Raw genomic sequence first — 230,686 nt, 5'->3', positions numbered from 1 at the left:
ATCAGGTCGGTGCCAAACGTTGCGGCCATCGCCCCAACAAAGAACTCGTCAGCCAGCGGGAAATGGTCGATCGAATCAAGGCTGCTGTCGATGCTCGAACAGACGAGGATTTCGTCATCATGGCCCGCACCGATGCGCTGGCGATCGAAGGAGTAGCGTCGGCTCTGGACCGTGCAGCTGCCTACGTCGAAGCGGGGGCGGACATGATCTTTCCCGAAGCAGTGACCGAACTTGCCATGTATGAGCAATTCGCTGAACGGGCGCGGGCGCCCATCTTGGCCAACATCACGGAATTCGGCTCAACCCCACTCTATACAACTGACGAGCTGGCTTCGGTCAATGTGGCAATGGCGCTGTACCCGCTCTCGGCCTTTCGAGCGATGAACAAGGCGGCGGAAAACGTCTATCGAATTCTTCGTAGAACGGGCACCCAGCGAGGCGCTGTGGAAACCATGCAGACCCGAATGGAGCTGTATGAGTCAATCGGCTACCACGAGTACGAGCAAAAGCTCGACGCGCTTTTTGCGCGGAGTCGGGCGTAACGACCCGCTTTGTCGGTGGGCGTCGATGAATCCTGCGGGTCAGAGTCGACCACTCGCTGGCTGTGGAGTGCGGGGGCTACGACCCCGACGCTTTCATCAAAAACCGTGCGATTGAAGATCGCCGCAATGAAGACCGGTTTCACTTCATCGAGTGGACAAAGAAAGCGTTCAAAAATGTGGAGGTCATACCCCCCGGCAACGGGATCATGCATCAGATCAATCTGGAGAAAATGTCCCCGGTGGTTCAAGTGAAGGACGGGGTGGCTTTTCCCGATACCTTGGTAGGTACCGATAGCCATACTCCCCATGTCGATGCGCTTGGCGTCATCGCGGTGGATGTAGGTGGTTTGGAGGCTGAGAACGTCATGCTGGGTCGGGCCTCGTGGATGCGGCTGAACCTCCCTTGAGGTGCCTGTCACCTGTCGTCTGGATACGGCCGAGGAGGTTTCGATCTACGAGGCCGGTGGGGTGTTGCAGCGCTTTGCAGAAGACTTCTTTGAAAATGCATCGGCATAAGACGGGAGTAGCGTCATGAGTCATCCGGCACAACTGCAAATTCCCGCTACCTATATGCGAGGCGGAGCCAGCAAGGGCGTTTTTTTCTCACTCGACGATCTACCCAGAGAGGCCCAACGACCCGGTGTCGAGCGAGATGCCCTGGTTCTTCGAATCATCGGAAGTCCCGACCCCTATGGCAAACAGATCGATGGAATGGGAGGAGCCACTTCCAGCACCAGCAAGGTGGTGATCGTCAGCCGCAGCCAAGTCCCTGATCATGATGTCGATTATCTGTTTGGACAGGTGTCGATCGATGACGCCCTCGTCGACTGGTCTGGAAGCTGCGCAGATCTATCGGCTGCGGTGGGCCCATTTGCAATCAGCAACGCATTGCTACCGTTCGCACGCGTTCCCCTCGACGGTATCGCTACCGTTCGCATATGGCAGAAGAATATCGGCAGGACCGTGCTGGCGAAGGTTCCCATCAGGGATGCCGAAGTGCAGGAGTTGGGTGATTTCGAGCTGGAGGGTGTGACGTTTCCAGCAGGAGAGATTGTCCTCGAGTTCTTCGACTCCTCTTCCGGCGCAGATGGCGATGGCAAAGCGATGTTTCCCAGCGAAACCTTGCAAGTGGACCCGAGCGTTGAGCGTCACCATGAGGTGGTGCACATCGATCGCATGGTGACGAGTCGCAGTGCCCGAGTGCTCATGAACGGCTTTGTTCGCGTACCTAAAACCTGGTAGCGGTGAACTGAGTGTCCGATTTTCAGGGCTGATGCCAACGGCATCGCCTACAGCTGGTCGATGTCCCACGGCCCCAGATCAGGAATGACAACGTGCTAGAGAAATACTTCGATCATGTACGTGAACGAGCGGCGCTTGGTTTGCCCCCGTTGGCTCTGAACCCGGAAAAAACGTTGGCGCTGGTGGAGCTTTTGAAGTCGCCACCCATTGAGCATGAGCAACTGCTCTTGGAGTTGATCACACACCGTGTGCCGCCTGGGGTCGATGAGGCCGCGTATATAAAAGCGGGCTTCCTGTCGGCCATTGCACACGGCACCGGGCACTCTCCTTTGATAAGCCCACTGCAGGCCGTTGAACTGCTTGGCACCATGCAGGGCGGCTATAACGTCTCAACCTTGGTCGAATTATTGGATAGCCCCACTCTGGCTGCAGAAGCAGCGGCGCAGCTCAAGCACACCCTGCTCATGTTCGATGCGTTTCGTGATGTGGCGGACAAAGCCAGAGCGGGAAATCACTATGCCCAGAAAGTGCTGCAATCATGGGCCGAGGGTGAATGGTTTTCCAGCAGACCGGCTATTGCAGATAAATACACGCTGACCGTCTTCAAGGTAGCGGGGGAGACGAACACGGACGATCTTTCTCCAGCGCCAGATGCTTGGTCGCGTCCGGACATTCCACTGCATGCCAGGGCCATGCTCAAAATGACCCGTGACGGTATCGAGCCGGAATGCCCCGGTGAAATTGGTCCGCTCAAGCAGATCGAAGACATACGTGCCAAAGGCTATCCCGTTGCCTTTGTGGGCGATGTGATTGGGACCGGCTCGTCGCGCAAGTCGGCTACCAACTCGGTACTGTGGTTCTTTGGAAATGACATACCTCACGTACCGAACAAGCGTGCGGGAGGATTCTGCTTCGCAAACAAGATCGCCCCCATTTTCTATAACACAATGGAAGATGCCGGTGCGCTTCCGATTGAGTTCGATGTCTCGGCTTTGAGCATGGGGGATGTCATCGATGTGTACCCCCTGGCAGGGAAGGTCTGTAAGCACGACTCGGACGAAGTCGTAGCAAGGTTTAGTCTGAAGACCCCTGTTCTACTCGACGAACTACGAGCCGGCGGTCGAATCCCTCTGATCATCGGTCGTGGATTGACAGAAAGAGCTCGGGTCGAACTGGGGCTCGAAGCCTCTATGCTCTTCCATAAGCCAGAGCAGCCAGCGGATTCTGGAAAAGGCTTCACCCTTGCGCAAAAGATAGTGGGCCAGGCCTGTGGCGTTGCAGGCATTCGGCCAGGAACGTACTGCGAACCGAAGATGACCACGGTGGGCTCGCAAGACACGACAGGGCCCATGACGCGAGACGAACTCAAGGATCTGGCATGCCTGGGCTTTTCCGCAGACCTGGTAATGCAGTCCTTCTGCCATACCGCCGCGTATCCCAAACCTGTAGACGTTATGACTCATCACACCCTTCCGGACTTCATGAGGAACCGAGGAGGCATATCACTGCAGCCAGGCGACGGGATCATCCACAGCTGGCTCAATCGAATGCTTCTGCCTGACACGGTCGGCACCGGCGGTGACTCCCATACGCGTTTCCCGCTGGGCATTTCGTTTCCGGCCGGCTCAGGTCTGGTGGCCTTCGCGGCAGCGACGGGTGTGATGCCTCTGGATATGCCTGAATCGGTTCTGGTTCGGTTCAGAGGGACATTGCAGCCAGGCATCACCCTACGGGATCTTGTGCATGCCATTCCGTACTACGCGATCAAAGCAGGGTTGCTGACGGTCGAGAAGAAAGGCAAGAAGAATGTCTTCTCCGGCCGGATTCTTGAAATTGAAGGTCTCGATCACTTGACCGTCGAGCAGGCATTCGAGCTGTCCGATGCCTCGGCCGAACGCTCTGCAGCAGGTTGCACGATCAAGCTCCCAGAGAAAGCTGTCGCTGAATATCTGAACTCGAATGTCACGCTGCTGCGCTGGATGATATCCGAGGGCTACGGTGATGCCCGTTCACTCGAGCGGCGTGCAGCCGCGATGGAGGACTGGTTGAGTACCCCGTCGCTGATGTCCGCCGATCCCGACGCCGACTATGCGGCCGTGCTCGAGATCGATCTGAGCGACATTATCGAGCCGATCGTTTGTGTACCTAACGATCCTGATGATGCGCAGCTTCTTTCACACGTGAGTGGTAGCAAAGTCGATGAGGTTTTCGTCGGTTCGTGCATGACCAACATTGGCCATTTCCGAGCCGTCGGCACACTTTTGAATCGGCAGGTCGGTTCGATTCCGACCAGACTTTGGTTATGTCCACCCACCAGAATGGACGAGCACCAGCTGAGAACGGAAGGGTTCTACGATGTGTTCAAGCGTATTGGTGCTCGAACCGAGATTCCCGGGTGTTCGTTGTGCATGGGCAACCAGGCTCGCGTCGCGCCAGACTCGACCGTTGTTTCGACCTCGACGCGCAACTTTCCAAACCGTCTGGGAGACGGGGCCAATGTTTACCTGGCGTCTGCAGAGCTTGCCGCCGTGGCTGCGATCCTTGGCAAGCTTCCCAGCCTGGATGAGTACATGCAGCACGCAGAAGTGATCGCGAAAATGTCCTCTGACATTTACAGATACTTGAGCTTTGATCAGATTGCGAGCTTCAAGAATGCAGCGCAGAACGCCCGGATAGCTGTCGCGTCAGCTTAGACCCGGCAGCAATAGGAAAGGCGTACAGGCAAATGGCGTGCTGCGCACTACTGGGTTAACACGGCGATGGGCGAGCAGGGGATGAGCCATTTTACTTCTCATGAGGCCCATCTTGCGCAGAGACCGGTAGCGCCCAGCCAGTGCGCAAGACCTCCTGCAAGGCCTGACGCGTATCGATGGCCCCGCCAGTATTGGCGCCTGCCCAAGCAATGGCTAACGCCGCAAGAAAGATGTCGCGCCCGGTCAGCGAAGGTCGCGCATCACCATTGCGCTGCGCAGCTTCAAGAAATACGGCGGAAGCATCGACGAGTGATTGACAGGTGGGGCGGAGAACAGAACTCGGCTGGGACCAGGCCGCACGCAAAGGTTCTGGTAGCCCTTCGTATGCATTCATCCAGGTTCCCAAGGCTTCGATCCAACGGTCCAGCGCAATTCCAGGATCTGGCTCATCGGCTTGGATGGCCATGCGTGCTTGATCGAGATACGCATAGTGCACCTCCATCAGAGCAGCCAGCAGGGCGTCGCGCGTCGGAAAATGGCGGTACAAGGTCCCGGGGCCGACCCCTGCACGTTTGGCGATACTGTCCATGGAGACGTCGACGCCCTCATCGGCAAAGGCGAGGCCTGCGACTTCCAGAATATGGTTTCGGTTGCGCAATGCATCGGCCCGTGGGCGCCGTATCGAGGGTTGTGTAGGCATGGCTGTGATTTGGCTCTTGATATCCGGAGTGCATCTCCATATATTAGCTCAAGACAAGCGGAGGAGCTTTCCGTTTTTATGCATTGGCTAATACTGGGGAGTTAGGACGGCATGATAGATCCCTATCCGTGGCATTCGCCATACCAAGGTGTCCGGGTGGACACAGTCAGGCTCACCGGCACTGCCTATCTCAAGACAGGTGGCCGCAAGGCGGGAAGGTTATGAGCATGATGATCATCGGCCTGCATCTGGGTAACGGTTACGGTTCACAACCCGGCGCATGGCGCATGCCGTGGGTCGATCCTACAAATTACGTGAGCTTCGATGCGCGAGTACGTCAGGCGCGAGCGGCAGAGCGTGGAAAATTTCAGTTCATTTTCCTGCCCGATGGCCCTGGCGCGGTGGCTGATATTGAAAACGAGGCGCCTCATTTCAACCTTGATGTGATGATGACACTGGCAGCCGTGGCGCGTGGTACCGAACGCATAGGCTTAGTAGCCACTGGATCCACGACGTTCAATGAAGCATTCAACCTCGCGCGGCAATTCAAGGCGCTCGACATCATGAGCCATGGTCGCGCGGGTTGGAACGCCGTCACCTCAAGCGGCAATGACGTGGCCGCAAACTATGGCCAGCGAATCCCGTCCAGTGCAGATCGTTATGCGCGTGCCAACGAGTTTGCACAACTGGTGCAGTCTTTGTGGGGGAGTTGGGGCAAAAACGCGTGGGTTCACGACCAAGTCAGCGGGCAATTCGCAAAGGCGGATCAGATCGCACCCGTAGCGTTTCAGGGCCAGTACGTAGGCTCTCGCGGCCCTCTTTACATCCCTCCTTCCGAGCAAGGACAGCCAGTCGTTTTTCATGCGGGCGGCGGCCGCAATGCCTTTGAGTTTGCCGGTCGGTATGCAACTGCGGTGATCGGTGCGTGCTTCACAGTGGAAGATGCCCAGGCGCAGAGGCAGGCTTTTCGCAACGCAGCTGTAAACGCTGGTCGGCACCCGGATGAAATCAAATTCATTCCCGGTTTGATGACGACTATTGCGACCACCCGTCGCGAGGCGCTGGATCGTCGAACGATGCTCAACGAGCGCTATTTTGCCCAGCAGGCTGCTTACCTGGGGCAGATGTTAGGCCTGAGTTTCGATCTCGCGCTGATTGACCGACCGCTGTCGCCAATGCAGCTGGCGACAGCGCACCCATCGCCATTCGACCCGCGCGCGCTGCACGCGTTGGAGATTGCCCGTGAGGGTTGGAGTGTGAAAGACATATTGGCCCACGGAGTGATCGATTATCACCCGGCCATCGTCGGCCCACCCGTTGAAGCGGCAGACCATATGCAGAAATGGTTTGAAGCCGGTGCAGCTGATGGCTTCTGGATTTCACCCGACATCAACGATGACGGCATCGACGCATTTGTCGATGGTGTTGTCCCGATTCTTCAAGAACGTGGTCTTTTTCATCGAGATTATGAAGGTACCACCTTGCGCGATCACCTGGGCGCGACGGCTCAGTATGGGACCGATTCGCGCATTGCCACCTGACTCAACATCTACCCTAAACCCATGAGGACAGTATATGAAAATAGGTATTATCGGCGCAGGCAACATCGGCGGAACCCTCGCACGTAAACTCGTCGCCGCAGGCCATAAAGTCAAGTTGGCAGGATCCAAGGGGCCGACTGACATCCAGCAGTTTGCCGATCGAATAGGTGCCATCGCAGTCGCTTCGCATGAAGCCACACAAGATGTAGAAGTGATCATCTTGTCGATCCCGTTTGCAAGCATCCCGCAGGTTGCTGGGATCGTTGCCAGCGCTTCCCCAGAGGCCATTGTGATCGACACCTCGAACTATTATCCGCAGTTCGGTACACGTGTTGCGGAAGTCGATGCAGGCACGCCTGAAAGTGTGTGGTCGAGCGAGCAACTGGGGCGACCTGTCATCAAGACGTTCAACGCTGCACTGGCTAAAACATTGGCCGACGGCGGCAAGCCCAAAGGGACCATAGATAGGATCGCCATGCCTGTGTCCGGTGACTCCCAGGCTGGAAAGGCAGTGGCATTTCAGCTGATCGAAGACGCCGGATTCGAGCCATTTGATGCAGGAAGCCTTGCGCTGTCATGGCGTCAGCAACCAGGCACGCCTGCCTACTGCACCGAACTGACGCTGCCAGAGCTCAAGTGGGCAGTGGCTCACGCCGTGAAAAAAATCGCTCCTCATCATCGTGACAGCCTGATGGCCGAGTTTGCAGCAAGCACAACGTCGCTCGACCACGACACTGTCATCAAGCGAAATCGAGAAGTTACGGCTCCCCACTGATGGCATGTCCCAAACACATGCAGATCTTCAGTGTGAGCGTCCAGTTATGCAACTCAAACAAAGCTTTACTTCATCTAAGGACACCCTCATGAAAATTGGCATTCTAGGAACCGGAAACATCGGCAAAACACTGGTTGTGCGTCTGAGCGAAGCAGGACATGACGTCAAGGTAGCCAATTCTCGAGGTCCTGACTCCATCGCTCCAGAACTGCTGGCGTCGGGTGCTCGAGCGGTAACGACCGAAGACGCACTGGTCGATGTCGAGGTGGTCATCTTGTCCATCCCTCTCAACCGGCTGGCCGGCATCGCCCCGCTGATCGCTGGCCTTCCGGCAGAGACGGTCGTGATCGACACCTCGAATTATTATCCTTTCCGCGACCAGAAGATCGATGCCATTGAGCGCGGCCAGGTAGAGAGTCTGTGGGTCACAGAGCAACTTGGCCGCCCGATAGCCAAAGCGTGGAATGCAATCGGATCGGCCTCGCTGGCCAAAAAAGGAAAGCCTGCCGGTGCAGCCGATCGGATCGCCATTCCGGTATCAGCCGATCGCGATCGTGATCGCGATGTGACCATGTCATTGGTCAATGATACGGGGCTGGACGCCGTTTACGCCGGTCCGCTGGCGGACTCCTGGCGCCAGCAGCCAGGGGCGCCTGTCTATTGCACGGATCTTTCGAACGCAGAAATCGAGCCTGCCCTGAAAGCCGCTGAGCGCGAGAGATTGCCAAAGCGCCGTGATCTGGGCGTAGCGGTTATGCAAGAACGGCTAGGAGATGGGACAACCAACCCCGACGAGGACTGGGGGGTGCGGCTGGTTCGGGCCATCAATATGTAAGCCTGGTTTCTACGCCGGGCCGAATACTCAATGCTGCAAGATCTTCGACAGAAAGCTGCGAGCACGATCGGAGCGGGGCGCGCTGAAGAACTCTTCGGATTTCACGTCCTCGATGATCTCACCGCCGTCCATGAACACGATGCGGTCGGCGACCTTACGGGCGAACCCCATCTCGTGGGTGACGCACATCATGGTCATGCCTTCGCCTGCCAGCTCCACCATCACATCCAGCACTTCGTTGACCATTTCCGGGTCGAGCGCCGAGGTGGGTTCATCGAACAACATGGCGATGGGGTCCATGGCCAGGGCGCGGGCAATGGCGACCCGTTGCTGTTGGCCACCGGACAGCTGAATGGGGTACTTGTGCGCATGGGCCTTGAGGCCCACGCGCTCCAGAAGTGCCGTGCTCTTGCTGGTGGCGGTGGTGACATCGCGCTTGAGCACCTTGATCTGCGCCAGGTTGAGGTTCTCCACGATAGTCAGGTGCGGGAACAGCTCGAAATGCTGGAAGACCATGCCCACTCGGGCGCGCAGTTTCGGCAGGTCGACACCGCGGCCGGTGACCGGTTGGCCGTCAATCGAGATCTGTCCTTCCTGCACCGGCTCCAAACCGTTCACGCACTTGATCAGGGTGCTCTTGCCCGAGCCGGACGGCCCGCACACGACCATCACCTCACCGCGCGACAGCTGGGTCGTGCAGTCTTTCAGGACCTGAAAGTCGCCGTACCACTTGCTCAGGTTTTTCATCTGGATCATGCGGTTCTCTCCGTGCTTCTTTTCAGGCGTTTACTGAGCCGCGACAGCAGATAGCAGATCACCAGGTACACCAGGGCCACGAACAGGTACAGCTCCACCAGGCGTCCGTCGCGCTGGGCGAATTTGCTGGCGGCGCCGGTGAAGTCCGCGATGGACAGCACGTACACCAGCGAGGTGTCCTGAAACAGGATAATGGTCTGGGTCAGCAGCAACGGCAGCATGCGCCGCAGCGCCTGCGGCAGGATTACGTAAAGCATCGCTTGCGACGGTCGCAGGCCCAGGGCCTGGGCTGCCTGCTTCTGGCCGCCGGAAATACTCTGGATGCCGCCGCGGATGATTTCGCTGTAGTACGCCGCCTCGAACATGCAGAACGTCACGAAGGCAGTCACCACCGGGCCTATCTGCACGGGGCGTTCGGTGTGGAAGGTCATCTGCAGCAGCAGCGGCATCAAAAAGTAGAACCAGAAGATCACCAGCACCAGCGGAATGCTGCGCATGACCGTGACGTAGCCCAGGGCGAAGCCGCGCATCACGCGGTTGCCCGACAAGCGCATCAATGCCAGCAGGGTGCCGACCACGATGCCCACCGACATCGCCACAAGTGTCAGCAACAAGGTGAACTTCAGGCCGTTCCACAGTGCGGGCATGGCTCGCACGATGACACTGGGGTCTAGATCGAACATGACTTACCTCGTCGCGCCGCGAACGGCCAGGGAGCTTTCGATACGACCCATGACGAACGTCATCAGCAGTGAAATGGCCACGTAGATCACCGTTGCCGCGGTAAAGGCTTCAAAGGTATTGAACGAGTATTCGCTGACGTTACGCGCCTGCGCGGTCAGCTCCATCAAGCCGATGGTCAGCGCTACCGAAGAGTTTTTCAGGGTGTTGAGTGCTTCGGACGTCAGCGGTGGGAACACCACGCGGATCGCCTGCGGCAGCAGTACGTTCAGGTACATCTGGGTGGGCCGCAGGCCGAGGGCGAGCGCCGCGCCGCGCTGGCCGTAGGCAACCGACTCGATGCCCGCCTTGAACAGCTCGGAAAGCTTGGCCGAGGTGAACAGGGTCAGCGCCACGACGGCACTGAAGAAAGACGGGTAGGGCAGGTCTTGCTTGAGGTAGTCACCCCAGGAGAGGGGTAGTAGTTCGGGGACCACGAAGAAGCAGATGAACATCTGCACCAGCAGCGGGATGTTGCGAAACACCTCGGTGTACAGGTTGCCCAGCCATACCAGCGGGCGCACCGTACTGGTACGCAGGGTGCCGACCGTGCCGCCAATCAGAAACGCCAGGGTGAACGCGAGGAGGGTGGTCGCCAGGGTCCAGCTCGTGCCGGTGACCAACCAATGCAAATACGAGGCGGATTCTCCGGGAGCAAAATCCCAGAACACGCTCCAGTTCCAGTTGTAATCCATGCCAACACCAACGTTCAGGGAGAAGCACTGCATGCAGCCAGGCGCGCAGCGGCGCGGCGCATGTGCGCCGCGTCACTGCCTGGCGTGAAGGGGGCGGGTCAGACGCCGGTGTCGTTCGGGTTGGCGATGGCTTGCTTCAATGCATCGCTCATCGGCAGGTTGATCGTGGCGTTTTTCGGCGGGATCGGCTGCTGGAACCAGGTCGGGTACAGCGTATCGATCACACCGGTGCTGTACAGGTTGCGCAGCACATCGTCGGCGAAGGTCTTGAATTGAGAGTCGTTCTTGCGGACGCCGATGGCGTAGGGTTCGGCCGACATCGGCTCAGGCAGCAAGGCGTAGGCGTCCGGGCTGCGGCTTTGCGCGATGGTTGCCATCAGTTGCACGTCGTCGTTGATATAGGCCACGGCGCGGCCGGTTTCCAGCATCAGGAAGGCTTCGCCGCCGTCCTTGGCGTTGAGGATTTTCAAGCCCAGCTGTTTTTCGCGGTCCAGGTTCTTGGTGATCCACTCGCCGCTGCCACCGGTAATCACGACCACCGATTTACCTTTCAGATCGGCCACGCTGTCGATGCCAGCGGTTTTCTTCACGGCGTATTTGGCGCTGGCGATGTAGCTGGTCAGCAGGAAACCGATCTGCTTCTGACGCTCGACGGTGTTGGTGGTAACGCCGCACTCCATGTCGATGGTGCCATTGATCAGCAGCGGGGTACGGGTGGCCGCAACGACCGATACGTACTCGGTCTTGAGGTTGGGCTCACCGACCTTGACCTTGATCTGGTCGACGATTTTCTTGCACAGCTCGATGCTGTAGCCGATAGGCTGCTGGGCGTCGTTGAGATAGGAGAAAGGCAGCGACGCATCGCGGTAGCCCAGCGTGACAGTGCCCACTTCCTTGATTTTTTTCAGTGTACCGGTCAGTTCTTCAGCCTGCGCAGCGCTGGCGCCCAGGCAAACCGCGACAACCAGGGCAAGCAGCTGTTTCTTTTGATCGAGCATGTAGATCTCCGATGTTGTTATGGCAGCTTTGGCACAACGAAAAGCGATAGCGTCAGCGCAGGGCCGAAAGCGCTTCGCGAATGGCAACGACAGCTTTGGTTATCTGTTCGCGTGAAGTGGCAAATGACAGTCGGAAGTACCCTGGCATGCCGAACGCCGCGCCCGGCACGACCGCGACACCGGCGTGATCGAGCAGGTAGGCCGACAGTGCTACGTCGTCCTCGAGCACCTGGCCTTGCGCCGTGGTGCGGCCGAACAACTGGCTGCATTCCGGGAAAGCGTAGAACGCACCGGCCGGTGCGCTCAGGCGCAGGCCCGGGCATTGGCTCAGGCCGTCTACCAGCAGCTTGCCGCGCTGGGCGTATTCCCTGGCGCAACGGCTGACGAAATCCTGCGGGCCTTCGAGCGCTGCGCGGGACGCTTCCTGACTGATGGCACTCGCGCCGGAAGTGCTCTGTGACTGGATCTTGCTGATGGCGGCGATCAGACCTTTGGGCCCTGCGCCGTAGCCGATACGCCAGCCCGTCATGGCGTAGGCCTTGGCCACGCCGTTGATCAGCAGGGTGCGTTCGCGCAGGTGCGGGCAGGCGCTGGCGAATGACACGAAAGGCTGGTCGGCGAGCAGCACGTGCTCGTAGATTTCATCGGACATCACCAGCACATTGGGGAAGTCCTCCAGCACCTTGCCCAGTGCCTGCAACTCGGCTTCAGAGTAGATCGCCCCGCAGGGGTTGGACGGCGAGTTGAGAATCAGCCAGCGACTCTTGTCGTTCAACGCATTTTGCAGGGCCTGCGGCGTGAGCTTGAAGCCTGCATCGATGCCACAGGGAATGACCCGCACCACGCCGCCGTTCAAGGTGACGATATCGGAGTACGACACCCAATAGGGCGCGGGTATGATCACTTCGTCGCCGGGTTCCAGGGTTGCAACGAAGGTGTTGTAGATCACCTGCTTGGCGCCGTTGCCGACGGTGATTTCGTCGACGCTATAAGACAGGCCGTTGTCGCGCTGAAACTTGGCGACGATGGCCTTGCGCAAGGGCAGGGTGCCCTGCGGTGCGGTATAGCGAGTGTGCCCGTCGAGCATCGCCTGATGCGCGGCCTCGATGATATGCGCAGGGGTGTCGAAGTCGGGTTCGCCCAGGCTCATGTCGACGATGTCGCGACCTTCGCTGGACAACTGCTTGGCACGCATGGAGATGACCATGCTGGGGGACGAGGAGATTTGGCGGACGCGTTCGCTTTCAAAATTCATGAAAAACAGCCTTCCTTTGGTCGTGCGCCAGGGCCTTTAAGACATCCTGTCGTTCTAGTTGTAGGACGTAGTATGACACGGGCGGCGCCCTCTGCAATCGCTCAAATACCTAAAAGTTCAGTGCGTTGAAAAGGGCGTTGCGAACGTCACGCGAAGCTCTCGAACGTTTAATTTGCGCGGTCTATTCATCAGTGTGCTTGATTCTTCTCGCCGCTCATTTGACCAACGCGTGCTCCGCGCGCACCGAGTTCATGAAAGCCTGCATCGCTGACGATTGGATGCGATGGCGTCGGGTGATGAGCCCGAACGGTGGCAGGCGTGCTTCGAACTTGATTGGCAACACCGCCAGCAGATGTCGTCCGGGATAGTCCTCGACCACCGACACCGGGGTGACGCCGAGCATGTCGGTCTGCTGTACCAAGGACAGCAAGGTCATGATCGAGGTGGTTTCGACGATGCTGCTGGGGATGTCCACGCGCGCGTTGTGAAACACCTGATTGATGATCGAGCGCATCGGGCTGGGGTGTTGTTGCAACACCCAGGTCATGTTCTGCAACTCGGCCCAACTCAGCTGTTTTTCCTTGGACAAAGGATGTTGTGCGCCGGCGATCACGCACAGGGCTTCCTCACCCAGGCTGTCGAACAACAGTTCTTCGGCCCTGGCGCCGGCCGGAATCCGCCCCAGAACGATGTCCAGTTGATCCTGCAACAGCGCCTGCACCAGCACGTCGCTGGTGTCGACCTGAATGCTCATCGACAGGCGAGGGTGGCTTTGTTTCAAGGTGGCGATGGTGCGGGTCAACAAGCCCGAGGCCAGTGCCGGAATCGCACCGACGGCGACCCGGCCGAGGTTGCCGGATTCCAGCGCCACCAGTTCCTCGCGCATGCCGCTCAATTCAGCGAAGACCATGCGCGCGTAGTAAGTGACGGTTTCGCCGAACGGCGTAGGGCGCATGCCGCGTGGCAGGCGCTCGAAGAGTTCGACACCGAGCAGATCCTCGGCCTCGTGCAGCATCTTGGTCGCGGCGGGTTGGGTCATGCCGATATGATCGGCGGCGCGGCGCAATGAACCGAATTCCTGCAGCGTCAGCATCAACCGCAGTTGGCGCAGGCGCAGGCGGCCGTGGATCACGTTGGCATCAGGAATTCGGGTCATGGGCCGGGCTCGCGAAAATGAACTGCGGCAAGCCTGACAACAAATGCCAGGCGTTGCCAGCACGGCGTGTCACAGCACCGATTTTGCCTTCGGCAATTGGGATTTGCGCAGGCCCAGCACGGTTTGCAGCGCTTTGGAGATCAGCGGCCAGAACAGCATCAGCAGAGCCGCCGTGGTCAAGCCGCCCACCAACGGGTTGGACCAGAAGATGCCGATGTGACCGTCCGAGAACAGCATCGACTGCCGGAACGCATCTTCCGCCTTGTCGCCCAACACCGCTGCCAGCACCAGCGGCGCAATCGGGTAGCCCAGCTTCTTGAACAGGTAACCCAGGGCGCCGAAGCCCAGCATCAACACCACGTCGAAGAACGAGTTGTGCACCGAGTACGCGCCGATGGCGCAGACCATGATGATGATCGGCGCGATGATCGAGAACGGAATGCGCAGGATCGAAGCGAACAGCGGCACGGTGGCCAGCACCACGATCAGACTCACCACGTTGCCCAGGTACATGCTCGCAATCAGCCCCCAGACAAAGTCATGCTGCTCGACGAACAGCGTCGGCCCGGGGTGAAGGCCCCAGATCATCAAACCACCGAGCATCACTGCCGCGGTTGCCGAGCCGGGAATGCCCAGGGTCAGCATCGGCAGCAGCGCGCTGGTGCCTGCCGCGTGGTCGGCGGTTTCCGGGGCGATCACGCCTTCGAGTTCACCCTTGCCGAAGTTCTCGCGGTTTTTCGAGAAGCGCCGCGCCAGGCTGTAGCTCATGAACGAGGCCGCCGTCGGCCCGCCCGGGGTGATGCCCATCCAGCAACCTACCAGGGTGCTGCGCACGATCGTCCACCAGTACCGCGGCAGCTTGGCCCAGGTGCGCAGGATGACCATCGGTGTGATACGCGCATGCTCACCGCGAAACACCAGGCCTTCCTCGACGGTGCAGAGAATCTCGCCGATGCCGAACAGGCCGATCACTGCCACTTCGAAACTGATCCCGGTCATCAGGATCGGTTGGTCGAACGTCAGGCGCAGGTTGCCGGACACCGTGTCCATGCCGACGGCAGCCATGGCGAAGCCGATCATCATGGCGACCACGGTTTTCAGGGGTGGATTCTTGCTCATGCCGATGAACGTGCAGAACGCCAGCAGATACACCGCAAAGAACTCCGGCGAACTGAAGGACATGGCGAACTCGGCGATGCGTGTCGACAGGAACGTCAGCAGCAGGACACCGGCGAGGGCACCGATCAGTGCCGAGCTGAATGCAGCGGTCAATGCTTCTGCCGCGCGGCCTTCGCGGGCCATCGGGTAGCCGTCGAAGGTGGTCGCCACCGATGACGGCTCGCCGGGTATGTTGAACAGAATCGAGGTGATCGAGCCGCCGAACAGTGCACCCCAGTACATGCACGACAGCAGAATGATCGCCGACACCGGCGACATGGTGAATGTCAGCGGCAACAACAACGCCACGCCGTTGGGTGCGCCGAGACCGGGCAACACCCCTACCAGAATACCCAACAGCACGCCGATCACCATCAGGCCGATGTGGCCCGGGGTCAGGATCAGGTTCATGCCCTGCAACAAGGAATCGAATTCGCTCATTTGAAATATCTCACGGTCTGGGCAATCCATTCGCCCAATGGACCGCCATCCAGCGGGACCTTGAACCACAGCGCAAAGATCAGGTAGCTGGCAAGCACTGCACCGAGGGAGATGCCTGCGATCTTCCATTTGCTGTAGGGCGTGGCGCGTGCCTTGTCACTCCACATGAACCAGGCAATGAAGCAGGCCGATGACACGTAGATGCCCACCAGCGGCATCGCGCCGACGAACAGGGCAATCGGGATGAACACCGACAACACCTGGCCAAAGGCGCTGCGGCTGACGAACGCAATGCTCAGGGCTTTCCAGCGCACCAGGGTCAACACGCCGTTGCCCAGGCTGGCGGCGCTGAGCAGCAGGCCAATGTAGAAAGGGAAGTAACCCGGCTCGGGGCCGGAGTCGCCCCAGCCGATACCCTGTTCGACGCTGCCGAACATCACCACCACGCCTATCAGCGTGGTGAAGAGAGTCAGGCCAAGTTCGACCCAGCGGGTGCCGACCAGCGCCGGTGAATCCGAAGAATGGGACATGAAACACCTCCAGCAGATGACGGCCGTCCGTAGGCGGACGGCCGCAGGCGACTCAGTTTTTCAGCCAGCCGGCTTCCTTGAACACCGGTGTCACGCGGGCGGTGTCTTTTTCGATGTAGGCGGTCAGCGGCTCGCCTTCGAGGAAGGTCGGTACCAATGCGTTCTGCTTGACGTAGGCCTTGAACTCCGGCGTCTCGATGACTTTGCGCATCAGTTCGACATAGAACGCGCGCTGTTCGGCGGTCACGTCGCCTGGCATGAACACGGTGCGCGGGAAGCGATATTGATCGATGCCCAGGCCTTGTTCGTAACAGGTCGGTACGTCGGCCCAGGATTTGTCGCCGGCCACTTTGTCGGTGTAGGTCATGCGTTCTTTACTGAACACGCAGAGCGGCTCGATCTGGTCGCCGCGCCATTGGCTGATGCTTTCGCTGGGGTTGTTGACGTTGGCGGCGATGTGCTTGCCGGCCAGTTGGGTCGCGGCTTCGCTGCCACTCTTGAACGGGATGTAGACCAGCTTGCTGTTGTTGGTCTGGTTCAGCAGCAAGGTCAATGTCTGGTCGACATCCTTGGATTGACTGCCGCCCATGCGCATTTTCGCAGGGTCAGCCTGGGCCGCCTGGTAGAAGCCTTTGGCGTCTTTCCATGGCGCGTCCTTGTAGCTCCACAGGATGAAGTCATCCTCGGCGACGGCCGCCACAGGCGTCAGTTCCTGCCATTGGTAACCGAGCTTGGCCACCAGCGGCAGCAGGTAGATGTTGTTGGTGCCGATCACCAGTTTTTCCGGATCGCCCTTGTTCATCTTCAGGTCGAGAAACGCTTCGGCGCCATTGCCGCCACCCTTGTTGAGGACGATGGTGTTGACGTCGAGCAGCTTGTGCGTGGAGATGATCGACTGAATCAGGCGTCCCAACTGGTCGGTGCCGCCACCTGGGCCCCCCGCGACGACGATTTCGACATTCTTGTCCGGTTGCCAGGCCGCCGTGGCGAGCGCTGGAAGAGCGCCGGCAGCGGCCAGGGAGCAGCCGAGCATGAGAAGGGATGTGCGACGGACGAATGCATTTCGCATGGAAAGAGCCTCGTTTTCTTGTAGTTGTTATAAGTGACTTGTCTGAGCGGTCGAACCGCAAGCCTGGAGTGAGTGTGGGAAGGTGCAAGCTCCGCGTCTAGTCAAAACAATACATACACCGATAACCAGGGGTTATAGCTAGCCTCGCAGGAAACCACGCAGCAGGGTGTAAGTGCCGGTCCAGAGCCATTTCATAAGAAACTCAGGCTCGCTGCAACCCATCCGCAGACACGCAAAAACCCCGTTGAGATAACTCCAGGCTATCGCTGTATTCCAATATTTGATTGGACGGTTATCAGGGAGCCTTCGATAGTGCTCGCCAACGCCGTGTTTTGCGGTGGATTGCACCCAGAAGAACGATCAATCAAAAGAACAATAAATCACCAATGAGGTGCGCCATGGCCGAGCTGTGGAACGGTCCGATCATCGATGCCCATCATCATTTCTGGGATCCTTCGATCAATCCCCATCCGTGGCTGGCGGCCGATGCCAGTGTCGCGTTCCGCTATGGCGATTACAGCGCGATCAAACGCAGCTACCTGCCCGACGATTACCTCGCCGATACCGGTACTCACCAGGTCGTGCAGACGGTGTACATCGAATCGGAATGGGACCCACAGGATCCGGTGGGCGAAACCCGTTTCGTCGAACAACTCGCCCGCCGTTACGGTTTGCCCAATGCAATCGTCGCGCAAGCCTGGCTGGATCATCCCGAGGCCGCCGCCGTACTGGCCGAGCAAGCCTCCTACAAATGCGTGCGCAGCGTGCGCCACAAGCCTGGAGGCCCGACCACAAGGGCGCAGGTCGGGCACGTCCGCAGCCTGATGAGCGACGAGCGCTGGCGGCGCAGTTATGCCGTGCTGCAAGGGCTGGGCTTGCATTTCGACCTGCAGACACCGTGGTGGAATCTGCATGAGGCGGAATGGCTGGCGCGGGATTTTCCGGGCACCACGCTGATTCTCAACCATGCCGGGTTGCCCAATGACCGCAGCGCCGAAGGCCTGGCCGCCTGGCGGCTGGCCATGGCGCGGCTGGCCGAGTGGCCGAACGTGCAGGTGAAGGTGTCAGGGCTCGGCCAGCTGCGCCAGGCGTGGCGGGCCAAGGACAACGCCTGGATCGTGCGCGAGGTGATCGCGATGTTCGGCACCCACCGCGTGATGTTCGCCAGCAATTTTCCGGTGGACAGCCTCTGTGGCTCGTTCGACGTCATCTACAACGGATTCAAATCCATCGTTGCCGATCTGCCATTGGCCGATCAGGAGCGTTTGTTCTACAGCAATGCGCAGCGCGTCTATCGCTGCGAGCCGGGCACCCTTGACCGGACACGGCCTGAACCCTTGAGGAGTGAAGCATGAACAAGACATCCATCGCCATGGTCCTTGGCGACCCGGCGGGCATCGGCCCGGAACTGATCGCACGGCTGCTCGCCGAGCCCTCGGTGCGCAGCCAGGCCAACGTGATCCTGATCGCCGACGAAGCGGAAATGCAGCGCGGCATGCGCATCGCCGGAATGGAATTTCCTTACCGCCGCGTGGAATCGCTCGAGCAGTTGTCGTTCGTCGATGACACGCCGCTGTTGTATGACTTTCGCGGCGACACCGTGGGCGAATTTGCCCGCAGTGAAGCCAGTGTCATCGGCGGTCGCTACAGCCTCGACACCCTTGAACAGGCGTTGCGCTTGACCGAAGCCGGCACTACCAACGCCGTGCTGTTCGGCCCGTTGAACAAGACCTCGCTGCACATGGCCGGCATGGCCCACAGCGATGAGCTGCATTGGTTCGCCGAGTTGCTGGGCTTCGATGGGCCGTTCTGCGAATTCAACGTGCTCGACAACCTGTGGACCTCGCGCGTGACCTCGCACGTTGCCCTGGCCGACGTGCCGGGCCTGCTCTCGCAGACCAGGGTGATCGAAGCGATTCAGCTGATCGACACCGCGCTCAAGCGCAGCGGCCTGGCAAAACCGCGCATCGGCGTCTGTGGGCTGAACCCGCACAACGGCGACAACGGCTCGTTCGGTCGCGAAGAGCTGGACATCATCGGCCCGGCAGTGCGTTCGGCGCAGGCCATGGGTATTGCCGCGGAAGGCCCGTATCCGGGCGATACGATTTTCCTCAAGGTCCAGGGCGATGCCAGTGCCTTTGATGCAGTGGTCACGATGTACCACGACCAAGGGCAGATCGCGATCAAACTGATGGGCTTCTCCCGCGGCGTAACGGTGCAGGGCGGCTTGCCGATCCCGATCACCACCCCGGCCCACGGCACCGCGTTCGATATTGCCGGGCAGGGCAAAGCCAATGTCGGCGCCATTCGCCAAGCGTTCGAAATTGCCTGCCGGATGGGCGGGCAACAGCTACTGAACACGACTCGACAATTACAAGAAACCGGCAGCGCAAGGAACCTGAATCCATGAAAATCAAAGCCATCCGTACCCGCGTTTTCGAGTGGAAAGGCAAAGTCGTTCCGCCCCAGGCGCACTTCTGCACCAACGCCAGTGACATTCTGTTCGAGCGCGGCGACGCCATGGGCTCGTTCCGTTTCCACGGCTGGCTGGTGGTGGAAGTGGAGACCGACACCGGTCTGGTCGGCATCGGTAACTGCGCCCTGGCGCCACGTGTGGCCAAGGAAATCATCGACACCTATCTGGCGCCGATCGCCATAGGTGAAGACCCGTTCGACAACGAGTACATCTGGCAGAAAATGTACCGCCAGAGTCACGCCTGGGGCCGCAAGGGCATTGGCATGGCGGCGATCTCGGCAATCGACATCGCGATCTGGGACATCATGGGCAAGGCGGTCAACAAACCGGTGTTCAAACTGCTGGGTGGCCGTACCAAGGAAAAGATCTGGACCTACGCCTCCAAGCTCTACGCCAATGACAACCTCGACCTGTTTCTCGAAGAGGCTCAGGGCTATTTGAACCAGGGCTTCACCGCGCTGAAAATGCGTTTCGGCTATGGCCCGAAAGACGGCCCGGCCGGCATGCGCAAGAACATCGAACAAGTGCGCGCCCTGCGTGAACTGGCCGGCCCCGACGTCGATATCATGCTCGAGTGCTACATGGGCTGGACCCTGGAATACGCCCGACGCATGCTGCCCAAGCTCGCCGAGTTCGAACCGCGCTGGCTCGAAGAGCCGGTCATTGCCGACGACATCGAAGGCTACATCGAGCTGAAGAAGATGGGCATCATGCCGATCTCCGGCGGTGAGCACGAATTCACGTCCTACGGTTTCAAGGACTTGCTCGAACGCCGTGCCATCGACGTGATCCAGTACGACACCAACCGTGTCGGAGGCATCACCGCTGCCCGCAAGATCAACGCCATGGCCGAAGCCTGGTCGGTGCCCGTCATCCCGCACGCCGGGCAAATGCACAACTATCACCTGACCATGTCGACCACGGCGTCGCCGATGGCCGAGTTCTTCCCGGTGTTCGACGTCGAGGTCGGCAATGAACTCTTCTATTACGTGTTCAAGGGCGAGCCACAACCGGTCAACGGCTACATTCAGCTCGACGACAATACCCCGGGTCTGGGCCTGGAAATCTCCGATGAATACCTGAGCGACTTCAACATCATCGAGTGACCCTTTGGCGCCGCTTGCGGGCGGCGCCAACCATGACGTTCCGGAGGCCACACATGCGTCTGATTCAATTCGAAAACACCGACGGGGGACGCCAGGTTGGCGTTGTCGAGGGCGCCCACGTCCAGGTGGTCAATGATACCCGCACGACCCGCGAGCTCGCTCTGGCGGCCATTCGCGGTCACCACGGCCTGGCCGATGAAGTGGCCGCCCGTGGCACGCGACCGGGTCCGGACTATGCGCAGTTGTTGCAAGAGCGCCGCGTATTGCCGCCGCTCGACCACGAAGACCCTGCGCATTGCCTGATCAGCGGCACCGGCCTGACTCACCTGGGCAGCGCTTCGGCGCGCGACAAGATGCACCAGCAAGAGGGCGCCGTCGAAGCCGGCATGACCGACACCATGCGCATCTTCAAATGGGGCCTGGAAGGCGGCAAACCGGCAGAAGGCCAAGCCGGCGCGCAACCGGAATGGTTCTACAAGGGTGACGGCAGCATCGTCGTGCGGCCGGGGGCCGATTTTCCCGTTCCACCCTTCGCCGAAGATGCCGGCGAAGAGCCGGAACTGACCGGGCTGTATGTGATTGGTGAGGATGGCCAGCCGTACCGCGTCGGCTATGCCCTGGGCAACGAGTTCTCCGACCATGTCATGGAGCGGCGCAACTACCTCTACCTTGCCCATTCCAAATTACGCTTCTGCGCTTACGGCCCGGAACTGCGCGTAGGTGCATTGCCAGCGCATCTTGCCGGCACCAGCCGCATCATTCGCAACGGCGAAACGCTCTGGGAAAAGGAGTTTCTCAGCGGCGAAGACAACATGTGCCACAGCCTCGCCAACCTTGAATTCCATCACTTCAAATACGCGCAGTTCCTGCGTCCGGGCGATGTCCACGTGCATTACTTCGGCACCGCGACACTGTCGTTTGCCGACGGCGTGAAAACCCAGCCGGGTGATCGCTTCCAGATCAGCCTTGATGCGTTTGGCGCACCTCTGGAAAACGGCATCGGCGAAAGCGCCGAGCCTTTGGCGATCGGTCAGGTGAACGCGCTCTGATCGCACTGTATAAGCAAGCCGTGCACGCTCCTGATGAACCGAGATGTTCACGTTTTATCAGGGCTTGCACTCATGCGACAAAGTTCCGCGCCGATAAGGTTATACAAGATCAATAACTCCACACCTTGCGGATGCGCCCCTCATGCTGCACACCATTCAAACTCGCTATACCGCTACTTTCGTAGGCTTCGTTCTGCTCGTCGCGGTGCTGACGGCGATAGGGGTCAATTACTTCATCACGCCCAGCCTTACAAGCACCGATGAACGCAAGTTGGTCACTGAGGCAGGGGAGATCAGTGCCGTCATCAAGCGCGAGTTGGCCCGGGTGCAGGCGCAGCAGCGGGTGATTACCGAGACGGTTGCACAACTGGACAGCGACAGTATCGACCGCCTGCTGCCCAGCATGGTCAACCAGTATGGCGAGTCGAAGGTATTCGGCGGAGGTATCTGGCCGCTTCCCGATAAACGTACCGTGGGCCGGGCCAAGCACAGTACGTTCTATCACCGCGATGCCAGCGGCAAGTTGATAGTCAACACGCACTGGAACTCGCCTGAATCGAAAAACTACTTTGACCAGTCCTGGTACCTCGGTGGGCTCAAGGCCCCTGCGGGGCAGTGCAACTGGGCCTCGGCCTACCAGGACGATGCCAGCCCGGAGCCGCGCACCAACTGCGCGATGGCCATTACCAAGGACGGCGCGGCCTATGGCGTCGCGACCATCGATGTGACATTGGGCTTCTTCAATGAGCTGATCGCGCAGAAAGAGCGTGAGATCAACGCGCAACTGATGATCGTCGAGAGCGACGGCAAAGTCCTGAGCAACCAGCCGGAGATTCCAGGCAACAACGTACTGAAGAATCTCGGCGACCTGGCTGGCCAATACCCCTTTGCGGCAGCATTGCAGGGTTTGCTGAAAAGCCCCGGTGCCACGCGTTCGACGTTCGTCGGCAGCGATGGCAAGGAATACACCCTGTTCCTGATGCCCGTCGAGGGCACGCCGTGGCAGATGGCGGTAGCCCAACCCACTGAAGTGCTGACGGCGCAAAGCAGCCATGTGCTCACGACCCTGGCGATGCTGCAGATCCCGATGGTGGTGATCATGCTGCTGGTCATCGTGTTCGCCCTCAGGCAACTGATGAACCGTTTGGCGGTGCTCAAGACCAATATCGATACGTTGTCGGCCGGTGATGCCGACCTGACCAAGCGCATCGTCATTCGCGCCGAGGACGAAGTTGGCGCAGTGGGCCACTCGATCAACCGTTTCATCGTCTATTTGCAGAAAATGATCAGTGAAGTGTCCGACTCGTCTTCTTTGATTGCCGAGGGTATCGAGCAGCTACGCGGACAGTCGCGCGGCACCAACAGCATTCTGACTCGCCATGCCAATGAAACCGATCAAGCGGTGACGGCCATCACCGAGATGAGCTTTACCGCCGATGACGTCGCCCGCAATGCCGCTCAAACCGCGAGCATGACCCAGGTGGCGAGCGAGAAGGCCCGGCATTCAAAAGTGGTGGTCGAAGATGCCTCGAGCAGTGTCCGCGAACTGATCTCGGAAGTGGAAGACGCCACTACCAAGGTCAGGGCCATGGAACACGATGCCCAGCGTATCAATTCTGTACTGGGCGTGATTGGTGACATTGCCGGGCAGACCAATCTACTCGCGCTCAACGCTGCGATCGAGGCGGCGCGCGCAGGTGAACAAGGCCGCGGTTTTGCAGTGGTTGCCGATGAAGTAAGAGCCTTGGCAGGGCGTACCCAGTCCAGTACCTCGGAAATCAATGAAATGCTCAACCGTCTGCAGCAGGGTGTCAGTGCTGCCGTGGTGGCGATGGAGAGCACCAAGGCGCGCTGTCAGGCCACGGTCGACAAGACCTCCAGGGTGAACGAAGGCTTGGATGCGATGACCGAATCGGTTGTGTGCATCAACGACCTCAGCACGCAGATAGCCACCGCAGCTGAAGAGCAGAGCGCCGTCAGCGAAGAGGTCAACCGCAACATGGTAGCGGTGCGGCAGATAGTCGAGGACCTGGTGGCAGGAGGCGCGCAGACCGAGAAGAGTACGTCTGCGCTCGCCGCATCCAATGCCAATCTGATCGCTGTGGTACGACGCTTCAAGGTGTGAGGACGGGCTGGGGCTGCGGTGACGGACGGCAGCCCTCGCTCGGGATAATCCAGGGCAGCTGCCCTAAGTCACCAGGCTGCTAACGTATGAACCGGTTGCTTGCGCACCAGGCAGCTCGTTCGCCTCGACACGGTTTCGGCCTCGGTTTTTGGCGCGATACAGAAGCCTGTCCGCCTCCTTCAGGGCCGCGGTATAGGCGTCGTGTTTGGGTGCGTTGATTGCCACCACGCCCAAGCTGACAGTGACGTTACCCAACGCACTGGCTGAATGCTCGATGCCGGCATTGAAAATGGACAGCCTGACCTTTTCGGCAACGCTGAGCGCGCCGGCAAGATCCGTTTCCGGTAGCAGAATCACGAACTCCTCGCCACCATAACGCGCCGCCAGATCCCCGGCTCGGTGCACCGCACTGCCTATGAGGCTGGCGACTTCCATGAGGCAGTCATCGCCTCGGACATGCCCGTACTGGTCGTTGTATTGCTTGAACCAATCGATGTCCAACAGGATGATCGCCAGCGTTGAGCGATTGCGGCTGGCTCGTGCCCATTCCTGGCGCACGGCAAAGTCGAAGCGACGTCGGTTGGGCAACTGCGTCAGGCTGTCGGTTTGCGCGATTGTTTCCAATTCATTCTGGGCGCCTTGCAGCTCGCTTTCCGCCGTTATCAGTTGCTGGATCTGCTTGTACAGCAAGACGCTCAACCCTATCAAGGCAAGGCAGATCAGGGCAATCAGCCCCGCCGACCGATAGGCATATGCCCACCAGGGGGCGAATACGTGTTGGGATGAGACACCCGCAGCCGCGACGATAGGCAGGCCGGTGACCCGGCGGTAGGCATAGATCCTTTCCACACCGTCCACCAAAGATCTGGTCACGGCAATACCGCTGTCACTCTCGGGCAGATAGCGCGAGAAAATATCGCCTTTGGCAAGGTTGGTGGTCATCAGCGCCGTCAGGGTAGGGCGCCGGGCCAGCAGGTCACCGTTGTTCAGGGCCAGGAAAATAACGCCCTGGTCGTCTACATCCATTCGTTCGAAGAAGGTCTGGAAATAGGCAACGGGCACCGTGGCCAATGCCACACCGGCAAAAGTGCCATCAGCGCCATTGATACGTCGGCTGATCGGGATGACCATATCCCCGGTGATGCGACTTTTCACGATGGAGCCGATTCGCGTGGCGGTATCACTGTGATCACGGTGATAGATGAAATAAGGACGATCACCGTTATCGTGGGTTTGAATCTCGGAGAACGAGTTAACTATCCAGTTGCCCCGGGCGTCGAAGATGAAGAGCCCCTGGATAGCCTCGACGTTCGACACGTTTGCCGCCATCAGCTTCGCCAACCGCGCTCGCGCGTCGATCGCAAGCCCGTCGTGCTCTACGCGTTCCACAAGATCACGCAAGGTATTGTCAGCTTGTCGCACCGTATCTTGAGCTTGTTGTTCGGCAGCACGGACGATATTGGAAACTGCAACTTTGGCGGCCGCCAGACGTTCTTCCCGGGACAAACTCATTTGCCACGCAGTTGCCAGACCCAAGGATAGACACACCAATGCAATGAAGCCTATCAGGGCTTTGCTCAGCAACGACGGCGATAGTCTGGCTGGGGTAAAGTCGCTTGGTTTCATAAAAGGCGTCATTGGCTTGGCGGCAAAGCGAGATCAATGCAGTTTCCGTACCGCACTGGAAGCTCGTATTCATTCTATGTCTTCATACGGCAACCCGACGTAGTTCTCGGCGATGGTCTGGCGGCCGGCAGGCGAACCCACGAAGTACTCCAGTTCGGTCTGCTGCATACGCTGTCCGAAGGCATCGGTGTCAGGAAAACGGTGCAACATCGAGGTCATCCACCAAGAGAACCGTTCGGCTTTCCAGACGCGGCGCAGGCAGATGTGCGAGTACTTCTGCAGCAGGTCGGTACGCCCTTCGCGATAGACCTTGAGCAGGATGCGATACAGGGTGCTGACATCGCTGGCCGCCAGGTTCAGGCCTTTGGCTCCCGTGGGCGGGACGATGTGGGCGGCATCGCCGAGTAGAAACAAACGGCCGTATTGCATCGGCTCCACCACGAAACTGCGTAACGGCGCGATACTCTTTTCAATGGACGGGCCGGTGACCAGCCGCTCTGCGACAGGCGCGGGCAGGCGACGCTTCAATTCATCCCAGAAGCGCTGATCGGACCAGTCCTCGACCTTCTCCTCTGCTCCCACCTGCAGGTAGTAACGGGTGCGCGTTGCCGAACGCATGCTGCACAAGGCGAAGCCACGCTCATGGTTGGCGTAGATCAATTCGTGGTTGACCGGCGGTGTGTCGGCCAGAATACCCAGCCATCCGAAGGGGTAGGTGCGTTCGAAAACGCTCAGGGCCTCTGCCGGAATCGCTTGCCGCGACACGCCATGAAAGCCATCGCAGCCGGCGATGTAGTCGCAGTCCAGGCGAACCGTCTCGCCGTTGTGCTGGAAGGTCAGGTACGGGCTGTCACTGTTCATGTCATGGGGCTGAACCTGGTCGGCCTCGTAGACCGTCAGCGCGCCGGCGGCGGCCCGGGCCTGCATCAGGTCGCGGGTGACTTCGGTCTGGCCGTAGACCATCACCGTTTTGCCGGCGGTCAGTGCGCTGAGGTCGATGCGTTCACTGCGTCCATCGAACGCCAGTTCGAACCCATCGTGCACCAGACCCTCGGCGTCCATACGCGCGCTGACCGAAGCTTCGCGCAGCAGGTCGACGGTGCCTTGCTCGAGCACGCCGGCACGAATCCGCGAGAGGATGTAGTCGGGGTCTTTGCGTTCGACGATGACGTTGTCGATACCCGCACGATGCAACAGTTGGCCGAGCAGAAGGCCGGACGGACCGGCACCGATAATAGCGACTTGAGTTTTCATGTGAGCAGCCTTGTGAGGTGCGACTGCGGGCGTGACCCCTTGCAGTGCATTTTTATTGTTGTCCCCTGTATTTTTGATGAGCAGACTTGAGATAAGAAGGCAATATCCGGCATATTTCATGGACTTTCGGCGGATCGTTGCAGTGGGGAAGACACAATGTCGAAATCGCTCGCCGCGCCCGTTCCGGTGTTCAAACTGTACGGCGAAACCGGGGCCTGGCCGACGCCAGACCTGATCCATTGCGAGTCGATTCCCGAGCGGAGCAAGCTGCATGGCTGGGAAATAAAACCCCATCGGCACAGCGATCTGGTGCAACTGTTGTACGTGCAGGCAGGGCAGGCCACGTTGAAGGTCGAGGACGAGGTCAATCTCGTCGATTCTCCTTCGCTGCAGGTCGTTCCAGCGCTGAGCGTGCACACCTTCAAGTTTTCCGCCGACACCCAGGGCCACGTGCTCAGCCTGGCGCTGCCCTTGGCCCATCAACTCGGCGCCTTGCTCGGCAGCCCGGTGCTGACCACGGCTGTGTGTTATCCGGTCGGTGCCGAGCGTGCATATCTGGACACGCTGTTTTCAGCCCTTGCCCAGGAGTACAACCAACAGCGATCGGGCCGCGATGCAATGCTGCAATCCTTGATCACGATACTGTCGATCTGGCTCAGTCGGCGCAAACAGGCACTGTCCTCGTCGGACACCTTGCAAGTGGATCGTGGGCGCGATTATCTGCAGGTCTTCATCAAGACACTGGAACTAAGGTTTCGTGAGCACCTGCCTATCGATCACTATGCCGCGACGCTCGGCATCGGCAATGCCCATCTCAACGCGCTGTGTCGGCGCCTTGCGGGGCAATCTGCATTGCAGATGATCAACCAGCGATTGCTGCTGGAGGCCAAGCGCGATCTGGTCTACACCAGCATGACCATCGCCGAAGTGTCCGACAACCTCGGGTTCTCCGACCCGGCGTACTTCTCGCGCTTTTTCAAACGCTGTACGGGGCAATCACCGAAACAGTTTCGCGTGCAGCGGTAGTGGGTGTCGGGCCCTGAAGGCTACTGACGGGGGGCAGGGGCCCGTAAGCCCGATAGGCCTCGATCAGCGTATCGAACAGCGAGATGTCCGAGCGGCTTCTGGCAACCAGTTGAGCGCCGGCCACTGCCGAAAAGATAGCCCGCGCACGTACCTCGCTTGCAGCCGGTTCGCACACCTGCGCCTCGACCAGCAGCCGGCTCAACCAGGCAATGTTCACCTGCGCGAAGGCCTGGATTTCCTCGGCCATGGCCGGGGGAAGGTTATCGGTTTCAGCGCCCACGAAGCTGCCCAGGCAAAGCCGGTTGTCAGCCTCCAGCGAGCGCCGAAAGATCTCGGGGAAGCGCTGCAGCGCTTCGACTGGGTTGGGGGTCTGCTCGGAAATGGTTTCCAGCGCAGCCGCACCGTCTTCCCAATAGCGCCGTGCAACGGCAACGCCGAGGTCGGCCTTACTCGGAAAGTGGTAGTAGATACTGGCCGGCTTGATCCCGACTTCATTCGCCAGGTCACGAAAATTCAGCCCGTTGTAGCCTTGTGACTGGGCAATGTTTCGGGCAGCCAGGAGTATGGCCTCGCGGGCGTTGCTGCTCATTTGGGTGCCTTTCGTACGTCGAACGAGTTCTCGGGGAAGCGCGGCATCTTAAAGCAAAAGGGCTCGGCATGACGCGTACCGAGACCGCCAGGGGATGGCGGCCTCGGCCATTGCTACGCGTTGCGACCGATCACGCGGTAGGCGAATCCAGCTCTGGTATGCCGCTGCTGCGGTCAGCGTAGGCCGCCTGGAAGGCTGGCCGTTGCTGCCAGCGCTGCCAGTAGCTGTCCAGATGCTCGAAACGCTCGTCCAGCGGGGTGGCGTTGACCGGGAACTTGGAGAAGGCGATGGCGGTTGCCAAAGTGATGTCGGCAAACGTCGGCTCGGCACCGCCCAGCAGCCATTCACGGCCGTCAGCCAGATGGCGATTGACCAGGGCAGCATGCATCAGCGCCTCCTTGCGGCAGTGCTCACCCCACGCTTCGTTCTTGGTCAGTTCAAGCTTGAAGCCCAGGCCGGTGTGCAGCACGTGGAACGCGGTGACGATGCGATAGAGGATATGCACCCAGATGCGGTTGTCCCACATGGTGTCCAGGCCCTGTTCCAGCGCGCTTTCGCCCATGATCTTGCGGCCCGGATAGGACTGGTCGAGGTAACGCGCGATGGCCGCCGTTTCCGCCAGGTAGCTGCCATCGGCCAACTGCAAGGTGGGCGTTTCACCCCACGGATTCATGTTCAGATGGCGCCAACCGCGCTGCTGCCCACCCGGCGCCATGTCGTAGATGACTTCATCGAACTGATCGGCAATGCCCTTTTCGTGCATGAACAACCGCAGGCGCTGCGGGTTGGGGAAAGCCGAGGGAGAAGTGAAGAGCTGCAGTTTGGCGGTCATGGGTGGGTCCTGTTGGAGAGAGGTCTACCTAACACTTGTTAGGTAGAAAGACCATAGACGCCTCTTGAGAGCGCGTCAATAGGCTACCTAACGTTTGTTAGGTACAACGATTCGCTTTTTTTACGAGTGATGCGCCACGGCTTCAAGGTGCTCTCGCATTCTGCTGACGGCCAGGCGGTTACCTGCATCGTCCCGACGTCGCTCAACGATGGAATAGGCGATCTCCGGCAGGGGCGGCAGCGCTGTGCCCGCCATCGCCGGTCGGCAGAAGCCCGCTTCGGTACGGCAGGTAATCCCCAGTCCTGCTTCGACCGCCGCACGTACGCCATCGAGACTCGGCGTGGTCAGCACCATGCGCCACGGACGCCCGGCGGCGTCCAGCACCCGCTGCGCGGCCAGCAGAAACGGGCAGGGCAGGGTGATGCCCACCAGCGGTACCACGTCACTGAGCAGCAGATCCGGGTGGCCGAACCACTTCATGGGAAGCCGGGTGACCACGCTGCCGCCAAACGGCTCACCCGCACACAAGGCGGCGTCGATGCGGTCCTCGCCTATGGCCTGCAGCAGTTCTGCCGTGCTGGCCACGACAATTGAAAAAGCAGCATCGGGGGTCGCGGCGAGGACGTCCGCAAGCGTGGGGCGCAATACCCCTGCCACGAAATCCTGCACGACACCGAGTCGAACCGGCGCCGCGGTGTCCGGCGCAAGCTCCGCACGTGCGGCGTCTATGCGACCCAGGATCGAGCGCGCATGGCCCAGCAAAAGCCCCCCGGCAGTGTTGAGCCGCAAGCCCCGGCCATCCCTGTCGAACAGCGGCTGGCGCACGATGCCTTCAAGACGGGCGATCTGCAGGCTGAGCGCCGACTCACTGCGCGCAATGCGCGTGGCCGCCGCGGCCAGCGAGCCACCATCGACCACCGCCACGAAGGTGCGAAGCAACGGGGAGGGAATGTCCGCAATCATGAGGAAAACTCAAACCTGGGGTGTGGAAAGTCTTGAGTATAGTTTCGTTTTTCTCAAATAGACTTCGATCTCCATCACCGCCAGGAGAACGAAAATGCCTTTTGCCAGACTTACGCTGTCGCACGAGCCGTCTCTCGACCATGGCCGCCAGCTGTGCACCGAAATGACTGACCTGATCGCCAACGCCCTGGGCAAACGCCGGGACCTTACCTCGGTGCTGATTGAAGTGCCGGGGGCACATCGCTGGACCGTCGGCGCTGATGAACAGCCGGCGGCGGCGCATCTCGAGGTCAGCGTGACCGCCGGGACGAACTCGGAAGAGAAAAAAACTGCGTTTATCGCAAGTGCCATGTCGTTGCTCCGACGGGCCCTGCCGGACCTTCACCCGGCGACCTACATCGTTGTAAAGGAGCATCCGGCAACCGATTGGGGGTATGACGGGCGGACTCAGGCCGATCGGGCGAAGGGCCGCGGGTAGGCTGGTTTTTGAGTGCTGGCGTGCAGTGTTTGCGGTTAATCTCCAAGCATTGAAAGCCAGGCAGAGAACGCATCGAATGAAGGCCGCGATCCACTACATAAGGGCATTGCTCGTCGCCGCGCTGGCGACGGGTGCCATTGCCAGCGTCGTGCAGACTCAGCTCAACCTCGCCGAACTGATTCGCCTCGGCGCGCCGGTGACCTTGTCGGTTCGACTCTGGACCACGCTCGAAGACCTTGCGCGGTTTGCTCCAGTCATGGCCGGCATAGCCTTTTTGGCGCTGTCTTTCGCGGTGTTGGCAGGCCATTGGGTGCTGCGTTTCACCCCAGCTTCCTGGCGCAGGCTCGTTTTCATCACGGCCAGCGTATGTGGGCTGGGTTTCGTCTTCTGGCTGATGCGCTCGGTGATTCCGATGCCCGCATTGCCGGGCACCCGCACGGCGGTTGGCCATGTGCTGATGTCGCTGACGGGGATCGTTGGCGGGTGGCTTTATGCGCGTCTGAGCGCGCCTTCGGTCATGACTGCTCGTTCGTCGAGCCGAGGAGGGGAGTGGCGTCAGGCGGGTGTGGTGGCGGTTCTCATCGCTGCGCCCGCCATGTTGTTCTTCGCCATGGCCCCTGGCACCGGCGATACGCCAGCGAGGGTAGATTCCGCCAGCTACAAGGTCCAGACCGTCGCGACGGGCCTGAACCGCCCATGGTCGGTGGCGTTTCTTCCAGACGGCCGCGTCCTGGTCACAGAGATGCAAGGGCGGCTCCTCGCCATCGCTGCCGATGGCGCGTCTGCGCAGATCAAGCTCGACGGGCTGCCGCCCATCTTTCAGCAGGGCGGTACCGCGGGATTGATGGAGGTCGCGCTGGATCCGCAGTTCGAACACAACGGTTGGCTTTACCTGACCATGGCCTATGGAGAAACCGGTGCAAACGGCACGCGCCTTGTGCGTGCCACGTTGGCGAATGATCGGCTCGACGACGTACGCGTGCTGTTCAGCTCCACGCTCAAGCCTCGCGCCGGCAACAACGGCGGGCGCATTGCCTTTCTTCGCGACCAGACCCTGGTGCTTGCGCTGGGCGACGGCAGCGAGCGGCGAGAAGAAGCGCAGAATCCTGCGAACGATCTGGGCACCCTGGTCAGAATCGACCGCGAGGGCCGCCCGCCGGCGGATAACCCTTTCATCGGCCAAGCTGGCGTCGCCCCGGAAATCTACAGCCTTGGCCACCGCAATGTGCAGGGCATCGCCGTCGATCCCACCACAGGCGATTTGCTGATCACCGAGCATGGCGCGCGCGGCGGCGACGAGGTCAACCGCATCGTGCCGGGCGCCAACTACGGCTGGCCCATCGTCACGGGCGGTATCGACTACCCGTTTGCGAAAATAACGCCATTCACCCGTTTGCCTGGCTACCAGAACGCACTCCTGGAGTGGACACCGTCCATTGCACCCGCTGGCTTGGCCATCTACGACGGTCCGCTGTTTCCCCAATGGCAAGGCGACTTGCTGGTCCCGGCACTCAAGGAGCGTGCCGTGCGCCGCGTTGTGCGTAACGGCCAGCAGATCGTCGGTCAGCAACTGCTGCTGGGCGAACTGGACGAGCGCATGCGCGACGTCAAGGTAGCTCCCGATGGGTCGATCTACGTGCTGACCGATGGGGTCGATGCGAAGCTGTTGCGGGTGACGCCATAGCGAGAATTTCGTCTACCGTACACCGAGACCAGAACCCTCAGGGCTTGCCTGCGTTTGAACCGCTCGTGGATGGTTCGTCGGCAGCAGTTGCGCGATGGCAAAGGCCACTTCGAAAACCGTGAAGCCCAGAATCAGAAAACTGGCGCCGTGAGCTACTGCAAACAGCTGCCAGGAAGCGAACAGCACTCTCGCCAGTGTGTCATACAAACCAACGCTGCGGCTGGGTTGCACCAGCCGCCATATCGACCAGACCACCACGATGCTGCCCAGCAAGTTGGCGAACAGCATTGCGGTAATGTCCAGCGTGGGGACCGCTCGGTCCAATGCCAGCGCAGCGGACAGCGCTGCGAATCCCTCAAAAACCAGCAATGCCGTCCAAGGCGTCATGAAGCCCGCAGTGACCACAAGATCGTAAACAGCACTGGCCCGAACGATCTGTAGATTTCTATTTACGCTGATCATATTCACCCCTCACAGTTGGAGCCCGCAGGCTAAAGCCTGGAGTTAGGTCCAGAGTCAAAGGGAGAATTGACGGGTGAAGATCGGAGAAGTGGCAGCGAAGGCAGGCGTGTCAGTCGATACCCTGAGGTTCTATGAAGAGAAAGGCTTGATCAAGCCGGGTCGTGCTGCCAATGGCTATCGGTTTTACGCCGAGCAGACGCTGCAACTGGTTGGGTATATCAAGCTGGCGCAGCAGCTGGGATTTTCACTGCGGGAGATCGGCGAAAATCTGCCGTTGCTGTGGACTGGCGAAGAAGCTTCCACCGATCTGCTGGCTCAGTTATTTGCAGAGAAAATCGCCTTGTTGGACGAGCGCATCGGACAAATGCGCGCTCTGCTCAACCTTTTGGCCGAGCGAGCCGTGCAGGTCTGTCCGCTGATGGGGGCGGGTCGGATTGCTGCGTCTTGAATGATGTTTTGCTGGTGCCGGGGTTCAAGGAGGGTGGCGTGGGGCGGGTTGTGTGGAACGGTCAGCAGGTCTTCGATCAGCAACATCCAGATCCTCTGTCGGGCGTTTGGTGCAGCGTTTCTCGCATGCGTTCGATGACAGCCGAAGATCTTACTTTCAGAGCTTCGAAGATGTCGATCTGAATCGCCCCGGATTTTCTAGACACTCTCCAAGCTCAGGAAATAGCGTTTCTCATACTCTACTGGAGACAGCTGCATAGCACTGCTGTGCCGGCGTTTAGGGTTATAGAACATTTCGATGTAATCGAAAATATCACTTCGGGCGTCTTCACGCGTTGTGTACATCTTTCGTCGGATTCGCTCCCGCTTCAAAAGCTGGAAAAAGCTCTCGGCTACGGCATTGTCGTGGCAGTTTCCTCGCCTACTCATGCTGCTGATTACATTGTTGGCCTTCAAAAAGCTTTGCCAATCTGAGCTACTGAACTGACTGCCTTGGTCTGAGTGGATCATCACTTGCTGCTGTGGTTTGCGTCGCCATACAGCCATCAACATCGCATCGATAGCCAGGTCGCTGCACATCCTTGGCTTCATTGACCAACCAATTACTTGACGTGAGAACAGATCCAGCACTACTGCCAGGTAGAGCCATCCTTCATAGGTGCGGATGTAAGTGATATCTGTCACCCAGACCTTCGTCGGCTCACTGACCTTGAACTGCCGCGCGAGGTGGTTGGGCGAGGCCACTGTTGGTTTTCCACCGTAAAACCCTGGGCGCCGCCGATAGCCCGTTTGCGAACGCAGCCCCTGCGCCTGCATCAAGCGCCCGACTCGATTTCGACCGCATTCCTCTCCCAGCTCACGCAGGTCATCGTGGATTTTGCGGTAGCCGTATACACCTCCGCTTTCCAGCCAAGCGTGTTTGATCAAACCAAGCAGACGTTGATCTTCTTTTGCTCGGGCAGATTGAGGCTCGGCCAGCCAGGCGTAGTAGCCGCTGGGGTGCACCTTGAGGGTTTGGCAAAGGCGCCGCACCGGATAATCAGTCGAGTGCTTCTTGATGAAGGCGTACTTCAGCCGCACTCCTTGGCAAAGTACGCGGCGGCCTTTTTTAAGATGTCTCGTTCTTCAGTCACGCGCTTGAGTTCAGTGCGTAGCTTGCGAAGTTCGGCCTGCTGATCGTCATCTTGCTGACGCTGCTCTTGGGGCTTGCTGTAGACCTTGATCCAGGCGTAGAGGCTGTGCACGGACATGCCCAGGCGCTGGGCGACATCGGCCACAGGTTTGCCTTTTTCGGTCACTTGCTTGACCGCTTCGATCTTGAATTCTCCGGGGTAACGCTGACGACTCATGGCACCTCCTATTTGGGCCTCATTATGAGGCTTGGAGGTGTCTACGAAACCGGGGGCGATTCATTAGGCTGCAAAGCATATCTGAAATATTATAGCGTGGGCCGTGACTCGACCGAATTTTGTAGATTCCTTCGAGGGTCTGCTTTTGGCCGATTGCGGCAGGTCCCGAACGACAGCTATGGGTCGAAAAGAGCCGGTCGTCGCCGAGCGCTCTCGCCCCAAAGCCGCCCTTAAATGATGCTCTTAAAGCTCTTTGTTGACCTGAATGCCCGTTATGCTTAAATTCCATCATCAACAGGACCGGAATGCCCCCTTTACCCGACCTGGGTAAGGACCAAACGACTGATGCATCACATTTTAGTGATTGGTGAGGTAGCGCCCATGGATGACTCTTTCAATGCGGCCCAATTTCTTGGGTATCTAGCTCAAGATTTGGTAGATAGTTTTGATCGAGCGGGCAGGGCAACGACGCCTGGGCTTGTAGGAGGTGCCCGAGAACATGCTGTTCGGACTAAGCTTCAGATGGTATTGCCATCAATGGCAGCAGTGGCCACTGGCTGCGTGATTGACTCCTACGACTCCACCTCCAATCAAGCAGATGTGATACTTCATGAAAAAGACCAGTGTCCCGTGTTTTCCTTCAGTGGTGCACCGGAAGCGACTTATATACCTTGCGAGGGAGTTATCGCGGTCGGGGAGATCAAAAGCACACTGGGAACGAAAGAACTGCGAGACTCAGTGCTTAAAATTCGAAGTATCAAAGAGTTAAGGCGAGTTTCGCCAGATCCAACTCGCTTCAGGCACTTTGGCAGCTCGATGATCATTCAGGGCGCCGAATCGGAGGCGATAGATCCAATCAGCAATCGCTACGACCAACCCTTCTGCTTTGTTCTTTGCCAGTCGTTTGGGGTGAGCCGCGCGACTCTTGCCAAAAACTATGCTGCTGCATGCGCCGAGGCTGCCCCCCACCTTTCTCCAAATGTCATTGTTTCTCTGGCGGGTGGGATCATGCTTTTTGCTGACCCCGCCGGAGGCCTGCTACGAACTGCCAGTGGAGCAAGCCAAGTCGCATTTTTTGACCATCCAGGTGGGAATTTTCAGTTTTTGCTGAATGAGCTCGTCAACGCGTGCCATCGTGGGCGTACTAGCGCGGTGCTGCCTCATTCAATATACATACTGGGAAGACACCTTAATGCCATGGCCTTCCCCGAGTACGTTCAGATTTGACTGAGTCTACTAAGAGCGAGTAACGGCGGGGCGCGACGGGCTGCTTTCGGCCAAAAGCGGACGTTTTTTGGACTATCCCGCTCCGGTAGACATAACCTGCCCATGCAAATGGTGCCTAGTGCTGAGTAAAGGCAAAGACGCGGTCATGCGCTGCGAAATCTGCATGAGGCGCTTCGACCTCAGCAGACCTATTGCTGCCGTGCGGCGTAACCCACATGCAATAGACGCGCTCCGTACGGATCGAGTAATGTCGCGAGAGCATTTGCTCCCATACTTGGTCGAGCGAATGAGGCTGTCCATCTATGGTGCATAACTCTCTTACAGGGCTATCGGAACGCAGAAGGCCTCAGCCTAGACACGGATAGCGGGAGTATAATGCTATACGCCACACTTGTCCGGCGCGTTATTCAACATTTGATTTCAAACTATAGCTATGAATGCAAATATATCCTTCAATGTCAACACTGTATATTTAGTCACAAGATCTAGGCCGGGAGAAGAAGGAGTAACTCGCCGCTTAGTTGAGAGCATAAGCGATGTCTCTAACAATGGAGGTGGCTTTAATTTTTCGCACGCACGAATAATTAGCGGCGAAGGTTACTTTCAACTGCTAGAGGAAATATTTCATAAAATCGATAATGGGCTTAGGCCAATTATTCACTTTGACATGCACGGATCCCAGGAGCGCGGTTTAGAAATTGGAAAAACTGGAGAGTTCATTGACTGGGAGTCAGTCATTGATAGCCTCAGAATCTTAAATGCCAAGCTTAACAACGAGCTGGTTGTTTTAATTACGGCGTGTCATGGCCTTCATGCAATACTGCCAATTAGCTTTGAGAAGGTGGCTCCATTTTTATGCCTAATAGCACCCGAGCAAGAAATAAAAGTCGGGCATATTGAAGACAGGATTCCAGGATTTTATCGTGAGCTATTTTCCTCTGGTTCATTAGCTCACGCATGCCAAAAGATCGGAAATGAGTTCAACTATTTTCATAGGGCAGAGTTTCTATTTAAAATCCTGGTGAGATATATCAAAGAAAAGTGTAAAAGCGCTGGCGGACAAAAAAGAAGAGAGGATTTACTTACTGATATCTTGGAGACCCAGCCAGGAGAGGAATCCGGGAGAATCTCAGAATATAGAACAAAAATTAAGCAACATATTGCGCCAAATCAACAGCCACTAGATCGCTATACCGCTCGCTTTTTAATGGGGAAGGCTTCAGGCATAAAAATCGGTGAATTGCTCATAGAGATAGAGAAGTCATATTCATAACAAATAATTAAGAGCATTCGCTTTGTTCACTGGTACGGGACAAAGTCTGCTCCTTAATCTACTGTTAGATGAGTCGCCCTGAGTTTCATAGATTCTCTCGAACCTCGGAAAACCAGCTCAGTCCCAGTGGGACTGCCCGCTTTTGGCTGTGGATTCAACCGGTGGACGCAACGGTTGAATCCACAACCCAAAGCGGACATCGCTCTCTACCTTGAAAGTGGCCGTCGAATTAGATTTCTGGAGTGGTATTGGCCGCCGCAACAGCGTCTTGTTTGCGAGGTCGCGGAAACTGATGCTTATCCCGCAAATGAATGGCAGTTTCTTGGATGCTTGGATAGACGGTTGTTGCGTTGATGTTGATTCGGTCCAGCTGTTCGAGAATATGAGGTTTGTTTTGGATCGTGATTCGGGCGATTTCAATCCCATCCTGGCCTGCATCAGGAAGCGCAGCCTCGTGCCCAAACAGCAGAAATGCGCCGGACTGCGACTTGATGCGCGTATTAGTTCGTTTTGCCTTTACGCAGATGATAGACCTTAGATCGTCTGGGACAATTCTCCCCTCGAAAAAGCCTTTCTCCGACTTGATGTGGTGGAGCAGTTTTCCTACGACGTCAGTTCCATTAAATGCGTCCCTATCGAGGCCAAGATCGATGTTATTTTTTTGTGCATACGTGAGGTTGGAAAGATTTGAAAGGCAACTAACGGTGTCCGAGTCAAAGTATTTTACCAATTGCGACTCGATTTTGAAGACGATGACCTCACCGTCAAGTCCCGATTGGTCTTTCTTGCCAGAGCAGGAAAAGAAGAGTGCCACCAAGGGATTGCTAGAGATGTCAAGCAGTCTCGTAGGTAAACCGTAGTGCTGCATGCGAACAAGTCGGTCAAAACAATAATGATCGCCCTGGAATTCATCGTAATGCGCAATTAATAGTTCCTTGCAGAGTCGCTCCTCGCTCGGCATAAACATCCAGTCACCATTTTCCCATTTGCGCAGCAGTGACGGCGTCAGCTCATAACTGGCGTTACTATGACCTCGGAAGAAAGTTTCGCTCGCGTCTTTTCCCGGCGAGGCGTAGAGCAGTTGAAGAAAGGACTCCACGCTATCGGCGACGCCAAGGATCTTTTTATCGCGAGGTGGAGGCTGGACCGTTGTATCTTCGGCGCGAGGCGCCTCAGGTGCGTCAATGAGTTGAGCAAGGGCGGGTTTAAGATTGCCCAATCGGCGCAACACCATCTGCGCGTCGCCTTCACGGACAGCCCAGTGAGTGCGCTGGAGTTGGAATCGATCTGCGCCGAACACCATCTGAGCTGTCTCAATATCGTCGAAATCGACCTCGCCGTAATCGATCACTGTCTGGAATAGGGTGGAGACTTCTTTTACCCCGGACGTAGTTTGGGAAATTCGACCGTATTTGATGAGCATCGAGACGCCGTCTCTGACTCGCATGATCTCGCTACACAAAAAGGTCGGTAATTTTTCGAGAAAGGCGATCGCTGTGGAATCGAGCATTTCAAGCCGCTTCTCAATGTCGGTTGGCGTGTATTCGAACATGCGCCCCCGCCCCATCGAGATCTCATTACCGTTCCCTGCGAGATAATCCCGATTTCCGAAGGAGATGTAGTTGAAGCTCTGCACTATTTGTCCTTTTCCCGTTCTCTTGCGTTGCTTAACGTCATAGCACAGTTTTGCCAGTATTCAAATTACTAACAGGCTCAGGATGGTGGAGGTGATCGACCAAGCGATGGCCGCTACAGCCATAAGGCTGTGGAGGCTTCGGTCAGCACTACCAAAGCACAGCGCGACAGGCAGCGTGCCTACGTCCATCCCCCCAAGCGGCTTCAATGGGCCGATTGCTGCCTGTTACGAAAGGCCGTTTCCGACCCGAAACCGCCATTGCCGGTGAACGCCCATGCGCTTTCGGCGCCTGATCCTTAAGCAAAGAAAGGGAGGAGCATAATGGTTCAGAAGTCACCAGACCCTTGCATCAATCCCCCTGATCAGAAGGTGAAGGTACTATGTGACAGGTCGCGGCTATGGGTGGCAGCCATTGAAATCCGATCTAAACTGCCTACGGGAGTGACATTAGTATCAATTCAGCACTTCCTGATTTCTAGGATACCCATCAGAAAACCTTATTTAAAGTTTCGAAAGGAGATGGACGTGGAGGGTGATACAGTAAGGGTCATCGTGCAGATTGCTGGAGTGGGCGGGTTAGGGTTGACTGTTTTTTTGATTATATTTAGGGAGATAATTAGAAAGAATATCTTTCCTCAGCTTCAAAATGAGCACTCATATCGAATAATACTTGTAATGCTGTCATTTACCTTCGTAATCGCGCTAGCTGGACTCGGCGCTTGGGTTTGGATTCAAACTCACCCGAATGAATTCAGAAAGGAAGTGCGTGCCTGGGATCATCTTGATGGCGGATATAAGCTTATGCTACTTGGTCTCGCACAAGAAGGTTGCTATTTTTTCAGATGGGATCAAAGCAGTATCTTGGAAACTCCTGATTTCGTTGAGGAGGCGCAGCATCAATATGCTGAAGAAAAGATTTCAATGGCAAAAGCAGAGGATCCGCTGTTAATAGTTGGCTTCAAAGAAACTGGAGGAGCATTGGCGTACGCACAGACAACAAGCGAAAGGCATGCGAGGGCTGTACAGAACTATCTAGTTAATAGATTCAACCTCCCTATCGGCGGTATTGATATAGTTGGGGTGGGTGCGACAGGTAATCCCCCCCAAGTGGATAACTATTTTTGTGGCGCCAAACTTATTCTTACGTCAGAATATGAAAAACTTACAAAATGAGCCCGTTAATTAAGTCGCTACCTGAATTATGAAAGTGAATCGCGACGGAATGGATTTAGGAAAATATTCTATTCATTGATTCGGGCTCCGACATCACAACATAATATTCGCGAGACTTCCTAGCCAAAGTTAGCTGGTTCGTGAAGTATTTTGAAGCGGTGCCTATCCTATACCTATGCATGTTTTAGTGATTTTATCCGCAATCTTTATATTTCCCAGCGGTCAACAATCTGATGTGGCAATCAGCTATAGTAAAGAAAAGTATATACTTAGTCTTCCTCTGACTTTCTGTGGTTTTGAATATAGTTATCTGTCGGGGCGCCACCGCTACGGTGACTTCTCCACCGATGACCGCTTCTGGCTGAAAGCAGTTGTTCAACCATCCTCCATCCATCCCCCTCAGCCAGCAATTCCCTTTCCCCCCCAACCTTGCCATCCCCCACCACCTCCGCTAACCTCACACCCGTCGCTGCCAATTCAGCGACCGGGTTTCGCAGCCCGAACAATTCGTCAGGCGCGCAGCGCCTCCATACCCATTGTCGGCGTTTTTTTTCGCCTACAGTGTCGATCTATGGCGGCTGTGCGTGGGGCACCTTCGGGTGCGCCGGGTGCCTGACGGTCCGGTCTGCGAACCCGCGTACAGCTGCCACCCTTTTCCGTTTCGCAGCGGGAGGTGGCGGTTCAATCGAGCCGTCAGGAGTTGCATCATGGTCAAGCCGACCCCCGATCCACCCGTTCTCGATCTTCCTTCCGATCACCCGTTGTTTCATTTCCCGACAGACTTTTCTGAAACCGATGGCCGTGTGCTGGCTGAGCGATTCAAGCGTCAGCGTGCGTTGATGGAGCAGGCGCGGAGAAATGCGCAGCGCGAGAGTCAGCCGCCGCGGCGCTTTTGGCAGTTCTGGCGGACATAGACCGCGGCGCGGCATTCGCGGGCAGAGCCCGCTCCCACAGGTGCCCGCCTGTGGGCGGGGCTCGCTCCCACAGATGCCTGCCTGTGGGCAGGGCCCGCTTCCACAGGTGCCTGCCTGTAGTTAAGCCTGTTGGCGTGTTCATCGTAGATAAGGAGATTGACCATGATCGAAATCACGGAAACCAACGTCTTGCCGTTCGGCCGCCATGGCCCGGACCGGCAGCCGATATTCAGCGTCAACTCGGGTGTTGCCTTGGAAGATGCCTTGACGCAATTGTCCCATCTGCTGACGTGCGCCCATGCTTCGGCATCTGAAATGTGCGATGCCCGGGTGGTGGATCCAGGACTGGTTGGCGCCACGGTGCATTGCATCGAGGGGGCGAAGGCATTGGTAGATGCGTTGTTGATTCGCGGTGAGTGACTTGGAAGGAGATTGGCGCGATTCATTCTGTTGATCGCGCCAAACACAAGTTTCGCAACGCAGCCAAAGCAGCCACACGGCATGCCAACCGCAGGGATATTCTGGCATCAAGTGATGGCTCATCTCGGTAGGTTGGAAAGGTCTACCTAGACGCGGAATGCAATCTGTCTCAGCAACGATACAATGCCCGCTTCACAGGGCGCTTGGACTGCTACTGAACATGCAATGGAATCATCTGGTCATCAACGGTGTTACCAAGAGTATGGCGCATTTGCAGCCGTTCGAGATGACCTTCGAGGTGGGTGGTAACCAGCTGACCGTCCGTTTCGAATTCGGCTTTCATTGCTTCACGGACGATAAAGGCAACGGTGAGCCGCTGCGGCACAAGCATGAACATAGATACTTCTGCCCTTCGCGGTACCACTGTAGCACCCAGCTGCGTGACTACATAGAGCGCCGCTTCTATACCGGAATGGTAGTGCCGCATAACAGCAAGAACAGTGGCCAGAGGTACTTTTGTCTGGATCTACATGATTGCGCGATTTTCTTTTCCATCACCAAGCCCGCCGAAACGACGAATCTATTGCGAATGCACGTCATCAGCGCTTATGAGGTTGATACCTGGGGTCGCCACTCGCTGCCCAAAGGGAAAGCATTCAACACGCGTTACGTACTGGAGATGCGCAATAAAGGAAAGTCGGTGTGACAGGAAGCAAAAAGCCCCTGTGCTTGCGCACAGGGGCTTTTTGCGTGTCTCAATATCGGCCTGTTCTTTCGGCTTGCGCCTTATCCCGCACACTGGCTGGGAGAGCTTTCGCTCCGAAATCAACACCCCTTCAAGCGAAGGTTCCGGTCTGTGCTGACGAGGCTATGATATCAAACAAGCTGTCACTTGTGCCAACCTTTAAACGCCTGGTCTGGAATCGCGTAGCCACTGGGACGCTTGATTCGTACCTCGAGACTGCCATGGTCCGCACCGAGCCGGTACTCGCCTGAGCCGATAAACGCGTGGTCTGGGTACTATCGACCCAGACCCTAGCCTATCCAGACCAACACCCCAACACCGCCCATTCCTACCAAGAATACCCCCATGAAAATCATTGATTTCCCTCTCTCTGCTTAATCTCGTAGCGTGGAGTCTTCTGCATAAGGAGATCAGTCCATGAGCCGTTTGCACTTGTACGTCGATTCGCAATTCACCAGCCCCTATGCCCTGTCGGTGTTTGTTGCATTGCGCGAGAAGGGTATCGATTTTGCGATGAGCGCAGTCGACCTGCAGAAACTTGAACACCAGGCAGATGCCTACGCTGTTCTCTCGCAAACCCAAAGGGTCCCCACGCTGGTGGATGGAGATTTTGCCTTGTCGGAATCTTCAGCGATCACGGAGTATCTCGAAAGCGTTTACCCCGAAGTGCCGATTTATCCAAAAGACGTTCGGCTTTTGGCAAAAGCGCGGCAGGTTCAGGCCTGGATCCGTAGCGATCTGCTGCCCATCAGGCAGGAGCGTTCCACCGTTGGGGTTTTCTATGGTCAGCAATATGGCCCTTTGTCGCCGACGGCTCGTGAGTCAGCGGACAAGTTGTTCTATACGGCGCAAGCGCTGCTCAAAGACGGCGCAGAAAATCTTTTCGGCCAATGGTCGATAGTGGATGTCGATCTGGCGCTCATGCTCAACCGGCTGATACTCAATGGCGATGCTGTGCCTTCAGCGTTGGTGGAGTATGCGCAACGTCAATGGCAGCGTCCCAGCGTGCAGGCCTGGGTCGCCCTCGAGCGCCCGCCGCTTTAGATCGCAGGCTGGCCGGTGATGGGGCATCAGTAGTCCTTCAAACCGGCTGGCTTCAGTGCCCGTCTTTGCACGTCCGTGACTGAGCGAGGTAAAGCGCCAGGCTGTCATGGCCATCCACGACCAGCCGGGTGATCAGCGCTTCAAAGTGGGCAGTCATTTCTGCATCGCGGACGTCGAAGCTCGCACGCCATTCAATGACACACTGAAGCTCTCCACTGACCTTGATCACCCTGACGTCTGCTCGATAGTTGTCGAGCGGTAGAGGTGATTCTTCGAATTTGTATGTTAAGCGCATCTGGGGGTTATCCAGTACCAGAAGGCGTTCGCGAAGAACGCCTCCGTCTGCCAGATCAAGCCGTCTGACTGAGCCAATCGTGCTTTCTGATTGCCCATCTTCGAGGCTGCTTTCATTGATTGCCGGGTGCCATTGGGCTATTTCCCCAAAGTTTCTTAGCACTTTCCAGGCGTGTTCTGCAGTGGTTGCGATAACGGCGCTGTATTCAACTGTTGCCATACATCAAACTCCAAAAGCCTTCAAAGCCATATCTTTAAAAATTATCGTTGGCTGAGCGTGCTTGCAGCCAAATCAATCGACGCGCTGCCGATGCAGTGGGGCTACGTCGTGACCGTTGCTGACAAGAAGACTGACAAGGCGTTTGCCGACTTTACCGGCGGCGCCAATGACAAAAACTCTGGACATGGGTTGCTCCTGTTGTGGGGAAGTGCCGGTGCGGCTTGCACCGGCACAGGCCTGCGCAGTCAGCCTTCGAATTGGTGGTAAACCTTGGCAATGACTTTCCAGGCACCATCGATTTTGATCAACGTCAGGTAGTCGTTGTAGTCAGCGCCGATCGCGTCTTTTTCCATATCGACGCGTACGACAGCGGTGGTCGGAGTGATAGCCAGCACGTCCAGACGAGTGCTGATGTCTGGCGCCGTGCCGTTGGTTTCGACGAACGTATACAGGTTGCTGATCGGCCCGCCCAACAGTTGACCGTTGGTGAAGCCGTACATCACGGCGTCTTTATGAAACGCTTCCGCGATGATGGCAACGCTGCCTGCACGCAAGCCTTCGACATAGTTGCTGGCGGTTTCGATGACGGCGTTGTAATCGCTGGTTGGCACGGCTTTGATGTTGTTGCTCATAGGGTGTTTCTCCTGAAGTTGGATTCGACGGATCACTGGGTTACATCGACGTGCATAATCCGATCACCAGTCCTGACGCGTCGGCGAAATGATCAGATCGTTCACAGTTACGTTGGCTGGTTGATTGAGTGCGTAGATCACCGCGCGACTGATGTCCTCGGGCGCGATAGCGATTTCATTCAGCGCCTTGGCGGCTTTGCGGCCTTCGGGATCGGTCACTTTGTCGGCCCAGCCGGTATTGATCACGCCTGGACTTACGGTGTTGACGCGGATGCCGTGGTGCACACCCAACTCCTTGCGCATGGATTCAGTCATAGCCTGAACGAAGAATTTGGTAGCGCTGTAGACACCGGCGGCTGGGCCGACCTGATGCCCTGCCACTGAGTCCATGTTCAAGATCTGGCCGGACTTCTGCTGAATCATGAATGGGAGAACGGCCGCGATGGCGTTCAGGTAGCCCTTGATATTCACATCGATCATGGCGTTCCAGTCGCGGGTGGCGAGGTCGACCCAGTTGGAAAACAGCATCAGGCCTGCGTTGTTCACCAAGATATCCACTGAGCCGTAGGTGTCCTTGGCGAACTGGGCCATCGCCAGTGTTTGCTCTGGGCAGGTAACGTCCGTTACGTAGCTCACCGCTTCATAACCGGCGGCACGTAGCTCGCTGACCAGAACGACGAGGCCCGCTTCTTCGTGGGCCGCGGCGATGACGTTGGCGCCATGGGCCGCCAGCGCTCTAGCCGTGGCGGCTCCAATGCCAGAAGAGGCGCCAGTGACGATGGCGGTTTTCTTGTCCAGGTAATTCATGTCGTGTTCCTTTGTGGCGGTGTTCCCGCGTAGGTGGCGCGTACTAACCGTTGGGGAGTGCCAGATGAACCGGGCAGGGGAGTAGGTAAGTGCTGGTCTTAGTAATTACCCAATGGCCAGTCGGTGTAGCCTTTGGCGCCGCCGCCGTAGTACGACTCACGAGGCGCAATGGTCAGCTCGGCACCGTGGCGCAGGCGCGCGACGAGGTCTGGGTTGGAAATGAACAGGCGGCCGAATGCCACAGCGTCGATCTTGCCCGCTGCGCGCCGCTCGACCGCCATCTCCAGGTCGTAGTTGTTGTTGCCAATGAACCGACCATTGAACTGGGCACTCAATGCGTCCATGTCGACACCTGCCGGCACTTCTCGGGAGGTGGCCGTGGCCCCTTCGACAAAATGCAGGTAGGCCAGATCCAGCGCGTTGAGCTGTTGGATAAGGTAGCCGTGAAGGCCCATGACATTGCTGTCCGGTGGCGTGTTTCCCGCATCCGGTGTCACCGGTGACAGGCGAATGCCTACGCGGTCATTGCCCCAGACATCGACGATTGCTCGGGTCACTTCAAGGGTCAGACGCGCGCGGTTCTCGATGGATCCGCCGTACTGGTCTGTACGCTGGTTGGTGGAGTCGCGAAGGAACTGGTCCAGCAGGTAGCTGTTGGCCGAATGCACTTCTACCCCGTCGAAACCCGCGCGCTTGGCATTCTTGGCCGCGTGTTGGTACTGCTCGATGATGCCGGGAATCTCGTCGGTTTCGAGCGCTCGCGGCATGGACACAGGCACAAAACCATCGGCTGTGTAGGTATTACCCTCTGCCTGGATAGCGGAAGGTGCTACCGGCGCCTCGCCATTGGGTTGCAGGTCGACGCTTGAAAAGCGCCCTACATGCCAGAGCTGACTGACAATCTTGCCACCTGCAGCGTGCACCGCATCGGTGACCTTTTTCCATCCTGCTACCTGCTCCTCGCTCCAGATGCCAGGGGTCGCCGCGTAGCCGCGGCCTTGAGCCGAGATGTTGGTCGCCTCAGCCACGATCAATCCAGCGGTGGCCCGCTGAGCGTAATAAGTGGCGTGCAACTCAGTGGGGATACCTGCTTCGCCGTAACGACTACGGGTGACGGGCGCCATGACAATGCGGTTAGCCAGTTCGATGGCACCCATGCGTACGGGAGAAAACAGGTCAGTGGTGTTGCTGATGTCTTTCATGTTCTAAGCCTTTGTAGTGGACCGGTCGTCTACTAAATTGGGTAAATAAAAAGCGCGTACTAGTGCAGCAAGCGCTTGGTCATGATCAGAGCTTTTGAAAAGGACTCCGTGGATCTGTTCACCTTGACCAGCAGGGAGGCGCCCAACCATAGCTGGTAGAGTGATTCAGCAAAGGCTGCAGGGTCACCTTCTGGATGAATGCTGCCGTCGGCTACGCCCATGTCCACGCATGCTGTGATGCGCTGAATGATCTTCGCCGTACCGACTTCGAGCACAGCGCGCATGTCTTCAGACAAATCGCAGACCTCTGCGCCTAACTTGACCACCAGGCATTTGCCCTCGGGCAGGTCAGTGCCTTGGGTTTCAGTCCAGTAGTTGAAATAGGCCAGCAAGCGTTCGGCGCCGCTTCCAGGCTTTGCCATGAGCGCGTCCACGCGGCCCAGGTACTCGGAGAAATATTCTTCCAGCAAAGCCTGGCCGAACTCTTCCTTCGACTTGAAGTAGTAATAGAACGACCCTTTGGGCACACCCGCCGTGCTCAGCACTTCGGCCAAGCCAACGGCCGTATAGCCTTTGTTGGTCATCAGCGAACGAGCCACATCGATGATGTGCTGCCGCATGTCTTGAGCTGGTTTCTTCATGATGGGCAGCATGGTAAACACATACCGACCGGTCGTCTACAAAATTTTTCTGTGCAGTGGTATCGCCGGGCTCGCGCGCAGGTAACCGGCAATGTCCTCTGCCGCGACATCAAGCGTGGGGTTTCACACCAGGCTAAAAATACCCGCTTCGCCAGTCTCCATGTCATACGCAATCAACGCTTCCTGATCTACACCAGCACTGCAAAGGATTTCACCTCGACTGTTCCAGATCGAAGAACCACCCGCCGCCACGAAGTCGTCGGCGGTGCCTACGTCCGATTTTCATTCAGTCAGGCGGCGATACTGCTGAACAACAAACGTCGCCATTACGATGAGGCAGGCAATCCAGGCGCAAACTACCTGCCAGTGTCCTATGGCCGTTACGTCGCCCATGAAGAAACCAGCGGAGACGAGAAAAAGCAGCAGTGAAAGGCCCGCCAGCAGCATTCGCGGAATGGCCATTGCGAGGCGCCACCAGACGCCCGGAGCGAACCGTCGGGCGACCCAGCGATTGAGTGCTGTCATTCCTGCAAGGACCATGGCGAAAATCGTCAGCAGCAGCGGTATCAGAATAAGCGCCATGGCAGGCTCAGCTTCACCACCATCTTCGCCTGGCGTGTAATGGGCTGCGTGCCACCTATCTGCGCAGAGAGCCGAAAGCGCGAAAATCACCACGATGGGAGCAATAGGGAATATCAACGTGCTCACCAGCGCATGGTTGTCCTGATCCTTCATCTCGCATCTCCTAATCGAGGATATTGGCCATCGAAGCATCTCCGATGCCTCATCACCCGATACTGTAAGGATCAATTCCGAGCAGAGGGGCCAGCAGCCTGCCGCTACTCAACCGCTGCAAAAACGCCGCAGTTTTCCGGACCCCCAAGAGATCATCATTGCAGGAATGGAAAGGAGAGCGACATAGATGACCCCCACAGCCAGCAAGGGCGAAACGCCGGCAGACACTACGACCACCGGGAGTTGGGCAAACATGACTATCGCGCCTGCTATCAGGCTGAAGCGTAGAAACATTGCCCCCAGAATGGCTGACAGCACCAGCGCCGCAGGGTAGACAGTGGTCCAGTAACCCGCTGCGTCCCACGGCTCCGCAGTGCCTGAGAGCCATGACACAGTGGTCCAGAAGATGATGCACACAATGCTGATCAGAATCACGCTCACGGCTCGGGATCCATACCTGAAATGTGTGCACAGTCTAACTGCATACTGTCGCGATAGAGGGCTTGGCACCACGGTGCGTGACGTGCAGCCGAGTAAACGTCTCGCCAGGACCAAAGCCAGCGGGGCGCACTGGCTTCAGCGACACTGGTTACGAGGGGTCACTTGTTGTTCGACGCGAAACCGGCAAAACGCTTGTTGAATCCGGCAATACGGCCTTCCGCCTGAGTCTTGCGGACCTGGCCGGTGTAGACAGGGTGTGAAGCACTCGAGACATCGAGGGCGACATACGGGTACACGTTGCCATCCGTATGGGTCTGGGTTCGATCCGTTTCTACTGTCGAACCGATCAGGAAATAGACGTCCGCAGCCGTGTCGTGGAACAGGACCGTGCGGTAGTCAGGGTGGATTCCAGGTTTCATAGTCATTGCCTCAGGTGAATAGTAATATGTTATACCGTAACATATTGGTGGCTGGTTTTTCCAGTACCCACTTGTTGATCTCTTTTAGGGTAGCGCCAAGGGCGTGCTTGTAACGCCGCAGCAATGAGTGCGCCGGCTTAGCATCGCTACTCATTCATTGCGCTCACGACAGCAGTTGGCCGAGCGCGGACCCTCGGTATAAGCTCAGGATCAAGCTCAATCGTGCCCAACGGCAACGCTGCCCCTTTCTGCATGCGAGCCCCTCGGGATGGAAGTACCTATGTCTCACTACTGGCGTCATCCTGCGCTCGCACACCTGGAAATCCGCAACGTCGAGGACGGTCGCACGTTCAGCCACGCGCGCCACTCTCATTCGACGTTCTCCATTGGCGCGATCATGCAGGGGCAGAGCACTTATTTGAACGGCGACAGTAGCCGCCTGATCAGTGCTGGCAGTGTGGTGCTCATGAACCCCGGTGTGGTGCACGCGTGCAATCCCGTGCACGAACAGCCTTGGGCGTACCGGATGTTCTACGTGGATGCCCAGTGGCTCGCGGATCTGCAGCAGCAGCAAAGTTTTGGCACGCAAAAGGGCTTCGTGCCTTTTGCGCAGACCTACAGCGCCGACGTCGGTCTGTTTGACGAGCTGGACGATCTGTATCGCACGCTCAATGCCAGCGACTGCCCGCCAACTATCATGCAGGGTGCAACGCTGGGGTTTTTCCAGCGACTGGTGGCGCGGTTGCAGCCGGTCAGCGATGACGCCAAAAGTGAACCGCACAAAATGGCCCAGGCAGCGGAATTCATCCGTGAGCATTGCGCTGATGCACTGCGGCTGGAGGATATAGCGTCGGCTGTGCAGCTTTCACCTTCCTATCTGATCCGCGCTTTCAAAGCGTGCCATGGGCTTACACCTCATGGGTACTTGATTGATTGCCGCCTCAAGCTGGCCCGCGATGGCCTGCGCCAAGGTGAGGACATCGCCCAGGTCGCGGCGCGCGTTGGTTTTGCGGATCAAGCGCACTTGCAGCGGCTGTTCAAGCGCGCCTTGGCTACGAGGCCAGGGCACTATCGCGGTGTGCCTACTCAAGCAATAGATACACGGCGCAGCCCCCGAGCAGCGCGGCCATGACGCGATTGAACCCGCGCAGTCTGGCAGTGTTGTTCAAATAGTCGCGCAACGAGGCACCGGCCCAGGCCCAACTGGCCAGTGATAGCCAGCACACCACCAGATAGATCAGTGCGAACATCCACACCATTCGCACATTGCCGTCGGCGACGAAAGCGCCCATGCCCGCAAGGCACGCGAGCCACGCTTTCGGGTTGAGCCATTGCATCAGTGCGCCGGTGAAGGCTGAGGGTCGTGTCTGCACGTGCGCCGTGTTCACTCGCCCATCACTGCTTGCCAGTCTGTAGGCCAGGTACAGCAGGAATATCACGCCGGCGATGCGAATCAGCTGTGTCAGCCACGGCCAGCGGTTCAGCATCTCGTGCAGTCCCAGGCCCATGAGCAAAAGCAGCAGGATGAACCCCAGAGTCGCCCCCGTGACGTGGGGCAGGGCGGCCCGCAGTCCGTGGTGGGCACCGCAACTCAAAGAGACCAGGTTGACCGGGCCGGGGCTTATGGAAGAGGCCAGTGCAAAAACGGCCATGGAAACGACGATACTCATCAGGCACCTTCAAAACGGGCGAGGGAGCACTGACGGTAGAGATCATGGGAGGGGCTGTATTGAAGGAAATTGCTCCCGGACGCTGTCGTTGCCGGTGTTGGTTTCCTGCAACGTCCAAGACAGTTGGCGCGATTCTGCAGATCGCGCCATAAATCGCGCCATAAATTGGCGCGATTCTCGAAATCGCGCCACAATTGCGCCATCCTTGTTTCGAATCGCGCCAAAACACTATGCCAAATTTGGAAGCTCTGAAGGAAACCATCCTTGAATCGGCGTCTGGCCTGACATTGGCAGAGATCCTTGCGCAGCATCCTCAGCTAGCCCGACGTACCGCGCAGCGGCGGCTGAGTCAGCTGGTCGATGCTGGTCTGATCGAAGCTCGCGGCGACGGCCGTGCAAGACGCTCAACTGTGGAGCGTCCAAGGCTAGTCGCTTGTTGCCGATGAGCTCGGCGAACTCGATGAGCCGTCGTGTCGCAGGGGAGATAGGTACGTACGTCTTTCGAGCCAGATGCTCCATCTGAAGTGTCTCCAGCAGAGCCGGCGCGCAGTCCAGCACCAGAAAACAGCTGTCTGCGCGGCTGAGCTGAGAGTGCACCGAGCCTGGCCTCACCACGGCGGCCAATGACTGATCGATGCTCCCGCCGCGACCGTCTACATCGATTTCCATCTGGCCACGAACCGGCAGGACCAATTGAGCATGATCGTGGGAGTGATGAGGGTTTTCACACTCATAGCTGCGGATTTCGAGATTCAGGAGCATGAGTGCATCACTCGGGCGGAGTCCAGGGACGAGGGATTTTAGCACCCGAGCCGGGCGATGGATCGCGCGAGAAGGGGGCGTTGACACCACTGCCGCATCATATTCCGATGGCGGGTACCGGTGTTAGTATTGAGGTCGTGGGAGCCACAGCCTGATCGGGAAATGGTAGATCGGTGTTCTGCCCAGTTTTGCTAATGCGGGGCTTCATATGATCCTTGTTCTTATTATTGGGATGCTTGCTTTTTGCTCCGGCTACTTGGTTTCCCTCGAAGATAGATTACAGAGGGACCGTACATTTCATCCTTTCGATGTATTCAACAATTTTCGGGCGTCGCCAAGGTGCCGAAAAAAAATGGCTTATGTGGGCATGTTGATTTTTGTCTTGGCAGGCGTGGTTTACCTTCTTGAGCCAGAGGTCATCTACTCATCCAGAGACAAGATCAAAGCATTGGGCGCGGTCATGCTTCTCTGGTCGTTCATGTTTTATGGCTACTGCCGCGAACTGGAGTTCAAGAAGTCAGGAAGCTCGCCTGCGTCGCTGCAGTGCATGGACTGTGTTGAAGGAACAGAGTGGTATTCTTTGGCCCTTAAAGGGTTTTTGGCAACTTTCAAGATCCTGGCTGTTTTTGCTTTTATGTACGCAATCAAACGTGTTTGATTGCCACACGCCCAAACTGACCTCATATCGCATTCGGCGGTCGAGTAGAACGACGTGGTCTTTCGTTTTCGTACCTGGGTGAACTGAGATCAGATATACGCCCCCACCACCCGCTTCACGGTGCCCAGCGCCTCACCCAGGGCGTCCATGCTCACCGACCCAAGCGCCAGGCGTAGTGCATGAGGGATATGAACCGAGATCGAAAACGGCTCGGCCGTCGAGACCGACACATGCTCGCGCATCAGTTCCAGAGCGATTTGATCCGCCCTTGCATCCTCCGCCAACGGCAGCCATAGAAAGTACGAAGAGGGATGGCGCACCACCGGCAACCCTGACAACAACGTGTCAGCCAACGCCTGCCGGGCCTGCGCGTCCGCGCGCTTTTGCGTCTCCAGCGTGGCGACCGTGCCATCGTCGAGCCAGGCACAGGTGATGGCGGTCATGACGCCGGGTGTGTTCCAGGTCGTGGCCTTGACCGTGCGCTTCAACGCGTCCACTCGATGCGCAGGGGCTGCGACGAAGCCGACGCGCAAGCCGGTGGCGATGTTCTTGGAAAACCCTGACACGTAATACGTTCTTTCAGGCGCCAACTCAATGATGGGTGGCGGCGGATCTTGCGCCAGAAACGCGTAGGCTGCGTCTTCAATGATCATCAGATCATGCGCGCGGGCGATCGCCACCAAGCGCTCGCGCTGATCGGCAGGCAGCACCCAGCCCAATGGATTATGCAACGTGGGCATGGTGTACACGGCGCGCACCAAACGACGGTGGCAGAGCGAGGCGAGGACATCGAGATCCGGCCCTTGTGCGGTGGCGGGAATGGGCACAACTTCAAGGTGCAATGTCTTGGCCAGCAACTTGAACCCAGGATAGGTCAACGCATCTGCCGCGATCACGTCCCCAGGTTTCAGCAATGCCATCAGGCTTATCGCCAAACCATGTTGGGCGCCGCTGACGATCAGAATCTGCTCGGGATCCACCGTGACGCCACGGTGGATCAGATGACGGGCGATTGAAGCCCGTTCATGCAGGCGACCCGCATGTGGCTGATAGCGTAAATGCGCTTCCAGGTCGCCGGACAACGCCAGCTGGCGCAAGGCACTGCGCAACAGGTCGGCCTGACCTGGCATGGCCGGATAGTTGAAGTTGAGGTCGATCACACCCGCAGCAACGTCCGGCTGATCGATACCTTGGCCGGGCGGCAGTGAGGTTTCCCGCACGAACGTCCCGCGCCCGGTCTCGCCGCTGACCAGTCCCATGGCTTCTAACTCCGCATACACCCGGCTGGCGGTGACCAAGGCCAATCCATGGGTAGCCGCAAGTTGGCGATGTGTCGGCAAACGCGTACCCGGCGGCAAACGTCCGGCGCGAATATCGGCTGCAAAGGTATCTACCAGGGACTTGTACCGGGGACGAGCCATCTCGAAGTGTATCCATGACAATTTTTTGATTGTCACGATAGTCGGTCATACGATGCGCTACATGCAACCCGACATGGAGTGGACACTCAATGGAACGCACCTCTGACGTGCACAGCCAGGCGACAGCAAAACCCGCGAGTGGGGTGGTCAATGGTCTCATCGGTGTCGTGATCTTCAGCGGTTCGCTGCCCGCCACTCGCATCGCTGTGCTGGAACTCGACCCGGTATTTCTGACCGTGGCACGGGCAGCCATCGCCGGCGTGCTCGCGCTGTGCCTGCTCATGCTGTTCAAAGAGCGGCGACCGGCACGTCAGCAGTTATTACCTTTGATCATTGTGGCGATGGGCGTTGTGATCGGTTTTCCGCTGCTGACGGCGTTGGCATTGCAGCACGTGACGTCGGCCCATTCCATTGTGTTCGTCGGCCTGTTGCCACTGGCGACTGCCGCGTTCGGCGTCCTGCGCGGTGGCGAGCGCCCTGGGGCGGCGTTCTGGTTTTTCTCGGTGCTGGGCAGTCTGATAGTCGTCGGGTTTGCCGTCACCCAAGGGCTGACCGCCTCACCGACCGGCGACATTCTGATGCTCTTGGCCATTCTTGCCTGCGGCCTCGGCTACGCCGAAGGGGCAAAAATTTCCAAAACATTGGGTGGTTGGCAGGTGATCTGCTGGGCGCTGGTGTTGGCGCTGCCGGTCGTGATGCCACTGACAGCATGGTTGGCGCCCGCTTCGTTTTCCGGCATCAGCACACCGGCGTGGCTGAGCCTGGCTTACGTGTCGTTGTTCAGCATGCTGATCGGCTTCGTGTTCTGGTACCGCGGCCTGGTGCAGGGCGGCATCGCCGCTGTCGGCCAGCTACAACTGCTTCAACCATTTTTTGGCCTGGCACTGGCCGCGGTACTGCTGCACGAACAGGTCAGCCTTGGCATGTTCGGCGTCACAGTAGCGGTGATCCTCTGTGTCGCCGGGGCGCGGCGTTACGGCAGGATCAATCCTCTTCCTTCACGGTAGCCACTTCGTCTGCCTTGACCCTTACCTGCTTGCCCGAAACATCTTCGAACTCATAGAAGCCGTCTTTCGTTTTGGCGTCAGGTACATCCTTGGTGATGTACTGTGTGCCGTTCTGCAACGTGACGACCGTGTTGGTGGAGCAACCAGCCAACGTAGCCGCGCACAGGAAAGCAGTGCAATAGTAAAAAGCTTTCAGTTTCATGAGGTGACCTTCTTCGATCGATTCGCTGGGTTGCGGATGCTCTTCTTAGGTGAGCTGCGGTGTTGTGAGTCGAGCGTTTTATCCGCGTTGTGAGCATACCATCGACCTATTCACTCCGACTCTTCTGCTTGCACAACTGCATGGCGAGGCTGTCGAACTCTCGGTCGAAACTGGCTTTTTCCGCTGCGCTCAAGAAGCCCTGCTGATGTACGAATTGGTCGGTTTGATGACGGACGACTTCGACACGTTCGATCATACGGTCGGCTTGAGCTTGGCTGATCTTGCGGGTTTTTCGCGTGGTGCCGATGTCCGCGCTGAGAATGTTGGCTCGTACCGAGATGTGGGCCTGTCGAGGGTCGGTGATCTTGCCACCTGTTTCGCCCACCAGCTCGCGCTGGGCTTTGATGTCGCAACTAGGTAGATCAAGACTCTGTTGAGCGGCCGATGCGTTCAGGCTCAAAGCCAACAGCGAAGCCAGGATGCTGTATTTCATGGGTGTATCCAGTGTGGGCCGGTAGGTGTCGCTGCCGATATTGCAGCGTATTTTCCAATGGATTCTTCCGCGAGGGCCGGCGCTGGTATTGTTTTCCTTACTCAATCAACACCTGAATGCGGGCCAGTACATCGTCCATCACCACCTCAGGGGCCGTCTCTACGCGTTTGCCTCCACGAGCCTCGAGGTCAACGGTGCGCAGTTGATTGCACAACACCACGCCTTGCGTCTCGGTGCCGGAACCACTTAGTGGCACGGCAAAACCAGCATGGCGGGCAAAATCCCCGCCTTGGGTGATGGGCGCAATCAGGACCAAGCCCGACACGTTGAAGGCCGCAGGCGAAATGATCAGCGCCGGACGGAAATCGCCTTGCTGCTCACGGCCGGCGGTGGGGTTCAGGCTCAGGCGCACAATATCGCCACGGTTGAACTTGGCCCGCCTCACGCCTCACGCCCAACGGCCGACATGGCATTCCACGCTGCCATGTCGGCAGGTTCCGGTGCGCTCAAGTCACACTGCGCCATCAGCTCGGCCAGCGAGTAATGCGGCTTGGCTTTCGCAGGCTTGAGGGTCATCACCTCGGCGGACACATCGAGTTTCAGCACATCGCCGCTGACCAGATTCATCATCTTGAGCACAGTTGCTGGCAGGCGAATCGCCGCGCTATTGCCCCACTGCTGCACTTTGACTTCCATGGCAACCTCCTGAAAAAGTGTAAACATCGTAGATACATGTCGAGTCAGCCGCAAGCGTTTTGTATAGACATAGTATCTACAATGCTAGCTCAAAAGCGTGTCGTGAAACCGTCGCATACACACCGCATATCCCAAGACCGGGCCATCAGGAAACAGCCCAATACATCGCCGGAACGCTAATACGCGGATGACTTTCCAACACCTCATACCGGCGCCGGACTCTGCAACAACGGATACAACGACAGCACCAGCAACGCCGCCATGCTCCAGTTGAACAGCCGCAACCAGCGCGGCACCCGAAGCACGTTGCGCAGGACACTGCCGAAGCCGGCCCAGACGCAGACGCTGGGCAGGTTGACCAGTGCGAACACCGCGGCGATGACCACCACGTTATAAACGTAACCCTGCGCTGGCACATAGGTAGTGATGGCGCCGACCGCCATCACCCAGGCCTTGGGGTTGACCCATTGAAAGGCGGCGGCGCCGAGGAAGGTCATGGGTGTACTGTCCTGTTCTCCTGCCTCGCTCATGCTGCCCGAGGTGGCGATGCACCATGCCAAATAAAGCAGGTAGGCCGCGCCTATCCAGCGCAGTGCGGTGTAGGTCCAGGGCACGGCGGTGAATATTTCACCCAGGCCCAGTCCGACTGCCAGCACCAGCAGCATGAAACCCAGGCTGATGCCCAAGGCATGGGGAATGGTGCGCAGGAAACCGAAGTTCACCCCCGAGGCCAGCAGCATGGTGTTGTTCGGGCCTGGGGTGATGGACGACACCAGAGCGAAAAGGGCGAAGGCAGGCAGGAGGTCGATGAGCATGTCCGTATGGTCTCTGGGTTGTTGTAGCAGTGAAACTACCTGACGAATTGGCAAGTAATACCGTACAGCCAGTGGTGATTTAACCAGTACACACCAGGCTTTTCAGCAGCCTGATATTCGAAAGCAGCAGCTGACTTCCGGATCAGTCACGACAGGGATTGCTCAAGCAGCTTCCAATCGGTAGTGTGTACGTTGCGCGTAAACGTATACATCGTAAACAAACGTCCCAGGAGTACTGCCATGGGTTCGCCCGTTCTTTCTTTCCGTGTGGAAGCCGAGCTGATCGATCAGCTTGATCAGCTCGCCGAAGCCACCGATCGAGATCGTCAATACCATTTGAAACGTGCTTTGGCTCGCTATGTGGAATCCGAGTCGTGGCATTTCCGTGCTGTAGCCGAAGGCATCGCAGATGCAGAGGCAGGCAATCTGGTCGATTTGGATGCCGTAAAGGCTAAGTGGGTGGCGCGTGCCGAAAGTCGCATTAACCAGCAAGGCGGCGAGTGATCTCGATGGTATTCATGAGCACTACGAAGTGCTCAGAGGACCTGAAAAAGCAGAAGAAACCATTTTTCAGATGTTGGATGGTTTGAGCCAGCTGGAGGCGTTTCCTCAACTGGGCAAGGCGTCGGGCATCCCCGATTGCCGTGAGTTGATCTTTGCGAAGTATCCCTACCGTGCGATCTACACCCTGAAAGGCAATGCCATTCTGGTGTATCGAATCTTGCACCAACACGCAGAGCGCAGTGAGGATTGGTAGCGGAACGTTCCACTTCGGCAGGGCTGGCCATTCCAGTGGCCGCCCGTGTAGCTCACGCTTGCTGCTTTACGTGAACAAATAACTGTCCATCGCCAACACCCCATACTCGACGCCGCCCTCGATCACCCGCGTTTCATACTGCTCACCCGCCGCGCCGAGCGCGATGAACAACGGCATGAAGTGCTCGTCCGTGGGGTGCGCGCGTTCTGCCGAGGGGGCGTATTGCCGGTAGTCCAGCAGCGCGTGCAGATCACCCGAGGCCAGGGTCTTCGCCGTCCAGGCGGCGAAATCCTTGACGTATTGCGCGCCGTGGGGCGTGGCGCCACGGAATTCGTAGAGGTTGTGCGTCAGGCTGCCGGACGCCACGATCAATACGTTCATGTCGCGCAGTGGTTTGAGCGCCTGGCCGAGCTTCCAGGCCTGATGAGTATCGAGCGCAGCGGGCATGGAAACCTGGATGACCGGTATGTCCGCGTCCGGCGCCAGATACAGCAGAGGTACCCAGGCCCCGTGGTCCAGGCCCCGCTCGGCATCCAGGCGGGATTGCCAGCCGCCGGCCTGCAGCATGTCGACGATCCGCGCGGCCAGGGCCGGTGCGCCCGGTGCTGGGTATTGAATCCGATACAGGGCGTCGGGGAAGCCGCCGAAATCGTGAATCGTCGGCGGGGCTGCACTGGCGGTCACGCAGATGTCGCCGCGGGTCATCCAGTGCGGGGAAAGAATGACGATGGCGTCGGGCCGCGTCAGCTGACGACCCAGCTCGGCCAGGTGTTTGCCAGCCAGGCCGGGCTCGACCGCGAACATGGGAGAGCCATGGGACACGAACAGTACGGGCGATCGAATAGTCATCAGCGGACTCCACATCAAGACGTTGCGGTTTGAGGACTCCAGCTTTCGCCAAGCCGGCATTTGACCCAATACTCGAAGCTGGCGCACAGCCAGATGCCATATGCCAGCAACTCCACACCTTCTTCGGCCGTGGTTTTCGCCAGGCGCTGGTAGCCGTCACCCATGACCTGGTGCCAGAACGCACCCATGCCGAAGATCCTGGAAAAGATCAGCACCGCGAAGCCCGTGGCCAGCGCGGCAAACGTTGGCGTGCGCAGGAAAGCGCCCAGGGACTGCAGGGTTTGCCGTCTGTGCCTGGCACTTGCCGCCCTGCCTATGGCGACTGCAGCGATAGCCAGGAACGGCCACAGCCACGCACTGTGGCTGATGGGGTCGAACAGGCCGTCCAGTTCACGGGTCAGCAAGCAGGCGAAAAATCCTGCGGCGAGGTATTCGAAGCCGCCTTTGCGGGCCGGTCCCGGTGCGCTCCAGAACAACAGGGCGCACAGCGCGAGCATGAGCTCCTGGGTGATCTCGGTAAACGATATTTCAAGGATATCGGTATGAAAGACTGCGATGTCCAACCACACCATGGCAAACGACAAGCCAGCAATCGAACATTTGGCCAAAGCGAACAGAAGCGAGTATTTCAAATCAGGGCGGGCGTACACGTGAAGCTCCAAAGCGAGACAGTTGCTATAAGTCGCGCATATAAACGTCTGGCACCGCGAAAAGAAAGCGGACTTTCACGATAGTAAACATTGATGGAGTTGATGCGATGGGTTGCTCGCAGGCAGACAGCCCCTTGGTATGGGGCTGTCTGCCGTGCAGCACAGGAGGCGCGGTGTTCGGCCGCGACCTAGAACGCCGCGGTATAGATCGCCAGCGCATCGGCCTCGCTGACTTCGCGCGGGTTGTTGACCAGCAGGCGCTGTTGCAGCATTGCGCTGCGAGCCAGTTCCGGCAGGCTCTCGCGGGTCACTCCGGCATCACCCAGGCGCAGCGGCAGACCGGTGGCCACATGAAGCCTGAGCAGTTCGTCGATGAACTGCTGCGCCGCATCGCCCGGTTGCAGGCGCTCGCCCAGCACCAAGGGCGCCAGCTCGGCGTACAGGCCTTGGGCGGCCGGCAGGTTGAAGCGCAGCACTTGCTGCAGTACCAGCGCATTGGACAGGCCGTGGGGCAGGTGGAAGCTGACGCCCAGTGGGTAGGCCAGGGCGTGCACGGCCGCGACGGGTGCGTTGGCGAAGGCCTGGCCGGCCAGGCAGGCACCCAGCAACATCGCCTGGCGGGCTTCCAGGTCCTGCGGTTTATTGACCGCGCGTTCCAGGTTCGCCGCCAACAGGCGCAAGGCTTCGCGCGCCAGCAGGTCGGAGAGCGGGTTCTTGCGGTGCTTGCTGGTGTAGGCCTCGATGGCATGCACCATGGCGTCGATGCCGGTGGCAGCGGTGACCGGGGCGGGCAGGCCGATGGTCAATTGCGCGTCGAGAATTGCCAGGTCCGGCAACAGCTGGTTCGCCACCACGCCGGACTTGCCGGTGGCCGTGGTGACGATGGAGATGGGCGTGACTTCCGAACCCGTGCCCGCGGTGGTGGGTACCTGAATCAATGGCAAACGCGGGCCGGTGGCCTGGTTCACGCCGTAGATGTCGCTCAGGCTCTGCCGCTGCCCAGGGTGTGCCAGGTAGGCGACCAGTTTGGCGGTGTCCATGGAGCTGCCGCCGCCGAAGCCGACGATCAGGTCGGCTTGCATGCCCCGGGCCTGCTCGGTGGCTGCCAGCACCAGGGCCTCTGCCGGATCGGCGAGCACGTCGCTGTACACCGCCAGTTCGATGCCCGCAGTGGCGAAGCCCGGCAGCACGCTGTCGAGCAGGCCGTGCTTGAGGATGCCGGCGTCGGTGACCAGCAATACACGCCGGGCGCCACGATTGGCGCACTGTTCGGCCAGCCCGGCGGCGCTGCCGGTGGCGCAGATGAGGTGGGCAGTGCTGCTGAAGGTGAATCCTTGCATGGGGTGACCTCGTATTCTTGTGGTTGGGGGCGCTGGTTCAGCGCAGGGCTAGGGCAGCGGCTGTTCGGGTTCGGCAGGTTGGTCGGCATCGATGATCTGCTGGGCGATGGCCTCCATGCTGGTGCGGCGCGTCATGGCTTCGCGTTGCAGGCGCCGATGGGCATCGTTCTCGCCCAGGCGATGGCGCGCCATCAACAGCGCCTTGGCCATGGAGATTTTCGACACGGCCGGTTGCCGGCTTTGCAGCTTGCGCAACTCGGCGAGCATGTCGATGCGCGCCCGCCAGGCGGCCCGCGCCATCAGCAACTGGGTCAGCAGGCCGAAGGGCCGCAGGGGCCGCTCGATGACCGCCGCCGGTTGCGTCTCCAGCACCAGTTGCAGCATCGACGGGTTCTCGTAACCGACCACGGCGATGATTGGCGGCGCCTGCTCGCTCAGGCCTTCCACCAAGGTTTGCGTGTTCAACCGCTGGCTCAGTTCCACGGCCAGCAGCACCACGTCGACCGCTTCGGGCAGCGTGGTGGGCACCGGCCAGCGTTGTTCGACGATGCAGCCGATGCGCTGCAGTTGGTCGAGCACGATGCGTGCCTCACCGTCCTGTGGGTGAATCACCAGTACGCGCAGGCCCTTGAGTTCGCGCAGCAGGGACGGCGCGCTGGTCATCTCGGCCTCCGGCAGGTCATGGCTGCACGTCCATCTGGTAGTCGACCATATAGGGGCTCGGCTGCACGGCTTCGGCGCTCTCCAGCACCAGCTGGAATCGCCGTCGCTGGTCGAGCCGGGCGATGCGCGGCCACAGCCAGGTGTGCTGGGTCTGGGCGTCGATCTGCACGGTGCCTTGAGGCGCCTCGAAGCTTGCCCCGGCCAGTGCTTCGCGCAGGGCCTGCACTGAGTCATCGGACGCGCGGCGCGCGGCTTGCGCGAACAGGTGAACCTGAAAGTAGGCCGCTTCGGCACCCGAGGTAATCGCGGCGTGTTCGCCGAAGCGCGCACGGTAGCGTGCCACGAACGCCTGGCTGGCCGGCGTCTGCAAGGTCGAGAACCAGGGCGCGGCGGAGATGTGGCCTTCGGCTTCCTCGTCGCTCATGGCTTGCACGTCGACCTCGTTGGTGGCCAGGCTGACGATGGGCACGACCGCAGGATCGAACCCCGCCTGGCGATAGGCGCGGTGCAGCGACGGAATGTCGCTGCCGACGATGGTCGAGTAGATGGCGTCGGGAGCGGTTTCGCGCACCCGCTGCATGACCCGGTCGAAATCTTCGGCGGTGGCGTGGAAGGGCAGGTAGATCTCGTCGACGACCTCGCCGCCGGCCTGTTCGAACAGCTCGCGCATGATGCGGTTCGATTCGTAGGGGTAGACATACGAGCCCCCGACGAACAGCACCCGCCCGCCATGGGTTTCCAGCACGTAGCGGGCCAGCTGCAGCGAGTTCTGGTTGGGTGCCGAGCCGGTATAGAAGCAGTACGGCGAGTATTCGAAACCTTCGTACAGGGTTGGGTAGAACAGCAATCGACGACGGCTTTCGACCACCGGCAGAACGACCTTGCGCGTGCTCGACATGTGCGTGCCGAACAGCACCTGCACCTGATGCTGGTCGCACAGCTGCAGCGCACTGTCGCGGTAGTCGTTCGGATCGGCGCCGGGGTCGCCGTCGATGGCCAGCAGGCGCCGGCCGTCGAGGCCGCCGCTGTCATTGATTTCGGCGATGGCCAAGTGCGTGGCGTTGGCCTGGGCGGTTTCCGACGCCGCCGTCAGGCTGGCCCGGGAAAACAGCAGGCCTACCTTGTAGTCTTCGCCGCTCATGAGGTCAGGCTTTCCCAATCGATATGCTGTTCGAAGTGATGCGCAGCCTGGTAAAGGGTCGCCTCATGGTAATCGCGGGCGATCAGCATCAAACCCACCGGCAACCCTTGCGCCAGCCCGCAGGGAATCGACATGGCCGGATGGCCGGTCACATCGAACGGTGCGGTGTTGGCGTTCATTTCCAGGGCACGGGTAACCCAGGTTGCGGGCGTGGCATCGGCTGCGGGAAGCTTGGGCGCCTTGAGCGGCACGGTCGGCATCAGCAGCAGATCGTAGCGGGCCAACTGCTCGTCGTAGGCGGCGCGCAGCTGGCGTGCGGCGTTCTGCGCCTTGGCATAGTACTGGCCGGCGAATCGCTGATGGGCATAGTGGCCTGCCAGCAGGCAGGTTTTCAGATCGTGAGGGAAGGCGTCGGCCTGCTGTTGCCAGTCTTGTTGCGCGCGCATCAGGCTCTCCACGTACAAGCCCTTCCAATTGGAACCGTAATTGTAGCCGCGCAGCAGCTGCGTGGTGCCCTCCACGGCAATCGGTGTCCAGATGGCATGGCCCACTGCATGCAGGGGGATGGAAACCTCTTCCACCAGGGCGCCCCATTCGGCGAACAGACCGGCGGCGCGGCGCACGGCGGCGTCGACATCGGCTTCGGAATTGGCGTGGCCGAAGCCCTCGCTGACTACGCCGATGCGCAGGCCCGCAACACCTGCTCCCAAGGCCTGGGTATAGGCCTGTACTGGCATCTGCCGATCCTGGCGCGGATCCAGGCCGTCGGCGCCGGCCAGCACCTCGAGCATCAGTGCGTTGTCGGCCACCGTGGCGCTCATGACGCCAGCGTGGTCCAGGGTCATTTCGATGGGCATGATGCCGGTGTAGGGCACCAATCCGTGGGTCGGCTTCATGCCGTAGATGCCCGAGTAGGCTGCTGGAATGCGCACCGAGCCGCCTTGATCGGTGCCGATGGCCAGGTCCACTTCACCGGCGACGATCAGCGCGGCGCACCCCGACGACGACCCCCCGGTCGAATGCCCTGGGTTGCGCGGGTTGTGCACTGCGCCGGTGGCGTTGGTGTGGCTGCTGCCCGAGACGCAGAAAAACTCGCAATGGGCCTTGCCCAGAATGCTGCCGCCGGCGTCCAGCACGCGCGTGGCCACGGTGGCGTCGACATCGGGCACGTAACCCTGCAGGGTCGACGAACCATTCATCATGGGCACACCGGCCAGGCAGATGTTGTCCTTGAGGGCAATGCGCTTGCCGCTCAGGGTGCCTTCGGCAGCGCCGTGCAGGTCGGTACGCACGTACCAGGCGTTGTAGGGGTTCTGCGCCGGCGCGGGAATCTGCCCGGCATTCCTGGGATACCGCTGCGGCAGGCTGACCGGTTGCAGCTGATCCAGACGGTCATAGTCCTGCCAGACCGCTTCGAGAATGTCGGCATACTGCGCCAGTAACGGCGCTGGCAGATGCAGGCCCAGTTGGTTGCCGGTTTCGGCAAGCTCGACCTGGGTTGGACGTTGAATGGACATGACGATGAATCCTTAAGAATGAAAGCCCATGAAACGCTCGGCAAGCGCTTCGGTGGTGGTGCTGGCAGGGTCGACTTCATCGACCAGTCGACCGTTCTCGATGATCAGGATGCGGTCGGCCAGCGCCGTCAGGAAGTCGATGTCCTGCTCCACCAGAATGATCCCCAGGCCCTGTTCGCGACGCAGGCGCTGCAGGGTTTCGATGATCTCGTCGCAGATGGAGGGCTGGATGCCCTCGGTCGGTTCATCGAGCAGAATCAACTTCGGGTTGCCGCACAGGCAGCGAGCCAGGGCAAGCAGCTGTTGTTCGCCGCCGGACAACGCGCCACCCGGTTGCTCCAGCAGCCGTTGCAGACGCGGAAAATACGCCAGGATCCGTTCGATGGTGGCGCTGGCCTCGGTGAAATTCTTCACGCAGCCCATGCGCAGGTTTTCGCCAACAGTGAGAAAGGGGAAAATCTGCCGGCCCTGGGGCACGTAGCCGATACCGGCCCGTGCCCGCTGGCTGGCGTCGGCGCGGCTCAGGTCCTGGCCGGCGAACCGCACGCTGCCTGACAGCGCCGGCAATTCGCCGATCAGCGCGCGCAGCAGGGTGGTCTTGCCCATGCCGTTGCGGCCGAGCACGCCGATGCAGCTGTCGGTGGCGCTGCGCAGACCGATGTCGCGCAACACCGGCACGCGCCCGTAGCCGGAACACAATCCGTTGACTTCAAGCATGTTTGATCTCCTGTTTGCCCAGATAGGCTTCGCGCACCAACGGGTCTTGGGTCACCTCGGCAAAGCTGCCCTGGGCGAGGATTGCCCCCTGGTTGAACACGGTGACCGTGCCGGCGATCAGGCGAATGAACTCCATGTCGTGCTCGACCACCACCACGGTGCTGTGCGCATTGATCTCCTTGATCAGCTCGGCGGTCTTGCGCACTTCCTGATAGGTCATGCCGGCGGCCGGCTCGTCCAGCAGCACCAACGTCGGCCGCGAGGCCAGAATCATGCCCAGCTCGACCCATTGACGCTGACCGTGGGCCAGGTCGCCGACCAGACGATGACGGTGCTCGGCCAGGTCGATGCGCTGCAGGGTGTGTTCGGCGCTTTGCCGGGCCTGATCGGCGCTCTGCGTACGGCTGGCGGCCAGCCGCAGGTTCTCGAATACATCCAGGCCGTCGAACACGCTGGGCGTCTGGGTCTTGATGCCGATACCCATGCGGGCGATGCGGTGCGGGGGCAGGCCGCTGATGCGCCTGGCCTGAAAGTGGCAGGTGCCGTGGGTCGGCTTCAACTGCCCACTGAGCAGTTTGAAAAAGGTGCTTTTACCCGCACCGTTGGGGCCGATGAGGCAGCGCAGCTCACCGCTGTGAAGGGTGAAGTCCACTGCCTTGACGGCGTGAACACCCCCGAAACTGACGCCCAGGCCCTGGGTTTGCAGTAGCACGCTCATACGACGCTCTCCGGTGGCACGACAGGGCTGGGCGCCGGGCGGCGCTTGAAGAGGCGCGAGGCCAAAGCCCCCAGGCTTGGCAGCAGGCCGCGCGGCAGCAGCATGACGAAGGTCAGCAGAATCGCGCCCAGCACCAGGCCGCTGTCGACCGTTTGCTGTTCACCCAGTCGCGCCATCAGTGCCTGCAGGCCGATGCACGCCAGGATCGGCCCGAACAAGGTGCCGCGGCCGCCGACGATGACCCAGATGATGATCTGCGCCGACTGTGCCAGGCCAAACACGCCCGGGCTGACGAACGCACCCCAGTTGGCGAACAGGCATCCGGCCAGCCCGGCAATGCCGCCGCCCAGGCTGAACACGATCAGCTTGTGCAGGCGCGTGTCGTAGCCCAGCAGCCCGGCACGCTGCTCGTTTTCGCGGATGGCCACTACCACCTTGCCGAAGCGGCTGGCGAGCAGCCCGCGCAGGCCCAGGTAGCAGAGAATCAAGGCGCCGCCGATCACCTGGAACAGGGTTTCAGGTTCCAGCACGCGCTGCGGATCGAACGGCACGTTGAGCGTCGGGATCGCCGGAATGCCATTGAAACCACCCAGCAGCGCGCTGCCGATGTGGTATTCGCTGCCCGAGGTGGAGTTCATCACGTTGAACAGAATCAACGTCACCGCCAAGGTGATCACGCCCAGGTACACATCACTGATGCCGCCATAGAACATGAAGTAGCCCATGGCCGCGGCGAACAGTGCAGGTACGGCAATAGCCAGCAGCACCGGCCAGGTGCTGTCGCCGATGTTCAGCACGCCGATGGCATAGGCATAGGCACCCAGGCCGAAGAACGCGGCCTGGCCGAAACACAGGATGCCGCCAAAGCCCCAGATGAATGCCAGGCTCAGCGCCAGCAAGGCCATGACCAGGTAGATGGTCAGCGAGAGCAGGGTGAACAGGTCCAGCCACTGCGGTAGAACGCCGACCAGCACGGCCGCGAGCACACAGCCCAGCACCGGCAGCAGATCACGAAATGCGACAGGCATCAGAACGCCCTCCGAAAGAAACGACCGGTGATGCCTTGGGGCAACACGCGGATCAGCACGATGGCGGCCAGCAGCAGGGCCACTTCACCGAACACCGGGGTACTGAAGAAGGTCACCACTTGGCTGATGACGCCGAACGCGCCGGCCGCACTCAGCGTGCCGGTGATGACCGCGCTGCCGCCGCCGATCACGGTGATGAAGGCCTTGGCGATGTAGCTGGCGCCCAGCGTCGGGATCACCCCGGTGAGTGGCGCGAGGACCGCGCCGCCGAGCCCGGCCAAGGCCGCACCCAGGCCAAAGGTAAGGCTGTAGATGCGCCCGGGGTTGGCGCCCAGGGCGGCGGCCATCTTGGCGTTCTGCATGGTCGCCCGCGCGCACAGGCCAAACTGGGTGAAGCGCAGCAGCGCCCACAGGCCCAGCAGGACCGCCACGGCCACGGCAATCACGAACAGTCCGTAGCCACTGGTTTGATAGGCGCCCAGGGTAATGCCCGGCAACGGTGAACTGATGCCCACCGTGGTGTTGCCGAACAGCATGGTCGCCGCACCGGTCAGCCCCAGGCTCAGGCCCCAGGTGGCCAGCATGGTGTCGATCATGCGGCCGTAGAGGTGGCGTATCAGCAGGCGCTCGACCAGCATGCCGAACAGGCCCACGGTGAGCGGCGCCAGCACCAGGATCGAGATCCAGATCGGCACGTGCCAATGGTGGGTGGCCAGGACGGCCACGTAACCGCCGAGCATCATGAACTCGCCGTGCGCCAGGTTGATGATCTTCATCATGCCGAACACCACCGCCAGGCCGATGCTGAGCAGCACCAGCGTGGCGATGGCGCCGACTATCTGCAGGGAAAAAATCGCAGCCCAATCCATGTCCGTCTCCTTACAGCGCGATGCTGTATTGCTTGGCATCACGGGGGTTCTTGATCAGGTCGCAAACCGCGGCGGTGTCCGAAGGGGCCTGCTGGGCGAAGCTTTCAACCACCTCGAGGCGGCGATCGCGCACCTCGGCGATGTGCACGTCCAGAATGCAGTGGTGGGTGGCCGGGTCGATGCTGACCTTGCCGCTGGGCAGGTCCAGGCTGATGCCTTTCTCCAGCGCTTCGATGACCGCCATGCGTTCGATCGAACCGGCCTGGCGCACGCCCTCGGCCCACAGCATCATGCCCTGGTAGGCGCCCATGGCCAGTTCGGTGATGTACGGGTAGTCGGCGCCGAAGCGCTGGTGGAAGCGTTCGACGAACGCCGTGTTGAGCGGGGTCTGCAGTTCCTGCACGTAGTTCTGGCAGATCAGGATGCCGTTGCACTCTTCGGGCGAGAGCACGATGTGCTCGTTGCCACCGGCGAAGGTGGTCGAGGCGATCGGCAGCTTGCCGGTCATGCCGGCGGCCTTCCACTGGCGGTAGAACGACATGTGCGCGCCGCCGACCAGGGCCGACCAGACGAAGTCCGGCTTGGCTTCCTGGATCTTCGAAATGGTCGCGCCGAAGTTGGTCACGTCCAGCGGGAAGAACTCGATACCCACGCTCGACCCGCCGGCCTGCTCGACGTACTTCTTCACCCAGGCGGTGACGATCTGCCCGTAGTTATAGTCCGCCGCCACGATGTAGACCTTCTTGCCCCACTTCTGGGTCACGTGGGACACCAGCTTCTCCACGGTCTGCCCCGGCGTCACGCCGGTGCCGAAGAAGTTGCGATCGCACACGCCGCCTTCGTACTGGTTGTCGTAGAAGTACAGCGTCTTGTAGCGGTCCAGTACCGGCCGTACCACTTCGCGTGACGCCGAAGTGATGCCCGCGTGCACCACGGCAGCGCGATCCTTGAGCGCCGCCTGCTGGGCGTACTGCGCGTACAGCTGCATGTTGGACTGGGTGTCGTACTTGATCAGGTTCAACGGCCGACCGAGCAGGCCGCCCTGGGCATTGAGTTCCTCGGTGGCGAATGTCAGCGCGTCCACGATCGGCTTGCCATAGATGTCCAGGCCACCCGAGCTGTCGTACAGCGAGGCGATCTTGATGGCGTCGTCGGCGGCGAAGGCCGACAGGCTCTTGAAGCTCAGCGCCGACAGTGCGGCAGCGGAAATGGCGGACGAACGCAGGAAGGTACGACGATTGATAGCCATGCTCAGTGCTCCTGGAACCAGCCCTGCGTGCCATCGCCTGCCGGTTTGCGCACAGCCGAAGGGGCTGCCCGTGCAAGCACCGGGAAACAGGAATGGAGTGGGGGCTGGATGAGATGCAGGCGAGGGGGGTAGGGCCTGATCTCACGTACCGACGACGCTGTCGGCTGAACGGGTGTCGAGCGTTTCGCTTGTGACCGCAGCCGCATCGTTGGGGCCGGGTCGCCCAGGGCATGAGGGCCGCTGGAGGAAACAGATGTCGCGTGGGGCGCAACGTCTCAAACGAAGCAATAATCAGGCCGCTGTCAGTAACTGGATGTTTTCACTGAATATTTTCTGTTGGTGCGCTTTTGAGCGCGCAATAGTGTGCTCCAAAATGGGAATCCTGCACTCAAACCGGGCAGGGTCCAACTGATGGGTAACAGGGAGGCAATGCTCAGGATGGGTTGAACACTGCCCCTACGCATCGAACGGACCTTCGCAAACGGCTTCACCCTCCGGACGCGAGCCTCGAGATGGCAGCCTTGCTGCCTGCACGCTCGCGCAGCACGAATTTCTGGATTTTGCCGGTGGCCGTCTTCGGCAGCTCCGTGAAGATGACCTGTCGCGGGCATTTGAACCTGGCCAGTCGCGTTTGGCAGAACGCGATCAGCTCGGCACCGGTGGGCGCCGCGACACCGGCCTTGAGTTCGATGAAGGCGCACGGTACCTCACCCCATTTGTCGTCGGGCTGGGCCACGACAGCCGCGTGCAGGACGCTGGGATGGCAGTGGATGACATCCTCGACTTCGATCGAGGAGATGTTCTCGCCGCCTGAGATGATGACATCCTTGGAACGATCGGTGATTTGCACGTAGCCACCTTCATGCACCACCGCGATGTCCCCGGTATGAAACCATCCACCTGCGAAGGCCTTGCCGGTGGCCGACGCGTTCTTCAGGTATCCCATCATCACGGTATTGCCGCGCAGCAACAGTTCGCCGGTGGTGACACCATCGTGCGGCACCGCGATCAAGGTGTCCGGATCCGCCACCATCATCCCTTCGAACGTTGCCGCTCGCGTGCCTTGGCGAACCCGGAAGGCGCGCTGCTCGCTGTCCGTCAGCGCGTCCCAGCCGTCTTGCCACACGCAGCTCACCGGGGTCCCGGATACCTCGGTGATGCCATAGACGTGATCCACGTCGAAGCCCAGTGCAACCACGGCGCTGAGCACCGAAGCCGGTGGGGGGGAGCCGGCCGTGAGCACGCGCACAGGTGACCGCAACACCTCGCGATCACGCGCATCGGCAATCATCGCCATGACCACGGGTGCGGCGCAGAAATGGTCCACTCCGTGGGTATCGATGGCATCGAACACGGCCTCGGCACTGACCTTGCGCATGCACACATGAGTGCCCGCCGCTGCGGTGATCGCCCAGGTAAAACACCAACCGTTGGCGTGGAACATCGGCAGCGTCCACAGGTAGCGCGGCGCACGCGGCAGCGGCCAGTTGGTCATCTGCAGCAGGCTCATCAGATAGGTCGCGCGGTGGCTGGTGACGACCCCCTTGGGATCGCCCGTGGTACCGGAGGTGTAGTTCAGGGCGATAGGGTGCCATTCATCGACAGGCCAGACGCCGGCGAAGTCCGGATCGCCGTTGGCGAGCAGCTCTTCATAACCCACCACGCCGATCGATGGCCCCAACGGCGCGAAGGGGTCGTCGATATCGATCACGATCAGCGCCTGATCCAGCCGCTCGAGCGCCGCCGCAACCAGGCTTGCGTATTCGCGATCCACCAGAATGGCCTTGGACTCGGCATGCCTGAGAATGAACGCCACGCCTTCGGCATCGAGCCGGCAGTTGATGGTGTTGAGCACTGCGCCTGATAACGGGATGCCGAAATGCGCTTCGAGCATGGCCGGCGTATTCGGGCACAGAATGGAGACGGTATCGCCAGCGCCCAATCCTCGAGCGACCAGAGCACTGGCCAGTCGCAGGCAGCGCTCGCGCGTCTGCGCCCAAGTCCGAGTGATGGGTCCATACACCACCGCAGCCCGTGTTGGATGGGCCAACGCAGCCCTTTCCAGAAACCCCAACGGGGTCAGGGGGAGGTGATTGGCCGGGGTCTTGTCGAGGCACTCGTTGAGGGCTGCAGGCTTCATGGGCGAGTCTCTTTGTTATTGTGATGAAAGGTGGTGAATGCACTGACCGGTTCGCGCTCCGTGACCAGCTCGTTCTCGACGCTGGAAGCGTCCGCATAGCCCAGGCTCATGCCGCAGACCAGCATTTGCTCGTCGGGAATGCCAAGGACTTCGGCGATGACGTGGTGATACTTCAGAAAGGCGGCCTGGGGGCACGTGTGCAACCCGCGAGCCCTGGCAGCCACCATCACGCTCTGCAGGAACATGCCGTAGTCCAGCAGGCTTCCTTGCTGGAGCACGCGGTCGATGGTGAACAGCAGGCCTACCGGCGCATCGAAGAACCGGTAGTTGCGGCCGTGCTGCTCATGCATGCGCTGCTTGTCGCCCTTGGCGATGCCCAGCAGCCCGTACAGCTCCCAGCCGACTTTCTTTTTCCTGTCCGCATAGGGCGTCACCCACTCTCTGGGGTAGTACTCGTAGGGGTCGAGCAGCTGGTTGGCATGGGCGGGATCGTTGTCTATATCCGCTATGGCGTTGGACAGCTGCCGTTTGGCGTCGCCAGTGACCACGTGCACACGCCAAGGCTGCATGTTCACCCCCGTCGCGCAGAACCGGGCGACATCGAGGATGCTTTCCACGTCTTCCTGGGCCACGGGGTCGGGAAGAAAAGCCCTGATGCTGCGCCGAGACCTGATCGCCCAGTCCACAGCCTCCACAACCAGGGCGGGGCTTGACGGCGGTTGAGACAGTCGATTCATAAGTGCCCCCAGTCAGGTGGATTTGGAGGTTGCAGGATTCAAGGCCGCACTGTCGGTGGCCGATGGCGCGCGGCGGGTCGAGCGTGCCTGGGAAGAATCGGCGAGGGACTGATTGATCAGCGAAACCGCCGCCGCACCGATCAGCCCGGCAAGGGCGATGGCCATGAAGTTCTGCTCCAGCGGCAAGTGCATCGAGATCAACCAACCGATCAGTACCGGGGCCACGATGGCGCCTATGCGGCCCACGCCCGATGCAAAGCCGACGCCGGTGGCCCTGATGGTCGAAGGGTAGAAATCGCCGGCGTAGGCGTAGGCCAGCAGTTGCGTACCCAAGGTCGATGCGCCGACCGTGAACACCACGGCGTAGAGCAGGCCCGGCGAGCGGGTGTAGGCAAGCATGACCAGCGCCAGGGCGCCGACGATGTAGAAGCACACCAGCACACGCTTGATGTTGAACCTGTCGCCCAGCCAGCCACCGCCCAGCGCGCCGACGATGGCACCGACATTGAACACGATCACGAAATTCAGCGCCGAACCCAGGCTGAAACCCGCCATGGCCATCAGCTTGGTCAGCCAGGAGTTCAGCGCGTAGACCATGAACAACCCGGTCATGAATGCCGCCCAGATCATGACCGTGCTGAAACCGCGGCCGTCGGCGAACAGGTTGCGCACCGGGGAATCCTGTTTATCGAGGATCTCCGGGTTGCCGGCCATCACCGCATCGTCGGGAATCATGTTGCCGGGATCGAGCTTTCGCGCCACCTCCCTGAGTGCGTCCTGCTGGCCCTGTTTGAGCATGTAGCCGATGGAGTCAGGCATGCTCTTGAGAATGAACGGGATCAGGATCACGGGCAGGCCCGCGACGTAGAACACCCATTGCCAGCCGTGACTTTCGATCAGCTGTTTTGCGGTAAGGGCGACCAGGATGCCACCCACGGAATAACCGGCGAATACCAGCGTTACCAGGCGGGTGCGCAGTTTCAACGGCGAAAACTCGCCCATTTGCGCGGTGCAGATCGGCAGCACGCCGCCAATGCCCAGCCCTGCGATGAAACGCATGACGCTGAAGCTGATGGGGTCGTTGGTCAGCCCGGCACCCGCAGTGAACAGACTGAACAGCGCAACGCAGATGGCCGTCATTTTCGGCCGACCGATGCGATCGGCCAGCGTGCCGAGAAAGATCGCGCCGAGCATGGTGCCGAACAGCGCCGAGCCGGCCATGATGCCGGCACTGGTGGCCTCGATGTTCATGTCTTTCATGATGGCCGGCAGCGCCGCACCCACAACGGCGAGGTCATAGCCGTCGATGATCAGGATGAGCACGCACCAGAACAGGATCAGGCCATGGAAGCGGTTGAACCTTGAATCCTTTGCCAGCGCGAAAACGTTCACGGGTTGCATAGCGTGTCTCCTTCGGTTTTATTCTTGTTTTGAAGTGCACAGGTGTTCCGCCGACCAGGCCATGGGCAGCGGCCATGGCTGGAGTTCGGCTATCGTAGGCGCCGGCATGGGCTACGCCCATGTCCAAAGTCGTCGTTCTGATTGGGGTGTTTGGACAGTCCGGGGCGGGGACAGGAAAGGGACGGATCGTGAATCTTTCAGAAGGGGGAGCAGTGAGGCCTACGTTTCATCGGCTTCGTTGCGGCGATAGCAACCGGGACTGACGCCCGTCCACTTCTTGAACGCGCGATGGAAGGCACTGGCATCCTGAAAACCGGTTTGCAGTGCAACTTCCACGACCGTCAGCTCTTCACGGCCCAGCAGATGGATGGCCATGTCCCGACGAAGATCGTCTTTCAGCCGCTGGTAGCTCAAGCCTTCGATGTGCAACCGTCGTTGTAGCGTCGAACTCGACGTGCTCAGCGATTTTGCCAACCTGTCGAACTCGGGCCAGTCCTCCGGATCCACACCGCGCAGCTTCTGACGAACCTTCGCTCCCGTGCTTTCATCGTTCCGATACTTGACCAGCAAATTGCCGGGCGACTCCTCCAGGAAGGGTGTGAGGGTTGCGGGTGTCTGCACAACCTTGAGGGCGAGGAGGCTGCGATCGAACCGGACGGTGGTCTGGGCGACACCGAACACCAGCGACTCGCAAAAGCGCAGGCGGTAGTCGCTGTCGTCCAAAGGTTGCGCCGGCCGGAAGCCGATGCTTTGGATAGGCAAGCGCCGGCCGCCCAGCCAGCAGAGCAGTCCGTGCACCAGGATCAGCCAGGTGCCATAGCTGAACAGGCGTCTTTCCACGCCGTGGTCGTGAATGACCAGCACCGCCGAGTCGTCTTCGTACGTCAGCTCGCCGTAGACGTCGTCCAGGGCGCTGCGCAGAAACATCAGGATCCGCCGCAGCGCCTGCTCCAGCGAGTGGCAGCCCAGGGCCACGTGGCACATGAGCCGAAAGCTGCCTCTGCGCAGCGGATGGCTGTCGATGGCGAAAAACTCGTCGTCCAGCGCATTGGCCAGCGCAATCCAGAGTCGAGAAAACGCGACTGCGGAGACTCTGGCCTGGGGCGCATCGAGCAACCCTGGGTCGATGCCCGCGTCTCGCAGCACCGGCTGGATGTCGAATCCGCGCTGCATTGCACCGTGCAGGGCTTCGTGCACCAGGCCTATGGAAGTCGTGCCTTTGTCTGCAACTACAGCCATGACGTGTCCCTGTGAGCGATGCACCGAGTGTCGACCAGTGGCCTGAACGGTAAACAAACCCGCAACGACAGGCAATCGGTCCGAGCACAACACATCAATCGTCATCTGATCATTGCTGCACCCAGTGCAGGTATATACTGCAGATTCACCGTCTTGTGTAACGTTGGGCGCGTTTCCATACTCGTCGGCACTATTGACCGACTGGAGAACGACATGGCCGCAGTGATCCGTTTCAATCAACCCGGTGATTCCTCCGTGCTGTGGGAAGACACCGTGGTCGAGCAGGCGCCGGGCGAAGGGCAGGCGTGGCTGCAGCAGGCGGCCGTGGGCGTGAACTACCTGGATGTCACCCAGCGCAATGGTGCGGTCAAGGTACCGCTGCCGTCCGGCTTGGGCCTGGAAGGCGCGGGCACCGTGATCTCGGTGGGGCCAGGGGTGACCAACGTGCAGCCAGGCGATCGCGTCGCCTATGCCACCGGGCCCTTGGGCGGCTATGCGGCGCAAAGGCTCTATCCGGCCGAACGGCTGGTGAAGCTGCCGGCCGGGGTCAGCTTCGAGCAGGCCGCGGCCGTGTTGTTCAAAGGCATCACTGCACAGTACCTGTTGAAATCCACCTACCCGGTAGGCCCCGGTACGACGATGCTGCTGTACGGCGTCGCCGGCGGCCTGGGCCAGATCATGGGGCAGTGGGCCAAACATCTGGGGGCGTACGTCATCGGTGTGGTGTCCAAACCCGAGAGCGTCGAGCGGGCAAAGGCGGTGGGCTGCGACGAGGTGCTGGTATTCGATGCGGCCACGCTCGCCGCGGACGTGGCCAAGCTCACCCAGGGGCGCAAGGTCGATGTGGTCTACGACCCGATTGGCCGTATCTCCTTCGAAGCGTCGCTGGACAGCCTGCGTCCGCGCGGCCTGATGGTGTCGTTCGGCGCATCGTCGGGTGCGCCCGGCGCGGTCGAGCTGTCGACCCTCAACGGCAAGGGGTCGCTGTTCCTGACCCGACCTTCCATCGTTGCGCACACCGCGTCCACAGCCGAATACCAGGAGCGCGCAGCCGACGTGCTGGCGGCGGTCGAGGCGGGCATCATCACCCCGCGGATCTGGAAGACCTATCCCTTGACCGAAGCGGCTCGCGCCCATGAGGCGCTCGAATCGGGTCAGTCCGCCGGAGCGATCATTCTCGCCCCATGACCCCGGACCTGCTCGACAGTCAGCACAGCGACGAGATCGCCGCCTTCCTGGCCGTGGCCAGCCAAGGCTCGTTCGTTGCTGCCGGTCGCTTGCTCCAGCGTCACCCTACGGTGATCTCCAAGCGTCTGGCCGCCATGGAAAAGCGGCTGGGCGTGCGCCTCATGGAGCGCTCCACTCGCCAGGTCCGGATTACCGAAGTCGGCGCCAAGCTGGAACAGCGCCTGCGCGCAGCCCTGAGCCAGATCGTCGAAGCCGAGCAGCAGGCCACGTCAGGCGTTTCTCAGGTGCGCGGTGTCCTGCGCCTGGCGCTGCCAGCGGCCATGGGGCGCCTGTGGGTGGCCCCGTTGCTGCCCGAGTTCTTGAGCGCACACCCCGGTGTGTCGATCGTTGCCGACTACAGCGAGCACGTCGTCGACATCATCGAGCAAGGCTATGACCTGGCCCTGCGCATCGGCGAGTTGGAAGACAGCCGACTGATTGCCAACAAGCTCTGCGACCATCGCCGCATTCTCTGTGCATCCCCTGCCTACGTGGAACGCTGCGGCATGCCGCTGATGCCTGCAGATCTGGTCAGGCACAACTGCCTGCGTTTCAGCGGGCTGGCCTCGTTTCCGGAATGGAAGCTGCACCGCGCAGACCGTCAGGAAAGCGTGACCACGCAAGGCACCCTGACATCCAACGACAGCGAAACCCTGCTCAGCGCCGCAATGGCCGGCACGGGCATTCTGGGTGCGGGCGAATGGCTGATGAGCCGCCAGCTGGCGTCCGGCGACCTGGTTCAGATACTGCCCGACTGGCGATTGGACTCAGTGGGCGGGATCTACCTGATACGACCCTCTTCGAAGTTTCCGGCAGCGACCGTCCTGGCATTCAAGGCCTGGATCGAATCGCACTTCGTCGATGGGCCGCCTTGGGAGTAGGTGTGCGGCGCAAGGGTCATGCTGGCGTCCGCCAACGAAATCGGAACCACGTCACAGTAGTAGCATATTGATATTAAAGACTTCCTCGATCCGTCCGATACCCCTTTCACTGTGCAACCAAAAGAAATGGCCATGTGCCATTATTCTTGTTGCCGGTGAAAATGGGTGATGTCATAATGTCATCACCGGCCACTACGTCCCGTATTTTGGAGCGTTGTGGCTTTGGTTGGCCGGACGTGGCGTTCGAAGGCTCGCAATGCTTCGCGATCATGCCCACCAACACCCGATCACGCTGTCAGTCACGATCCGACAGGATCGCCAGGGAACAATGGCGGCCTGGAACACCGCGTAGCGCACCGCATCAACGCGCCGGTTTCCAGGGTCTTTACAAACACTCGCGCACGCGAACCTATTCTCGTCCAGAGGGATGAGAACCACGCAAGCAAGGTTGCTTCAATAGTCCCAGAAATGGGATTGCTACACTGGAACACGATGAATCGATCTATCTGCCTGATGTTCGGCCTGCTTCTTTCCGGCTGCAATGGCATGCCAACTCCCTTTGTCAGCGATGCCGCCTACAAAGACGCTTTCATGGTCACCTCGAGTCTTCCCGCCCCTCTTCTGTATCAGGCCTCGGCCGTGCAATGGAACGAGGACTACGCCGTTTCTGCCAAGCACACCCCTTACCTCAGTGACGTTGCGCACCGTGGTCGTGGCGATGTGGTCTTTATCAAGCGCAAGGCTCCGACGGCTCCTCACTGGCGTCAGGCGTCGGTCGGTGAAAACGTCACCGCCGTCGGCTTCAGTCCACTGTTGATGCCCGTCAAAGGCAGCGGCAAGGTTAAGGAAGGCAAGTTGCTGCTCAGCAACCTCAACGATGGCGTGCTCTATTCCATCCACGACGGTCCGAGTGCCATGGGCATGTCGGGTGGTCCGGTGTATGCGGATGATGGCTCGGTAGTCGGTATCACGGTGGCATTCGTGCCGACGCGCTACACCCAGTCCATGACCAATACCGATCTGGCCGACGCCAAGCGGGTGAGTGTGTTCATGAGCTACAAGGAAATCGACAAGGAATGGCATCGCTTTCAGGGCGACGTCAAAGTACCGGCCCCAGTCATGGGCTATGTGACACGTTGAGTCGATCGGGTAGCGGCGGGGAGGTTGTCAAGGCGGGGGGCGTTGCGGGAAAAGCACGGCTCGGGCGGCCTTGGCAGCCGCCCAAGCCCCTCACTCATTTCTGAGCGCGAGCTGCGTCACGCAGTGCCTTGATCTTGTCATGGTTGCGCATGACGCCATCGAACTGCTTCTGGATCACGGCGCGTACCTCAGGGGTCACGTCATGGTTTTCCAGCGCTTTGGTGTAGCTCTTCTTGGCAACGTCTTCGCCGCGCTCTGCTTCGTTGAGCAGTGCGACGTCGTCCTTGCCGGTGATGGCCGACTTCAGGTCAACCCAGCGACGGTGCAGATCGCCTGCAACGCTGGTGGTGGTTTCGGGTTCGCCACCCAGCTTGCGTACTTCGTTCTGCAGTTCTGCAGCACCGCTGGCGGTGTCGGAAGCGGCGGCTGCGAAGACTGCCTTCAGCTCAGGGTTGTTGGTGTTTTCTGCGAGATCCTTGAAACCAGCCTCACCATCTTTCGATGTTTCGATGAGGTCGTTGAGTACCTTGATCGTTTCTTTATGAGCGTCGGTCATTTCAAAATCTCCTTGGTGGACGGTCTGGCTCAGACCCAAGAGGCAGCCATGGCGTAGGCATGGTACGTACGCTGTGTTTAGGTCGCCCTGTTTGGCGGAAGGTTCCGATTTTTTTGAAATGGGCGGCTTGCCAGTCTTTTCGGCACATTGTCGTGGATCGCAAATCGGCCGAATGTTGTCCGTCGCCGTCAGGCGTCCGACCCAGACACGCCGGCCAACTCCCTGACCAGTCGGTCCAGCTCGTCGAGTTCAAACGGCTTGCGCAGCACCACGGCGCCGGCGATGGCATCCAGTGCAAGGGTGTCGGCATAGCCACTGATGAAGATGATCGGTAACTGCGGGACGAGTTGGCGTGCCTTGCGCGCCAATTCGGCGCCGTTCATCTCGGGCATCAGGAAATCGATGACCGCCGCGGCGCAGCGCGTGTTGCCCAGTATCGCCAGGGCCTTGCCGCCACGATCGGCTTCGAGCACCTGATAGCCCCGCACCCGCAGATCGTCGACCAGCACCGTGCGCACTGCATCGTCATCGTCGACCACCAGCACCGGTTGGGCGAGAGGGGCGAGCGCCACCGTGACGCTGGTCGGCTGCGGGTTGATGGAATTCGCGCGTGGACGCTCGGCCATGGGCAGTACCAGTTCGAAGGTCGAGCCTTGGCCCGGTTCACTGGTGATCTTCAGGTCGCCGCCACATTGACGGCACAGGCCGTAGACCTGCGCCAGGCCCAGCCCGGTGCCACGGCCCGATTCCTTGGTGGTGAAGAACGGCTCGCACGCCTTGGCCAGCACTTCCGCGGACATGCCGGTACCACTGTCACTGACCCGGATCGATACGCTGGGCGGTGTACCCGGCGGAGCGGTCGGCGAGCATTTGACGGTGAACCAGCCGCCGTCGGGCATCGCGTCCCTGGCGTTCAGGGCGAGGTTGAGTATGGCCATTTCCAATTGCAGGGGGTCGGTGCTGACGAACAGGCTACGGTCGGGCGTCTGCATGTCGATATTGATGTCGGGGCCCAGCGCGTTGCCAACCAGTTCGAAGGCCGCAGTGACGGTGTCGGCAAGGCTGACTGCCGATACGTTCAGCCGTTGCGTGCGCGAGAACGCCAGCAGTTGCCCGGTCAGGCGAATGCCCTTTTCCGTGGACAGGGTGGCCCGTGTCACGTACTTCGAGGCCTTGGGATCGCTCTCGACGTGGCGATGCAGCAGCTCGAGGTTGCCTGAAATACCCATCAGCAGGTTGTTGAAATCGTGGGCGATACCGCCCGTCAGTTGTCCGATTGCATCCAGGCGTTGGGCGCGGTTCATCACCTGTTCGGCGACGATGCGTTGCGCCGACTCCTGTTCCAGTTCGGCGCGCTTCTGATCCAGCTCCAGTTCCAGACGCTGCCTGATGGTGGTTTCCAGGCGACGCTGCTTCTGCCGTTGCAGGTCCAGGCGCGCCGTGACCCGGCCGTCCTTGATGATCAGGATGACCAGCGGCAGAAACACCGTCGCCACCACCAGGGCCAGGGCGGCGGGCGCACCGATGGCGCGGGCATTGATGGCCGACAGCAACAGCCAGCCGATCACTGGCAGGATGGCCGTGAGCAGCAATTGCCGACGGGTGACTGCGCCTGCACGGTTGCTCAGCGTGACCACGTTCAGCCAACCCTGATCGGCCTGAAAAAGCATCGTTGAAACAGCCAGGCAGGCCAGCGCTGCAGCGGTGTGGACCGCCATGGCATTGAACAGCAGCACCGAGTACAAATCCTTGACGCCGTAGGCATAGCCCAGCAGGCCGATGCCGGCCAGGCCGAAGGCGAGCAGGGCAAGCACATCGCAGGCTTTGTGGCGGCCAGCCAACTGGGCCATGCGGGCCACGCCCAGCAAAGCCAGGCAGCTCGCCGTGGCCGGCGAAACGCTACCGACCAGGAGCGCCGAAGGCGGAAACAGCCAGGCGTTCAGCGCCGGGCTCAAGACGTCTGCACCGAGCAACAGGTGTGTGCCCAGCAAGGCGAATGCGCTGCTCGAAGCCAGGCCGGCAAGCAACCAGCTGGGTCGCGCGCGACGTCCCAGAAGGCTGGACAGCGCCAGAGCGCAAAGCGCCATGGCGGTCAACGGCGACATGCCCATCAGGCCCGGCACCAGATAGCCCAGCAATGGCTGGCCCAGCAGGTATTCGCAGAGCGCGGTGGCACCGGTGAGCAGGGCCACCCACGACAACAGCTTGGCCACCCACCTGACCGATGTCGCGGCATGCAGACGGCTCAGTCCCCAGCCGGAGGTGTGGGCACCGGTATCCAGGTCGTCGTCGGGTGCGTGCATCGGCAATGGGACTCCGTGATGGGATGGTCTATCGAGGGCAGGTCGGCGCGGGGCGACGGACCGGGCATGGCGATGACATTTGTAGAGCCAATGCCGCCAATTCTCAAGCCTTTGGCATCGACCCTCGCCACGGGAAACTGCAGCCACGACTTGGCAGGCGGGGAATCGCTACCGGCTGGCAAACCCTCGCGGAGCCCAGCAATCTGGCCACGCAGGCAAGGCAATCGGGACTGCCACGACGCTTCGCCCAGCCTTGTCGCCTTGGCCATTCATATGCAGAGATCACCATGACACACATTCAGCAGGTACACGACGTCGTTGCGCGAACGCTATGGGGGGAGGCCCGTGGCGAGGGCATCGCCGGGCAGATAGCGGTGGCGTGGGTCATCCGCAACCGTGTGCATGATGCCAACCGCCGATCCTGGTGGGGCGAGGGCTACATCGGCGTGTGCCATAAACCCTGGCAGTTCAGCTGCTGGAACCCTGATGATCCCAATTACCCCTGTGTCAGCGGCGCTCTGCCCATTGCGCAGGCGCAATGGGCCCAGGCACTGATGGTGGCCGAACAGGTCATCGCCGGCGGTACGGCGGACCCCACCGACGGGGCCACGCATTACCATGCGTTGCGCTTGCCCAGGCCACCGGCCTGGACAGCCGGAGCGACCTGTACGCTGGTGCTGGGCGGTCATGCGTTCTTCAAGGATGTGCCGTGATCCCACGTGCCGTGGGGCAAGCCCGAGGCAGCGTTACAACCTGCGCAACAGTGTTTCACCGGCCAGCGCTAGGGCGATTTGTCGCAGCTGCCGGTTTTTTTTGATATCGTTGCGTAACTAACTAATTAGTTAATGCTGTGGCGGCATCCGGCAGTCCTTTGTGGAACACGGCCGGGAGGCCGTGCAGGTCGTGGAAGTACTCACCGAGATCGTCCCGACAAGCATGTCGCACAGGCTTGCCTACACTTTGCTCAACCTTCCAGAAACGTTCATGCGTCAACAGGATCATGCAACATGACTAAGCCTCAACCTTCACCAGCGGTGCGCCGCTGGCCCATCTGGGTCGCTGCCTTGGGCGTACTCGTATTCGGACTGCTCTACCTGGCTGGCGGTGGCTACCTGGCCACCCTGGGCGGCAGCTGGTATTTCCTGCTGGCTGGCCTGGGCATGACCGTCGCCGCCATTGCCCTGTTCAAGTCGCGCCTGCTCGGCGCATGGCTGTTCGCAGCGGTCATGGTGCTGTCGGTGATCTGGGCGCTGGTCGACGCCGGGCTCAACTTCTGGCCGCAGATTTCCCGTCTGTTCGCGCTTGGGGTGCTGAGCCTGGTGGTGGCACTGGCCTATCCGACCTTGCGTCGCGCCAACGGGCTGAACGGCGGTCGCGCCGGCTATGCGCTCGGCGCGCTGCTGGCCGTGGCCGTCATGGCGGGCGCCGCCGGCATGTTCGTGCCGCATGCCTCGGTCGCCCCGACCGGCGAAGGCCCAGGCCTGACCCAGGTCACGCCGGCCAACGCGCAGAAGGACTGGGCCCATTACGGCAACGATGAAGGCGGCAACCGCTTCGCCGCTCTCGACCAGATCAATCGCGACAACGTCGCCGATCTGGTTCCAGCCTGGACCTACCACACCGGTGACGTCGCCATCAGCAATGGCAACGGCGCTGAAGACCAGGCCACGCCGCTGCAGGTGGGTGACAAGGTGTTCATCTGCACTCCGCACAACAACATCATTGCGCTGAACGCCGACACCGGCAAAGAGCTGTGGAAAAACCAGATCAATGCTCAGGCTGCGGTCTGGCAGCGTTGCCGTGGCCTGGCCTACTTCGACGCCAGCAGTGCGGTGGTGGAGTCGAGCGAAGGCAATACGCCGGTCAAGGCCGTTGCGGTCGCGCCGGGTGCCAATTGCCAGCGTCGCTTGTTGACCAACACCATCGATGCTCGCCTGATTGCCGTGGATGCCGACACGGGCGAGTTCTGTGAAGGTTTTGGCAACAAGGGTCAGGTGGACCTGAAAGCGGGCCTGGGGAATGTCCCGGATTCCTACTATCAGTTGTCCTCCGCGCCGTTGATGGCCGGTACCACGGTAGTGGTCGGTGGTCGTGTCGCCGACAACGTCCAGGCCGACATGCCGGGCGGTGTAATCCGCGGTTTCGATGTGGTCACTGGCGAAATGCGCTGGGCGTTCGATCCGGGCAACCCCGAGGACAAGCAGGCGCCGACCGGCGACAACACCTATGTGCGCAGCACGCCCAACAGCTGGGCACCGATGTCGTACGATCCGAAGATGAACACCGTGTTCCTGCCCATGGGCAGTTCGTCGACCGATATCTACGGTGTCGAGCGCACGCCGTTGAATCACCGCTACGGTGCTTCGATCCTGGCGTTGAACGCGACCACCGGTGAAGAGAAGTGGGTCTACCAGACCGTGCGCAACGACCTTTGGGACTTCGACCTGCCCATGCAGCCAACCCTGATGGATTTCCCCAAGCCTGACGGCAGCAGTGTGCCGGCAGTGGTGATCGGCACCAAGGCGGGGCAGATCTATGTGCTGGACCGCGCGACCGGTCAACCGCTGACCGCCGTGCAGGACATTCCAGTCAAGGGCTCGGACATTCCTGGCGAACCCTATGCCAAGACCCAGCCGTTGTCGGTGGGCATGCCGCAGATCGGCGCGCAACACCTGACCGAGTCGGACATGTGGGGTGCGACTCCGTTCGACCAGATGCTGTGCCGGATCTCGTTCAAGAAAATGCGCTATGAAGGTCTGTACACCGCGCCGGGTACCGATGTGTCGCTCAGCTTCCCGGGGTCTCTGGGTGGGATGAACTGGGGCAGCCTGTCGACCGATCCGGTGCATGGCTTTATCTTCGTGAATGACATGCGTCTGGGCCTGTGGGTACAGATGGTGCCTCAGCAGAAGGATGCCAAGGCGTCTTCGGGTGGCGAAGCGCTCAACACCGGCATGGGCGCGGTACCGCTCAAGGGCACGCCGTATGCGGTGAACAAGAACCGCTTCCTGTCCATCGCCGGCATTCCGTGCCAGGCGCCGCCGTTCGGTACCTTGACCGCAATCGACATGAAGACCCAGAAAGTTGCCTGGCAGGTGCCAGTGGGGACCGTGGAAGATACCGGGCCGCTGGGTGTGAAAATGCACCTGCCGCTGCCCATCGGTATGCCGACGCTGGGCGGCACGCTGTCGACACAGGGCGGCCTGGTGTTCATTGCCGGTACCCAGGATTACTACCTGCGTGCGTTCAACTCGGCGACGGGTGAAGAGGCGTGGAAAGCTCGCCTGCCGGTTGGCAGCCAGGGCGGCCCGATGACCTTCGTTTCGCCCAAGACCGGCAAGCAATATGTGGTCATCACCGCCGGTGGTGCGCGCCAGTCGCCGGATCGCGGTGACTACGTGATCGCCTACGCGCTACCCGACAAGAAGTAACCCCCACGCCGCGTGCACGGTACTCGCCGTGTACCCGGCAAACCGCGCCGAGGCCGGACGCGGCTCGCGCCGCTGCTACAGGGGATCGCAGCGTCAATGTTGCACGCGGTGTGCCAAACAAACCGCGTTGCACACAGAGGCGGCTTGCACCATCCCTGTAGCAGCGGCGCGAGCCGCGTCGGCGGCGCATGCGGTGTATCAGACAATCCGCGCCGAGGCCGGACGCGGCTTGCGCCGCTGCTACAGGGGATCGCAGCGTCAATGTTGCACGCGGTGTGCCAAACAAACCGCGTTGCACACAGACGCGGCTTGCACCATCCCTGTAGCAGCGGCGCGAGCCGCGTCGGCGGCGCATGCGGTGTATCAGACAATCCGCGTTGAGGCCGGACGCGGCTTGCGCCGCTGCTACAGGGGATCGCAGCGTCAATGTTGCACGCGGTGTACCAGGCAAGCCGCGTCAACGGTTCACGCGGTGTATCTACTTGCGCCGGGCGTCAAATCACCTGGGCAATGACCTGAACATTGCCCGCCATGCTGACTTCGTCATCCACGCTCTTGCCCAACAGGCTTTGCCCCAAGGGCGAGCGCGGGGTGATGACCATGACCGTGCAGCCTTCGAAATCCAGCTTCAACCCCGCCGCATCAGGCCCCAGGAAAAACCACTGGCGCACACCGCTTTCCGAATCCAGCGCCACCAGTGCGCCCAGTTCGATCCCTGCCTGAAGATCACGCAACTGCAGTGCACGAAATTTCGCCAACCCGTGGCGAATCTCTTCCATGCGCCGCGCTTGCCCGGTGGCCAGGTAGGACGCCTCCAACCCGAGCGTGTCGTACTTGTTCTCGGCCACGTTCTCTTCATGGGTGGCGGTTTCATAGGCCGTCTGCGCGGCACGCTGAGCCACGTCCAGATCAACGGTCAGGCGTTCGATGATGGCTTGCAACAGGGCAGGTTTGTTCATGGTTGGACTGACGGTGGGAACGAGCGGGCAATTGTCGCACGAACCGCCTTTAGTGCTTCTGTGCGCGGACGTTTATGCGGACAATAGCCGGCTTTGTGTAAACGTTTGCGTTGGAGTCAGCCATGAAGGCCACCTGGGACATTTTCTGCACGGTCGTGGACAACTACGGCGACATCGGCATCACCTGGCGCCTGGCCCGCCAACTGCAGGTCGAACACGGTATGCAGGTGCGCCTGTGGGTCGACGACTTGGTGCCATTCGCCCGTCTGTGGCCTGCCGCCAGCGCCGAACAGCCGCAGCAGTGGCACGACGGCGTGGAAGTCCGCCATTGGCGCGGCGAATGGCAGGCCACCGAGGTTGCCGATGTGGTGGTAGGTGCCTTCGCCTGCAAGCTGCCTCCTGAATACGTCGACGCCATGGCAGCGCGCAGCCGGTCCCCGTTGTGGTTGAACCTTGATTACCTCAGCGCCGAAACCTGGGTCGATGGCTGCCATGGCCTGCCGTCGCCGCAGCCGGGTGGGCTGCGCAAGTTCTTCTTCTTTCCCGGCTTCACCACCGGTACCGGCGGTTTGCTGCGCGAAGCCTGCCTGGTCGAGCACCGCAAGGCCTTCGAAGCCGATCCCGCAGCACGGCAGACGTTTCTGGCCGGGCTGGGCGTCGAGCCCCAGCCCGATGCCCGCCTGTTGTCGTTGTTCGCCTATGAGCACAGCGGGCTGGGGTCGTGGCTGGATGCCCTGGCCGATGACACGCGCAGCAACCACCTGCTGGTCCCCGAAGGCCGAGTGCTGGCCGACGTGCGCCAATGGTTGGGCGAGGCATCGCTGGACGTCGGCAGCCAGGTACAACGGGGCAGCCTGAAGGTGCAGGTGCTGCCGTTCGTCCGTCAGAGCGAGTACGACCGGCTGCTGTGGTGCTGCGACTTCAATGCCGTGCGCGGTGAGGACTCGTTCGTTCGCGCCCAGTGGGCGGCCGCACCGATGGTCTGGCATATCTACGTCCAGGAGGAATACGCGCACTGGGAAAAACTCGAGGCGTTTCTCGATCGCTACGGCCAGGGCCTCTCGCCCGCAGCCTACGCCGCGTTGCGCGGGCTGTGGCGGGCCTGGAACCAGAGCGTGGAGGGCGCCGACATCGGCCCGGCATGGCGCGAGGCCATTCGGCACTGGCCGGAACTGGTCGCGCACGCGCGGCAATGGTGCGCCACACAGGCCGCTCAGCCTGATCTTGCAACGACGCTGGTGCAGTTTTACCGAAATTGGCTATGATACGCGGCCTAGATTTTTGTAAATCACCATCCAAATTCGGATATTCGTAATGAAAACTGGTAAAGAACTGAAACCCGGTACCGTGATCCGTATCGACAACGACCCTTGGTTGGTTCAGAAAGCTGAATTCACCAAGTCGGGCCGTAACAGCGCGATCATGAAGACCAAGCTGAAGAACCTGCTGACCGGCTACAAGACCGAAACCGTCTACAGTGCCGACGACAAGCTGGACGACGTGATCCTGGACCGCAAGGAAGCGACCCTGTCGTTCATCAGCGGTGACAGCTACACGTTCATGGATACCACCGACTACACCATGTACGAACTGAACGCCGAAGACATCGAGGCCGTTCTGCCGTTCGTCGAAGAAGGCATGACCGACGTCTGCGAAGCCGTGTTCTTCGAAGAGCGTCTGGTCAGCGTCGAGCTGCCGACCACCATCGTGCGCCAGGTCGACTACACCGAAGGTTCCGCTCGCGGCGACACTTCGGGCAAGGTGATGAAGCCTGCCAAACTGAAGAACGGTACCGAGCTGAGCGTTGCGGACTTCATCGAGATCGGCGACATGATCGAGATCGACACCCGTGAAGGCGGTTCGTACAAAGGTCGCGCCAAGTAAGCTTCCAGCCTGCTTGACTGCGATGCAAAAACCCGACCTTGAGTCGGGTTTTTTTATGCCCAATCACCGCCTATTCCGTAGGAGCGGTCATCGGCCGCGAAAAATTCACCACGGTATACCTGTCACACCGCGGTGCTCTTTTCGCGGCCACTGGCCGCTCCTACAGGCCGGCGGGGCGGGGGGGTCAATGCGAATGCCGCGGCACCTCGGACCCCCTGCAGCCGACCAGGAAATCGAAATCACAGCCCTGGTCTGCCTGCATCACGTGGTCGATGTACAGTTGCCGATAGCCGCCCACCAGCAACGATTGCGCCGGTGCCTGCCAGTCGGCCAGGCGGGCCTGCAGCTCGCTGTCGGAGATGTCCAGGTGCAACCGCCCGCTGGCGCAGTCCAGCTCGATGAAATCACCCTCGCGAACCACTGCCAGTGGGCCCCCGGCGGCCGCTTCCGGCGCCACGTGCAGCACCACCGTGCCGTAGGCCGTGCCGCTCATGCGCGCATCCGAAATGCGCACCATATCGGTCACTCCCTGTGCCAGCAGCTTGGCCGGCAGGCCCATGTTGCCGACCTCGGCCATGCCTGGATAACCCTTGGGTCCACAGTTCTTCATGACCAGGATGGAGCTGGCGTCCACGTCCAGGTCCGGATCGTTGATGCGAGCCTTGTACATGTCGAAGTTTTCGAACACCACTGCGCGGCCGCGATGGGTCATCAGCGCCGGGGTCGCGGCCGAAGGCTTGAGCACTGCCCCCAGCGGCGCCAGGTTACCGCGTAGCACGCAGATTCCGCCGTCGGCCACCAATGGGTTGTCGATAGCGCGGATCACCTCGTCCTCGCCATAGATCGGCGAATGCTGCACGTTCTGCCACAGTGACTGACCGTTGACCGTCAAGGCGTCTGGATGAGGAATCAGGCCGTTTTCACCCAGGCGTCGCAGCACGGCTGGCAGGCCGCCGGCATAGTAGAACTCTTCCATCAGGAAGCGTCCGGAGGGCTGCAGGTCCACCAGGGTCGGCGTGCCACGGCCGATCCGGGTCCAGTCGTCGAGCTCCAGCTCGACGCCGATACGCCCGGCAATCGCCTTGAGATGGATCACCGCATTGGTCGATCCGCCAATGGCCGCATTCACCCGGATGGCGTTCTCGAACGCCTCTTTAGTCAGGATCTTGGACAGACGCAAGTCTTCGCGGACCATCGCCACCGCCCGCATGCCGGACATGTGCGCCAGCACGTAGCGGCGCGAATCCACCGCCGGAATGGCCGCATTGTGCGGCAGCGAGGTGCCCAGTGCCTCGGCCATGCAGGCCATGGTGGAGGCCGTGCCCATGGTATTGCAGGTACCGGCCGAGCGCGACATGCCGGCTTCGGCGGAGAGAAATTCGTCCAGGCTGATCTGGCCGGCCTTGTACGACTCATGCATCTGCCAGACGATGGTGCCAGCACCGATGTCCTTGCCCTTGTGCTTGCCGTTGAGCATCGGCCCGCCCGTGACCACGATGGCCGGTACGTCGCAGCTCGCCGCGCCCATCAGCAGGGCAGGGGTGGTCTTGTCGCAGCCGGTGAGCAGCACCACGCCGTCGATCGGGTTGCCGCGAATGGCTTCCTCTACGTCCATGCTCGCCAGGTTGCGGGTCAGCATCGCCGTGGGCCGCAGGTTGGACTCGCCATTGGAGAACACCGGGAATTCCACCGGAAAACCACCGGCTTCGATCACGCCCCGCTTGACGTGTTCGGCGATGGTACGGAAGTGGGCGTTGCACGGCGTCAGCTCGGACCAGGTGTTGCAGATGCCGATGATCGGCTTGCCGTTGAACTGGTGGTCGGCAATGCCTTGGTTCTTCATCCAGCTGCGGTACATGAAGCCGTTCTTGTCTGCCGTACCGAACCATTGGGCCGAGCGCAGGGGCGTTTTGTTATCAGGCATGGTGGCTCTCTTATTGTAAGACTTGTTTTTGTGTATGCCCTAAAAATAGGCCATTGAAACGACGATTGGAAGAGCTTGTGGAGTAAATAGTAATACTATAAAGTCGATTTCAATGAGGGCTGCAGGTTTCAGCGAGACACCGGCGAGTGTCCGTACAGCCGTCGCACGTCAACGACCATAAGAACAAGAAAGTGGAGATCGATCCCATGAGCCAGGAATTGGGGCTTATACGCCGCATCACCTTCAAATTGATTCCGTTCCTGATTCTGCTGTACCTGATCGCCTACGTGGATCGCTCCGCAGTGGGCTTCGCCAAGCTGCACATGGGCGCAGACGTGGGCATCGGCGATGCGGCCTACGGCCTGGGTGCCGGCTTGTTCTTCATCGGCTACTTCCTCCTGGAGATTCCCAGCAACCTGATGCTCGAACGCTTCGGCGCACGCCGCTGGTTCGCGCGCATCATGATCACCTGGGGCGCCATCACCATCGGCATGGCCTTCGTGCAGGGGCCGCACAGCTTCTATGTCATGCGCTTTCTGCTGGGCGCTGCCGAAGCGGGCTTCTTCCCCGGCGTGCTGTACTACATCACGCAGTGGTTTCCGGTCCGTCATCGCGGCAAGATCCTCGGCCTGTTCATCCTGTCCCAGCCCATCGCCATGATGATCACCGGGCCAGTGTCCGGTGCGCTGCTGGGCATGGACGGCGTACTGGGCCTGCATGGCTGGCAATGGCTGTTCATCGTCATCGGCACCCCGGCCATCCTCCTCACCTGGCCGGTGCTGCGCTGGCTGCCCGACGGCCCGCAGCAGGTCAAATGGATGAACCAGGAGGAAAAGAACTGGCTGGCCAGCGAACTCGAGAAGGACCTGCAGGCCTATGGGCAGACCCGGCATGGCAACCCGCTGCACGCGCTCAAGGATTTTCGCGTGTTGCTGCTGGCGCTGTTCTACCTGCCGGTCACCTTGAGCATCTATGGCCTGGGCCTGTGGTTGCCGACCCTGATCAAACAGTTCGGCGGCAGTGACCTGACCACCGGTTTCGTGTCGTCGGTGCCTTATGTATTCGGCATCGTCGGTCTGTTGCTCATCCCGCGCAGTTCCGATCGCCTCAACGACCGCTACGGTCACCTGGCCGTGCTGTACGTGCTGGGCGCAGTCGGCCTGTTCCTCAGCGCCTGGCTGAGTGTGCCGGCGGCGCAGCTGGCGGCTTTGTGCCTGGTAGCGTTCAGCCTGTTCTCCTGCACGGCGGTGTTCTGGACCCTGCCAGGCCGCTTCTTCGCCGGTGCCAGTGCGGCGGCGGGCATTGCCCTGATCAACTCGGTGGGCAACCTGGGCGGCTACATCGGGCCGTTCGTGATCGGCGCACTCAAGGAGTACACCGGCAACCTGGCCAGCGGCCTGTATTTTCTCAGCGGCGTGATGGTGTTCGGGCTACTGCTGACCGCAGTGGTCTACCAGCTCCTGGAGCGCCGCCACGTGCTGCCGGCCGATGCGTTCGCCGCCAGCGCCCGTACCTGAATTCAGCAAGAGGAAGCGATCATGCATCTGGTGCAATTCGAATTGAAAGACGGGCAACGTCGGGTGGGGTTGGTCGATGGCGACCGCGTGCACGAAGTGCGCGGCGCCCACAGTGTCCGCGAGCTGGCCATGAACGCCATTGCCGCAGGCTACGGCCTGGCCCAGGCGGTGGACGGGTGTGGCCTGGGTGAACAGCATGACTACGCGCAGCTGCTCGAACAGGGTCGCGTTCTCGCGCCTCTGGATCACCCCGACCCGGCCCATATGCTGGTGACCGGCACCGGCCTGACCCACCTGGGCAGCGCCGCCACCCGCGACAAGATGCACCAGCAAAGCGGTGACGCCGCCGTTACCGACAGCATGAAAGTGTTCCAGTGGGGCGTGGAGGGTGGCAAGCCTGCTGCAGGCCGGCCTGGCGTGCAGCCGGAGTGGTTCTACAAAGGCGATGGCAGCATTGTCGTGCGGCCCGGCCAGGCATTCCCGGTGCCGCCGTTTGCCGAGGACGCCGGCGAAGAGCCCGAGCTGGGTGGGCTGTACGTGATCGGCCCGGACCGACGGCCGTATCGCGTGGGGTTCGCCCTGGGCAATGAGTTCTCCGACCACGTGATGGAGCGCAAGAACTACCTTTACCTCGCCCATTCCAAGCTGCGCAGCTGCAGCTACGGGCCCGAGCTGCGCGTGGGTGAGCTGCCCGAGCACCTTGCCGGCACCAGCCGTATCCGCCGGGCTGGCGAGGTGATCTGGGAGAAGGAATTCCTCAGTGGCGAAGCGAACATGTGCCACAGCTTCGACAACCTCGAGTACCACCATTTCAAGTACGCGCAGTTTCTCAATCCTGGCGACGTGCATGTGCATTTCTTCGGCACCGCCACGCTGTCGTTCGCCGACGGCGTCGTCACCCAGCTGGGTGACCAGTTCGAAATCAGCCTGCCCGCCTTCGGCGCGCCTTTGGTGAACAGCGTCGGCCAGGCCGAGGCCGCTTTCGCACCGGGCAGCGTGGGCATCCTGTAGCGCGTACTGGCGAGCAGGCCAGAGGCGCGCATCGCGGTTATCATGGTCGGATATCACCCCCGGAGATCCGACCATGAGCCTGCCTATCGCGCTGCAAACCTGCGACATGCTGCTGATCGACACCCTGCACGCCTTCGATTTTTCCTTCGACGAGGAGCACACCCTGCACATCCAGTGCATGGACGGCCGCGAACTCAAGCGCTGGCAGTTCACCCTGCAAGAACAGCACGCCGCCCAGCCCGGCGCCGAACCGAACAGCTTCGTCATCAGCCAGGCCGGCGTGTCTCACCAACTGACGTGCCTCAGCGCGTTTTCGGCCCGCGACGAAGAAGATGAAACCCAGGCTTGAACGCGGCGGTCTCTAGAGTCCGATCCACGTTCGCTCCTGCTGCCGCTACAACACTCGGTGCCACGAAAAATCGGCCACTCACAACAGGCTCGGAGAGACCTTCATGAAGCGAGTTCTGCTATCTATGCTTGTCAACGGTTTGGTCCTGACCTCACTGCACGCCGGCGCAGCCGAAAAATACGACCTGCTGGTGGGCACCTATACCCAGGGCGCCAGCGAAGGCATCTACCGCTATGCCTTCGACAGCGCTACCGGCCAGATCGAGGCGCAGCCACGGCAGACATTCAAGAGTTCCAACCCGTCCTGGCTGACCTTGTCCCAGGACCAGCGGCGCCTGTTCGTGGTCAACGAAAACGGCCCCGGGCAGAAAGAGGTGGTCGGCAAGGTCAGCAGTTTCACAGTGGACGGCAACACCCACGAACTCAGCCAGGTCGGCCAGGTGGCCACCCGGGGCGATGAACCGACCCATTCCAGCCTGAGCCAGGACGGGCGCTACCTGTTCGTTTCCAACTATGCCGTGAACGCCAACCCAGGTGGCAGCCTGAGCGTGTTCAAGGTGGCCGAGAACGGCACGCTCAGCGAGGTGGTGCAACAGCTCAAGCACGTTGCCAGCCAGGTGAATCCCGAGCGTCAAGCCGGGCCGCATGTGCATTCGGTGGTATCGCTGCCCTCCGGCAACTACGTCTATGCCAGCGACCTGGGCGCCGACCGGGTGTACGTGTACCGCTACCAGCCCGAGTCTGCCGAGCGCCCACTGGTGCCGGCGCAACCGGCCTCGGTCCAGTTGCCGGACGGCAGTGGCCCGCGTCACCTGCTGTTCAATCGCGATGGCAAGCACGCCTACCTGACCCTGGAAATGAGCGGTCAACTGGCCATGTTCGACGTCAGGGACGGCAACCTGGTACGCCAGCAACTGCTCGAACTGGGCACGGCCGGCAAGCAAAGCGCCAGCGGCGCGTTGCACCTGTCAGCCGATGGCCGCTTTCTCTATGTGAGCAACCGCGGCACGGCGAATCAGATGCTGGTGTTCAGCGTTGCAGCCGGCAATGGCCAGCTCGAGGAAATCCAGCGTCGTGACGTGGACGGCGATCATCCGCGTGAATTCACCCTCGACCCTACCGGCCACTTCCTGTTGATCGCCAACCAGAAAAGCAACCAGATCACCGTGCTCAGGCGCGATGCGAGCACCGGCAAGCTGGGTGAGACGGTGCAGCGCTTCGCGCAGGATGCCCCCTCGGACGTGAAATTCCTGACCCGATGATGGTCGGCCGTTGACCCCCGGCTGCGCGGCAGTAGGCGCAACCGGGGGAACGCCGACTCAGCCTGTCACCTGCACGCTGCTCAAGCCGTTGCCCAGGCGCCGCACCTGAATCTGCACCGGAATGCGCTCGTGCATCTCCTGCACGTGGGAAATCACTGCTACCTTGCGTCCCTGCGCCTGCAGGCCGTCGAGGGCGTCCATGGCCAGCTGCAGCGACTCGGGGTCCAGGCTGCCGAAGCCTTCGTCGATGAACAGCGACTCGATGCGCAGTGTGCTCGAGGCCATCGACGCCAGGCCCAAAGCCAATGCCAGTGAAACCAGAAACGTTTCCCCGCCCGACAACGAATGCACCGAGCGCAGTTCGTCGCCCATTTCCGTGTCCAGCACCAGCAACCCGAGCATGCTGCCGCCGCGCTTGAGCCGGTAGCGCCGCACCAGTTGGCGCAGTTGCACGTTGGCGTGGTGCACCAGCAAATCGAGGTTGTAGGCCTGAGCAATCTTGCGGAAGCGATCGCCCTCGGCCGAGCCGATCAGCGCCGCCAGTCGCGCGCAGCGCTGGTAGAGCGCATCGGCCTCGGCAATCTGCGTCTGCAGGGCCTGGTTGGCACCGTGCCGGCGCTGGTCTTCGGTCTGCCGGGCGCGCAGTTCGGCGCAGTGATGTTCCTGCCGTTCGGCGTCCAGCAGCAGGGCGGCGTGTTGTGCGTCCAGTGCTTCGGCGCTGGCGATCGCGTCGAGCTCTGCGCGATGGGCCTGCTGGCGCTGTTCGCGTTCGTGCAAGCGGATGCGCGCCTGTTCCAAGGCCTTTTCCGTGGTTTGCAGGCGGCTGCGCAGCGCATCGACCTGGGGTTCATCGATGGCGAGCAGTGCCCGCAACCCATCGTCGTCCAGGTGCGGACGCTGCTCGCGCCAGGCGTGCAGGGCTTGCTGCACGTCGGCCAGGGCTCGCTGCAGTTGGGCCTGCTGCTGAGTGTCGGCCTCCAGGGCGCTGGCGGTCTGCACTGTCTGGGTTCGTAGATCCTGTTGCTGGCGGTCGACTTGCCGTTCCTGCTCGCGCGCCGTCTCGACCTGATCGTGCAAGGCCGTCTGCCAGGCAGAAGCCTGGGCATGCTCGCCCAGCAATTCGCGCAGCCGTGCTTCGCAGGTCTGCAGGTGCGTGGACAGTGCCGCGACCCGCTGGCGTTGCTGCTCGCAGTCGGTTCGGTGCCGCGCATGCTCGCTGCGGGCCTGCTCGATGCGGCGCGCGCGGGTGTCGAACTCGGCCTGTTCCTCGTCCCGTTGCTCGATCTGTGCCAGACGCTCGCCGATGCTCTGCTCCAGCGCCATGAACGTCTGTGCCGGTTGCTCGCGAAGGGCCTGCAGGCGAGCGGCGGGCAACTGGCTGGCCAACGCCTGCAGCTCTTCGTCGAGCCGTTGCTGGTCGGCGTCAACGTGGGCCTGATGCGCCTGCAGCGTCTGCCGCGCCTGCTGGCTGGTTTCCCCGGCTTGCGTCACGGCGCGCTGCAAGGTGGTTGCCTGCTGTTGCAAGGCCAGCAGGCTGTTCTGCTGCCGTTCATCCTCATCGATCAGGCGCGTGTGGCTGGCCACGGTGTCGCGCAGCCAGTCATCCGCCTGCTCGGCGTCGGCAAGGGCAGGGTAGAGCGGATGCCGGGCCAATTCGGCGCCATCCGGCTGGTCGAGCAATTGTTGCTCCTGCGCCTTGAGCTGCTTGTGCTGCTCGATCAGCGCGCCGACTTCGGTACGCAGCTCGATCAGGCGTTCGGACAGCGGCTTCAGCGCAGCGCGCGCGCGTTGCTCTTCATCGTCATCGTGGGCCGATAGCGCCTGCAACAGCGCCTCGGGAGCGTGATAGGGGTGTTCGACACTGCCGCAGACCGGGCAGGGCTGTTCGGGCTGCAACCGTTCGCGCAACTGTTCGACGCTTTCGCTGCGCGCCAGGCGCTGGCGTTCGAGCAGTTGCAGGGTCAACGTCAGGGCTTGCTCGGCCTGTTCGTGGGCCGCGCGGACCTCAAGCCCCTGCGCGGTCAGTTGCTCGCGCCGGGCCAGCAAGGTGGCCTGCTGCTGGCGTCCTTGTTCAAGACGTTCCTGGACAGCGTTGCGCCGCTGCCACAGCCGTTCCAGTTCCTGTACACCGCGCAGCGCCAGGCGTTGCTGTTGCAGACGTTGGGTCAGTTGCTGCAAGCGCTCAGGCAGCACCTCGACGCCGCACGGGGCATGCTGAAAGACGCGGGCAAGGTCCGTTTGATGCGCTTCCAGGCTCGTCTGTGTGGCGTGTGCCTGCGCCTGCAAGTCTGGCAGCTCGGTCTGACCCTGGCGCAGGCGACTGCTCAGCGTCACCACGTGCTGCAGGCGTGGCAGGTAGGCGTTCCAGGTGGTGGCCAGCGGTGCCAGCTCGGCGCTGCGTTCGAGCGAGTCGGCGACCTGCTGCAGGCGTTTGCCAGTCTCGGCCTGTTGCTGCTCCATGCCCAGCAACGCCTGCGCCAAGGACGAAAGCTGCCGCTCGGCTTCGGCCAGCGCCGGATTCAGGGGTTCGAGCTCGGCCTGCAATCGGCTCCGGTTCGACTGCTCGTCGAAGGCCTGCTGCAACCGGGGCTGCGCTTCGGCCTGTTGCGCCAACGCCTGTTGCAGCGTGCGCTCGGCCTGTTCGCGTTGCTCGTCCAGTTGCTGGCGCTGCAGCGCTTGCTGTTGCTGCCGCGAACGCGACAGCTCGATGCGTTCGGCCAGGGGCTGGAGTTGGGTGCGCACTTCCTGCTCGCGGCCGAACAGGTAGCGTTGCGGTGCCAGTTGTTCGAGCATGTGCAGTTGCAAACGCTGCTCGGCGCCTGCTTCCCACGCCTGGGACGCGTCTTCCACCTGCTGCCGGGCCGCCTGGCAGTCGTCGGTCAGGCGCTGGTCTTCGCGGTGCCACTGCTGCTGCCGTTCCACCTCCTTGAGGCGCGCTTGCTGCTGGCGCAGTTGCTCGCTGGCGCTCTGGAACTCCAGGTCCAGGGCCGTACGGGCCTCGACCGCCAGTGGCGCGATACCGGTGGCCTGGTCTTGCCAGTGCTTGAGCTGCTCGCGGGCGTCGCGGCTCTTTTCGAAGGCGCGCTTGCCCAGGCGGGTGTACAGCGCCGTGTCGGTAAGCTTTTCCAGCAGCTCGCTGCGCTCGTTGTCATCGGCCTTGAGAAAGGCACTGAACTCGCTCTGCGCCAACATCACCGCACGGGTGAACTGTTCGAAGTTGAGCCCCAGGCGAGCCTCGAGCAGTTGCTTGTATTCACCTTTCTGGCTGGCCAGTAGCTGGTCGTTGTCCAGGTCGCGCAGCGACTGCCGGCTGTTCTGCAACTTGCCGCCGGGTTTGTCCCGTGCGCGGTTGGCTTCCCAGCGCGCGCGATAGCGACGACCGTCGACGCCGAGGAAATCCACTTCCGCGTAGCCTGCCCCGGTACCACGACGCAGCAAGGTGCGCGGGTCGTAACTGCCGATCTCGCCATCGGCGTCCGGCACCTTGGCGCTCTGCGACGCGTTGCCCAGGCGCGGCACGGCGCCGAACAAGGCCAGGCACAGGGCATCGAGCAACGTGCTCTTGCCCGCGCCGGTGGGGCCAGTAATGGCGAACAGACCAGCACTGGCCAGTGGTTCGGCAGTGAAATCCAATTCGAACGGGCCGGCCAGCGAGGCCAGGTTCTTCAGGCGAATGGCCAGGATCTTCATGGGGTTTCGTCCTCCAACTGCACTTCCTGCAACAACCGAGCAAAGTCATCCAGGGTATGTTCGTCCACCTCGCTGCCATAACTGTCCAGCCAGGCGCGGCTGAACAGTTCGTGGGGGCTGAGCTGATCCAGTTCGATCAAGACGCCGACGTCTTCGTTGTCAGCGTTGGCGCGCCCGGCGTACTCGGCGGCGATCCGCACCAGACGCACGGCCTTGCCTTGCAGGGCGGTTTCGATGTGCTGGCGCAGGTCCGGTTGTGGCTCGTCGAGTACCACTCGCACTTCCAGCCAGGGATAGCCCAGGAGGTCGGCCAACAGGTCCACGTCCGGCAGTTGCTGTAACTGTTCGCGCACCTGCGGCAAGGGCGCCGGGCCGATGCGCAGCAGGTCGACGGCGCGTGGGATGAGGATCGGTTCCACACTCACCAGTTGCTCGCCAGCGCATTCGATCTCGAGGATCTGATGCGGGTATTCGATTTCGGAAAATGACAGCGGGATGGGTGAACCGCTGTAGCGAATGCGCGATTCGCCGTTGACCTTCTGCGGCTTGTGCAGATGGCCCAAGGCAACGTAGCTGATACTGGCATCGAACAGGCTGGCCGGCAGGGCCTCGGCGCTGCCGATCACCAGGCTGCGCTCGGACTCCATCGACACCGAACCGCCGGCCATGTGCGCATGGCTGATGGCAATCAGCGCCTGCCCCGGCGAGCGCCGGGCATTGGCGGCGGCAATCAGCATCTCGTGCACGCGGGCGATGCCTTGCAGGTAATCCTCGCCCAGGGCTGCGCCGGTCACTTCCGCAGGGCGCAGGAAGGGCAGGGCCAGGCACCACGCCTGTACCTCGCCCCTGGCATCGGGCAGCGGCAGCAACAGCCGCTCGCTGTCGAGGCGGCCATCCTCGAGCCACATCACCCGGCCCAGCGCGTGGGTACGCAGGCGGCGCATCAACGGCCCGGGCAGTTCGATGCGCGAACCCGAGTCATGGTTGCCGGCGATCATCACGATGGTCAGCTGCGGCTGCTGCTCGTGGGCGCTGACGATGAAGTTGTAAAGGCGCTCCTGCGCGCGCACGGGCGGATTGACCGTGTCGAAGATATCGCCTGCCACCAGCAGCACGTCGGGCTGGCGCTCGGCGAGCTGGCGCAACAACCAGCGCAGAAAGCTTGCGTGTTCGAAGTCGCGCTCCTGACCGTGCAGGCTTTGGCCGAGGTGCCAGTCGGAGGTGTGGAACAGGCGCATGAAGGCTCCAGGGGGCAGGGAAGGCCGCCATGATAGCCGTTCGGCCCCGGCGTTCCCATGCGCCGCGCTGGGCAGGATGTGACCCACCGATCTTTACGCGTTCTTTACGGCGACGCCGGGGTATCGATCTCGCGCCTTTACGCCCAAGCCTTGGAGAATGTCGACAAGCGGCGCCCGCCGTGCCTGGAGATATTGCTCATGTCTGTTCTGGACGGCCTGTTCCTGCTGCTGGCCATCGGCTTGTTCGTGTACCTGCTCGTCGCCCTCTTGCGCGCCAGTGGAGGCTAGTCGGTCATGCACAGTCACGATTTCGCACTGATAACGGCCTTCCTCGCCCTGGTGTTGCTGCCCGCGCCCTGGCTCGGACGTTTCTACTACAAAGTCATGGAAGGCCAGCGCACCTGGCTCAGCGTACCGCTGCAGCCAGTGGAAAGGCTTTGCTACCGGTTCGCCGGTATCGACCCGCAACAGCAGCAGAGTTGGCAGCGCTACGCCCTGGCTCTGCTCGCCTTCAATCTGGCCGGGTTCGGCGTGTTGTTCGCCCTGCTCATGCTGCAAGGCTACCTGCCGCTCAATCCCCAGCACCTGCCTGGCCAGGAGTGGACCCTGGCGTTCAACACCGCCGTCAGCTTCATGGCCAACACCAACTGGCAGGCCTACAGCGGCGAAACCTCGCTCAGCTACCTCAGCCAGATGGCCGGGCTGGGTGTGCAGAATTTCCTCAGCGCCGCAACCGGCCTGGCCGTGCTGGTAGCGCTGTGTCGCGGCATCAGCCGGCGCTCGGCCAGTACCCTTGGCAACTTCTGGGTCGATGTGACCCGCGCTACTTTGTATGGCCTGCTGCCGCTGGCGTTGCTGCTGGCCGTTTTCCTCCTATGGCAGGGCGTGCCGCAGACGTTCGCCCCGTACGTGGACGCGCTGACCCTGCAAGGCAACGCGCAGACCATCCCGCTCGGCCCGGCTGCAAGCCAGATCGCCATCAAGCAGTTGGGCACCAACGGCGGCGGATTCTTCGGGGTCAACTCGGCGCATCCGTTCGAGAATCCCACGGCGTGGAGCAATCTGTTCGAATTGGCAGCCATTCTGACTATCCCGGCCGCCCTGGTCTTCACCTTCGGCCATTACGTCAAGGACCTGCGCCAGAGCCGGGCGATTCTGGCCTGCATGCTGACCCTGTTGCTGCTGGGCATCGGCTTGTCGCTGTATGCCGAGCAGCAACCCAACCCGCTGCTGGCCAGCGCCATGGTCGAGCAGGCCGCTCCGCTGGAAGGTAAGGAAAGCCGCTTCGGCATCACCGCCAGTGTGCTCTGGTCGGTGACCACCACGGCCGCCTCGAACGGTTCGGTCAATGCCATGCACGACAGCCTCAATCCGCTCTCCGGGATGGTCGCTCTGGTCAACATGATGCTCGGCGAGGTGATTTTCGGCGGGGTTGGCGCCGGTCTCTACGGCATGCTGCTCAACGTGCTGCTGACCGTGTTCCTGGCCGGACTGATGATCGGTCGAACCCCCGAGTACCTGGGCAAGAAGCTGCAGGCACGCGAGGTCCGCTGGCTGGTGGCGAGCCTGCTGGTGATGCCGGTCGGCGTGCTGGTGCTCAGCGCCATCGCCGTCAGCCTGCCGGGGCCGGCGAGCGCCGTGAGCAATCCGGGGCCCCATGGCTTCACGCAGTTGCTGTATGCCTACACCTCGGCCAGCGCCAACAACGGTTCGGCCTTCGCCGGCCTGTCCGCCAACACCGCCTTTCACAACCTGATGCTGGGCCTGGGCATGCTGATCGGGCGCTTCGGCTACATCCTGCCGGTACTTGCCCTGGCCGGGGCGCTGGCCAGCAAGAACGCCAGTGCGCCCAGCGCCGACAGCTTCGCCACCCATGGCCTGCTGTTCATCACCCTGCTGACCGTGACCCTGCTGATAGTGGGCGGCCTGACTTTCCTGCCGGTGCTGGCCTTGGGGCCGATCGCCGAGCACTTGAACCTGCATTTCTGAGGCCTGGACAATGAACCGATCGACCGTTGCCGCTGCCAAGCAACCATCACCGCCCGCCGGGGCCACCCTGAGTGCCTTGTGGCGACCGGCGCTGCTGCAGGCCTTCGTCAAGCTCGACCCGCGGCGACTGCTGCGCAGCCCCGTGCTGTTGGTGGTGGAGTTGTGCGCTGTATTGACCACCGGCCTGTGCCTGCTGCCTGACCCAGCGGTGCCGGCCGCGGTCGCCGTACAGATCGCCGTGTGGCTGTGGTTTACCCTGCTGTTTGCCAATTTTGCCGAAGCCTTGGCCGAGGGCCGCGGCAGGGCGCGCGCCGACAGCCTGAAAGCGGGCAGCCAGGGCTTGCAGGCACGCCGACAGTGCGCCGACGGCAGTTTCGAAAACGTCGCCGCCACTGTGCTGCGCAAGGGCGATGTGGTGCGCGTCGAAGCCGGGCAGATGATTCCCGGCGACGGCGAGGTGCGCGAGGGCATCGCTGCGGTCAACGAGGCCGCCATCACGGGCGAATCGGCGCCGGTGATCCGCGAGTCGGGCGGCGATCGCTCGGCGGTCACCGGCAACACCCTGGTGGTGTCCGACTGGCTGCTGATCGAGATCAGCACCGACCCCGGCGAATCGACCCTGGACCGGATGATTGCGCTGGTGGAAGGTGCGAAGCGCCAGAAGACCCCCAACGAAGTGGCGCTGGATATCCTGCTCATCGGCCTGACCATGGTCTTCCTGCTGGTGGTGGTGACCCTGCAGCCCTTCGCCCGCTTCTCCGGGCACAGCTTGCCCCTGGTGTTCCTCCTGGCGCTGCTGGTGACGCTGATTCCGACCACCATCGCCGGCCTGCTGTCGGCCATCGGCATCGCCGGCATGGACCGCCTAGTGAGGCTCAACGTCGTGGCCAAGTCCGGGCGCGCGGTGGAAGCGGCCGGCGACGTCCATGTGCTGCTGCTCGACAAGACCGGCACCATCACCTTCGGCAACCGCCGGTGCAGCGCTTTGTATGCCGCCCCCGGCGTCGGCGATGCGCAAATGGCCGAAGGCGCGCTGTTGGCGTCGCTGGGCGACGAGACGGCGGAAGGGCGGTCGGTGGTCGAGTTCATCCGTCCGTCGTTCAGCGTCGACGAGCCGCCCGCCGAGCGCTGGCAGTCGGTGCCGTTCAGCGCGCAGACGCGCCTGTCCGGCGTCGACCTCGACCAGCAGTGCTACCGCAAGGGCGCAGTCGACTCGCTGCTGGCCTACATCGGCCAGTCCAGGGCGCAGCTTCCGGCCGCACTGGCCGACCATATCGAGCGCATCGCGCAAAGTGGCGGCACGCCGCTGCTGGTGTGCCGAGACAAGCAATTGCTGGGGGCGATCCACTTGAAGGATGTGGTCAAGCCGGGCATTCGCGAGCGCTTCGAGCAATTGCGCAAGCTGGGCATCCGCACCGTCATGGTGACCGGCGACAACCCGCTCACCGCGGCGGCCATCGCCGCCGAAGCCGGCGTCGACGATGTGCTGGCCGAGGCCACGCCGCAGAAGAAGCTGGCGCGCATTCGCCAGGAACAGGCCGATGGGCGGCTGGTGGCGATGTGTGGCGATGGCGCCAACGACGCACCGGCGCTGGCCCAGGCCGACGTCGGCGTGGCAATGAATGACGGTACCCAGGCTGCACGCGAGGCGGCCAACATGGTCGACCTGGACAGCGACCCGACCAAGTTGCTGGACATCGTGCGCATCGGCAAGGAACTGCTGGTCACCCGCGGCGCGCTGACCACCTTTTCCATCGCCAACGACGTCGCCAAGTATTTCGCCATCCTGCCGGCACTCTTTGCCGCGGTGTATCCGTCCCTGGGCGTGCTCAACGTGATGAACCTGGCCAGCCCGCAAAGCGCGATCCTTTCGGCCATCGTCTTCAACGCCCTGATCATCATCGTGTTGATTCCCCTGGCCCTGCGCGGTGTGCGGGTGCAGGCCAACAGTGCTGCGCAGTTGTTGCGGCGCAACGTGCTGATCTATGGCCTGGGTGGCCTGGTAGTGCCCTTCATCGGCATCAAGGCCATTGACCTCGTCCTCACTGCATTGCATCTGGTCTGACCCTGGAGCTTGAAAGATGAACAGTTTGTTGCGTCCGGCCTTGAGCCTGATTCTGTCGATGACCCTGCTCACTGGCGCGGCCTATCCGCTGTTGGTATGGGCCGTGGGCCAGTGGGTGTTTTCCGCTCAGGCCAACGGTAGCCTGGTGCGCGATGCGCAGGGCGAGGTGCGCGGTTCCGCTTTGCTCGCCCAGGCCTTTACCGATGAGCGTTGGTTTCATTCACGGCCTTCGGCGGCGGACTACGCCACACTGGCCAGCGGTGCGAGCAACCTGGCGCCGAGCAATCCTGCACTGCGAAGCCGTGTGCTGGCGCAGGCCGATGAACAGTTCGATGCGCAGCAAGGTCCGGTTCCGCTGGCGCTTTTGACCACCTCGGCCAGCGGCCTGGACCCTCATCTGCCACCGGCGGCGGTGAACTACCAGGTGCCACGGGTGGCGCGCGAGCGCGGCCTGGCCGAGTCGACCCTGCGCGCGTTGGTGCAGGCACATACCGAATCTCCCCTCATCGGGCCGGCCGTGGTCAACGTACTGGCTTTGAACCAGGCGCTGGATCGGCTACCGTCGCAGTCCCGATGATGACGAGCCTGCGCCATGAGTGATTCCGGCCGCGCCGATGCCTTGCTGGCCGCCTTGCCCAGCGCTGGGCGTGGGCGTTTGAAAGTGTTCCTGGGGGCCGCCCCCGGCGTCGGCAAGACCTACGCCATGCTGCAGGCCGCCCATGCCCGTCAGCGTCAGGGCATCACCGTACTGGCCGCGGTGGTACAGACCCACGGTCGTGCAGAAACCGAAGCGCTGCTGGTCGGCCTGCCTCAGCAGGCGCTGCTGCGTTGCCAGTACCGCGACGTGATGCTGGAGGAAATGGACCTGGACGCGGTGCTCGCTGCCCGCCCGGCCCTGGTGCTGGTCGACGAACTGGCGCACAGCAATGCCCCCGGCAGCCGCCACGCCAAGCGCTGGCAGGACGTGCAGGAGCTGCTCGCCGCCGGTATCGACGTCTACACCACGGTCAACGTGCAACACCTGGAAAGCCTGAACGACCAGGTCCAGACCATCACCGGCGTGCAGGTGCGAGAAACCCTGCCCGATTGGGTGGTGCAGGAAGCCGACGATCTGCTGCTGATCGACCTGCCGCCGCGCGAGCTGCTCGAACGCCTGCGCGAGGGCAAGGTATACGTGCCCGAGCAGGCGCGGGCGGCCATCGACGCGTTCTTCACCCAGACCAATCTCAGCGCCCTGCGCGAGCTGGCCATGCAAACAGCGGCGGCCCAGGTCGACGACGATCTGCACGAAGGTTATCGCAGCCTCGGCCAGCAGGCTCCCAGCGTCCGGGGACGGCTGCTGGTGGGCATTGCCGGCGACGAGCAGGCCGAGCGCCTGGTGCGCCACGCCAGCCGCGTCGCGCGTCGCCGCCATCTGCCCTGGTCGGTGGTCCATGTGGACAACGGCGCGCTGCTCGACGAAGCGGCGCGCCAGCGCCTGCAGCTGGCCCAGCAGATGGCCGAGCGCCTGGGCGGCGAGGTGGTGGAGCTGCGCGATGCGGAAGTGGCCAGGACCTTGCTGCAGCATGCCGCCGACCGCCGCGCCAATCTGGTGCTGGTCGGCCAGTCACGTCGACGCCGCTTCGGCGCGGGCCTGGCCGAGCGCTTGCTGCGCCAGCCCAGCGGCATCGAGATCAACGTACTGGCGCGCACTCAAGAACATGCGCCGCAACCACGGCGTGCACGGCCTGTTGGACGCTGGCGCGAATATGCCCTGGCGCTGACCGCCACGCTGCTGGCCAGCGGACTGGCCTGGGCGGTGGCGCAGGTGTTGGACCTGCCCAATATCTCTCTGGTATTTCTCGCCGCAGTGCTGCTGGTGGCGGTACGCAGCAGCCCGGGGCCGGCGCTGAGCTGCGCGGCGCTGTCGTTCCTGGCGTACGACTTTCTGTTCATTCCGCCCAACTTCTCCCTGAGCATCCAGCGTCAGGAAGACGTCTTGACCCTGCTGTTCTTTCTGTTGATGGCGGCGCTCACGGGCAATCTGGCGGCCCGCCAGCGTCAGCAGCTCAGTGCCCTGCGCGAAACCCAGGCACACACCGCGCAACTGCTGGAACTGTCCCGGCTGCTGGCGGCGGCGACCGACCGCCAGGCGGTGTTCAGCGCGGCCGCGCAGCACTTGCACGGTTGGCCTGGGCTGGACATCTGTCTGCTCGAGCGCGGCGAGCAGGGCTGGAAGGTGGCCCACAGCAGCACAGCGCAGTTCTCGACCACCGAACTGGCCGCCGCGCAGTGGGCCGGCAACCATGCCCAGCCTGCTGGGCTGGGCACGGCGACGTTGCCCGCCGGGCGCTGGTGGTGGTTGCCGCTGACCCTGGAAGGGCAGGTGCTGGCGCTGCTGGCGGTGAGCGAACGACAGCCTGGGCGGCTCGACGGCCATGGTCGACGCTTGCTCGAGGCCCTGGTGCAGCCGGTGGCCCAGGCCCTGGCGCGGGCCAACCTGGCCCAGGATCTGGAGGCGGCCCGCCTGCACGGTGAAACCGAACAGTTGCGCAGTGCCTTGCTGGCCTCGGTGTCCCATGACTTGCGCACACCGCTGACGGCCATGCGCGGCAGTATCGACAGCCTGCTGGCCCTGGGCACGGCGCTGGCGCCGGACGATCGCCAGGCCTTGCTCGAAGTCACCCGTGACGAAGCCGAGCGCCTGGACCGCTACATTCAGAACCTGCTGGACATGACGCGCCTGGGCCACGGCGCCCTCAAGCTGGCTCGCGACTGGGTGGCAGCCGGCGATATCGTCGCCAGCGCCGTGGCGCGATTGCGCGCACCCCTGGCGCCGTTGCAGGTCCAGGTGCAGGTGCCTGCGCAACTGCCCCTGCTGCATGTGCATGCGGCGCTGATCGAGCAGGCCTTGGTCAATGTGCTGGAGAATGCCGCTCGGTTCTCGCCGCTGGGCGGGCGCCTGCAGGTGTCGGCCAGCGTGCGCGACGACAGCCTGGTGCTGGCGGTCAGCGACGAGGGCCCCGGCATTCCCGAAGCCGAGCGGGCGAAGATATTCGACATGTTCTACACCGCGGCCCGGGGTGATCGGGGCGGGCAGGGCACGGGGCTGGGCCTGGCGATCTGTCAGGGCATGGTTGGCGCCCATGGCGGTCGTGTCGAAGTGACCAGCGGCATCGATGGCCAAGGCACCTGCATCGCCTTATGCTTGCCACTGCGCGCTCAACCGGGCGCAGACCCGGACACCTGAGCATGAACCTTTCCAGCACCTCTGGGGCCAGCAACGCCCTGGCCAACACGCTTCTGGTCATCGACGACGAGCCGCAGATTCGCAAGTTCCTGCGCATCAGCCTGGCATCACAGGGCTACAAGGTGATCGAAGCGGGCACTGGCGCCGAGGGCCTGAGCCAGGCCGCGCTGATGCGCCCCGACCTGGTGGTGCTGGACCTCGGTCTGCCGGACATGGACGGCCAGCAGGTGCTCGAGCAATTGCGCCAGTGGAGTGCCGTGCCGGTACTGGTGCTTTCGGTCCGCGCCAGCGAGGCGCAGAAGGTCCAGGCCCTGGACGGTGGCGCCAACGACTACGTGACCAAGCCCTTCGGCATTCAGGAGTTCCTCGCCAGAGTCCGTGCGCTGTTGCGTCAGTCCAGCGGCAGCGAAACCTTGGAGTCTGCCTTGCAATTGGGGCCTCTGCAGGTCGACCTGGCGTTGCGCCGAGTCATCCTCAACGACGCGCCGGTGGCCCTGACCCGCAAGGAATATGCAGTGCTGGCACAACTGGCGCGCCATCCAGGGCGCGTCATCACCCAGCAGCAGCTGCTCAAGGATATCTGGGGCCCCACCCATGTCGACGACACCCACTACCTGCGCATCGTCGTCGGCCACCTGCGCCAGAAGCTGGACGACGACCCAGCCGCGCCGCGCTTCATCGTCACCGAGCCGGGCGTAGGCTACCGACTGGCAAGCCCGGACTGACTTGCGCGCCGTTGTACCTGCCCACAATGGCAAGCCATGGACCTGGCAATGGCACTTTTTAGATGGCATACCGTCTGACCCAGCATTACCCTGATGTTTTTCCCGAGGTGTCATCGATGAAAGCCTGGATCTGTGTGCCACTGGTGGCACTGGCCTTGAGTGGTTGTGCTGGCAAGACCGCCTACCGCGACAGCTGCGCCACCCAGCTCGATGGTGCGTGGCATGAACTCGATCTGGCCAAAGCCGAGGGCCTGGCCGGAACCGTCAGCTATTCCAAGGCCCTGTCCCTGCTCACCGGGGCCAAGACCCAGCAACAGTTCGAAGCCTTCGAAGGCTGCACCAGCAAGGCCGAGAAGGCGCGGTTCTACATTCGCGAGTCACGCGCCGGACGTTGAAGCACGGTAGTCGCCCGAGGTCGCCGCAAGGCGCCGGGCGCGTTCTGCAGACGTAGTATCGACAAGGAGTGTCTGCCATGCGCAGTCGACTGGATGAGTGCCTGCAAGCGGTCAACGAAGTCCTGCTGGGCAAGGAAACCCAGGTGCGTCTGGCGATGACCTGCCTGATCGCCGACGGTCATCTGCTCATCGAGGACCTGCCCGGCATGGGCAAGACTACCCTGAGCCACACCCTGGCCAAGGTGCTGGGCCTGAGTTTCCAGCGCATCCAGTTCACTTCCGATCTGTTGCCCAGCGACATCCTCGGCACTTCGGTGTTCGACAAGGACAGCGGGCGCTTCGTGTTCCACCCCGGGCCGATCTTCGCCGAACTGGTGCTGGCGGACGAAATCAACCGCGCCACCCCGAAAAGCCAGAGTGCCTTGCTCGAAGCGATGGAAGAAGGCCAGGTCACCATCGAAGGCGCTACCCGGCCACTGCCCCAGCCCTTTTTCGTGATTGCCACGCAGAACCCCACGACCCAGGGCGGCACGTTCGCGCTGCCCGAATCGCAGCTGGACCGCTTTCTCATGCGCCTGTCGCTCGGCTACCCGGCCAAGGCCGCAGAGAAAGCCCTGCTGATGGGCGAAGCGCGACGCGATCTGCTGCCGCGCATGAACGCGGTGCTCGATCATGCGCAGTTGGCCGCGCTGCAAGCCCAGGCGCGTGCGGTACGCGCCAGCGACGCTTTGGTGGATTACGTACTGCGCCTGGTGGAAGCTACCCGCAGCCAGCCCCAGTTTGCCTACGGGCTGTCGCCGCGTGGCAGTCTGGCGCTGCTCGCTGCCGCCAAGGCCTGGGCGTTGCTGATCGGCCGCTACTACGTGATTCCCGAGGACGTGCAAGCCGTGCTGCCGTCGGTGGCCAGTCATCGCCTGCGCGAGCGCGCCGACCCCGCCGGACAAGGTGGCGGGGCGCTGGTGCAGTGGCTGCTGCGGGAGGTGCCTGCGCTGTGAAGCGTCTGCTGGGCGAGCGCTGGCGGCGCTGGCAGGTGCGTCGGCTGCCAGCGGCGCCGCGCATCGAGCTGGATCAGCGCCGAATATTCATCGTCCCCAGCCGCAGCGGAACGGGGTTCATCGTCGTCTTGCTGCTGATATTCCTCGCCGCGATCAACTACCAGAACAGCCTGGCCTACGCCTTGGTGTTCCTGCTGGGTTCGGTGTTCGTCGTGGCCATCCTGCACACCTATCGCAACCTTAGTGGGTTGCTCGTCAGTGGCAACGGCGCCACTTCGGTGTTCGTCGGCGAGCAGGCACGCTTTGGCTTGCGCCTGGAAAGCGGCGGCAAGGAGCACCAGGCCATTGGCGTTGGCTGGGATGCCCGGCAACTGCAACGCAGCGACGTTGCCCCCGATCATGTACAGGCGCTGGAATTGAGCCTGCCTACCGAGCGCCGCGGCTGGCTGGTAGCACCGCGCATGCGCGTGGAAACCAGCTTTCCATTGGGAGTGCTGATGGCCTGGACCTGGGTCGATCTGGGCCAGCGCGTGCTGGTGTATCCCCAGCCCCTGCAAGGCGAAGTGCCAACGCTGCACAGCGAATCGGCCGACATCGAAGACCAGGCGCAGCGTCTGCACGGCCAGGGCGTGGATGATTTCCAAGGCCTCAAGCCATACCAGCCCGGTGATTCCTGGCGGCGCATGCACTGGAAGGCCTGGTCGCGCGGTGAAGGACTGCTGGTCAAGGACTTCGCCGACCTTCGCGGCCAGGAGCTGTGCCTGGACTTCGTGGCACTGGGCGGCGATGTCGAACAGCGCTTGTCGCGGCTCTGCTACTGGGTACTGACCCTGTCCCGCGAGCAGCGACCGTTCGCCTTGCAACTGCCCGGCAATCGCCTCGACACCGACAGCGGCGATGCTCATCGCGAAGCGTGCCTGCGGGCGTTGGCGCTGTTTGGAGAGCGGCCATGAGTACGCCCGCCGCCATTCCGCGCGTCAGCCTGACCTGGCTGCTGCTGGCACAATCGCTGGTACTGGTACCGCTGTGGTTGCACGTGCCGTTATGGCTGCTGGGCTTGTGGTTGAGTTGCACGCTGTGGCGCGTGCAGGTGTTTCGCATGCGTGCGCGCTATCCGGGGCGGCTGATCAAGGTGGCGCTGATGCTCGCGGTGGCCGCCGGCGTCTATCTGTCCAGCGGCACCTGGGTGGGCCTGGAGGCCACCGCCGCGCTGCTGGTGGCGGCGTTCCTGCTCAAGCTGCTGGAGATGCAGACTGCCCGCGACGCCCGCGTGGTGATTTTCCTCGGCTTGTTCTGTCTGGCAGTGGCCTATCTGTTCGATGCCAGCCTGGGCTGGGCGCTCTACAGCGTGTTGCCGCTGCTGGCCTTAATGGCGGCCCTGATCGGTCTGCAGCAGACCCAGCTGATTGCCCGGCCCATGGCGACGTTGAAACTGGCGGGCAGCCTGGTGTTGCAGGCACTGCCGCTGATGCTGCTGTTGTTCGTGTTCTTCCCACGCCTGGAACCGCTCTGGTCGCTGCCGCTGCCCAAGCCGGGCCAGGGCGTGACCGGTCTGTCGGAAAGCATGAGCCCGGCCGACGTCGCCAGTCTCAGCCAGTCCGGCGAAGTAGCCTTTCGTGCCAGCTTCGACGGCGCCATACCGGCCAAGCGCGACCTCTATTGGCGTGCCCTGAGCCTGGATGTCTACGACGGCCGGACCTGGAGCCAGTCGCCGTGGATCCAGACCCAACTGGCAGCGGATTGGCAGCCAACGGGTCCGTCCCTGGATTATCAGATCATCCAGCAGCCCAGCGGCAAGCCCTGGTTGTTTGCGCTGGACGTGGCACGTACCGCGCTGCCCGGCGTGCGCCAGTTGAGCGATGGCCGCCTGCAGCGCCGCCGTCCGGTCGACCAGCCACTGATGTACGCGGTGACGTCGTGGCCGCAGGTGATTCGCGAGCCGCAGTTGGCCGCCCCGGCGCTGCGCACCGCGCTGCAACTGCCGGCCCAGGGCGATCCGCGCACGCGCCAGTGGGCACAGGGTCTGCGTGCCCGTTTCGACACGCCTCAGGCACTGGTGGATGAAATGCTGCGGCAGTTTCGCGAACTGCCTTTTCACTACACGCTCAATCCGCCAGTACTGGGCCGCGACAGTATCGACGAATTCATGTTCGACAGCCGGCGCGGCTTCTGCGCCCACTACGCCGGGGCCATGGTCTATGCCTTACGTGTGGCAGGGGTGCCCGCGCGGGTGGTGGCCGGCTACCAGGGCGGCGAACTCAACCCGGCGGGCAATTACCTGACCGTGCGCCAGTTCGAAGCCCATGCCTGGGTCGAATACTGGCAGGCAGGCACGGGCTGGCAACGGGCCGATCCCACTGCGGCGGTGGCCCCGGCGCGGGTCGAGCAGGGCCTGCAGCAGGCGCTGTCGGCCGACGAGGAATTCCTTGCCGGCTCACCCTTTTCGCCGCTGCGCTACCCTCATTTGACCTGGCTCAACGACCTGCGCCTGCAATGGGACAACCTCAACTACGGATGGCAGCGCTGGGTGCTGGAGTATCAGGGCGAGCGCCAGATCGAATTTCTCGCTCGCTGGTTCCAGGGCCTGCAACGCTGGGCGCTGCCGATCGGCGGGCTGTCGTTCATGCTGCTGGCCAGTGTCTGGCTGCTCAAGCCCTGGCGCCGGCGGGTCGATCCGCAGCTCAAGGAGTTCGCAGCGTTCGAGCGCCTGTTGCGCCGTCGTGGCCTGGTGCGCCATGCCGGCGAGGGCGCCATGGCCTTCGCCGAGCGCGCAGCCGTTCATTTGCCCGCGCAAAGCGAGGCCATCCTGACCTTCGCCTACGCCTTCATGGCCCAGCGCTATGGTGGTCGACCGGTTTCGCGCGAGCAATTGCGTGCTGCGCTGACCCGCTTGCGCCGGCAACTGGGCCGTACGGCTGGGCGCGTGACTTCGTAGCGCGGCATGCCTCGACGACCGCTTGAACTGGAAATTGGCCGATATGAAAGCTGCGCGCTGACGCCGAGCTGTCTACCATCAAGCCCATCGACAACCACCCCAAGGCCGGCCCATGAACCTTCGCGACTTGCTGGCAAGCGCACGACGTCCACCCCACAGCGTTACCGTACCTCGCGAATGGAGCCAGGGTCGCGCCTGCTACGGCGGGCTCATGGCCGCTTTGCTGCACGAGGCCATGGCGGCGCAGGTCCCTGGCCGGCCGGTGCGTTCGATGGCAATCACGTTCGTGGGGCCAGCCGAACTGGAAGTCCCCATGGATCTACAGGTGGAAATATTGCGCGAGGGCAGTGCGGTGACCTCGGTGCTGGCGCGGGCAGTGCAGAACGGACGCACCATGACCGTGGTCCAGGCCAGCTTCGGTCTACCGCGCGAATCGGCGATCACCCTCAGCGCGATGCCGGTGCCGGCCATGAAAACGCTGGAACAGTCCACCGCGCTGCCATATCTGCCTGGGGTCACGCCCGAGTACATTCGCCATCTGGACATGCGCTGGGGAATCGGCGCGCTGCCATTCAGCAATACGCCGGTCGCCGGGATCGGCGGATGGATGCAGCTGCGTGAGCATGATCGCGATGAGCCGATCACCGAAGCGTTGTTACTGGTATTGGGCGACGCCTGGCCGCCTGCATTGCTGCCCTATTTGAGCAAGCCTGCGCCCGGCAGCAGCCTGACCTGGACTATCGAGTTCATTCAACCGATGCCTGCAATGCGCAGCGGCGACTGGTGCCGCTACCAGGCCCTGATCGAGCATGCCCGCGATGGCTACGGGCACACCTCTGCGGCCATGTGGAACCCCGAGGGAGAGCTGCTGGCTATCAGCCGGCAGACGGTGACAGTTTTTGGCTGAGCTCGGCCTGGCTGGGTTCACGCTGGCCGCGGCCCAGGGCGAACGCGGCAACCAGGCCAATGACACCGATGGCCGCTTCGCCAATGCTGGCACAGGCGGCGGCATCGACCAGCATCAAGGCTGAAAGAGCCAGCAATGGCAGGGCAATGGCGCGCGACACACGCAGGCCGTTGTTCGGGTCGTTGACGATCTTCAATGCGGTGGTGTCGTTCATGGCTCAATGCTCCCTGGGCGCGGTGCAACGGGACCTGGATCAACAAGACGATGTCGCTTGAGCCATCTCTGGATGGCATGACCTGTAGAGTCCTGCCACCGGCGAATTGTTCAGCTCTATCCTGGTCCGGATCAGTTGAGAACGATAATAGTCAGCCCTGGCATTGGCCGCGAATCAAGCTTCGCTATCGGCGCCATAGAGGCCAGCTGCGGCGCTGGGGATTTCAGGCAGGGCGAAAAACGCCCGCGCGCAGGCCGTCGTGCTCAGCGCCAGTTCGGCCACGCTTTCACCGCGATGCAGGGCCACTTCACGCAGGACCTCAGTGAGGAAGGCCGGCTCGTTGCGGCCGCTCTTGGGCTTGGGGCGCAAGGTGCGCGGCAGCAGGTACGGGGCATCGCTCTCGAGCATCAACCGCGCGGCAGGAATGCTGCCCACCAGCGGGTGCAGGTGGGTGCCGCGACGCTCGTCGCAGATCCAGCCGGTGATACCGATGTGCAGGTCCAGGTCCAGATAGCCGAACAACGCCTGGCGCTCGCCGGTAAAGCAGTGCACCACGGCAGCAGGCAGGTGGTCGCGGTAGTCCTTGAGAATGTCCAGCAGGCGCTGGTGGGCGTCGCGCTCGTGGAGGAATACCGGCAGCTGCAGCTCCACGGCCAGGGCCAGATGCTCCTGCAGCACCTTTTCCTGCTGTGGGCGCGGCGAGAAATCTCGATTGAAATCCAGGCCGCATTCGCCTACGGCCTTCACCTGCGGCAGGCGCAGCAGGTCGCGCAGGCGTGCGGCGCTGTCGCCGTTCCACTCGCTGGCGCTGTGTGGATGAATGCCCGCAGTGCTGAACAGCCGCTCGCCCGACTCATCCCACTGCTGGCACAGTTGCAGCGCCTGTTCGCTGCCTTCGACGCTGGTCCCGGTGAGCACCAGCTGACAGACGCCCGCCTCGTAGGCCCTCTGCAGGACCGCCTCGTGCTTCTGCGCGAAGCTGTCGTTGGTAAGGTTGACGCCGATATCGATGAGTTGCATGGTGCTACCTCGAAGCAGGAGGCGAAAAGCATACCAGAGCTTGGCGATTGGCAAGAAAGCCAAGAACTTCAAAAGGTTGTGGCGGTCCGTGAGGGGCTGCTCAGGACATTGCCGGGGAACCATGGGCCTTAGATCACTGATTGTCATGCTCTGTCTGGCCCTCGGGCTCCCCTCGGCTGCCGCCGCTCGTCCGGCGGGGCCTCCCCTGGCGGCGCACCCGGCCAAGGTCCGCGACCTGGCGCAGATCCAGTCGAGCAAGGTATTGCGCGTGCTGGTCAACCAGAGCCGCAACAGCTCTGGTCAGGTTCGCGGTCAGGCCATTGGCGTCGAATACCACCGCCTGCAGGCTTTTCAAGGTTATCTCAATGCTCACGCCGGCAAAGGCCAGGCGTTGCAGCTCAAGATCATCCCGCGCGCCAAGGAGCAACTGCTCGGCGCCCTGCAGCGCGGCGAAGGCGACCTGGTCGCGCCGGGCGAGTTGATGGAGCTGCATCCTTCCAGCAAGGTCGCGGCCAGCGATGCGGTGGTCGCCAATGTGCCTTTCGTGCTGGTGGGCGGCAAAGGCGGGCGGCGTTACGTACGGGTCGAACAATTGGCCGGCAAGACCCTGGCCCTGTCCAACGGCAGCGCCGCAGGCGCCGCAATCGAACGCTTGAACCAGAAACTGGCGTTGCGCAAGCTGGCGCCCATCGACATCGAATGGGTCGACCCAAGCCTGGCCGCAGAAGACGTACTGGAGATGGTTCAAGCCGGGATCTACCCGTTGACCGTAGTCGAACTGCCTATCGCCGAGCGTTGGGCCAAGGTCATGCCGCGACTGCGGGTAGACCGTCGCGTGGTGCTCAGCGCACCGGGCTCGGTCAGCTGGTACGTGCGCCGCGACGCACCGCAGCTGGGCGCCAGCGTCGATCGCTTCCTGGCCTCTTACAAGGCGCCGAGCGACCAGGATGCCGCCTTCGTCAAGGTCTACCGCGGCTTGTACAAGGTTCACTATCCACTGGCCCGCAGCGACCGCCAGCGCCTCGAAAAGCTGCGCCCGGTGCTCCAGCGGCACGCCCGCGAGCAGCACATGGACTGGCTCAACCTCGCGGCGCTGGCCTTCAAGGAATCCAAGCTCGATCCGGCCGCCCGCGGTGGTGGCGGCGCGACCGGCCTGCTGCAGATCACCCCCTCGGCGGCGCGGCGGGTGGGCGTGGGCAACATCCAGAACCTCGACAACAACGTGCAGGCCGGGGCCAAATACCTGGCGATGATTCGCCGCAAGTTCTTTTCCAGCAACAAACTCAACGAACGTGAACGCATGGCCTTCACCCTGGCCGCCTACAACATGGGCCCTGAGCGGGTGCAGGCAATGCGCAAGGAGGCCCGCCGCCGCGGCCTCAACCCCGATCAATGGTTTTTCCAGACCGAACGCATCGCCATGGAGCAGATGGGCATGGCCTCGGTGAGCTATGTCAACAGTGTGAACAAGTACTACCTGGCATTCGCCCGCGAACGCGACTCACTGGAGCCCGGCGCCCGCAAGCTGGCGTCTGCTCGCTGAACGCCAGGCGTACTGGCAGGGCAGGGCGTTTGCTGTAGGCTACGGCTTTGAGCCTGGCTGGAGACCGTGTTGGCAACGAACATCATTACCCGTGAAGGGCACGAGGCATTGAGGGCCGAACTCGATCATCTGTGGCGCGTCTATCGTCCGGAGATTACGCAGAAGGTCGCCTGGGCAGCATCGCTGGGCGATCGCAGTGAGAACGCCGACTACCAGTACAACAAGAAACTGCTGCGCGAGATCGATCGCCGGGTGCGCTACCTGCGCAAGCGCCTGGAAGACGTCAAGGTCGTCGATTATTCGCCCGAACAGGAAGGGCGGGTATTCTTCGGTGCCTGGGTCGAGATCGAGAACGATGAGGGCGCGCGCAAGACATTCCGCATCGTTGGCTATGACGAGATCTATGGCCGCAATGACTATATCTCCATCGACTCACCCATGGCCCGTGCCCTGCTGAAGAAGCAGGAGGGCGACGACATCGTCGTGCAGATCCCCGATGGCGAAGCGCTCTGGTACGTAAACCAGATTTCCTACAAACCTGCTTGAATCCGGTGCGCATCCGTCGCAAGCCCTGCGAGTCAGGCGGTTGACTCGTGCCTGCCCGTTCACTAGGATTACCGCTCATGCGCCGATTTAGACAGCTACTTGCGGGGCGCCTGGGGGTTTTCACGAGCCCTCGAAATACCGCTAAAGCGCTGGTTCGGTGATGCCTCCCACCGCTGCCCAGCTCTCCCACATGAAGCGGTCGAGGCTGAGAACACCATCATGAACTGTCCCCGTCCCATCGTTTGCCTTGCGCCGATCCCGGCCAGCCCATCCCTGCGCAATCCCCGTATCCTGCTGGTTGGCCAGCATCAGCCGAACCTGCTGCGCAGCCTCGATGGCTGGCCGCGTCGCCGTGGCAAGCCCGGTGCGTTCGTGGCGCGTTTCATCGACCAGCACAGTGCCTTGAAGAGCCTGCCCGACAACAGCTTCGAGCTGGCCGTGATCCAGGCACCGTCGGCCCGAGACGCCCACGAAGTGATTGCCCATGCCGTGCGCATCGCCCGGCAGGGGCTCATCACGCTGCGCTGAATCGCCCGCGGCGTTTCAGCCTTCCCTGAGCACCTGCAACGGGCTTGCGTTGAGGGCTCGACGGGTGCCGAACACCCCGGCGCCACCCACCAGCAGCGCGCCGATCAATGGCAAGCAGAGCAGCCAAGGGTGCGGCGTCCAGACCAGATCGAAGGCGTAGCGATACAGCACGAAGCTGATCAACTCGCTGCCCAGTGCTGCCAGCACACCACTGGCGGCGCCCAGCAGTCCGAACTCGATGCGCCGCGCCTTGACCAGCAGCTTGCGCTCGGCACCCAGCGCACGGAGTAGCGCGCCTTGGCGGATGCGTTCGTCCAGCGTGGCCTGCAGCCCGGAAAACAACACAGCCATGCCCGCTGCCAGCACGAACAGCAGCACGTACTCCACCGCCAGGGTGACCTGGGCGAGGATGCTGCGCAGCTGTTCCAGCAGCGCCTCGACCCCCAGAATGGTGGCCGCCGGGAATGCCCTGGACAGTTCGACCACCTGTGAATCATGACCAGGCGCAATATAGAAGCTGGTCAGGTAGGTGGTCGGCAGGTCGTCGAACGTGCCAGGCTGGAAGATCATGAAGAAGTTGGGCTGGAAGTTGTTCCAGTCCACCGTGCGCAGGCTGGTTACCACGGCATCGCGGTTGGAGCCGCCGATATTGAACGTCAGACGGTCGCCAAGCTTGAGATGCAGACTCTGCGCCACCCCTTCTTCGACCGATACACCGGGGACGTCGGCGCGCTCGGTAGCATTCCACCATTGCCCGGCGGTTATCCGATTGCCGTTGGGCAGGTGCTCGGCCCAGGTCAGGCTCAGGTCCCGCTGCACCGCGCGTTCACCGCGCGAGTCTTTTTCGACCAGCTCCTGCACTGGTGCATCGTTGATGTCGACCAGACGCCCCGGCATGACCGGGTACAGCGGCGCCGAGCGGGCGCCGGCCTGCTGCAGGTGGCCGGCAAAGGCATCGCGCTCGTCCGGCAGGATGTTCAGGGCGAAATAGTTCGGCGCGTCTTCGGGTAGCTGGTTCTGCCAGTTGTCCAGCAGCTCGCCGCGCAGCAGTGCGATCAGTGTCATTGCCAGCAGGATCAGGCCGAAGGCCAACGCCTGCCCGGCAGCCGCCAGGGGATGGCGCAGCAGTTGCCCGAGCCCCAGGCGCCATGGCAGGGGTGAACGCGCCAGCAAGCGGCGCAGGCTTTTCAAAGCCAGCAACAACAGACCACCCAGGATCAGCGCCGCCAACAGGCCGCCGGCGAGCAAAGCGAACGTCAGCACCAGGTCCAGGCTCAACCGCCACATGATCAAGCCCAGCGCCAGCAGCGCGGTGCCATACACCAGCCAGGTGCTTGGCGGCACTGGCAGCAAATCACGACGCAGCACGCGCAAGGGCGGCACCGCGCCCAAGGCCGCCAGGGGCGGAAGGGCGAAACCGGCCAGCGCCACCAGCCCGGTGCCGATGCCGGCCAGGGCAGGAAACAGCCCTCCGGCCGGTACCACGGCTGGCAGCAGTCCGTGCAGCATCTGGAACAGCACCAGCTGCGCCAGCCAGCCGATAAGCGCGCCGCTCAGGCACGCCAGCAGCCCCAGCAGTGCCAGCTGCACGCAGAACATCAGCATCACCTCGCGCCGCGACAGGCCGAGGCAGCGCAGCAGGGCGCTGGCATCGAAACGTCGCGCGGCGAAGCGGCTGGCCGACATGGCCACTGCCACGCCGGCCAACAGCACTGCCACCAGGCTCGCCATGTTCAGGTAGCGCTCGGCCTTGCCCAGCGCGCCGCCGATCTGCTGGTTGCTGTCCCTGGCATCACGCAGGCGCTGGTTGGGTTCGAGTCCCGGCTCCAGCTGCTTTTGATAACCGGCCAACCGTTCGGGAGCGCCGCGCCACAGTTCACGGTAGGTCACCCGGCTGCCCGGTTGCACTACATTGGTCGCAGCCAGGTCCTGCAGGTTGATCATCACCCGGGGCGTGAGGCTGTAGAAATTGCCGGCACGGTCCGGCTCGTAAGTCAGCACCCGTGCCAGGCGCAAGGTCTTGCTGCCTACATCCAGGGTATCGCCCACTTTCAGGTTCAGCGCGGCCAGCAGCCGTGACTCGGCCCACGCCTCGCCGGGCCTGGGCCCGTCCCCAGCGGTTTCCTCGCCATACGGCTGCGCTGCGCTCTTGAGCTCGCCGCGCAAGGGGTAAGCCTCATCGACCGCTTTGACGCTGGACAGCTGGATACCACTGTCGGCGGCAATCACGCTGGCGAATTCCACCACCCGCGCATGATCCAGGCCAGCGTTGATGCCTGCATCGATCTGCTCCTGACGCGCCGGGCTGCTGCCCTGCAGGATCAGGTCGGCGCCGAGAAACTCGGTGGCGCGCAACTGCATCGCGCCGTTGAGGCGTGCTCCGAAGTAGCCGATTGCGGTACTGGCAGCAACCGCCACCAGCAAGGCGAAAAACAGCACGCGCAGCTCGCCGGAACGCGCATCACGCAACAGCTGACGGGCAGCAAGGGCCACCAGTCGCAACATCGGCAGGCCGGCCATCAGGGCTCCAGGGGCGCGACGAGGCGCCCGGCATCGAGGCGGATCAGGCGGTGGCAGCGATGCGCCAGGCGTTCGTCGTGGGTTACCAGCACCAAGGTGGTACCGCGTTCCTTGTTGAGCTCGAACAGCAGGTCGCTGATGCGCTCGCCGGTATGGCTGTCGAGATTGCCGGTGGGCTCGTCGGCGAACAGCACGTCCGGTTCGGCCGCGAATGCGCGGGCGATGGCGACACGCTGTTGTTCGCCGCCCGAGAGCTGGCGGGGCGAGTGGGTCAGACGCTGGCCCAGGCCGACCCGTTCGAGCAACGTGCGCGCATGTTCTCGGGCATCCTTGCGGCCGTCGAGCTCCAGCGGCAGCATCACGTTCTCCAGGGCATTGAGGCTGTCGAGCAGTTGGAACGACTGAAACACGAAACCGACGTGTTCGGCTCGTACCCGCGCGCGCTGGTCTTCGTCGAGGGTGCCCAGGTCCTGGCCGGCCAGGGTCACGCTGCCCGCACTGGGCAGGTCGAGGCCGGCCAGCAGGCCGAGCAGGGTAGACTTGCCCGAACCCGATGCGCCGACGATGGCCAGGCTGTCGCCTTTGGCCAATTCCAGCGAGAGTTCGTGCAGAATGGTCAGTTCACCTTCCGCGCTGGTGACCACTTTGCTAAGGTTCCGCGCTGTAAGAATGCTTGCGCCCATGGAGAGTCCCGATGCGAATGTGGTTGATGAGTGCTGGCCTGGGCCTGATGTTGGCCGCCCAGAGTGCAGCGGCAGGTACGGTACTGATCGTTGGCGATAGTATCAGCGCGGCTTTCGGCCTGGATACCCGTGCCGGCTGGGTCGCGCTGCTCGAGCAGCGCCTGGAACAGCAGGGTTTCAGCGACAAGGTGGTCAACGCTTCGATCACTGGCGACACCTCGGCCAATGGCTCGGCGCGGCTGCCCGCGCTGCTTGCAGCGCACAAGCCGGACCTGGTCGTGCTCGAGCTGGGTGGCAACGATGGCCTGCGCGGGATGCCCGTAACGCAATTGCAACAGAATCTTGCGTCGATGATCGAGGTCTCCCGCAAGGCCGGCGCCGAGGTCCTGTTGCTGGGCATGCAGTTGCCGCCCAACTACGGCGCGCGTTACACCCAGTCGTTCGCCCAGGTCTATCACACGCTGGCAGAAGAGAAAAAAGTGGCCCTGGTGCCATTTCTGCTCGAAGGGGTCGGCGGGGTGCCGACACTGATGCAGGCCGACGGCGTGCATCCCACGGCTGGCGCCCAGGGCAAACTACTGGAAAACGTCTGGCCGACGCTCAAACCCTTGCTTTGACGCTTTTCTGCGCGCGGGCTTTCGGCTAATGTGGCGCCCCCTGTTTGGAGCCCCCGATGCCGCGTCCCGCCTGGTCCCTGTTTGCCTATCAATTGATCGAGCCCGACGATCAGCTGGACCTGTTCGCCTGCCAGGAAAGTCGCGTGCACCTGGCTGCGCGTCAGCTGGAACTGGGCGGTTCGGTGGACCGCACCCTGTGTGGAACCTTGCTCCCGGCCCAGCCGCGCTGGCTGGAAGTGCACAAGCTGATCTTTCGTGACCAACGGCTGTGCAAACTGTGCAGGGCCATCCTGTTCGCCCAGCGCAAGGGCACACGGCCGGTATGGCCCGAGCTGCAGTCGATCCCCTGATCGGCGTCCTGACGGCCCCCGTCTACACGCGCCCGGCAACTGCGCGTACAATCGGGGCATTGTCCCGTTCAGTTCGACCAAGGATTTCCTGGATGCCGCCGAGCCTTTCCGTCCTCACCCGCAGCCTGTTGCTGGCCGCCGCATTCGCAGCGACGCCGGCCATGGCGCTGGAATTCCCGTTGCCGCCTGCGGGTGAAGACATCATCGGCCAGGTGCAGACCATCACCGCCAAGTACGAGGACACCTTCGCCGACATCGCGACGGCCAATGACCTCGGCTATCTGGAAATGGTCGCTGCCAATCCTGGCGTCGACCCCTGGCTGCCGGGTGCCGGTACACAGATTGTCCTGCCGACTCGCTTCATTTTGCCGCCGGGTCCGCGCGAGGGCATCGTCATCAACCTGGCCGAGTACCGCCTCTACTATTACCCCAAGGGCGAGGACGTCGTGCGTACCTATCCGCTGGGGATTGGCCGGGAAGGGTGGGGCTCGCCCATCGCGCACACCAAGATCATCGCCAAGACCCCGAATCCGACCTGGACGCCGCCGGCCTCGATCAAGGCCGAGCATGCTGCAGACGGTGATCCGCTGCCCAATGTGGTGCCTGCCGGCCCGGACAACCCGCTGGGGCCTTTCAAATTCACCCTCGGCCTGCCGGGCTACCTGATTCACGGCTCGAACAAGCAGTTCGGCATCGGCATGCGCACCAGTCATGGCTGCTTCCGCATGTACAACGACAACGTGCTGGAGCTGGCCAGCATGGTGCCGGTTGGAACTGGCGTGCGCATCATGAACGAGTCCTACAAGTTCGGCATGAGCGGCGGCAAGGTGTACCTGGAAGCCCACGCGCAACTGACCGACAAGGGTGATCCGGTGACCCTGGACAGGCACACCGCCGTCATCAATGCGTTGCTCAACCGTCGCGACTTCGCCCCGGACATCAAGATGAACTGGGACGTGGTCCGTGATGTGGTCGCCGCCGAAGACGGCCTGCCGGTCGAAATTGCCGGGGCTGGTGTCCCGATGATCAGCAGCGCGCCCGGCAGCCCGCCCGCACCCTAGTCGGCTGTTGCTGCGCCCATAAAAAAACCGACCCAGTGGGTCGGTTTTTTTACAGCCTCGGAAAAGGCTGTTACTTGCGGCTGGCCTTGTCGAGCATGCGCAGAGCGCGCTCGTTGGCTTCGTCGGCAGTCTGCTGGGCTTTCTGAGCGGCGGTGAGCGCTTCGTCAGCCTTGCGGTAGGCTTCGTCGGCACGGGCTTGCGAGCGCGCAGCGGCGTCTTCGGTAGCGGTCAGGCGAGCTTCGGTTTCTTTGGTTGCGCTGCTGCAACCGGTAGCCAGAACGGCGGCCAGGGCCAGTGCAGAGAATTTCAGAGCATTGTTCATTGTGTTCCCCTTCGAAGGACATTCTTTTAAGTAGCCATTTCTCATGAATGAGAAACTAGCCGCCGTACATACTACTCATTACTTGTAGTAAGTAAACGGACGCAGCGCAAGAGATGAAAAAAAATCCACCCATGCCCCGAGGTGCGGAACGTAAGCCGCAAACCACGGTCTAGCGCTGGTTGGGCGCAACCCAGGGGCGTGCGCAAGTGCATCGCGTAATTGCCTGATGCATGAACTAAGGCAGGGTTTAAATGTCTTCGGCCGCACGCAGTTGAGGGATGGCCGGGAAGTCGAAAATGAGTTGCGGCGAAGACAATCAACTCGCCTGCACGCTGATGTTGTTTGCTGCCGTTGCAGGCATCACGATTGCGTTTGATGACAAAATCAGCACAGGCCTGCGCAACTGTTTCTTCGTTGTACAAAGAGCGGTAAGGTAGAGGTCTAAATCCAAGACCCGCGAGGAAACGCGATGAGCGAGGCGCTTTCGATCCACCACGACCAGGCCGGTCACCAGTTCGAAATCAATATCGACGGCCACCGTGCGTACCTCACCTACATGGACCTGGGCAAACAGACCCTGGACATCTATCGCACCTTCGTGCCCAACGCCCTGCGCGGGCGGGGCATCGCTGCGGCACTTACCGAGCAGGCTCTGGACTACGCCGAGAGCCATGGCTACACGGTGATCCCGTCGTGCTCCTATGTCGAGCGCTACATGGAACGCCACCAGCGCCGTGCGGCCAAGCTGTAGAAAGCCAGGCTGCATCTGCATGCCGCAAGGCCGGGTCAGTGGAAGCTATTGACCCGGCCCTTGGCTTCAGCGGCTCCGCTTGGGCAATACATCCTTGAGTTTGGCGTGCATGCTGCGCAGTGTCTTTTCAGTGCTGGCCCAGTCGATGCACGCATCGGTGACCGATACGCCGTACTGCAGGTCGCCCAAATCCTTGGGAATCGACTGACTGCCCCAATTCAAATGGCTTTCCACCATCAGGCCGATGATCGACTGGTTGCCTTCCAGGATCTGATTGGCCACGTTCTCCATCACCAGCGGTTGCAGTGCCGGGTCCTTGTTGGAGTTGGCGTGGCTGCAGTCGACCATGATGTTGGCCTTGATGCCTGCTTTTTCCAGCGCCTGCTCGCACACCGCCACGCTGACCGAGTCGTAGTTGGGCTTGCCGTTGCCGCCGCGCAGCACCACGTGGCCGTAGGCATTGCCCTTGGTGGTGACGATGGATACGCCACCTTCCTGGTTGATGCCCAGAAACCGATGCGCACTGGACACCGACTGCAACGCGTTGATGGCCACGGTCAGGCCGCCGTCGGTACCGTTCTTGAAGCCCACGGCCGAGGACAGGCCCGAAGCCATTTCACGGTGGGTTTGCGATTCGGTGGTGCGCGCGCCGATGGCCGACCAGCTGATCAGGTCCTGCAGGTACTGCGGCGAAATCGGGTCCAACGCCTCGGTCGCGGTAGGCAGGCCCATTTCGGCCAGATCCAGCAGCAGTTTCCGACCGATGTGCAGACCGTCCTGGATCTTGAACGAGTCGTCCAGGTAAGGATCGTTGATCAGGCCTTTCCAGCCCACCGTGGTGCGCGGTTTTTCGAAGTACACGCGCATGACCAGATACAGGGTGTCCGAGACTTCGGCGGCCAGCGCCTTGAGCCGGCGCGCATATTCATGCGCTGCATCGATGTCGTGGATCGAGCACGGGCCGATGACCACGAACAGGCGATGGTCACGCCCATCGAGAATATCGCGCACCACTTCACGGCCAGCGGCCACGGTGGTGTGCGCGGCGGCACTGAGGGGGATTTCCCGCTTCAGCTGCGCAGGGGTGATGAGGGTTTCGTTGGAAGCGACGTTAAGGTCGTCGATCGGTAGGTCAGCCATCGTGTTACTCGTCAGGTCACGGGTGCCGGCCGCCAGCGAACCCCGCACGGCGAGGCACAGCATGATTATGAGCGGCGGGGGAGTCGAACCTTAGCGCGTTAGAGCGCATGCAGACAACGGATTTGTGCCATTGCCATGCGCCGACGACCGGTGCACGGCGGGCGGCACTGCTACGCTCAAGTATGCCTGTCGCATTGGCCACTTCGGAGGTCGCATGATCCGCTCCATGCTGTACGCCACTGACCTGGGGGTATATGCCCCGTTCGTCATGCAGCACGCCGTAGCCCTGGCACGCAGTTTCAACGCGCAGCTGTATGTCATCCATGCCGTGGAGCCGATGGGCCTGATCGCCGAATCGGTGCTGCAAAGTTACCTGGACGAGTCCACGCTCGACCGCCTGCACAATCAAGGGCTCAATACCGTCATGGCCGGGATCGAGGAGAAGGTCCTGCAGAGCCTGCGCAGCGACCTGGGCGACGACGAGCCAGGCCTGGCCTTGATCCGCGCCGTGCGCGTGAGGCAAGGGGATCCAGCCGAGGTCATCCTCGACCAGGCCCAGCGACTGGCGGTGGACTTGCTGGTATTCGGCAGTCACAGCCACGCTGCCACTGTTGACGTTCCCCTGGGACGCACTGCGGCCCGCGTGCTGCAGCTGTCCCCGGTGCCGGTCTACATGGTGCCCCTGACCGAGCACCGCAGCAGACCCAGAGGATGAGTCTGGGTTGGTTATTTTTCCTACAAATTTAATAAAAAGTTCTAGATTTATTGTTACAACCTTTAATATAGTTATAACCCGTCGCCGATGACTGGCGGTTTTTCCTGTGTGAGGGATTCATATGAAGCTTCAGCAACTGCGCTACATCTGGGAGGTAGCGCATCATGACCTCAACGTCTCCGCCACGGCGCAAAGCCTGTATACCTCGCAGCCAGGTATCAGCAAGCAGATCCGCCTGCTGGAAGACGAATTGGGTGTTGAAGTCTTCGCACGCAGTGGCAAACACCTGACCCGCGTCACCCCGGCTGGTGAACGCATCATCACCACCGCCGGCGAGATCCTGCGCAAGGTGGAAAGCATCAAGCAGATCGCCCAGGAGTTCTCCAACGAGAAGAAAGGCACGCTCTCCATCGCCACCACCCACACCCAGGCCCGTTATGCATTGCCGACGGTGATCAGCAGCTTCATCAAGCAGTACCCGGATGTGGCCCTGCACATGCATCAGGGCTCGCCGATGCAGATTGCCGAAATGGCCGCCGACGGTACCGTCGACTTCGCCATTGCCACCGAAGGGCTGGACTCGTTCGGCGACCTGATCATGATGCCGTGCTACCGCTGGAACCGCTGCATTGCGGTGCCCCAGGGGCATCCGCTGACCAAGGTGCCGAAGCTGACGCTCGAGGCGCTGGCCGAGTACCCGATCGTCACCTACGTGTTCGGTTTCACCGGTCGCTCCAAGCTCGACGAAGCGTTCTCGCGGCGTGGGCTGGCGCCGAAGGTGGTGTTCACCGCCGCCGATGCCGACGTCATCAAGACCTATGTTCGACTGGGCCTGGGTGTGGGCATCGTGGCCAAGATGGCGGTCGATACCAAGCTCGACAACGACCTGGTGGTACTCGACGCCGATCACCTGTTCGAATCCAGCGTGACCCGCATCGGCTTCCGCCGTGGCACCTTTCTGCGCGGCTTCATGTGCGACTTCATCGAGAAGTTCGCGCCGCACCTCACCCGCGAGGTCATGGCCAAGGCCATCCAGTGCCACAACAAGCAGGAACTGGAAGCCTTGTTCGAAGGTGTCGACTTGCCCGAGCATTGATTGCGTCGCCGCTCCCAGGCATGCCATGCCCGAGCGGCGTCGCGTGGCTCAGGTCTTGGCGATCAGATTGCCCGCGTGCAGCCCGCATTCCTTTTGCGTGGCTTCCTCCCACCACCAGCGCCCCTCGCGCTCGTGCTGGTTGGGCAGCACCGGTCGCGTGCAGGGCTCGCAGCCGATACTGATGAAGCCGCGCTCGTGCAGGCTATTGAAGGGCAGCTCGAGCATGCGGATGTAGCCCCACACCTCTTCGCTGCTCATCTGCGCCAAGGGGTTGAACTTGTACAGCGTGCGCTCGGCCGTCGAGAACGCGCCGTCCACTTCCACCGCCGCTACCTGGCTACGGGTGCCTGGGCTCTGGTCGCGCCGCTGGCCGGTGGCCCAGGCGCTGACGGTGGACAGCTTGCGGCGCAGCGGCTCGATCTTGCGGATACCACAGCACTCGCCATGACCATCGCGATAAAAGCTGAACAGTCCCTTTTGCTTGACGAAAGGGTCCAGCAGCGCGTTGTCCGGCGAGACCAGTTCAATGGTGATCTGGTAGTGATCGCGTACCTGCTCGATGAAGCGATAGGTTTCCGGGTGCAGGCGGCCGGTGTCCAGGCTGAACACCTTGACGTTCTTGTTCAGTTTCCAGGCCATGTCCACCAGCACCACGTCTTCGGCACCGCTGAAGGAAATCCAGAGGTCGTCGCCGAAGTGGGCGAAGGCGAGCTTGAGAATGTCCTGCGGGGACTTGTTCGCGTAGGTCGTCGCCATGTCGGCGACATCGAAGGGTTGGCTCATCAGGCGGCTTCCTGGTCAAAGTGGCGCTTGGCGCTCTATGTGGCGCAATGGTAACAAAAAAACACCGGGCGACATGACCCGGTTCAGAGCCCCGCGAGGGTATCCAGCAGCACGCTCACCTTGAAGATCGACTCCTCGTATTCGGCCTGCCACTGCGAGTCGGCCACGATCGCGCCACCGCCCCAGCAGCAGACCTGACCGTCCTTGACCAGCAAGGTACGGATGGCGATGGAGCTGTCCATTTCACCGCGCACATCCAGGTACAGCAACGAACCACAGTAGATGGCGCGTTGGGTTGGCTCTACTTCGTCGATGATCTGCATGGCGCGGATCTTCGGCGCGCCGGTGATCGAGCCACCGGGAAAACTGCCGGCGAGCAGGTCCAGACAGTCCTTGTCCGCGGCCAACTCACCGGTCACGGCGCTGACCAGGTGATGAACGTTCGGATAGCTCTCCAGGGCGAACAGCTGCGGCACCCGCACCGAGCCGATCCGGCAGCTTCGGCCCAGGTCATTGCGCAGCAGGTCGACGATCATCAGGTTCTCCGAGCGGTCCTTGGCACTGGCCAGCAGCTCGCGACCCTGGCGCGCGTCTTCTTCGCGGTCGAGGCTGCGCGGGCGGGTGCCCTTGATCGGCCGGGTTTCGACATGACCAGCCGTGACCTTGATGAAACGCTCTGGCGAAAAGCTCAACAAGGCTGCGCCGCCAGCCAACTGCAGGTAGCCGGAAAACGGCGTAGAGCAGGCAGCGCGCACGGCCTGATAAGCGGCCCACGGGTCGCCTGCGCAGGCGGCACGAAAACGCTGGGTCAGATTGACCTGATAGCAGTCTCCGGCCTGGATGTAGGCCTGCACCTTTTCGAATGCCCGCCGGTACTGCTCCGGGGTTCGGTCCGGTGTCATCGAAGAGTGCAGCCGGAAGGCCGGCGCTTCGAGCGCGGTCGGTTGGGCGAACAGGTCGATCAAGCGTTGCCGTTCGCGTGCATCCAGCGCGGGATGGAACATCAATTCGCTGGTCTGCCGGCGATGGTCGCTGATCAGCGCCCAGGCGTAGAGGCCCAGGCTAGCGTGCGGCAGGTCGAGGTCGTCGTGGTTGGGCGCTGGCAGGGTCTCCAGCCTGCGGCCGAAATCGTAGCTCAGGTAGCCGATCAGCCCTCCGGCGAAGGGTAACTCGCAGCCGTCGGGCAATTGCGCCTGGCCCAATTCGGCCAGCGCGACACGGGCCCGTTGCAGGTACTGTTGGCCGGACTCACCGGCCTGGACGCCGAAGGTCTGCAACGGCCAGGCGCTGATCAGGTCGAAGCGGCCGCGCTGGGCGATCGGCTGCGCGCTGTCGAGCAGCACCGCGCCAGGCGCGTGGCGAACCGCAGCGAAATAGGGCGCCGGGTCGGCCAGGTAGGGCAGGGCGTGAAGCGAGCAGGTTGGCATGATAGGTCGGTGGCCAGTAGCGGGGCTGGGATTGTAATGCAGCCGGGCGCCGCGTGTGCGGGTGGCGTGGCGTCCGCGCTCAGCTCACTGCTGCGGGCACATGACCGAACAGTGCCTGGACGAAGCGCGTGCGCTCTTCGACGGTTTCCACGAGGCCTTCGGCCGCCAGCGCTTCCAGGTGTTTTTCCACGGCCTGGGTGCGCAGGGTCAGGCCGCAGTCGTTGGCAATCTGGATGTTCAGCCCGGGGCGGGCGTTGAGCTCCAGGATCAGCGGGCCTTTCTCCTGGTCCAGGACCATGTCGACGCCGATGTAGCCCAGCCCGCACAATTCGAAGCAGCCGGCGGCCAGGCGCATGAAGCCGTCCCAGTTGGGCAACTGCACACCGTCCACGGCGTTGGTGGTGTCGGGGTGCTTGCTGATGATGTTGTTCAGCCAGGTGCCGCGCAAGGTCACGCCCGTGGCCAGGTCGACGCCGACGCCGATGGCGCCCTGGTGCAGGTTGGCCTTGCCGCCCGACTGCCGGGTCGGCAAGCGCAGCATGGCCATTACCGGGTAGCCCATCAGCACGATGATGCGGATGTCCGGTACGCCTTCGTAGCTGATGCTCTTGAAGATCTGGTCGGGAATCACCCGGTATTCGATCAGCGCGCGGTCACGGTGCCCGCCCAGCGAATACAGGCCGGTGAGGATGCTGGAAATCTGGTGCTCGATGTCTTCGCGGCTGATGATCTTGCCCGACACGGTCCGAAAGCGCTCCTCGAAGCGGTCGGCGACCACCAGGATGCCGTCACCGCCAGCGCCCTGGGCCGGCTTGACCACGAAGTCACTGCGCCCGCCGATGATCTCGTCGAGGCGATCGATCTGTTTTTCCGTGGAGATCACTCCGAACATCTCGGGCACATGGATACCCGCCGCAATGGCGCGCTCCTTGGTGATGATCTTGTCGTCGACGATGGGGTACAGGCTGCGCCGGTTGTACTTGAGCACATAGTCGGCGTTACGCCGGTTGATGCCCATGATGCCGCGGGCCTCCAGCGCTTTCCAGGTTTTCCACAGGCCGAACATCAGGAGTCGGCCTGCTTGAGAAAGGCCTTGAAACGCACCAGTTCGGTCAGCCGGTAGCCGCGGTAGCGGCCCATGGCGAGCATGAAGCCCACCAGGATCAGCAGGATCGCCGGGAAGGTGAACACGAAGTACACCAGCTCCGGCACGCTCATCAGGATATGCGCGAGGGAGGCGGCGAACAGCGTGCCCACCGCGACCTTCAAGGCATGCCCGCTGCCGCGTTCTTCCCAGGTGATCGACAGGCGCTCGATGGTCATGGTCAGGATCACCATCGGGAACAGCGCCACCGACAGCCCGCGCTCCAGGCCCAGCTTGTGGCTGAACAGGCTGATCGCGGCAATCAGCACCACGACGAAAGTGAGCACCACGGACAGCCTGGGCAGCATCTGCAGCTTCAGGTGTTCCAGGTAGGAGCGCAGCGACAGCCCCAGCGCAGTGATCACCGTGAACAGGATGATGCCGAAGCCCAGCTGGGTTTCGCGGAACGCCAGGGCGATCAGCACCGGAGTGAAGGTGCCCAGGGTCTGGATGCCGATCAGGTTGCGCAGGATCAGAATCACCAGCACGCCGATCGGGATCATCACCATGATCATGAAGGTCTGCTGGGTCTGCAGCGGCAAGCCGTACAGGCTGTACTCGAGGAAGTCGGCGTCGGTGTTCTCGTCGGTCAGCTTGGCCAGGCGAATGGCGTTCATCTCGCTGTTGTTCATGGTGAACGTGACCACTGCCTTGCGGCCACCTTCGACGCTCACCAGGTTTTCGTCACCCGTCCACCACAGCAGGCGATCCTCGGGCAGGCCCTGTTCGCCGGTATCGGGGTTGAAGTACAGCCAGTCGTTGCCGTTGAAGCTGCGCAGCCACAGTTCCGGTGTCTGCGCCTGGTCGGCGAGCAGGCGCACGGTATGGACCTTTTCCATCGGCACGTGGGCGATGGACAGCAGCAGGTCGATGATGCGTGCCTTGTGCAAGGTCGAGGTGTCGCCGGCCAGCAGCAGCTTGACGTTGTCGTCGGCCAGATTGTTGACCCGCTTGATGGTTTCGCCGACGAAGGTCTCGACATCGGCCGAATGCTGGCGGATGGGCGCCAGCAACGCTTCGGCGGCGATCTTTTCCGGGCCTTCCACGGCCAGGCTGTCGCGGAAGATCGGCCCCTTGACCTTGATTTTTTCGCCGCTGTAGCGCTTGGTCAGCACCAGGCGGTAGTACAGCGTCTGGTTGCCCGAAGCGCGCCGGGCCGACCAGGTCACCTTGCGGTTGCCGTCCAGACGATTGACGCTGACCCCGTAGTTGTTGGAGATGAAGCTTTCGTTGAGGCTCACATAGTCACGACTCAGTGGCGGCACGAACATCTGCACCTTCACCGGGTCCTTGGCGCTGGCGACGAATTCGACCTTGGCGTCGATGTTCCACAGATCGTCGGTTTCGTCTTCGGTCACCGGGATGCCGAGTACGAGGATCTGATAGGCGGTGATAGCGATGCCCAGCCCCACCAGCGCGGTGATCAGGATCTTCAAGTGCAGGGTTAGAGCGCGCATTGAAATTACTCTGCGATGGTGGCGACAGTGGCGCAGGCGGGTTTGCCGGCAGCGTGTTTGCGGCTGGGGTCGACCAGCGCATCGAAGCGGGTGAGCGCATCGGAGCCGATCAGCAGCGGGTAGTCGAATGCGGTGCGATCGGTGAGGTTGACTTCGATGCGGCGCTGGGTATGGCCCATGCACACGTCGAGTTCGATCACCGGCCGCTGGGTGTGGGTCTTGCGTTCGCGGGCACTGCATTCACAATCGTCGGCGCGTCGCTTGATGGAGCTCACGCGCACCAGCGGCCGCTCGATGGGGTGGGAATGGGCATTGTCGATCGCCAGGTAGAAGCGCACCCAGGGTTGGCCATTGCGCTTGAAACGCTTGATGTCACGGGCACTGAGCGAGGCGGTCAATGCGCCCGTATCGAGTTTGGCTGCGACCCGCAGGTCGATGTCGGTCAACTGCGCGTACTCGTTCAAGCCGTAGGTGGTCTTTTCGGCAGCCAGGCCCAGGCCCGGAATGAACGGAATGAATAAAAGGCTGAACAGGCGGGAGAGGGGCTTGAGAGTCATGAATTGAAATTATGAATACCGAATCGGGCACCGCAAAAACGTTTCGCGGGTAACAGGAAGAGAGCACCGCATTCTAGCACGGTGCTTTCGTGCCGCCAGCGCAGGCACGGTCGGGCGAGGCCTTGGAGTGCAAATCGACCGTGAAGTTCGAGGGTCGACCGCTCGGCAGGGGTGGGCGCCGCGGGTGCAGGCGCCTATTTGAAGCGCCGTTCGACGCCTTTCTCGACGAGGATCTTGGCGGAGATTTCTTCCACCGAAAAATGGGTCGAGTCGATGTTCGGAATGTTCTCGCGGCGAAACAGGCCTTCCACCTCGCGCACTTCGAACTCGCACTGGGCGAAGCTGGCGTAACGGCTGTTGGGCTTGCGTTCGTGGCGGATCGCGGTGAGTCGATCGGGGTCGATGGTCAGGCCGAACAGCTTGTGCTGGTGGGCCCTGAGCGCAGGTGGCAGTTGCAGGCGCTCCATGTCGTCTTCGGTCAGCGGGTAGTTGGCGGCGCGGATGCCGAATTGCATGGCCATGTACAGGCAGGTCGGGGTCTTGCCACAGCGCGACACGCCCACCAGGATCAGGTCGGCCTTGTCGTAGTAGTGGGTTCTGGCGCCGTCGTCGTTGTCCAGCGCGAAATTGACCGCTTCGATGCGTTCCATGTAGTTGGCGTTGTGCGCAATGGAGTGGGACTTGCCCACCGAGTACGAGGAATGTGCGCTGAGCTCCATTTCCAGCGGGGCGAGGAAGGTCGAGAAGATGTCGATCATGAAGCCGTTGGAGGTGGCGAGGATCTCGCGGATGTCCTGATTGACGATGGTGTCGAAGATGATCGGTCGCACACCGTCCTTTTCGGCGCAGTTATTGATTTGCTGTACCATGGCCCGAGCCTTGTCCACGCTGTCGATATAGGGCCGCGTGAACTTGCTGAAGGTAATGTTTTCGAACTGCGCCAGTAGACTTTGCCCCAGCGTTTCGGCGGTAATGCCGGTACCGTCGGAGATGAAGAATGCAGATCGTTTCATTGTGCGCCCCGGCCCTTAGGCAACTGACGATTCTTGGATATGATAGGCCCGATTGACGGCCAGCATTGCCAGGCATTCTCGTTCATTTCCGAGGCTGCGGCCACAGCCCCCCGCGTGCGACGATTCGCGCCGGGCATCCCGAGCTTTTCCAACCCAGTCAGTGGAGAGATCACCTTGGTAGAGTACGTAGTTTCCCTCGATAAGCTTGGCAACAATGATGTGGAACACGTGGGGGGCAAGAATGCGTCCCTGGGCGAGATGATCAGCAATCTGGCTGGTGCCGGCGTGTCGGTGCCTGGCGGCTTTGCCACCACCGCCCAGGCCTATCGCGACTTCCTCGACCTGAGCGGGCTCAACGAGCAGATCCACGCGGCCCTCGATGCGCTCGACGTGGACGACGTCAATGCCCTGGCTCGCACCGGCGCGCAGATCCGCCAGTGGGTCATGGAGGCCGAGTTCCCCGAGCGTCTCAACGAAGAGATCCGCATCGCCTTCGCCGAGCTGTCCAAGGGCAACCCGGACATCGCCGTTGCCGTGCGTTCCTCGGCCACCGCCGAAGACCTGCCCGATGCCTCCTTTGCCGGCCAGCAGGAAACCTTCCTCAATATCCGCGGTGTCGAGAACGTCATTCGCGCGGCCAAGGAAGTCTTTGCCTCGCTGTTCAACGACCGCGCCATCGCCTACCGCGTGCACCAGGGCTTCGACCACAAGCTGGTTGCCCTGTCGGCCGGCGTGCAGCGCATGGTGCGTTCGGAAACCGGCACTGCCGGGGTGATGTTCACCTTGGACACCGAGTCCGGGTTCCGTGACGTGGTGTTCATCACCGGCGCCTACGGCCTGGGCGAAACCGTGGTGCAAGGCGCGGTGAACCCCGACGAATTCTATGTGCACAAGCACACCCTGGAGGCCGGTCGTCCGGCGATCCTGCGGCGCAACCTGGGCAGCAAGGCGATCAAGATGGTCTACGGCGACGAAGCGCGCGCCGGACGCTCGGTCAAGGTGGTGGACGTCGACAAGGCCGAACGTGCGCGTTTCTGCCTGACCGATGCGCAGGTCAGCGAGCTGGCCAAGCAGGCGATGATCATCGAGAAGCACTACGGCCGGCCGATGGACATCGAGTGGGCCCAGGACGGCGACGACGGCCAGCTGTACATCGTCCAGGCGCGCCCGGAGACAGTGAAGAGCCGCTCCAGCGCCAACGTGATGGAACGCTACCTGCTCAAGGAAAAGGGCACCGTGCTGGTCGAGGGCCGCGCTATCGGCCAGCGCATCGGTGCCGGCAAGGTACGCATCATTCACGACGTCTCCGAGATGGACAAGGTCCAGGCCGGTGACGTGCTGGTTTCGGACATGACCGACCCGGACTGGGAACCGGTGATGAAACGCGCCAGTGCCATTGTCACCAATCGCGGCGGGCGAACCTGCCACGCCGCGATCATCGCCCGCGAGCTGGGCATTCCGGCAGTGGTGGGCTGCGGCAACGCCACGCAACTGCTCCAGGACGGCCAGGGCGTGACGGTGTCCTGCGCCGAGGGCGACACCGGCTACATCTTCGAGGGCGAACTGGGCTTCGACATCAAGCAGAATTCGGTCGACGCCATGCCCGAGCTGCCATTCAAGATCATGATGAACGTCGGCAACCCGGATCGCGCCTTCGATTTCGCTCAATTGCCCAATGCCGGTGTCGGCCTGGCGCGCCTGGAGTTCATCATCAACCGGATGATCGGCGTGCACCCCAAGGCGCTGCTCAACTACGACACCCTGACCCCGGAAATCAAGGACAGCGTCGACAAGCGTGTGGCCGGCTACAGCGACCCGGTGAATTTCTACGTCGACAAGCTGGTCGAGGGCATCAGCACCCTGGCTGCGGCCTTCTGGCCGAAAAAAGTCATCGTCCGGCTGTCCGACTTCAAGTCCAACGAATACGCCAACCTGATCGGCGGCAAGCTCTACGAGCCGGAAGAAGAGAACCCGATGCTGGGCTTCCGCGGGGCGTCGCGCTACATCAGCGAGTCGTTCCGCGACTGCTTCGAGCTCGAATGCCGGGCGATGAAGCGGGTGCGCAACGAAATGGGCCTGACCAACGTCGAGATCATGGTGCCGTTCGTGCGCACCCTGGGCGAAGCGTCGCAGGTGATCGACCTGCTCGCCGAGAATGGCCTGGCCCGCGGCGACAACGGTCTGCGCATCATCATGATGTGCGAGCTGCCGTCCAACGCCATCCTGGCCGACGAGTTCCTGGAGTTCTTCGACGGCTTCTCGATCGGTTCCAACGACCTCACCCAGCTCACCCTCGGCCTGGACCGCGACTCGGGGATCATCGCCCACCTGTTCGACGAGCGTAACCCGGCGGTCAAGAAGCTGCTGGCCAATGCCATCCAGGCCTGCAACAAGGCCGGCAAGTACATCGGCATCTGTGGCCAGGGCCCGTCCGATCACCCCGATCTGGCCAAATGGTTGATGGAGCAGGGCATCGAAAGCGTGTCGCTGAACCCGGACTCGGTCCTGGAAACCTGGTTCTTCCTGGCCGAAAAGGAAAGTGCCGTTTAAGCCGTACCACCCCAGACCGGTGTGTCCCTTCCAGCACCCCGGTCTCCTGTACCACCCCAGACCGATGTGTTCTCTCGAACACCCCAGTCCCCTGTATCACCCCAGACCGGTGTGTCCTTTCAAACACCCCGGTCGCCTGTAGCAGCGGCGCAAGCCGCGTCGCCCTTGATCCTGCCCTTCACGCACAGATCAACACAGACGCGGCTGGCGCCCCGGTTACAGCCCCATTCATTCAGACGCAAGTGCCTTATGCAAAGCAGCAGTACCCTCTTTCCCGTCGCGCTGCTCAGTGCCGAGCGTCGCGGCGACCTCAGCGAAGACATCTACCGCATCAAGGCCGCCAACAGCCCCGACCCCAGTGTCGAGCTGGCGTTGACGCGCCTGGGCCTGGCCGATCAACCCGGTGCTCGCGGGGTGCCGGTGATCCTTCTGCATGGCAGCTTTTCCAACCGGCGCTTCTGGTACTCGCCCAAGGGCATAGGCCTGGGGCCTTGGCTGGCACGTCGCGGATTCGACGTATGGATAGCCGAAATGCGCGGCCACGGGCTGTCGCCGCGCAACCAGCACTACGCCAGCAATACCGTGGCCGACTACGCCCGCTACGATCTTCCGGTCATCGGTGCGTTCGTCGCCGAGGTCAGTGCTCAGACGCCGCATTGGATCGGGCATTCGCTCGGCGGCATCACCCTGGCCGCCGCCTTGGGTGGGGGCTATCTGCAAGGCGATCTGGCAGCGTCTGCGGCCCTGTTCGGTGCCCAGGTCAGTCGACGTCACTGGCAGTTGCGGATTCCTCCGCTGAACTGGGCCGCGCGCCGCCTGCTCAAGCGCTATCCACACATTTCCGGGGCCCGCCTCAAACGCGGCCCGGAAGACGAGCCGGTGGGCGTTGGCCTGGAATGGATGCGCTGGAAAGGCCTGTTCGGCCGTTTCGGCGATGCCGAGCGGGACTGGTGGCAGGGGCTGGGCGAAGTGAAGCTGCCCATTCTCGCCGTTGCGGCGGTCGGTGACCTGCAGGATCCAAGCTGGGACTGCCGCCAGCTGTTCGAGCAATTTGCCGGGAGCCACAACCAGTTCGTCAACCTGGGCCGCGCCCAGGGCTTCGGCGACGACTTCGACCACGTGCGCATGCTGGTCAGCGCGCAAGCCCAGGCCGAGGTCTGGCCGCTGGTCGGGACCTGGCTGAGCGACCCCTACCGGCCGCTGCTGCCCGGCGCGACACCGTTGGCGACGACCTGAGCATGGTCTAGGCTGTGAGGGCCGCGCCGCGTCCGGTGCAGGCTACTGGCTCTTGCAGCCGCCATTCGCCCCAGGAGCAATGCCATGCACTATCTGACCCCCGACCTGTGTGATGCCTACCCCGACGTCGAGGTGCTCGAGCCGATGTTCAGCAATTTCGGTGGCCGCGACTCCTTCGGCGGCCAGATCGTCACCATCAAGACCTTCGAAGACAACTCGCGAGTACGCGAGCAGGTGGCTCTGGATGGCACCGGCAAGGTGCTGGTGGTCGACGGTGGAGGCTCGCTGCGCAAGGCGCTACTGGGCGACATGCTTGCCCAGAAAGCCGCGGAGAACGGTTGGGAAGGCCTGGTCATCTATGGGTGCGTGCGTGACGTCGACATGCTCGCGCAAACCGATGTCGGTGTGCAGGCCCTGGCCAGCCATCCGATGCCGACCGTCAAGCGGGGTCTGGGTGATCTCGATGTGAAGGTCAGCTTCGCCGGTGTCACATTCGTTCCCGGCCACTATCTGTATGCCGACAACAACGGCATCATCGTCTCGCCAGAGGCGTTGAGCATGCCCGAATGACAATTTTCCATCAGTAACGGGGACACGATGTACGAGGAAGAAAATGCGCAATGGGGGCTGGTGCATGCCCTGTTGCTGGACGGCAAGGGAGGTGCGCGGTCGGTTGCCCGGACCGATATCGACGGGCTGCAGCTGCAACCTCACCAGAGCCTGTGGCTGCACTGGGATCGCAGCCATCCCCAGACCCGTGACTGGTTGCGCCGCAATAGTGGCCTGAGCGAATTCAGCTGCGACCTGCTGCTGGAGGAAAACACCCGCCCGCGCCTGGTCCCGTTGCCCGACGATGAACTGCTGCTGTTCCTGCGTGGGGTCAATCTCAATCCAGGAGCCGAGCCCGAGGACATGGTCTCGGTGCGGATCTTCGCCCAGGCCCAGCGCATCATTTCCCTGCGACTGCGGCCATTGCGCGCGACCGACGACCTGCTCGAACAGTTCGCCGCCTGCAAGGGCCCGAAAACCGCTTCGGAGTTGATTCTGTACCTGGCTCAGCACTTGACCGAAAAGGTCCAGGCACTGGTCGAAGACCTCTCCGACATCGTCGATATGGAGGAAGACAAACTCGACGCCGACGAACGGTACACGCCCGAGCACGGCAGCATTCTCCAGCTGCGCCGAAGGGCAGCCGGACTGCGGCGCTTCCTCGCGCCGCAACGCGATATCTTTGGCCAGTTGGCGCGCAACAAGGTGCCCTGGTTCGTCGACGACGACGCCGACTACTGGAACGAACTCAACAACAGCCTGACCCGTTATCTGGAAGAGCTGGAACTGGCGCGCGAGCGCGTGGGGCTGGTGCTCGAGGCCGAAGACCGGCGTCAGAGCGAGCGCATGAACCGCACCATGTATCGCTTCGGCATCATCACCGGGATCTTTCTGCCGATGAGCTTTCTGACCGGTCTGCTGGGCATCAACGTCGGCGGCATTCCCGGTTCCGACAGCCCCTATGGTTTTACCATTGCCTGCGCATTGATGGTGGCCGTAGCGTTGGGCCAGTGGTTGTTGTTTCGACGCTTGCGCTGGGTCTGACACGGAATTTACCCTGTGCTCGCCGAGACCTTTGTGACTCACCGCCGCAGGGTCTCGTCTTTGAATGAAATTCGCGAGGTATGCATGCCTGATCCGTTCGAAGAATCCCTGCGAGACATGCTCAACGCTCACGCGCCGGGTCGCGACGACCGCGCCGCGCTGGGGCGAGTGCTCAAGACTGCCAATCGCCAGGTCGGCGCGGGCGATCTCTTCAGCCTGATAGGGCGCTGGGGTCAGGCATTCATGATCGCGGTGAACAGTGGTTCGGCGAATATCGCGCCGGTGTCTCGTCGTACGGATTCCGCCGCTGCGGATAAGGCTGATTGATCAATGGAACTGGACCCCTGGACTCAAAGCCTGGTGGCGGCGATGACCGCCCTGTGGACCAAGGTCGCCAATTTCATCCCCAACCTGTTCGGGGCTTTGGTGGTGGTACTGCTGGGCTTCCTGGTCGCCAAGCTGCTCGACACGTTGTTGTCCAAGCTGCTGGCCAAGTTCGGGCTCGACCGCCTGATGGCGGGGACCGGCCTGACCAAACTGCTGGGCCGTGGCGGCCTCAGGGTGCCGATCTCGACCCTTATCGGCAAGATCGTCTATTGGTTCGTGCTGCTGATTTTCCTGGTGTCGGCCGCCGAGTCGCTGGGGCTGCAGCGAGTTTCGGCGACCCTGGACATGCTGGCGCTGTACCTGCCCAAGGTGTTCGGTGCGGCCTTGGTGTTGCTGGTCGGTGTACTGCTGGCGCAACTGGTCAATGGCGTGGTACGCGGCGCTGCCGAAGGGGTAGGGCTCGATTACGCAGGTGGCCTGGGACGTGTGGCGCAGTGGTTGGTGATCATCATCAGCATTTCGGTGGCCATCAGCCAGCTGGAGGTCAAGACCGACCTGCTGAACCACGTGATCGTCATCGCCTTGATTACCGTTGGTCTGGCCGCAGCACTGGCCATGGGGTTGGGCAGCCGTGAAATCGCCAGTCAGATACTGGCCGGGATCTACGTGCGGGAACTGTTTCAAGTGGGCCAGCAGGTGCAGGTTGGAGGGGTCGAAGGGCAGATCGAGGAAATCGGCACCGTCAAGACGACAGTGATGACCGACGACGGCGAGCTGGTTTCGATGTCCAACCGCGAGCTGCTGGAACAGCGGGTGAGTAGCCGATAGGTCAACGTTTTGCTAATGTATGCCGCCGCAAAAAGGCTGAGCGCTCATGCCTTGGCGGACAATGACCTGACCTTCGGGGACCTGACCTTCGGGCCGACCTGTTTTGAATAAAGTACATACGCTGCCCGTGCGCTACGACCCCCGCGAGCTCTCTGACGAGGAGTTGGTGGCGCGTTCGCACGAGGAGCTGTTCCATGTCACGCGGGCCTATGAAGAGCTGATGCGTCGCTACCAGCGAACCCTCTTCAACGTCTGTGCAAGATATTTAGGGAACGATCGTGACGCTGACGATGTCTGTCAGGAAGTGATGTTGAAGGTGCTGTACGGGCTAAAGAATTTCGAGGGTAAGTCGAAATTCAAGACGTGGCTTTACAGCATCACCTATAACGAATGCATCACGCAGTACCGGAAGGAAAGGCGCAAGCGCCGCTTGATGGATGCCCTGAGTCTCGATCCGCTCGAGGAGGCATCCGAAGAGAAGGCGCCCAAGTCGGAGGAGCGCGGTGGTCTCGACCGATGGCTGGTGTTCGTAAACCCGATAGACCGGGAGATTCTTGTGCTGCGATTCGTCGCGGAGCTGGAATTCCAGGAAATCGCCGACATCATGCACATGGGCTTGAGCGCCACCAAAATGCGGTACAAGCGGGCCTTAGATAAGCTCCGCGATAAATTTGCAGACCTGTCCGAAACTTAGTTCGGCGCAAAGGTCTCTAACCTACCGGCAAGGTCTGCTAGACTTGCCGTCAAGCTGCCCCGGATGAGGGGCGCTTAACAATCACCAGATGGGGATTTAACGGATGAAACTGAAAAACACCTTGGGCCTTGCCATTGGTTCTCTCGTTGCCGCAACTTCATTCGGCGTATTGGCACAAGGCCAAGGCGCAGTTGAAATCGAAGGCTTCGCCAAGAAAGAGTACTACGACAGCGCTCGTAACTTCAAAAACGACGGCAACCTGTTCGGTGGCTCGGTTGGTTACTTCCTGACCGACGACGTTGAATTGCGTCTGGGTTACGACGAAGTCCACAACGTTCGCAGCGACAGCGGCAAGAACATCAAGGGCTCCAACACAGCTCTGGACGCTCTGTACCACTTCAACAAGCCAGGCGACATGCTGCGTCCGTACGTTTCGGCTGGTTTCTCTGACCAAAGCATCGGTCAGAACGATCGCAACGGCCGTAACGGTTCCACCTTCGCCAACCTGGGCGGCGGTGCCAAGCTGTACTTCACTGACAACTTCTACGCCCGTGCCGGTGTTGAAGCTCAGTACAACATCGACCAAGGCGACACCGAGTGGGCGCCAAGCGTCGGTATCGGCGTGAACTTCGGTGGCGGCTCCAAGCCTGCGCCAGCCGCTGCTCCAGCTCCAGTAGCTGAAGTTTGCGCTGACTCCGACAACGACGGCGTCTGCGACAACGTCGACAAGTGCCCTGACACCCCTGCCAACGTTACCGTTGACGCTGACGGCTGCCCAGCCGTCGCCGAAACCGTTCGCGTTGAGCTGGACGTCAAGTTCGACTTCGACAAGTCGGTCGTGAAGACCAACAGCTACGGCGATATCAAGAACCTGGCTGACTTCATGAAGCAGTACCCACAGACCACCACCACTGTTGAAGGTCACACTGACTCCGTCGGTCCTGATGCCTACAACCAGAAGCTGTCCGAGCGTCGCGCTGCTGCTGTCAAGCAAGTGCTGACCGGTCAGTACGGTGTTGAATCCAACCGCGTAAACTCGGTTGGCTACGGCGAAACCCGCCCAGTGGCTGACAACGCCACCGACGCTGGCCGCGCTGTAAACCGTCGCGTAGAAGCTGAAGTAGAAGCTCAAGCTAAGTAATTAGCTACCGCTTCAACGAAAAGCCCGGCTCATGCCGGGCTTTTCTTTGTCTGCGATTTGGCCTGTGCCCCCCGCCACCATACCTAACCGGCCGCGGATCTGGCACAATCGCACCCCTCTATCGCTTCCTCGGAGCCAAGCCCGCCCATGTACAATCTGGCCCGCCAGCTGCTGTTCAAATTGTCCGCTGAAACCTCCCATGACTTGTCGCTGGACCTTATCGGCGCCGGTGGCCGCCTGGGCCTCAACGGCCTGCTCGCCAAGCCGCCGGCGCGCCTGCCGGTCACGGTCATGGGTCTGCAGTTCGACAATCCGGTGGGGCTGGCAGCGGGGCTGGACAAGAACGGCGCGGCCATCGACGGCTTTTCCCAGCTGGGTTTCGGCTCGGTGGAAATCGGCACGGTGACGCCACGTCCACAGCCGGGCAATCCAAAGCCGCGTTTGTTTCGCCTGCCTGAAGCCTGCGCAATCATCAACCGCATGGGCTTCAACAACCTGGGTGTCGACAACTTGGTCGAGCGCGTCAAGGCGGCCAAGTACCGGGGCGTGCTGGGTATCAATATCGGCAAGAACCTCACCACCCCGGTCGAGCGCGCCGTAGACGACTACCTGATCTGTCTTGACAAGGTCTACGACCACGCCAGCTACATCACCGTCAACATCAGCTCGCCCAATACCGCCGGCCTGCGCAGCCTGCAGTTCGGTGACTCGCTCAAGCAATTACTAGACACGCTGGCAGCACGGCGCGTGGTGCTGGCCGGGCAAAGTGGACGGCATGTGCCACTGGCGATCAAGATCGCCCCGGACATGAGCGATGAAGAAACCGCACTGGTGGCGCAGGCGCTGGTCGACGCAGGTATGGATGCAGTGATCGCCACCAATACCACCCTCAGCCGGGTCGGTGTCGAGGGGCTGGTTCACGCAGACGAAGCCGGTGGGTTGTCGGGAGCGCCGGTGCGGGAGCAAAGCACTCACATCGTCAAGGTGCTGGCGCAGACCTTGAACGGCAGATTGCCGATCATTGCAGCAGGCGGGATCACAGAGGGTGGGCATGCGGCCGAAAAAATTGCCGCGGGTGCCAGTCTGGTGCAGATTTATTCGGGCTTCATCTACAAGGGGCCTGCACTGATCCGCGAGTCGGTGGACGCCATCGCGGCGCTGCGCGCCAGGCAATGATTCGAGGCGCGATAGGGGCCTCGCAGAGGCCCCTGGGCGCTAGCCCGCCGCCCTGGTTGGGCGTGCATGGTGAAAAGGAAAAAGAGTGTCAGCCGACGGCGTGAAGTTCGTTGAGCCTATGGATTCCCGCAGTGCCGGTCATACCGTCCCAGTTGTCGCCGCGTCCTTCGCGCCAGCCGTTGATCCAGGCTTGGCGTACCGACGGTAGAGTAAAAGGGCAAAGCTCGCGGGATTTGCCATGGATGCCATACTGGTATCCGCGTAGAAATGCTCGTTCCAACGGATCACGCTTAAGTCTTCTCATAGGGTGTTGCCCTCTGTCTATTGACTGTAATGTCCCGTTGGCCTCGTGTGAGGCCAGGCAGATGATCTGCCGGTATCGCGCTCGCTGCCGGCGTGGCGAGCAGTGATGTCTTCGCCATTGCGGCGACGACCTGAGGTGATTTCTAAACGTTGAACTGCGCGATGTGAATGATCGTTTTGTCATAAGCACGTAACTATTTCGCGGTATGGGCAATAAGTAAGCAGGTACTTCAAGCTTCACTCAACTGCTAGCCCGTCCAAGACAAGGCTTGCAGTATGCAATGAGGTCAATATGCCATTGCGAATCATCTCGATTCCAGAGACGTGAAAAATCGACGAAGGGTCGCGCAGGCGATGCCTTTTTCAGCAGAATCAGGTTCTGCCTCGGCTTCTCGCTTATCAAGGCGGCAGGTGGGGTGGATTGACACCACGGTGGTGTCGCTCGGGCGCTCCATTGCGTAAGGCGCCTGGTTGAACCTCGAGACGGCAATGCGCTTGCCGTCTCATCAATGCCCAAATGGGCCAGGAAGTACCATGTCGGACCGTTTTGAACTGTTTCTCACATGCCCCAAGGGCCTCGAAGGCTTGCTTGCCGAAGAAGCCACCGCCCTGGGCCTGGAAGAAACCCGCGAGCACACCTCCGCAGTGCGCGGCATGGCCGACATGGAAACCGCCTACCGGCTGTGCCTGTGGTCGCGGCTGGGCAACCGCGTGCTGCTGGTGCTCAAGCGCTTTGCCATGAAAGATGCCGAAGACCTCTATCACGGTGTTCTGGATGTCGAGTGGCAGGACCACCTGCTGCCCGACGGGACCCTGGCCGTGGAGTTCAGCGGGCATGGTTCGGGCATCGACAACACTCACTTCGGTGCGCTGAAGGTCAAGGATGCCATTGTCGACAAGCTGCGCACGCCCAGTGGCGAGCGTCCCAGCGTCGACAAGCTCAACCCGGACCTGCGCGTGCATCTGCGCCTTGACCGCGGCGAGGCGATTCTCTCGCTCGATCTGTCCGGACACAGCCTGCACCAGCGTGGCTACCGCCTGCAGCAAGGCGCTGCGCCGCTCAAGGAAAACCTTGCAGCCGCCATTCTGATTCGTGCGGGCTGGCCGCGCATCGCTGCCGAGGGCGGCGCACTGGCCGACCCGATGTGTGGTGTGGGGACCTTTCTGGTAGAGGCGGCCATGATTGCCGCCGACATCGCACCCAACCTCAAGCGTACGCGCTGGGGCTTCAGCGCCTGGCTCGGTCATGTTCCGGCCACCTGGCGCAAGCTGCACGACGAGGCGCTGGCAAGGGCCGAAGCCGGGTTGGCCAAGCCAGCCTCGTGGATTCGCGGCTACGAAGCCGACCCGCGGTTGATCCAGCCAGGCCGCAACAACGTGGAACGCGCCGGCCTCAGCGACTGGATCAAGATCTACCAGGGCGAGGTGGCGACGTTCGAGCCGCGCCCCGATCACAACCAGAAAGGCCTGGTCATCTGCAACCCGCCGTACGGCGAGCGGCTGGGCGATGAGGCCAGCTTGCTGTACCTGTACCAGAACCTGGGCGAACGCCTGCGCCAGGCCTGCCTGAACTGGGAAGCGGCGGTGTTCACCGGTGCCCCCGACCTGGGCAAGCGCATGGGTATCCGCAGCCACAAGCAGTATTCGTTCTGGAACGGCCCGTTGCCGTGCAAGCTGCTATTGATCAAGGTGCTGCCAGACCAGTTCGTCACCGGTGAGCGACGTACGCCCGAGCAGCGCCAGGCCGCGCGTGAGCAAGCCGAGCAGGTGGATACCGCGCCAGCGCTGGCCGATCCGTATGCACGAGTGAACAAGAACGGCAATCCGGTCAAGCCGGCCCCGGCGCCCGCGCCCGTGGTTGAACAGGCGCGGCTCAGCGAAGGCGGGCAGATGTTCGCCAACCGCTTGCAGAAGAACCTCAAGACCCTGGGCAAATGGGCACGTCGCGAGGGTATCGATTGCTACCGTGTGTACGATGCGGACATGCCTGAATATGCCATGGCCATCGATCTGTACCACGATTGGGTGCACGTGCAGGAATACGCCGCGCCCAAGTCGATCGACCCTGAGAAGGCTTCGGCACGCCTGTACGACGCCCTGGCGGCGATTCCGCAGGCACTGAACATCGACAAGAGCCGGGTCATCATCAAGCGCCGCGAGCGCCAGAGCGGGACGCGCCAATACGAGCGCCAGAGCGCTCAGGGCCAGTTCACCCAGGTGCAGGAGGGCGGCGTGCAGTTGTTGGTGAACCTGACGGACTACCTGGATACCGGGCTGTTTCTCGATCATCGGCCAATGCGCCTGCGCATTCAGAAAGAGGCAGCGGGCAAGCGTTTCCTCAACCTGTTCTGCTACACCGCCACGGCGAGCGTGCATGCGGCCAAGGGCGGTGCGCGCAGCACGACCAGCGTCGACCTGTCCAAGACCTATCTGGATTGGGCACGGCGCAACCTGTCGCTCAATGGTTTCTCGGACAAGAACCGCCTGGAGCAGGGCGATGTGATGGCCTGGCTACAGGCCAGTCGTGACGAATACGACATGATTTTCATCGACCCGCCGACCTTCTCCAATTCCAAGCGCATGGAAGGGGTGTTCGATGTGCAGCGCGACCACGTCGAGCTGCTGGACCTGGCGGTCGCAAGGTTGGCACCGGGGGGCGTGGTGTATTTCTCCAACAACTTCCGCAAGTTCCAGCTGGACGCCAATTTGGCCGAGCGCTATGCGGTCGAGGACATCACGGCGCAGACAGTGGATCAGGATTTCGCGCGCAACGGCAAGATCCACAGGGCCTGGAAGATTCAGGCGCGGTGATTCACCGAGAGAGGGCGCTGCCTTTGCAAGCAGCGCGCCTCCCTTCCAGAGGGTTTGGGTGGATTACTGGATGTTGGGCGAAGTAGACGCGGCTTTTGGCTGCGAATACAGATCCAGCAGTACCTGATCCAGCACCGACGAGGCGCCCCACGGGCGTGGGTCGTTGAGAATGGCGACCACCGCCCAGGTGTTGCCATTGCTGTCGCGGCTGTAGCCGGCGATGGCGCGAACGGTGTTCAGGGTGCCGGTCTTGATGTGGCCTTCACCTTGCAGGGCCGTGCGCTTGAGGCGCTTGCGCATGGTGCCGTCCATGCCGACGATCGGCATCGACGCCATGAACTCGGCAGCGTACGGACTTTTCCAGGCCGCCTGCAGCAAGGTGGCCATCTCCCGCGCGCTGACGCGCTCGTCACGCGACAGCCCCGAGCCGTTCTCCATCACCAGATGCGATGCGGTGATGCCCTTTTTCGCCAGCCACCCACGAATCACCCGCTGTGCGGCCTTGGCATCGTCGCCGTCGGCCTCGTTGCGATAGCGCTCGCCCAAGCTGAGGAACAGCTGCTGAGCCATGGTGTTGTTGCTGTACTTGTTGATGTCGCGAATGATTTCCACCAGATCCGGCGAAAACGCCCGCGCCAGTACTCGCGCGCTCTTCGGCACGGCCCCTAGACGGTCGCCGCCCTGGATGCTGCCGCCCAGTTCGTTCCAGATGGCCCGCACCGCGCCGGCTGCATAGCTCTGGTGGTCGAGCAGCGACAGGTAGGTTTGCGAACTGCAGCCCTCGGCCAACTGGCCGCTGACCACCACGGTCATGCCGTCGGCCTGGGTGATCGGGTTGTAGCGCACGTCGCCCGTGCACTTGGTGCCGGGCAGGGCCTTGACCTGGTTGTCGATGCGGATGGTCGCGATCGGCGGTTCAACCGACACCAGCACCTTGCCGGTGTCGTTGCGGGTGACGAAGCGCAGCGCCTTGAGGTTGACCAGCAGCGAATCCGGACGCACCAGGAACGGTGCGTTTTCGTCGCCGCCGTCGTCGTTGAACGCTGGCAGTTGCGGCTGCACGAAATGGCTGCGGTCCAGCACCAGGTCACCCGTCACCTGGCGCACGCCGTTGGCGCGCAGGTCGCGCATGAGCAGCCAGAGCTTTTCCATGTTCAGCTTGGGGTCGCCGCCGCCCTTGAGGTAGAGGTTGCCGTTGAGCACGCCGTTGCTCAGGGTGCCGTCGGTAAAGAATTCGGTCTTCCACTGGTAGGTCGGCCCCAGCAACTCGAGTGCTGCATAGGTGGTGACCAGCTTCATGGTCGAGGCCGGGTTGACTGACACGTCGGCGTTGAACACGGTCGGGCTGCCGGGGCCGTTGAGCGGCAGCATGACCAGTGACAGTGCATCGTTCTGCAGCTTGCTGGCCTTGATGGCTTGCTGAACCTTGGGCGGCAGGGTGGTGTTCAGGGGGGCGGCAGCGATGGGAAATGCCAGTGGCAACATCAGGCCGGCGAGCAGTATTGGACGAAGAGATTTGATCATGTGCGTGAAAACCCTGCAGGCGAGGGGTGACGAAAACGAGGGCCATATAAGGAAATGAAGACCCCCACTACGGGTGAAACGCCAGCATTATGCCCCAAGCGTTACGTGCTTTGACCAGCCACGATCTGGATCGGGTGAATTTTTCCGGTGAAAGCGACCGACAGATCTATCTGTTAGCAAGCTAACCATTGCCTTGACATTGTCTGCCTAAGCAGTAACATTATGTTTCGAAGATGTGTTCACACTGTCGGGACAGCTTGCCAGCCCATGAATCACTACACTCCCGAGACCTTCCATACCTGCAATCTGGGCCTGCTGCTGGGCCGTGGATCGGCGTTGAAGGACCGTTTGCTGGACGCGCACCTGGTGCCTTACGGGGTGACCGCGGCGCAATTCAAGGTGCTGATCATCAATGCGCGGTTCGGTATCGACACACCGGCGGAAATGTCCCGCTACCTGTCGCTGGACAGCGGTTCGATGACACGCATGCTCGACCGCCTGGAACACAAGCAGCTGATCAGGCGCCAGCGCAGCGCCGCCGATCGACGCCAGGTGCAGCTGGTGCTGACCGAAGAGGGGCAGGCACTGGCGGCACGCTTGCCGGTCATCGGTGCCAATGCCATGAACGAGCTGGTGGGCATGCTCGAACGCGAAGAAATCGTCGAATTGGAACGGATTCTCACGAAGCTGCTGCAGGCTTCCGGGGACCCCCTGTTGGCGCTGGGTACCGCCGCTGGGTGAACCCGCCGCCGTGAGACCCCGGACTGACCTGCTCGATGCAACACCGACCGAACCCTTTCAGGTGAACTGCCATGGCCAATGCCACTGCCACTGATTCCAATGCTACCCAGCAACCGCCCGCAGCGCCGTCGGCCGACGACAAGGCGCCGGGCAACCGTCGCAAGCGCAAGCTCTGGCTGTTCATCCTGCTCGCCCTGGTGGTGCTCGGCGGTCTGGGCGTCTGGGCCTGGTACACGCTGTACGGGCGCTGGAGCGAAAGCACCGATGATGCCTACGTGAATGGCAACGTGGTGGAAATCACCCCGTTGACCACGGGCACGGTGATCAGCATCGGCGCCGACGACGGCGACCTGGTCCACGAGGGCCAGTCGCTGGTGCAGTTCGACCCGAACGATTCGCAGATCGACCTGCAGAATGCCCAGGCCAACCTGGCCAAGGCGGTACGCCAGGTGCGTGGCTTGTACAGCAACGTCGACGGCATGAAAGCCCAGGTCGCTGCACGCAAGGCAGAAGTGCAACGTGCGCAGGACAACTATGGCCGACGCAAGAACCTGGCGTCCGACGGGGCGATCTCGCAGGAAGAGCTGTCCCACGCCCATGACGATCTGATTTCCGCGCAAAGCGCCTTGAGCAACACCCAGCAGCAACTGGCAACTTCGACCGCGCTGGTGGATGCCACGCAGGTGTCCAATCATCCCGACGTACGTGCCGCGGCAGCGCAGTTGCGCCAGGCCTATCTGGCCCATGCCCGCACCACCTTGATCGCCCCGGTGACCGGCTATGTGGCCAAGCGCACCGTGCAATTGGGGCAGCGCATCGAGCCGGGCACCGCGACCATGGCGGTGATCCCGCTCGACCAGCTGTGGATCGACGCCAACTTCAAGGAAACCCAGCTGCGCCACATGCGCATCGGCCAGCCGGTGGACATCACCAGTGACCTGTACGGCGACGAGGTGAAGTACAGCGGCACCATCGACAGCCTGGGCGCCGGTACCGGCAGTGCGTTCGCCCTGCTGCCGGCGCAGAACGCTACGGGCAACTGGATCAAGATCGTGCAACGGGTGCCGGTGCGGGTGCACATCAACCCCGCGCAGTTGCGCGAGCACCCGCTGCGCATCGGCCTGTCGACGGTGGTCGATGTGAACCTGCACGACCAGAGCGGGCCGGTATTGGCCCAGCAACCCCCGCAGCAGGCGTCCTTCACCACCAATGTCTACGACAAGCAGTTGGGTGAGGCGGACGCCATGATCGCCCAGTTGATCCACGACAACAGCGCAGCGCCCGGTACCACGGCCACGCGCTGATTCGCCTGCGCCGGGCCCTGAAGGGCGGGCGCGGCATCGCATTGCAAAGGGTGGATCATGGATTCCAAAGCCTCGTTCACGCCGCCAAGCCTGTTGCTCTGCACCATCGGCCTGTCGCTGGCGACCTTCATGCAGGTGCTCGACACCACCATCGCCAACGTCGCTCTGCCGACCATTTCCGGCAACCTGGGGGTCAGCTCCGAGCAGGGCACCTGGGTCATCACTTCGTTTGCGGTGAGCAACGCCATCGCCTTGCCACTGACCGGCTGGCTGAGTCGACGCTTCGGTGAAGTGAAGCTGTTTCTCTGGGCCACGATGCTGTTCGTGCTGGCCTCGTTCCTGTGCGGTATTTCCACCTCGATGCCCGAGCTGGTCGGCTTTCGCGTGGTGCAGGGGCTGGTGGCAGGGCCGTTGTACCCGATGACGCAAACCCTGCTGATCGCCGTGTATCCACCGGCCAAGCGCGGCATGGCCCTGGCGCTGTTGGCGATGGTAACGGTGGTGGCGCCGATCGCCGGGCCGATCCTGGGTGGCTGGATCACCGACAGCTACAGCTGGCCGTGGATCTTCTTCATCAATATTCCCATCGGCTTGTTCGCCTGTGCTGTGGTGCGTCAGCAGATGGCCAAGCGGCCGGTGCACCTGAGCAGGCAGCCCATGGACTATGTCGGCCTGATCACGTTGATCATCGGCGTCGGTGCATTGCAGGTGGTGCTGGACAAGGGTAACGATCTGGACTGGTTCGAGTCCGGGTTCATCATCGTCGGCTCGGTCATATCGGCCGTAGCCTTGACGGCGTTCGTCATCTGGGAGCTGACCGATGAGCATCCAGTGGTGAACCTGCGACTGTTCGCGTTCCGCAACTTCCGCATCGGTACCTTGGTGCTGGTGTTCGGCTATGCCGGGTTTTTCGGCATCAACCTGATCCTGCCGCAGTGGCTGCAGACCCAGATGGGCTACACCGCCACCTGGGCGGGCCTGGCGGTGGCACCTATCGGTATCCTGCCGGTGCTGATGTCGCCCTTTGTCGGCAAGTACGCACACAAGTTCGATTTGCGTCTGCTCGCGGGCCTCGCGTTCGTGGCTATCGGTACCAGTTGCTTCATGCGTGCCGGGTTCAACAGCCAGGTGGACTTCCAGCATGTGGCACTGGTGCAGCTGTTCATGGGCGCCGGCGTGGCGCTGTTCTTCATGCCCACCTTGAGCATTCTGCTGTCGGACCTGCCACCGCAGCAGATTGCCGACGGGTCGGGCCTGGCGACGTTCCTGCGTACGCTGGGGGGCAGTTTCGCCGCATCGTTGACGACCTGGATCTGGATTCGCCGCGCCGATCAGCATCATGCCTACCTGACCGAGAGCATCAGCACCTACGATCCGGTGACCCGCCATGCGTTGGAGCAGATGGGCGGCAACACGCCTCAGGCGTATGCGCGGATGGAGCAGATGGTCAACAGCCAGGCCTACATGTTGAGTACGGTGGACTATTTCACCCTGATGGGATGGATCTTCGCCGGGCTGGTGCTGTTGGTCTGGCTGGCCAAGCCACCGTTCACCGCCAAGGCCGGGCCGGCTGCCGGTGGTGGGCATTGAAAACCGTGGCGCCTGTTCGCGGCCACTGACCGCTCCTACGGAGGCACCGCGATCTACCTGTAGGAGCGGTCAGTGGCCGCGAACAGGCAGTGCGGTGTATCAGACCGCCGGCGCCGGGAAATCGAACGGCGCCAGGTTGAAGCCCCGGTCATCCACCTGCAGCACCCACCCTTGACGATCCCAGTCCCCCAGCACGATACGCTGTGCCGGCAGATCACCGATCTGCAGCTCATGCACTGCCGGACGATGGGTATGCCCGTGAATCAGGATGGCCACACCGTGTTGGCGCATCACCCGCGGCACCTCTTCAGGGGTGACATCGACGATGTCATGGGCTTTCATCTGGGTCTGCGCCCGGCTTTCACTGCGCAGCTTGCGGGCAAGCTTGTGGCGCGTGCCCAGCGGCAGGTTGCGCAGGACGAACAGGGTCAGCGGGTTGCGCAGCACGCGGCGCAGGCGCATGTAGCCCTCGTCGCGCGTGCACAGGCTGTCGCCGTGCATCAACAGCACCGGCTCGCCGTTCAAGCGCACCAGGCTCGGATCGGCCAGCAGGGTGCAGCCGGCCTTCCTGCAGAAGCTCGAGCCGATCAGGAAATCACGGTTGCCGTGCATCAGGAAAATCTTCGTGCCACCGTCGCTGAGCGCACGCAGCGCTGCGCAGATGGACGATTGGAAAGGGGTCATGGCGTCGTCGCCGATCCAGGCTTCGAAGAAGTCGCCCAGAATGTACAGCGCCTCGGCTGAGCGCGCACGCCCGCCGAGGAAATCCAGAAACGCCCGGGTAATGTCCGGGCGTTCTTCCTGCAAGTGCAGATCGGAGATCAGCAGTATCACTCAGCGATCTCGGCTTTCTCGATGATCACGTCTTCAGCGGGTACGTCCTGGTGACCGGCCTTGGAGGTGGTGGACACGCCTTTGATCTTGTCGACCACGTCCTGGCCTTCGACCACTTCACCGAACACCGCGTAGCCCCAACCCTGGGTGGTTTTCGCGGTGTGGTTGAGGAAGCTGTTGTCGCCCACGTTGATGAAGAACTGCGCCGAAGCCGAATGCGGCTCCATGGTGCGGGCCATGGCCACCGAGTACTTCTTGTTCGGCAAGCCATTGTCGGCTTCGTTCTGGATGCTCGGGCGCTTGTCCTTCTTCTCTTTCATGCCAGGCTCGAAACCGCCGCCCTGGATCATGAAGTTGCCGATCACGCGGTGGAACACGGTGTTTTCGTAGTGGCCGGCCTGCACGTACTCGAGGAAGTTGGCCACGGTCAGCGGGGCCTTTTCGGCGTTCAGTTGCAGGACGATAACGCCGTGGTTGGTGGTCAGTTTGACTTTGGACATGGGTCTCTCTCTGTTCTGTGGAGAATGTTCTGTGGAAATTCGCTAGCGACGGCGCCCAGTTTACAGGCGACGATGCCTATTCAAAGGCTGTTTTTTGCCGCGCTGCAGGATTTACCCGATAGTTTGTCGGGGCTGGCCTGTCAGCCGGTTGACCGCTTCGGCTATGATAAGCGCTTTGATTTGGTCGGCCTACCCTGGCTGCCGCCGCATCGTTCGTTCAAGGATTCCAATGAGCAAGCCCACCGCCGACAACGCTCCCAACTCCAAAGGCAATGGCCCTGCCGTGCCCGCCAACTTCCTGCGCCCGATCGTCCAGGCCGACCTGGACGCCGGCAAGCACAGCCAGATCGTCACCCGCTTCCCGCCGGAGCCCAACGGTTATCTGCACATCGGCCATGCCAAGTCGATCTGCGTGAACTTCGGCCTGGCGCAGGAATTCGGCGGTGTCTGCAACCTGCGTTTCGACGACACCAATCCGGCCAAGGAAGATCAGGAATACATCGACGCCATCAAGCGCGACATCAAGTGGCTGGGCTTCGAGTGGGCCGGTGAAGAGCGTTACGCCTCGCAATACTTCGACCAGCTGCACGATTGGGCCGTGGAGCTGATCAAGCAGGGCGACGCCTACGTCTGCGACCTGACCCCCGAGCAGGCGCGCGAGTACCGCGGCAACCTGACCGAGCCTGGCCGCAACAGCCCGTTCCGCGAGCGCAGCGTCGAGGAAAACCTCGACCTGTTCGCGCGCATGAAGGCTGGCGAGTTCAAGGACGGCGAGCGCGTGCTGCGTGCGCGGATCGACATGGCCTCGCCGAACATGAACCTGCGCGACCCGATTCTCTACCGCATCCGCCACGCCCATCACCACCAGACCGGCGATGCGTGGTGCATCTACCCCAACTACGACTTCACCCACGGTCAGTCCGACGCCATCGAAGGCATCACGCACTCCATCTGCACCCTGGAATTCGAAGGGCATCGTCCGCTGTACGAATGGTTCCTCGACCATCTGTCGGTGCCGGCGCACCCGCGTCAGTACGAGTTCAGCCGCCTGAACCTCAATTACACGCTGACTTCCAAGCGCAAGCTCAAGCAGCTGGTCGACGAACAGCACGTGCAGGGCTGGGACGATCCGCGCATGTCGACCCTCTCCGGTTTCCGCCGTCGCGGCTACACCCCGGCGTCGATCCGCAACTTCTGCGACATGATCGGCACCAACCGTTCCGATGGCGTGGTCGACATGTCGATGCTCGAATTCAGCATCCGTGACGACCTCGACCGCAACGCACCGCGCGCCATGTGCGTGCTGCGCCCGCTCAAGGTAGTGATCACCAACTATCCCGAAGGCCAGGTCGAGCAGCTCGAGCTGCCGCGCCACCCCAAGGAAGACATGGGCGTGCGCGCCTTGCCGTTCGAGCGCGAGCTGTACATCGACCGCGACGACTTCATGGAAGAGCCGCCCAAGGGCTACAAGCGCCTGGAACCCAACGGCGAAGTGCGCCTGCGTGGCAGTTACGTGATTCGCGCCGACGAAGCGATCAAGGATGCCGACGGCAACATCGTCGAACTGCGTTGCTCGTACGACCCGGACACCCTGGGCAAGAATCCGGAAGGGCGCAAGGTCAAGGGCGTGATCCACTGGGTTCCGGCCGCGGCCAGCGTCGAGTGTGAAGTACGCCTGTACGATCGCCTGTTCCGCTCGGCCAACCCGGAGAAGGCCGAAGACGGCGCGACGTTCCTCGACAACATCAATCCCGACTCCCTGCAGGTACTGCGTGGCTGCCGCGCCGAACCGTCGCTGGCCAACGCGGCGCCGGAAGATCGTTTCCAGTTCGAACGCGAAGGCTATTTCTGCGCCGACCTGGTCGACACGCAACCGGGTCGTCCGGTGTTCAACCGTACCGTCACCCTGCGTGACTCGTGGGGCTGAGCCTCGCCAGGCCAAGTTGAGGAATCGTTGTGCTGAACATCTACAACACGCTGAGCAAGAGCAAAGAGGTCTTCACGCCGCTGGATGGCAACAAGGTGCGCATGTACGTGTGCGGCATGACCGTGTACGACTACTGCCACCTGGGCCACGGTCGCAGCATGGTCGCGTTCGATCTGGTCACGCGCTGGCTGCGCTACAGCGGCTATGAGCTGACCTACGTGCGCAACATCACCGACATCGACGACAAGATCATCAACCGTGCTCGGGACAACGGCGAAAGCTTCGATGCCCTGACCGCGCGCATGATCGATGCGATGCACGAGGACGAGGCGCGCCTGAACATCCTCAAGCCGGATCAGGAGCCGCGCGCCACCGAGCACATCCCGGGCATGCTGGCGATGATCCAGACCTTGATCGACAAGGGCTATGCCTATGCGCCGGGCAACGGCGACGTGTACTACCGGGTCGGCAAGTTCCAAGGCTACGGCAAGCTGTCGCGCAAGAAGATCGAAGACCTGCGCATCGGGGCGCGCATCGAAGTGGAAGAGGCCAAGCAGGATCCCCTCGATTTCGTCCTGTGGAAGGGCGTCAAGCCCGGCGAGCCGAGCTGGGAGTCGCCCTGGGGCCCTGGCCGTCCTGGCTGGCACATCGAATGCTCGGTGATGTCGACCTGCTGCCTGGGCGACACCTTCGATATTCATGGTGGCGGCAACGACCTGGAATTCCCGCACCACGAGAACGAGATCGCCCAGAGCGAGGCGGCCACCGGCAAGCCGTACGCCAACGCCTGGTTGCACTGCGGGATGATCCGCATCAACGGCGAGAAGATGTCCAAATCGCTGAACAACTTCTTCACCATTCGCGATGTGCTGGAGAAGTATCAGCCCGAGGTGGTGCGCTACCTGCTGGTTTCCAGCCACTACCGCAGTTCGATCAACTATTCCGAAGACAGCCTGAAGGAAGCCAAGGGCGCGCTGGAGCGGTTCTACCATGCGCTCAAGGGCTTGCCGAAAGTGGCGGCAGCGGGGGGCGAGCTGTTCGTCGAGCGCTTTGCCAATGCCATGAACGATGACTTCGGCACACCGGAGGCCTGCGCCGTGTTGTTCGATCTGGTGCGTGAGATCAACCGTTTGCGTGACAGTGATGTCGACGCAGCTGCGGGCTTGGCCGGTCGTTTGCGCGAACTGGGCGACCTGCTCGGGGTATTGCAGCTCGATTCCGACGAATTCCTCCAGGCCGGCGCTGCCGGTCGCGTCGATGCGGCGCACGTGGACGCGCTCATCGCCGCACGTCTGGCGGCGCGGGCCGGCAAGGACTGGGCCGAATCCGACCGCATCCGCGACCAGCTCACCGCGCTGGGCGTTGTGCTGGAAGACGGCAAGGGCGGCACCACCTGGCGCCTGGCGGACTGATACAGCAACATTCCCCGTAAGAGCGGTCATCGGCCGCGAACCGGGCACTGCGGTGTACCAGTTGGACCGCGTCGCGCCTTTCGCGGCCACGGACCGCTCCTACGGATTTTGCGTAAGAGCGGTCATCGGCCGCGAACCGGGCACTGCGGTGTACCAGTTGGACCGCGTCGCGCCTTTCGCGGCCACGGACCGCTCCTACGGATTTTGCGTAGGAGCGGTCATCGGCCGCGGACCGGGCGACTCGGTGCATGGCCTAGCGCTCGATCGAGCGGCTCCAGCGGGCGTTCCAAGCGGGGCGCAGCTGGTTGACCTGATCCCAGTCGATGGCCACTGCCGTTTCCAGGTATTTCTCCATCGCCTGCACCTGCCCACGGGTCTTGTCGGTGGTTGGGGTATTGGGGTTGGACGGTATCTGATCGCCTTCCTCCAGTGCCGGTGCCTGGGCCTCGGGGCTCAGCAGGTAGGCCGCCAGCTTCTGGGCCAGCTCGGGCTGGTCGTTCTTGGCGATCACGCACTCCGCCACGTTGAGCACCACCGCGCCCTCCTTGGGTTGCGCGTACTCAACCGGTACACCGCGCAGTTTCAAGGCGGTCACCTGAGTCGGTGTGAGCGGAAACAACGCGGCCTCGTCGGTCTGCACCATCTCGGAGATCTTCGCCGAACTGGCGATGTACTCCAGCACATTCGGGCCTACCGTCTTGGGCCATGCCTTGAACCCCGGTTCGACATCGGTCTCGCTGCCACCCTGCAAGCGGTTGAACATCAGGAAACCATGCAGGCCGAAGGTCGAGGAGGCGAGTGACTGGAACACCAGTTTGTCCTTGAAACGGCTGTCGGCCATGTCCATCCACGAGGTGGGGGCGGCCCAGCCATTCTTCTTGAACAGGCGCGTGTTGTAGGCCAGCCCAGTCACCCCCAGGCTGACCGCAGCCGCCTGATCCTTGATCCGCGCCTTGGCCGGGATGGCCGCCAGGCCGTCGCTGTCCTGCAGGGTGTCGCACAGGCCCATGGAGATGGCGCGGTACATGATGCCGTCGTCGAGAAACATCACATGGATCTGCGGGTTGTCCTTGCTCGCCTGGACCTTGGCGAGAATGTCCGAAGAAGTGCCCGGAACGATAACCACCTTCACATCATTGGCCTCCTCGAACGCCGGCAGCACCTTGTCGGCGTACAGGCGTTCCATGGTGCCGCCGTTCATGCCCAGGTAGAGCGTGGACCCGGCCTGGGCGCCGGTGGCTGCAAGCAGTGCAGCGAGGGAGAGTGCGTGAACCGTAGGTTTGACTGGCTTCATGAAAGCGACCTTCCTTTATGCAGTTCAAGGGGAGAAAAGCGTTGGATGGAAAACGCGTCGATCGGCGCTCGACTGCTGCCCTCGACGATCAGTTGCGACAAGGCTTCACCGACTGCCGGGCCGATCTGGAAACCGGCTCCGGCAAAGCCGAATGCATGGATGAGGCCCGCCTGCGCCAGGCTGTGGCCGATCACCGGCTCGCGGTCGGGCAGGTAGCCTTCGGTCCCGCTCCAGGTACGGATCGCCTGCGCGCCGTGCAGGAACGGGTACAACTCGACGGCGTTGCGCAGGATATCCAGGGTGGCCAGTTGACCGGGGCGTGCCCGCACCGTGTCCACGGCGAAACCCTGCCCGCCGCCGAGCACGCAATTGCCCCGTGCCACCTGGCGCGCGTAGATGCCACCGCCCTCGACCCCGGTGCTGACGTCCATGACCACAGGCAGCGGTTCGGTCACCAGCATTGCCGGGTGGCCACTGGTCATCGGTACCTGCTCGCCGAACTGTTCGGCGATGTGGTTCGCCCAAGCCCCGGCACAGTTGAGCAGCCAGGGCGCGCGCAGCCGTTCGCCGTTGCTGCAGGCCAGCACGAACGCCTGGCCGTCATGGTCGAAGGCCAACGGCTGCACCTGCTCGACGATCCGTGCACCGGCACGCCTGGCCGCTGCCGCGAAGGCGGGCGAGACCAGGCGTGGGTTGGCATGCCCATCGGCGCTGCACAGCGACGCACCCACGGCCACGTCGCCCACCCAGGCAAAACGCTGGCGCAACTGACCACGATCGAGCAGCTCCACCCCCAGATCGAAATCCGCGGCGGCGTCGGCCCAGGCTTGCAGACGGGCCATGTCGGCGTCGCTGCGGGCCAGCTTGAGATGACCGGAACGCACGTACTCGCCGTCGATGCCGATCAGCCCGGGCAGGTCGCTCCACAGTTCATGGGCGCGCTGCGACAGCGGCAATTGCACCAGCGAACGGCCCTGACGGCGCACGCCACCGTAGTTCACGCCGCTGGACCGCGAGCCGCAGAAGTCGCGCTCCAGCAATACCACCCGCTGACCGCGCAGCGCCAGCATCAAGGCTGCCGAAGCACCGACGATTCCGCCGCCGACGATGATCACATCGGTTTCGCAGACCTGGCTCAAGGCTGCACCTCCACACCGAAGGGCAGCGGCTTGATGGGCGCCTGCGCGCGCAGGCGGCCGACGTCCTGCGGCGAGCACGCGGCGGCTTGGGCAATGATTTCCACGGTGGCGCTGCCACACATGCGCCCCTGGCACCTGCCCATGCCGACCCGGCAATGGGCTTTGACTCGGTTGATATCGGTATGGCCCTGGGCGACCACCCCGCGTACCTCGCCGACGCTGACTTCCTCGCATCGGCACAGCATCAGTTCATCGGGCGCCTGGCGAGCCCAGTCCTCGGGGAACGGGAATGCGTCTTCCAGGCCGGCACGAAACCCTTGGATGCGCGCCAGTTGCCTTTGCAGGTGCGCGCCACGCCCGGCGTCGATGGCCACACCCAGGTCTTCGAGCAGGGCCAGGGCGGCGCGCTCGCCGGCCATTTCCGCCGCATCGGCGCCCATGATCCCAGCGCCATCACCGGCCAGGTAGACCCCCGGCACGCTGCTGCGTCCGGCCTGGTCGCGGCTCGGCAGCCAGGCCCGGTTGAGCGGGCTCCAGGCAAACGCACAACCGAGCAGGTCGGCCAGTTGCGTTTCGCTGCGCAGCGCGTGAGCGAAGGCCAACCCGTCACAGGCCAGGGTGTGTCGTTTGCCGGCTTGCTGCCAGGTGACGGCTTCGACCCTGCGCTCGCCGTCGACCCTGACCAGATGCGCGCCCTGGTGCACGGCGATCCCATGGGCAGTCAGCCAGGCGCGGTAGTACAGACCCTTGGCCAGGGTCAAGGGCTGACGCAGCAGCCGGGGCAGGGCTGCGACCTGAGCAGCGAACGGCGAGCTGTCCAGTACCGCCAGCACCCGCGCGCCGGCCTTGGCGTATTGGTAGGCCACCAAGTACAGCAACGGCCCACTGCCGGCGAACACCACCTGCTCGCCAATGGCGCACCCCTGGGCCTTCAAGGCAATCTGCGCAGCGCCGAGGCTGTAGGCACCGGGCAAGGTCCAACCCGGCACCGGCAGGATGCGGTCGGTAGCGCCGGTGGCGATCAACAGGCGGTCATACTTGACGGTGCCGACGCGCTGCTGGTTGAGCGTGTGCAGGTAGCCATCCTCGGCGTTCCACACCAATGTGTCGGGTCGGTAGTCGATCTGCCCACGCAGCGCGTCCAGCGCCTGATGCACCGCACCTGCCTTGCGCGCTTCGAAGCCATAGAGCTGGCTGGCAGGACGTTGAAAGTTGCCCGGTGCCCGGCGATAGACCTGGCCGCCGCCCTGCAAGGCTTCGTCCACCAGGCACGGGCGCAGGCCATGGGCGGCCAGGGTCTGCGCGGCACGGATGCCGGCCGGTCCGGCGCCGACGATCACCACCGCGTTCACGAGCGCCGCCCCGGTTCGCGGTCGACCTGCATGCCGGCTTCCAGTGGCGTGGCACAGGCGCGCACGCGGCGGCCGTCGCCCAAGCGCACCCAGCAATCCTGGCAGGCGCCCATCAGGCAGAAACCGGCACGGGCCTGGGCACTGAAGTCGCTGCCGCGCAGGTGCTCGGCGCAGGTCAGTACTGCGACCAGCAGGGTATCCCCGACCAGACCGGTCACCGCTTGTCCATCGAGGGTGAAGGGTACCGACGCGCGATCGAGTTCGGCCAGCCGCTTGAACAAAGCCATCAGTTTTTCCCCACCAGTACGCGGTCCAGGCCATACACCCGGTCGAGCAGAATCATGGTCGCCGCGGTCAAGGCGATCACCAGCGCCGACACCGCCGCCATCATCGGGTCGATGGACTCGGTGGCGTACACGTACATGCGCACGGGCAGGGTCTGGGTGGCGGGCGAAGTAACGAAGATCGACAGGGTCACCTCGTCGAAGCTGTTGATGAACGCCAGCAGCCAGCCCCCGGCCACCCCCGGCAGGATCATCGGCAGGGTGATCTGGCGAAACAGGGTGAAACGGCTGGCGCCCAGCGATTCCGCCGCCTGCTCGGCGCTGCGGTCGATGCCGATGGCGGCGGCGATCACCAGACGCAGCACATAAGGCGTGATCACCACCACATGGGCCAGCATCAGCCAGACAAAGCTGCCATTGACCCCCATCAGCGCGAACAGGCGCAGCATCGCCACGCCCAGCACCAGGTGCGGAATGATGATCGGCGACAGAAACAGCGCATTGAGAAAGTCGCGTCCCGGAAAGTGATAGCGGGTGATCGCCAGCGCCGCCGGCACGGCGATCAGGGTCGCCAGGGTTGCAGCCACCACGGCCAGGATCAGGCTGTTATAGAACGCATCGATGAAATCGGCGCGCTCGAACACGGCGCGGAACCAGCGCAGGGAAAACCCGGAGGTGGGCAGGGTGAGGGTGTTCTCCGGAGTGAACGCCACCAGGCACACCACCACCAGCGGGGCCAGCATGAACACCACCACCAAGGCATGAAACGACAGGGCCAACGGACCGTTCTTGGACATCGATCATTCCCCCAGGGCTTTCTTGTAGCGACCTTCGACCAGGCGGTTCCAGGACAGCATGATCAGCAGATTGGCCAGCAACAGCGCCACGGCAATGGTTGCGCCCATGGGCCAGTTGAGTTCCGACAGGTACTGGTCGTAGACCACCGTGGCGACCATCTTCAAGCGGCGCCCGCCGAGCAGCCCGGGAATGGCGAACGAGCTGGCCGCCAGACCGAAGACGATCAGCGTGCCCGACAGCACGCCGGGCATGATCTGCGGCAGCACCACCATGCGCATCACCTTGGCCTGGCTTGCGCCCAGCGATTGCGCCGCCTGCTCGGCAGCCGGGTCGAGCTTCTGCAGCGAGGTCCAGACCGGGATGATCATGAACGGCAACATCACATGCACCAGCGCCAGAATCACCGCGAAGGGTGTATAGAGCATTTTCAGCGGCCGCCCGCCCAGCGCTGCGATAGCCTGATTGATCAGGCCATCGGCGCCCAACAAGAGGCTCCAGCCAAAGGCGCGCACCACCACCGAAATCAGCAGCGGAGTCAGGATCAGAATCAGGAAGATCGAGCGCCACGGCGTGCCCATGCGGCTGAGGATGTAAGCCTCCGGCACGCCGATCACCACGCACAGCAGGGTCACCAGAGCGCTGATCCAGAAGGTCCGCCAGAAAATCTCGTAGAAATAGCCGTCGCTGAGCAGGGCGGCGTAGTTGGCCAGCGTGTAGCTGTCGCTCTTGACCCCCACTTCGTAGTCGAACAGGTTGAACGACAGCACCAGGGTCAGCCCCAGCGGGACGATCAGCAGACCGACGAACAGCGCCAGCGCCGGCGCCGACAGCAGGTATCCGCGGCTCATGCGCAGGCCTCGCTGGCGAGCACGCGAAGCAGCTCGCCCGGCCAGTCCAGGCCGACAGTGACGCCGGTGGCCAGCGGTGCGCTGCCATCGTTGCGACGCACCACGGTGATCTCGCCGAGCACCGTTTCCAAGCGGTACAGCCACTGGCTGCCGAGAAAATAGCGGGTCACGATACGGCCCTGGATGCGCCCATCACCGGCGTTGCAGAAATCGATCTTCTCCGGGCGCAGGCTCAACATCAGTTCGCCTTCCCCGGCCTGTGCCAAGACCTGGGGCTGGCCCAGCGCGTCGTACTCGCCGGGCAGCAGGTTGGCCTTGCCGACGAAACCGGAAATGAACGGCGTGCGCGGGTGCTCGTAGAGCTTGTAGGGCTCGTCGATCTGAGTGACCTGACCGGCTTGCATCACCACCACCCGGTCGCTGATCGATAAGGCTTCGGCCTGGTCGTGGGTCACCATCAGGGTGGTGATGCCGACTTCACACTGGATGCGGCGAATCTCGAACTGCATTTCCTCGCGCAGGCTCGCGTCGAGGTTGGACAATGGCTCGTCGAGCAGCAGCACCGGCGGCTGGATCACCAAGGCCCGAGCCAGGGCCACCCGCTGGCGCTGGCCCCCGGACAGCTCGCGTGGGTAACGGTCGGCATGGACGGTCAGGCGCACCAGCGCCAGCACCTGGTCGACACGAGTGCGGATGTCGCTGCTGCCAACCTTGCGCATCTTCAGGCCGAAGGCCACGTTGTCGCGCACGCTCATGTGCGGGAACAGCGCGTAGCTCTGGAACACCACGCCAAGGCCACGGCTGCTGGGTTTGGCATGGGTGATATCGCGGCCGTCGAGCACGATCCGGCCGCTGGTGACATCGACGAAGCCGGCGATCATCTGCAGCGTGGTGGTCTTGCCGCAACCCGAAGGGCCGAGCAGCGAGACGAACTCGCCCTGGCTGACGCTCAGGTCGGTCGCTACCACGGCCTGCACGGGTCCGTAGCGTTTGCACAGTGCTTGAAGTTCGAGAAAGGCCATGGCTGCGTTCCACCTGTCGTTGTCGGCCGCATGTGCGGTGCGTTGATCGAGGGCAGAGGCGAAAGGGGTCCTGCAATGGGGTGGCGCTCGTTCTGAGTCGGCTGCCGGCTATTGTTGGTCTCGCCCCGTGGACGCAGAGTAGGACGAAGACTAGGATGGCGAAAGCGCTTATTTCACTGAGCGGATGGTTATTTTCAGATTAATCCTTTCAATGAAATCGGATGAATAAAATATGAGTGACGATTCCACTGAGCGGAATTCAGAACCAGGTACAGGCGGTGTCTCCCGGTTGTTTGCCGTATTGCGTGGATTGTCGGCAGCGCCCACCGAGGGCGAGCGCGTCATCCAGCTCGCCGAGCGCATCGGCCTGTCGCAACCCACTACGCACCGCCTGTTGCGCGGGCTGGTAGAGGAGGGCATGGTCGAGCAGGATGTACGCAGCAAGCGCTATCGGCTGAGCCTGGAGTTCTTCGCCCTGGCCGCCCGCGCCGGCAATGGCAGCAACCTGCGCGAACTGGCGCGCCCCAGCCTGCTGCGGCTGTCGGCGTCTTTGGGTGACTCGCTGTTCCTGCTGGCGCGCAGTGGCTTCGATGCCATCTGCCTGGACCGCAGCGAAGGGCCCTACCCGATACGCACCTTCACCGGCGACATCGGTGGCCGCGTTGCGCTGGGGGTAGGGCAAGGCAGCCTGGCGATCCTCGCGTTCCTGCCCGAAGACGAGCGCGAAACCGTGATCCACTACAACCTGCCCCGGCTCAGGGACCTGCACCTGTACGACGAGGTGCTGTTGCGTTCGGAAGTCGACAGCGTGCGCAAGCTCGGCTATGCCGCGCGCAACACCGGCGTGCTGCCCGGCATGGCGGGCCTGGCGGTGCCGATACTCGACCGCAACGGCCACGCGGTGGCGGCCCTCAGTGTTGCCACCATCAGCGATCGACTTGGCCCCGACCGTCTACCCACCGTGGTCGAACTGCTCAAGCGCGAAGCTGCTGCCATCGGCCCACGTCTGAACCCCTTCGACCCGACCCTGCGCAGGCCCTCGCAGACCTTCGGCAAGGTCTGAAGGGCCGCCGTGCCCGGCGTGCCCCTGTTCGCGCAGACGCTTGTAAAGCGTATTGCGGCTGACTCCCAAGCGCCTGGCCAGGCGCGAGATGTTGCCGTCGCTGGCCTGCAGCAGTTCGCCCAGGTCACTGACCTTGGCCAAGGTCAGCAGCGGGCGCGGCAAGGCCTGTTCCTGCGCCGGCAGCTGGCTCGCCTCGCGAAGAAAATCATCGGGCAGATGGTCCAGGCCTATCAGCTCCTCATCGGCCAGTACCAGCGCGACCTTGACCACCGCAGACAACTGACGCACGTTGCCAGGCCATGGGTGGGCCATGAATGCGGCCCACACCTCGGCGCTGAAACCGGCGCTCTGCTGGGGTTCGCGGTGCGACTCCCACACCTGTTCGATGAGCTCGCGCTTGTCGCTGCGCGCGTGCAGGGTCGGCAGGTGCAGGGTCATGCCAGCCAGGCGGTAGTAGAGGTCTTCGCGGAACAAGCCGGCCTGCACCCGCTGGCGCAGATCCTCATGGGTCGCGGAAATCAGACGAATGTCGACCGGTATCGGGTCGCCACAGCCCAGCGGCTGGATGCAGCGCTCCTGCAATACGCGCAGCAGCCGCGCCTGGGTCGGCAACGGCATGTCGCCGATCTCGTCGAGGAACAGAATGCCCTTGTCGGCCTTGCGCACCAGGCCAGGGCTGCCCTTCTGGCTGGCACCGGTGAAGGCACCACGCTCGTAGCCAAACAGTTCCGACTCCACCAGCTCGGCGGGAATCGCCGCACAGTTGACCGCAATCAGCGGGCACGACGCGCGGCTGCTGGCCCGGTGCAGAGCCTTGACCAGCACTTCCTTGCCGGTACCGGTGTCACCGCGCAGCAACAACGGCACGTCCTTTTCCAGCAGGCGCAGACCCTGTTGCATGGCTTTGTCCAGGCGCGGGTCGGTGCCACGGTGCGCTGCAGCCGGCGCCGGGCACGGTAAAACCGGCTTCTTGAGCAGACACTGCAACCGGTTGCGCCCTGGCGGTTGCAGGGCGAACGTGCGCTCCGGCGGGTGGTCGAGCAGTGCCTGCGGCGTCAGTCGGAACACCTGCTGCACGGTCAAGCCCGGAAGCTCGACACCCAGCAGGCTGTCGGCACGACGATTGGCCGCCAGCACGTGACCGTTGTCGTCGAACACCAGCAGTCCGGCCCACTGGCTGTCGAGGTTGTTGACTCCGGTATTGAAGATCAATTGGTGATGCCGGTCGGCGAACGCCTCGAGAATCAGGCGATTCTCCACCGTCTGGCTCATCATCTTCACCAGCCCGAGCGTGTGCGAAGGCGGCAGGTGACTGTCGCTGGAAACGTCCAGCACCGCGACCATTCGCCGTTGCGCGTCGAAGATCGGTGACGCCGAGCCGTTCATCAAGCGGTTGGCAAGCAGAAAGTGCTCGTCGGGCTCGACGTGCACGGCCTGGCGGCAGGCCAGCGCAGTGCCGATCGGATTGGTCCCGGCCGATGTTTCCAGCCAGGACGCGCCGGGGTCGAAACCGGCATGGCTGTGGGTAGCGCCCGGCTGCTCTCCCCACGACCTGAGCACGCGCGCCTGCGGGTCGGCCAGCCGAATCAGGCAGCGCGAATTGCCCAGGATGTGTTCGTAGTAGGGCAACACCTCGCGATGGGTGGTGTGCAGCAGGGCCTGGTGGCGTTCGAGCATCTGTTGCAGCGCGGCCCGTGGCAGCGGCTCGAAGCGCGGCGCGTGATGGTGCTCAAGCCCCGCTTCGCGACAGCGTGCCCAGGAGTCGTGGATGAGCCGGTCATGGGCAAGCATTGGATTGGATACGGACATGGTTCGAGTATCCCGGCACGCGGCCTTGTTGTTTTTGTTCATGCAGTGTTGTTCACGGTTGTTCATTGTCAATGCGCCAGGCGTTCATTTTTGTTCAGTGGTGAACCCCGCCTGCCTGTGACACATACCCTCGAACCGTTTGGCTGGCGCTTTCAGCCTTGACTGGCGGCAATTGGCACGCTTATCGCTCTGGGTTTGCCAGCAGTCGTACCGATGCGAAGCCGCAACCGCTTCCAATAATAAAAAAGGCGCCGCCATGTCCCTTGTGCTCGAGCAGGTCACTCGTCGTGTGGAAAACCAGCTGTACATCGACAATGCATCGCTGGTGCTGGAACCCGGTTCGTTCAATGTCCTCCTGGGGCGCACGTTGTCCGGCAAGACCAGCTTGATGCGCCTGATGGCCGGCCTGGACAAACCCGACCAGGGCCGGGTGTTGATGAACGGTGTGGACGTGACCGGCAAGCCGGTGCGCCAGCGCAACGTCTCCATGGTCTACCAGCAGTTCATCAACTACCCGACCATGACGGTCTTCGACAACATTGCCTCGCCGTTGCGCCAGGCAGGCATGGCCCGCGAGCAGATCGAGGAGCGTGTGCTGCAGACCGCACGCATGTTGCGTATCGAGCCGTTCCTCAAGCGCCACCCGCTGGAATTGTCCGGTGGCCAGCAGCAGCGTACGGCCATGGCGCGCGCGCTGGTCAAGGATGCCGAGCTGATCCTGTTCGACGAACCGCTGGTGAACCTGGACTACAAGCTGCGCGAAGAACTTCGTTTCGAAATGCGCGAACTGTTCCTGACCCGCCATACCATTGCCGTGTACGCCACCACCGAGCCCAACGAAGCCCTGGCGTTGGGCGGCACCACCACCATTCTTCACGAGGGGCGGGTGATCCAGAGTGGCAGAACGCCGGAGGTCTACCACCGGCCAGCCACGGTGCTGGCGGCCGAGCTGTTTTCCGAACCGCCGATCAACCTGATCGAAGGTCGCATCGGTGGCCAGGAGGTCAGCTTCGCCAACTTCGTGCACTTCGCCCGCAATCTCGACTTGTCCGGGGTCCCCGACGGCGATTACCGCTTCGGCGTACGACCCAGCCACATCGGCCTGACACCCAGCAACGACGATGACCTGGAGCTGGCGGTCACCGTGGAACTTGCGGAAATCAGCGGCTCGGAAACCTTCCTGCACGTACGCAACGAGTACTTTTCGCTGGTGCTGCACCTGCCGGGCGTCCACGACTATGCGGTGGACGCGGCCATACCGGTGTACATCCCGACCCACAAGCTGTTCGTGTTCCAGCTCGACGGACAATTGGTCCAGGCCCCCGGCCTGCGTGTAGCGAGGGCTGCCTGATGGCCGAGATACGTCTGCAGCACCTGGCGCACAGCTACAGCGCCCATCCGGCGGGGCCCGAAGACTATGCCATCCGCGAGATGGATCACATCTGGGAGCAGGGCGGCGCCTATGCCTTGCTCGGCCCGTCCGGGTGCGGCAAATCGACCTTGCTCAACATCATTTCCGGGTTGCTCAGCCCGTCCCACGGGCAGGTGCTGTTCGACGGCAAAGTGGTCAACGAACTGCCGCCCGAGCAGCGCAACATCGCCCAGGTGTTCCAGTTCCCGGTGGTGTACGACACCATGACGGTATTCGACAACCTGGCATTCCCCTTGCGCAACCAGGGCAAGTCCGAGGAGCAGGTTCACGCTCGGGTGCAGGAAGTGGCCGAAGTGCTCGATCTGCAGCGCCTGCTGCAGCGCAAGGCGCGCAACCTCAGCGCCGACGAGAAGCAAAAGGTGTCGATGGGCCGTGGCCTGGTACGCGACGACGTCTCGGCGATCCTCTTCGATGAACCGCTGACGGTCATCGACCCGCACCTGAAATGGAAACTGCGGCGCAAGCTCAAGCAGATCCACGAGCAGTTCAACATCACCATGGTCTACGTCACCCACGACCAGCTCGAGGCATCCACCTTCGCCGACAAGATCGCGGTCATGTACGGCGGTCAGATCGTCCAGTTCGGCACCCCGCGCGAGCTGTTCGAGCGACCGGCGCACACTTTCGTCGGCTACTTCATCGGCAGCCCCGGCATGAACCTCGTCGATGTCCAGCCCGAGCGTGGCGGGGTCGGTTTCGGCGGCATTCATGTGCCCTTGTCGGAGGCCTTGCAGGCGCGCGTTGCCCAGGGCGGCTGGCAACGCCTGCAGATCGGCATCCGTCCGGAGTTCATCCGGGTCTGGGACGAAGGCTTCGAGGCGGCCCTGCACAGCGAACGGGTCCATCTGGAAGACCTGGGCACCTACAAGATTCTCACCCTGCTGCTCGGCGGCCAGCCCTTCAAGGTGCGTTTGCCCGAGGACCGCACCGTGCCCGAGGGCACGGTGTTCATCAGCTTTCCCGCGCAGTGGCTGATGGTCTATGCCGATGACCGCCTGCTGGAGGTGAAGCCATGAACAAGGTTCAGAACAACAAGGCCTGGTGGCTGGTGCTGCCGGTGTTCCTGCTGGTGGCGTTCAGCGCCGTGATTCCGATGATGACCGTGGTCAACTATTCGGTGCAGGACATCTTCGACCAGTCCAGCCGCTACTTCGTTGGCGCCGACTGGTACCGCCAGGTCCTCCAGGACCCGCGCCTGCACGATTCGCTGCTGCGCCAGTTCATCTATTCGGGCTGCGTGCTGCTGATCGAGATACCCCTGGGCATCGCCATCGCCCTGACCATGCCGGCCAAGGGCCGCTGGTCGTCGCTGTGCCTGATCGTCATGGCCATTCCGCTGCTGATTCCGTGGAACGTGGTAGGCACCATCTGGCAGATCTTCGGCCGCGCCGACATCGGCTTGCTGGGCTACACGCTCAACGCCATGGGCATCAGCTACAACTATGCGTCCAACACCGTGGACGCCTGGGTCACGGTGCTGGTCATGGATGTGTGGCACTGGACTTCGCTGGTGGCGCTGCTGTGCTATTCGGGCCTGCGCGCCATCCCCGACGTCTACTACCAGGCTGCGCGTATCGACCGCGCCTCGAGCTGGGCGGTGTTCCGGCACATCCAGTTGCCGAAGATGAAAAGCGTGCTGCTGATCGCGGTCATGCTGCGCTTCATGGACAGCTTCATGATCTACACCGAACCCTTCGTGCTGACCGGTGGCGGCCCGGGCAACGCCACCACGTTCCTCAGCCAGACCCTGACGCAGATGGCCGTGGGTCAGTTCGACCTCGGCCCGGCCGCGGCCTTCTCGCTGGTGTACTTCCTGATCATCCTGCTGGTGTCATGGCTGTTCTATACCGCCATGACCCACAACGACAAGCAAGGTTGAGGTAGCCATGAGCAAACGCAAACTGATTCCCCTGCTGCTGTACATCCTGTTTTTGCTGGTGCCCATCTACTGGTTGCTGAACATGTCGTTCAAGAGCAACGGTGAAATCCTCGGCGGGCTGACCCTGTTTCCCCACGAATTCACCCTGGCCAACTATCGGGTGATCTTCACCGACCCCAGCTGGTACACCGGCTATATCAATTCGCTGTACTACGTGAGCCTCAACACGCTGATCTCGCTCAGCGTCGCGCTGCCGGCGGCCTATGCGTTTTCGCGTTACCGCTTTCTAGGCGACAAGCACCTGTTCTTCTGGCTGCTGACCAACCGCATGGCGCCGCCTGCGGTGTTCCTGCTGCCGTTCTTCCAGCTGTACTCATCCATCGGCCTGTTCGACACGCACATCGCCGTCGCGCTCGCGCACTGCCTGTTCAACGTACCGCTGGCGGTGTGGATTCTCGAAGGCTTCATGTCCGGCGTGCCGAAGGAGATCGACGAAACCGCCTACATCGATGGCTACAGCTTTCCGAAATTCTTCGTGAAGATCTTCATGCCGCTGATTGGCTCGGGTATCGGTGTAACGGCCTTCTTCTGCTTCATGTTCTCGTGGGTGGAATTGCTCCTGGCGCGCACCCTGACTTCGGTCAATGCCAAGCCGATCGCGGCGGTGATGACCCGTACCGTTTCAGCCTCGGGCATCGACTGGGGTGTGCTGGCTGCGGCCGGCGTGCTGACCATCGTGCCCGGCATGCTGGTGATCTGGTTCGTTCGCAACCATGTGGCCAAGGGCTTCGCCTTGGGTCGCGTATGAGGAGCCTGTGATGGAGTGGATGGCCTGGACTCTACCGACTGCCCTGTTCTTCGGCGCCATCGCGCTGTTGCTCGCCGGCATGACGTTCTACGAATTGCGCTCGCCCTGCACCGAGCGGCGCGGGTTCCTGCCGATCGCGACCACTCGCGGCGATCGGTTGTTCATCGGTCTTCTCGGTAGCGCCTACCTGCACCTGCTGGTGATCGGCGTTACCGACTGGAGCATCTGGGTCGCCTCGGCGCTGTCCCTGGTGTGGTTGCTGGCGGTAATGCGTTGGGGCTGAGCCACACGGGTCTGCGCGACGCAAAAATTCCAAACAGGAGGTCACTATGTACAAGAACAACAACAAACTGCGACATAGCATTGCCCTGGCGACCGCGCTGGCGTGTGCCGGGCTGAGCGCCGCGGCTTGGGCGGATGCCTATGAAGACGCGGCGAAAAAATGGGTAGGCGCCGAATTCAAGCCATCCACCCTCACGCCCGAGCAACAGATGGCGGAGATGCAATGGTTCATCGAGGCCGCCAAGCCGTTCCGAGGCATGAACATCAACGTGGTGTCCGAAACCCTCACTACCCATGAATACGAAGCCAAGACCCTGGCCAAGGCGTTCAGCGAGATCACCGGGATCAAGCTCACCCACGACCTGTTGCAGGAAGGCGATGTGGTCGAGAAGCTGCAGACGCAGATGCAGTCGGACAAGAACATCTACGATGGCTGGGTCAACGATTCGGATTTGATCGGTACCCACTTTCGCTACGGCAAGAGCGAATCGATCACCGACATGATGGCCAGTCCCGAGGGCAAGAAGGCCACCTCGCCGACCCTCGACCTCAAGGATTTCATCGGCATCTCGTTCACCACCGCGCCCGACGGCAAGGTCTATCAACTGCCCGATCAGCAATTCGCCAACCTGTACTGGTTCCGTGCCGACTGGTTCGAGCGCCCGGAACTGAAGAAGAAGTTCAAGGAAATCTACGGCTACGAACTCGGTGTCCCGGTCAACTGGTCGGCTTACGAGGACATCGCCAAGTTCTTCTCCGAGGACGTCAAGGAGATCGACGGCAAACGCATCTACGGGCACATGGACTACGGCAAGAAAGACCCCTCGCTGGGTTGGCGCTTCACCGATGCCTGGTTCTCCATGGCCGGCGGTGGCGACAAGGGCCTGCCCAACGGCTTGCCGGTGGACGAGTGGGGCATTCGCGTGGAGGACTGCCATCCGGTGGGTTCCAGCGTGACCCGTGGCGGCGACACCAACGGCCCGGCAGCCGTCTATGCGACGCAGAAATACGTCGACTGGATGCGTGCCTACGCACCGCCCGAAGCTCAGGGCATGACCTTCTCCGAATCCGGCCCGGTACCGGCCCAGGGCAACATCGCCCAGCAGATCTTCTGGTACACCGCCTTCACTGCAGACATGACCAAGCCTGGCCTGCCGGTGATGAATGGCGATGGCACGCCGAAATGGCGCATGGCACCTTCGCCCAAGGGCCCGTACTGGGAAGAGGGCATGAAGCTGGGGTATCAGGACACCGGCGCCTGGACCTTCCTCAAGTCGACGCCCGAGAAACAGCGCCTGGCAGCCTGGCTGTACGCGCAGTTCGTGACGTCGAAGACGGTCTCGCTGAAAAAGACCATCGTCGGCCTGACGCCGATTCGCGAATCGGACATCAATTCCCACGCCATGACCGATCTGGCACCCAAGCTGGGTGGCCTGGTGGAGTTCTACCGCAGCCCGGCTCGCGTGCAATGGACCCCGACCGGCACCAACGTGCCTGACTATCCGCGTCTGGCGCAGTTGTGGTGGAGCCACATTTCCGAGGCAGCCAGCGGCGAAAAGACCCCACAGCAGGCGCTCGATGGCCTGGCCAAGGACCAGGACGCGATCATGACCCGCCTGGAGCGCAGCAAGGTGCAACCCGTGTGCGGGCCGAAGATGAACCCCGAGCGCGACGCCCAGTACTGGTTCGACCAGCCCGGCGCACCCAAGCCCAAACTGGCCAACGAAAAGCCTCAGGGTCAAACCGTGGGCTACGCCGAACTGGTCAAGTCGTGGGAGGATGCAAGAAAGTAGCCGCAGGCGCGGTCAGCGGCCAGGAAAGCCGCGCTGCGATTGGCCTGCCACACCGCGCCGTTCTTTTCGCGGCCACAGGCCGCTCCCACGGAAGATTGATGCCCCGTAGGAGCGGTCAGCGGCCGCGAAAGCCGCGCTGCGGTGCAACGGATGCAGCGCGCATCAGGGTTTACATCACTGGTGCAGCGTTTCTGCTGCATACAGGGTGTTTTCCAGCAGGCAGGCGCGGGTCATCGGACCTACGCCGCCTGGGACTGGAGTGATCCAGCCGGCACGGGGCAGGGCAGTGTCATACACCACGTCGCCCACCAGCTTGCCATCGGCCTGGCGATTGATGCCCACGTCGATCACGATCGCACCTTCCTTGATCCATTCGCCCTTCACCAGCCCTGGCTTGCCCGCGGCAACCACCACCAGATCGGCGCGGCCCACGTGGCCCGCCAGGTCCTTGGTGAACCGATGAGTCACGGTCACGGTGCAGCCTGCCAGCAGCAACTCCATGGCCATGGGTCGTCCAACGATGTTGGAGGCACCCACCACTACCGCGTCCATGCCATACAGATCCTGGCCAGTGCTTTCCAGCAGGGCCATGATGCCCTTGGGCGTGCACGGACGCAGCAACGGAATGCGCTGGGCCAGGCGGCCGACGTTATAGGGATGGAAACCATCGACGTCCTTGTCCGGACGGATGCGCTCGAGCAGCAGCGAGGCGTCCAGATGCTCGGGCAGCGGCAACTGCAACAGAATGCCGTCGATCTCGGTGTCGGCATTGAGCGTGTCGATCAGCGTCTCGAGCTCAATCTGCGAGGTGGTGCTCGGCAGGTCGAAGGCCCGGGAAACGAAACCGACTTCCTCGCAGTCCTTGCGCTTGTGCGAAACATAGACCTGGGACGCGGGGTCGGTACCCACCAGAATCACCGCAAGGCCCGGCGTGCGCAGGCCTTGCCGACGACGCTCGGCAACCTGATGAGCGATCTGCCGACGCAGGTTGGCGGCGATCGTCTTGCCGTCGATAAGTTGTGCAGTCATGACGCGTGATTAACCATCGAAAAGGAATGAAAATGTGCGCGCATTCTCGCATGTCGCACGCCCAGGGCAAAGGCGCTTGCTTCGCGAAACCTCCTAAGCCCTTTAATTAAATGAATTTTTTTCAAAAAAGAGTTGACGACCCCAAGGCTCGCCTATAACATTCGTCGCACTTGTCGGGCAGGGCCTAGCACTGGTGAAGAAGGTAGAGCAAAACAGGCGGTTTCAAGGCTTGTTTGTCATCACCGACTGAAGCTCTGGATTTGTAATCTGCAAGGACTACAGACTCAAAAGCGCCCGTAGCTCAGCTGGATAGAGCATCCGCCTTCTAAGCGGATGGTCGCAGGTTCGAGTCCTGCCGGGTGCGCCATTAGGCAGCTTTGGCACAAGTAACGCAGTAAACGCAATATGGTGGGCGTAGCTCAGTTGGTAGAGCACAGGATTGTGACTCCTGTTGTCGTGGGTTCGATCCCCATCGTCCACCCCATATTTCGAAAGGCGCCCGATTCTTACCGATCCGGCGCCTTTGCTTTAAAAGCTACACGCGGACGTGGTGGAATTGGTAGACACACTGGATTTAGGTTCCAGCGCCGCAAGGTGTAAGAGTTCGAGTCTCTTCGTCCGCACCAACCCGTACAGTCAGGCCTAGGCCTGCTGCGCAACGTGAAAGCCGCCTTCGGGCGGCTTTTTCGTGTCTGCGTTTCAGTCGACGAGTCACGCCTCTACGGGCTGGACCATGCTGAAGGTGATGACATTGCCGTTCTGCTCGACGCTCAGGTTGCCACTGTGCGCAACCGCGATGGCCTGGGAAATGTACAGCCCGATCCCCAGGCCGTTCTTGTTGCGCAGGTTTTCACTGCTGTGCGGCTTGAACGGCTGGAACAGCGTCGACAGGCGCTCGGGGGCCACCGGGGTGGTCTGGTTGAGGACCGACAGCCGCGTGTTGTTTTGCTCCGTGCTCAAGCTGATCAGTACCGGCGTATCCGGCGTGCCATGGTAGCGGGCGTTGCCCAGCAGGTTGGTGATGACCTGCGCGTAGCGGTCCGGATCGACCATGGCGCGCACATCCGGTTGGATGCGTGCCTCGATGGTCAGGCCAGGGAAAGCCACCGCTGTCTCATCGACGATGCTTTCGACCAGCGCCGACAGATCGGTTTCAACCCGATTGACCATGATGCCGAGGCCGGACTGCAGGCGGCTCATCTCAAGGATCTGGCTGATCAGCCTTTCCATGCGACCACTGGAGTGGCTGATGTGCTTGCGCAGTTCGGTGTCGCGCGTCTCGCTCGAGGACAACATGGCCGCAGCCATGGAAATCGACTGCAGTGGATTGCGCAGGTCATGGCCGAGCATGGCGATCAGGCGCTGACGCATGCCATCGATCTCGCTGGCACGGCTCAGGCACAATTCGACCAGGTCGCGTCGCAGCTTCTCGGCAATGGTGATATCGGTGTCGCCCCAGTTGGCCGAACGCCCACGCACCACTTCTTCCCAAGCCTCGAAGGAGCCCCGTGGCGTCAGGCGTGGCCCGGACGGCCCCACCTTGATGATTTTCTCCGGCTTGCCGCCCCAGCGCACATTGTTGATTTCTTCCTTGCGCAGCCACATCACCCAGCCCGATTCCTGGCGATGGAAACGGACCGCCAGAATGCCGCAGTAGCCGCTGGTATTGCGTTCACTCTCTGAACCCTGCCAATTGTCGGTGTGAAAGACCTCGAGGTTCGGGTCCTGCTCGACGTGCTCCAGCACCTGGCGACACAGTGGGTCGAAGTGCCCGCCGATGCTTTGGGTGCGACCCGACATGACCACTGCGGCGCCATCGCAGGGTATCAGCGCGGCAATGTTGTCCGGCTCGCCCGCCAATGCACTGACCAGGTCTTCGGAGTCGCGCGCCAGGGTCATGAGTTTTTGTTGCTGGTCGCTCGCCTGCTTCAAGGTCTGGGTGGCCAGGTTGTGCTCCAACCGCTCGACCAGCGCGCTGCACACCTGCGAGATGACCTGAAAAGACATGCGCAATGGATGCGCCATCGTCTTGGGTGCCATGTGATGGCAGGAGAACAGCCCCCACAGCTTGCCGCCGACGACGATCGACACGCTCATCGAGGCGCGCACGCCCATGTTGGTCAGGTATTCGCAGTGAATCGGCGAAACGCTGCGCAGGGTGCTGAAGCTGAGGTCGAACGGCTGGCCGGTCCGTGGATCCAAGGACGGCGTCAACGGCGCTGGCGCATAGGCCACGTCGGCGATCAGGCGAATCGGGTTGAGTATATAAAGCAGGCGTGCCTGGGCAGGGATGTCCGATGCCGGGTAGCGCTGACCCAGGTAGCTCTCGAGGTCTTCGCGGTGGGCCTCGGCGATGACTTCGCCAGACAGGTCGGGGCGAAAACGGTAGGCCATGACCCGGTCGAAGCCTGTCATGTTGCGGATTTCGGCAGTCACGCGGCTCAGCAGTGCGTCGATGTCGTGGCGGTTCTGCATCTGGCTGATGATGCGCTGCGCGTACAGGGCGAACTGGCTGAACGAGCCGCTGGCGGTCCGACGCGGCTCGAACTCCAGATACAGGACCTGCAGATGGCGATGGGCAACCACGTCGAACAGGCGGCCAAGCAGGACACTCTCGACGCTGTTCGCCCAGTGATCACTGCTGGCAAGGCCCTCGGCGATCAAGGCCAGGGCATCGGCGCCCAGCAGTTCGCTGTTCGGGGTAGTGCCCGGCAATACATCCAATCCGGTGATGGCCATCAGGTTGGCGCTGCGAGTCAGCACGCGACCTTCGCCGTCCAGTGCGATCAGCGCGCCGTGAGGCTGAATGGCCCCGGGCCGATGAATGGGCTCGTCCTCGCAATTGGCGAGGGAGACCGGCGTGTCAGGGCTTATGGCCATGAGGGTCCTGCAAGAATAGAGGTTGCTACGGGAAGCGACAGAATGGCCGAGATCTCCACGTGGAAGTGCAAGGTAATGGCTTTATCCTTTGCATAGGATACCAGCGAGCCTGAGGTTATCTTGCAAAACTTGTCCGTCAGGGCATTTGCAGGCCTGGGCCAGCCTTCTTTTGCTGCCGTTTGACGGTTTCTTCAGCGACTTTGTGCGCATCCATGTGCATAGGGTGACTTCTTGAGTTCGAGCCTCTAGAATGCTTGCCCTTGATCTGGGGTCGGAAATGGCCGGCTAACGTCTGTGCAACGAGGAAAATCCATGCAAGTTTCTGTTGAAAACACTTCCGCTCTCGAGCGCCGCATGACCATCGGCGTTCCCGCCGAGCGCATCGAGGCCGAAGTCAACAAGCGTCTGCAACAGACCGCCCGTAACGCCAAGATCCCGGGCTTCCGTCCAGGCAAGGTGCCTATGAGCGTCATCCGTCAGCGCTACGAGGCTGACGCGCGCCAGGAAGCCCTGGGCAACGTCATCCAGGCTTCCTTCTATGAAGCCGTGGTCGAGCAGAAGCTCAATCCAGCCGGCGCACCCGCCGTCGAGCCGAAAGTGTTCGAGAAGGGCAAGGACCTGGAATACATCGCCACCTTCGAAGTGTTCCCCGAGTTCGAAGTCGGCGCGTTCGACAGCATCGAAGTCGAGCGTCTGAGCGCCGACGTCGCCGACAGCGACCTGGACAACATGCTCGAAGTGCTGCGCAAGCAGAACGTACGCTACGAGCAGACCGATCGCGCCGCGCAGACCGAAGACCAGCTGAACATCGACTTCGTCGGCAAGATCGAAGGCGAAGAGTTCTCCGGTGGTTCCGCCAAAGGTACCCAGCTGGTTCTGGGTTCGGGCCGCATGATTCCTGGTTTCGAAGACGGCCTGGTCGGCGCCAAGGCCGGTGAAGAGAAGGTCCTGAACCTGAGCTTCCCCGAGGACTACCAGAACCTCGAGCTGGCCGGCAAGGCCGCCGAGTTCACCGTCACCGTCAACAGCGTTTCCGAAGCCAAACTGCCAGAGCTGAACGAAGAGTTCTTCGGCCAGTTCGGCATCAAAGAAACCGGTCTCGACGGCTTCCGCACCGAAGTTCGCAAGAACATGGAGCGCGAGCTGCGTCAGGCAATCAAGGCCAAGATCAAGAATCAGGTCATGGACGGTCTGGTATCGACCAACCCGATCGAAGTGCCCAAGGCGCTGCTCGACAACGAAGTCGACCGTCTGCGCGTTCAAGCCGTGCAGCAGTTTGGCGGCAACATCAAGCCTGACCAATTGCCGGCCGAGCTGTTCACCGAGCAAGCCAAGCGTCGCGTCGTGCTGGGCCTGATCGTTGCCGAAGTGGTCAAGCAGAACGAACTCAAGCCGGACGAAGCACGCGTGCGCGAGCTGATCCAGGAAATGGCCTCGGCCTACCAGGAGCCTGAGCAAGTTGTATCGTGGTACTACAAAAATGATGAGCAGCTGAACGAAGTCCGTTCGGTTGTGCTGGAAGAACAAGTTGTGGATACTGTTCTGCAGAAAGCCAAGGTGACCGACAAGTCGGTCTCTTACGAAGAAGCGGTCAAGCCGGCGGAAGCAGCACAAGCCGAGTGATCGTTCTCTGAGGTTCGAAAACACCATAAGCCAGCCTTCGCGCTGGCTTATGCGTATTCAAGACATGACTATTTGGGAGTGAGTGCGAGACATGTCCCGCAATTCTTATATTCAGCAGAGCTCTGACATCCAGGCCGCAGGCGGCCTGGTCCCGATGGTTATCGAGCAATCGGCTCGTGGCGAACGTGCGTACGACATCTACTCGCGCCTGCTCAAGGAACGAGTGATCTTCCTGATCGGCCCTGTGGAAGACTACATGGCCAACCTAGTCGCCGCGCAGTTGCTGTTCCTTGAGGCGGAAAACCCGGACAAGGACATCCATCTCTACATCAACTCACCAGGCGGGTCGGTGACGGCGGGGATGTCGATCTACGACACCATGCAGTTCATCAAGCCGGACGTGTCCACCACCTGCATCGGCCAGGCCTGCAGCATGGGCGCGTTCCTGCTTGCCGGTGGCGCCGCGGGCAAGCGTCATTGCCTGCCCAACTCGCGCATGATGATTCACCAGCCGCTGGGCGGTTTCCAGGGCCAGGCCTCGGACATCGAGATCCATGCCAAGGAAATCCTGTTCATTCGCGAGCGTCTCAATTCGCTGCTGGCGCACCACACCGGCCAGAGCATCGAGACCATCGAGAAGGACACCAACCGCGACAATTTCATGAGCGCCGAGCGTGCGGTCGATTACGGTTTGATCGACTCTGTGATGTCCAAGCGCAACTTGCCCGCCTAAGCAGCCAGATGGGGGTGGTGGCCATGTCAGCCACCTGTGGGCTTGAAAAAGCCCGCAATAGCCTTCATCTTGTGTTGCAAGCCTATCGGATTTGGATCGATCGAATGACTGACACCCGCAACGGCGAGGACAACGGCAACAAGCTGCTCTATTGCTCCTTCTGTGGCAAAAGCCAGCATGAAGTGCGCAAATTGATTGCCGGCCCCTCGGTCTTTATCTGCGACGAGTGCGTCGACCTGTGCAACGACATCATCCGCGAGGAGGTGCAGGAAGCCCAGGCCGAGAGCAGCGCGCATAAATTGCCCTCGCCCAAAGAAATAAGCGGCATCCTGGATCAGTATGTGATTGGCCAGGAGCGCGCGAAGAAGGTTCTGGCGGTAGCGGTGTACAACCACTACAAGCGCTTGAACCAGCGTGACAAGAAGAACGACGACGTCGAGCTCGGCAAAAGCAACATCCTGCTGATCGGCCCGACCGGTTCGGGCAAGACCTTGCTGGCTGAAACACTGGCTCGCCTGCTCAACGTTCCGTTCACCATCGCCGATGCCACCACCCTGACCGAAGCCGGTTACGTGGGTGAGGACGTCGAGAACATCATCCAGAAGCTGCTGCAGAAGTGCGACTACGACGTAGAGAAAGCCCAGATGGGCATCGTCTACATCGACGAAATCGACAAGATTTCGCGCAAGTCGGATAACCCGTCCATCACCCGTGACGTTTCGGGCGAAGGCGTGCAGCAGGCGCTGTTGAAGCTGATCGAGGGCACCGTTGCCTCGGTACCGCCGCAAGGTGGTCGCAAGCATCCTCAGCAGGAGTTTCTGCAGGTCGACACGCGCAACATCCTGTTCATCTGTGGTGGTGCATTTTCCGGCCTGGAAAAAGTCATCCAGAATCGCTCCACCCAGGGTGGTATTGGTTTCGGTGCCCAGGTGCGCAGCAAGCAGGAAGGCAAGAAGGTCGGCGAGTCGCTGCGTGAAGTGGAGCCGGACGATCTGGTCAAGTTCGGGCTGATCCCCGAGTTCGTCGGTCGTCTGCCGGTTCTGGCAACGCTGGACGAACTGGACGAGGCGGCACTGATCCAGATCCTTACCGAACCGAAGAACGCGCTGACCAAGCAGTACGGCAAGTTGTTCGAAATGGAAGGTGTGGATCTCGAGTTCCGCAGCGATGCCTTGAAGTCCGTTGCTCGTCGTGCTCTTGAGCGCAAGACTGGTGCGCGAGGCCTGCGTTCGATTCTCGAAGGCGTTCTGCTCGACACCATGTATGAAATTCCTTCGCAGACCGATGTAAGCAAAGTGGTCATCGATGAGAGCGTGATCGAAGGGACGTCCAAGCCGCTGTTGATCTACGAAAACAGCGAGCCGCCGGCGAAGGCTGCACCCGACGCCTGATCGACAATCTGAGCTGGAACAAGGAAGGGGCCTACGGGCCCCTTTCGTTTTTCAGACAGTGAACTTGTTTTTTGCGGGGCGAGCCCCCACATTGAAGGCATGCTCAATTCCATCTGTTTACGGCCTTCGGGGCCGCTGTAGAGGCGAAATCATGAAGACAACCATCGAATTGCCTCTCCTGCCATTGCGTGATGTCGTCGTCTATCCGCATATGGTTATCCCGCTGTTTGTGGGTCGTGAGAAGTCCATCGAAGCCCTCGAGGCGGCGATGTCTGGCGAAAAGCAGATCCTTTTGCTCGCGCAGAAGAATCCCGCCGATGATGATCCAGGTGAGGACGCCCTGTACCGTGTCGGTACCGTTGCCACCGTTCTGCAGCTGCTCAAGCTGCCTGACGGCACCGTCAAGGTGCTGGTCGAAGGCGAGCAGCGCGGCAGCGTCGAGCAGTTCCTGGAGATCAACGGCCACGTTCGCGCCGAAGTGCAATTGATCGACGAAGTCGATGCGCCGGATCGCGAGTCCGAAGTGTTCGTGCGCACGCTGCTGGGTCAGTTCGAGCAGTACGTGCAGCTGGGCAAGAAGGTCCCTGCCGAGGTGCTGTCCTCGCTGAACAGCATCGATGAGCCTGGCCGCCTGGTCGACACCATGGCCGCGCACATGGCGCTGAAAATCGAACAGAAGCAGGAGATCCTCGAGATCATCGAGTTGCCGGCGCGTGTCGAACACGTACTGGCACTGCTGGATGCCGAGATCGACCTGCTGCAGGTCGAGAAGCGCATTCGCGGGCGGGTCAAGAAGCAGATGGAGCGCAGCCAGCGCGAGTACTATCTGAACGAGCAGATGAAGGCCATTCAGAAAGAGCTGGGCGATGGCGAGGAAGGGCACAACGAAGTCGAAGAGCTGAAAAAGCGCATCGACGCGGCGGGCCTGCCCAAGGACGCCCTGGCCAAGGCCACGGCCGAGTTGAACAAGCTCAAGCAGATGTCGCCGATGTCTGCAGAAGCAACGGTGGTGCGGACTTATATCGACTGGCTGGTGCAGGTGCCTTGGCAGGCGCAGAGCAAGGTGCGCCTCGACCTGGCACGCGCCGAAAGCATTCTGGATGCCGATCACTACGGGCTCGAAGAGGTCAAGGAACGCATCCTCGAATACCTCGCCGTGCAAAAGCGCGTGAAGAAAATCCGTGGCCCTGTGCTGTGCCTGGTCGGGCCGCCCGGTGTGGGCAAGACCTCCCTGGCCGAATCCATCGCCCATGCCACCAACCGCAAGTTCGTGCGCATGGCCTTGGGCGGTGTTCGCGACGAAGCCGAGATTCGCGGTCACCGTCGTACCTACATCGGTTCGATGCCTGGTCGTCTGATTCAGAAGATGACCAAGGTGGGGGTCCGCAATCCGCTGTTCTTGCTCGACGAGATCGACAAGATGGGCAGCGACATGCGCGGCGATCCGGCCTCGGCGCTGCTGGAAGTGCTCGATCCAGAGCAGAACCATAATTTCAACGATCACTACCTGGAAGTCGACTACGACCTTTCCGACGTGATGTTCCTGTGCACCTCGAACTCGATGAACATTCCGCCGGCGTTGCTCGACCGGATGGAAGTGATCCGTCTGCCCGGCTACACCGAAGACGAGAAGATCAACATCGCGATCAAGTACCTGTCGCCCAAGCAGATCGAAGCCAACGGCTTGAAAAAGACCGAAGTCGAGATCGACGTCGAGGCGATCCGCGACATCATTCGCTACTACACCCGCGAAGCGGGCGTGCGAGGCCTGGAGCGTCAGATCGCCAAGATCTGCCGCAAGGTGGTGAAGGAACATGCACACCTGAAGAAATTCACCGTCAAGGTCACCGCCGAATCGCTGGAGCACTTGCTGGGCGTGCGCAAGTTCCGCTACGGCCTGGCCGAGCAGCAGGACCAGGTGGGTCAGGTCACCGGCCTTGCCTGGACTCAGGTGGGCGGCGAGTTGCTGACCATCGAGGCTGCCGTGGTTCCCGGCAAGGGCCAGCTGATCAAGACCGGTTCGCTGGGTGACGTGATGGTCGAGTCCATCACGGCGGCGCAGACGGTGGTACGCAGCCGCGCCAAGAGCCTGGGTATCGCGCCGGACTTCCATGAGAAGCACGACACGCATATCCACATGCCCGAAGGCGCCACGCCCAAGGACGGTCCGAGTGCCGGTGTCGGCATGTGCACTGCGCTGGTTTCGGCCCTGACCAAGATTCCGGTGCGTGCCGATGTCGCCATGACCGGCGAGATCACCCTGCGCGGCCAGGTATTGGCCATCGGTGGCCTCAAAGAGAAGTTGCTGGCGGCCCATCGTGGTGGAATCAAGACTGTAATCATCCCTGAAGAAAACGTGCGCGATCTCAAGGAAATTCCCGACAATATCAAACAGGATCTGCAGATTAAACCTGTTAAATGGATTGACGAAGTCCTGCAAATTGCGCTGCAATACGCGCCTGAGCCCTTGCCCGATGTGGCTCCCGAGATTGTCGCCAAGGATGAGAAACGCGATACGGATTCCAAGGAACGAATCAGCACGCATTGAGCCTTGATTTGACTGGGTGGCTTTCTTGACAGTTTTTTAGAGCCCTTGTTATAAAGCGGCACTTGCTGTCTCGACAGCCACCCGGCGCACGTTTCACCACATACTTAGAAACAACTCAAAATATCGATATAAGGGGACTTATAGTGAACAAGTCGGAACTGATTGACGCAATCGCCGCATCTGCTGATATCTCCAAGGCTACAGCTGGCAAGGCGCTGGACGCCGTGATCGAATCCGTGACGGGCGCCCTTAAATCCGGTGATTCGGTTGTGTTGGTAGGTTTCGGTACGTTCTCCGTGACTGATCGCCCGGCGCGCACCGGTCGCAACCCGCAAACCGGCAAGGCGCTGGAAATCGCGGCTGCCAAGAAGCCCAGCTTCAAAGCCGGTAAAGCCCTGAAAGAAGCTGTCAACTAAGCTTCGGCCACGCCTTTGCTACCTGCTGCCAGGCCATGCCGGCAACAGGAGTGGAGCTGAGCAAGCTCCGCGAGTTACGAGAAGGCGCATCCTCGGATGCGCCTTTCTTCTATCCGGATTCCTATTACTCTCCGCGGTCGCTCTATCTGTACGACCGTTTTCGGGGGATGCATGCTGCAGAACATCAGGGATAACTCCCAGGGCTGGATTGCCAAGACCATCATCGGTTTGATCATCGTGTTGATGGCGCTTACCGGTTTCGACGCGATCTTCCAGGCCGCCAGCCATAGCCAGGACGCTGCCAAGGTCAACGGTGACGAGATCACCTTGAACGAGCTAAGCCAGGCCACCGAGATGCAACGTCGCCAGCTGATGCAACAGCTGGGCAAGGATTTCGATCCGGCCCTGCTCGACGACAAGATGCTGCGCGAAGCGGCCCTCAAGGGTCTGATCGACCGCAAGTTGCTGCTGCAAGGCGCACATGACGCCAAGTTCGCCTTCTCCGAAGGCGCGCTCGACCAGATCATGCTGCAGACACCGGAATTCCAGGTTGACGGCAAGTTCAGCGCCGAACGTTTCGACCAGGTCATCCGCCAGATGGGTTATGGCCGCTTGCAGTTCCGCCAGATGCTCTCCGAAGAGATGCTCATCAGCCAGCTGCGCGCCGGCCTGGCAGGCAGCAGCTTCGTGACCGACGAGCAGGTTGCCGCTTTCGCCCGTCTCGAGAAGCAGACCCGCGATTTCGCTTCGTTGACCTTCAAGGCTGACCCGTCGGCGACCAAGGTCACCGACGAGGAGATCAAGGCGCACTACGAAGAGCACGCCAAGGAGTTCATGAGTTCCGATCAGGTGGTCATCGACTATGTCGAATTGAAGAAGTCTTCGTTCTTCGACCAGATCAACGTGAAGGACGAGGATCTCCAGGACGCCTACCAGAAAGAGATCGCCAACCTGTCCGAGCAGCGCCGTGCCGCGCACATCCTGATCGAAGTCAACGACAAGCTCGATGACGCGCAGGCCAAGGCCAGGATCGAGGAAGTACAGGCGCGCCTGGACAAGGGCGAGGACTTCGCCAAGCTGGCCAAGGAAGTCTCACAGGACCCAGGCTCGGCCAACAATGGCGGCGATCTCGGCTTCGCCGGCAATGGCGTGTACGACCCGGCGTTCGAAACGGCGCTCAATGCCTTGAGCAAGGGCCAGGTGTCGGCGCCGGTGCGCACCGATTTCGGCTGGCACCTGATCAAGCTCGAAGACGTGCAGGCGCCGGACGTACCGACCTTTGCCAGCCTCAAGGCCAAGCTCACCAGCGACCTCAAGACCCAGGAAGTGGAACAGCGCTTCGTCACCGCCACCAAGCAGTTGGAAGACTCGGCGTTCGAAGCCTCCGACCTCGGTCAGCCCGCCCAGGAACTGGGCCTCAAGGTGCAGACCTCCGAGCCATTCGGCAGGGACGGCGGCAGCCAGGGCGTCACGGCCAGTCGCGCGGTGGTCCAGGCTGCGTTCAGCCCCGAAGTGCTGGAAGAGGGTTCCAACAGCGCTGCGCTCGAGCTGGATCCGGAAACCATGGTCGTGGTGCGTGTGAAGGAGCATCGCAAGCCTGCGCAGCTGCCGCTGGAAGCCGTATCCGGGCCGATCCGTACCGAGTTGGCCAAGCAGCACGCTGCAGCCCAGGTGAAGGCCAAGGGCGAAGCGTTGCTGGCCGGTCTGCGTGACGGCAAGGTGCCGTTGGCTGCCCGCCAGGACGGGCAGTCGTGGAAAGTGCTGGAGGCGGTCACCCGCGGTCAGGACGGCATCGAGCCGGCCGAGCTGCAGGCGCTGTTCCGCATGCCCAAGCCGCAGGCCAAGGAGAAGCCCGAGTTTACCAGTGTGTCGCTCAAGGACGGCAGCTTCGTGATTCTCCGCCTGGACGGCGTGAACGAGGCTGCTGCGCCCAGTGATGAAGAGAAGACCCAGTATCGCCGGTTCCTGGCGTCGCGCATGGGGCAGCAGGATTTTGCCGCGTACCGCAAGTTGCTGGAAACCAAGGCGGACATCACCAAGTATTGAGGTGATGGATGTTTGAACAAAAGGCCGCGTATGCGGCCTTTTGTTTGTCCAGGCATCGGCGGCGCCCTTTCGCGGCCGATGACCGCTCCTACGGAGATTTCTGAATCTCAGGTAAAAAAACGCCGCTCGAGGTGAGCGGCGTTTTCTTCGATCGAGTGCAGCCTGACGACTTACTCTTCGATATCACCCATGGCGGTGGTGTTGAAGCCGCCGTCCACGTACATGATTTCGCCACTGATGCCCGACGCCAGGTCGGAGCACAGGAACGCGCCGGCGTTGCCGACTTCGTCGATGGTGACGTTGCGGCGCAGCGGGGTCTGCGCCTGGTTGGCCGAGAGCATCTTGCGGAAGTTCTTGATGCCCGACGCTGCCAGGGTACGGATCGGACCCGCCGATACGGCGTTGACGCGAGTGCCTTCCGGGCCCAGAGAACCGGCCAGGTAACGCACGCCGGCTTCCAGCGAAGCCTTGGCCATGCCCATGACGTTGTAGTTGGGCATGGTGCGCTCGGCGCCCAGGTACGACAGGGTCAGCAGGCTGCCATTGCGGCCTTTCATCATGTCGCGACCGGCCTTGGCCAGGGCTACGAAGCTGTAGGCGCTGATGTCGTGGGCGATGCGGAAGCCTTCGCGGGTGGTGGCTTGGGTGAAGTCGCCATCGAGCTGGTCGCCGGGGGCGAAACCGACGGAGTGAACGATGACGTCCAGGCCGTCCCACTTCTTGCTCAGGGCTTCGAAGACCGAGGCGATCTCAGCATCGCTGGCCACGTCGCAAGGGAAGCACAGATCGGCGCTCGAGCCCCAGCCGGCGGCGAATTCTTCGACGCGGCCCTTGAGCTTTTCGTTCTGGTAGGTGAAGGCAAGTTCAGCACCCTCGCGATGCATGGCGGCAGCGATGCCGGATGCGATGGACAGTTTGCTGGCGACACCGACGATCAGGACGCGCTTACCGGCGAGAAAACCCATGTGTTGTTCCTCTTCAGGTTAATCGACAGCCGTTGGGGCCAAGAAGGCTGCTTCCAACAGCTGCTGTGTATAAGGGTGCTGCGGCGCGGCAAAGATAGCCCGCGCCGCCCCTTGTTCGACGACCTGACCGTGCCGGATCACCATCAGTTGGTGGCTCAAGGCTTTGACTACCGCCAGATCGTGGCTGATAAACAAATAGGTCAGGTTGTATTTCAGTTGCAGTGAACGCAACAGCTCCACTACCTGGCGTTGAACGGTGCGGTCGAGCGCCGATGTGGGCTCGTCCAGCAGGATCAACGCCGGTTTCAAAACCAAGGCCCGGGCAATGGCGATACGTTGCCGTTGCCCGCCGGAGAACTCGTGAGGGTAACGATGGCGGGTCTGCGGGTCCAGCCCAACCTCCTCGAGCGCGGCAATGATAGCCTGTTCCTGCTCGGCTTCGTTGCCGATCTTGTGTATTCGCAGGCCTTCGCCGACGATCTGGCTCACGCTCATGCGTGGGCTGAGGCTGCCGAACGGGTCCTGGAAGACCACCTGCATCTGCTTGCGCAGCGGTCGTACCTGCTGCTGGGCCAAGCCGTCCAGCGCGGTGCCCTGGAACTGGATCGAGCCACGGCTGGCGATCAAGCGCATGATCGCCAGGCCCAGCGTGGACTTGCCCGAGCCGCTTTCGCCAACGATACCAAGGGTCTGCCCACGGGGCAGGGTGAACTGGATGCCATCGACGGCCTTGACGTGATCCACGGTACGGCCCAGCAATCCCTTCTTGATCGGGAACCACACGCGCAAGGCGTCGACCGCCAGTATCGGCTCGCCGACCGCGGTGGCCGCCGGCTCGCCACTGGGTTCGGCACCCAGCAGAACCTGGGTGTACGGATGCTGCGGCGCTCGAAACAATTCTTCACAGCCAGCCTGTTCGACGATGCGACCGCGCTGCATGACACATACCCGGTGTGCAATTCGCTTCACCAGGTTGAGGTCATGGCTGATCAGCAGCAACGCCATGCCCAGCCGCGCCTGCAGGTCTTTGAGCAGTTCGAGAATCTTCAGTTGCACGGTGACATCGAGTGCGGTGGTGGGCTCGTCGGCAATCAGCAGTTCAGGCTCATTGGCCAGGGCCATGGCGATCATCACCCGCTGACGCTGGCCGCCGGACAATTCGTGCGGCAACGCCTTGAGGCGCTTGTGCGGCTCGCCGATGCCGACCAGCTCGAGCAATTCCAGGGTGCGCCGGGCAGCGGCAGCCCCGGTGAGCCCTTTGTGCAGGGCCAGCACTTCACCGATCTGCTTGCCGATGTTGTGCAGCGGATTGAGCGAACTCATCGGCTCCTGGAAGATCATCGCGATACGGTTGCCACGGATGTGCCTGAGCTGCTTTTCCGGGAGCGTGAGCAGGTCGCGGCCGTTGTAGACGATGGTGCCGCTGGGGTGCTGGGCGAGCGGGTAGGGCAGCAGGCGCAGGATGGAGTGCGCAGTCACCGACTTGCCCGAGCCGCTTTCACCCACCAGCGCGAGGGTTTCGCCACGGCGGATATCGAAGCTGATGTGTTCGACCACGCGTTGCCGACTTTCCCCGGCGACGAACTCGACGGCCAGGTCGCGGACCTCGATCAGATTGTCCTGGCTCATGTCATTTCCTCGGGTCGAAGGCGTCACGGGCCGATTCGCCAATGAACACCAGCAGGCTGAGCATCAGCGCCAGCACGGTGAAAGCACTGATGCCCAGCCAGGGCGCCTGCAGGTTGGACTTGCCCTGGGCGACCAGCTCACCCAGCGATGGCGAACCGGCAGGCAGGCCGAAGCCGAGAAAATCCAGGGCGGTCAGGGTGCCGATCGCGCCCGTCAGGATGAACGGCATGAAGGTCATGGTCGAGACCATGGCGTTGGGGAGGATGTGGCGGAACATGATCGCGCCGTTCTGCATGCCCAGCGCGCGGGCTGCGCGCACGTATTCCAGGTTGCGGCCACGCAGGAATTCGGCGCGCACCACGTCCACCAGGCTCATCCAGGAAAACAGCAGCATGATGCCCAGCAGCCACCAGAAATTGGGTTGCACGAAGCTGGCCAGGATGATCAGCAGGTACAGCACCGGCAGGCCGGACCAGATCTCCAGGAAACGCTGGCCTGCCAGGTCCACCCAGCCGCCATAGAAGCCCTGCAGCGCACCGGCGATGACTCCGATGATCGAACTGGCGATGGTCAGCGTCAGGGCGAACAGGACCGAGATGCGGAAGCCATAGATGACCCGCGCCAGCACGTCGCGCCCCTGGTCGTCGGTGCCCAGCCAGTTCTGCGCGGAAGGCGGCGCCGGTGCCGGTACCCTGAGGTCGTAGTTAATGCTCTGGTAGCTGAACGGGATCGGCGCCCAGAGCGTCCAGCTGTCCTTGGCCGCCAGCAGTTCGCGCAGGTAGGGACTTTTGTAGTTGGCTTCGAGGGGGAATTCGCCGCCGAACGTCGTTTCCGGGTAGCGCTTGAAGGCAGGGAAATACCACTCGCCGTCGTAGCGCACCGCCAGGGGCTTGTCGTTGGCGATCAGTTCGGCGCCCAGGCTCAGGCCGAACAGCACCAGGAACAGCCACAGCGACCACCAGCCGCGCTTGTTGGCCTTGAACCGTTCGAAGCGCCGCCGATTGAGGGGAGACAGGTTCATCTCAGTGCTCCCGATGGCCGAAGTCGATGCGTGGATCGACCAGGGTGTAGGTAAGGTCGCCGATCAATTTCACCACCAGCCCCAGCAAGGTAAAGATGAACAGGGTGCCGAACACCACCGGGTAATCGCGGTTGATCGCCGCCTCGAAGCTCATCAGCCCCAGGCCGTCGAGGGAGAAGATCACTTCGACCAGCAGGGACCCGGTGAAAAAGATGCCGATGAAGGCCGAGGGGAAGCCGGCGATCACCAGCAGCATGGCATTGCGGAACACGTGGCCGTACAGCACGCGGCGATTGCTCAGCCCCTTGGCCTTGGCGGTGACCACGTATTGCTTGCCGATTTCGTCGAGGAAACTGTTCTTGGTCAGCAGCGTCATGGTGGCGAAGTGGCCGATCACCAGGGCGCCGACGGGCAGCACCAGGTGCCAGAAGTAGTCCAGCACCTTGCCGCTCCAGCTCAGCTCCTCGAAATTGTTGGACGTCAGGCCGCGCAGCGGGAACCAGTCCAGGTAGCTGCCGCCGGCGAATACCACGATCAGCAGGATGGCGAACAGGAAGGCGGGAATGGCATAGCCGATGATGATCGCCGAGCTGGTCCAGACGTCGAAATGGCTGCCGTGGCGGGTGGCCTTGGCGATGCCCAGGGGAATCGACACCAGGTACATGATCAGGGTGCTCCACAGGCCCAGCGAGATCGACACCGGCATCTTTTCCACGATCAGGTCGATGACCTTGGCATCGCGGAAGAAGCTGGTACCGAAATCCAGCTGCGCATAGTTCTTGATCATGATCCAAAGGCGCTCGGGGGCTGGCTTGTCGAAGCCGTACATCTTCTCGATTTCCTTCACCAGCGCCGGGTCCAGGCCCTGCGCGCCGCGGTAGCTGGAACCGGCGACCGCCACTTCGGCACCACCGCCGGCGATGCGGCTGGTGGCGCCGTCGAAGCCTTCGAGCTTGGCGATCATCTGTTCCACCGGCCCGCCAGGCGCGGCCTGGATGATGGCGAAGTTGATGATCAGGATGCCCAGCAGGGTAGGAATGATGAGCAGCAGTCGGCGCAGGGTATAGGCCAGCATGTCAGGGCGTCTCGGAAGGCGTGGGGGTAACCGCCGGCGTGGCGTGGGGCTTGCTCCACCAGGTCTGCAGGCCCACGTCGTAGCGTGGCGTGATGGCCGGGTGGCCGATGTGGTTCCAGTACGCCACGCGCCAGGTCTTGATGTGCCAGTTGGGGACCACGTAGTGGCCCCAGAGCAGGACGCGGTCCAGCGCTCGGGCGTGATCGACCAGGTCCTGGCGCGAGGTGGCATTGATCAGGCTCTCCACCAGGCTGTCGATGGCCGGGTCCCTGAGCCCGATGTAGTTGCGGCTGCCAGGCTTGTCGGCGCTGGAGCTGGCCCAGAACTCGCGCTGCTCGTTGCCGGGCGAGGTGGACTGGGAGAAACTGCCGACCATCATGTCGAAGTCGCGCGAACGAATGCGGGTGATGTACTGGGAGACGTCGACCCGTCGGATCACCAGTTCGATACCCAGGTCGGCGAGGTTGCGCTTGTACGGCAGCAGCACCCGGTCGAAATCGGCCTGGGTCAGCAGGAACTCGATCTTCACCGGTGTGCCCCGGGCATCGACCATCTTGTCGTCGACGATGCGCCAACCCGCTTCCTGCAGCAGTTTGTAGGCGCGACGCTGCTGCTCGCGCAGCATGCCGCTGGCGTCGGTGACCGGGTTGTTGAACGGTGTATCGAAGACTTGTTCGGGAATCTGCCCGCGCAGCGGTTCGAGAATCTTCAGTTCGGCGGGGCTTGGCAGGCCCGAGGCCGCCATGTCGGAGTTCTCGAAAAAGCTGTCGGTGCGCGTGTAGGCGCCGTTGAACAGCTGCTTGTTGGTCCACTCGAAATCGAACACCAGGGCCAGGGCTTCGCGCACGCGCACGTCCTGGAACAGCGGCTTGCGCAGGTTGAACACGAAGCCCTGCATGCCGGTCGGGTTGCCGTTGGGTATTTCTTCGCGGATCAGGCGCTTTTCGCGGACTGCAGGAATGTCGTAGGCGGTCGCCCAGTTCTTCGCGCTGCTTTCGAGCCAGTAGTCGAACTGTCCGGCCTTCATGGCTTCCAGGGCCACGGTGCTGTCGCGGTAGTACTGGATGTCGAGCACGTCGAAGTTGAACATGCCGCGGTTCATCGGCAGGTCGCGTGCCCAATAGTCCTTGACCCGCTCGTAACGTATCGAGCGACCGGCCTTGACCTCTGCCACCCTGTAGGGCCCGCTGCCCAGCGGAATGTCCAGGCTGCCCTTGGTGAAATCGCGGCCTTCCCAGAAGTGCTTGGGCAGTACCGGTAGTTGACCGAGGATCAGTGGCAGCTCGCGATTGTTGCTGTGCTTGAACTTGAACAGCACCCGTTGCGGGTCTTCGGCGACCACTTCGGCGACGTCGGCGTAGTAGCTGCGATACAGCGGCGAGCCGCTCTGGATCAGGGTCTGGAAACTGAACACGACGTCTTCGGCGTGCATCGGCCGGCCATCGTGGAAACGCGCTTCGGGGCGCAGGTAGAAGCGCACCCAACTGTTGTCCGGGGCTTTCTCGATGCGCCCGGCGACCAGGCCATACTCGGTAAACGGCTCGTCCAGGCTTTGCCGCGCCAGGGTATCGTAGTTAAGGTCCATGTCGTCGGCAGGCACGCCCTTGCTGATGAAGGGATTGAGGCTGTCGAAGCTACCCACGCCTTTCTGGCGAAAGGTGCCGCCCTTTGGCGCGTCGGGGTTGACGTAGTCGTAGTGCTGGAAGCCGGCCGGGTATTTCGGTGCTTCGTCGTACAGGGTGAGGGCATGTTGGGGCGCGGCCTGTGCCAGGCTGGCCGCAAGGCTCAGCGCGCATGCGCCGAGGGCTCTGGCCAAAGCAGGTAATGGCATCATTGACTCTTCTCCGTAGGCTTGACCCACCAGGCGCTCAGGCCCAGGGTGTACGGCGGTGTAGTGACGAATGCCAACCGGCTGCGGTACGCCAGGCGGTGGTAGTCCAGGTACCAGTTGGCCACCATGTAGTGCTGCGACAGCAGCACGCGGTCCAGTGCCCTGGCGGCGGCTACCTGGTCGTCACGGTTCTGGGCGCCGAGCAGTTGCTCCAGCAGGCGATCGACCACCGGGTTGGCAATGCCCGCATAGTTCTTGCTGCCGCGCACGGTGGCTTGGCTGGAGTGAAAGTACTGCCATTGCTCCAGGCCCGGGCTCAGGGTCTGCGGCAGGGTCAGCGAGATCATGTCGAAATCGAACTGGTCCAGGCGTTGTTTGTATTGCGCGCGATCGACGCTGCGCAGGTTGGCCTGCACGCCGATACTGGCCAGGTTGGCGACATAGGGCCCCAGGATGCGCTCCAGATTGGAATTGACCAGCAGGATTTCCAGGCGCAACGGCTGGCCTGCGGCATTGCGCAGACGGTCGCCCTGCAGCGTCCAGCCGGCATCCCCAAGCAGCTTCAGGGCCTGGCGCAAGGTGGCTCGAGGAATGCCGTTGCCGTCGGTACCGGGCATGCTCGGCGCTTCCAGAAAGAGGGCCGGGCTCAGTGCGTTTTTGTACGCCGACAGCAGCAGGCGTTCCTTGCCGCTGGGCAGGCCAGTGGCGGCGAATTCGCTGTTGGGGTAATAGCTCTCGGAGCGCCGATAGGCGCCGCTGAACAGCGCGCGGTTGGTCCATTCGAAATCCAGCAACAGCCCCAGTGCTTGGCGCACGCGGGGGTCGCTGTAGGCCGGGCGGCGAGTATTGAAGAACAGGCCCTGGGTCTGCGTCGGGATCTTGTGGGGAATCTGCGCCTTGATCACATCGCCGCGACGCACCGCGGGAAAGTCATAGCCGTTGGTCCAGTTCTTCGCCTGGTGCTCGATGTAGATGTCGAACTCGCCGGCCTTGAACGCTTCGAAGGCCACGTCGCTGTCGCGGTAGAACTCGACCTCCATGCGATCGAAATTGTACTTGCCGCGATTCACCGGCAGATCCTTGCCCCACCAGTTCCGATCCCGTTCCAGCACCAGCCTTCTGCCCGGTACCACCTGCTTGATGCGATAGGGGCCGCTGGTCACCGGCGCCTCGAAAGTGGTCGCCTGGAAGTCCCGACCTTGCCAGTAATGCTTGGGCAGGATCGGCAGTTCGCCCAGGCGCAGGATCAGCAGCGGATTGCCCGAGCGCTTGAACACGAAGCGGATGCGAGTCGGGCTCAGCACATCGACCCGCAGCACTTCCTGCAGGTTGGTGCGGTACATCGGATGGCCCTGGGTCAGCAAGGTACGGTATGAGAACGCCACATCGGCGCTGGTGATCGGGTGGCCGTCGTTGAACCGCGCCTGCGGCCTGAGATTGAACACCACCCAGCTACGGCTTTCGTTGTATTCCACCGACTGGGCGATGAGACCATAACTGGAGCTGGGCTCATCCCCCGAAGGCGCGTACTGGCCGGTACCTACCATCAACGGCTCGTTCAGCTCGTTGATGCCGTACTGCAGGAAGTTCGCGGTCTGGACCGGGCTGGTGCCCTTGAAGGTATAGGGGTTGAGCGTGTCGAACGTACCGAAGGCCATCGTCCGCAACGTGCCACCCTTGGGCGCATCGCCGTTGACCCAATCGAAGTGGCTGAAGCGTGCCGGGTATTTGAGCGTTCCGAATTGCGCATAGCCGTGGCTTTGGATGATCGTCGCGTTGGCGCAGGCGCTCAACGCAAGGCCCAGCAGGCAGGCCAGCAGGCGGAAGGGAAGGAGACGCATCAATTCATGAATCCGAACCGGTCGGCAATGACTTTGTTGCGCTTACAGTAACAGTTTGTCTCAGCAGGAAGAAGAGTGGTGATGGCGTTAAGCTGGCGCTGCAACGCTCCTCAGGGGGAGCGTTCCAGGTCAGCGCGCACTCAGCGGCGGTTGAGGTAGACCGTAAGGGTCTGGCCAGGCTTGAGCGCGTGGCCGCTGCGCGGATTCCAGCGCTTGAGATGCTGCATCTCGACGTTGAAGCGCTTGGCGACCAGGTACAGCGAGTCGCCCTTGCGCACCTTGTAGGTGGTGGTCTTCTGCGCATCGCTGGCAGCCGAGCCAGCCCTGGCCGCCAGGCGGCCCTTGGCCGGGGTTTCGGCCTGCATGACCAGGGTCTGGCCGGCCTTGAGGTTCTTGCCGGTCAGGCGGTTCCAGCGCTGCAGGTCGCGGGTATCGACCTTGTTGGCCTTGGCGATGGACGCCAGGTTGTCGCCGCGGCGCACGGTGTACGACTTGGGCCGGCTGGGCTGCACCACCGCCACTTCGTCGAAGACGCGCTGGGCAGGTGCCAGGGTCAGCAGTTCTTCGGGCTTCATGTTCGACAGGCTGGCGGTCAGCAACTGCGCCTTGGCCGTGGGCACCAGCAGGTGCTGGGTCGGCTCCATGGTGACGCGCTTCTTGAATGCCGGATTGAGCTGGAACATCTCGTCTTCGTCGATGCCGGCCAGCGCCGCGACGCGGGACAGGTCGACGCGCTGGTTGACCTCCACCACGTCGAAGTACGGTTGGTTGGCGATCGGGTTCAGATTTACGCCGTAGGCTTGGGGCGATTGCACCAGTTCGGCCAGGGCGAGCAGCTTGGGCACGTAGTCACGGGTCTCCTGCGGCAATGGCAGGTTCCAGTAGTCAGTAGGCAGGCCGAGCTTTTCGTTGCGCTCCATGGCGCGGCTGACCGTGCCTTCGCCGGCGTTGTAGGCCGCCAGGGCCAGCAGCCAGTCGCCGTTGAACATCTCGTGCAGCTTGCTCAGGTAGTCCAGCGCCGCACCCGTGGAGGCGGTGACATCGCGACGACCGTCGTAGAAGTTGGTCTGGCGCAGGTTGAAGTAGCGACCGGTGGACGGGATGAACTGCCACAGCCCGGAGGCATCGGAGCGCGAATAGGCCATCGGGTTGAAGGCGCTTTCGATGACCGGCAGCAGCGCCAGCTCGAGGGGCATGTCGCGTTCTTCCAGGCGCTCGACGATGTAGTGCATGTACAGGCTGCCACGACCGCTGGCACTTTCCAGGAACGATGGGTTGCTGACGAACCACAGGCGCTGCTGCTCGACGCGCGGGTTCATGGCAATGCTGTCCTGCAGCTGGAAACCGTCGCGAATACGCTCCCACACGTCCTGTGGGGCTTTCTTCGGCTGGCTCTGGTTGACGAAAATCGGCTTGGGCCGCACGTGTGCGGTCAGGGCGTGAGGGCGGGCGTCCGGGCCGGCGCCCGAGGACACGCTGGCGGTGCTCTGGCAGCCGGCCAGGCCGGCGCACAGCGTGACCGCGATCGCCTGGGCCAGTCGCGTCAATGCGTCGGACTTGATGGTTTTACGTATGGATGACGACATTGGCTGGAGGATAGTTCCGCGCGAAAATGTCGGGCGATTCTAGAAAGTGACCGAAGGTCGGTCAACCTTTGAGAAATTTCCGACACAAATCAGTGCCCTTCAGAACTTATCTTTCCAACTACGCAAGGTTGCGAACACCGCCTGCGCCGTGCTGTGAGAGGTTCCGGCCCGTTCGTCTGCTTTTTGTTTAACGGATGTTTCAGCAGCCCGCAGAAACGGGTTCGTGCGCTTTTCCAGGCCGATCGAGGTGGGCAGGGTGATCGCATTGCGCTGGCGCAGCGCAGTGACCTCTTCCAGACGCTCGGCGATGTCCGGATTGCCAGGTTCTACCGCGCTGGCGAATTTCAGGTTGCTCAGGGTGTATTCATGGGCGCTGTAGACCAGGGTGTCATCGGGCAGCCCGGCCAGGCGCGACAGCGACGCGTGCATCTGCTGCGCAGTGCCTTCGAACAACCGCCCGCATCCGGCGGCGAACAGGGTATCGCCGGGGAACAGCAGCGGCTGCGTGTCGCTCAGGTGGTAGAAGGCGATGTGCCCCGCGGTATGCCCCGGCACGTCATGGACCTGCAGGTGCAGGCCGAGTACGTCCAGGCTGTCACCCTCGCCCAGGGCGCGGTCGCGCGCCGGGATCGATTCCTGTGCCGGCCCGCTGACCTGCGCGCCGGTGCGCCGCTTGAGCGCCTGAACGCCGCCGACGTGATCGTTGTGATGATGGGTGACGAGGATATCGGTCAGGCGCATGTCGGGATGGGCGTCGAGCCACCGCTCGACCGGCTCGGCGTCGCCCGGATCGACGACCGCGCACTGGCGCGCCGCAGTGTCTTGTAACAACCAGATGTAGTTGTCGGAGAAAGCGTTCAGCGCGTGAATCTGTATCATGGCTCGGTTCGCTTGATTTCGATTAATGGTCCATCTTAGTGCCCCGTCGGCATTAGGTGAACCTCAGTGTGGGAGATCGTCATGACCGATACCGCCTTTGCCCAGGCCGACCCACAGTGGCTGGCCCTGATCGGCCAGGCCCGCGAATGGTTCGCCGGGCCGCACGGCCAGTTGCTGCTGCGCGAAGAACAGCGCTTGCTCGAAGAAGAGCTGGCGCGCTTCTTCGGCGGCTATCTGGTGCATTACGGCCCCAGCGCCGAGCCACCACCGGTGGCCGGGCAAATCCACCGCAACGTGCGCATGGGTGCGCCCTTTCCAGGCGTCGAGATCGTGTGCGAAGAGCAGGCCTGGCCGCTGGGCGAACATGCCGCGGACGTCGTGGTGCTGCAGCACGGGCTGGATTTCAGCCTCTCGCCCCACGGCCTGCTGCGCGAAGCGGCCAGCGCGGTGCGGCCGGGTGGGCACCTGCTGATCGTCGGCATCAACCCGTGGAGCGCCTGGGGCGCGCGCCGGGTGTTCGCCAAGGACGGGCTGCACAAGGCGCGCTGCTTCTCCGCTTCGCGGGTGGCCGACTGGCTGAACCTGCTGGGCTTCGGGCTGGAGAAACGCCGGTTCGGGTGTTATCGTCCGCCGCTTGCCTCGCCCCGCTGGCAGGCGCGCCTGGCCGGCCTCGAACGCGTCGCCGGCAAGTGGCAGAGTGGCGGTGGGGGCTTCTATATATTGGTTGCGCGCAAGATGGTGGTAGGTCTGCGGCCATTGGTGCAGCAACGCCGCGAGCCAATGGGCAAGTTGCTGCCGCTGCCGATGGCCAAGGTCAACCGAGACAATTCGAACATCGATGGAAAAGCCTGATGAGTGACACTGTGGAAATCTTCACCGACGGCGCCTGCAAGGGCAATCCTGGCCCCGGCGGCTGGGGGGCATTGCTGGTGTGCAAGGGCGTGGAGAAGGAGTTGTGGGGCGGCGAAAGCACCACCACCAACAACCGCATGGAGCTGACCGCAGCCATTCGCGGGCTGCAGGAACTCAAGCGCGGCTGCGACGTGCTGCTGGTGACCGACTCCGAGTACGTGATGAAAGGCATCAACGAGTGGATGGTCAACTGGAAAAAGCGCGGCTGGAAAACCGCCGCCAAGCAGCCGGTGAAGAATGCCGACCTCTGGCAGCAGCTCGACGAGCAGGTCAATCGCCATCAGGTCAAATGGCAGTGGGTACGCGGCCACAACGGCCATGCGGGCAACGAGCGCGCCGACGACCTGGCCAACCGTGGGGTCGATGAAGTGCGTGGCATGCGTCAGGCGTAGGCGGCCCGGTCGTCAGGCAACCGGATAGGAGCCCCTGCTGCGCTGTGCTAGAGTTTCACCGGTTGCCGTTCATGCCCTTCGGGCCTGCAGCCCATCGCTCCACCTTGATCTTCGCTCACCCTGCTCGAGAGTTTTCTGCCCATGGCCGTTCGTTCCGTAGTATTCGACACCGAAACCACCGGTATGCCGGTCACCGATGGCCATAGGGTGATCGAGATCGGCTGCGTCGAACTGATGGGGCGGCGTTTGACCGGGCGCAATTTTCACGTCTATGTACAGCCGGACCGGCCCAGTGACGAGGGCGCCATTGGTGTCCACGGCATCACCGACGAGTTTCTGGTGGGCAAGCCGCGTTTCGCCGAGGTCGCCGACGAACTCTACGAGTTCATCCAGGGCGCGCAGATCATCGCGCACAACGCGACCTTCGACGTGGGCTTCCTGAACAACGAATTCAAGATCGCCGGCATGCCCGAGCGGGCAAACATTGCCGAGTACTGCACGGTGATCGACAGCCTGGCGATGGCCCGCGAGCGCCATCCGGGGCAACGCAACAGCCTCGATGCGCTGTGCAAGCGCTATGGCATCGACAACTCCGGGCGTGAGCTGCACGGCGCGTTGCTCGACTCCGAGATTCTTGCGGACGTCTACCTGGCCATGACCGGTGGCCAGACCAGCCTCTCGCTGGCAGGCAACGCCAGCGATGGCGATGGCGGCGGCAAGCAGGGCAGCGAGATCCGCCGACTGCCGGCGGATCGCCGGCCCACGGCGATCATCCGCGCCAGCCAGGCCGAGCTCGACGAGCACCTGGCACGCCTGCAGGTCATCGCCAAAGCTGCCGGGGCCGATGCGCTCTGGACGCAGTTGGGCGCGTAGCCCGCTGTGTCGCCTGCGAACGGCCCGGCCAGTGGCTTGACCGATAGCCAGCCGTGCATTCGCCTGGCCGATGAGCGTTTCGACGACTACGTGCTGGGCGCCGATTTCAGTGCCCAGGTCCGTGGCTATGTATCCGCCGTGTTCAACCAGCCAGTCGCCCAATGGCCGCTCAGGTCGGTGCGTGTCTACCGCAAGGACTACGGCATAGACCCTGCCGAGTTCGCCCGCTATCGCCAACCCGAGTCCGGCGGGGCCATCTTCGTGGCGTGGCTCGGCGAGCGGGCCGTCGGTCACGTGGTGGTCAGCCGGCACTGGAACAACCTGGCCTACGTCGACGAACTGGCGGTCGATGCGGTGGCGCGCGGGCAGGGCGTGGCCAAGGCGCTGCTCGACGTGGTGCGTTTCTGGGCAATCAAGCAGGGTTTGCCAGGCATCATGCTGGAAACCCAGAACAACAACCTGCCAGCGTGCCGGCTGTACGAACGCTGTGGTTTCAGGCTGGGTGGGATCGACTACTTGCGCTACCAGGCCATCGATGCGGCCAGCCACGAAACGGCGCTGTTCTGGTACACGTTATTCGCGGACGGGTGAGAGCAACGCCTGCGCGTTGTGCGCGATGATTTCGAGCAGGGTCTTTTCCGCCGCGCAAACCGATGCCTCACTGCGCGTGAGGGCGTAGAGGGTGACCGGCACGGCAGGCGACAGCGGGCACGTATCCAGCCCCTGGGCACGCGCACCCGCTGCGGTAAAAGGATCGACGATGGCCAGCCCTTCGCCGGCCTCGACCATGCTGCGCATCATCTGGTAGGTCTGCACGCGAGTCTGGATGCGTGGGGGCGGATTCAGCGCTTGAAGCTTGTGTTCCAGCACCAGGCTCAGCGGGTCTTCCCCCTCCAGACCGATCATCGCCTGTCCCGCCAGTTCATGCAGTGCGATGTAGCGGTGCTTGGGGGAGAGCCAGCCTTGAGGGGCGAGCAACTGCAGTTTGCCTTCGGCCAGCACCTGGCTGGTAATGGACGCGTGCTTGGGACTGTGCAGGCTCAGGCCGACGTCGGTCTGCTGCAGCAACAGGCTGCGCACCATGGCATCGGTATTCTGCACACCCAGCGTGCACGGGGTTTCACGAAAGCGTCGGCGCAGGGCAGCGATGCTCTGCGGCAGCAACTGGTGGGCCAGGGACGCTGTGCACACCACGTGCAGTCCGGGATCCTGATGCTCGCGCAGGCTGTCGGCCAGGCGTTGCAGGCGGTCCGCCTGAGTTTGCACGTTGGCGATGGCAGCCTGCATGCGCAGGGTTTCCGGGGTCGGCTGGAACCTCCCACGGGCCCGCGCAAACAGCAGGAAGCCCAGCTTTCGCTCGGCGTCCTGCAAGTTCTGTTCGAGGGTCTGCACGGGAAGGTCGAGCATTTGCGCAGCGCTCTTGAGTTCGCCGGTCTGGCAGAGCGCCTGGATGATTTCGATATGGCGCAGTCTCATGCGCGTTCCCTGCCGGCTAACAACGCGGGGGGCGTGTCAGCGTGAATGGGTGCACGGACTGTCAAGGGATTCGGATGATTTCCACGCCGCTCTGTACCAGTTGGAAACGGTCGTCGCCCAAGTGGTTGACTCGATCGCCGATGGCCAGCTTGTAGGTACGGGTCGGCGCACTGCCTTCGACCGCCGGGGTCGACTCCTGAAACTCATGCACCGGATAGATACGACCTTCCGCATCGCGTGCATGAAATTGCCCAACCAGGACTACCGCCATTTTAGTTCCAACCTCTGAAGAATTTTGCGTGTATCTCGCTGGCACTGTAGACCCCTGTTTATTCAGGTAGTTTTGCCAGCGAGAAAAAATAGTGCGGGCGCCTGACCGATGGCGGACAAACCGGGCCAAGTCATCTATAACTAGCCCTCGGTCCATTCATCACAGGGGTACAGGCATGAGCAAGGTCTATTCGGTTGCGGTACTGGTCGGCAGCCTCAGAAAAGAGTCGATCAACCGCAAGGTGGCACTGGCGCTGCAGGCTATGGCACCTGACAACCTGACGTTGAAAATCGTGGAAATCGGCGATCTGCCGCTTTATAACGAAGACATCGATGTCACCCCACCCGCTGCTTATACCACCTTTCGCCAGGCGCTGGGCGAAGCCGATGCGCTGCTGTTCGTCACGCCCGAGTACAACCGCTCGGTACCGGCACCTTTGAAAAACGCGATCGACGTGGGCTCGCGGCCTTACGGTCAGAGCCACTTCACTGGCAAGCCGGGCGCGGTCATCAGCGTCTCGCCCGGTGCGGTAGGCGGCTTTGGCGCCAACCAGCATCTGCGCCAGTGCATGGTGTTCCTCGACGTGGCAATGATGCAGCAGCCCGAAGCGTACCTGGGTCACGCAGGTGGGCTGTTCGACGAGAACGGTCAGGTGGTGGAGAAGAGCCGGCCATTCCTACAGGGTTTCATCGACGGCTTCGGCAAGTGGGTGGCCCGCGTGGGTTGATGTTGCGCCCGGAGAATTTTGGTCGATGCGCTTGCGATGGGCAGGTAAACTGCGCCGCAACGCGCGGGCTGCAGTCGCCTGCGCATGGGTCGAGCGAACAAGAGAGCGGGTAAATGGGCGCACAGTGGAAAGCTAAACATCGCGAAGCAGCAGCCAACGCCAAGGGGCGGATCTTCGGCAAGCTGTCCAAGGAAATTTCGATCGCGGCGCGTTCCGGTACCGATCCGGACACCAACGCCCGCCTGCGGTTGGTGATCGAACAGGCCAAGAAGGCCTCGATGACCCGCGAGACGCTGGAGCGTGCCATCAAGAAGGGCGCCGGCGTAGGCGACGACGCGGTCAACTACACATTGGTCAAGTACGAAGGCTTTGCCCCGCACCAGGTGCCGGTCATCGTCGAGTGCCTGACCGACAACGTCAACCGCACCGTTTCGCAGATTCGCGTGCTGTTTCGCAAGGGCACCCTGGGCGCCGAGGGTTCGGTCTCCTGGGATTTCCATCACTACGGCATGATCGAAGCGACGCCTGATTCGGCCGACGTCGATGCCGAGGAAGCGGCCATCGAAGCCGGTGCGCAGGAGGTCGAGGAGGGCGACGAGGGCGCGTTCCTGTTCCTGACCGAAACCACCGATCTGGACGCCGTGTGCAAGGCGCTGCCGGGGCAGGGTTTTACGGTGGTGTCGGCGAAGATCGGCTACGTGCCGAAAAACCCGGTGACTCTGGATGACGCCGCGCAGTTGGCCGAAGTGGAAGACTTCCTCGACGCCATCGACGGCAACGACGACGTGCAAAACGTCTACGTCGGCCTCGCCGGCTGATCCGTAGTCGTCTTTACCGCTATAGGCCAGGCAGATCGCAAGGACGCGGCCGACACCACCCCTGTAGCAGCGGCGCGAGCCGCGTCCGGGTTCAACGCGGTGCGTCAGGTAGATTGCGGCGGCCGTTGACGCGGCTTGCGCCGCTGCTACAGGGGATCTGGCGTCTGATCGTCAGGTACCCAGGCGCTGGGTGACTTGCGCGAAGCTGGGGCGGGCCAGTACCTGGGGCTGGACGCACTCGCGTTGCAAGGCCCACAAGCCGTCGTCGGTTTCAGTGCAACGGGTCAGCAGCTCCTCGAACAGCAAGCCGAAGGCGCGAACTTCGATCCGCTCCAGTGCTTGCGATACCTCGCCCCCGTCGCCGGGGTAGAACGAGGCCCCCCCGAAATCGCCGAACAGGCATTCGCCACTGTCGCGCCACAGCACGTTGTGGGCGTAGAAGTCACCGTGGTTGATCCCGCGCGCATGCAGATGGGCGCCGACTCCGGCCATACCCCGCAGCAGGCGCAACAGGGCATCGCGATCAATGGCGAAATCGGCCGAGTAGATGTCGCGCGTGCAAGAAGCCAGGCTGGGCGGACCCGCCAGGTTGGCGAACGACTGATCGATCAGCGCCATGACCAGCCCCGCAGTGTCGTCGGGATGCCCGCTCAAGCGTCCCAGCACCTTGATCAACTGCGGATGTTCGCCCGCAGCCATGCACGCATTCATCTCGTTGACCGGCGAGCCATCGCTGGTCATCGCGCCCTTGTACAGCTTTACCGCCACCGGCTGCCCGCTTTCCAGGTGTGCACGATAGATGATGCCCGAAGCCCCTTCGCCCAGACGCTCGTCCAGGCGCAGGTCGCTCCAGGCGATGTGCCCGCGTGTGCCCTCGCTGTGGGGTGTGGTGAAGGCTTCGCTCATGGGGTTCCCGGCATACGCCAGCCAGGCCAGCCGTGGCAGGCGCAGCAGCCAGTCGGGCAGGGCCGGCAGGCGGTTTGCCGACAGGCGCAGCAGCTCGAGGTTTTCCAGCTGTGCCAGGCGCTCGGGCAAGGCTTGCAGACGGTTGCCCGAGAGCATCAGTTTCTGCAGGTGCAGGCAGTCACCCAGCGCGTCGGGCAAACGCTCGATGCGGTTGTCGGTGAGAATCAGCCAGCGCAGCTGTGGTGGCAACGCCTGCGCAGGTACGTGTTCGATGCGGTTGGCCTTGAAGCCGACCATGCTCAACTGCGGGCAGCGGCCGATGCAGACAGGCAACTCGGTGAATGGATTGTCCGAGCAGAACAGCACCTTGAGCTTGTGCAGCCGGTGCAGGTCATCGGGCAGCCGGGTCAGGGCGTTGCCGCTGAGGTTGAGCACCTCCAGGCTGTCGGCCAGGGTGAAGATGGCCTGGGGAAATTCGGTCAGGCCGCAGGCCAGGTCCAGGCGGGTGGCGCCAGCCAAATGGCCGGCTTCGAGCAGCTCGAGGGTATTCATGGGACAACCGTCATCAAGGAAATCGCGGTGGCCATCATAGCGGTTCGTGCGCGCCACGCCACGTTCGACGTTCGACCTTGGTCGGCTGGCAGCTCGGCCAACCCCAGCCATACTCAACGCTCGCCCTTCAATAACAACAATCCAGGGTTGGCTACCGATGAACTATGAGCAAGCGTACGAACGCTCCATTTCCGACCCTGCCGGTTTCTGGGCAGAACAGGCCCGCGCAGTCGCCTGGTCGCACCCGCCGCAGCAGGTGCTCGACGTACAGCCCGACGGCACCCATCGCTGGTTTGCCGATGGCCGTCTCAATACCAGCTACCTGTGCCTGGACCAGCAGGTGGCGCTGGGTCGCGGCGCACAGACTGCGCTGATCTACGACTCGCCGGTGACCGGCGTACAGCAACGCTTCACCTATCGGCAGCTGCTCGACCAGGTGGCGCGGCTGGCAGGCGTGCTCACCCACCTGGGGGTGGCCAAGGGCGATGGCGTAGTGATCTACATGCCGATGGTGCCTGAGGCTGCGATGGCGATGCTGGCCTGCGCGCGGATCGGCGCAGTGCACTCGGTGGTGTTCGGCGGCTTCGCTGCCAACGAACTGGCGCTGCGCATCGACGACTGCCGGCCCAAATTGCTGCTCACCGCCTCGTGCGGGGTGGAATTCGACCGGGTGATTGCCTACAAGCCGCTGGTGGACAAGGCCATGGGCCTGGCTCGCCATGCTCCCGAACAGGTGCTGGTGCTGCAACGTCCGCAGGCTTTGGCGACACTGCAGGACGGCCGCGATCTGGACTGGCAGGCACAGCTGGCCGATGCTGCGCCCGCAGCGGCCGTGGACATGGCCAGCGGCGATCCGCTGTACGTGATGTACACCTCCGGCACCACCGGCAAACCCAAGGGCATCGTGCGCGAAACCGGTGGTAACGCGGTGGCCCTGACCTTCGCCATGGGCGCCATCTACGGCATGCGCGCAGGCGATGTCTGGTGGGGAATTTCCGATGTCGGTTGGGTGGTTGGCCACTCGCTGATCGTCTACGGGCCGCTGATGTGCGGCTGTACCAGCGTGCTCTACGAGGGCAAGCCCATTCGTACGCCGGATGCCGGCAGCTATTGGCGCGTGGTCGAGCAGTATGGCGTCAACGCGCTGTTCTGCGCGCCCACTGCAATGCGTGCCATCCGCAAGGAAGACCCCGAGGGGTTGCTGCTGCGCGGTTACGACCTGAGTTCGCTGCGGCAGCTGTTCCTGGCCGGCGAGAAGCTCGACTCCAGCACCCATCGCTGGCTCGAAGCGCAAACCGGCAAGCCGGTTCACGATCACTGGTGGCAGACCGAGACGGGGTGGCCTGTGACCGCACCCTGCATGGGCCTGGAAGGCTCGGCCGTGCGGGTGGGCTCGAGCAACCGAGCGGTGCCGGGCTATCACGTTCAGGTACTGGATGAGCAAGGCGAGCTGATGGCGCCCGGCGAGCAAGGCGCAATCGTCATCGCGCTGCCGTTGCCTCCCGGTTGCAGCCAGACCTTGTGGGGCGATCACCCGCGCTACCTGCAAAGCTATCTGGAGCGCTACCCCGGCTATTACCACACCGGCGACGGTGGCTATCTGGATGCCGACGGCTATGTCCACATCATGGGGCGCACCGACGATGTCATCAACGTCTCGGGCCATCGGCTGTCGACCGGTGAAATGGAGGATCTGGTCGCCCGGCATGCCGACGTGGCGGAATGCGCCGTCATCGGCGTCAGCGATGAGATCAAGGGCGAGGTGCCTCTGGCGCTGGTGGTGCTCAAGGACGGCAGTACGGTGAGCCCGTCCGTGCTGCAGGCACAATTGGTGGCGCAGGTACGCGAATCCATCGGGGCGCTGGCATGCCTGCAACGGGTGCTGGTGGTCAAGCGCCTGCCCAAGACGCGTTCGGGGAAGATCCTGCGGGCGGTGCTGCGCAAGATCGCTGCGCAGGAGGTGTTCGTCGCACCTTCCACCATCGATGACCCGGCGATACTGGAGGAAATCGCCCAGGTGCTCGCGGCGCGCTAGGTGAGGACGAGCTACCGGCGCGGTGGCTCGCCCAGCATGGTCAGTTGCCCCAATCGGCTGCGTGTGCGCATCAGGTCGATGACCGACCCTGCCAGGCTCTCTGCCAGGGGCCGCTCGCTGACCAGTGTCAGCGTCTTGTCCTGGTCGTACAGCACGTCGATGAGGTTGATGAAGCGCTGCTGAACCGCGGTCGAACACTCGTCCAGCATCGGCAGATGGTCGATGCTCCAGTGCTGGAAGCGCCTGCACAGAGCCAGGTAATCAATGACAGCGGTCGGCTCCTCGCACAGGTCGGCGAAGTTGAAATGAATACGCTCGCCCGTGATCAGGCGGGCACGCAGCTCGCGGTGGCCGACGGTGAACGCCAGCGGTGCCAGGTCGGCGGGCGGCAATTGCAGCAGCGCACGCTGTGCCGGCGTGCCCGGCCATACGTAGTGACCGCGGGTGAAACACTGCTGTGCACCTGACTGGGCCAGGCTGCGGTAGTCGGTGGCGCCGCCGACTTCGAGCACCTGCATGCGCGCATTGATCAGTTCGATGACGGGCAAAAAGCGCTCGTGATAGAGCGGATTGGGCAGCAGGCCTTCCGGCGGGTAATTGGAGGTCACTACCAGGAGGATGCCGCGGTCGAACAGCGCCTTGAACAAGCGCGTGATCAGCATGGCGTCGCCGATGTCGTGCACGTGGAATTCGTCGAAACACAGCAGGCGGCAGTTATCGAGCAGTTCATCCAGGGTGCTGGCCAGCGGATCATCGGCCTGGCCGTGATGGAACATGCCCTGATGCAGCTTGGCGAAGAAATCATGGAAATGCAGGCGGCGTTTCTCATCCACAGGGGCGGCGCGGAACAGGCCGTCGAGCAGCCAGCTCTTGCCGCGCCCCACGGCCCCATACAGGTACAGACCCCTCGCCGGCGTGCCCTGCAGCAACGCGGGCATGCGCTCGGCCATGCTGTCGATGACCCGCGCCTGATCGGCGCCCAGCGTATAGCCCGCCTGCCGGGCGCGCTCGTCGAACCAGGCGCGCAGTGCGCCACCGGCGTGGCCAGTGTTGGCGCAGGGCTGGGCGTTGCATTCAGGTTTGAACAGACGCCTGTACAAGGCGAGCAGCGACGGCGGTGCGGTCAATCAGGGCGCTCCTTGAGCAACGTGGGGGTCAACGCAAGTTAGGCGCCATCTGCGCCAGCACGCTCAGCACATCGCCGCCCAGTCGCGCCGAGCGCTGGCCGTTCCAGCCGGTAAGCGCATCGGGAGCCGCATCGTGATCCTTGAACGGCATTTCCAGGGTCAGCGACAGGCAGTCGAATCGCTCGCCGACGCTGTTGCAGGCGAGAGTCATGTTGGCCTCGCCCGGCTTGTCGCGGGTGTAGCCGTGTACCGCCTGGAAATCCGCCGTATGATCACACAGCAGGTCGCGAAAGGTCTGCTCCAGCTGGGCGATGCGCGGTGTATAGCCGGGATTTCCCTCGCAGGCCGCGGTGAACACGTACGGGATTTCCTCATCGCCATGGGCGTCGATGAACAGGTCGACACCGTGCTTGTCCATCTGCTGCTGCACGAAGAACACCTCGGGGGTGTATTCGGCGCTGGAGTCTTGCCAGGCACGGTTGAGGTCGCGACCGCGGGCGTTGGTGCGCAGGTGGCCGTGGAAGGCGCCGTCGGGATTCATGTTCGGCACCAGGTACAGATCGGCCACCGCCAGCAGGGCCTGAATCTGCGGATCATTCGCCTGCAGACGATCAATCACGCCCTCCATGAACCACTGCGCCATGTGTTCGCCAGGGTGTTGCTGGGCGATCAGCCACAGCCGACGCTTGCCGGGCGCACCGTCGCCCTTGCGCAGCAACGGTATTTCCCGCCCCTCGCAGCTTTGCCCGACAGCCAGCAGTTGCAGGCCCGCCTGGGTGATCGCGCGATTGATCAGGGCGTCGTGCCGCTGCCGGCTGTAGGGCTCGAAATAGGCAAACCACATCTCGCTGCCCTGAGCGTCCAGACCGAACCGCAGTGCCTGGCCATCGAACGTACTGGGCACGCGGAACCAGGTCTGTTGGTCGCAGGACGCCACCGCGTGGTAGCCGTGCCAGGCATTGTTATAGGAAGACTGCGCAGCGTTCTGCAGCGTGAACTCGTAGCGTTGCCCGACCTGCAGCTCGGCAGCCTTGAAGTGAAACCACTGAAAGTGTGGGCTCTGCCGGTCCGGGCGAATCGCCAGTTGGATGTCGAGAGGGTCGCGTAGGTCGATCGCTTCGATGTTGCCGCTATCGAAGTCGGCGCTGATCAGCGGGGCTGGGCGGGTCACGGTAGGGTCCTGTGGGTGAGTTCTTGTACCGCCCACTGTACACCGAGCGCTGGGCCACTTCGCAACTAGCGCGCTGACTTCTGTCGTTGGTTTCATCAGCTCGGGCAAGGTTCATGACGAAGACTTCACTTGCGCACCCGCCATGTCCGCGTCGCCTCAATGCGTTGATGAGTGATGAATCGATTATCTATGCTTAGTTGTTGCGCAAACTAATATCGCACCACGGATTTTGTCCATCTCTTGTTCAATGATAGCAATGTGATATTCGAAAATTGTTATAAATCGTCAGCTCTTGAGTGCCATCACGTACTAGCCTAACCCATAGATGGCGCAGCGCCATAAAGCCTCAGTCAAGTTGAATGGATTTTAAAAGTCAATCTAAAACAAGCAGTTATAAGTTTAAGGTGGGCTCGTCATGGAAAGATGTCAATTGTTTATCGTTCAGCCGGGCTGTTACGGGTGAACCGACCCAGTGTGCAGTGCCCCGTCCGGGGCAAACATTAGAAGAGACCTTGAATCACTGGCCTCGGTTAGCGCCGAGTACGCGTGAAGTTGTTTGTGCAGTGCCCCGTAGTGCACTGCAAGAATCTGCTAGGAGTAGGTATGGACAGTATCGTTGTTGCTGCGAAGTCGGCGCAAAGCACCTCGGAAATCGCCTGGGGCAATATAAAGCTGTTGGATACCAGCCTGGTCAAACTGCCAGTGGATCCCAGCGATGTCGCTTCGGCCACGCGTTCCGGCAACAATCTGACCATCACCCTCAAATCCGGCGAGCAGATAACGCTCGGAGACTTCTTCAAGGTCGATGCGGCCGGGCAGCAGAGTGAATTGGTCTTCGAAGGCCAGGACGGTTTTCTCTGGCAGGCCAACTACGGTGAACCCTTCACCGGCTTTACCTTCTCCGAAGCCTCGACCGTGGACGAATTGCTGCTGGCCGGTGCGGCCGCCAGCGGTGCCACGCCTGGCTGGTTGCTCGCTGCGTTCGGCCTGGTAGGCGTAGGCGCCACCACGGCTGCAGTGGGCGGCGGAGGCGGTGGCGGCGGTGGTGGCGGCGGCGCGCCCGTACCGCCCGTGGAACCGGTACCGCCCGTTGATACGACGGCACCGGGCGCCCCGACCGGGCTCAGTTTCGCCGCCGATGGCAGCAGCGTTTCGGGCAGCGCCGAAAGCAATGCCTCGGTGATCATTCGCGATGCCCAAGGCAACGTGGTCGGCAGCGGAACCGTGGGTGCCGATGGCAATTTCCAGGTGGCGTTCCCCACGCCTCAGGCCAATGGTGAATCGCTGGAAGTGATCATCACCGACGGCTCGGGCAACAGTTCGGACCCGGTGGTCATCACCGCACCCGATATCACTGCGCCCGCAGCGCCCGGTGCACTGGCGCTCAGTCCCGATGGCAGCACCTTGACCGGTACCGGCGAGCCCGGCGCTACCGTCACCGTGACCACGGCCACCGGCGTGGTCCTGGGCTCGGCCGTGGTAGCGGCCGACGGCACGTTCAACCTGACCCTGACCCCGCCGCAGATCAACGGCGAAGCCTTGAGCGCCACGCAAACCGATGCAGCGGGCAACCAATCGCCCGCCGCAGGCCTGATTGCGCCTGACCTGACCCCTGGCCCTACGCCTGACCCAACGCCTGACCCAACCCCCGACACCACCGCTCCAAACGCGCCGACCGGCCTGGCCGTCAGCGCCAATGGCAGCGTGCTGACCGGTCGCGGTGAGGCCGGCACGCTGGTCAATGTCACCGATGCGGCCGGTAACCTGATTGCCACCGGAACCGTGGATGCCAGCGGCAATTTCCGCGTCGATCTCAGTCCTGCACAGGCCAACGGGCAGGGCCTGGGCGTTACCCTGACCGACGCCTCAGGCAATGTTTCGTTGCCCGCCAACGTGCTGGCCCCGGACATCGAGGCCCCGTCTGCGCCGAGCAATTTGAGCATTGACGGCAGCGGGTTGGTGCTCAGCGGACGCGCCGAAGCAGGCGCTACCGTGGCGGTGCGCGACGCTGCCGGCAACCTGCTCGGCACCGGTACGGCCAACGCCAGCGGCATCTTCCAGATCACCTTGAGCGCTGCCCAGATCGACGGCGAAACCCTCAGCGTGGTGGCCACCGACGCGGCGGGCAATGCGTCGCCGCCTGGCCAGTTGCAGGTGCCGGACCTCAGCGTGTCCGAACCGATCACCGATTTCGTCGTCAGCGCCGATGGTTTCTCCTGTGGCGGCCGTGGTCAGGCGGGCGACACCGTAACCATCACCAACGCCGCCGGCGACGCCATCGGCAGCGCGGTGGTGAATGCGTTCGGCCGCTTTTTCATCCGTTTCGCACTGCGCCTCACCCCCAATGAACCGATCACTGCCACGCAGACCGACGAGAACGGTAACGTCACCTCCACGTTCAGCATGTTGGTGCCTGATGACATCGGCCCCGGCACCCCGGACAACCTCAACCTGAGCCAGGACGGGCTGACCCTGACAGGTACCGGCAATGCCGGCGATACCGTGCGTGTCTTCACCAGCCAGGGCGTGTTGCTGGGCAGCGCCATCGTCAACGTCGATGGCAGCTTCTCGATTACCCTCGGCCAGGCCCAGACCAACGGCGAGACACTGACCCTGATAGCCACCGATTTCGATAACGAAACCTCGGTGCCGGTGCCCTTCGTTGCGCCCGACAGCACAGCGCCAGCCGCCGTCGGCAACATCGGTTTCAATGCCGATGGCACGACCCTGACCGGCATCGGCGAGCCTGGCGCCACCGTGACCGTGCGCAATGCCCAGGGCAACGTGGTAGGCACTGCTACGGTCAATGCCGCCGGCAATTTCGTTGTCAGCCTCTCCCCGGCCCAGGCCGATGGGCAAGTGCTCAGCGTCAGCCAGACCGATGCGGCCGGCAATCCTTCGCTTGCGGTACCGGCGACGGCGCCGGACATCACCGCCGGCGTGGACCTCAGCGAAGTGGCTATCAGTGCTGACGGCAGCCTGGTGAGCGGTCGTGGCCAGCCGGGCGATACCGTCACCGTCACGGCAGCGAACGGGGCAGTGCTGGCCACCGGCGTGGTCGCGGCCGATGGCACCTTCAACCTTTCCCTGGCTGCGCCACAGACCAATGGCCAGGCGCTGCTCGTCGGTCAACAGGACGCCGCCGGCAATGCCTCGGCCAATGTCGGCCTGACCGCACCTGATCTGGAAGCGCCGGTGGCACCGAGCAACCTGGCGCTGAATGCCGGCGGTACCGTGCTCTCGGGCGTGGGCGAGGCCGGCACCACGGTGTCGGTGAAAAACGCGGCCGGCACGGTGCTGGGCACCGCCCTGGTCGCGGCCGACGGCACCTTCCAAATCACCCTGTCGAGTGCCCAGGCCAACGGCCAGGCACTGACGTTGAGCGCCGTGGATGCGGCCGGCAACAGCTCGGCATCGGTTCCCTTCACCGCGCCGGACACCACCGCGCCGAATGCGGTCACCAACCTGTTGATCAGCGCCGACGGCCTGACCCTGACCGGGCGTGGCGAGCCGGGTGCCACGGTGACCATCAGCAATGCTGCAGGCGCGGTGATCGGCACTGCCACGGTTGGTGCCAATGGCAATTTCAGCACTGCGCTGGCACCGGCCGCCGTCGAAGGCGACCTGCTGAGCGCGGTGCAAGCCGATGCCGCCGCAAACGTTTCGACCCCGGTCTTCATCACGGCACCCGACGCGATTGGCCCGGGCACGCCTGGCAATCTGGCATTGAGCAGCGACGGCCTGCAGCTGACCGGCACCGGCAGCGCCGGCAACACCGTCAACGTCTTCGGCCCGCAGGGCAATCTGCTGGGCACGGCCACCGTAGCCGCCAACGGCACGTTCGTCATTACCCTGACCCAACCCCAGACCAACGGTGAAGTGCTGTCGGTGGTCGCCACCGATGCGCTGGGCGAAGCCTCGGTGCCGGTCGAAATCACCGCCCTCGATTCGACCGCGCCTGACCCGGTGAGCGGCGTTGCCATCAGCGCCAACGGCGCTACCGTGACCGGTAGCGGTGAAGCAGGTGCCAGCGTCATCGTGCGTGGCGCCAACGGTGCGGTGATAGGTACCGGCACCGTCGCCACCGACGGTACCTTCAGCGTCGCCTTGAACCCACCGCAACTGAATGCCCAGCAGCTTCAGGTCAGCCAGACCGATGCATCGGGCAACAGCGCCACCGCCGTCGACCTGACCGCGCCCGACCTGACCGCACCGGCCGCGCTCTCGCAATTGGCCGTGAGCAACGACGGCCTGACCCTGACCGGACGCGGCGAAGTCGGCGCCACCGTGACGGTGCTCGCGCCGAACGGCGTCGCGCTGGGCACAGCAACGGTGGGCAGCGACGGCTTGTTCAGCGTCACCCTGAACGCCGCCCAGACCAACGGCCAGAGCCTCAGCGTCAGCCAGAGCGACGCTGCCGGCAACCGCTCGCCCATCGCTCTTGCGCAAGCACCCGACACCGATGCGCCTGGCGCACCCGGTGCCTTGCAGCTCAACGGCAGCGGAACCGTATTGACCGGCCTGGGCGAGGCCGGTGCCACGGTGCGCGTGGTCGGTGCCAACGGCGTCGAGCTGGGCAATGCCGTGGTCGCGGCTAACGGTACGTTCCAGGTCAGCCTCTCTCCGGCCCAGGCCAACGGCCAGTTGCTGGAGGTCACCCAGACTGACGGCGCCGGCCAGACCTCGGTGCCGGTAGCGATCACCGCTGCCGATAGCACCGCTCCCGGTGCCTTGACAAATGTGCTCCTGAGCCGTGATGGGCTGAGCGTGACCGGCACCGGTGAGAGCGGGGCCACGGTCACCGTTCGCGCGGCCAACGGCGCCGTCCTTGGCAGCGCCGTGGTGGGCAGCGATGGCACCTTCAGCGTTGGCCTGGCCAGCGCTCAGGTCAATGGCGAACGACTGGGCGCCGCCCAGACCGACCCAAGCGGCAACGTGTCGCCGACCACCTTCGTCACCGCTGCCGATGTGACTGCGCCCGGCGCCCCGGCGGCCCTGGCGCTGGACGCCAGCGGGCTGGTGCTGACCGGTACCGGCGAGGCGGGCGCCACCGTGCGCATCACCAATGCACAAGGCACGCTGCTGGGCACCGGCACAGTGGCAGCCAATGGCACCTTCAGCATTACCTTGAGCGCGGCCCAGACCAATGGCCAGAGCCTCAAGGCCGTGGCCACCGATTCGGCCAGCAACAACTCGGCGGCCAGCACCCTGGTCGCCGCCGACACCACCGCGCCGATTGCGGTCGGCAACCTGGCGATCAGCCCAAATGGCCTGACGCTGTCGGGCACCGGTGAAGTGGGCGCCAGTGTCGCCGTGCGGGCCGCCAACGGCGACCTGATCGGCACCGGCACCGTGGGTGCCAATGGTATTTTCGTCATTGCACTGAATCGTGCGGCGCTGCAGAGCGACGTCCTCAACGTGATCGAGACCGATGCGGCCGGCAATGCGTCGCCACCCGTGACTGTCAACGGGCCGGACGGCAACGAGCCGGCGGCCCCCGGCAACCTGGTGATCAGCCTCGATGGCGTGACGCTCACCGGTACTGCTCTGGCCGGCAACACCGTGACCGTCGTCGATGCGCAAGGCGCAGTACTCGGCTCGGCCGTGGTCAATGCCTCCGGCCAGTTCAGCCTGACCCTGTCGCCGGCGCAGAACAACGGCGAGCTGCTCAGCGTGCAGGCCAGCGACGGCGTACGCGTGTCGGTGCCGACCCTGCTCACGGCGCTGGACGCCACGCCACCCGATGCCCTCGACAATGTCCAGCTCAGCGCGAACGGCAGCACCTTGAGCGGTACGGGTGAGGTCGGTGCCACGGTCAACGTGCGCGGCGCCCAGGGCCAATTGCTCGGCACCGGCACGGTCGGCAGCGATGGCACCTTCAGTATCGCTTTCACCCCGGCACTGATCGACCGTCAGGTACTCACCGCCACCCAGACCGATCCGGGTGGCAATGTCTCGGCGGCGGTCAGCGTGACTGCTCCGGACTTCACCGCTCCGCTGGCTGCGTCGGGCTTGAGCCTGAACGCTTTGGGCACGGTGCTCAACGGTGTCGGCGAGGCGGGCACCACAGTCGCCGTGCGCGATGCGGCAGGCGTGATCATCGGCAACGGTAGCGTGGCCGCCAACGGCACGTTCCAGATCACCCTGACCACGGCGCAGCTGACCGGCACCACTTTGCAAGTGACATTGACGGACGCGGCAGGCAACGTTTCGCCCTCGGCGGCGCTGCCTGTCGCCGACGTTACCGCACCGGGCGTGGTGACCGGCCTGCAGCTCAATGTGGCGGGCACGCTGCTGACCGGCAAGGGTGAAGTGGGCGCGACGGTCAGCGTGACCGCAGCCAATGGCGCGGTGCTTGGCAGCGCCGTCGTCGGTGCAACCGGCAGCTTCGTTGTCAATCTGGTACCTGCGCAAGCCAATGGCGAGGTGCTCGATGTGCAGCAGGTGGACGCTGCGGGCAACCTGTCGCTGCCGGTGGCGCTGGTCGCCGCCGACGTGACCGCGCCCATCGCTTTGAGCACTGTTGCCATCAGCGCCAACGGCGCGGTCGTCACCGGTGTGGGTGAAGCGGGGGCGACCGTGCGGGTATTGACCAGTGCCGGTGGCGAACTGGGTACTGCGACGGTCGGCGCCGATGGGCGCTTCTCGGTCACCCTGAGCACGCCGCAGATCAATCTGCAGTCGCTCACCGTGACTCAGGCCGATGCCGCCGGCAACCTGTCGGCCAACGTCAACCTGACTGCGCCTGACTTGCAGGCGCCGAGCGCGCCCACCAACGTCGTGCTGACCGCGCAAGGCTCGGCCGTCACGGGCCAGGCCGAGCCCGGCACGGTGGTGTCGGTGGTGGTCAGTGACGCCCAGGGCAATGTGCTGGGCACTGCGACCGTCGCCGCCAACGGCACTTTCCAGGTCAACCTGAACACGCCGCAGACCAATGGCCAGACGCTGCTGGTGACCTCCACCGATGCCACCGGCAACGTGTCCACCTCGATCACCGTCATCGCTGCCGACCTCACCGCGCCCAACCTGGCCACCGACCTTGCGGTCAATCCTGCAGGTACGCTGCTGGCCGGCAAAGGCGAAGTCGGTGCCACGGTCACCGTGTTCGATGCCCAAGGCACGCAGATCGGTACCGGCACCGTCGGCCCGACTGGCAGCTTCCTGGTCACCCTGACACCCGTCGCACAGAACGCCGTGCTGAGCGTGACGCTCACCGACCGTTTCGACAATGTTTCGCTGCCCGCCAGCGTGACGGTGCCCGACGCCAACGGGCCCGATCAACCCACCGCGCTGGTGCTCAGCGCCGACGGCCTGCGCCTGAGCGGGATTGCCGACGCGGGCAATACCATCACCGTGCGCGGCCCCACTGGCGTGCTGGGCACCACCACGGTCAATGCCGATGGCACGTTCCAGCTGACCTTGAGCGCGGCGCAGACCAATGGCGAACAACTGGATGTCGTGGCCAGCAGCGGTGGCTTCAATTCGCTGCCCGGCCAGCTTACCGCCATCGACAGCACAGCTCCGGCGCTGACCAATGTCGTCATCAGCAATGACGGCAGCCTGATCACCGGGCGCGGCGAAGCAGGCGCCACGGTCACCGTACTCAACCCGGCCGGCGTGGCGATTGCCACGGCCATCGTCGGTATCAGCGGGCAGTTCAGTGTGACGCTGACGCCGCCGCAGATAGATGCGCAGCGCTTGCAGGTCAACCAGGTCGACGGGGCGGGCAACAGTTCGGTGCCGGCCACTGTGACCGCACCTGACCTGACCCTGCCCGGCAGCGTGCTGCAGCCACTGGTAAGCGCCGATGGCCTGGTGGTCAGCGGGCGTGGCGAAGCAGGTGCCACGGTTACCGTGTTCGCCAGCAATGGCGTGGTGCTGGGCACCGGCGTGGTCGATGCAAATGGTCTGTTCAGCGTCAACCTGAATCAAGCCCAGAACAATGGCCAGACCCTTACCCTGTCGCAACGCGACCTGGCCGGCAACGAGTCGGCAGTGGTCAGCGTGCAGGCAGGCGATACCCTGGCTCCGTTGGCGCCCGCTGCGCTGGTACTCGACAGCACCGGGTCGTCGCTCAGTGGTACCGGCGAGATCGGTGCAACCGTTCAGATCAGAAATGCCAACGGCGACCTCGTCGGCAGTGGCGTGGTAGGCGCCAATGGCCGCTTCCAGATCAGCCTGGACACGCCGCAGGTAGCCGGGCAACTGTTGGCCGTCACGCAGAGCGATGCGGCGGGCAACACCTCGCCAGCCACACCGCTGAGCGCCCCGGACACCACCGCGCCGACCGCGCTGCTCAATGTCCTGCTCAGCGGCGACGGACGGCTGGTCAGCGGCAGTGGTGAGGCCGGTGCCACGGTCACTGTGCGCAGTGCCGCTGGCGTATCGCTGGGCAGCGCTGTGGTTGGCGCGGACGGTAGTTTCAGCGTTACCTTGAGCAGTCCGCAACTCAATGGGCAAACGCTGTCGCTGGTGCAAGTCGACGCCGCCAGCAATGTCTCGCCAACCTTCAGCCTGCAGGCAGCCGACATCACCGCTCCGGCAGTGCCTACCGGGCTGTCGCTGAGCCTGGCGGGTACGCTGCTTTCGGGTGTCACCGAGGCAGGTGCTACCGTTAGCATCACCGGAGCCCAGGGCCAAGTCATCGGCAGCGGCGTTGCCGGCAGCGATGGCACCTTCGCCATTACCCTGGCGTCTGCCCAGGCCAATGGCCAGGCCCTGCGCGTCACGGCCACCGATGCCGCAGGCAATACCTCGGCGTCGGCCACCCTGCTGGCAGCCGACATCACCCCACCGGTCGCGGTCAGCAATCTGGTGGTCAGCGCCGACGGCACCTTGCTCAGCGGCTCGGGCGAGGCCAATGCCACCGTGCGCATCACCGCCGCCAACGGCGATCTGCTCGGCACCGGCACGGTGAATGCGAACGGTACTTTCCTGATTACTTTGAACCGGCCTGCCATCCTCAGCGACGTGCTGACCGTGATCGAAACCGATGCCGCCGGCAACCCCTCGCTGCCGGCGCAGGTCAACGGCCCGGACGGCGGTGCGCCGATCGCTCCGGCCAATCTGCTGCTGACCCTGGAAGGCGCCATCCTGACCGGCACCGGTTCGGCGGGGGCGCTCATTCGTGTCACCAGTACCACGGGTGTGCTGCTGGGCAGCGGTACGGTCAATGCGTTGGGTACGTTCAGCATCCTGCTCGATGCCCCGCAACGCAACGGCGAAGTGCTGAGCGTGCAGGCCAGTGACGCGATTGGTCGTGTCTCGATTCCGGTGTCGCTGACTGCCGGAGACACCACTGCGCCCGACCTGCTTGCCAACGTCCAGCTCAGCGCCAACGGCGCGCTGGTTACCGGCAACGGCGAGGCAGGCGCGCAAGTCACCGTGCGCAACGCGTTGAACCAGTCTGTCGGCACCGCCACGGTGGCCACGGACGGCACCTTCACGATCAACCTGGTGCCGGCCCAGACCAACCTGCAGGTGCTCACCGTGACCCAGGCCGATGCGGCCGGCAACCTGTCGCTGGGCGTGACCCTGATCGCGCCTGACCTGACCGCGCCCGCAGCGCCGGTCGCGCTGGTGCTCAACGATGTCGGCACAGTGTTGACCGGCGCCGGCGAGGCGGGTGCCAACGTGGTGGTACGCAACGCCCTGGGCGTCCAGGTCGGCACCGGCACCGTGAACGCCAACGGCACGTTCCAGATCACCCTGGACGCGCCGCAGATCGACGGCGGTACCCTGAGGGTCACCCTCGGCGACAGCGCGGGCAACCTGTCCGTGGTAGGCAGTGTGGTTGGCCGCGACACCCTTGCACCGTTGGCGGTGGTGGCGCCTGTCATCAACGCCGACGGCAGCCTGATCACCGGGCGCGGCGAAGCGGGTGCGACCGTCACCGTCACCAGCGTCGCCGGCACCGTGCTCGGCTCGGCCGTGGTTGCCGCCAATGGCACGTTCAGTCTGGTGCTCGATCCTCCCCAGGCCAACGGCCAGCTTCTGGACGTGCTGCAGACCGACGTGGCCGGCAACGCCTCGGTGTCGGTTGCGCTGCAGGCGCCGGACATTACCCCGCCCACCGCGCTCAGCGAAGTGCTCATCAGCGCCGATGGCCTGGTGGTCAGCGGTCGCGGCGAGGCCGGTGCTTCGGTTCGCGTATTGCTCGGCAACACCGAGCTGGGCCGCGCCGACGTCAATGCCAGCGGGCAGTTCACCATCACGCTGAACAATCCTCAGGTGAACCTACAGCAGCTCACGGTCAGCCAGGTCGATGCCGCCGGCAACTTCTCCGCCAACGTCACGCTGAACGCACCGGACCTGCAGGCGCCGGCAGCCCCGACCGATGTGGTGCTCACGCCGCAGGGCGGGGCAGTCATCGGCAAGGCAGAACCTGGCAGTGTGGTCTCGGTGGTGGTCAGTGATGCCCAGGGCAATGTACTGGGCACGGCTACGGTGGGGGCCAACGGTACCTTCCAGGTCGACCTGGCGTTTCCGCAAACCAACGGCCAGACGCTGCTGGTCACGTCGACCGATGCCGCCGGCAACACATCGACCAGCATCACCGTGATCGCCGCCGACCTCACCGCGCCGGATGCGCCCATTGCCTTGGGCGTCAGCCTCGATGGTTTGACCGTGGTTGGCCAGGGCGAAATCGGCAGCACTGCCACCGTGCTCGCCGTCAACGGCGACGTGCTCGGCACCGCAGCGGTCGGTCCGAACGGTATTTTCACTGTCCTGCTGCTGCGCGCCGCCAGCGAAAACGAGGTGCTCAATGTCACCTTGACCGATGCGGCCCGCAACGTGTCGACGGCAACCGTCGTGGTCGCCCCGGATGTCAACGGTCCCGATCAACCCACGGCGCTGCTGCTGGGCGGCAACGGCCTGACCCTCAGCGGGCAGGGCGATGTGGGCAACACCATTACCGTGCGCAGCGTGACGGGCGTGGTACTGGGCACGGCAGTGGTGGACGCCACGGGCAATTTTCAGGTCGCACTGAACGCGGCCCAGACCAATGGTGAAACCCTCGAAGTCATCGCCACCAGCGGTGCGCTGGTATCGCTGCCCGCGCTGATCACGGTAGCCGACACCACGCCGCCCGGTCTGATCAGTAATCTGCTGGTCAGCCTCGACGGCACTCAGGTCACCGGGCGCGGCGAGGCCGGCTCGATCGTCACCATTCGGGGCCCCGACAACGCCGTGCTGGGCACGGCGACGGTCGGCGTCACCGGCGCCTTTACCGTGTCGCTGAACGTCGCGCAGACCAATGGTCAGCTGCTCAGTGCCGTGCAGGTGGACGGCGGCAACAACCCATCCACAGCTGTAACCGTGGTTGCTCGCGACAGCACGCTGCCCGACGCTCCCGCAGCGGTGCTCAATCCTGCCGGCACCCTGGTGACCGGCACCGCCGAACCCGGCACGCGGGTCACGGTCATCGTCAGCGACGCTCAAGGCAATGTCCTGGGCACTACCACGGTGGCCGCCGATGGCAGCTACGAGGTCGACCTGGGCACCGCGCAGGCCAACGGCCAGACCTTGCTGGTGACCACCACCGATGCCGCCGGTAACGTGTCCGCCAGCACCACGCTGTTCGCGCTGGACACGACCCCACCTGCGCCGGTCACCGCGCTGGTGATCAGCCCGAATGGCGATCTGCTGGCTGGCCGCGGCGAGCCGGCTGCCGAGGTGACCGTGCGCGACGCGGGCGGCACCGTCATCGGTATCGGCGTGGTCGGTGCCACGGGCAGCTTCCTCATCACCCTCACTGCCACCGTCGCCCCAGGGGACGTGCTCACCGTCGTACAGGAAGATGCCGCGGGTAACGCGTCGGACGACGTGGACGTAACCGCACCCGATGGCACCGGCCCGGACCAACCCAGCGCGCTGCTGCTCAGTGGCAACGGCCTGCAGCTGAGCGGTCTGGCCGATGCTGGCAATACCGTGACCGTACGCAGTGCCACCGGCGTGGTGCTGGGCACCGCAGTGGCCGATGGCAACGGTGCTTTCACGGTCGCGTTGTCGAGCCCGCAGCTCAACGGCGAACAGCTGGAAGTGGTTGCCAACCTCGGTGCGCTGGTCTCGGTGCCTGCGCAAGTGCAGGCCCTCGACCTGACCGCGCCGGGCGCATTGACCGATCTGCTGGCCAGTGCCGATGGCACTCAGCTGACCGGTCGCGGCGAAGTGGGCGCCACCGTTACCGTGCTCGCGCCCGACGGTACTGCGCTGGGCAGCGTCGTCATCGGCGTTACCGGCACCTTCACCGTACCGTTCGCGGTCGCGCAGCTGGGCGGCGGCAATCTCGCCGTATCGCAGACCGACGCGGCCGGCAACCTTTCGCCGACGGCCTTGGTGCCTGCGGTGGACAGCACACCGCCCGTGGCACCTACCGCCGCCGTCGACCTCAGCGGTGGGGCAGTGGTGGGTGTTGCGGAACCGGGCACCGTGGTGACGGTGATCGTCAGCGATGCTCAGGGCAATGTGCTGGGGACCGCCACGGTCGCCCCCAACGGCAGCTACGAAGTGGTTCTGGGGGCGGCGCAGACCAATGGCCAGACCTTGCTGGTCACCTCCACCGATGCGGCGGGCAACGTCTCGTCGACCACTCTGGTGGTCGCGCCCGACACCACGGTGCCGAACCCGGTCACCGACCTTGTGGTCAGCGCCGACGGTGCGCTGCTGACCGGCAAGGGCGAAATCGGCGCGCAAGTCACCGTACTCGGCGTGGGTGGTGTCGCGGTCGGCACGGCCACGGTCGATGGCAACGGCAATTTCACCGTGACGCTCGATCCGATCTCCGGCGACCGCACCTTGCTCAGCGTCACCCAGGCCGACCCGGCCGGCAACGTTTCGACCGTCGCCACCGTCACCACACCGGACACCAATGGCCCGGATGTACCGACCGCACTGGTGCTCAGCACCGATGGCCTGCAGTTGGTGGGCCAAGGTGATGTCGGCAACCTGATCACCGTGCGCAACCTGCAAGGGACCGTCCTGGGTACCGCGACCGTCGATGGCAGCGGCGTCTTCCAGGTGCAGCTTTCTGCTGCCCAGCTCAATGGCGAAATCCTCCAGGTCACGGCCGCCGACGGCGCGCTGACCTCGCTGCCGGCGCAACTGACAGCGCCGGATGTGACCGCTCCCAGCAACCTTGGCGCACTGTCGGTCAGCCTCGACGGCACGGTCCTGAGCGGACGCGGCGAAGCCGGTGCAACCGTGGTGATCACTGGCCCTGGCAACGTGGTGCTGGGCACTGCCGTGGTCGCGGTGACAGGGGTGTTCATTGCCAACCTGGCCACGCCACAACTCAACGGCCAGGCCTTGAGCGTGGTGCAGACCGACCTGGCCGGCAACGCTTCGCTGCCCCTCGTCACGCTCGCCGGCGACCGTACGCCACCCGCAGCGCCGGCCGATCTGGCGGTCATCAACCAGGGCCTGGTGCTGACCGGCACGGGTGAGCCCGGTGCACTGGTTACCGTCACCAATGCCCAGAACGTCGTCCTGGGCACCGCCACCGTCCTGCTCGATGGCAGCTTCCAGGTGGTGTTGAGCCAGGCGCAGGTCAACGGCCAGGCCCTGGGCGTGACCCTGACCGATGCCGCGGGCAACGTGTCGGTGCCGGGCGCCATTCTGGCGGGCGACACCACCGCACCGGTGCCTTTGACCAATATCGCCATCAGCAATGACGGCGCATTGACGAGCCTCTTGACCGGCAAGGGCGAGCCCGGTGCCGTGGTCAGCGTGACCCGGCTGGACGGTACCGTACTGGGCAGCGGCGCGGTCTCGGCGGCGGGCAATTTCAGCGTCACTCTGACGCCAGCGGTGATCACCGGCGAGCTCCTGAACCTGGTGCAGACCGATGCCGCAGGCAATGTCTCGCCAATCGCGACGATCAATTCGCCGGACACCACTGCGCCCGAATTGCTGACCCAGGTCGCAATCAACCTCACCACCGGGGCCACTGTCACCGGCCGGGGAGAGCCCGGCGCCACGGTGACCGTGCGCGACGCCGCCGGGGTAGTCCTGGGCAGCGCCCAGGTGGCAGCCGACAACAGCTTCGTCGTGACCCTGTCGCCGGCGCAGATCAACAACCAGCCACTGACCGTGGCCCAGACGGATGTGTCCGGCAACGTGGGTGCAAGCACCCCGATCTTCGCTCCGGACCTGACCCCACCGGCTGCGCCGACGCAACTGCTGCTCAATGCCAGCGGTACCGTGCTCAGTGGCGTGGGCGAAGCCAATGCCACCGTGCTGGTGAAGAACGCGGCAGGCGTGACCCTGGGCACGGCGACCACCGTAGCGGCCGATGGTACCTTCCAGGTGACGTTGCCGGCGCAGCTCAACGGTCAGTCGCTGGTGGTGACGCTGACCGACGCGGCTGGCAATGTCTCGGGCCCCGGCAGCCTGCTGGCCGGCGACACCACGCCGCCGGCGGCGCCGACCATTCTGGCGCTGAACGCGACTGGCACGCTGCTCACCGGTACCGGCGAGCCCGGTGCGCAGTTGATCATCCGCAACAACCTCAATGTGTCGGTGGGCACCGGCACGGTCAACGCCGATGGCACCTACAGCGTCACGCTCGGCGTGGCGCAGATCAACGGTGAAGTGCTCAGCGTCCGCCAGGTCGATGCCGCCGGCAACGCCTCCGCTGCGGTCACCATTACTGCCAGCGATCTCCAGGCTCCGACCGCACTGGTCAACCTGGCGGTATCGACCAGCGGCCTGCAACTGACCGGCAGCGGCGAAGCGCTCGCGCGCATCGTGGTCAAGAACGTGCTGGGCGTGCAGATCGGCGCGGCGACTGCCGATGTCGATGGTAATTTCACCGTCAACCTGGCCACTGCTCAGCTCAACGGCCAGGTGCTTGTCGTGACCCAGGCCGACGTGGCTGGCAACGTCTCGCTGCCGTTCAACTTTGCCGTACCGGATGTCACCGCGCCACTGGCATTGACCCTGACGGCGGTCAGCGCCGACGGTCGTATCGTCACCGGGCGTGGCGAAGCCGGCGCGACGGTGACCGTCACCGGTCCGCTGAACGCGACACTGGGCACCGCCGTGGTCGCCGCGGACGGCACTTTCAACGTGACCCTGAGCACCCCGCAGACCAACTTCGAAGCTTTGCTGCTGGTCCAGCGCGACGCTGCGGGGAACACCTCTGCCGGGGTCACCGTCAACGCCCCTGACCTGACCCCTCCGGCGCTGCCGACAGGGTTGGGCCTGAGCGCCAACGGCCTGCTGTTCAACGGCACGGCTGAGGCGGGCGCGAGGGTGTTCGTGAGCAACGCTCAGGGCGCGGCGTTGGGCAACGTGCTGGTCGGCGCCAATGGCACCTTCAGCGTGCCGCTGAGCCTGGCGCAACTCAACGGTGGGACGCTGGAGGTGTACGCGCAGGATGCGGCCGGCAACAAATCCGCGTTGGCACGTTTGACCGTTCCCGATATCACCCCACCGAGCCTGGCCACGCAACTGGTGGTGAATGCCGCTGGCACCGTTCTCACCGGCAAAGGCGAGGCCGGGGCGACCGTCAGTGTCGGGTTGCTGGTCGGGCAGACCCCTGTGGTGCTTGGCACGGCTGTGGTCGACGTCAATGGCAACTTCCAGGTGCCGCTGCTGCCGGCTGCCCTCGGTGGTCAGCTGTTGACCGTGATCCAGACCGATGCGGCGGGCAATCCTTCAGGTATCGCCTCGTTGAACATTCCTGTGGAGCTGCCACCGGCCGCGCCGCAGGTCAGCACCATCACCAGCAACGGCGTGACCCTGACCGGCACCACCGAGGCGGGCACTACCGTGGTGGTGCGCAACGCCGCCGGGACCGTGCTCGGCACCGGTGTCACCACCGGTACGACCTTTACCGTGACGCTCAATCCACCCCAGGCCAACGGCCAGGTGCTCGAACTGCACGCCACCAAAGGCGCGCTCACGTCGATCGCGACCTTCTACACCTCGGTCGACAGCACCGCGCCAGTGCCCATCACCGCACTGGACGTCAACGGTACCGGTACGCTCGTTACCGGCCGGGGCGAGGTAGGCGCCACCGTGCGGGTCACCAATGCCGCCGGCGTGGTGGTAGGCACTGGCGTGGTCGGTTTGAACGGCAGCTTCGCCGTGGTACTGCCAGTGGCCCAGGCCAACGGCGGTACCCTGACGGCGGTGCAGGTGGATGCCGCGCAGAACGTGTCCACGGCGGTCAGCATCGCCGCGCCCGATATCGTCGCACCCGTGGCACCGGTGATCACCGGCCTGAGCAATGCCGGGCAGACCCTCAGCGGTACCGGTGAAGCCGGTGCCATCGCCACCGTCTACAACGCTGCAGGGGTTGCCATCGGCACGGCCACCGTGCTGCCCAACGGCACCTTCGCGGTCACGTTGAGCAGCCCGCAACTCAATGGCCAACTGCTCAGCGTCAAGCTGGCCGATGCCGCCGGCAATGTGTCGGTGGGCACGCCGTTCCTGGCACTCGACACCACCCCACCGACGGCGCTGGTCAACGTCGCGCTGGCCACCAATGGCAGCACCGTGAGCGGGCAGGGCGAGGCCGGTGCGCGGGTGACCGTCAGCGTCGGCGGCGTGGCATTGGGCAATGCCGTGGTCGATGCCAGTGGCAACTTCAGCGTCGGCCTCAGTGCCGTGCAGCTCAATGGTCAGCAACTGACCGTGGTGCAGACTGATGCCGCCGGGCTGACGTCGCCGATCACCACACTCACGGCCCGTGATGCCACCGCGCCGAACGCACCGACCGCACTGTTGCTGGTCGGCGGTGTGAGCCTGAGCGGCGTCGGCGAAGCCAACAGCACCGTCAAGGTCTACGGGGCCAACAACGCTCTGCTGGCCGAGGGGCCGGTGAATGCGCTGGGTCTGTTCACGGTGACACTGGCTGCGCCGCAGCTCAACGGAGGCGCGCTGCGCGTGACCCTCACCGATGCGGCCGGCAACGTGTCCGCAGCGGGCCAACTAGGTGTGGCCGACACCACGCCACCGGCTGCGCCAACCGCCACTATCAGTGCCAGCGGCACCGTGGTGTCGGGCACCGGCGAGGCGGGGGCCACGGTCACCGTGCGCAGTGGCGCCAGCGTGCTGGGCACGGCGCTGGTCGCCGCCAACGGCACCTACAGCGTTACCCTCAATGCCGCGCAGATCAACAGCCAGGTGCTGACCGTCAGCCAGGCCGATGCCGCCGCCAACGTTTCGCCAACGGCCACCACCACCGCGCCGGACCTGACCCCACCGAGCCTGGCCACCGGGCTGGTAGTGGCGGGCGATGGCCTGACCCTGCGCGGTACCGGCGAGCCGGGCGCCACGGTCAGCGTCAAGGCAGCCAACGGCGTCGTGCTCAACGTGGCGCCGGTCACCGTGGGGGCTGATGGCACCTTCACCGTGGCCTTGAACGCCGCGCAGATCAACGGCGAGCGCTTGAGTGTCACGCTCACCGACGGGCGCGGCAACGTCAGCGGCGGCGCGGCTGTGGTGGCACCGGACATCGACGTCAACGAGCCAGTGATCGCCTCCAACAACCTGGCAACCGCTACGGTCAACATCACGCCAGTCACGGTGGCCAGCGACTACACCAACACCAGTGTCAGCCTGCTGCTGGGCCAGGTGAAGGCGTTCGGTTTCACGGTGGCTGCCGGTACCGTGACCGACCCGTTGATCACAGTGACCAACAACGCCTTGCTCGGTGTGCTGCCAGCTTCGGCCTTCGCTCTGGAGGTGCAGAACGCCGCCGGCAACTGGGTAACCCTGGCCAACAGCACGACCAATCCGCAGTTGCTCAATCTGATCGGGCTGGGGACCAACCAGGTGCAGGCCGACATCGGCTTGCTGCAGGCCGGCAACTATCGCCTGACGGTCGCCAGCAGTCTGGTTTCGCTGCTCGACAGCCTGACCACGCAGATCCAGTTCGTGACCACCAGCCTGACCCAGTTCACCGGAACCCCGGCGCCATTGGACGGCAACGTCATCACCGATCCCGGTGTGAACGGCCTGGCTGACCGCACCGGGCCGGACAACGGTGCGGTGCTGCAGGTACTCAAGAACGGCACCTACGTGACGGCCGGTGCGGGCACCATGGTGCAGGGCCTGTACGGCCAGTTGACCATCGACAGTACCGGCAAGTACACCTACAACCCGAGCGGGGCAGTCGCCAGCGTGGGCAAGGTCGAAGACTTCCAGTACCAGTTGGTGCACCCCAATGGCTTGAGCTCGACGGCCCATCTGTACGTGCGCATCGACAGCGCCAACGTCAACGAGGTGTGGAACCCCAACAACCTGGCCGCCAACGCCACGCTGGTGGACGCGATCAACGACACGGCGGCGAGCGCGTTGAGCCTGGTCGGTCAGTTCACCGACAATACGGCCACGATCGGTCGCTATGACAGCAGCTTGCTCGGCGGTCGCGGCGAGTTCACGTTCACCGTGGCGCCGAACACCTTGAGCGACCTGACCTTGTCGGTCACCGGCAGCGGCCTGTCGCTGCTGTCGCCGGTCAACTTCGTGCTGTCAAAGCTGCAGGCCAACGGCACCTATGTTCAGGTAGGGTCCTATTCGGGTGCCAACCTGATCGCGATCGGCAGCGCTGGCCTGGGTGTGCGCGTCGAGGACCAGACTGCCGGCACCTACCGCCTGGTCGTCACCAACGGTGGCCTGGGAGTGGCATCGAGCTACACCGCCGCAGTACGTCAGGAGGCGACGTCCACCAGCACCTTCGTGGTCGGCAGCGCCACCACGGCGGTGGGCAACCTGCTGACCGGGGCGGGCGCCGATGTACTGGGTTCCTCGTACACCTCGCTCAGCGTGCTGAGTGCCGGGGCGTTCGTTCTGCCTGGGGTCAACGGCGTCACCATTGCCGGTGCCCATGGCGCGCTGCTGGTCAATGCCGATGGCAGCTATGCCTATACACCGACTTTGAATCAGGGCAGCGCCGTTATTGGCCAGACCGACGTGTTCACCTATCAACTCAACCACCCCACCGGAGCCAGCGATACCGCCACCCTGACCATCAACCTCAACAACGCCGCCACGCCGGCCACCTTCGCGCGCCTGGCGTCGTTTACCAGTGACGACACCAGCGCCGATCACGCTGCCGTTGCCGGCAGCGACCGGCACGACCCGCAAGGCACTTCAGGCGATGATCTGCTCGATGGCGCCCAGGGCGGGGCGCTGACCTTGCACGGTCACGACGGTAACGACACCATCGTCATCTACGACCAGACGTTCGCCTCGGTCGACGGCGGTGCCGGGACCGATACGCTGAAGTGGAGCGGTGGCGATGCCGACATCGACCTGAGCAACCTGGCAGCACGCATCAACAACATCGAGGTCATCGACCTGAACCAGTCCAGCAAGGTCAATCTGACCTTGAGCTTGAGCGACCTGCTGTCGGTCACCGACGCCAGCACCGACAAGCTACTGATCCTGGGCGACAGCCACGACACCGTGCACATGACCGGCGCAACCTGGGCGCCGGGCGCCACACAGACGGACAACGGCGTGCAGTACAACGTCTACACTCCCCAGGAGGACCCCTCGCACCATCTGTGGGTCCAGAGCGGTATCAGTGTCGTCTGATACCCGCTACCAGCGTCGGGCCTGCGGGCCCGGCGTCGCGGCAGGAAGTCGCACGCCGCCTGAATCGGGCGTGCCATCAAGAACAGGAAGTGGGGGATTGGCTTGAAGTGCACCTCTTTGGCGACACATATTTCAGTGGCCGTTCTGGCACTGGGCATCACACCGCTCTACAGCCTGCCGGCACATGCCGCAGACACCCTCGAACCCGGGCTCAAGGTCATCAGCCCGAGCCGCTTGGAAACCCGCCCCGAGCAGACCGCTCGGCCGCATCCACGCAATGTCGCCAGGCCTGCGATTGCGTCCGCGGCAACGGCGGCGGGGGCGAGGCTCGACGATTCCGATCTGGCCACGCCGGCCACCGGCACCCAGCTGGGCCTGGTCCAGGCCGTCCGCCTGGCCGTGGAGTGGCACCCGAGCATCGGTGAAGCGATCGGCACCCTGTACCAGCAGGGTGAAGGCATCAACGTGGCGCGTGCCGGCTACTATCCACGCATCACCGGCGGGCTGCGTGGTGGTCTCGACAGTTCCTACGGTGGCAATGGCACCAGCCAGGCGGTGAACATCTCGCTCAAGCAGATGCTCTACGACTTCGGCAAGGTCGACAGTGCGGTCGACGTCGCCAAGGCCCGCGTCGCCCGCAGTCAGGCGCAGGTACTGCTGAGCATCGATCAGGTGGCACGCGACACCTCCCAGGCCTACATCGAGGTGCAGCGCTATCAACGCCTGCTGCAGGTCGCTCGCGAGCAGATCAAGGGCATCGCCGGCATTGCCGAGCTGGCACGTCAGCGCAGCGACATGGGCGCCGCCACGCGTTCGGACGTGGTCCAGGCCAGGTCCCGAGAAGACGGCGCGCGTGCCACCCTGCTGCAGTATCAGGCGCTGTACAACCGCTGGCGAGCCAACCTGATCAACCTGGTCGGTCGCGCCGCGCCGTTCGACGTCAACGACGATTTTCCGCCGTCGCTGCTGGCCTCCTGCAACGCTGCAGAACCGGACATGAACGCCTTGCCCGGCATCCTGGTAGCCAACGCGCAACGGGTCGAGGCCCAGGCGGCCATTCGCCAGGCCCGCGCCGATGGGCTGCCGACGCTGTCGGTCGACCCCACGGTGAACCACTACCTGGACAGCAACTACAACAGCAACAATTCCAATATCGACCGTACCCAGGCAGGCATCTTCATCAACCTCGACGTGCCGTTCTACCAGGGCGGTGCCACCACCGCGCGTACCGCCGCAGCTACCTATGCCCTGACTGCCGCCGACTCGGCCGAAGATGCCGCCCGCCTGCAGGCGCGCCAGGGCTTGTTCGAAGCGCAGGCGCAAACTGCCAGCCTGGACCGCCGGCTCGGCTCGCTGCAGTCGCGCCAGGGCAGCATTTCCGAAGCCCGCGAGCTGTACGGCCAGCAATACCTGGAGTTGGGCACGCGGCCACTGCTCGACCTGCTCAACGCCGAGCAGGAGATCCACCAGTCGCGCTTCGACCTGGCCAATACCGAAGCTGATCTGCGCCGCCTGCAGGTGGACTGCCTGTACAGCACTGGCGCCCTGCGCAGTGCCTACCGGATCGATCAAAGCACCATCCAAGGCGTGGAGATACTGCCATGAACGATGCCGTGAACCTGCCCCTGGACGCGGAATCGGTACAACCCGCGCAAGCCTTCTCGCGCCAGGACTACCGGGTCTGGCTCGACGCGATCCTCGGTGTGGCGCGTCACTACCGCCTGGAGTGCTCGGCGGAAAACGTGCGTATCGCATCGCTGCGTGCCGACGATTCCAGCGTCGAGGACGTCCTGCGGCAGATGGCCCGGCAGGCCGGCCTGACGATCAAGTTCGCCCGCTACGACCCCACCACCCTGACCCAGTGGCGCACGCCGCTGGTGGTGCAGCTCAAGGACGGCCAGGTCGGCATCATCCAGGTGCTCGGCGATGACGAGCAGATCGGCATCGCCTATAGCGGCGACCAAGGGCTGCAGAGCAGCATCGACCGCCAGACCCTGCTCGACAACGCCCTGCGCACGGTGATCCTGCGTCCGGCCCGGCCGGTCAGCGACGTGCGCACCAACGACTATATCAAGCCCTACGACGAGCACTGGTTCCGCAAGATCGTGCTGCGCGACCTCAGGCCCTACGGGCACGTCATGCTGGCCTCGCTGGTGGCCAACATCCTCGGCCTGGGCGGAGTGCTGTTCTCCATGCAGGTTTACGACCGGGTGATCCCGGCCGAATCGCTGCCCACCCTGTACGTGCTGTTCGGCGGCGTGCTGCTGGCGATCACCTTCGACTTCATCATGCGCATCATGCGCATGAAGATCACCGACCTGCTCGGCAAGCGCGCCGACCTGCGCGTCAGCGACCTGGTCTTCGGCCACGCGATGCGCCTGCGCAACTCGGCGCGGCCCAAGTCCACCGGTTCGTTCATCTCGCAGCTGCGCGAACTCGAATCGCTGCGTGACCTGATCACCTCCAGCACTGCCACGGCACTGGCCGACCTGCCGTTCTTCCTGATCTTCCTGGTGGTGTTCTACCTGATCGGCGGGCCGCTGGTGCTGATTCCGCTGTGCGCGCTGGTGGCCATGGTGGTGCCGGGGCTGATGGCCCAGCGCAAGCTGGCGCGGCTGGCCAACGAATCCATGCGCGAGTCAGCATTGCGCAACGCCATGCTGGTAGAAACCGTGCAGGGCATGGACGACATCAAGAGCCTGCAGGCCGAGCAGCGCTTCCAGCAGCAATGGAACCACTACAACGCCGTGGCGGCCGACAGCAGCCTGCGCTTGCGCACTTTAACCAACGGCCTGGTGGCTTGGACGCAGAACGTGCAGAGCGCGGTGTTCGCCATCGTCATCGTGTTCGGCGCGCCCATGGTGATCGCCGGCGACCTCACCACCGGTAGCCTGGTGGCCGCCTCGATTCTGGCCTCGCGGATGATGGCGCCGGTCTCGCAGCTGACCCATGTGCTGACCCGCTGGCAGCAGGCCAAGGTTGCCCTCGAAGGCCTCAACCGCTTGATGCTGCTGCCGGTCGATCACCCCGAAGGCGCCCAGCGCGTGCACCTGCCGGTGATCGGCGGGCGCTACGAGCTCAAGCGCGCCAGCTTCAAGTACAGCGAGGAGGCACGTACCCCGGCACTGACCGTCAACGAGTTGAGCATCGCACCGGGCGAGCGCATCGCCGTGCTTGGCCGCAACGGTGCCGGCAAGTCGACCTTGCTCCAGGCCCTGGCCGGCGGCCTGGACCTGAGCGGCGGCAGCATCAGCCTCGACGGCGTTGCCCTGGGCCATATCGACCCGGCCGACGTGCGCCGTGACATCGGTCTGCTCACGCAGAACTCGCGGCTGTTCCACGGCAGCCTGCGCGAGAACCTGATCATGGGTGCCGGGCAGGCATCGGACCAGGAGATCATCGCTGCACTGGAAATCACCGGCGCGCTGGATTTCGTGCGCCAGTGCCCGACCGGCATGGATCACTTGATTCTCGAAGGCGGCCTCGGCCTGTCGGGTGGTCAGCGCCAATCGCTGCTGCTGTCGCGTCTGCTGATCCGCCAGCCGCACATCCTGCTGCTCGACGAGCCCACCGCGTCGCTGGACGAAACCACCGAACGCCGGCTGATCCAGAACCTGGCGACCTGGGGCCAGGGCCGCACGATCATCGTTGCCACCCATCGCACCAGCGTGCTGGCCCTGGTCGACCGGATCATCGTGGTCGACAACGGTCAGGTGGTGATCGACGACACCAAGGAAAACGCCATCGCCAGACTGTCGCGTCCCAAGGGCGCGGCTCAATGAAGGAGGGCAGGGCAATGGATACAGGCAAGTCTTTCAAGGTGCTGGGCTCCGGTGAATTCAAGCGCATCCCGCTGCTCAGCGAAGACGGTGCGCCGGGCCAGTCGTATTACCAGGACGGTGTCGACGACTCCACCGTGGTGCGCGCGACCCGCGTGGTGTGGGTCGCGGTGGCGATGCTGCTGGCGTTCTTCGTCTGGGCATTCTTCTTCGAGGTCGTGGAAGTCTCCACCGGCACCGGCAAAGTCATTCCCAGCTCGCGGGAACAGCTGATCCAGTCGCTCGAAGGTGGCATCGTGGCCGAGATGAACGTGACCGAAGGGGCGATCGTCGAACGCGGTCAGGTGCTGGCCCAGCTGGACCCGACCAAGACCGAATCCAACTTCGGCGAGAGCGCGGCGAAATACCGCGCGACCTTGGCCAGTGTCGCCCGCCTGCAGGCCGAAGTGGGGCTCAAGCCCCTGAAATTCCCGGCCGAGCTCGACGCCTATCCGGCTTTGCTCAAGGCCGAAACCGAGCTGTACAACGTTCGCCGTCGTGGCCTGGATGACTCGTTGGCCGGCATCAACGAATCCCTGCGGCTGGTGCGCAGCGAATTGCAGATCACCGAAAACCTGGCCAGAACCGGTGCTGCCAGCCGGGTGGAAGTACTGCGGCTGAATCGGCAGCGCTCTGAACTCGAGCTCAAGCTCACCGAAGCCCGTTCCGATTACATGGTGCGGGCTCGCGAAGAGCTGGCCAAGGCCAATGCCGATGTGGAAACCCTGACCGCCGTGCTCAAGGGCCGCTCCGATTCGGTGTCGCGCCTGACTCTGCGCTCGCCCGTGCGCGGCATCGTCAAGGACATCGAGGTCACCACCATCGGCGGCGTGGTGCCGCCCAATGGCCAATTGATGCAGATCGTGCCGCTGGACGAGCGCCTGCTGATCGAAGCGAGAATTTCTCCGCGCGACATTGCCTTCATTCATCCCGACCAGCAAGCCAAGGTAAAGATCACCGCCTATGACTATTCGATCTACGGCGGGCTCGACGGCCGGGTGGTGACCATCTCGCCCGATACCATCCAGGATGAAGTGAAACCCGAGGTGTTCTATTACCGAGTGTTCATCCGCACCGATTCCGACACGCTGGAGAACAAGGCCGGGAAGAAGTTTGCCATCGTCCCCGGCATGATCGCCACGGTCGACATCACCACAGGCCACAAGACAGTGCTGGATTATTTGATAAAGCCGCTGAACAGGGCCAAGGAAGCCCTGCGCGAACGCTAGGAAGAGCAGGGGGGCTCGGCAGCCTGGCCCCCCGGCGATTTCCAGCTTGGGCAATACGCCGAACGCACCACCTGGGCCAGGCAATAGCCGCGGTTGCGTACCGAGCGGATCAGGCGTTCGCCACCGCTGCATTGACCAAACTTGCTTTGCAGGCGGCTCAGGGACATTTCCAGACCGTTGTACTGACTGGGGTTCTTGCCCAGTCCGGCGATCAGCGCTTCCTTGCTGACCACCCGCTCGCTGCTGAAGGCGAGCAGGCTCAGCAGCGAGCACTCGGTGCGCGTCAAGGCCACGCTGATGCCATTCTGGGTCAGGGTTCGGTCGATGTCGTTGAACCACCAGCGGCCGTGTGCGAGCTGCGCATCATCCGCTGTTTGATGGGCCGTATAGAGCTGCGTATAGACGGAAGAATATTTGTTGCCAAGGTCCGTAGGCATGGGGTCGTTCCTTCAAAACGTGGTGCTGGATCCAATTTCTCTATCAATTCAAGGCTAGTACGCTTTGAAAAAATCGCCAATGGCCATCGGTCAGTCGAAAAACGCTTTTCAGCGAAAGGCGATGGGCGGGGGCGAGATGCAGCCGCGAATCAGGCGGTAGCCGGTGCCGCGTACGCTCTGGATGACATGGGTGCCGAAGGCTCGGCGAATGCTGCTGCGCAGGCGACTGACGAATTTCTCCACCACCCGCACGTCGTAGGTGCGCATATTAAGCCCCAGCAGTTGCGCCAGATCGTCGAAGCTCAGCTGGTGATGAGGGGCGTAGAGCAGCGCCAGGACCACCTGAACCTGCACAAAGGTCAGGTCCAGGCGTCGCGTCGCGTCTTCCAGGCACAGACGTACGGGATCCAGCACCGGTGGGGCCAGATTCCAGTAGTCGGGGTTCTGGAACAGCGCGAGATAGAATGCTTCGCGCTCCTGCTCCGGGCCCGGCAATCGCAGCACGTGGTCGGCCCCTGCGTGTTGGTAGGCTTGGCGAATGGCGGGGTCGGCGCCGGTCAGGGCGACCAGCACCGACGCCCAGCTGTTGCCTCGACGGATGTCGTCGACCCAGCGGACGCCCTGTTGTCGTTCGCCACGGGCAGGCTCGACGAGAATGGCCTTGTGCCGGCTCTTTTCGTAGTCGAATGTCGGCTGCAAGTCCGGCTGCAGGCCCTCGACGGGCAGGGAAAGGTGGTGAAGGCAGCGCTCGAGCGAGTCGCTCCGTGAGGTATCGCTGCAAAGCATGAGAAGACGCGGTTCAAGCGGGTAAAACAGTGCAGCCAAAACGTCCATGTGTATCATTCCTGCTGTTCGCCGAGCCGACGAACAAGGCGCAGCATCGAGCTGCTTGGATCCAAGTCACTACACTGTGTACTGGCGCTACGCTATCGGCAAGCGACTTGTTCGCAACGCTTCCCGCAGGTGGCTTGTCACCCGCCCGCTGCGTTGCGTATTTTGTGTACATCGCCGAGTACGGCATTGAGCGTCAAGGGCAGAGAAATGAGTAGCGAAGGACTGCGTACGGTCGCCGAGCGTTTGAGCGGTGTCGATGAAATCGAATGCGTCACACCTGATCTCAATGGCGTACCGCGAGGCAAGGTCATGACGGCAGAAGGGTTCCTGGAGGGTCGTCGTCTGCAACTGGCCAGCGGCGTGCTGCTGCAATGCATCATGGGCGGTTATCCGCCCAGCCGCTACTACGGCGCCGACGACGGCGACGTCGCACTGGTGGCCGACCTGACTCGGTTGCAGCGCCTGCCCTGGAGCGAGCCGCCCCGTGCCTGGGTGGTCTGCGATGCCGAGGAGTTGACCGGCGGGTCATCCCCGCTGTCGACCCGCGGTCTGCTCAAGACAGTGGTTGCACGCTATGCGCGCCTGGGCTTGGCCCCGGTGGTAGCGACCGAGCTGGAATTCTTCGTCTTCGCCGCCAATCCCGACCCGTTACTGCCGTTCCAGGCGCCGATCGGCCTGGATGGCCGACGCGAGGATGGCAGCAGTGCGTTCAGCGTAGGCTCCAACAACGGCTTGCGGCCGTTTTTCAGCGAGGTCTATCGCAGCATGGCAGCGCTGGGACTGCCGCGCGACACAGTGATGCACGAAATGGGCGTCAGCCAGTTCGAGATCAACCTGCTGCATGGTGATCCGCTGCTGCTCGCCGACCAGACTTTCCTGTTCAAGCACCTGCTCAAGGAAGTCGGGCTCAAGCATGGGTTGAGCGTGGTATGCATGGCCAAGCCGCTGGCACGGGTGGCTGGCAGTTCGATGCACATCCACCAGAGCGTGGTGGCACTGGACACTGGCCTGAACGTGTTCAACGATGCCCATGACCAGCCCACCGACACCTTCCGTCACTTCATCGGTGGGCAACAGGCGGCCATGGCCGATTTCACGGCGCTGCTGGCGCCCAACGTGAATTCCTACCAGCGCCTGTGTCAGCCCTATGCGTCGCCCAACAATGCCTGCTGGTCCCATGACAACCGCGCCGCCGGGTTGCGCATACCGGCCAGCGCTGCCTGCGCCCGCAGGGTCGAGAACCGTCTGCCCGGCGCCGATGCCAATCCCTACCTGGCCATCGCCGCCAGCCTCGCCGCCGGCCTGCACGGCATCGAGCACCGGCTCGAGCCCTCGCAGCCCATGCAGGGCGACCTTGCCGTGCCCGAAGAATTGTCGTTGCCATGTACCTTGCATGCGGCCCTGGAGCGTCTCAAGCGCAGCCCGTTGGCCAGGGAACTGTTCGGCAATGTGTTCATCGAAGGCTACATTGCGACCAAGACCCTGGAGCTGGCGAGTTTCTTCGACGAAATCACTCCTTGGGAACGCCGGGTGCTGGCGGCCCAGGCTTGATCCTGCAACAGCTTGTATGCAGGTGACGATTTTCCCCGCCGCGCTCAGCCGAGGTGGCGGAAAAGGGCGTTGCCTGTGAACCGATCGTTCCGACACCCTTTACCGCGGACCTGCAATGCGCCAAATCTGGAAAAACTTTCGAGCCCTGTACTTCGCCTCACTGATGATGCTGATCGGCTCTGGCTTGTTGAGTACCTACCTGGCCCTGCGCCTGTCGGCCGAGCAGGTCGACAGCCTGTGGGTGGGTGCGCTGATGGCCGCCAACTATTTCGGCCTGGCCCTGGGCGGCAAGATCGGCCACAGGTTGATCGCCCGTGTTGGCCATATCCGTGCCTATGCCACCTGCGCCGGTATCGTCGGCGCCGCCGTGCTGGGCCATGGCCTGGTGAACTACCTGCCAGCCTGGCTGTTCCTGCGGGTCATCGTCGGTCTGGGCATGATGTGCCAGTACATGGTGATCGAAAGCTGGCTCAACGAGCAGGCCGACAGCAAGCAGCGCGGAGCGGTGTTCAGCGGCTACATGATCGCTTCCTACCTGGGCCTGGTGCTGGGCCAGTTGATTCTGGTGGTGCATCCGCAACTGGGGCTGGAACTGCTCATGCTGGTCGCGCTGTGCTTCGCCCTGTGCCTGGTGCCGGTGGCTCTGACGCGGCGCATTCACCCGGCGCCCATGCACCCGGCACCGATGGAGCCACGCTTCTTCATCAGTCGTGTGCCGCAGTCACTGAGCACCGTGCTGGGCTCAGGCCTGATCGTCGGCTCGTTCTACGGTCTGGCGCCACTGTATGCCTCGGCACAGGGCTTGAGCACCGAGCAGGTCGGCTTGTTCATGGGTTCGTGCATTTTCGCCGGGTTGCTGGTGCAGTGGCCGTTGGGCTGGCTGTCGGACCGTTACGACCGTGCGCTGCTGATCCGCTGCGTGGCAGTCGGTATCGCCATTGCCGCGCTGCCGCTGGCGCTGATTCCGGCCGTGCCGTTGGAGGTGCT

192 protein-coding genes, 3 tRNA genes and 6 pseudogenes (2 of these 201 running past the window's edge) are annotated in these 230,686 nt (G+C 62.4%); 104 read left to right on the top strand and 97 right to left on the bottom strand.

The window, feature by feature from the left end; all coding sequences use genetic code 11:
* From prpB to acnB, 4 genes and pseudogenes are all read left to right on the top strand, one after another.
* On the top strand, positions 1–542 hold the 3' portion of the coding sequence (gene prpB / locus IFT80_RS18140; protein WP_192138013.1) for a methylisocitrate lyase. Its footprint begins 346 nt before the window's first position; 542 of the gene's 888 nt are visible here — the last part of the coding sequence; the start codon falls outside the window, past its left edge; its stop codon occupies positions 540–542.
* A gap of 44 nt (positions 543–586) precedes the next feature.
* A pseudogene (locus IFT80_RS18135) lies at positions 587–937 on the top strand (aconitase family protein); the annotation flags it as partial.
* 136 nt (positions 938–1,073) lie between these two features.
* A pseudogene (locus IFT80_RS18130) lies at positions 1,074–1,685 on the top strand (PrpF domain-containing protein); the annotation flags it as partial.
* Between the two features lie 191 nt (positions 1,686–1,876).
* A complete protein-coding gene (gene acnB, locus IFT80_RS18125; RefSeq protein WP_192138011.1) occupies positions 1,877–4,477 on the top strand; it encodes a bifunctional aconitate hydratase 2/2-methylisocitrate dehydratase in 2,601 nt (866 codons plus the stop codon).
* A 91-nt stretch (positions 4,478–4,568) separates the two neighbouring features.
* Here acnB and IFT80_RS18120 read toward each other — a convergent pair whose 3' ends face one another.
* Entirely contained in the window at positions 4,569–5,177 is a 609-nt protein-coding gene (locus IFT80_RS18120) for a TetR/AcrR family transcriptional regulator (RefSeq protein WP_192138010.1), read from the bottom strand.
* 221 nt (positions 5,178–5,398) lie between these two features.
* Here IFT80_RS18120 and IFT80_RS18115 point away from each other — a divergent pair, with 221 nt between their 5' ends.
* The 3 genes from IFT80_RS18115 to IFT80_RS18105 are packed head-to-tail and all read left to right on the top strand — an operon-like array spanning position 5,399 to position 8,328.
* Positions 5,399–6,718 (top strand): NtaA/DmoA family FMN-dependent monooxygenase, encoded by a 1,320-nt coding sequence (locus IFT80_RS18115; RefSeq protein WP_197975917.1) that lies wholly within the window; start codon positions 5,399–5,401, stop codon positions 6,716–6,718.
* Positions 6,719–6,752: 34 nt separating this feature from the next.
* Entirely contained in the window at positions 6,753–7,493 is a 741-nt protein-coding gene (locus IFT80_RS18110; protein ID WP_192057985.1) for an NADPH-dependent F420 reductase, read from the top strand.
* A 4-nt stretch (positions 7,494–7,497) separates the two neighbouring features.
* Positions 7,498–8,328, top strand: a complete 831-nt coding sequence (locus tag IFT80_RS18105) for an NADPH-dependent F420 reductase (protein WP_342214349.1) — start codon at positions 7,498–7,500, stop codon at positions 8,326–8,328.
* A gap of 27 nt (positions 8,329–8,355) precedes the next feature.
* On the opposite strand, the gene IFT80_RS18100 is transcribed toward IFT80_RS18105, so the two are convergent.
* The 9 genes from IFT80_RS18100 to IFT80_RS18060 form a co-directional block, all read right to left on the bottom strand.
* On the bottom strand, positions 8,356–9,084 hold the full coding sequence (locus IFT80_RS18100; protein ID WP_122476282.1) for an amino acid ABC transporter ATP-binding protein: 729 nt from the start codon (positions 9,082–9,084) through the stop codon (positions 8,356–8,358).
* The gene (locus IFT80_RS18095; protein WP_122476280.1) at positions 9,081–9,767 is read right to left on the bottom strand and encodes an amino acid ABC transporter permease; all 687 of its coding nucleotides are present in this window, start codon (positions 9,765–9,767) and stop codon (positions 9,081–9,083) included. The genes IFT80_RS18100 and IFT80_RS18095 overlap by 4 nt, the downstream gene beginning before the upstream one ends.
* 3 nt (positions 9,768–9,770) lie before the next feature.
* Entirely contained in the window at positions 9,771–10,499 is a 729-nt protein-coding gene (locus tag IFT80_RS18090; protein ID WP_192052989.1) for an amino acid ABC transporter permease, read from the bottom strand.
* A 98-nt stretch (positions 10,500–10,597) separates the two neighbouring features.
* A complete protein-coding gene (locus IFT80_RS18085; protein ID WP_192138008.1) occupies positions 10,598–11,497 on the bottom strand; it encodes a transporter substrate-binding domain-containing protein in 900 nt (299 codons plus the stop codon).
* A gap of 52 nt (positions 11,498–11,549) precedes the next feature.
* Positions 11,550–12,752: a pyridoxal phosphate-dependent aminotransferase gene (locus tag IFT80_RS18080; protein ID WP_192138007.1), complete on the bottom strand. Its 1,203-nt coding sequence runs from the start codon at positions 12,750–12,752 to the stop codon at positions 11,550–11,552.
* A gap of 214 nt (positions 12,753–12,966) precedes the next feature.
* Positions 12,967–13,908: a LysR family transcriptional regulator gene (locus tag IFT80_RS18075; protein ID WP_122476272.1), complete on the bottom strand. Its 942-nt coding sequence runs from the start codon at positions 13,906–13,908 to the stop codon at positions 12,967–12,969.
* Between the two features lie 69 nt (positions 13,909–13,977).
* Complete coding sequence (locus IFT80_RS18070; protein WP_122476270.1) at positions 13,978–15,507, bottom strand: tripartite tricarboxylate transporter permease; 1,530 nt, start codon at positions 15,505–15,507, stop codon at positions 13,978–13,980.
* Positions 15,504–16,037, bottom strand: coding sequence for a tripartite tricarboxylate transporter TctB family protein (locus tag IFT80_RS18065; RefSeq protein ID WP_122476268.1), 534 nt, complete (start codon positions 16,035–16,037; stop codon positions 15,504–15,506). The genes IFT80_RS18070 and IFT80_RS18065 overlap by 4 nt, the downstream gene beginning before the upstream one ends.
* Positions 16,038–16,089: 52 nt before the next feature.
* A complete protein-coding gene (locus IFT80_RS18060) occupies positions 16,090–17,106 on the bottom strand; it encodes a tripartite tricarboxylate transporter substrate binding protein (RefSeq protein WP_192138006.1) in 1,017 nt (338 codons plus the stop codon).
* 398 nt (positions 17,107–17,504) lie between these two features.
* Between IFT80_RS18060 and IFT80_RS18055 the strand changes: the two genes are divergently transcribed.
* From IFT80_RS18055 to IFT80_RS21925, 6 genes and pseudogenes are all read left to right on the top strand, one after another.
* Complete coding sequence (locus IFT80_RS18055; protein WP_192052998.1) at positions 17,505–18,461, top strand: amidohydrolase family protein; 957 nt, start codon at positions 17,505–17,507, stop codon at positions 18,459–18,461.
* Positions 18,458–19,516, top strand: a complete 1,059-nt coding sequence (locus IFT80_RS18050; protein WP_192057998.1) for a 4-hydroxythreonine-4-phosphate dehydrogenase PdxA — start codon at positions 18,458–18,460, stop codon at positions 19,514–19,516. Before IFT80_RS18055 ends, IFT80_RS18050 begins: the two co-directional genes overlap by 4 nt.
* Complete coding sequence (locus tag IFT80_RS18045) at positions 19,513–20,688, top strand: L-rhamnonate dehydratase (RefSeq protein ID WP_122476260.1); 1,176 nt, start codon at positions 19,513–19,515, stop codon at positions 20,686–20,688. Before IFT80_RS18050 ends, IFT80_RS18045 begins: the two co-directional genes overlap by 4 nt.
* 53 nt (positions 20,689–20,741) lie before the next feature.
* Positions 20,742–21,737: an AraD1 family protein gene (gene araD1, locus IFT80_RS18040; RefSeq protein WP_192138005.1), complete on the top strand. Its 996-nt coding sequence runs from the start codon at positions 20,742–20,744 to the stop codon at positions 21,735–21,737.
* Positions 21,738–21,879: 142 nt separating this feature from the next.
* Positions 21,880–23,004 (top strand): annotated as a pseudogene (locus tag IFT80_RS21930) (cache domain-containing protein); the annotation flags it as partial.
* A gap of 15 nt (positions 23,005–23,019) precedes the next feature.
* A complete protein-coding gene (locus IFT80_RS21925) occupies positions 23,020–23,862 on the top strand; it encodes a methyl-accepting chemotaxis protein (RefSeq protein WP_446731004.1) in 843 nt (280 codons plus the stop codon).
* A gap of 63 nt (positions 23,863–23,925) precedes the next feature.
* On the opposite strand, the gene IFT80_RS18030 is transcribed toward IFT80_RS21925, so the two are convergent.
* Together IFT80_RS18030 and pobA are read right to left on the bottom strand one after the other, a co-directional pair.
* Complete coding sequence (locus IFT80_RS18030; protein ID WP_240998686.1) at positions 23,926–25,488, bottom strand: sensor domain-containing diguanylate cyclase; 1,563 nt, start codon at positions 25,486–25,488, stop codon at positions 23,926–23,928.
* Between the two features lie 69 nt (positions 25,489–25,557).
* Positions 25,558–26,742 carry a 4-hydroxybenzoate 3-monooxygenase gene (gene pobA, locus IFT80_RS18025; RefSeq protein ID WP_192138004.1) on the bottom strand — a complete coding sequence of 395 codons (1,185 nt, stop codon included), beginning with the start codon at positions 26,740–26,742 and terminating at the stop codon, positions 25,558–25,560.
* Positions 26,743–26,898: 156 nt separating this feature from the next.
* Between pobA and IFT80_RS18020 the strand changes: the two genes are divergently transcribed.
* Complete coding sequence (locus IFT80_RS18020) at positions 26,899–27,768, top strand: helix-turn-helix domain-containing protein (RefSeq protein WP_192102390.1); 870 nt, start codon at positions 26,899–26,901, stop codon at positions 27,766–27,768.
* On the opposite strand, the gene IFT80_RS18015 is transcribed toward IFT80_RS18020, so the two are convergent.
* The 3 genes from IFT80_RS18015 to IFT80_RS18005 all read right to left on the bottom strand — a co-directional run bounded on the left by IFT80_RS18015 (position 27,719) and on the right by IFT80_RS18005 (position 30,152).
* Entirely contained in the window at positions 27,719–28,357 is a 639-nt protein-coding gene (locus IFT80_RS18015) for a TetR/AcrR family transcriptional regulator (RefSeq protein WP_240998685.1), read from the bottom strand. The two genes, IFT80_RS18020 and IFT80_RS18015, sit on opposite strands and share 50 nt — an antisense overlap.
* A 130-nt stretch (positions 28,358–28,487) precedes the next feature.
* Positions 28,488–29,189, bottom strand: a complete 702-nt coding sequence (locus IFT80_RS18010) for a glutathione S-transferase family protein (RefSeq protein ID WP_192102389.1) — start codon at positions 29,187–29,189, stop codon at positions 28,488–28,490.
* Between the two features lie 120 nt (positions 29,190–29,309).
* Positions 29,310–30,152 carry a LysR family transcriptional regulator gene (locus IFT80_RS18005; RefSeq protein WP_192058011.1) on the bottom strand — a complete coding sequence of 281 codons (843 nt, stop codon included), beginning with the start codon at positions 30,150–30,152 and terminating at the stop codon, positions 29,310–29,312.
* A 94-nt stretch (positions 30,153–30,246) separates the two neighbouring features.
* On the opposite strand from IFT80_RS18005, the gene IFT80_RS18000 reads away from it, so the two are divergent.
* Both IFT80_RS18000 and IFT80_RS17995 read left to right on the top strand, forming a co-directional pair.
* Entirely contained in the window at positions 30,247–30,630 is a 384-nt protein-coding gene (locus tag IFT80_RS18000) for a tautomerase family protein (RefSeq protein ID WP_192058013.1), read from the top strand.
* Between the two features lie 76 nt (positions 30,631–30,706).
* Positions 30,707–32,314 carry a PQQ-dependent sugar dehydrogenase gene (locus IFT80_RS17995; RefSeq protein WP_192138003.1) on the top strand — a complete coding sequence of 536 codons (1,608 nt, stop codon included), beginning with the start codon at positions 30,707–30,709 and terminating at the stop codon, positions 32,312–32,314.
* Between the two features lie 12 nt (positions 32,315–32,326).
* On the opposite strand, the gene IFT80_RS17990 is transcribed toward IFT80_RS17995, so the two are convergent.
* A complete protein-coding gene (locus tag IFT80_RS17990; protein WP_192138002.1) occupies positions 32,327–32,776 on the bottom strand; it encodes a hypothetical protein in 450 nt (149 codons plus the stop codon).
* A 73-nt stretch (positions 32,777–32,849) separates the two neighbouring features.
* Here IFT80_RS17990 and IFT80_RS17985 point away from each other — a divergent pair, with 73 nt between their 5' ends.
* Entirely contained in the window at positions 32,850–33,224 is a 375-nt protein-coding gene (locus IFT80_RS17985; RefSeq protein ID WP_192138001.1) for a MerR family transcriptional regulator, read from the top strand.
* A 197-nt stretch (positions 33,225–33,421) separates the two neighbouring features.
* Here IFT80_RS17985 and IFT80_RS17980 read toward each other — a convergent pair.
* Positions 33,422–34,572 (bottom strand): IS3 family transposase gene (locus IFT80_RS17980; protein ID WP_192138000.1). Its coding sequence is split into 2 segments (ribosomal slippage): positions 33,422–34,338 and positions 34,338–34,572, totalling 1,152 coding nucleotides; the frame shifts between segments, so codons are not numbered across the junction.
* A gap of 381 nt (positions 34,573–34,953) precedes the next feature.
* Between IFT80_RS17980 and IFT80_RS17975 the strand changes: the two genes are divergently transcribed.
* The gene (locus IFT80_RS17975; RefSeq protein WP_192137999.1) at positions 34,954–35,799 is read left to right on the top strand and encodes a DUF6602 domain-containing protein; all 846 of its coding nucleotides are present in this window, start codon (positions 34,954–34,956) and stop codon (positions 35,797–35,799) included.
* Positions 35,800–36,232: 433 nt separating this feature from the next.
* A complete protein-coding gene (locus IFT80_RS17970) occupies positions 36,233–37,072 on the top strand; it encodes a hypothetical protein (RefSeq protein ID WP_192137998.1) in 840 nt (279 codons plus the stop codon).
* Positions 37,073–37,301: 229 nt separating this feature from the next.
* Here the strand turns inward: IFT80_RS17970 and IFT80_RS17965 are convergent, their stop codons facing one another.
* Entirely contained in the window at positions 37,302–38,708 is a 1,407-nt protein-coding gene (locus IFT80_RS17965) for an FRG domain-containing protein (protein ID WP_192137997.1), read from the bottom strand.
* 525 nt (positions 38,709–39,233) lie between these two features.
* Here IFT80_RS17965 and IFT80_RS17960 point away from each other — a divergent pair.
* The 5 genes from IFT80_RS17960 (at position 39,234) to yfcF (ending at position 43,004) form a co-directional block, all read left to right on the top strand.
* Entirely contained in the window at positions 39,234–39,881 is a 648-nt protein-coding gene (locus IFT80_RS17960; RefSeq protein ID WP_192137996.1) for a hypothetical protein, read from the top strand.
* Positions 39,882–40,588: 707 nt separating this feature from the next.
* Positions 40,589–40,795: a hypothetical protein gene (locus tag IFT80_RS17955; RefSeq protein WP_192137995.1), complete on the top strand. Its 207-nt coding sequence runs from the start codon at positions 40,589–40,591 to the stop codon at positions 40,793–40,795.
* A gap of 162 nt (positions 40,796–40,957) precedes the next feature.
* Positions 40,958–41,215 (top strand): DUF3077 domain-containing protein, encoded by a 258-nt coding sequence (locus IFT80_RS17950; protein WP_192137994.1) that lies wholly within the window; start codon positions 40,958–40,960, stop codon positions 41,213–41,215.
* A gap of 220 nt (positions 41,216–41,435) precedes the next feature.
* Entirely contained in the window at positions 41,436–41,921 is a 486-nt protein-coding gene (locus tag IFT80_RS17945) for a hypothetical protein (RefSeq protein WP_244652473.1), read from the top strand.
* A gap of 456 nt (positions 41,922–42,377) precedes the next feature.
* Complete coding sequence (gene yfcF / locus IFT80_RS17940; protein WP_122476216.1) at positions 42,378–43,004, top strand: glutathione transferase; 627 nt, start codon at positions 42,378–42,380, stop codon at positions 43,002–43,004.
* Positions 43,005–43,056: 52 nt separating this feature from the next.
* On the opposite strand, the gene IFT80_RS17935 is transcribed toward yfcF, so the two are convergent.
* From IFT80_RS17935 to IFT80_RS17900, 9 genes and pseudogenes are all read right to left on the bottom strand, one after another.
* Positions 43,057–43,518 (bottom strand): SRPBCC family protein, encoded by a 462-nt coding sequence (locus IFT80_RS17935; protein WP_192137993.1) that lies wholly within the window; start codon positions 43,516–43,518, stop codon positions 43,057–43,059.
* A gap of 84 nt (positions 43,519–43,602) precedes the next feature.
* A pseudogene (locus IFT80_RS21770) lies at positions 43,603–43,704 on the bottom strand (NAD-dependent dehydratase); the annotation flags it as partial.
* A gap of 59 nt (positions 43,705–43,763) precedes the next feature.
* A complete protein-coding gene (locus IFT80_RS17930; RefSeq protein ID WP_192053041.1) occupies positions 43,764–44,150 on the bottom strand; it encodes a nuclear transport factor 2 family protein in 387 nt (128 codons plus the stop codon).
* A gap of 63 nt (positions 44,151–44,213) precedes the next feature.
* On the bottom strand, positions 44,214–44,957 hold the full coding sequence (locus IFT80_RS17925) for an SDR family oxidoreductase (protein WP_192058034.1): 744 nt from the start codon (positions 44,955–44,957) through the stop codon (positions 44,214–44,216).
* Between the two features lie 98 nt (positions 44,958–45,055).
* Positions 45,056–46,159 carry an alkene reductase gene (locus IFT80_RS17920; protein WP_192102380.1) on the bottom strand — a complete coding sequence of 368 codons (1,104 nt, stop codon included), beginning with the start codon at positions 46,157–46,159 and terminating at the stop codon, positions 45,056–45,058.
* 59 nt (positions 46,160–46,218) lie between these two features.
* Positions 46,219–46,800 (bottom strand): TetR/AcrR family transcriptional regulator, encoded by a 582-nt coding sequence (locus IFT80_RS17915; RefSeq protein WP_122714116.1) that lies wholly within the window; start codon positions 46,798–46,800, stop codon positions 46,219–46,221.
* A gap of 282 nt (positions 46,801–47,082) precedes the next feature.
* Positions 47,083–47,535: a hypothetical protein gene (locus IFT80_RS17910; RefSeq protein ID WP_192137992.1), complete on the bottom strand. Its 453-nt coding sequence runs from the start codon at positions 47,533–47,535 to the stop codon at positions 47,083–47,085.
* 108 nt (positions 47,536–47,643) lie between these two features.
* Positions 47,644–47,976, bottom strand: coding sequence for a hypothetical protein (locus IFT80_RS17905; RefSeq protein ID WP_192102378.1), 333 nt, complete (start codon positions 47,974–47,976; stop codon positions 47,644–47,646).
* Between the two features lie 158 nt (positions 47,977–48,134).
* Positions 48,135–48,395, bottom strand: a complete 261-nt coding sequence (locus tag IFT80_RS17900; protein WP_122713851.1) for a type B 50S ribosomal protein L31 — start codon at positions 48,393–48,395, stop codon at positions 48,135–48,137.
* 280 nt (positions 48,396–48,675) lie between these two features.
* Here IFT80_RS17900 and IFT80_RS17895 point away from each other — a divergent pair, with 280 nt between their 5' ends.
* Positions 48,676–49,527, top strand: a complete 852-nt coding sequence (locus IFT80_RS17895; RefSeq protein WP_244652472.1) for a helix-turn-helix transcriptional regulator — start codon at positions 48,676–48,678, stop codon at positions 49,525–49,527.
* Here the strand turns inward: IFT80_RS17895 and IFT80_RS17890 are convergent.
* On the bottom strand, positions 49,478–50,065 hold the full coding sequence (locus IFT80_RS17890; RefSeq protein ID WP_192137991.1) for a LysE family translocator: 588 nt from the start codon (positions 50,063–50,065) through the stop codon (positions 49,478–49,480). The two genes, IFT80_RS17895 and IFT80_RS17890, sit on opposite strands and share 50 nt — an antisense overlap.
* A gap of 396 nt (positions 50,066–50,461) precedes the next feature.
* Positions 50,462–50,827: pseudogene (locus IFT80_RS21765) on the bottom strand (AraC family transcriptional regulator); the annotation flags it as partial.
* 352 nt (positions 50,828–51,179) lie between these two features.
* Between IFT80_RS21765 and IFT80_RS17885 the strand changes: the two are divergent.
* On the top strand, positions 51,180–51,485 hold the full coding sequence (locus IFT80_RS17885) for a hypothetical protein (protein WP_185794406.1): 306 nt from the start codon (positions 51,180–51,182) through the stop codon (positions 51,483–51,485).
* Between the two features lie 89 nt (positions 51,486–51,574).
* On the opposite strand, the gene IFT80_RS17880 is transcribed toward IFT80_RS17885, so the two are convergent.
* Positions 51,575–52,906: an aminotransferase-like domain-containing protein gene (locus IFT80_RS17880; protein WP_192138041.1), complete on the bottom strand. Its 1,332-nt coding sequence runs from the start codon at positions 52,904–52,906 to the stop codon at positions 51,575–51,577.
* 89 nt (positions 52,907–52,995) lie between these two features.
* Here IFT80_RS17880 and IFT80_RS17875 point away from each other — a divergent pair, with 89 nt between their 5' ends.
* The gene (locus tag IFT80_RS17875) at positions 52,996–53,913 is read left to right on the top strand and encodes a DMT family transporter (RefSeq protein ID WP_192137990.1); all 918 of its coding nucleotides are present in this window, start codon (positions 52,996–52,998) and stop codon (positions 53,911–53,913) included.
* Here the strand turns inward: IFT80_RS17875 and IFT80_RS17870 are convergent.
* From IFT80_RS17870 to IFT80_RS17850, 5 genes are all read right to left on the bottom strand, one after another.
* On the bottom strand, positions 53,891–54,115 hold the full coding sequence (locus tag IFT80_RS17870; RefSeq protein WP_122476182.1) for a YgdI/YgdR family lipoprotein: 225 nt from the start codon (positions 54,113–54,115) through the stop codon (positions 53,891–53,893). The two genes, IFT80_RS17875 and IFT80_RS17870, sit on opposite strands and share 23 nt — an antisense overlap.
* Before the next feature lie 106 nt (positions 54,116–54,221).
* Entirely contained in the window at positions 54,222–54,713 is a 492-nt protein-coding gene (locus IFT80_RS17865) for a hypothetical protein (protein WP_244652471.1), read from the bottom strand.
* Positions 54,706–55,020 (bottom strand): type II toxin-antitoxin system ChpB family toxin, encoded by a 315-nt coding sequence (locus IFT80_RS17860; protein WP_446731001.1) that lies wholly within the window; start codon positions 55,018–55,020, stop codon positions 54,706–54,708. The genes IFT80_RS17865 and IFT80_RS17860 overlap by 8 nt, the downstream gene beginning before the upstream one ends.
* A gap of 29 nt (positions 55,021–55,049) precedes the next feature.
* On the bottom strand, positions 55,050–55,304 hold the full coding sequence (locus IFT80_RS17855) for an AbrB/MazE/SpoVT family DNA-binding domain-containing protein (RefSeq protein ID WP_192137988.1): 255 nt from the start codon (positions 55,302–55,304) through the stop codon (positions 55,050–55,052).
* Between the two features lie 203 nt (positions 55,305–55,507).
* On the bottom strand, positions 55,508–56,119 hold the full coding sequence (locus IFT80_RS17850; RefSeq protein WP_192137987.1) for a LysE family translocator: 612 nt from the start codon (positions 56,117–56,119) through the stop codon (positions 55,508–55,510).
* Positions 56,120–56,359: 240 nt separating this feature from the next.
* Between IFT80_RS17850 and IFT80_RS17845 the strand changes: the two genes are divergently transcribed.
* Both IFT80_RS17845 and IFT80_RS17840 read left to right on the top strand, forming a co-directional pair.
* Positions 56,360–56,623: a CopG family ribbon-helix-helix protein gene (locus tag IFT80_RS17845; protein WP_122476172.1), complete on the top strand. Its 264-nt coding sequence runs from the start codon at positions 56,360–56,362 to the stop codon at positions 56,621–56,623.
* Complete coding sequence (locus tag IFT80_RS17840) at positions 56,586–56,876, top strand: type II toxin-antitoxin system RelE/ParE family toxin (RefSeq protein WP_122476170.1); 291 nt, start codon at positions 56,586–56,588, stop codon at positions 56,874–56,876. The genes IFT80_RS17845 and IFT80_RS17840 overlap by 38 nt, the downstream gene beginning before the upstream one ends.
* A gap of 66 nt (positions 56,877–56,942) precedes the next feature.
* Here IFT80_RS17840 and IFT80_RS17835 read toward each other — a convergent pair whose 3' ends face one another.
* The 15 genes from IFT80_RS17835 to IFT80_RS17765 all read right to left on the bottom strand — a co-directional run bounded on the left by IFT80_RS17835 (position 56,943) and on the right by IFT80_RS17765 (position 73,134).
* Positions 56,943–57,725 (bottom strand): DODA-type extradiol aromatic ring-opening family dioxygenase, encoded by a 783-nt coding sequence (locus tag IFT80_RS17835; protein WP_192137986.1) that lies wholly within the window; start codon positions 57,723–57,725, stop codon positions 56,943–56,945.
* A gap of 14 nt (positions 57,726–57,739) precedes the next feature.
* Entirely contained in the window at positions 57,740–58,375 is a 636-nt protein-coding gene (locus IFT80_RS17830; protein WP_122713836.1) for a hypothetical protein, read from the bottom strand.
* A 188-nt stretch (positions 58,376–58,563) separates the two neighbouring features.
* On the bottom strand, positions 58,564–59,715 hold the full coding sequence (locus tag IFT80_RS17825) for an iron-containing alcohol dehydrogenase (protein WP_192137985.1): 1,152 nt from the start codon (positions 59,713–59,715) through the stop codon (positions 58,564–58,566).
* Positions 59,716–59,763: 48 nt separating this feature from the next.
* On the bottom strand, positions 59,764–60,378 hold the full coding sequence (locus IFT80_RS17820) for an ANTAR domain-containing response regulator (protein WP_122476163.1): 615 nt from the start codon (positions 60,376–60,378) through the stop codon (positions 59,764–59,766).
* 16 nt (positions 60,379–60,394) lie between these two features.
* Positions 60,395–61,519 carry a transporter substrate-binding domain-containing protein gene (locus tag IFT80_RS17815; protein ID WP_192137984.1) on the bottom strand — a complete coding sequence of 375 codons (1,125 nt, stop codon included), beginning with the start codon at positions 61,517–61,519 and terminating at the stop codon, positions 60,395–60,397.
* The gene (locus IFT80_RS17810; protein WP_192053074.1) at positions 61,516–63,036 is read right to left on the bottom strand and encodes an amidase; all 1,521 of its coding nucleotides are present in this window, start codon (positions 63,034–63,036) and stop codon (positions 61,516–61,518) included. The genes IFT80_RS17815 and IFT80_RS17810 overlap by 4 nt, the downstream gene beginning before the upstream one ends.
* Before the next feature lie 12 nt (positions 63,037–63,048).
* On the bottom strand, positions 63,049–63,753 hold the full coding sequence (locus IFT80_RS17805) for an ABC transporter ATP-binding protein (protein WP_192053076.1): 705 nt from the start codon (positions 63,751–63,753) through the stop codon (positions 63,049–63,051).
* Positions 63,746–64,471 carry an ATP-binding cassette domain-containing protein gene (locus IFT80_RS17800; protein ID WP_122476155.1) on the bottom strand — a complete coding sequence of 242 codons (726 nt, stop codon included), beginning with the start codon at positions 64,469–64,471 and terminating at the stop codon, positions 63,746–63,748. Before IFT80_RS17800 ends, IFT80_RS17805 begins: the two co-directional genes overlap by 8 nt.
* Complete coding sequence (locus tag IFT80_RS17795; RefSeq protein ID WP_192058061.1) at positions 64,468–65,499, bottom strand: ABC transporter permease subunit; 1,032 nt, start codon at positions 65,497–65,499, stop codon at positions 64,468–64,470. Before IFT80_RS17795 ends, IFT80_RS17800 begins: the two co-directional genes overlap by 4 nt.
* Positions 65,499–66,368, bottom strand: a complete 870-nt coding sequence (locus IFT80_RS17790) for an ABC transporter permease subunit (protein WP_185794423.1) — start codon at positions 66,366–66,368, stop codon at positions 65,499–65,501. The genes IFT80_RS17795 and IFT80_RS17790 overlap by 1 nt, the downstream gene beginning before the upstream one ends.
* A gap of 10 nt (positions 66,369–66,378) precedes the next feature.
* Positions 66,379–67,617 carry an urea ABC transporter substrate-binding protein gene (locus IFT80_RS17785; protein WP_192137983.1) on the bottom strand — a complete coding sequence of 413 codons (1,239 nt, stop codon included), beginning with the start codon at positions 67,615–67,617 and terminating at the stop codon, positions 66,379–66,381.
* A gap of 487 nt (positions 67,618–68,104) precedes the next feature.
* On the bottom strand, positions 68,105–69,757 hold the full coding sequence (locus IFT80_RS17780; RefSeq protein ID WP_185794424.1) for an AMP-binding protein: 1,653 nt from the start codon (positions 69,755–69,757) through the stop codon (positions 68,105–68,107).
* A complete protein-coding gene (locus tag IFT80_RS17775) occupies positions 69,754–70,494 on the bottom strand; it encodes a nitroreductase (protein ID WP_122476147.1) in 741 nt (246 codons plus the stop codon). Before IFT80_RS17775 ends, IFT80_RS17780 begins: the two co-directional genes overlap by 4 nt.
* A gap of 12 nt (positions 70,495–70,506) precedes the next feature.
* Entirely contained in the window at positions 70,507–71,895 is a 1,389-nt protein-coding gene (locus IFT80_RS17770; RefSeq protein ID WP_122476145.1) for an MFS transporter, read from the bottom strand.
* A 219-nt stretch (positions 71,896–72,114) separates the two neighbouring features.
* Complete coding sequence (locus IFT80_RS17765; protein ID WP_192137982.1) at positions 72,115–73,134, bottom strand: AraC family transcriptional regulator; 1,020 nt, start codon at positions 73,132–73,134, stop codon at positions 72,115–72,117.
* Between the two features lie 213 nt (positions 73,135–73,347).
* On the opposite strand from IFT80_RS17765, the gene IFT80_RS17760 reads away from it, so the two are divergent.
* From IFT80_RS17760 to IFT80_RS17750, 3 genes are all read left to right on the top strand, one after another.
* A complete protein-coding gene (locus IFT80_RS17760) occupies positions 73,348–74,322 on the top strand; it encodes a quinone oxidoreductase family protein (protein ID WP_185794427.1) in 975 nt (324 codons plus the stop codon).
* On the top strand, positions 74,319–75,242 hold the full coding sequence (locus tag IFT80_RS17755) for a LysR family transcriptional regulator (protein ID WP_192137981.1): 924 nt from the start codon (positions 74,319–74,321) through the stop codon (positions 75,240–75,242). The genes IFT80_RS17760 and IFT80_RS17755 overlap by 4 nt, the downstream gene beginning before the upstream one ends.
* 492 nt (positions 75,243–75,734) lie before the next feature.
* Positions 75,735–76,382, top strand: coding sequence for a serine protease (locus tag IFT80_RS17750; protein ID WP_192053093.1), 648 nt, complete (start codon positions 75,735–75,737; stop codon positions 76,380–76,382).
* Between the two features lie 94 nt (positions 76,383–76,476).
* On the opposite strand, the gene IFT80_RS17745 is transcribed toward IFT80_RS17750, so the two are convergent.
* Entirely contained in the window at positions 76,477–76,938 is a 462-nt protein-coding gene (locus IFT80_RS17745) for a PA2169 family four-helix-bundle protein (protein ID WP_122476136.1), read from the bottom strand.
* Between the two features lie 188 nt (positions 76,939–77,126).
* Entirely contained in the window at positions 77,127–79,241 is a 2,115-nt protein-coding gene (locus IFT80_RS17740) for an ATP-binding protein (RefSeq protein WP_192102363.1), read from the bottom strand.
* Positions 79,242–79,528: 287 nt separating this feature from the next.
* On the opposite strand from IFT80_RS17740, the gene IFT80_RS17735 reads away from it, so the two are divergent.
* Positions 79,529–79,954, top strand: coding sequence for a cell wall hydrolase (locus IFT80_RS17735; RefSeq protein ID WP_192102362.1), 426 nt, complete (start codon positions 79,529–79,531; stop codon positions 79,952–79,954).
* A 294-nt stretch (positions 79,955–80,248) separates the two neighbouring features.
* Positions 80,249–82,672 carry a glucose/quinate/shikimate family membrane-bound PQQ-dependent dehydrogenase gene (locus IFT80_RS17730; RefSeq protein WP_192137980.1) on the top strand — a complete coding sequence of 808 codons (2,424 nt, stop codon included), beginning with the start codon at positions 80,249–80,251 and terminating at the stop codon, positions 82,670–82,672.
* Positions 82,673–83,166: 494 nt separating this feature from the next.
* Here IFT80_RS17730 and IFT80_RS17725 read toward each other — a convergent pair whose 3' ends face one another.
* Positions 83,167–83,631, bottom strand: coding sequence for a GreA/GreB family elongation factor (locus IFT80_RS17725; protein ID WP_185794432.1), 465 nt, complete (start codon positions 83,629–83,631; stop codon positions 83,167–83,169).
* Positions 83,632–83,753: 122 nt separating this feature from the next.
* Here IFT80_RS17725 and earP point away from each other — a divergent pair, with 122 nt between their 5' ends.
* Both earP and IFT80_RS17715 read left to right on the top strand, forming a co-directional pair.
* Positions 83,754–84,896, top strand: coding sequence for an elongation factor P maturation arginine rhamnosyltransferase EarP (gene earP / locus IFT80_RS17720; RefSeq protein WP_192137979.1), 1,143 nt, complete (start codon positions 83,754–83,756; stop codon positions 84,894–84,896).
* Positions 84,897–84,945: 49 nt separating this feature from the next.
* Positions 84,946–85,515 carry an elongation factor P gene (locus IFT80_RS17715; protein ID WP_049858924.1) on the top strand — a complete coding sequence of 190 codons (570 nt, stop codon included), beginning with the start codon at positions 84,946–84,948 and terminating at the stop codon, positions 85,513–85,515.
* Between the two features lie 184 nt (positions 85,516–85,699).
* On the opposite strand, the gene IFT80_RS17710 is transcribed toward IFT80_RS17715, so the two are convergent.
* Positions 85,700–87,439, bottom strand: a complete 1,740-nt coding sequence (locus IFT80_RS17710) for an IlvD/Edd family dehydratase (RefSeq protein WP_192137978.1) — start codon at positions 87,437–87,439, stop codon at positions 85,700–85,702.
* A 206-nt stretch (positions 87,440–87,645) separates the two neighbouring features.
* Between IFT80_RS17710 and IFT80_RS17705 the strand changes: the two genes are divergently transcribed.
* From IFT80_RS17705 to IFT80_RS17690, 4 genes are all read left to right on the top strand, one after another.
* Positions 87,646–88,956, top strand: coding sequence for an MFS transporter (locus IFT80_RS17705; protein ID WP_192058081.1), 1,311 nt, complete (start codon positions 87,646–87,648; stop codon positions 88,954–88,956).
* 21 nt (positions 88,957–88,977) lie between these two features.
* Positions 88,978–89,967, top strand: a complete 990-nt coding sequence (gene araD1, locus IFT80_RS17700) for an AraD1 family protein (protein WP_192137977.1) — start codon at positions 88,978–88,980, stop codon at positions 89,965–89,967.
* Between the two features lie 73 nt (positions 89,968–90,040).
* The gene (locus IFT80_RS17695; protein ID WP_192137976.1) at positions 90,041–90,316 is read left to right on the top strand and encodes a DUF5629 family protein; all 276 of its coding nucleotides are present in this window, start codon (positions 90,041–90,043) and stop codon (positions 90,314–90,316) included.
* Between the two features lie 103 nt (positions 90,317–90,419).
* Positions 90,420–91,577, top strand: coding sequence for a lactonase family protein (locus IFT80_RS17690; protein WP_192137975.1), 1,158 nt, complete (start codon positions 90,420–90,422; stop codon positions 91,575–91,577).
* 57 nt (positions 91,578–91,634) lie between these two features.
* Here the strand turns inward: IFT80_RS17690 and IFT80_RS17685 are convergent, their stop codons facing one another.
* Together IFT80_RS17685 and IFT80_RS17680 are read right to left on the bottom strand one after the other, a co-directional pair.
* Complete coding sequence (locus tag IFT80_RS17685; RefSeq protein ID WP_192137974.1) at positions 91,635–95,267, bottom strand: AAA family ATPase; 3,633 nt, start codon at positions 95,265–95,267, stop codon at positions 91,635–91,637.
* The gene (locus IFT80_RS17680; protein WP_192137973.1) at positions 95,264–96,505 is read right to left on the bottom strand and encodes an exonuclease SbcCD subunit D C-terminal domain-containing protein; all 1,242 of its coding nucleotides are present in this window, start codon (positions 96,503–96,505) and stop codon (positions 95,264–95,266) included. The genes IFT80_RS17685 and IFT80_RS17680 overlap by 4 nt, the downstream gene beginning before the upstream one ends.
* A gap of 198 nt (positions 96,506–96,703) precedes the next feature.
* On the opposite strand from IFT80_RS17680, the gene IFT80_RS17675 reads away from it, so the two are divergent.
* The 11 genes from IFT80_RS17675 to IFT80_RS17625 all read left to right on the top strand — a co-directional run bounded on the left by IFT80_RS17675 (position 96,704) and on the right by IFT80_RS17625 (position 109,745).
* Positions 96,704–96,793 (top strand): potassium-transporting ATPase subunit F, encoded by a 90-nt coding sequence (locus IFT80_RS17675; protein ID WP_082223535.1) that lies wholly within the window; start codon positions 96,704–96,706, stop codon positions 96,791–96,793.
* Positions 96,794–96,799: 6 nt separating this feature from the next.
* Positions 96,800–98,494: a potassium-transporting ATPase subunit KdpA gene (kdpA, locus tag IFT80_RS17670; protein ID WP_192137972.1), complete on the top strand. Its 1,695-nt coding sequence runs from the start codon at positions 96,800–96,802 to the stop codon at positions 98,492–98,494.
* Between the two features lie 10 nt (positions 98,495–98,504).
* Positions 98,505–100,559 carry a potassium-transporting ATPase subunit KdpB gene (kdpB, locus tag IFT80_RS17665; protein WP_192137971.1) on the top strand — a complete coding sequence of 685 codons (2,055 nt, stop codon included), beginning with the start codon at positions 98,505–98,507 and terminating at the stop codon, positions 100,557–100,559.
* A 16-nt stretch (positions 100,560–100,575) separates the two neighbouring features.
* Positions 100,576–101,136 carry a potassium-transporting ATPase subunit KdpC gene (gene kdpC, locus IFT80_RS17660; RefSeq protein WP_192137970.1) on the top strand — a complete coding sequence of 187 codons (561 nt, stop codon included), beginning with the start codon at positions 100,576–100,578 and terminating at the stop codon, positions 101,134–101,136.
* A gap of 15 nt (positions 101,137–101,151) precedes the next feature.
* Entirely contained in the window at positions 101,152–103,788 is a 2,637-nt protein-coding gene (locus tag IFT80_RS17655) for a sensor histidine kinase (protein ID WP_192058096.1), read from the top strand.
* Positions 103,789–103,790: 2 nt separating this feature from the next.
* On the top strand, positions 103,791–104,513 hold the full coding sequence (locus tag IFT80_RS17650) for a response regulator (protein WP_192053124.1): 723 nt from the start codon (positions 103,791–103,793) through the stop codon (positions 104,511–104,513).
* Positions 104,514–104,629: 116 nt separating this feature from the next.
* The gene (locus IFT80_RS17645; protein WP_122476107.1) at positions 104,630–104,908 is read left to right on the top strand and encodes a hypothetical protein; all 279 of its coding nucleotides are present in this window, start codon (positions 104,630–104,632) and stop codon (positions 104,906–104,908) included.
* Positions 104,909–104,985: 77 nt separating this feature from the next.
* Complete coding sequence (locus IFT80_RS17640; protein WP_192137969.1) at positions 104,986–105,903, top strand: AAA family ATPase; 918 nt, start codon at positions 104,986–104,988, stop codon at positions 105,901–105,903.
* Positions 105,873–106,856: a DUF58 domain-containing protein gene (locus IFT80_RS17635; RefSeq protein WP_446731000.1), complete on the top strand. Its 984-nt coding sequence runs from the start codon at positions 105,873–105,875 to the stop codon at positions 106,854–106,856. The genes IFT80_RS17640 and IFT80_RS17635 overlap by 31 nt, the downstream gene beginning before the upstream one ends.
* Complete coding sequence (locus IFT80_RS17630) at positions 106,853–108,838, top strand: transglutaminase TgpA family protein (protein WP_192137967.1); 1,986 nt, start codon at positions 106,853–106,855, stop codon at positions 108,836–108,838. The genes IFT80_RS17635 and IFT80_RS17630 overlap by 4 nt, the downstream gene beginning before the upstream one ends.
* Positions 108,839–108,950: 112 nt before the next feature.
* Positions 108,951–109,745 carry an acyl-CoA thioesterase gene (locus IFT80_RS17625; RefSeq protein ID WP_122476101.1) on the top strand — a complete coding sequence of 265 codons (795 nt, stop codon included), beginning with the start codon at positions 108,951–108,953 and terminating at the stop codon, positions 109,743–109,745.
* Here IFT80_RS17625 and IFT80_RS17620 read toward each other — a convergent pair.
* Both IFT80_RS17620 and IFT80_RS17615 read right to left on the bottom strand, forming a co-directional pair.
* Positions 109,714–109,959, bottom strand: a complete 246-nt coding sequence (locus tag IFT80_RS17620) for a hypothetical protein (protein ID WP_122476099.1) — start codon at positions 109,957–109,959, stop codon at positions 109,714–109,716. The two genes, IFT80_RS17625 and IFT80_RS17620, sit on opposite strands and share 32 nt — an antisense overlap.
* Positions 109,960–110,133: 174 nt before the next feature.
* A complete protein-coding gene (locus IFT80_RS17615) occupies positions 110,134–110,979 on the bottom strand; it encodes a TatD family hydrolase (RefSeq protein ID WP_192137966.1) in 846 nt (281 codons plus the stop codon).
* A 121-nt stretch (positions 110,980–111,100) separates the two neighbouring features.
* Between IFT80_RS17615 and IFT80_RS17610 the strand changes: the two genes are divergently transcribed.
* From IFT80_RS17610 to IFT80_RS17600, 3 genes are all read left to right on the top strand, one after another.
* Positions 111,101–112,522: a transglycosylase SLT domain-containing protein gene (locus IFT80_RS17610; RefSeq protein WP_122476097.1), complete on the top strand. Its 1,422-nt coding sequence runs from the start codon at positions 111,101–111,103 to the stop codon at positions 112,520–112,522.
* Positions 112,523–112,591: 69 nt separating this feature from the next.
* The gene (gene greB / locus IFT80_RS17605) at positions 112,592–113,068 is read left to right on the top strand and encodes a transcription elongation factor GreB (protein ID WP_192053135.1); all 477 of its coding nucleotides are present in this window, start codon (positions 112,592–112,594) and stop codon (positions 113,066–113,068) included.
* A 219-nt stretch (positions 113,069–113,287) separates the two neighbouring features.
* On the top strand, positions 113,288–113,596 hold the full coding sequence (locus IFT80_RS17600) for a class I SAM-dependent methyltransferase (RefSeq protein WP_122713797.1): 309 nt from the start codon (positions 113,288–113,290) through the stop codon (positions 113,594–113,596).
* A 15-nt stretch (positions 113,597–113,611) separates the two neighbouring features.
* Here the strand turns inward: IFT80_RS17600 and IFT80_RS17595 are convergent, their stop codons facing one another.
* The gene (locus tag IFT80_RS17595; RefSeq protein ID WP_192137965.1) at positions 113,612–116,116 is read right to left on the bottom strand and encodes an ABC transporter permease; all 2,505 of its coding nucleotides are present in this window, start codon (positions 116,114–116,116) and stop codon (positions 113,612–113,614) included.
* The gene (locus tag IFT80_RS17590) at positions 116,116–116,799 is read right to left on the bottom strand and encodes an ABC transporter ATP-binding protein (protein WP_192053139.1); all 684 of its coding nucleotides are present in this window, start codon (positions 116,797–116,799) and stop codon (positions 116,116–116,118) included. Before IFT80_RS17590 ends, IFT80_RS17595 begins: the two co-directional genes overlap by 1 nt.
* An 11-nt stretch (positions 116,800–116,810) precedes the next feature.
* Between IFT80_RS17590 and IFT80_RS17585 the strand changes: the two genes are divergently transcribed.
* The 3 genes from IFT80_RS17585 (at position 116,811) to IFT80_RS17575 (ending at position 118,827) form a co-directional block, all read left to right on the top strand.
* On the top strand, positions 116,811–117,416 hold the full coding sequence (locus IFT80_RS17585) for an arylesterase (protein WP_122476089.1): 606 nt from the start codon (positions 116,811–116,813) through the stop codon (positions 117,414–117,416).
* Positions 117,417–117,472: 56 nt separating this feature from the next.
* On the top strand, positions 117,473–117,766 hold the full coding sequence (locus IFT80_RS17580) for a hypothetical protein (RefSeq protein ID WP_122476088.1): 294 nt from the start codon (positions 117,473–117,475) through the stop codon (positions 117,764–117,766).
* A gap of 92 nt (positions 117,767–117,858) precedes the next feature.
* Entirely contained in the window at positions 117,859–118,827 is a 969-nt protein-coding gene (locus IFT80_RS17575; RefSeq protein ID WP_122476086.1) for a L,D-transpeptidase family protein, read from the top strand.
* Positions 118,828–118,897: 70 nt separating this feature from the next.
* Here the strand turns inward: IFT80_RS17575 and IFT80_RS17570 are convergent, their stop codons facing one another.
* Positions 118,898–119,149 (bottom strand): Lpp/OprI family alanine-zipper lipoprotein, encoded by a 252-nt coding sequence (locus IFT80_RS17570; protein WP_122476084.1) that lies wholly within the window; start codon positions 119,147–119,149, stop codon positions 118,898–118,900.
* 469 nt (positions 119,150–119,618) lie between these two features.
* Here IFT80_RS17570 and IFT80_RS17565 point away from each other — a divergent pair, with 469 nt between their 5' ends.
* Positions 119,619–119,900 (top strand): GNAT family N-acetyltransferase, encoded by a 282-nt coding sequence (locus IFT80_RS17565; RefSeq protein WP_122476082.1) that lies wholly within the window; start codon positions 119,619–119,621, stop codon positions 119,898–119,900.
* Positions 119,901–119,966: 66 nt separating this feature from the next.
* On the opposite strand, the gene IFT80_RS17560 is transcribed toward IFT80_RS17565, so the two are convergent.
* The gene (locus IFT80_RS17560; RefSeq protein ID WP_122476765.1) at positions 119,967–121,040 is read right to left on the bottom strand and encodes a 3-deoxy-7-phosphoheptulonate synthase; all 1,074 of its coding nucleotides are present in this window, start codon (positions 121,038–121,040) and stop codon (positions 119,967–119,969) included.
* Positions 121,041–121,254: 214 nt separating this feature from the next.
* Here IFT80_RS17560 and IFT80_RS17555 point away from each other — a divergent pair, with 214 nt between their 5' ends.
* The gene (locus IFT80_RS17555) at positions 121,255–121,755 is read left to right on the top strand and encodes a universal stress protein (RefSeq protein WP_185794454.1); all 501 of its coding nucleotides are present in this window, start codon (positions 121,255–121,257) and stop codon (positions 121,753–121,755) included.
* Positions 121,756–121,876: 121 nt separating this feature from the next.
* Entirely contained in the window at positions 121,877–122,851 is a 975-nt protein-coding gene (gene cysB, locus IFT80_RS17550; RefSeq protein ID WP_192137964.1) for an HTH-type transcriptional regulator CysB, read from the top strand.
* A 48-nt stretch (positions 122,852–122,899) separates the two neighbouring features.
* Here cysB and IFT80_RS17545 read toward each other — a convergent pair whose 3' ends face one another.
* From IFT80_RS17545 to ppsR, 6 genes are all read right to left on the bottom strand, one after another.
* Positions 122,900–123,634: a phosphoadenylyl-sulfate reductase gene (locus IFT80_RS17545; RefSeq protein WP_122476079.1), complete on the bottom strand. Its 735-nt coding sequence runs from the start codon at positions 123,632–123,634 to the stop codon at positions 122,900–122,902.
* 83 nt (positions 123,635–123,717) lie between these two features.
* Positions 123,718–125,061 carry an aminodeoxychorismate synthase component I gene (gene pabB, locus IFT80_RS17540; RefSeq protein ID WP_192137963.1) on the bottom strand — a complete coding sequence of 448 codons (1,344 nt, stop codon included), beginning with the start codon at positions 125,059–125,061 and terminating at the stop codon, positions 123,718–123,720.
* A gap of 79 nt (positions 125,062–125,140) precedes the next feature.
* Positions 125,141–126,127 (bottom strand): alpha-L-glutamate ligase-like protein, encoded by a 987-nt coding sequence (locus IFT80_RS17535; RefSeq protein WP_122476076.1) that lies wholly within the window; start codon positions 126,125–126,127, stop codon positions 125,141–125,143.
* On the bottom strand, positions 126,127–127,662 hold the full coding sequence (gene rloB / locus IFT80_RS17530; protein WP_192137962.1) for an osmotic stress tolerance membrane protein RloB: 1,536 nt from the start codon (positions 127,660–127,662) through the stop codon (positions 126,127–126,129). Before rloB ends, IFT80_RS17535 begins: the two co-directional genes overlap by 1 nt.
* 5 nt (positions 127,663–127,667) lie before the next feature.
* A complete protein-coding gene (rloA, locus tag IFT80_RS17525) occupies positions 127,668–128,219 on the bottom strand; it encodes a retropepsin-like aspartic peptidase RloA (RefSeq protein ID WP_122476073.1) in 552 nt (183 codons plus the stop codon).
* A 194-nt stretch (positions 128,220–128,413) separates the two neighbouring features.
* Positions 128,414–129,232 (bottom strand): posphoenolpyruvate synthetase regulatory kinase/phosphorylase PpsR, encoded by an 819-nt coding sequence (ppsR, locus tag IFT80_RS17520; protein WP_122476071.1) that lies wholly within the window; start codon positions 129,230–129,232, stop codon positions 128,414–128,416.
* A 174-nt stretch (positions 129,233–129,406) separates the two neighbouring features.
* Here ppsR and ppsA point away from each other — a divergent pair, with 174 nt between their 5' ends.
* From ppsA to IFT80_RS17475, 9 genes are all read left to right on the top strand, one after another.
* Positions 129,407–131,782: a phosphoenolpyruvate synthase gene (gene ppsA, locus IFT80_RS17515; protein ID WP_122800229.1), complete on the top strand. Its 2,376-nt coding sequence runs from the start codon at positions 129,407–129,409 to the stop codon at positions 131,780–131,782.
* A gap of 249 nt (positions 131,783–132,031) precedes the next feature.
* Entirely contained in the window at positions 132,032–133,018 is a 987-nt protein-coding gene (locus IFT80_RS17510; protein WP_122476068.1) for an alpha/beta fold hydrolase, read from the top strand.
* Positions 133,019–133,102: 84 nt separating this feature from the next.
* The gene (gene rraA, locus IFT80_RS17505; RefSeq protein WP_122476067.1) at positions 133,103–133,588 is read left to right on the top strand and encodes a ribonuclease E activity regulator RraA; all 486 of its coding nucleotides are present in this window, start codon (positions 133,103–133,105) and stop codon (positions 133,586–133,588) included.
* Between the two features lie 27 nt (positions 133,589–133,615).
* Positions 133,616–134,611, top strand: coding sequence for a zinc transporter ZntB (locus IFT80_RS17500; RefSeq protein ID WP_122476065.1), 996 nt, complete (start codon positions 133,616–133,618; stop codon positions 134,609–134,611).
* Positions 134,612–134,695: 84 nt separating this feature from the next.
* The gene (locus tag IFT80_RS17495; protein ID WP_122476063.1) at positions 134,696–134,938 is read left to right on the top strand and encodes a CrfX protein; all 243 of its coding nucleotides are present in this window, start codon (positions 134,696–134,698) and stop codon (positions 134,936–134,938) included.
* A 3-nt stretch (positions 134,939–134,941) separates the two neighbouring features.
* Positions 134,942–135,766 (top strand): mechanosensitive ion channel family protein, encoded by an 825-nt coding sequence (locus IFT80_RS17490; protein WP_185794460.1) that lies wholly within the window; start codon positions 134,942–134,944, stop codon positions 135,764–135,766.
* Positions 135,767–135,869: 103 nt separating this feature from the next.
* Complete coding sequence (gene sigX, locus IFT80_RS17485; RefSeq protein ID WP_122476059.1) at positions 135,870–136,460, top strand: RNA polymerase sigma factor SigX; 591 nt, start codon at positions 135,870–135,872, stop codon at positions 136,458–136,460.
* A gap of 103 nt (positions 136,461–136,563) precedes the next feature.
* Positions 136,564–137,601: an OmpA family protein gene (locus tag IFT80_RS17480; RefSeq protein ID WP_192137961.1), complete on the top strand. Its 1,038-nt coding sequence runs from the start codon at positions 136,564–136,566 to the stop codon at positions 137,599–137,601.
* A 147-nt stretch (positions 137,602–137,748) separates the two neighbouring features.
* Positions 137,749–138,777: a quinone-dependent dihydroorotate dehydrogenase gene (locus IFT80_RS17475; RefSeq protein ID WP_122476055.1), complete on the top strand. Its 1,029-nt coding sequence runs from the start codon at positions 137,749–137,751 to the stop codon at positions 138,775–138,777.
* Positions 138,778–138,865: 88 nt separating this feature from the next.
* On the opposite strand, the gene rmf is transcribed toward IFT80_RS17475, so the two are convergent.
* Positions 138,866–139,081, bottom strand: coding sequence for a ribosome modulation factor (gene rmf, locus IFT80_RS17470; protein WP_008368461.1), 216 nt, complete (start codon positions 139,079–139,081; stop codon positions 138,866–138,868).
* A 533-nt stretch (positions 139,082–139,614) separates the two neighbouring features.
* Here rmf and rlmKL point away from each other — a divergent pair.
* Complete coding sequence (rlmKL, locus tag IFT80_RS17465; RefSeq protein ID WP_122476053.1) at positions 139,615–141,891, top strand: bifunctional 23S rRNA (guanine(2069)-N(7))-methyltransferase RlmK/23S rRNA (guanine(2445)-N(2))-methyltransferase RlmL; 2,277 nt, start codon at positions 139,615–139,617, stop codon at positions 141,889–141,891.
* A 63-nt stretch (positions 141,892–141,954) separates the two neighbouring features.
* Here rlmKL and dacB read toward each other — a convergent pair whose 3' ends face one another.
* A complete protein-coding gene (gene dacB / locus IFT80_RS17460) occupies positions 141,955–143,415 on the bottom strand; it encodes a D-alanyl-D-alanine carboxypeptidase/D-alanyl-D-alanine endopeptidase (RefSeq protein ID WP_192137960.1) in 1,461 nt (486 codons plus the stop codon).
* Positions 143,416–143,682: 267 nt separating this feature from the next.
* Here dacB and IFT80_RS17455 point away from each other — a divergent pair, with 267 nt between their 5' ends.
* From IFT80_RS17455 to IFT80_RS17445, 3 genes are all read left to right on the top strand, one after another.
* The gene (locus tag IFT80_RS17455; RefSeq protein ID WP_192053161.1) at positions 143,683–144,156 is read left to right on the top strand and encodes a MarR family winged helix-turn-helix transcriptional regulator; all 474 of its coding nucleotides are present in this window, start codon (positions 143,683–143,685) and stop codon (positions 144,154–144,156) included.
* Between the two features lie 71 nt (positions 144,157–144,227).
* On the top strand, positions 144,228–145,460 hold the full coding sequence (locus tag IFT80_RS17450) for an HlyD family secretion protein (protein ID WP_192137959.1): 1,233 nt from the start codon (positions 144,228–144,230) through the stop codon (positions 145,458–145,460).
* Between the two features lie 57 nt (positions 145,461–145,517).
* Positions 145,518–147,050, top strand: coding sequence for a DHA2 family efflux MFS transporter permease subunit (locus tag IFT80_RS17445; RefSeq protein ID WP_192102337.1), 1,533 nt, complete (start codon positions 145,518–145,520; stop codon positions 147,048–147,050).
* Positions 147,051–147,149: 99 nt separating this feature from the next.
* On the opposite strand, the gene lpxH is transcribed toward IFT80_RS17445, so the two are convergent.
* Both lpxH and IFT80_RS17435 read right to left on the bottom strand, forming a co-directional pair.
* Complete coding sequence (gene lpxH / locus IFT80_RS17440; protein ID WP_192102336.1) at positions 147,150–147,884, bottom strand: UDP-2,3-diacylglucosamine diphosphatase; 735 nt, start codon at positions 147,882–147,884, stop codon at positions 147,150–147,152.
* Positions 147,881–148,384 carry a peptidylprolyl isomerase gene (locus tag IFT80_RS17435; RefSeq protein WP_122476043.1) on the bottom strand — a complete coding sequence of 168 codons (504 nt, stop codon included), beginning with the start codon at positions 148,382–148,384 and terminating at the stop codon, positions 147,881–147,883. The genes lpxH and IFT80_RS17435 overlap by 4 nt, the downstream gene beginning before the upstream one ends.
* A 229-nt stretch (positions 148,385–148,613) precedes the next feature.
* Between IFT80_RS17435 and IFT80_RS17430 the strand changes: the two genes are divergently transcribed.
* Together IFT80_RS17430 and cysS are read left to right on the top strand one after the other, a co-directional pair.
* Positions 148,614–150,311, top strand: a complete 1,698-nt coding sequence (locus IFT80_RS17430; RefSeq protein WP_122713769.1) for a glutamine--tRNA ligase/YqeY domain fusion protein — start codon at positions 148,614–148,616, stop codon at positions 150,309–150,311.
* A 29-nt stretch (positions 150,312–150,340) separates the two neighbouring features.
* Positions 150,341–151,723, top strand: a complete 1,383-nt coding sequence (cysS, locus tag IFT80_RS17425) for a cysteine--tRNA ligase (RefSeq protein WP_192137958.1) — start codon at positions 150,341–150,343, stop codon at positions 151,721–151,723.
* A gap of 253 nt (positions 151,724–151,976) precedes the next feature.
* Here the strand turns inward: cysS and IFT80_RS17420 are convergent, their stop codons facing one another.
* The 7 genes from IFT80_RS17420 to IFT80_RS17390 are packed head-to-tail and all read right to left on the bottom strand — an operon-like array spanning position 151,977 to position 158,460.
* On the bottom strand, positions 151,977–153,017 hold the full coding sequence (locus IFT80_RS17420) for an ABC transporter substrate-binding protein (protein ID WP_192137957.1): 1,041 nt from the start codon (positions 153,015–153,017) through the stop codon (positions 151,977–151,979).
* A complete protein-coding gene (locus tag IFT80_RS17415) occupies positions 153,014–154,156 on the bottom strand; it encodes an NAD(P)/FAD-dependent oxidoreductase (RefSeq protein WP_192102332.1) in 1,143 nt (380 codons plus the stop codon). The genes IFT80_RS17420 and IFT80_RS17415 overlap by 4 nt, the downstream gene beginning before the upstream one ends.
* Positions 154,153–155,508, bottom strand: a complete 1,356-nt coding sequence (locus IFT80_RS17410) for an FAD-dependent oxidoreductase (protein WP_192137956.1) — start codon at positions 155,506–155,508, stop codon at positions 154,153–154,155. The genes IFT80_RS17415 and IFT80_RS17410 overlap by 4 nt, the downstream gene beginning before the upstream one ends.
* The gene (locus tag IFT80_RS17405; protein ID WP_192137955.1) at positions 155,505–155,795 is read right to left on the bottom strand and encodes a (2Fe-2S)-binding protein; all 291 of its coding nucleotides are present in this window, start codon (positions 155,793–155,795) and stop codon (positions 155,505–155,507) included. Before IFT80_RS17405 ends, IFT80_RS17410 begins: the two co-directional genes overlap by 4 nt.
* Positions 155,795–156,589, bottom strand: a complete 795-nt coding sequence (locus tag IFT80_RS17400) for an ABC transporter permease (RefSeq protein ID WP_122476031.1) — start codon at positions 156,587–156,589, stop codon at positions 155,795–155,797. The genes IFT80_RS17405 and IFT80_RS17400 overlap by 1 nt, the downstream gene beginning before the upstream one ends.
* 3 nt (positions 156,590–156,592) lie before the next feature.
* The gene (locus tag IFT80_RS17395) at positions 156,593–157,438 is read right to left on the bottom strand and encodes an ABC transporter permease (protein ID WP_122713762.1); all 846 of its coding nucleotides are present in this window, start codon (positions 157,436–157,438) and stop codon (positions 156,593–156,595) included.
* Positions 157,435–158,460 carry an ABC transporter ATP-binding protein gene (locus IFT80_RS17390; protein WP_192137954.1) on the bottom strand — a complete coding sequence of 342 codons (1,026 nt, stop codon included), beginning with the start codon at positions 158,458–158,460 and terminating at the stop codon, positions 157,435–157,437. Before IFT80_RS17390 ends, IFT80_RS17395 begins: the two co-directional genes overlap by 4 nt.
* A 232-nt stretch (positions 158,461–158,692) precedes the next feature.
* Here IFT80_RS17390 and IFT80_RS17385 point away from each other — a divergent pair, with 232 nt between their 5' ends.
* A complete protein-coding gene (locus tag IFT80_RS17385) occupies positions 158,693–159,523 on the top strand; it encodes an IclR family transcriptional regulator (protein WP_192137953.1) in 831 nt (276 codons plus the stop codon).
* Between the two features lie 24 nt (positions 159,524–159,547).
* Here the strand turns inward: IFT80_RS17385 and IFT80_RS17380 are convergent.
* Positions 159,548–161,332 (bottom strand): annotated as a pseudogene (locus IFT80_RS17380) (sigma-54-dependent Fis family transcriptional regulator); the annotation flags it as partial.
* Between the two features lie 256 nt (positions 161,333–161,588).
* Between IFT80_RS17380 and IFT80_RS17375 the strand changes: the two are divergent.
* The 6 genes from IFT80_RS17375 to IFT80_RS17350 are packed head-to-tail and all read left to right on the top strand — an operon-like array spanning position 161,589 to position 167,526.
* Positions 161,589–162,683 carry an ABC transporter ATP-binding protein gene (locus tag IFT80_RS17375; RefSeq protein ID WP_122476025.1) on the top strand — a complete coding sequence of 365 codons (1,095 nt, stop codon included), beginning with the start codon at positions 161,589–161,591 and terminating at the stop codon, positions 162,681–162,683.
* A complete protein-coding gene (locus IFT80_RS17370) occupies positions 162,683–163,780 on the top strand; it encodes an ABC transporter ATP-binding protein (protein WP_192137951.1) in 1,098 nt (365 codons plus the stop codon). Before IFT80_RS17375 ends, IFT80_RS17370 begins: the two co-directional genes overlap by 1 nt.
* On the top strand, positions 163,777–164,643 hold the full coding sequence (locus tag IFT80_RS17365; protein ID WP_192137950.1) for a carbohydrate ABC transporter permease: 867 nt from the start codon (positions 163,777–163,779) through the stop codon (positions 164,641–164,643). The genes IFT80_RS17370 and IFT80_RS17365 overlap by 4 nt, the downstream gene beginning before the upstream one ends.
* Positions 164,644–164,650: 7 nt before the next feature.
* Positions 164,651–165,451, top strand: a complete 801-nt coding sequence (locus tag IFT80_RS17360; RefSeq protein ID WP_122476020.1) for a carbohydrate ABC transporter permease — start codon at positions 164,651–164,653, stop codon at positions 165,449–165,451.
* Between the two features lie 10 nt (positions 165,452–165,461).
* Positions 165,462–165,734: a DUF2160 domain-containing protein gene (locus IFT80_RS17355; RefSeq protein ID WP_122476019.1), complete on the top strand. Its 273-nt coding sequence runs from the start codon at positions 165,462–165,464 to the stop codon at positions 165,732–165,734.
* A gap of 46 nt (positions 165,735–165,780) precedes the next feature.
* Positions 165,781–167,526: an ABC transporter substrate-binding protein gene (locus IFT80_RS17350; protein WP_192137949.1), complete on the top strand. Its 1,746-nt coding sequence runs from the start codon at positions 165,781–165,783 to the stop codon at positions 167,524–167,526.
* A 174-nt stretch (positions 167,527–167,700) separates the two neighbouring features.
* On the opposite strand, the gene folD is transcribed toward IFT80_RS17350, so the two are convergent.
* Complete coding sequence (gene folD, locus IFT80_RS17345; RefSeq protein WP_122476016.1) at positions 167,701–168,555, bottom strand: bifunctional methylenetetrahydrofolate dehydrogenase/methenyltetrahydrofolate cyclohydrolase FolD; 855 nt, start codon at positions 168,553–168,555, stop codon at positions 167,701–167,703.
* Positions 168,556–168,845: 290 nt separating this feature from the next.
* On the opposite strand from folD, the gene IFT80_RS17340 reads away from it, so the two are divergent.
* The 3 genes from IFT80_RS17340 to IFT80_RS17330 all read left to right on the top strand — a co-directional run bounded on the left by IFT80_RS17340 (position 168,846) and on the right by IFT80_RS17330 (position 169,181).
* Positions 168,846–168,922: transfer RNA gene (locus IFT80_RS17340), tRNA-Arg, on the top strand.
* 41 nt (positions 168,923–168,963) lie between these two features.
* Positions 168,964–169,039, top strand: a tRNA-His gene (locus IFT80_RS17335).
* A gap of 57 nt (positions 169,040–169,096) precedes the next feature.
* A tRNA-Leu gene (locus tag IFT80_RS17330) sits at positions 169,097–169,181 on the top strand.
* An 85-nt stretch (positions 169,182–169,266) separates the two neighbouring features.
* On the opposite strand, the gene IFT80_RS17325 is transcribed toward IFT80_RS17330, so the two are convergent.
* Positions 169,267–171,435 (bottom strand): GAF domain-containing protein, encoded by a 2,169-nt coding sequence (locus IFT80_RS17325; RefSeq protein WP_192053282.1) that lies wholly within the window; start codon positions 171,433–171,435, stop codon positions 169,267–169,269.
* A 312-nt stretch (positions 171,436–171,747) separates the two neighbouring features.
* Here IFT80_RS17325 and tig point away from each other — a divergent pair, with 312 nt between their 5' ends.
* From tig to IFT80_RS17295, 6 genes are all read left to right on the top strand, one after another.
* On the top strand, positions 171,748–173,058 hold the full coding sequence (tig, locus tag IFT80_RS17320) for a trigger factor (protein WP_192137948.1): 1,311 nt from the start codon (positions 171,748–171,750) through the stop codon (positions 173,056–173,058).
* Positions 173,059–173,149: 91 nt separating this feature from the next.
* The gene (clpP, locus tag IFT80_RS17315; protein WP_122476013.1) at positions 173,150–173,791 is read left to right on the top strand and encodes an ATP-dependent Clp endopeptidase proteolytic subunit ClpP; all 642 of its coding nucleotides are present in this window, start codon (positions 173,150–173,152) and stop codon (positions 173,789–173,791) included.
* Between the two features lie 104 nt (positions 173,792–173,895).
* The gene (gene clpX / locus IFT80_RS17310; RefSeq protein WP_122476011.1) at positions 173,896–175,182 is read left to right on the top strand and encodes an ATP-dependent Clp protease ATP-binding subunit ClpX; all 1,287 of its coding nucleotides are present in this window, start codon (positions 173,896–173,898) and stop codon (positions 175,180–175,182) included.
* 151 nt (positions 175,183–175,333) lie between these two features.
* The gene (gene lon / locus IFT80_RS17305) at positions 175,334–177,730 is read left to right on the top strand and encodes an endopeptidase La (RefSeq protein ID WP_192058147.1); all 2,397 of its coding nucleotides are present in this window, start codon (positions 175,334–175,336) and stop codon (positions 177,728–177,730) included.
* Between the two features lie 143 nt (positions 177,731–177,873).
* Positions 177,874–178,146, top strand: coding sequence for an HU family DNA-binding protein (locus tag IFT80_RS17300; RefSeq protein ID WP_049858847.1), 273 nt, complete (start codon positions 177,874–177,876; stop codon positions 178,144–178,146).
* A gap of 171 nt (positions 178,147–178,317) precedes the next feature.
* On the top strand, positions 178,318–180,192 hold the full coding sequence (locus tag IFT80_RS17295; protein ID WP_192137947.1) for a SurA N-terminal domain-containing protein: 1,875 nt from the start codon (positions 178,318–178,320) through the stop codon (positions 180,190–180,192).
* A gap of 170 nt (positions 180,193–180,362) precedes the next feature.
* Here IFT80_RS17295 and fabI read toward each other — a convergent pair whose 3' ends face one another.
* The 8 genes from fabI to gloB form a co-directional block, all read right to left on the bottom strand.
* A complete protein-coding gene (gene fabI / locus IFT80_RS17290; RefSeq protein WP_122476006.1) occupies positions 180,363–181,157 on the bottom strand; it encodes an enoyl-ACP reductase FabI in 795 nt (264 codons plus the stop codon).
* An 18-nt stretch (positions 181,158–181,175) separates the two neighbouring features.
* The gene (locus tag IFT80_RS17285; protein WP_192102322.1) at positions 181,176–182,786 is read right to left on the bottom strand and encodes an ABC transporter ATP-binding protein; all 1,611 of its coding nucleotides are present in this window, start codon (positions 182,784–182,786) and stop codon (positions 181,176–181,178) included.
* A 1-nt stretch (position 182,787) separates the two neighbouring features.
* Positions 182,788–183,807 (bottom strand): ABC transporter permease, encoded by a 1,020-nt coding sequence (locus IFT80_RS17280; RefSeq protein ID WP_122476003.1) that lies wholly within the window; start codon positions 183,805–183,807, stop codon positions 182,788–182,790.
* 1 nt (position 183,808) lies between these two features.
* On the bottom strand, positions 183,809–184,882 hold the full coding sequence (locus IFT80_RS17275) for a microcin C ABC transporter permease YejB (protein ID WP_122476002.1): 1,074 nt from the start codon (positions 184,880–184,882) through the stop codon (positions 183,809–183,811).
* 1 nt (position 184,883) lies between these two features.
* Positions 184,884–186,716 carry an extracellular solute-binding protein gene (locus IFT80_RS17270; protein ID WP_192102321.1) on the bottom strand — a complete coding sequence of 611 codons (1,833 nt, stop codon included), beginning with the start codon at positions 186,714–186,716 and terminating at the stop codon, positions 184,884–184,886.
* On the bottom strand, positions 186,713–188,554 hold the full coding sequence (locus IFT80_RS17265; protein ID WP_192102320.1) for an extracellular solute-binding protein: 1,842 nt from the start codon (positions 188,552–188,554) through the stop codon (positions 186,713–186,715). The genes IFT80_RS17270 and IFT80_RS17265 overlap by 4 nt, the downstream gene beginning before the upstream one ends.
* 140 nt (positions 188,555–188,694) lie before the next feature.
* On the bottom strand, positions 188,695–190,140 hold the full coding sequence (locus IFT80_RS17260) for a lytic transglycosylase domain-containing protein (RefSeq protein ID WP_192137946.1): 1,446 nt from the start codon (positions 190,138–190,140) through the stop codon (positions 188,695–188,697).
* A 99-nt stretch (positions 190,141–190,239) separates the two neighbouring features.
* On the bottom strand, positions 190,240–191,019 hold the full coding sequence (gloB, locus tag IFT80_RS17255) for a hydroxyacylglutathione hydrolase (RefSeq protein WP_192102318.1): 780 nt from the start codon (positions 191,017–191,019) through the stop codon (positions 190,240–190,242).
* A gap of 81 nt (positions 191,020–191,100) precedes the next feature.
* Between gloB and IFT80_RS17250 the strand changes: the two genes are divergently transcribed.
* The 4 genes from IFT80_RS17250 (at position 191,101) to IFT80_RS17235 (ending at position 193,787) form a co-directional block, all read left to right on the top strand.
* Positions 191,101–191,871 carry a class I SAM-dependent methyltransferase gene (locus IFT80_RS17250; protein WP_122475993.1) on the top strand — a complete coding sequence of 257 codons (771 nt, stop codon included), beginning with the start codon at positions 191,101–191,103 and terminating at the stop codon, positions 191,869–191,871.
* The gene (gene rnhA, locus IFT80_RS17245) at positions 191,871–192,323 is read left to right on the top strand and encodes a ribonuclease HI (RefSeq protein ID WP_122713742.1); all 453 of its coding nucleotides are present in this window, start codon (positions 191,871–191,873) and stop codon (positions 192,321–192,323) included. Before IFT80_RS17250 ends, rnhA begins: the two co-directional genes overlap by 1 nt.
* A 141-nt stretch (positions 192,324–192,464) precedes the next feature.
* Entirely contained in the window at positions 192,465–193,196 is a 732-nt protein-coding gene (gene dnaQ / locus IFT80_RS17240; RefSeq protein ID WP_122713741.1) for a DNA polymerase III subunit epsilon, read from the top strand.
* 6 nt (positions 193,197–193,202) lie between these two features.
* The gene (locus IFT80_RS17235) at positions 193,203–193,787 is read left to right on the top strand and encodes a GNAT family N-acetyltransferase (protein ID WP_342214348.1); all 585 of its coding nucleotides are present in this window, start codon (positions 193,203–193,205) and stop codon (positions 193,785–193,787) included.
* Here the strand turns inward: IFT80_RS17235 and IFT80_RS17230 are convergent.
* The gene (locus tag IFT80_RS17230; RefSeq protein ID WP_192053299.1) at positions 193,770–194,672 is read right to left on the bottom strand and encodes a LysR family transcriptional regulator; all 903 of its coding nucleotides are present in this window, start codon (positions 194,670–194,672) and stop codon (positions 193,770–193,772) included. The genes IFT80_RS17235 and IFT80_RS17230 overlap by 18 nt on opposite strands.
* A 61-nt stretch (positions 194,673–194,733) precedes the next feature.
* Complete coding sequence (locus IFT80_RS17225) at positions 194,734–194,943, bottom strand: hypothetical protein (protein WP_122713739.1); 210 nt, start codon at positions 194,941–194,943, stop codon at positions 194,734–194,736.
* A 175-nt stretch (positions 194,944–195,118) separates the two neighbouring features.
* Here IFT80_RS17225 and IFT80_RS17220 point away from each other — a divergent pair, with 175 nt between their 5' ends.
* Together IFT80_RS17220 and IFT80_RS17215 are read left to right on the top strand one after the other, a co-directional pair.
* The gene (locus IFT80_RS17220) at positions 195,119–195,670 is read left to right on the top strand and encodes an NADPH-dependent FMN reductase (RefSeq protein ID WP_192137945.1); all 552 of its coding nucleotides are present in this window, start codon (positions 195,119–195,121) and stop codon (positions 195,668–195,670) included.
* A gap of 113 nt (positions 195,671–195,783) precedes the next feature.
* On the top strand, positions 195,784–196,488 hold the full coding sequence (locus IFT80_RS17215; protein WP_122475984.1) for a YebC/PmpR family DNA-binding transcriptional regulator: 705 nt from the start codon (positions 195,784–195,786) through the stop codon (positions 196,486–196,488).
* Between the two features lie 171 nt (positions 196,489–196,659).
* On the opposite strand, the gene IFT80_RS17210 is transcribed toward IFT80_RS17215, so the two are convergent.
* On the bottom strand, positions 196,660–197,946 hold the full coding sequence (locus tag IFT80_RS17210) for a leucine-rich repeat-containing protein kinase family protein (RefSeq protein WP_192137944.1): 1,287 nt from the start codon (positions 197,944–197,946) through the stop codon (positions 196,660–196,662).
* A gap of 157 nt (positions 197,947–198,103) precedes the next feature.
* Here IFT80_RS17210 and IFT80_RS17205 point away from each other — a divergent pair, with 157 nt between their 5' ends.
* Positions 198,104–199,981, top strand: a complete 1,878-nt coding sequence (locus tag IFT80_RS17205) for a propionyl-CoA synthetase (RefSeq protein WP_192137943.1) — start codon at positions 198,104–198,106, stop codon at positions 199,979–199,981.
* An 11-nt stretch (positions 199,982–199,992) separates the two neighbouring features.
* On the opposite strand, the gene zapE is transcribed toward IFT80_RS17205, so the two are convergent.
* Together zapE and IFT80_RS17195 are read right to left on the bottom strand one after the other, a co-directional pair.
* Positions 199,993–201,090 (bottom strand): cell division protein ZapE, encoded by a 1,098-nt coding sequence (gene zapE / locus IFT80_RS17200; RefSeq protein ID WP_446731003.1) that lies wholly within the window; start codon positions 201,088–201,090, stop codon positions 199,993–199,995.
* Between the two features lie 46 nt (positions 201,091–201,136).
* Positions 201,137–202,279, bottom strand: coding sequence for a M14 family metallopeptidase (locus tag IFT80_RS17195; RefSeq protein ID WP_342214347.1), 1,143 nt, complete (start codon positions 202,277–202,279; stop codon positions 201,137–201,139).
* 603 nt (positions 202,280–202,882) lie between these two features.
* On the opposite strand from IFT80_RS17195, the gene IFT80_RS17190 reads away from it, so the two are divergent.
* From IFT80_RS17190 to IFT80_RS17175, 4 genes are all read left to right on the top strand, one after another.
* Positions 202,883–221,830 (top strand): BapA/Bap/LapF family large adhesin, encoded by an 18,948-nt coding sequence (locus IFT80_RS17190; protein ID WP_192137942.1) that lies wholly within the window; start codon positions 202,883–202,885, stop codon positions 221,828–221,830.
* Positions 221,831–221,947: 117 nt separating this feature from the next.
* The gene (locus IFT80_RS17185; RefSeq protein WP_192137941.1) at positions 221,948–223,435 is read left to right on the top strand and encodes a TolC family outer membrane protein; all 1,488 of its coding nucleotides are present in this window, start codon (positions 221,948–221,950) and stop codon (positions 223,433–223,435) included.
* Positions 223,432–225,612 (top strand): type I secretion system permease/ATPase, encoded by a 2,181-nt coding sequence (locus IFT80_RS17180; protein WP_192137940.1) that lies wholly within the window; start codon positions 223,432–223,434, stop codon positions 225,610–225,612. The genes IFT80_RS17185 and IFT80_RS17180 overlap by 4 nt, the downstream gene beginning before the upstream one ends.
* A gap of 14 nt (positions 225,613–225,626) precedes the next feature.
* Positions 225,627–226,877, top strand: a complete 1,251-nt coding sequence (locus IFT80_RS17175; protein WP_122475966.1) for an HlyD family type I secretion periplasmic adaptor subunit — start codon at positions 225,627–225,629, stop codon at positions 226,875–226,877.
* Here the strand turns inward: IFT80_RS17175 and IFT80_RS17170 are convergent.
* Together IFT80_RS17170 and IFT80_RS17165 are read right to left on the bottom strand one after the other, a co-directional pair.
* Positions 226,874–227,314, bottom strand: a complete 441-nt coding sequence (locus IFT80_RS17170; RefSeq protein WP_185794495.1) for a winged helix-turn-helix domain-containing protein — start codon at positions 227,312–227,314, stop codon at positions 226,874–226,876. The two genes, IFT80_RS17175 and IFT80_RS17170, sit on opposite strands and share 4 nt — an antisense overlap.
* A gap of 108 nt (positions 227,315–227,422) precedes the next feature.
* Positions 227,423–228,148 carry a helix-turn-helix domain-containing protein gene (locus IFT80_RS17165; protein WP_192102311.1) on the bottom strand — a complete coding sequence of 242 codons (726 nt, stop codon included), beginning with the start codon at positions 228,146–228,148 and terminating at the stop codon, positions 227,423–227,425.
* A 309-nt stretch (positions 228,149–228,457) separates the two neighbouring features.
* On the opposite strand from IFT80_RS17165, the gene IFT80_RS17160 reads away from it, so the two are divergent.
* The gene (locus tag IFT80_RS17160) at positions 228,458–229,699 is read left to right on the top strand and encodes a glutamine synthetase family protein (RefSeq protein ID WP_192102548.1); all 1,242 of its coding nucleotides are present in this window, start codon (positions 228,458–228,460) and stop codon (positions 229,697–229,699) included.
* Positions 229,700–229,814: 115 nt separating this feature from the next.
* Positions 229,815–230,686 carry the 5' portion of an MFS transporter gene (locus IFT80_RS17155; protein ID WP_185794497.1) on the top strand. 421 nt of this gene lie beyond the right edge of the window, so only the first 872 of its 1,293 coding nucleotides appear in the window; the start codon lies at positions 229,815–229,817; the stop codon falls past the right edge of the window.

The organism is Pseudomonas sp. CFBP 8771, assembly GCF_014841695.1.
Taxonomy (GTDB): Bacteria; Pseudomonadota; Gammaproteobacteria; order Pseudomonadales; family Pseudomonadaceae; genus Aquipseudomonas; species Aquipseudomonas baltica.
Note: the sequence above shows the minus strand (reverse complement) of the source record. Positions and strands in the feature narration are given on the sequence as shown.

Excerpts from the sequence above, each read along its gene's own strand:
- IFT80_RS18120 (WP_192138010.1), bottom strand. The coding sequence starts at position 5,177 with ATGCCTACACAACCCTCGATACGGCGCCCACGGGCCGATGCATTGCGC.
- IFT80_RS18115 (WP_197975917.1), top strand. The coding sequence starts at position 5,399 with ATGAGCATGATGATCATCGGCCTGCATCTGGGTAACGGTTACGGTTCA.
- IFT80_RS18110 (WP_192057985.1), top strand. The coding sequence starts at position 6,753 with ATGAAAATAGGTATTATCGGCGCAGGCAACATCGGCGGAACCCTCGCA.
- IFT80_RS18105 (WP_342214349.1), top strand. The coding sequence starts at position 7,498 with ATGTCCCAAACACATGCAGATCTTCAGTGTGAGCGTCCAGTTATGCAA.
- IFT80_RS18100 (WP_122476282.1), bottom strand. The coding sequence starts at position 9,084 with ATGATCCAGATGAAAAACCTGAGCAAGTGGTACGGCGACTTTCAGGTC.
- IFT80_RS18095 (WP_122476280.1), bottom strand. The coding sequence starts at position 9,767 with ATGTTCGATCTAGACCCCAGTGTCATCGTGCGAGCCATGCCCGCACTG.
- IFT80_RS18090 (WP_192052989.1), bottom strand. The coding sequence starts at position 10,499 with ATGGATTACAACTGGAACTGGAGCGTGTTCTGGGATTTTGCTCCCGGA.
- IFT80_RS18085 (WP_192138008.1), bottom strand. The coding sequence starts at position 11,497 with ATGCTCGATCAAAAGAAACAGCTGCTTGCCCTGGTTGTCGCGGTTTGC.
- IFT80_RS18080 (WP_192138007.1), bottom strand. The coding sequence starts at position 12,752 with ATGAATTTTGAAAGCGAACGCGTCCGCCAAATCTCCTCGTCCCCCAGC.
- IFT80_RS18075 (WP_122476272.1), bottom strand. The coding sequence starts at position 13,908 with ATGACCCGAATTCCTGATGCCAACGTGATCCACGGCCGCCTGCGCCTG.
- IFT80_RS18070 (WP_122476270.1), bottom strand. The coding sequence starts at position 15,507 with ATGAGCGAATTCGATTCCTTGTTGCAGGGCATGAACCTGATCCTGACC.
- IFT80_RS18065 (WP_122476268.1), bottom strand. The coding sequence starts at position 16,037 with ATGTCCCATTCTTCGGATTCACCGGCGCTGGTCGGCACCCGCTGGGTC.
- IFT80_RS18060 (WP_192138006.1), bottom strand. The coding sequence starts at position 17,106 with ATGCGAAATGCATTCGTCCGTCGCACATCCCTTCTCATGCTCGGCTGC.
- IFT80_RS18055 (WP_192052998.1), top strand. The coding sequence starts at position 17,505 with ATGGCCGAGCTGTGGAACGGTCCGATCATCGATGCCCATCATCATTTC.
- IFT80_RS18050 (WP_192057998.1), top strand. The coding sequence starts at position 18,458 with ATGAACAAGACATCCATCGCCATGGTCCTTGGCGACCCGGCGGGCATC.
- IFT80_RS18045 (WP_122476260.1), top strand. The coding sequence starts at position 19,513 with ATGAAAATCAAAGCCATCCGTACCCGCGTTTTCGAGTGGAAAGGCAAA.
- araD1 (WP_192138005.1), top strand. The coding sequence starts at position 20,742 with ATGCGTCTGATTCAATTCGAAAACACCGACGGGGGACGCCAGGTTGGC.
- IFT80_RS21925 (WP_446731004.1), top strand. The coding sequence starts at position 23,020 with ATGATCAGTGAAGTGTCCGACTCGTCTTCTTTGATTGCCGAGGGTATC.
- IFT80_RS18030 (WP_240998686.1), bottom strand. The coding sequence starts at position 25,488 with ATGAAACCAAGCGACTTTACCCCAGCCAGACTATCGCCGTCGTTGCTG.
- pobA (WP_192138004.1), bottom strand. The coding sequence starts at position 26,742 with ATGAAAACTCAAGTCGCTATTATCGGTGCCGGTCCGTCCGGCCTTCTG.
- IFT80_RS18020 (WP_192102390.1), top strand. The coding sequence starts at position 26,899 with ATGTCGAAATCGCTCGCCGCGCCCGTTCCGGTGTTCAAACTGTACGGC.
- IFT80_RS18015 (WP_240998685.1), bottom strand. The coding sequence starts at position 28,357 with ATGAGCAGCAACGCCCGCGAGGCCATACTCCTGGCTGCCCGAAACATT.
- IFT80_RS18010 (WP_192102389.1), bottom strand. The coding sequence starts at position 29,189 with ATGACCGCCAAACTGCAGCTCTTCACTTCTCCCTCGGCTTTCCCCAAC.
- IFT80_RS18005 (WP_192058011.1), bottom strand. The coding sequence starts at position 30,152 with ATGATTGCGGACATTCCCTCCCCGTTGCTTCGCACCTTCGTGGCGGTG.
- IFT80_RS18000 (WP_192058013.1), top strand. The coding sequence starts at position 30,247 with ATGCCTTTTGCCAGACTTACGCTGTCGCACGAGCCGTCTCTCGACCAT.
- IFT80_RS17995 (WP_192138003.1), top strand. The coding sequence starts at position 30,707 with ATGAAGGCCGCGATCCACTACATAAGGGCATTGCTCGTCGCCGCGCTG.
- IFT80_RS17990 (WP_192138002.1), bottom strand. The coding sequence starts at position 32,776 with ATGATCAGCGTAAATAGAAATCTACAGATCGTTCGGGCCAGTGCTGTT.
- IFT80_RS17975 (WP_192137999.1), top strand. The coding sequence starts at position 34,954 with ATGGATGACTCTTTCAATGCGGCCCAATTTCTTGGGTATCTAGCTCAA.
- IFT80_RS17970 (WP_192137998.1), top strand. The coding sequence starts at position 36,233 with ATGAATGCAAATATATCCTTCAATGTCAACACTGTATATTTAGTCACA.
- IFT80_RS17955 (WP_192137995.1), top strand. The coding sequence starts at position 40,589 with ATGGTCAAGCCGACCCCCGATCCACCCGTTCTCGATCTTCCTTCCGAT.
- IFT80_RS17950 (WP_192137994.1), top strand. The coding sequence starts at position 40,958 with ATGATCGAAATCACGGAAACCAACGTCTTGCCGTTCGGCCGCCATGGC.
- IFT80_RS17945 (WP_244652473.1), top strand. The coding sequence starts at position 41,436 with ATGCAATGGAATCATCTGGTCATCAACGGTGTTACCAAGAGTATGGCG.
- yfcF (WP_122476216.1), top strand. The coding sequence starts at position 42,378 with ATGAGCCGTTTGCACTTGTACGTCGATTCGCAATTCACCAGCCCCTAT.
- IFT80_RS17935 (WP_192137993.1), bottom strand. The coding sequence starts at position 43,518 with ATGGCAACAGTTGAATACAGCGCCGTTATCGCAACCACTGCAGAACAC.
- IFT80_RS17930 (WP_192053041.1), bottom strand. The coding sequence starts at position 44,150 with ATGAGCAACAACATCAAAGCCGTGCCAACCAGCGATTACAACGCCGTC.
- IFT80_RS17925 (WP_192058034.1), bottom strand. The coding sequence starts at position 44,957 with ATGAATTACCTGGACAAGAAAACCGCCATCGTCACTGGCGCCTCTTCT.
- IFT80_RS17920 (WP_192102380.1), bottom strand. The coding sequence starts at position 46,159 with ATGAAAGACATCAGCAACACCACTGACCTGTTTTCTCCCGTACGCATG.
- IFT80_RS17915 (WP_122714116.1), bottom strand. The coding sequence starts at position 46,800 with ATGAAGAAACCAGCTCAAGACATGCGGCAGCACATCATCGATGTGGCT.
- IFT80_RS17910 (WP_192137992.1), bottom strand. The coding sequence starts at position 47,535 with ATGAAGGATCAGGACAACCATGCGCTGGTGAGCACGTTGATATTCCCT.
- IFT80_RS17900 (WP_122713851.1), bottom strand. The coding sequence starts at position 48,395 with ATGAAACCTGGAATCCACCCTGACTACCGCACGGTCCTGTTCCACGAC.
- IFT80_RS17895 (WP_244652472.1), top strand. The coding sequence starts at position 48,676 with ATGTCTCACTACTGGCGTCATCCTGCGCTCGCACACCTGGAAATCCGC.
- IFT80_RS17890 (WP_192137991.1), bottom strand. The coding sequence starts at position 50,065 with ATGAGTATCGTCGTTTCCATGGCCGTTTTTGCACTGGCCTCTTCCATA.
- IFT80_RS17885 (WP_185794406.1), top strand. The coding sequence starts at position 51,180 with ATGGCTTATGTGGGCATGTTGATTTTTGTCTTGGCAGGCGTGGTTTAC.
- IFT80_RS17880 (WP_192138041.1), bottom strand. The coding sequence starts at position 52,906 with ATGGCTCGTCCCCGGTACAAGTCCCTGGTAGATACCTTTGCAGCCGAT.
- IFT80_RS17875 (WP_192137990.1), top strand. The coding sequence starts at position 52,996 with ATGGAACGCACCTCTGACGTGCACAGCCAGGCGACAGCAAAACCCGCG.
- IFT80_RS17870 (WP_122476182.1), bottom strand. The coding sequence starts at position 54,115 with ATGAAACTGAAAGCTTTTTACTATTGCACTGCTTTCCTGTGCGCGGCT.
- IFT80_RS17855 (WP_192137988.1), bottom strand. The coding sequence starts at position 55,304 with ATGGAAGTCAAAGTGCAGCAGTGGGGCAATAGCGCGGCGATTCGCCTG.
- IFT80_RS17850 (WP_192137987.1), bottom strand. The coding sequence starts at position 56,119 with ATGCTCATCGACCTCCTGCCTGCCTTCGCCCTTTTCGCTCTGGTGTCG.
- IFT80_RS17845 (WP_122476172.1), top strand. The coding sequence starts at position 56,360 with ATGGGTTCGCCCGTTCTTTCTTTCCGTGTGGAAGCCGAGCTGATCGAT.
- IFT80_RS17835 (WP_192137986.1), bottom strand. The coding sequence starts at position 57,725 with ATGACTATTCGATCGCCCGTACTGTTCGTGTCCCATGGCTCTCCCATG.
- IFT80_RS17825 (WP_192137985.1), bottom strand. The coding sequence starts at position 59,715 with ATGCAAGGATTCACCTTCAGCAGCACTGCCCACCTCATCTGCGCCACC.
- IFT80_RS17820 (WP_122476163.1), bottom strand. The coding sequence starts at position 60,378 with ATGACCAGCGCGCCGTCCCTGCTGCGCGAACTCAAGGGCCTGCGCGTA.
- IFT80_RS17815 (WP_192137984.1), bottom strand. The coding sequence starts at position 61,519 with ATGAGCGGCGAAGACTACAAGGTAGGCCTGCTGTTTTCCCGGGCCAGC.
- IFT80_RS17810 (WP_192053074.1), bottom strand. The coding sequence starts at position 63,036 with ATGTCCATTCAACGTCCAACCCAGGTCGAGCTTGCCGAAACCGGCAAC.
- IFT80_RS17805 (WP_192053076.1), bottom strand. The coding sequence starts at position 63,753 with ATGCTTGAAGTCAACGGATTGTGTTCCGGCTACGGGCGCGTGCCGGTG.
- IFT80_RS17800 (WP_122476155.1), bottom strand. The coding sequence starts at position 64,471 with ATGAGCGTGCTACTGCAAACCCAGGGCCTGGGCGTCAGTTTCGGGGGT.
- IFT80_RS17795 (WP_192058061.1), bottom strand. The coding sequence starts at position 65,499 with ATGCCTGTCGCATTTCGTGATCTGCTGCCGGTGCTGGGCTGTGTGCTC.
- IFT80_RS17790 (WP_185794423.1), bottom strand. The coding sequence starts at position 66,368 with ATGGATTGGGCTGCGATTTTTTCCCTGCAGATAGTCGGCGCCATCGCC.
- IFT80_RS17785 (WP_192137983.1), bottom strand. The coding sequence starts at position 67,617 with ATGGCTATCAATCGTCGTACCTTCCTGCGTTCGTCCGCCATTTCCGCT.
- IFT80_RS17780 (WP_185794424.1), bottom strand. The coding sequence starts at position 69,757 with ATGAAGCCTGCAGCCCTCAACGAGTGCCTCGACAAGACCCCGGCCAAT.
- IFT80_RS17775 (WP_122476147.1), bottom strand. The coding sequence starts at position 70,494 with ATGAATCGACTGTCTCAACCGCCGTCAAGCCCCGCCCTGGTTGTGGAG.
- IFT80_RS17770 (WP_122476145.1), bottom strand. The coding sequence starts at position 71,895 with ATGCAACCCGTGAACGTTTTCGCGCTGGCAAAGGATTCAAGGTTCAAC.
- IFT80_RS17765 (WP_192137982.1), bottom strand. The coding sequence starts at position 73,134 with ATGGCTGTAGTTGCAGACAAAGGCACGACTTCCATAGGCCTGGTGCAC.
- IFT80_RS17760 (WP_185794427.1), top strand. The coding sequence starts at position 73,348 with ATGGCCGCAGTGATCCGTTTCAATCAACCCGGTGATTCCTCCGTGCTG.
- IFT80_RS17755 (WP_192137981.1), top strand. The coding sequence starts at position 74,319 with ATGACCCCGGACCTGCTCGACAGTCAGCACAGCGACGAGATCGCCGCC.
- IFT80_RS17750 (WP_192053093.1), top strand. The coding sequence starts at position 75,735 with ATGAATCGATCTATCTGCCTGATGTTCGGCCTGCTTCTTTCCGGCTGC.
- IFT80_RS17745 (WP_122476136.1), bottom strand. The coding sequence starts at position 76,938 with ATGACCGACGCTCATAAAGAAACGATCAAGGTACTCAACGACCTCATC.
- IFT80_RS17740 (WP_192102363.1), bottom strand. The coding sequence starts at position 79,241 with ATGCACGCACCCGACGACGACCTGGATACCGGTGCCCACACCTCCGGC.
- IFT80_RS17735 (WP_192102362.1), top strand. The coding sequence starts at position 79,529 with ATGACACACATTCAGCAGGTACACGACGTCGTTGCGCGAACGCTATGG.
- IFT80_RS17730 (WP_192137980.1), top strand. The coding sequence starts at position 80,249 with ATGACTAAGCCTCAACCTTCACCAGCGGTGCGCCGCTGGCCCATCTGG.
- IFT80_RS17725 (WP_185794432.1), bottom strand. The coding sequence starts at position 83,631 with ATGAACAAACCTGCCCTGTTGCAAGCCATCATCGAACGCCTGACCGTT.
- earP (WP_192137979.1), top strand. The coding sequence starts at position 83,754 with ATGAAGGCCACCTGGGACATTTTCTGCACGGTCGTGGACAACTACGGC.
- IFT80_RS17715 (WP_049858924.1), top strand. The coding sequence starts at position 84,946 with ATGAAAACTGGTAAAGAACTGAAACCCGGTACCGTGATCCGTATCGAC.
- IFT80_RS17710 (WP_192137978.1), bottom strand. The coding sequence starts at position 87,439 with ATGCCTGATAACAAAACGCCCCTGCGCTCGGCCCAATGGTTCGGTACG.
- IFT80_RS17705 (WP_192058081.1), top strand. The coding sequence starts at position 87,646 with ATGAGCCAGGAATTGGGGCTTATACGCCGCATCACCTTCAAATTGATT.
- araD1 (WP_192137977.1), top strand. The coding sequence starts at position 88,978 with ATGCATCTGGTGCAATTCGAATTGAAAGACGGGCAACGTCGGGTGGGG.
- IFT80_RS17695 (WP_192137976.1), top strand. The coding sequence starts at position 90,041 with ATGAGCCTGCCTATCGCGCTGCAAACCTGCGACATGCTGCTGATCGAC.
- IFT80_RS17690 (WP_192137975.1), top strand. The coding sequence starts at position 90,420 with ATGAAGCGAGTTCTGCTATCTATGCTTGTCAACGGTTTGGTCCTGACC.
- IFT80_RS17685 (WP_192137974.1), bottom strand. The coding sequence starts at position 95,267 with ATGAAGATCCTGGCCATTCGCCTGAAGAACCTGGCCTCGCTGGCCGGC.
- IFT80_RS17680 (WP_192137973.1), bottom strand. The coding sequence starts at position 96,505 with ATGCGCCTGTTCCACACCTCCGACTGGCACCTCGGCCAAAGCCTGCAC.
- IFT80_RS17675 (WP_082223535.1), top strand. The coding sequence starts at position 96,704 with ATGTCTGTTCTGGACGGCCTGTTCCTGCTGCTGGCCATCGGCTTGTTC.
- kdpA (WP_192137972.1), top strand. The coding sequence starts at position 96,800 with ATGCACAGTCACGATTTCGCACTGATAACGGCCTTCCTCGCCCTGGTG.
- kdpB (WP_192137971.1), top strand. The coding sequence starts at position 98,505 with ATGAACCGATCGACCGTTGCCGCTGCCAAGCAACCATCACCGCCCGCC.
- kdpC (WP_192137970.1), top strand. The coding sequence starts at position 100,576 with ATGAACAGTTTGTTGCGTCCGGCCTTGAGCCTGATTCTGTCGATGACC.
- IFT80_RS17655 (WP_192058096.1), top strand. The coding sequence starts at position 101,152 with ATGAGTGATTCCGGCCGCGCCGATGCCTTGCTGGCCGCCTTGCCCAGC.
- IFT80_RS17650 (WP_192053124.1), top strand. The coding sequence starts at position 103,791 with ATGAACCTTTCCAGCACCTCTGGGGCCAGCAACGCCCTGGCCAACACG.
- IFT80_RS17645 (WP_122476107.1), top strand. The coding sequence starts at position 104,630 with ATGAAAGCCTGGATCTGTGTGCCACTGGTGGCACTGGCCTTGAGTGGT.
- IFT80_RS17640 (WP_192137969.1), top strand. The coding sequence starts at position 104,986 with ATGCGCAGTCGACTGGATGAGTGCCTGCAAGCGGTCAACGAAGTCCTG.
- IFT80_RS17630 (WP_192137967.1), top strand. The coding sequence starts at position 106,853 with ATGAGTACGCCCGCCGCCATTCCGCGCGTCAGCCTGACCTGGCTGCTG.
- IFT80_RS17625 (WP_122476101.1), top strand. The coding sequence starts at position 108,951 with ATGAACCTTCGCGACTTGCTGGCAAGCGCACGACGTCCACCCCACAGC.
- IFT80_RS17620 (WP_122476099.1), bottom strand. The coding sequence starts at position 109,959 with ATGAACGACACCACCGCATTGAAGATCGTCAACGACCCGAACAACGGC.
- IFT80_RS17615 (WP_192137966.1), bottom strand. The coding sequence starts at position 110,979 with ATGCAACTCATCGATATCGGCGTCAACCTTACCAACGACAGCTTCGCG.
- IFT80_RS17610 (WP_122476097.1), top strand. The coding sequence starts at position 111,101 with ATGGGCCTTAGATCACTGATTGTCATGCTCTGTCTGGCCCTCGGGCTC.
- IFT80_RS17600 (WP_122713797.1), top strand. The coding sequence starts at position 113,288 with ATGAACTGTCCCCGTCCCATCGTTTGCCTTGCGCCGATCCCGGCCAGC.
- IFT80_RS17595 (WP_192137965.1), bottom strand. The coding sequence starts at position 116,116 with ATGGCCGGCCTGCCGATGTTGCGACTGGTGGCCCTTGCTGCCCGTCAG.
- IFT80_RS17590 (WP_192053139.1), bottom strand. The coding sequence starts at position 116,799 with ATGGGCGCAAGCATTCTTACAGCGCGGAACCTTAGCAAAGTGGTCACC.
- IFT80_RS17585 (WP_122476089.1), top strand. The coding sequence starts at position 116,811 with ATGCGAATGTGGTTGATGAGTGCTGGCCTGGGCCTGATGTTGGCCGCC.
- IFT80_RS17580 (WP_122476088.1), top strand. The coding sequence starts at position 117,473 with ATGCCGCGTCCCGCCTGGTCCCTGTTTGCCTATCAATTGATCGAGCCC.
- IFT80_RS17575 (WP_122476086.1), top strand. The coding sequence starts at position 117,859 with ATGCCGCCGAGCCTTTCCGTCCTCACCCGCAGCCTGTTGCTGGCCGCC.
- IFT80_RS17570 (WP_122476084.1), bottom strand. The coding sequence starts at position 119,149 with ATGAACAATGCTCTGAAATTCTCTGCACTGGCCCTGGCCGCCGTTCTG.
- IFT80_RS17565 (WP_122476082.1), top strand. The coding sequence starts at position 119,619 with ATGAGCGAGGCGCTTTCGATCCACCACGACCAGGCCGGTCACCAGTTC.
- IFT80_RS17560 (WP_122476765.1), bottom strand. The coding sequence starts at position 121,040 with ATGGCTGACCTACCGATCGACGACCTTAACGTCGCTTCCAACGAAACC.
- IFT80_RS17555 (WP_185794454.1), top strand. The coding sequence starts at position 121,255 with ATGATCCGCTCCATGCTGTACGCCACTGACCTGGGGGTATATGCCCCG.
- cysB (WP_192137964.1), top strand. The coding sequence starts at position 121,877 with ATGAAGCTTCAGCAACTGCGCTACATCTGGGAGGTAGCGCATCATGAC.
- IFT80_RS17545 (WP_122476079.1), bottom strand. The coding sequence starts at position 123,634 with ATGAGCCAACCCTTCGATGTCGCCGACATGGCGACGACCTACGCGAAC.
- pabB (WP_192137963.1), bottom strand. The coding sequence starts at position 125,061 with ATGCCAACCTGCTCGCTTCACGCCCTGCCCTACCTGGCCGACCCGGCG.
- IFT80_RS17535 (WP_122476076.1), bottom strand. The coding sequence starts at position 126,127 with ATGTTCGGCCTGTGGAAAACCTGGAAAGCGCTGGAGGCCCGCGGCATC.
- rloB (WP_192137962.1), bottom strand. The coding sequence starts at position 127,662 with ATGCGCGCTCTAACCCTGCACTTGAAGATCCTGATCACCGCGCTGGTG.
- rloA (WP_122476073.1), bottom strand. The coding sequence starts at position 128,219 with ATGACTCTCAAGCCCCTCTCCCGCCTGTTCAGCCTTTTATTCATTCCG.
- ppsR (WP_122476071.1), bottom strand. The coding sequence starts at position 129,232 with ATGAAACGATCTGCATTCTTCATCTCCGACGGTACCGGCATTACCGCC.
- IFT80_RS17510 (WP_122476068.1), top strand. The coding sequence starts at position 132,032 with ATGCAAAGCAGCAGTACCCTCTTTCCCGTCGCGCTGCTCAGTGCCGAG.
- rraA (WP_122476067.1), top strand. The coding sequence starts at position 133,103 with ATGCACTATCTGACCCCCGACCTGTGTGATGCCTACCCCGACGTCGAG.
- IFT80_RS17500 (WP_122476065.1), top strand. The coding sequence starts at position 133,616 with ATGTACGAGGAAGAAAATGCGCAATGGGGGCTGGTGCATGCCCTGTTG.
- IFT80_RS17495 (WP_122476063.1), top strand. The coding sequence starts at position 134,696 with ATGCCTGATCCGTTCGAAGAATCCCTGCGAGACATGCTCAACGCTCAC.
- IFT80_RS17490 (WP_185794460.1), top strand. The coding sequence starts at position 134,942 with ATGGAACTGGACCCCTGGACTCAAAGCCTGGTGGCGGCGATGACCGCC.
- IFT80_RS17480 (WP_192137961.1), top strand. The coding sequence starts at position 136,564 with ATGAAACTGAAAAACACCTTGGGCCTTGCCATTGGTTCTCTCGTTGCC.
- IFT80_RS17475 (WP_122476055.1), top strand. The coding sequence starts at position 137,749 with ATGTACAATCTGGCCCGCCAGCTGCTGTTCAAATTGTCCGCTGAAACC.
- rmf (WP_008368461.1), bottom strand. The coding sequence starts at position 139,081 with ATGAGAAGACTTAAGCGTGATCCGTTGGAACGAGCATTTCTACGCGGA.
- rlmKL (WP_122476053.1), top strand. The coding sequence starts at position 139,615 with ATGTCGGACCGTTTTGAACTGTTTCTCACATGCCCCAAGGGCCTCGAA.
- dacB (WP_192137960.1), bottom strand. The coding sequence starts at position 143,415 with ATGATCAAATCTCTTCGTCCAATACTGCTCGCCGGCCTGATGTTGCCA.
- IFT80_RS17455 (WP_192053161.1), top strand. The coding sequence starts at position 143,683 with ATGAATCACTACACTCCCGAGACCTTCCATACCTGCAATCTGGGCCTG.
- IFT80_RS17450 (WP_192137959.1), top strand. The coding sequence starts at position 144,228 with ATGGCCAATGCCACTGCCACTGATTCCAATGCTACCCAGCAACCGCCC.
- IFT80_RS17445 (WP_192102337.1), top strand. The coding sequence starts at position 145,518 with ATGGATTCCAAAGCCTCGTTCACGCCGCCAAGCCTGTTGCTCTGCACC.
- IFT80_RS17435 (WP_122476043.1), bottom strand. The coding sequence starts at position 148,384 with ATGTCCAAAGTCAAACTGACCACCAACCACGGCGTTATCGTCCTGCAA.
- IFT80_RS17430 (WP_122713769.1), top strand. The coding sequence starts at position 148,614 with ATGAGCAAGCCCACCGCCGACAACGCTCCCAACTCCAAAGGCAATGGC.
- IFT80_RS17420 (WP_192137957.1), bottom strand. The coding sequence starts at position 153,017 with ATGAAGCCAGTCAAACCTACGGTTCACGCACTCTCCCTCGCTGCACTG.
- IFT80_RS17405 (WP_192137955.1), bottom strand. The coding sequence starts at position 155,795 with ATGGCTTTGTTCAAGCGGCTGGCCGAACTCGATCGCGCGTCGGTACCC.
- IFT80_RS17400 (WP_122476031.1), bottom strand. The coding sequence starts at position 156,589 with ATGTCCAAGAACGGTCCGTTGGCCCTGTCGTTTCATGCCTTGGTGGTG.
- IFT80_RS17395 (WP_122713762.1), bottom strand. The coding sequence starts at position 157,438 with ATGAGCCGCGGATACCTGCTGTCGGCGCCGGCGCTGGCGCTGTTCGTC.
- IFT80_RS17390 (WP_192137954.1), bottom strand. The coding sequence starts at position 158,460 with ATGGCCTTTCTCGAACTTCAAGCACTGTGCAAACGCTACGGACCCGTG.
- IFT80_RS17385 (WP_192137953.1), top strand. The coding sequence starts at position 158,693 with ATGAGTGACGATTCCACTGAGCGGAATTCAGAACCAGGTACAGGCGGT.
- IFT80_RS17375 (WP_122476025.1), top strand. The coding sequence starts at position 161,589 with ATGTCCCTTGTGCTCGAGCAGGTCACTCGTCGTGTGGAAAACCAGCTG.
- IFT80_RS17370 (WP_192137951.1), top strand. The coding sequence starts at position 162,683 with ATGGCCGAGATACGTCTGCAGCACCTGGCGCACAGCTACAGCGCCCAT.
- IFT80_RS17365 (WP_192137950.1), top strand. The coding sequence starts at position 163,777 with ATGAACAAGGTTCAGAACAACAAGGCCTGGTGGCTGGTGCTGCCGGTG.
- IFT80_RS17360 (WP_122476020.1), top strand. The coding sequence starts at position 164,651 with ATGAGCAAACGCAAACTGATTCCCCTGCTGCTGTACATCCTGTTTTTG.
- IFT80_RS17355 (WP_122476019.1), top strand. The coding sequence starts at position 165,462 with ATGGAGTGGATGGCCTGGACTCTACCGACTGCCCTGTTCTTCGGCGCC.
- IFT80_RS17350 (WP_192137949.1), top strand. The coding sequence starts at position 165,781 with ATGTACAAGAACAACAACAAACTGCGACATAGCATTGCCCTGGCGACC.
- folD (WP_122476016.1), bottom strand. The coding sequence starts at position 168,555 with ATGACTGCACAACTTATCGACGGCAAGACGATCGCCGCCAACCTGCGT.
- IFT80_RS17325 (WP_192053282.1), bottom strand. The coding sequence starts at position 171,435 with ATGGCCATAAGCCCTGACACGCCGGTCTCCCTCGCCAATTGCGAGGAC.
- tig (WP_192137948.1), top strand. The coding sequence starts at position 171,748 with ATGCAAGTTTCTGTTGAAAACACTTCCGCTCTCGAGCGCCGCATGACC.
- clpP (WP_122476013.1), top strand. The coding sequence starts at position 173,150 with ATGTCCCGCAATTCTTATATTCAGCAGAGCTCTGACATCCAGGCCGCA.
- clpX (WP_122476011.1), top strand. The coding sequence starts at position 173,896 with ATGACTGACACCCGCAACGGCGAGGACAACGGCAACAAGCTGCTCTAT.
- lon (WP_192058147.1), top strand. The coding sequence starts at position 175,334 with ATGAAGACAACCATCGAATTGCCTCTCCTGCCATTGCGTGATGTCGTC.
- IFT80_RS17295 (WP_192137947.1), top strand. The coding sequence starts at position 178,318 with ATGCTGCAGAACATCAGGGATAACTCCCAGGGCTGGATTGCCAAGACC.
- fabI (WP_122476006.1), bottom strand. The coding sequence starts at position 181,157 with ATGGGTTTTCTCGCCGGTAAGCGCGTCCTGATCGTCGGTGTCGCCAGC.
- IFT80_RS17285 (WP_192102322.1), bottom strand. The coding sequence starts at position 182,786 with ATGAGCCAGGACAATCTGATCGAGGTCCGCGACCTGGCCGTCGAGTTC.
- IFT80_RS17280 (WP_122476003.1), bottom strand. The coding sequence starts at position 183,807 with ATGAACCTGTCTCCCCTCAATCGGCGGCGCTTCGAACGGTTCAAGGCC.
- IFT80_RS17275 (WP_122476002.1), bottom strand. The coding sequence starts at position 184,882 with ATGCTGGCCTATACCCTGCGCCGACTGCTGCTCATCATTCCTACCCTG.
- IFT80_RS17270 (WP_192102321.1), bottom strand. The coding sequence starts at position 186,716 with ATGATGCCATTACCTGCTTTGGCCAGAGCCCTCGGCGCATGCGCGCTG.
- IFT80_RS17265 (WP_192102320.1), bottom strand. The coding sequence starts at position 188,554 with ATGCGTCTCCTTCCCTTCCGCCTGCTGGCCTGCCTGCTGGGCCTTGCG.
- IFT80_RS17260 (WP_192137946.1), bottom strand. The coding sequence starts at position 190,140 with ATGTCGTCATCCATACGTAAAACCATCAAGTCCGACGCATTGACGCGA.
- gloB (WP_192102318.1), bottom strand. The coding sequence starts at position 191,019 with ATGATACAGATTCACGCGCTGAACGCTTTCTCCGACAACTACATCTGG.
- IFT80_RS17250 (WP_122475993.1), top strand. The coding sequence starts at position 191,101 with ATGACCGATACCGCCTTTGCCCAGGCCGACCCACAGTGGCTGGCCCTG.
- rnhA (WP_122713742.1), top strand. The coding sequence starts at position 191,871 with ATGAGTGACACTGTGGAAATCTTCACCGACGGCGCCTGCAAGGGCAAT.
- dnaQ (WP_122713741.1), top strand. The coding sequence starts at position 192,465 with ATGGCCGTTCGTTCCGTAGTATTCGACACCGAAACCACCGGTATGCCG.
- IFT80_RS17230 (WP_192053299.1), bottom strand. The coding sequence starts at position 194,672 with ATGAGACTGCGCCATATCGAAATCATCCAGGCGCTCTGCCAGACCGGC.
- IFT80_RS17225 (WP_122713739.1), bottom strand. The coding sequence starts at position 194,943 with ATGGCGGTAGTCCTGGTTGGGCAATTTCATGCACGCGATGCGGAAGGT.
- IFT80_RS17220 (WP_192137945.1), top strand. The coding sequence starts at position 195,119 with ATGAGCAAGGTCTATTCGGTTGCGGTACTGGTCGGCAGCCTCAGAAAA.
- IFT80_RS17215 (WP_122475984.1), top strand. The coding sequence starts at position 195,784 with ATGGGCGCACAGTGGAAAGCTAAACATCGCGAAGCAGCAGCCAACGCC.
- IFT80_RS17210 (WP_192137944.1), bottom strand. The coding sequence starts at position 197,946 with ATGAATACCCTCGAGCTGCTCGAAGCCGGCCATTTGGCTGGCGCCACC.
- IFT80_RS17205 (WP_192137943.1), top strand. The coding sequence starts at position 198,104 with ATGAACTATGAGCAAGCGTACGAACGCTCCATTTCCGACCCTGCCGGT.
- IFT80_RS17190 (WP_192137942.1), top strand. The coding sequence starts at position 202,883 with ATGGACAGTATCGTTGTTGCTGCGAAGTCGGCGCAAAGCACCTCGGAA.
- IFT80_RS17180 (WP_192137940.1), top strand. The coding sequence starts at position 223,432 with ATGAACGATGCCGTGAACCTGCCCCTGGACGCGGAATCGGTACAACCC.
- IFT80_RS17175 (WP_122475966.1), top strand. The coding sequence starts at position 225,627 with ATGGATACAGGCAAGTCTTTCAAGGTGCTGGGCTCCGGTGAATTCAAG.
- IFT80_RS17170 (WP_185794495.1), bottom strand. The coding sequence starts at position 227,314 with ATGCCTACGGACCTTGGCAACAAATATTCTTCCGTCTATACGCAGCTC.
- IFT80_RS17165 (WP_192102311.1), bottom strand. The coding sequence starts at position 228,148 with ATGGACGTTTTGGCTGCACTGTTTTACCCGCTTGAACCGCGTCTTCTC.
- IFT80_RS17160 (WP_192102548.1), top strand. The coding sequence starts at position 228,458 with ATGACGGCAGAAGGGTTCCTGGAGGGTCGTCGTCTGCAACTGGCCAGC.